Below are 180209 nucleotides of genomic sequence, written 5' to 3'. Positions count from 1 at the left end.
GAAGTGCCCAAGATCAAGATCAAAAGCAGATCAAGAGCACAGCGGCCTACCGGCCGGCTTGAGTGTTGAAGAGCAAAATCAAAAGCTAAAGCGGGCACGGTCCACTGTAGGAGCTGGCTTGCCGGCGATGGCATCACCTCGGTGTGTCTGGAAGACCGAGGTGCCTGCATCGCCGGCAAGCCAGCTCCTACAGAAAAGCGGCTCTGCTTTCGTTCTGGTCTTTGCTTTTACCATAAGTAGCCGTTACCGCAGAAACGGATATGTACACAATCAAACCACCTCAGCCTGCCGCACCTGCTTCTCCAGTTCAGCCTTCAACCCAGGCTCCAACTTAAGCTGCCGCGCCAACTCATCGAGGTAAGCCTTCTCCATGAAGTTCTCCTCATCCACCAACATCACACTGGCGATATACATCTCGGCAGCCAACTCCGGAGTACTGGCAGCCCGAGCCACATCTGCCGGATCCAGCGGCTTGTTCAGCTCGGCATGTAACCACTGCTGCAACTCACGATCGTTATCCAGCTTCACAAACTCCCCTTCGATCAACGCCCGCTCACGCTCATCCACATGCCCGTCAGCCTTGGCCGCAGCCACCAGCGCCTTCAAAATCCCCTGGCTGTGCTGCTCGACCTGGGCCGGCGGCAGCCGATCAATGGTCTGCGGCTCCCCTTGAGGCGCACTGGCCTGCTGCGCCTGCCAATTACCGTAGGCCTTGTAGGCAATCACCCCCAAAGCAGCCAACCCGCCATAGGTCAGCGCCTTGCCGCCAAACTTGCGGGCTTTCTTGTTGCCCAGCAACAGACCCATGGCGCCGGCCGCGAGGGCCCCACCACCGGCACCGCCAAGCAAGCTACCCAATCCGCCGCCACCCAGCAGTCCGCCAAGGGCACCCTTGTCATCTGACTTGCGCTGCCCGCCAGCCTTGTTCTGCAACATGTCCTGGCCGGATTTGAGCAGTTGATCGAGCAATCCACGGGTATTCATTCACAACCTCCAGAAACTCAAGTTCACAGGACCAATAGGCCCCCAGCGTAAAACTAAGTGCCAAAAACCCCCGATCTAGAGTGCTTCCAGATGTAACGCGCTTACCCCTCAATTAAAACGATATACACTCGAACAAATCTATAAAAACACCCCACTGGTAATTCCAGCATGATGACCTTGCGTCAAATCCGTCACTTCATCGCCGTGGCCGAGACCGGCTCGATCTCCGCCGCTGCCCAGACCGCCTTCATCTCCCAGTCCACCCTGACCCTGGCGATCCAGCAACTGGAACAGGAAATCGGCGTCAACCTGTTCAACCGCCACGCCAAGGGCATGACCCTGACCCACCAGGGCCACCAGTTCCTGCGCCAGGCGCACCTCATCCTCGCCACCGTCGACAACGCCAAGCGCAGCCTGCAACAGAGCACCGACCAGGTGGCCGGGCAGTTGATCATCGGCGTGACCAGCCTGGTCGCCGGCTACTATCTGGCGGACTTGCTTACCCGCTTCCAGCGCGCCTACCCCAATGTCGAGATCCGCGTGATGGAGGACGAACGCCCCTACATCGAACACCTGCTGGTCAGCGGTGAAATCGACGTCGGCGTGCTGATCCTCTCCAACCTCGAAGACCGCCACGCCCTGCAAACCGAAGTGCTCACCCACTCGCCCCACCGTTTATGGCTGCCGGCCCAGCACCCGCTGCTGGAACACGACAGCATCAACCTGGCGGATGTGGCGCGCGAGCCGCTGATTCAACTGAACGTCGACGAAATGGGCCACAACGCCCAGCGCATGTGGACCGGCGCCGGGCTGCAACCTCGCGTCACCTTGCGCACCGCCTCGACGGAAGCCGTGCGAAGCCTGGTCGCCGCCGGCCTGGGCGTGTCGATCCAGCCGGACATGACCTACCGCCCCTGGTCCCTGGAAGGCGACATCATCGAGGCCCGGCCGATTGCCGACCTCAGCCAGACCCTCGACGTGGGCCTGGCCTGGCGCCGGGGCACGGCGCGCCCGGCGCTGGTGGACCCATTCCTGACGGTGGCCCGCGAACAGCCCCACCCACGCAAGCCATCTATTTAATCGAATGCCGCTTTCAGTATTTAGTATTTGTTGACCTCGCGCCTGACCTCTAGTCTCTGCTCATCCCATAAGAGAAGGTCAGGCGCCTCGCACGAGAACAGCCATGACCACACAAGAAAAGAGATCGCGAAAAATGTCTGGCGCGCCCACACCGCTGCTCACTGCGTTGCTGATCGACGGCGAACTGGTCCCGGGCCAGGGGTTTGTCGAGCCGATCATCAACCCGGCCACCGGTGAAATCCTCACCCATATCGCCGAAGCCAGTACCGAGCAGGTCGAAGCCGCAATCCTCGCCGCCCACCGGGCCTTTGCCGGTTGGTCGCGGACGACGCCCCAGCAGCGTTCGAACATCCTCCTGGGCATCGCCGAGACAATCGAAAAACAAGCCGACTATCTCGCCCGCCTGGAATCGCTGAATTGCGGCAAGCCGCTGCACCTGGCACGTCAGGACGATTTGAGCGCAACCGTCGATGTGTTCCGTTTCTTCGCCGGCGCCGTGCGCTGCCAGACCGGGCAACTGAGCGGTGAATACCTGCCGGGCTACACCAGCATGGTGCGTCGCGATCCGATTGGCGTGGTGGCCTCCATTGCGCCGTGGAATTACCCGCTGATGATGGCCGCCTGGAAAATCGCCCCGGCCCTGGCGGCCGGTAATACCCTGGTGTTCAAGCCGTCGGAACATACCCCGCTGTCGATCCTGGCCCTGGCGCCCGTACTGAGCCAGTTGTTGCCGCGCGGGGTGATCAACATCCTGTGTGGCGGCGGCGAAGGGGTCGGCAGCCATTTGGTCAGCCACCCGAAGGTGCGCATGGTCTCGTTGACCGGCGATATCGTCACCGGGCAGAAGATACTCCAGGCCGCCTCCAAGACACTCAAGCGCACGCACCTGGAGCTGGGCGGCAAGGCCCCGGTGATCGTGTGCAACGACGCCGACCTGCAAGCCGTGGTCGAAGGCGTGCGCGCCTACGGTTACTACAACGCCGGCCAGGACTGCACCGCCGCGTGCCGCATCTACGCCCAGGCCGGCATCCACGACAAATTGGTGGCCGAGCTCGGCGCCGCCGTCAGCAGCCTGCGGTTTGCCGGCAAGCGCGATGCCGACAACGAACTCGGCCCGCTGATCAGCACCCGCCAGCGCGACCGCGTCGCCAGTTTTGTCGAACGCGCCCTCGGCCAGCCGCATATCGAACGCATCACCGGCGCCGCCGTGCATTCCGGTGCTGGCTTCTTCTACCAGCCAACCTTGCTGGCCGGTTGTAAACAGAATGATGAAATCGTGCAGCGCGAAGTGTTCGGCCCGGTGGTCACCGTGACCCGCTTCGACGAGCTGGAACAGGCGGTGGACTGGGCCAACGACTCGGAATACGGCCTGGCCTCCTCCGTGTGGACCCAGAATCTGGACAAGGCGATGCAAGTGGCGTCGCGCCTGCAATACGGCTGCACCTGGATCAACAGTCATTTCATGCTGGTCAGCGAAATGCCCCACGGCGGCTTGAAGCGCTCGGGGTATGGCAAAGATCTGTCCAGCGATTCGCTACAGGACTACAGCGTGGTGCGGCACATCATGGCGCGCCACGGCCAGCATCTTTAAAACAACAACTACGCTCACGCACCACCTGCTGCAAAAACTGCCCCGACCATAATTAAAGAAGAGGGAACCCCCATGTCTGCGCACAAGACCGCTCTGCTCAGTGCCCTGACCACCGCGCTGCTGGCCAGTGTCAGCATCCAGGCCGCCGAACCGCTGAAGGCGGTGGGTGCCGGTGAAGGCCAGTTGGATATCGTCGCCTGGCCCGGCTATATCGAACGTGGCGAAAGCGACAAGAACTACGACTGGGTCACCGGTTTCGAGAAAGAGACCGGCTGCAAGGTCAACGTCAAGACCGCCGCCACCTCCGACGAGATGGTGAGCTTGATGGCCAAGGGCGGCTACGACCTGGTCACCGCGTCGGGCGATGCCTCGCTGCGGTTGATCGTCGGCAAGCGCGTACAGCCGATCAACACCTCGCTGATTCCCAACTGGAAGAACATCGACCCGCGCCTGAAAGATGCGCCGTGGTACGTGGTCGGCCAGCAAACGTACGGCACGCCGTACCAGTGGGGCCCGAACGTGTTGATGTACAACACCAACGTGTTCAAGACCGCGCCCACCAGCTGGAACGTAGTGTTCGATGCGCAGAACCTGCCGGACGGCAAGCCGAACAAAGGCCGCGTGCAGGCCTATGACGGCCCGATCTACATCGCCGATGCGGCGCTGTACCTCAAGGCCACCAAGCCGGAACTGGGCATCCAGAGCCCGTACGAGCTGACCGAAACCCAGTACAAGGCCGTGCTCGACCTGTTGCGCGCCCAGCAGCCGTTGATCCACCGCTACTGGCATGACACCACCGTGCAGATGAGCGACTTCAAGAACGAAGGCGTGGTGGCCTCCAGCGCATGGCCGTATCAGGTCAACGGCCTGGTGAACGAGAAACAGCCGATTGCCTCGACCATTCCGAAGGAAGGCGCCACCGGCTGGGCGGATACCACCATGCTGCACACCGATGCCAAGCACCCGAACTGCGCCTACAAGTGGATGGACTGGTCGCTGCAGCCGAAGGTCCAGGGTGATGTGGCCTCGTGGTTCGGTTCGTTGCCGGCGGTTCCCGCGGCGTGCAAGGAAAGCGAACTGCTGGGCGCCGAGGGTTGCAAGACCAACGGTTTCGACCAGTTCGAGAAGATCGCCTTCTGGAAAACCCCGCAGGCTGAAGGCGGCAAGTTCGTGCCGTACAGCCGCTGGACCCAGGATTACATCGCGATCATGGGCGGGCGCTAAGCACTCCCTAGTTGATCGTTCCCACGCTCCGCGTGGGAATGCCTCCTGTGACGCTCCGCGTCACGACTTTAAGGGCGGACGCGGAGCGTCCAGCGCTGCATTCCCACGCAGAGCGTGGGAACGATCACCTCTACCTCCGATTTAATTTTTACAAGACGCGCCTTTTTGGAGCACCGCACCATGACGCTTGCAGTCCAATTCACCCACGTTTCCCGTCAGTTCGGCGAAGTGAAAGCCGTTGACCGGGTTTCCATCGATATCCAGGACGGCGAGTTCTTTTCCATGCTCGGCCCTTCCGGCTCGGGCAAGACCACGTGCCTGCGCCTGATCGCCGGGTTCGAGCAACCCAGTGCCGGCTCCATCCGCATCCACGGTGAGGAAGCCGCCGGCTTGCCGCCGTATCAGCGCGACGTGAACACTGTGTTCCAGGATTACGCGCTGTTCCCCCACATGAACGTGCGGGACAACGTGGCCTACGGCCTGAAAGTCAAAGGCGTGGGCAAGACCGAACGCCTCAACCGCGCCGAAGAAGCGCTGGGCATGGTCGCCCTCGGCGGTTACGGCGACCGCAAGCCGGTGCAACTCTCCGGCGGCCAGCGTCAACGTGTGGCCCTGGCCCGCGCACTGGTCAATCGTCCGCGCGTATTGCTGCTGGATGAGCCCCTCGGCGCTCTCGACCTGAAGCTGCGCGAACAGATGCAAAGCGAGCTGAAGAAACTGCAACGCCAACTTGGCATCACCTTCATCTTCGTCACCCACGACCAGACCGAAGCACTGTCGATGTCCGACCGTGTGGCCGTATTCAACAAGGGCCGCATCGAACAGGTCGACACCCCGCGCAACCTGTACATGAAGCCCGCCACCACCTTCGTCGCGGAATTCGTCGGCACCTCCAACGTGATTCGCGGCGAATTGGCGCAACGCTTGAGCGGTAACCCGCAGCCGTTCTCGATCCGCCCGGAACACGTGCGCTTCGCCGAAGGCCCGCTGGGCAGCGGCGAGGTGGAAGTCAGCGGCCTGCTGCATGACATCCAGTACCAGGGCAGCGCCACCCGCTACGAACTGAAACTGGAAAACGGCCAGGCCCTGAACATCAGCCAGGCCAACAACCAATGGCTGGACACCACCGCCGGGCATCAAGTCGGCCAGTCCATCACCGCGCGCTGGGCGCGGGAAGCCATGACGCCGTTGACCGACATCGCAGGCGAGGTGTGACATGAGCCTGGCCCTGTCCCAACCCCCGATGCGCAGGTTTTCCAACCTGCTGTACAAGAAGCCCAACCTGTACCTGTCGCTGCTGCTCGTGCCGCCGCTGATCTGGTTCGGCGCGATCTATTTGGGGTCGCTGCTGACCTTGCTGTGGCAAGGCTTCTATACGTTCGATGACTTCACCATGGCGGTCACCCCGGACCTGACCCTGGCCAACTTTGCCGCGCTGTTCCAGCCGTCGAACTTCGACATCATCGTGCGCACCTTGAGCATGGCGGTGGTGGTGTCCATCGCCAGTGCCATCGTCGCGTTCCCGATCGCCTACTACATGGCGCGCTACACCACCGGCAAGACCAAGGCGTTTTTCTACATCGCGGTGATGATGCCGATGTGGGCCAGCTACATCGTCAAGGCCTACGCCTGGACCCTGCTGCTGGCCAAGGGCGGCGTGGCGCAGTGGTTCGTGCAGCACCTGGGCCTGGAGCCGGCGCTGCAATTCATCATGGGCATTCCCGGCGTGGGCGGCAGCACCTTGAGCACCTCGCACCTGGGGCGGTTCATGGTGTTTGTGTACATCTGGCTGCCGTTCATGATTCTGCCGATCCAGGCCTCGCTGGAGCGTTTGCCGCCATCGTTGCTGCAGGCCTCGGCAGACCTCGGCGCCAAGCCGCGCCAGACCTTCATGCAGGTGATTCTGCCGCTGTCGGTACCGGGGATCGCGGCGGGTTCGATCTTTACGTTCTCGCTGACCCTGGGCGACTTCATCGTGCCGCAACTGGTGGGCCCGCCGGGTTACTTCGTCGGCGGCATGGTGTACGCGCAACAAGGCGCTATCGGCAACATGCCCATGGCCGCGGCGTTCACTCTGGTGCCGATCGTGCTGATCGCGGTTTACCTGTCCATCGTCAAACGTCTGGGGGCCTTCGATGCACTCTGAAAAAGCCTCACTCAGTCTAAAAATCGCGGCCTGGGGCGGGTTGGTTTTCCTGCACTTCCCGATCCTGATCATCTTCCTCTACGCCTTCAACACCGAAGAGGCGGCGTTCAGCTTTCCACCCCAGGGCTTCACCCTGAAGTGGTTCAGCGTGGCCTTCTCGCGGCCGGACGTATTGGAAGCGATCAAGCTGTCGCTGCAAATCGCGGCCATCGCCACGCTGATTGCGATGGTGCTCGGCACCCTGGCCTCGGCGGCGTTGTATCGCCGGGAGTTCTTCGGCAAGCAAGGCATCTCGCTGATGCTGATCCTGCCGATTGCACTGCCGGGGATCATCACCGGTATCGCGTTGCTGGCGACCTTCAAGACCCTGGGGATTGAGCCGGGGATGTTCACCATCATCGTCGGCCACGCGACCTTCTGCGTGGTGATCGTCTACAACAACGTGATCGCCCGTTTGCGCCGCACTTCCCACAGCCTGATCGAAGCCTCGATGGACCTGGGCGCCGACGGCTGGCAGACCTTCCGCTACATCATCATGCCCAACCTCGGCTCGGCGTTGCTGGCCGGCGGCATGCTGGCGTTCGCGCTGTCGTTCGACGAAATCATCGTCACCACCTTCACCGCCGGCCACGAACGCACCTTGCCGCTGTGGCTGCTCAACCAGTTGAGCCGGCCACGGGATGTGCCGGTGACCAACGTGGTGGCGATGCTGGTGATGATCGTGACGATGTTCCCGATCCTGGGTGCCTATTACCTGACCCGCGGCGGCGAAAGCGTGGCCGGTAGTGGCGGTAAATAACTGACAACACATTGCCACTGAAGGAATGAGGTTCAAATGTGGGAGCGGGCTTGCTCGCGAAAGCGGTGTATCAGTCACGTGATGTATCAACTGAAAGACCGCTCCCACACTTGAACCGGTTTCGGCAGGGGAAACGATGCAGCTTTAAGAGGACTGAACCATGCAAACCAAACTGCTGATCAACGGCCATCTGGTCGAAGGCGAAGGCCCGGCGCAGCCGGTGTTCAACCCGGCGTTGGGTCGGGTACTGGTGGAAATCAAGGAAGCCAGCGAAGCCCAGGTCGACGCCGCGGTGCGTGCTGCCGACAGCGCTTTTGAAGGCTGGTCGCAAACGCCACCGAAGGATCGCTCGCTGCTGCTGCTCAAACTCGCCGACGCCATCGAAGCCCACGGCGCAGAGCTGGCCAAGCTTGAGTCGGACAACTGCGGCAAACCCTACAGCGCGGCGCTGAACGACGAGATCCCGGCGGTGGCCGATGTGTTCCGCTTCTTCGCCGGCGCCAGCCGCTGCATGAGCGGTTCGGCCGGCGGTGAGTACCTGCCGGGCCACACCTCGATGATCCGCCGTGACCCGGTGGGCGTAATTGCCTCCATCGCGCCGTGGAACTACCCGCTGATGATGGTCGCCTGGAAAATCGCCCCGGCCCTGGCCGCCGGTAATACCGTAGTGCTCAAGCCTTCGGAACAAACCCCGCTGACCGCGCTGCGCCTGGTGGAACTGGCCGCTGAAATTTTCCCGGCCGGTGTACTCAACCTGGTGTTTGGCCGTGGGCCAACCGTGGGCAGCCCGCTGGTGAATCACCCGAAAGTGCGCATGGTGTCGCTGACCGGTTCGATTGCCACCGGGGCCAATATCATTTCCAGCACTGCCGACAGCGTCAAACGCATGCACATGGAACTGGGCGGCAAGGCGCCGGTGATCATCTTCAACGACGCCGATATCGACGCGGCGGTGGAAGGCATTCGCACCTTCGGCTTCTACAACGCCGGGCAGGATTGCACCGCTGCGTGCCGGATTTATGCACAGGCCGATATCTACGACGCGTTCGTCGAAAAGCTCGGCGCGGCGGTTGCCAGCATCAAATACGGTTTGCAGGATGACCCGGCCACCGAGCTGGGCCCGCTGATCACCGCACAGCACCGTGACCGTGTGGCCGGGTTTGTGGAGCGTGCCGTGGCGCAATCCCATATCCGCCTGATCACGGGTGGCAAGGCGGTGGAAGGCAACGGGTTCTTCTTTGAGCCGACGGTGTTGGCCGACGCGCAGCAGGACGATGAAATCGTGCGCCGCGAAGTGTTCGGGCCAGTAGTGTCGGTAACCAAATTCAACGACGAGGCCCAGGTATTGGCCTGGGCCAACGATTCGGACTACGGCCTGGCCTCTTCCGTGTGGACCGCCGATGTCGGCCGCGCCCATCGCCTGGCTGCACGGTTGCAGTACGGCTGCACCTGGGTGAACACCCACTTCATGCTGGTCAGCGAAATGCCCCACGGCGGTCAGAAACTGTCCGGCTACGGCAAGGACATGTCCATGTACGGCCTGGAGGACTACACCACGGTTCGCCATGTGATGTTCAAGCACTGACCCTTTACCCCTGTCGAAGCGAGCTCACTGTGGCGAGGGAGCTTGCTCCCGCTGTAGTGCGAGGTGCTCCCAGGTTTTTTGGGGCCGCTACGCAGCCCAGCGGGAGCAAGCTCCCTCGCCACAACAGCCGGCTCCTGCAGGGATCTCATAACAATAAATAATTCGCAGGTTCCCATGGACATCACCCGCCGCGACTTCCTCAACGGCGTCGCTATCACGATTGCCGCCGGTATGACCCCGCTGCAAATCCTCCAGGCCGCTCCCGATGGCCGCTACTACCCGCCCACCCTCACCGGCTTGCGCGGCAGCCATGTCGGCTCATTCGAAGTTGCCCACCAGATGGGCTGGGAAAAGAAGGCCTTCGACACCGATAAACTGCCGATCACCGAAGACTACGACCTGGTGGTGGTCGGCGGTGGCTTGAGCGGTTTGTCGGCGGCGTGGTTCTACCGTGAGAAGCACCCGAAGGCGAAGATCCTGATCCTGGAGAACCACGACGACTTCGGCGGCCATGCCAAGCGCAATGAGTTCCAGGCCGGTGGCCGGCTGATCATCGGCTACGGCGGCAGCGAAGCGTTCCAGTCACCGAATCATCTTTACAGCAAGGAAGTAAACGGGCTGTTGAAAAAACTCGGGGTGAACATCAAGCGCTTCGAGACCGCCTTCGACCGCCAGTTCTACCCGGGCCTGGGTTTGTCCCGCGGGGTGTTCTTCGACAAGGAAAACTTTGGCGAAGACAAACTGGTGACCGGCGACCCGACGCCGATGGTCGCCGACGACATCGCCCCGGACCAGTTGCATGCGCGCTCCATCAGCGACTTCATCAATGATTTCCCGCTGCCGGAAACCGACCGTCAGGCGCTGATTGCCTTGCACGTCGCGCCCAAGGATTACCTGCCGGGCAAGACTGCCGAGGAAAAGGCCGAGTACCTCGCGGCCACCAGCTACCGCGATTTCCTGCTCAAGAACGTAGGACTCTCGGAAGGCGCGGTGAAGTACTTCCAAAGCCGCACCAACGACTTCATGGCCTTGAGTATCGACGCGGTGGCGTCGGCTGATGCCTACAGTGTGGGTTTCCCTGGCTTCGGCGGAATGAACCTGGCACCGATCAGCGAAGAAGCCGCCGCAGAAATGGAAGAACCCTACATCTACCACTTCCCCGACGGCAACGCCTCGCTGGCACGCTTGCTGGTGCGCAGCCTGATTCCGGCAGTGGCACCGGGGCACACCATGGATGACATCGTGCTGGCGCCGTTTGACTACGCCAGGCTTGATCAGCCCAGGACGCCGGTGCGGGTGCGTTTGAACAGCACTGCGGTCAGTGTGCGTAACGTCGGTGACGGTGTGCACATCGGCTACAGCCGTGGCGGCCAACTCGCACAGGTACGCGGCAAACGCTGCATCCTGGCCTGCTACAACATGATGATCCCGTACCTGCTGCGGGACCTGCCGGCAGAACAAGCCCAGGCCCTGAGCCAGAACGTGAAGTACCCGCTGGTCTACACCAAAGTGGTGGTGCGCAACTGGACCTCGTTCCAGAAGCTGGGGGTGCACGAGATTTATGCAGCGACCCAGCCTTACAGCCGGATCAAGCTGGATTACCCGGTGAGCATGGGCGGCTACGAGCACCCGCGCGACCCGACGCAGCCGATTGGTTTGCACATGGTGTACGTGCCCACCAGCCCCAACAGCGGCATGAACGGCCGCGACCAGGCCCGCGCCGGGCGGGGCAAGTTGTACGGGCAGACGTTTGAACAACTGGAAGCGCAACTGCGCGACCAACTGCAGCGCATGCTCGGCCCGGGTGGCTTCAACCACCAGACCGACATTCTGGCGATCACTGTCAACCGTTGGTCACACGGCTATGCGACCTTCTCCAACAGCTTGTTTGACGATGCCGATGAAAGCGAAAAACTGAAGGACCTGGCGCGCCAGCCGGTGGGACATGTGAGCATCGCCAACTCGGATGCCGCATGGAGCGCGTATGCCCATGCGGCGATTGATGAGGCATATCGAGCGGTAGGCGAAGTGGGCTGATCCCGGCGTTCCTGAAGGAAGAGATTATTGTGGCGAGGGAGCTTGCTCCCGCTGGGCTGCGCAGCAGCCCCAAACCAGGCGATCGAGATATCCCTGAAGGATCTCGATCGCCTGGTTTGGGGTCGCTTCGCGCGCCAACGGGAACAAGCTCCCTCGCCACACGGTTTCCACAGAAACGTCTTGTTTCATATGCAGCGCCATCAACCCGCCATCAATCATTTTTCCTTGCGCACCGAACCGCTTAAGCTATTTGGTATCTGTTTAATGTCCGTTGCGTTTGGCCGAAGGCATGTCCGAACCGTTTCCCTTGATCCAGCACGTGCCAGGAACGGCGCGGGATTGTTCACGACAGGTTGTATTTATGCACCGCAGGAATTTGCTCAAAGCGTCCATGGCCATCGCGGCTTACACCGGTCTGTCGGCCAGTGGCCTGCTGGCCGCCCAGGCCTGGGCGGGCAACCGCGCCGCTGATGGCGAGGCCCAGTCCTTCGATTTCGAGGCCCTGAAGATCCAGGCCAAGCAGTTGGCAAGCAATCGCTACCAGGACACCAAGCAGGTATTGCCGCCGACCCTGGCGACCATGACCCCGCAGAATTTCAACGCCATCGGCTACGACGGCAAGCATTCGCTGTGGAAAGAATTGAACGGCCAGCTGGACGTGCAGTTCTTCCACGTCGGCATGGGCTTCAAGACGCCGGTGCGCATGTACAGCGTCGACCCGAAAACCCGCCAGGCCCGCGAGGTGCACTTCCGCCCTTCGCTGTTCAACTATGAAAAAACCACGGTAGACACCAAGCAGTTGACCGGCGACCTGGGTTTCTCCGGCTTCAAGCTGTTCAAGGCCCCGGAACTGGACCGCCACGACGTGCTGTCCTTCCTCGGCGCCAGCTACTTCCGTGCGGTGGATTCCACCGGCCAGTACGGCCTTTCTGCACGCGGCCTGGCCATCGACACCTACGCGAAAAAGCGCGAGGAATTCCCGGACTTCACCAAGTTCTGGTTCGAAACCCCGGACAAGGACAGCACCCGCTTCGTGGTCTACGCCCTGCTGGATTCGCCGAGCGCCACTGGTGCCTATCGCTTCGATATCGACTGCCAGGCCAACCAGGTGGTAATGGCCATCGACGCCCATATCAATGCGCGTACCGCCATCGAGCAACTGGGCATCGCACCGATGACCAGCATGTTCAGCTGCGGCACCGTTGAGCGGCGGATGTGCGACACCATTCACCCGCAAATCCACGACTCGGATCGCCTGGCCATGTGGCGCGGCAATGGCGAGTGGATCTGCCGCCCGCTGAACAACCCGGCTACCCTGCAATTCAACGCGTTTGCCGACACCGACCCGAAAGGCTTCGGCCTGGTGCAGACCGATCATGAGTTCGCCAGCTATCAGGACACGGTGGACTGGTACAGCAAACGCCCAAGCCTGTGGGTAGAACCTACTACTGCGTGGGGCGAAGGCTCTATCGATCTGCTGGAAATTCCTACAACCGGCGAGACCCTGGACAACATCGTGGCCTTCTGGACCCCGAAGAAGCCCGTCGCTGCCGGCGAATCCCTGAACTACGGCTACAAGCTCTACTGGAGCGCCCTGCCGCCGGTCAGCACGCCACTGGCGCAGGTCAATGCCACCCGTTCGGGCATGGGCGGTTTCACCGAAGGTTGGGCACCGGGCGAGCACTACCCCGAAGTCTGGGCGCGGCGTTTTGCCGTGGACTTCAACGGCGGCGGGCTGGATCGTTTGCCTGAAGGCACCGGGATCGAGCCGGTGGTGACCTGCTCCCATGGTGAGGTCAAAGACTTCAGCGTGTTGGTACTGGATGCCATCAAGGGCTATCGAATTCTGTTTGACTGGTACCCGACCAGCGACAGCGTCGAGCCGGTTGAACTGCGGCTGTTCATCCGCACCCAGGACCGCACTTTGAGCGAAACCTGGCTGTACCAATACTTCCCACCTGCACCAGACAAGCGCAAGTACACCTGATACCGAACGTTCCCACGCTCGCGTGGGAACGCCCCTTCGGGATCTTCAGAACCGCGAAATACTCTTCATCGCCCCAATCAAGTACCGCATCGCCACCTGATCACTCTCGGTCAGGGCGCGGTACTGTTCCAGCAATTGCTCTTCGTCCGAACTCAGGCGTCGGCTGCGCAGCGACATCCTGCGGGCCAGAAAAGACGACAACACCCCCGCTACACCATAAGACTTGGCCATGGACTGTCTCCTCGTATCAATCAACTGCTCCTGGTTGCCCATAACCCCATCCCGCGATGCGACCTGCGAGGATCAACAAGCTGATTTCCTGGGCCAGAAATCATGCTTACCTTAAGCGTAGAAACTATCTTGCAGGGCGTGGGACTTTTTTAGAGTAATCACTTAAAAAAACGCTTGCAGGGCAATGACCTACAGCGTTATCCCACAAGCGGCCGGTACAGGTGGATGTCGTGCGGCTCCTGTTGAAACAGCTCGGGATCCGGCTGCTTGAGCAACCGGCAGCCGAGCCGCAGATAGAACTCCACCGTATTGCGCGATTCCGTGGCCGATACGTACAACGCCTCGGCCCCGGCTGCGCGGGCGTGTTCACAGGCCAGGGCAAACAGCTGGCCACCCAGGCCCAGGCCACGGACCCCATGGCTCACATGCAGGAATTTGAGCTGGCGCATACGCAGGCCCTGGTTGAGGATAACCCGGTTGTCCAGCACCACGGCCGCCAGCAGCTTTGCATCGTCAAACACACCGTGCAGCCATCCGCCGCGCTTCAGGCACGCCTGCAAGGCCACGGCATCCTGCTCCGCTTCGCCTTCGGGCCAGCCGCGCATGTCGTGGTGCTCGGGGTACAGCAGCAACTCCCCGTGCTCCACGCGATAGCACGCCTCGATCCGTTCGGTACGGTCAATCAGCGCCAGCAACGGCAGGTCCTTTTCGGTCAGGTCACGCTTGATCAACATGCTGTGCTTCCAAGGGTTGATGGTGAACAAGGTTGAATCCTTCCGCAGGTGTCGGTGCTTCGAAATAGCCGGTGATCAAGTCGAACTGGGCGTCACTGGTTTCGAACGCGTGGGTACCCTCCGCGTTGCGCGCACGCAGGCGTGCCTTGCAGACCTCGTCTGGCACATCCAGGTAGTGCAATTGATGGTCAGCGCCTGCGCCTTCGAACAATGAGCGCATCCAGCGGCGGCTGGCCAGGGTGTTGGCGGGAAAATCCAGCACCACCGAGACGCCGGCTTTGAGCAACGAGATGATATGGGCCGTCAACGCATCGCGCAGGTGGCCGGTGCAGCGCACGTAGTCGCCCAGAGCCTGGATCTGTCCGGGATAAAGGCGTGACAGCCACTCATCCTCGCTGATCAATACCGTCTGTGGGGCTTGCGACAACTGCTGGGTCAGGGTCGATTTACCGGATGCGATTTTGCCGCAGATCAGGTGCAACATGAGCTTCTCCTTGTGTCGCAGGGCTTGGCCGGTGATCGGCGGGCAATAAAAAACCCGCCGGATCAAGGGCGGGTTTTTCATGCTTTTCCAGCACGCGTCAGCCCACCCTCTCCTGGAGGGTGGGAATAATCGAGGCGTTCAGTAATAGAGTCATAGTTTCGACATTAGCTTCAGGCGTTTTCCTACGCAAGGTTAATCCCGCAAGTCCGACTCATGAATCGGCTGGTCGCGATGCGTAGCCCGCTGATACTGCGCCGGCCAGGTCGCTTTGCGCCCGCCCAGGTCATCGTCGGCATGCAGTGGCCAGTACGGGTCACGCAACAGTTCACGGGCGAGGAAAATGATATCGGCCTGACAGGTACGCAAGATGTGCTCGGCCTGGGCGGGCTCGGTAATCATGCCCACGGTGCCGGTGGCGATTCCCGACTCTTTGCGCACACGCTCGGCAAAGCGGGTCTGGTAGCCGGGCCCGGTAGGAATTTCCGCATTGGCCGCGGTGCCACCCGAGGAGACGTCGATCAGGTCGACGCCCAGGTCTTTCAGGCGGCGCGCCAGGTCGACGGTTTCATCCGGGTTCCAGCCGTCCTCGACCCAATCGGTGGCCGAGACCCGCACAAACAGCGGCAGCTCTTGCGGCCAGGCCTCACGCACCGCCGTGGTCACTTGCAGCACCAGGCGGATGCGGTTTTCGAACGAGCCGCCGTACTGGTCCTGGCGCTGGTTGCTCAGGGGCGAAAGAAATTGATGCAACAGGTAGCCATGGGCGGCATGGATTTCCGCCACTTTGAAACCGGCGGTCAACGCGCGCTTGGCGGCAGCGACGAAGTCAGCGATCACTTGCTGGATCTGCCCTTCATCGAGTTGCTTGGGTGAAGTGTGCTGCGGATCGAAGGCAATCGGCGAAGGGCCCACCGGCACCCAGCCGCCATCTTCCGGCTTGACGCTGCCGTGCTTGCCGATCCATGGCCGGTGCGTGCTGGCTTTGCGCCCGGCGTGGGCCAGTTGAATGCCCGCCACCGCGCCCTGGGCATTGATAAAGCGCGTGATGCGTTGCAGCGGTTCGATCTGTTCGTCGTTCCACAGGCCCAGGTCCTGGGCGGTGATGCGGCCATCGGCAGTCACGGCGGTGGCTTCGGTAAAGATCAGCCCGGCGCCACCGACGGCACGGCTGCCGAGGTGCACCAGGTGCCAGTCATTGGCCAGGCCATCGACGCTGGAATACTGGCACATTGGTGACACGGCGATGCGGTTGAGCAGGGTCAGTTGGCGCAGGGTATAGGGTTCAAGCAGCAGACTCATGGGGCACCTCTTTTATGCAGTGGGCAGGCTCCAGGGTTCTGTTTGAAAGGTCGACGAAAATCCCGTCCCCGGCGGGCTGAAATAAGACAAGGTCACAAGACCGATCACACAGTGCTTAGAGACTAGTCGACAACAGAGGATTGCACAGGGTTCAGCGCGGCTCGATATGCGCGATCATCAGTTGCACGGTTTCCTGACCACGGAACTCGTTCACGTCGAGCTTGTAGGCCAGTTCCACCCAGCGAATGGTGGGGTTGGGCCAGATCTCGCGGTCGATGCCGAAAGCAATGCCATCGAGCTTCACCGATCCACACTCGCTCTTGAGCACCACCTTCAGATGGCGCTCGCCGACGACGCGCTGCTCCACCAGTTGGAACACCCCGTGAAACAACGGCTCTGGGAAATGCTGGCCCCACGGCCCGGCGTTGCGCAGGGCGCGGGCCAGTTCCAGGTGAAACTCTTCAACCGCCAGGGTGCCGTCGGACAGCAGCCGGCCCGTCAGGTCTTCTTCGCGCAGTTGCCGACGCACTTCGGCGTCAAAGGCCTCGGCGAACAGTGGGAAGTTGGCCTCGGGCAAGGTAAGACCCGCCGCCATGGCGTGGCCGCCGTACTTGGCGATCAGCGTCGGATGCTGGCTGGCCACCACGGCCAGCGCGTCACGAATATGAAAACCCGGCACGGAGCGTCCGGAGCCCTTGAGCAGGCCGTCACCGGCGTCGGCAAAGGCGATGGTCGGGCGGAAGTAACGCTCTTTCATGCGCGAGGCAAGGATGCCGATCACGCCCTGGTGCCATTCCGGGTCGAACAGGCACAAGCCATACGGCATCGACTCCACCGGCAAGTCCTTGAGCTGGGCCAGGGCCTCGCGCTGCATGCCTTGTTCGATGGACTTGCGGTCCTGGTTCATGCCGTCCAGTTGCGCGGCCATTTCCCGGGCGGCGGCGAAATCCGAGGTGAGCAGGCACTCGATACCCAGGCTCATGTCATCCAGGCGCCCGGCGGCGTTCAGGCGCGGGCCGAGGATAAAACCAAGGTCGGTGGAGGTGATGCGGGCGTGATCGCGCTTGGCTACTTCGAGGATCGCCTTGATCCCCGGCCGGGCACGACCGGCGCGAATGCGTTCCAGGCCCTGGTAGACCAGGATGCGATTGTTGGCGTCCAGCGGGACCACGTCGGCCACGCTGCCCAGGGCCACCAGATCCAGCAGTTCGCCGATATTCGGCTGCGGCTTGTTCTCGTACCAACCCAAGCTGCGCAAGCGCGCACGCAGGGCCATCAGCACGTAGAAGATCACGCCCACACCGGCCAGGGCCTTGCTGGGGAATTCACAGCCCGGCTGGTTCGGGTTGACGATGGCGTCGGCTGCGGGCAGTTCGTCGCCCGGCAAGTGGTGGTCGGTAACCAGCACCTTGAGCCCCGCCGCTTTCGCGGCCGCCACGCCTTCGACGCTGGAGATACCGTTGTCCACGGTGATCAGCAGCTGTGGCTGGCGCTGCAGGGCCACGGCGACGATTTCCGGGGTCAGGCCGTAGCCGTATTCGAAACGGTTGGGCACCAGGTAGTCGACATGGGCGGCGCCCAACAAGCGCAGGCCCAGGGTACCCACGGTGCTGGCGGTGGCGCCGTCGGCGTCGAAGTCACCCACGATCAGGATCCGCTGGCGCTGCTCCAGGGCCGTCACCAGCAAGTCCACCGCGGCATCGATGCCCTTGAGCTGCTGATACGGGATCAGCCGCGCCAGGCTTTTATCCAGCTCGGCTTCCGATTGCACCCCGCGTGCGGCGTAGAGACGGGTCAACAACGGTGGCAATTCACCGAGGAATGGCAGGACGGCGGGCAACGGGCGAGGATCGATACGCATGGGGTGACGGAAGCTTCTCTTTAATGTTGAAAATTAGCGGTGATCCCTTGTAGGAGCTGTCGAGCCCCAGCGAGGCTGCGATGGGATCACCTCGGTGTACCTGTCAGACCGCAGCGCCTGCATCGCAGCCTCGCTGAAGCTCGACAGCTCCCACACTCGACCAGCGTCCAATCAGTTATCGACGTTTCAGCCGCGCTCGCCAGCCAGCCATTCCAGCTGGACTTCGTGCTGCCCACGGTCATCGGTCACGAAGATCGTGCCTTCGCTGATCATCACGTCCCACTTGATCACCCGGGGCATGTCCTTGGCCAGGACTTCCAGGATTTCCTGGGGTACGGCGGCGATGCTCACGTTTTTCAGGTTCTTCGCCACCGGCACCACTTTGCCTTCCCAGACGCGCAAGCTGCCGTAGGCCAGCAAGGTCGTGCGTTCGGTACGGCGGGAACACCAGGTCAGGCGGTCCGCGTCCGGCTGGCCGACTTCGATCCAGTGCAGGACGCGATCATCCAGGCTTTTTTCCCACAGCGCCGGCTCGTCTACATCTGACAGGCCACGACCGAAAGACAGCTGCTCGTTGTAGAAAAGCGCGTAGGCCAGCAAACGCACGGTCATGCGCTCTTCGGTTTCCGAAGGGTGGCGGGCGATGGTCTGCTTGACGCTCTCGTACACCGAACGGTCAAGGTCGGTGAGGTTGAGTTCAAACTTGTAGGTCGTGGACGGCTGGGCCATGAACGGACTTCTAGAGACAGGGAAAGGCGGCAAGTCTAACCGATGGCGAGGTGATTCAACGAATACTGCGCTGCATCATCCTTATCACTGCGCCACTCGCCTATGTTAAAAGGCTCACATCCCTGCCCTGCCCGAAAGGTTCCTCATGTCGTTTACCGCCAAACCACTTGCCGGCCTGAAAGTCATCGAACTCGGCACCTTGATCGCCGGCCCGTTTGCGTCGCGCATCTGCGCCGAGTTCGGCGCCGAGGTGATCAAGGTCGAATCCCCGGATGGCGGCGACCCGCTGCGCAAGTGGCGCAAGCTGTATGAAGGCACCTCGCTGTGGTGGTTTGTGCAGGCGCGCAACAAGAAATCCCTGACCCTGAACCTGAAACACCCGGACGGCCTGGCGATCCTCAAGCAACTGTTGGCGGATGCCGACATTTTGATTGAGAACTTTCGCCCTGGCGTGCTGGAAAAGCTCGGCCTGAGCTGGGAAACCTTGCACGCCCTGAACCCGAAACTGGTGATGGTGCGCCTCTCGGGCTTTGGCCAGACCGGGCCGATGAAGGACCAGCCTGGGTTTGGCGCGGTGGGCGAATCCATGGGGGGCCTGCGTTACATCACCGGTTTCGAGGACCGCCCGCCGGTGCGCACCGGGATTTCCATCGGGGACTCGATCGCGGCGTTGTGGGCCGTGATCGGGGCGCTGATGGCCCTGCGTCATCGTGAAGTGAATGGCGGGCTCGGCCAGGTGGTGGATGTGGCGCTGTATGAGGCGATCTTCGCGATGATGGAGAGCATGATCCCGGAGTTCGACGTGTTCGGCTTTATCCGCGAGCGCACCGGCAACATCATGCCCGGCATCACGCCCTCCTCGATCCACACCAGCAAAGATGGCAAGCATGTGCAGATCGGCGCCAATGGCGACGCGATCTTCAAGCGCTTCATGTCGGCCATTGGTCGCGACGACCTGGCCAACGACCCGGCACTGGCCAGCAACGATGGCCGCGACAGCCGGCGCGATGAGTTGTACGGGGTGATTGATCGCTGGGTCAACTCGCTGCCGCTTGAGCAAGTGGTGGAACAGTTGAACAAGGCCGAAGTGCCCGCCAGCCGTATCTACAGCGCGCAAGACATGCTGGGAGACCCGCAGTTTCTGGCCCGCGAGATGTTCCTCAAGGCGCAGCTCCCGGGCGGCAAGGACTTCAAGATGCCCGGCATCGTGCCCAAACTGTCGGACACACCGGGCAGTTGTGAATGGGTCGGACCGCAGTTGGGCGAGCACAATAGCGTGGTGCTCGCTGAATTGGGCTACGACGCGGCCGCCGTTGCCCGCCTGCGTGAGAACGGCGCGATCTGATGGGCCGGCGCTTCATCATTCGACTCTGCCTCCTGGGTTCACTGCTCGGGACTTGGCCACTGTCGAGCCAGGCCCAGGAAACCTTGATCTGGCTGTTGCGTGACCTGCCGCCAGTGACGATTTTCGAAGGCCCGCAAAAAGGCCAGGGCGCCCTCGACCAACTGCTGCCGATACTCGCCGAACACATGCCGGAGTATCGACATCAGATCCTCCACGTGAACCGCGCGCGCGGCATGCAGATGCTCCGCGACCCCGGCACGCTTACCTGCGACCCGTCCCTGCTGTGGACGGCGGAGCGCGCTAAAACCATCGTGTTTTCCGCCCAGGCCTTCGCGGCCGTGAGCAACGGGGTGACGATCCGCCAGGGTCAGCGGGCGCTGCTGGCGCCGTTTGTGGTGGATGGACGGTTCGACGTGGAGGCATTTTTGAATGCACGGGATGCGCGCCTTGGCATCATCGCCGAACGCAGCTACGGCCCCATCATCGATGAAGCGCTGAAGCACACCAGTGCTCACAAACTGGCGCCGCATTACGGCAATGACGCCCTCGGCAGCCTGCTGCAGATGCAACGAAAGGGGCGGCTGGAAGCGGTGCTGGGTTACTGGACAGAAGTGCGCTACCAGGCGCTGCAACAAGGCATTGATCCACAAGAGCTGATCTTCTACCCCATCAAAGGCACCCCGCCCTATCAACTGACCCGGATTGCCTGCACGGATAACGCCTCAGGCCGCACGGCTATCGAGCGGATCAATCAGGTGCTGCGCGAGATCCCGCAGGAGCAACTGCGACAGTCCTACGCCTCATGGCTCGACCCGGTCATGCGTGAGCAATACCTGCAAGACCACCCGACGTTTTTCCAGGATGCCCCGAGCCCATGACAAATCGCAGGCAAAAAGAAACCCCGAGCAGTGGGGAGACAACTCGGGGTTAATAAGGGCCTAAAAAGACCAGTAACAACGAGCCACAAGCACCGGAGCACAATGCTTGATCTCGCTGTTACAAAATCTGACTCACCTTGCCGTAGGAAGGTTCCCAACAAAAATAAATCTTCATGCGCAGGCAATCGGCCGAGTCAGGGCCGCATTGCGCAGGGCCGCCATGACCGAGGGTTCCAGGCGTCCTTCGGCAATCATCAAGTCGCGGTGCAAACAGTCCACCACATCCACCAATGCACGCTTGTCGGTCAATTGTGCCTGGTCGACTTCTCGTTCGACCACGATGGCACCGGCCGGATTCTTTACGGTCACCAGGCATTCGCCCTGCACACCCGAGGTGGTCAGCGTGACCTGATAAGGGCTCAGTGCTTCACCGAGCAATAGGCTGATACTTTCCATCTCGATCACCACTCAATAGTTCGGAAACAATCGTGTAAACGGGAGCTGCATCTATCCTAAGTGACTATTTGCGTCGTAGGAAAGTTCGCTTTTTCGTCTTTCAAGGGTTGCCGGGGATGACGTGTCCAGCATGCGCTTGCAACATGACAAGCAAAAAACGGCAGCACATAACTGCTTACTCAATGAGTTGCCGTTTTGGCGCTGATGCCGAGGGTGAATCCTATACTCGATGAGCGCTGATCATGCCGGCACATCGATAAACAGCGCATACCAAAAGGCCCCGTTGCGAAGGACGAAGACCATGCTGGAACACGAAAAAGAGCAGGCAATACTAGAGAAGATTCACGCCGACATATCCAGAATTTATGCCGAGCAACGCAAGCTAAACGCAGAATCCCACAAGATAACCCGAGAGAATTTCTGGTATCCCGTTGGTATCGCCATCGGCTTCTTCACGGCTGTCGGAACCGCAATGGCAGTGGCTCAGAAACTACTCGCCTAAACGATCACTCCGACCGGGCCTGCCAGAAACGAAAAACGCCGCTGCCCCACGGACGGGGACGCGGCGTTTTTTACACCTTTGTAAACCGCACCTTCAGACCCTCTCCTGCGTTAACAGGCTAGAATCCCCGAATTACCCCGGGAGCCTGTATTGAACGAAACGTCTGACAAGCCATTGCGCATCGTCCTCGCCGACGACCACCCGATTTTCCTCATCGGTCTGCGGGCGGTCCTGGAACGTGACGAGAGGCTAACCATCGTCGGTGAAGCCAACTCACCCCTGGCCCTTGGCGAACTGCTGCAACGTTGTGCCTGCGACATTCTGGTGACCGACTTCATGATGCCCGCCGAGCCCCAGGCCGACGGCTTGCGCCTGATCGAACAACTGCGCCGGCATCACCCGGGCCTGCCCATCGTGGTGGTGACCATGCTGAACAACGCCGGCCTGTTCCACGCCATCCTGGAGTTGGGTGTCATGGGCCTGCTGAGCAAGGCCAGTCTCGCAGACGAATTGCCTGAAGCAATCCGTCAGGTGCGCCAGCAGCGACGTTATGTGGCCCAGACCATCAGTCAGTCACTGAACCTGGCAGGCGTCGAGCGTGTGCACTCCCAGGATCAACTATCACCCCGTGAACTGGAAGTCATCCGCCTGCTGGCCGGCGGCCTGACGGTAGGCGAGATCGCCGCGAATCTTCATCGCAGCAAGCAAACCGTCAGTGCACAAAAGGTCAGCGCCATGCGCAAGCTGGGCCTGAGCAACGACGCCGCGCTGTTTATCTATGTGCAGGAACACGGGCTGGCCTAGCCTGAAACGCGATCCACTGCTTGAGCGCCTCGGCGTCCATGGGGCCGGCGATAAAGCAGCCTTGCAACCACGCAGCCCCCAGTTCACTTACCGCGTGATAGTCGGCGGCGCTTTCAACCCCGGTCACCACCACACCCACACCCAGTCGCCTCGCCATGCTCATGGCGCCGGCAACCACTGCCGCCTTGCGATCGTCCCTGGCCATGCCGCTGGCAAACGCCGGCGGGATCTTCAATTCGCTGAAGGGCAATTCCAGCAAGCGTTGCAGGCTGGTGCCGCCCACGCCGAAATCACCGATGGACAGCTTGCACCCCATCATCCGCAAACGCAGCAAGCCGGTGACGTGGGCGCTGTCGGTGTTCAGGCGCGAGGTTTCCACCAGTTCCAGGGTCAGGCCACGGGCGGGCACGCCGTGAAGTTGCAGCAAGCCTTGCAGCACTTGGGGAAAGTGCGGACGCTCCAGCATCCGCCCCGGGATATTCACCGCCACCGGCAGCACCTGCCCGGTTTCGCGCATGACGTGTGCCGCCTGGCCCAGCGCTTGTTCCAGCACGTGCCAGGTAAACGCCTCTTCCATTCCGGCAAACTCCAGCACCGGCAGAAACGCGTCAGGCAACAGCAACTCGCCGTCAGGAAGCTGCCAGCGGGCCAGCGCTTCGACACCTTGCAACACGCCCGCCTGGCTGACAATGGGCTGATACCAGACCGTGCCGCAGCGGGCGATAGCGACCTGGCTCAGATCCGCCGAAGGCGGCAACTGCTCGGACTCACTCAAGTCCAGCAACTGGCGCACCCGCTCCCAGGACACCACCGGCGGCCCGGGCCGCAAGCGTTCCCGGCACGCCTCGAGGACTTTCCCGATCAGCGTTGCCGACGCCGGTTTGGGCAGGCAGCCGAGCACGTTGAGTCCCAACTGTCGGGCCATGTGCGCCACGCCTTCCAGCACATCCGGCTCGGCGTTGCTCAGCAGGATCAATACCTGAGCCTGGCGGCGCTCGGCCATTTCCCGAATCAGCTCAAGGCCATCACCCTGCTCCAGGTACAGATCGCAAATCGCGATGTCCACCGCGCCCTTGCTCTCCAGTGACTGGCGAGCGGCGTCGACCGTTTCGGCCGTGCGTACATTGAATACGCCGTTGGCGTTGAGCATCTGATGCAGGGCCATCAGTTGGAACGGGTTATCTTCGAGGATCAGGACGTTGAGGGAGCGCATGAAAAACGTTACCGGGGAGAAGCGAGGGTGCACAGACTAATAAAAACCCCGCGCCTTCCCCATAGGACATGTCTTATTCGGACGGGTCCAGATAAGCCTCAAGCTCGACCTGGAATTCGATCAATGCTTCGCGCAGCGCTAACCAATGCAGTTCAACCTCAGCGTTGCGCTGCTCCCGAATACACCCTTCCAGCGCCACACAGGCCTTGGCCAGCGGCAGCGCATCCACCAGGCAGCATATGCCCTTCAGGCGGTGCAGCGAGGCGGCCAGCCGGACCTGGTCGTGGTCCGCCATGGCGGAGGCCATCAGGTTATGCTCCTGCTCAAGGCTCCTCGCCAGCTCCTGCAGCATCCGCTGCAAAACCGGTCCGTCGGCCTGGGTCATGGTGCGCAGGGTCTGGATGCTGAAAGAGCGTGCAGGCACGACGCGGGCGAGCACACGCGTCCAGTGCTCAAGGGTCACGGGCTTGACCAGCAGTTCATCCATTCCCGCCTCCCGGCAGCGCTGCTGTTCATCATCCAGGGCATTCGCCGTGCAACCCACCAGCGCCAGGCGTGGCCGTTGCTCCTGGGCTTCAAGCCGGCGGATGGCCTCACTCAAGGCGTAGCCGGACATGCCCGGCATATTGCAATCGGTGACCAGGACGTCAAACACCTCATGATGCCAACGCTGCAAGGCCGCTTCGGCCGAGTCGACGGCCACTACTTGATGACCCAGGAACTGCAACTGCTGAACCAGCACCAGCCGATTGGCCGGCAGGTCATCCACCACCAACACCGACAGGTTGCGGCCGGCGACCAGCAGCGGTACACCGGCAGATGCTGGCACGTCGTCACTGCTGACCCGATCCAGGTACAGGTCGATGCACACCACCGTGCCCTCTCCCACCACGCTGCTCAGGGTGATGCTGCCTCCCATCAATTCCACCAGTTGCTGGCAGATGCTCAAGCCCAGTCCCGTGCCGCCGTGCTCGGCAGCCGTCCGCGCGCTGACCTGGATAAACGGCTTGAACACTCGCGCCTGCTGCTCGACGCCAATGCCCGGCCCGCTGTCCTCCACACACAGCTGCAAATATTCGGCCCCCGCCGGGTCAAGCTTGCGCACAACACTGACCCGAGCCTCGCCGCGCGAGGTGAACTTGAGCGCGTTGCCCAACAGGTTATGGATAACCTGACGCAGGCGCAGCGGGTCGAACCAGTAATACCCTTGCGCGCTCGGGTCGAATGCCAGGGTCAGGTGAAGGCCCTTTTTCTGCGCCATGGGTTCGAACAAGCGCTGTATGCCCTCGAAGAAACCTTTCAAGTCAGTGGCCTGCGGCGCCAGTTGCAGATGACCGGCTTCAATCTTGGCCAGGTCGAGGCTGTCACCCATCAGGGCAATCAACTCACGCGCCGAGCGATGGGCCACTCGCAGGGCTTCAGACACTGGCTTGCCTTCAGCCTGGGCACGCTCCTGCTCCAGCTCGAGCAGACCGATAATGGCGGTCATCGGCGTGCGAATCTCGTGGCTCAGGGTCGAGAGAAACGCGCTTTTTGCGTAGTTCGCTTCGTCAGCGGCCTGCCGCGCATCCATCAGCTGGAGCTCCAGGACCTTGCGCTCGTTGATATCGACCCAGCCACCGAGCAAACCCTGGAGCTGGCCCTTGGCGTCGAAGAACGGCACCGTCCACTGATACACATGAAACGCCCCGCCATTGAACTCCAGCTGCCGGTCGACGAACAGCGACTGCTGGCTCGCCAATTGCTCCATGTGGCCGGCATGCAGGCGCGCGGCCGTAGCGTCAGGCATCAGCCCGCTTTCCATCAGCGTCAGGCCCTGGATCTGCTCGCGCCGGGTGTTCAACTGTTGTTCATAGCTGGTGTTGCAGGTCACCAGGCGTCCTTCCAGATCACGCACAAATACCGGGTTGGGCATGCCGTCCAGCAGCGCGCGCTTGAACGCCAACTGGTCGTTGAGCCGCTGCTCGGCCTGGAGGCGCTGGCGAATCTGGCGCTTGAGCCGGCTGTTCCAGGCCAGGGACACCAGCACAAACAGCAGCGCCATGGCGACCGTCCAGTAGGCCCATGGCGGCACACGCTGCCAGGCCGGCACCGGGACGGGTACGCTCCCCAGCCAACGCAAACGCAGGGCGCTCAGCTCCGCGACCGGCAGCGCTTCCAGCGCCTTGTTCAAAATGCTCAGCAGTTCCGGTTGATCCTTGCGCACCGACAGGCTGTTGGCCGACCACTTGCCCTCGACACTGCGGCCGATGCGCAACTCATCGGCCGGGTAACTCTGCACTTCCACTTCACTCTGGATAGTCGCCGCCGCGCGACCCTGCGTTACCAGCTCACGGGCCTGGACGTAGTTATCCACCGATTGCAGCTTGATCCCGGGGTGCTCGCGACGAATATATCCCTCCAGGACATGGCGTGCCGGCAGCGCCAGCACCTTGCCTGAAAGCTCGCTCAAACTGGCCACTGGCGGTGCGTCAGCGCGCTGGATAAACACCCAGCCTGAGCCCCCGAACCCATGGCTGAAATCGAGAAAGGCCTTGCGCTCCTGATTTTCGGCCAGGGTGGTGTTCATGTCCGCCCTGCCCGTTTCCAGCAACCCCAGGGTCTGTGCCGTGGAGGACACTTCCTCCATCACGAACTGCAGGCCGGTCATGCGTGAAATGCGGTTGAGCAAGTCCACATTCAGCCCCACCCACTGGCCGTCCTTGTCCTTGAATACATAGGGAGACAGTTGCTGGGACGCCACCACCACATGCGGATGCTGAAGTACCCAGGCCCGCTCCGGGGCCGACAAGGCGATGCGCTCGGCGGCAATGCCCACCCCCAGTCCGGTGGTCCAGCGCGCAAGGATCTCCCGCCGCACAGACTCATCAATACTCGCCAGCGCCCGGTCCATCAGCGTCCCCAACAGCGGGTCGGCCTCCCGCGTGGCAAAGGCAAAGCCGATGGGCGCCAGCCGGCTTTCCACCTTGATCTGCAAGCCCAGGTAGGGCCGTAGCGATTTATAGGCGCGCACGATCACTTCGTTGCCGATAAACGCATCGGCATCACCTTGCTTCAGCGCTTCGAGGCCACTGTAGAGATTCGGTGCCAGCATGATGTGGCTCCCGGGATACGCCTGATGGACGTTCTTGACGTTGGCGTAACCGTCCAGCAACACCAGCTTCTTGTCCTTGAGGTCCTCGTTCTGGGTGCTGTCATCCCGGCGCACGACCACCACCGAGCGGTCCGGCATGTAGTCTTCGGTAAAGCGCAACCCCGACACATCACGCTCGTAACCGTTGGCACTGGTGAGAATATCGATGGCGCCGCTCCGCAGGGCCTCCACCGCCTGCGCCCGCTCGGCAAAACCCAGGACTTGCATCGGTGCATGCAGACGCGCGCCGATCAGGCTCAGGTAATCGGCGCTGATGCCCTGGTAGCGATTGCGGTCGCGGGTGATATCGATCGGCTGATAGTCATCAATCGAAATGCCCACTCTCAGTGGCCGATGGGCCGCCAGCCATTGCTGCTCGCTGGCCGTCAGGGGCATGGGCTCCAGGGCAATGAACGCCGGCACCAGCTTGAACGGCAGGCTGACAGCCGCGAGGCTTGCCGAACCATGGCCAAGCAGCAGCACACATGCCAGCCACGCGTGTGCTCGGGTCGATAAATACACCGGTTGGGTTTCCTTGATTATTCTTGTTGGTCGCCGCGCAAGTATGGCTCGCCAGAATGAAAAAGCCCGTCACGAAGACGGGCTTGATCCACCACGCAAAGCCGTTGGCTCAGAGTGGCTTGCCGCGATTGCCATGCTGGCTGACAAACGCCTGCACCGCTTTCAGGTCATTGGCCAATACCGTGCAACGCTCTTCACGCTCAAACAGGTCGGTGAGGTGCGGCGGCAATTCCAGCGCCCTGCCAACCCCGGCCTTCTCTACCGCTTCCGGGAATTTGACCGGGTGCGCGGTGCCGAGAATCACCATCGGGATGTCCAGGCTGCGGCGGCATTCGCGCGCGGCCTTGACGCCAATGGCGGTGTGCGGGTCCAGCAGCTCGCCGGTCTGGGCGTAGACTTCAGCGATGGTCTCGCAGGTTTCTGCGTCGTCCACCGCCAGGGAGTCGAACAGCTTGCGGGTTTCGGTCCAGCGCTCCTGCTCGACGCTGAAACCGCCACCTTGCTTGAAGCTGTCCATCAGGCCGGCCAGGGCAGCACCGTTGCGACCGTGCATGTCGAACAGCAGGCGTTCGAAGTTCGACGAGACCATGATGTCCATCGACGGCGACAGTGTGGCGTGCAGGGTTTCCTTGACGTACTGGTTGCCGCTCATGAAGCGGTGCAGGATGTCGTTGCGGTTGGTGGCGACGATCAGCTGGTTGATCGGCAGGCCCATGTTGCGTGCCAGGTAACCGGCGAAGATATCGCCGAAGTTGCCGGTTGGCACCGAGAACGACACCGAACGCGCCGGGCCGCCCAACTGCAGGGAAGCATGGAAGTAGTAGACGATCTGGGCCATGATCCGCGCCCAGTTGATCGAGTTCACCGCCACCAGGCGCGTGCCCTTGAGGAAGCTCTGGTCGGCGAAGCTGGCCTTGACCATTTCCTGGCAGTCATCGAAGTTGCCTTCGATGGCGATGTTGTGGATGTTCTCGCCGAAGATCGTGGTCATCTGCCGACGCTGCACTTCCGACACGCGGTTGTGCGGGTGCAGGATGAAGATGTCGACGTTTTCGCAGTGCTTGCAGCCTTCGATCGCCGCCGAGCCGGTATCACCGGAAGTAGCGCCGATGATCACCACGCGCTCACCGCGTTTTTCCAACACATAGTCCAGCAGGCGACCCAGCAGTTGCAGGGCGAAATCCTTGAACGCCAGGGTCGGGCCGTGGAACAGCTCCAGGACCCATTCGTTGCCGTTCAGTTGGCGCAACGGGGCAATGGCGCTGTGGGAAAACACGCCGTAGGTTTCTTCCAGGATCTTCTTGAAATCCGCATCCGGGATGCTGCCGGTGACGAACGGGCGCATGACCCGGAACGCCAGCTCGTGGTACGGCAGGCCGGCCCACGAAGCGATTTCTTCCTGGGTGAAGCGTGGCAGGTTTTCCGGCACGTACAGGCCGCCGTCAGTGGCCAGACCGGCCAGCAGAACGTCTTCGAAATTCAGGGCCGGTGCCTGGCCGCGGGTGCTGATATAACGCATGACTGGCTCCTCTAGAGCATGCTTGAACAAGGGCCGCCGAACGCGTGGGGCCCTTGCCGCAAAACGATTAGTTCAGGTGTTCGACGCGAATCCGCACCACCGGCCCAACCACGCCCTGCAACGCTTCAAGCGCGGCAATGGCGTCGTTGATGTGCTGCTCCAGCACACGGTGGGTCAGCAGGATCATGGGCACCAGGCCGTCTTGTTCTTCGACTTCCTTCTGCATGATCGATTCAATGTTGATGCCGCGCTCCGACAGGATGCTGGCCACCTGAGCGAGCACGCCCGGATGATCCTTGGCCTGGATGCGCAGGTAGTAGGCACTTTCGCAGGCTTCGATCGGCAGGATCGGGTGGGCCGACAGCGAGTCCGGCTGGAAGGCCAGGTGCGGTACGCGGTTTTCCGGGTCGCTGGTCATGGCACGCACCACGTCCACCAGGTCGGCGATCACAGACGAAGCGGTCGGCTCCATGCCGGCGCCGGCGCCGTAGAACAGGGTGGAACCGGCAGCGTCACCGTTGACCATCACGGCGTTCATCACGCCATTGACGTTGGCGATCAGGCGGTCGGCCGGGATCAGTGTCGGGTGCACACGCAGCTCGATACCGGCTGGGGTGCTGCGCGCCACACCGAGGTGCTTGATGCGGTAGCCCAGGGCTTCGGCGTAGTTCACGTCGGCGGTGGTCAGCTTGGTGATGCCTTCGGTGTAGGCCTTGTCGAACTGCAGCGGGATACCAAAGGCGATGGACGCCAGGATGGTCAGCTTGTGGGCAGCGTCGATGCCTTCCACGTCGAAGGTCGGATCGGCTTCGGCGTAACCCAGGGCCTGGGCTTCGGCCAGCACGTCTTCGAAGGTACGGCCCTTCTCGCGCATTTCGGTGAGGATGAAGTTACCGGTGCCGTTGATGATGCCGGCCACCCAGTTGATACGGTTGGCGGACAGGCCTTCACGGATCGCCTTGATCACCGGGATACCACCGGCCACGGCGGCTTCGAATGCCACGATCACGCCCTTCTCGCGGGCCCTGGCGAAGATTTCGTTACCGTGCACGGCAATCAGCGCCTTGTTGGCAGTGACCACATGCTTGCCGTTTTCGATAGCCTTGAGCACCAGCTCGCGGGCCACGGTGTAGCCGCCTACCAGCTCGATGACGATATCGATTTCAGGGTTGGTGGCGACTTCGAAGACATCGTTGGTAATCGCAATACCGGTCGTTTGGAACTGAGGCTTTGGCGTACGCGTGGCAATTTGTGCCACTTCAATCCCACGCCCTGCACGGCGGGAAATTTCTTCAGCGTTACGCTGAAGTACGTTGAAGGTGCCGCCACCGACGGTCCCTAACCCACAGATGCCTACTTTGACCGGTTTCACTGAAGAACTCCCCATGAAACGGCCGACTCAAGGTCGGCCGTGAAAACAGCCGCACAACTGCGGCTCTCTATTAATGACCCGCCGAACTGTCGGCGGATCATGATCGTCAAGGCTCGACGATAATGCTTACTTTGCGTTCAGTGCCAGTTTGGCAACTTGCGGCGCAGGCTGGTAGCCCGGAATCACCTGGCCGTCAGCCAAAACGATGGCCGGCGTACCGTTCACACCAATCGACTGGCCGAGGGCGAACTGCTTGGAAACCGGGTTGGCGCACTTGGCGGCCTTGATTTCCTTGCCATCGACCATCTTGTCCATGGCCGCTTTCTTGTCGGCCGAACACCAGACGGCTTGCAACTGCTCGTCACCCGGCGAACCCAGGCCCTGGCGCGGGAACGCCACGTAGCGCACTTCAACGCCGAGCTTGTTCAGCTCAGGCACTTCGGCATGCAGCTTGTGGCAGTACGGGCAGGTGGTGTCGGTGAACACGGTGATGTGGGTCTTGGTTTCGCCGATGGCCGGGTAAACCACGGTTTCAGCCACCGGAATACCGTTGATCAGCTTGGACACGCCCAGGCGCTCGGCTTTCTCGGTGAGGTTCACCGGCTTGCCGTCTTTGAGCTGGAACAGGTAGCCCTGGACGATGTACTGGCCATCGGCACTGGCGTACAGCACGCGGCTGCCCTTGAGCTTGACTTCGTACAGGCCGGCCATCGGGCTGGCGTTGATGCTTTCAATCGGGGTGTCGAGCTGGAGGGCTTCCAGGCTCTTGCGGATTGTCTTCTCTGCGGCGTCGTCGGCGACGGCAAAGGTTGAGACCAACGCAATGGCTGCGATGGCAAAAATCTGGGTCAAGCGCATGGGAACTCCTGAAGGCAGATGCAGGGACGGGAGCAGGAACACCGATCTTCAAACACGGGTTTGGGCCGTCCCCTTTGCGAACCGGCAAAGCCTACCACAGTTGGGCCGCAGGGCAGCCAGTCGCGGGGAAATTGGGCTTTTTCCGAAGTGTTTTTCATCCACGGGGATGGTGCTTGGCGTGCATCTCCTGCAAACGTGCCCGCGCCACGTGGGTGTAGATCTGGGTGGTGGATAAGTCGCTGTGGCCCAGGAGCATTTGAACCACGCGCAAATCCGCGCCGTGGTTGAGCAAATGCGTGGCGAACGCGTGACGCAGGGTGTGGGGCGACAGCGACTTGCCGATGCCGGCAACCTTGGCCTGGTGCTTGATGCGATGCCAGAAGGTCTGGCGGGTCATCTGTTCGCCGCGCTGGCTGGGAAACAGCACATCGCTGGGCCGACCGTTGAGCAATTCGGCTCGGGCGTCGCGCATGTAGCGTTCGATCCACACGATCGCCTCTTCACCCATGGGCACCAGGCGCTCCTTGCTGCCCTTGCCCATTACGCGCAATACGCCCTGGCGCAGGTTGACCTGTTCCAGGGTCAGGCTGATCAACTCGGTGACGCGCAGGCCGCAGGCATACAGCACTTCCAACATGGCACGGTCGCGCTGGCCGATGGCTTCGCTCAGGTCGGGAGCTGCGAGCAGGGCTTCGACGTCGGCTTCCGACAGGGATTTGGGCAGTGGCCGGCCCAACTGTGGCATGTCGATTTGCAGGGTTGGGTCGACAGCGATCAGCTTTTCCCGCAGCAGGTAGCGATAGAAGCCACGCACGCCTGAGAGAAAACGCGCAGTAGAGCGAGGCTTGTAGTTTTGCTCCAGGCGCCAGGCCAGGTGGTCGAGAATCAGCTCGCGACCGGCGTCGAGCAGCTCGAGGTTTTTCTCCTGCAGCCAGCCATTGAACAACGCGAGGTCGCTGCGGTAAGCCTGGCGGGTGTTGTCCGACAGGCCTTTTTCCAGCCAAAGGGCGTCGAGGAAGCGGTCTATCTGCGGGTGGTCGATGGCGGACATGAGGGCTCAAGCAGGGAAAATGGCGATGTCGGGTAGATCCTATCGCAGCACAGGCCGCTACACATCAATGAAAGCGGGCAAATAATCTGTGGCAAGGGAGCTTGCTCCCGCTGGGGCGCGAAGCGGCCCTGATTGACCATTGAGGTCCAACAGAGAGACTTCTATTGCCGGTTTCAGGGCCGCTGCGCAGCCCAACGGGAGCAAGCTCCCTCGCCACAAAAGCGGAAAACGGCTTTAAGGTCAGTGCGACGCTGAATTTCTTCGAGGCGGGGAGTCATGAATAGATACCGGGGAAATGGACAAATTTCAGGCAACAAAAAAGCAGCCCGTAGGCTGCTTTTTTCTGCATCGGGAAGCTGGACTTAAGCCAGTTTTTCCTTGATGCGAGCTGCTTTACCGGACAGGTCACGCAGGTAGTACAGCTTGGCTTTACGTACGTCACCGCGACGTTTAACGGCCATGCTGTCGATTTGCGGGCTGTAGGTCTGGAAAGTACGCTCTACGCCAACACCGTTGGAGATTTTACGAACAGTGAAAGCACTGTTCACACCACGGTTACGCTTGGCAATTACCACGCCTTCGAACGCTTGCAGACGCGAACGGTCGCCTTCCTTCACTTTCACCTGAACGACAATGGTGTCGCCCGGGGCAAAGGTAGGGATCTCTTTGGTCATCTGCTCTGCTTCGAGTGCAAGGATGATTTTGTTAGTCATGCTGTGCTCCTAAGGTAAGTCGTCGGACCTACCATCGATACGTTGTTAACTATCGTCCCGCGCGAGGATGTATTCCTCGAGCAGCTTCTTCTCTTCTCCAGAAAGCGAGCGGCTTTCCAGAAGATCGGCGCGTCGTTCATAGGTCCGCCCGAGGGACTGCTGTAAACGCCAACGCCGGATGTGTGCGTGATTGCCACTTAGCAATACGTCGGGAACACGCTGATCCGCATACACCTCCGGTCGGGTGTAGTGCGGGCAATCCAGCAAACCATCCGTGAAGGAATCTTCCTCCGCGGAGTCCGCATGCCCTAAAGCTCCAGGCAGCAGTCGTGTAACCGCATCTATCAGGACCATCGCCGGCAGCTCGCCGCCAGACAGGACATAGTCCCCAATCGACCACTCTTCATCGACATGAGCATCAATAAAACGCTCGTCAATGCCTTCATAGCGACCGGCAATCAGGATTAATGCTTCCAGATTCGCCAACTCGCGTACCGCCGACTGATTCAGCTGACGGCCTTGAGGGGACAGGTAAATTACCTTCGCCTTCTCCCCGGCGGCTGCCTTGGCCTGAACCAACGCATCTTCCAGGGGCTTGATCTTCATCACCATGCCCGGGCCACCGCCAAATGGGCGATCGTCCACAGTGTGATGTCGATCCGTCGTGTAGTCTCGCGGGTTCCAACAGGTGAGCTGCAAGAGCCCCTGTTTCACCGCCCGACTGGTGATGCCGTACTCGCTGATGGCGGAAAACATCTCGGGAAACAAACTGATCACTTCAACGCGCAGGTTAGCCACGTTAGAAGTCCGCGTCCCATTCCACCTTCATCTCGCCCGCTGCCAGGTCGACGGCCAACACGCATTGCTCGGTATAGGGCAACAGGCGTTCGCGATCATCCAGGCTGCCAGCGCAAGGCTTGACCACCATTACATCATTGGCGCCGGTTTCCAGAAGATGATCGATTTTCCCGAGCAATTGCCCGAGTTGATCAATGACCTTCAGACCTTCCAGCTGGTACCAGTAGTACTCGCCGTCGGTCAATTCAGGGAACAGGTTGCGCGGCACGCAGATCTCATAACCGGCCAGAAGACGAGCTTCTTCACGATCATCAAGACCCTTGAGCTTTGCGACCAGGAACTTGTCGCTCCCGCGTCCACTGACCAGCTCTACCTGTTTCACACTACCTTCGCGCTTGAGCGTCCAGGTCTTGTACTGCAACAGGTTTTCAGTCGGATCAGTAAAGGAATACACCTTCACTTCGCCGCGAACGCCATGAACAGAATAAATCTTGCCGATAACGATCAAATCATCAGCAACCGCTGGCGTCGCGTTCATATTGCTCAGGCCGCAGCCTTAGATGCATCCTTCAACAACTGAGCAACGCGCTCAGAAGGTTGTGCACCAACGCTCAGCCAGTAGGCTACGCGCTCTTGGTTCACGGACAGACGGACTTCTTGACCACGAGCGATCGGGTTGAAGAAGCCAACTTGTTCCTTGTGAGAGCCGTCACGTGGGTTGCGGCTGTCAGTTACGGTCAAGTGGTAAAACGGGCGCTTTTTGGAGCCGCCAAGGGCAAGACGGATTGTTAGCATGTGAACATCGTTCCTGTAGTCGGTGCTGCAAATCTAAATGCACAGCGGGCATAGGTGCCCGAAAGGCCGCATATTCTAAGGAATATCCGGACTTTTGCAAATGTCTTTTTCTGGCGCCTATCAGCGTGCCATTCAGATCTGCTATAGAGCCGTCGGTTAAAACGGCAAGTCAGCTCCCGCCAATGGCGGGTTTGCTGGAGATCCCGCATCCCTGCGGGTCGGAGCAGAAGCGAACTTCTGCTCGAATTCTTTACATTTTCGGCATGCCGCCGCCGGGCAACATACCGCCCATGCCGCGCATCATCTTGGCCATTCCGCCTTTTGCGGAGAATTTCTTCATCATCTTCTGCATCTGCTTGTGTTGCTTGATCAAGCGACCGATGTCCTGCACCTGGGTGCCGGAACCCATGGCGATCCGACGTTTGCGCGAACCGCTGATCAGCTCAGGGTCGCGGCGCTCGGCCGGGGTCATGGAATTGATGATGGCTTCCATCTGCTTGAATTGCTTCTCTGCCGCGCCCTGGGCATTGCCCATTTGCGCCAGGTTCACGCCGCCGATGTTCGGCAGCTTGTCCATCAGGCCGCCGAGGCCGCCCATGTTCTTCATCTGCTGCAGCTGGTCGCGGAAGTCTTCGAGGTCGAAGCCCTTGCCCTTCTTCAGCTTTTTAGCCAGCTTGTCGGCCTTGTCCTTGTCGAGGGTCGCTTCCGCTTGCTCGATCAGGCTGAGCACGTCGCCCATGCCGAGGATACGCGAGGCGATACGCTCAGGGTGGAACGGCTCGAGCGCTTCGCTCTTCTCGCCCATACCGATGAACTTGATCGGCTTGCCGGTAATGGCGCGTACCGACAAGGCGGCACCGCCACGGGCATCGCCGTCGACCTTGGTCAGGATCACACCGGTCAGCGGCAGTGCATCACCAAAGGCCTTGGCGGTATTGGCCGCATCCTGGCCGGTCATGGCATCGACCACGAACAGGGTTTCTACCGGGTTGATCGCGGCATGCAGCGCCTTGATCTCGCCCATCATCTCTTCGTCGATGTGCAGGCGACCGGCGGTATCGACGATGACCACGTCGATGAATTTCAGCTTGGCTTCTTTAATAGCCGCCTGGGCGATATCGACCGGCTTCTGGCTCAGGTCGGACGGGAAGAAGGTCACGCCCACTTCGCCCGCGAGCATTTCCAGCTGTTTAATAGCCGCCGGGCGGTAAACGTCGGCAGACACCACCATCACCGACTTCTTCTTGCGCTCTTTAAGGAAGCGCGCCAGTTTGCCGGCCGTGGTGGTCTTGCCCGCACCTTGCAGACCGGCCATCAGCACAACGGCTGGCGGCACGGCGCTGAGGTTCAAATCTTCGTTGGCCGCGCCCATCAGGCTTTCGAGTTCGGCCTGGACGATCTTCACAAAGGCCTGGCCCGGCGTCAGGCTGCGGGACACTTCGGTGCCGACCGCGCGCTCTTTGACCGAGTTAACGAAGTCCTTCACCACCGGCAAGGCGACGTCGGCTTCCAGCAACGCCATGCGCACTTCACGCAGGGTGTCTTTAATATTGTCCTCGGTCAGCTTGGCCTTGCCGGTGACATGGCGCAGCGTCTGCGAGAGACGGTCAGTCAGATTTTCAAACATGCGCGATCCTTTCAGGCCCTATTCATCGAAATGCATTGTTAGACCGAGGTAATGGCGGCCCAGGCTGTGGTAAATCGCTATTAAAAACAGCGCTCGGCGAGCCTGCGGCGTGGGCAGGTCGCGGATTATAGCGAAGACTGTCGCCATGCACACCCGCTGTCTGGCCTGAGAGTCTTTCGTGTTACGCAGGTGTATGCCAAACTCAGCGCCTTTCGGGCCTGCTTAACAGGATTTATGCTCCCTTTGTCACCCAGTTTGCTACCCAGCCTCGCCGCCGCCATCTTGTATGCCGCTGCGACCCTCTATCAGGGCACTCGTCTGGCCCAAGGCGCCAAGGCCGACAAACGCCTGCTGGTAGGCCTTGGCGTCCTCGCCCTGCTGGCTCACGCCGCCAGCCTGTTCACGCACTTGATGACGCCGGTCGGCCTGGGCCTGGATTTCTTCAGCGCTGCCAGCCTGATTGCCGCCGCGGTGATCGCGCTGACCCTGATGGCCTGCTACCGGATCCCGGTGGAGAACCTGCTGGTGCTGTTGTTCCCGCTCGGGATGCTGACGGTGCTGCTGGCGCAATTCACACCGACCGGCACCGTGCAGGTCATTGATGAAGAGCCGGGCATCCTCGCCCACATCCTGCTGTCGATCCTCGCCTACGGCATGTTCACCATCGCGGTGTTCCAGGCCTTGCTGCTGCTGTTGCAAGACCACCAACTCAAGCACAAGCACCCGTCGGGGCTGATCAAGAACTTCCCGCCGCTGCAAACCATGGAAAGCCTGCTGTTCGGCTTCCTCTGGGCCGGCTGGACGCTGCTGTCGCTGTCACTGATCTCCGGCTGGCTGTTCGTCGAGAACCTGTTTGCCCAGCACCTTGTGCATAAAACCCTGCTGGCCTGCCTGGCCTGGGTGGTGTTCAGCGTGCTGCTGTGGGGCCGCAACCGTCTCGGCTGGCGCGGGCACAAGGCGATCCGCTGGACCCTGGCCGGTTTCTGCCTGCTGATGCTGGCCTATTTCGGCAGCAAGCTGGTTCGCGAATACATCCTGCATATCTGACGGGCAGCCGACATGGACAACTTGCCCTTGGGGCCGATGCTTGCGGTAGTAGCCTTGCTGGTTTTATGGTCGGCGCTGTTTACCGCCATCGAAGCCGCCCAGCAACATTTGCTGGCCCTGCGCCCCGGCACCCGCCAGGGTGACAAAGCCGCCGCCCGCCTGAACTTCCCGCGCAACAGCCTGATCCTCTGCAACACCCTGTGCCGCGCCGTGGTGGTGATTCTCTGCACCCTGCTGGCGATCTACGCCTGGGCGCAAAACGGCCCGTGGCTCGGCTGGGTGATCTCCAGCGCGGTGCTGCTGGTGCTGGCCGACTATCTTCCGCGTGCCCTGGCCACTCGCCACCCGCAAACCATCCTTGGCTTCGGCAATACCTTGCTGAGCATGCCGCTGAAAATCCTTTATCCGCTGGCCTGGCTGCTCAACGGTGTCAGCCTGTTGCTGCTGCGCCCGTTCACCCGCAAGCCCGGGCTGGTCAAGAAGAGCGACGAGCCGCAGCCGGACCAGGACGACGAGCCGGAAGCCGAAATCCCCAACACCCGCGCGCCGGGCATGCCGGGCATCCACGCCCTGGACAACATCACCGTCAACGACATCCTGGTGCCCCGCAGCGAAGTGGACGGCATCAACCTGGATGATTCGGTAGAGGAAATCATCGAGCAACTGCGGATTTCCACGCGTACCCGGCTGCCGGTGTTCCACAGCGACATCAACCAGGTCGAGGCGGTGCTCAACACGCGGCAGATCCGCCACCTGCTGCCGGACGCCAGCCTGACCAAGGAAGCGCTGCTGGAGGCCTGCCACGAGCCCTACTTCGTTCCGGAAAGCACGCCGCTGCAACTGCAACTGCTGAATTTCCACAAGCAACAGCGCCGCCTCGGCATGGTGGTGGATGAATACGGCGAAGTGCTGGGCATTGTGACCCTGGAAGACATTCTTGAAGAAATCGTCGGTGAGTTCGAAAGCGAGCAGCACCTCGACAACCCGCACATCCAGCCGCAACTGGATGGCCGCTACGTGATCGACGGCGCCGCCTCGATCCGCGACTTGAACAAAACCCTCGGCTGGCACCTGCCCAGCGACGGCCCCAAGACCCTCAACGGCCTGGTGACCGAAGCACTGGAGACCATTCCGGACTGCGCCGTGTGCCTGAAAATCGGCCGTTATCGCCTGGAAATCCTCGAGACCGAGGACAACCGCGTCGCCAAGGTGCTGATCTGGCACACCAGCACGGTGCCGGTTGCCGCTTAAGCCCCTTGTTGGATCCGCAAACCCCTTCCTATAATCGGGCGGCTTACCCAAGCCCCGCCCGACCGCGTGCTACCCGCACTGAGCGCGTCCAGGCACCGCTTTACCGTGTCTGACCGGTGTTTGCTCCCATCCCGAGCCGCCCCGCGCACAACCCTGATCCATGGGTGTTCGACCAATAATAATCCGCGTCCAAACGCGCAATGACCGTCAGGGATACCTCAATGAGCACCACCTATAACGAGACGGCGACCGCCGCCCCGACCAACTCGACGGCCCGGGTCGCCACCGCGAGCATCATCGGCACCGCCATCGAGTTCTACGACTTCTATATCTACGCAACTGCCGCTGCCCTGGTGATCGGCCCGGTGTTCTTCCCGCAAACCTCCGGCACGGCGCAGATGCTCGCCTCGTTCCTGACCTTCGGTATCGCATTTATCGCGCGGCCACTGGGCTCGGCGCTGTTCGGCCACTTTGGTGACCGGATTGGCCGCAAGTCGACACTGGTGGCTTCCCTGCTGCTGATGGGCGTGTGCACTACGCTGATCGGCTTGCTGCCCGGTTATGACAGCATCGGGGCCTGGGCACCGATCCTGCTCTGCGTGTTGCGCTTCGGCCAGGGCCTCGGGCTTGGCGGCGAATGGGGCGGTGCGGCGTTGCTGGCCACCGAGAACGCACCGAAGGGCAAACGCGCCTGGTTCGGCATGTTCCCGCAGCTGGGCCCGTCGATTGGCTTTCTGGCAGCCAACGGGCTGTTCCTGATCCTGGCCATGAGCCTGAGCGACGAACAGTTCCGCAGCTGGGGCTGGCGCATTCCGTTCATTCTCAGCGCGGCGCTGGTGATGGTGGGGCTGTATGCAAGGCTCAAACTGCATGAAACGCCGGTGTTCGCGAACGCCGTGGCCAAGGAAGCGCCGGTGAAGGTGCCGCTGGTGGAACTGTTCAGCCAGCATTGGCTGCCGGTCCTGCTGGGTGCGGCCTCGATGGTGGTGTGTTATGCGCTGTTCTATATCACCACCGCGTTTTCCCTGAGCTATGGCGTGTCTACGCTGGGCTACAGCCGTGAAACCTTCCTCGGGCTGTTGTGCTTCGCGGTGCTGTTCATGGGCGCGGCGACGCCGCTGGCGGCGTGGGCCAGCGACCGTTACGGGCGTAAGCCGGTGCTGATTGTGGGGGCGATTCTGACCATCCTCTCCGGCTTCACCATGGAACCGTTGCTGACCCACGGTTCAACCTGGGCCGTGGCACTGTTCCTGGCGCTGGAGCTGTTCCTGATGGGCGTGACGTTTGCCCCGATGGGCGCGATGTTGCCGGAACTGTTCCCGACCCGCGTGCGTTATACCGGTGCTTCGGCGGCGTATAACCTGGGTGGGATCGTGGGTGCGTCGGCGGCACCGTTCTTCGCGACCAAGCTGGTGGCGATGGGCGGTTTGAGTTATGTCGGCGGGTATGTGTCGGCGGCAGCGGTGATCAGCTTGATTGCTGTGTTGTGCCTGAAAGAGACGCGCAATAACGATTTGAACAAGGTCGCCTGATGATGATCATTCCCACGCTCTGCGTGGGAATGCATCCGGTGACGCTCTGCGTCACGCCCTTAAGAGCGGACGCGGAGCGTCCAGCACGGCATTCCCACGCGGAGCGTGGGAACGATCGGCGGGGGGTTACAGCTCTACAACAACAGCCTTCGAAGCACGAGTGGCTTTAGCCCGCGCTGCCTCAATCGACTCATCCCGCGCCAGCGCCACGCCCATACGACGCTGGCCATTCACTTCCGGCTTGCCGAACAGACGCAACGCCGTATCCGGCTCGCTCAAGGCTGCACCCAGGTTGGAAAACGCCGTCTGGGTCGACTTGCCTTCCACCAGGATCACTGCCGAAGCCGAAGGCCCGAACTGACGGATCAACGGGATCGGCAGGCCGAGAATTGCCCGCGCATGCAGGGCGAACTGCGACAAGTCCTGGGAAATCAGGGTCACCAGGCCAGTGTCATGGGGGCGCGGCGACACTTCGCTGAACCACACCTGATCGCCTTTGATAAACAGCTCGACGCCAAACAGACCACGACCACCCAACGCTTCGGTTACCGCCTTGGCAACGCGCTCGGATTCCGCCAGTGCAATCGGGCTCATGGCCTGTGGCTGCCAGGATTCCTGATAGTCGCCCTTCTCCTGACGGTGACCGACAGGCGCACAGAAGGTAGTGCCGCCAATGTGGCGCACGGTCAGCAGGGTGATTTCGTAGTCGAAGTCGATAAAGCCTTCGATGATCACGCGGCCCTTGCCGGCACGCCCGCCTTCCTGGGCGTAATCCCAGGCTTTCTGCACGTCATCGGCGCTGCGCAGCAGGCTCTGGCCCTTGCCCGACGAACTCATCACCGGCTTGACCACACACGGGAAGCCCAGGTCGGTAACGGCCTTGCTGTAGTCCTCGAAGGTGTCGGCGAAGTGGTACGGCGAGGTCGGCAGGTCCAGCTCTTCGGCGGCCAGGCGACGGATACCTTCGCGGTTCATGGTCAGCAACGTCGCGCGGGCGGTCGGGATCACGGTGAAGCCTTCGGCTTCCAGCTCCACGAGGGTGGCGGTGGCGATCGCTTCGATTTCCGGCACGATGAAGTGCGGCTTTTCGGCTTCGATCACGGCACGCAGCGCGGCACCGTCGAGCATGTTGATCACGTGGCTGCGGTGGGCAACCTGCATGGCCGGCGCGTTGGCGTAGCGATCCACGGCAATCACTTCAACGCCCAGGCGTTGCAGTTCGATTACCACTTCCTTGCCCAGCTCACCGCAGCCACACAGCATTACGCGGGTCGCGGTTGGCGACAATGGAGTTCCGATTCGGGTCATCTCAGGTCCTCAGGGGAGCGGATCGTGGGGAGAAAGGCCGGCATTTTACATGAACTGTAAGGATTGGCTTCAGTTGGCGACGCGCTGCCGGCGCAAACGCCAGGCCATGGCCAGCCACACCACGGTAACGCCGGCGAATTTCGACACCAGGGCAGTGCCGGCGACCGCGGGCGTCAAGGCGCCGATCAGGCCGAAAAAGATGAAGGTATCGAGGGGGATACTCAGCGCCGAACTTATCCACAGGCGGTCGTGGAGTGGGCGCTTGGTGATGCTGAACACCAGCCAGTCAATGCATTCGGACACCGCGAACGCCGTGGCGCTGGCCAGGGCGATGGACGGATCGGAGGTGATATAGGACAGCACCAGCGCCGCCAGCATGGCGATGATCGCGCCATGGCCGAAACGGGTTTGCACCATGTCCCGCAGGACAAATACCAGGCCGCCCCAGGCGGACCAGATGACATCCAGGTGCGGAGCGGTGGAAAAGGCGAAGTTGATCAGCACGACGCTGCTGATATAGGCAATCAGGAAGAACATGAGGCGAGGGACCTGTGAACAAGGGGCACAGGGTACTTCACAACCCATCAATGTGGCGAGGGAGCTTGCTCCCGCTGGGGCGCGAAGCGGCCCCGGAATGGGCGATAGCGGTGTACCTGAAGTAATCCTGTCGTCTGATTTGGGGCTGCTTCGCAGCCCAGCGGGAGCAAGCTCCCTCGCTACATTAAGTACAGCCCCTAGCGATCAGGCGCCGGATTTACCGGGAATCATCCACACCAGCCCACTCGCCTTCGCCCGCTCATGGCACAACCCCAGCACTACCCGGCGCTCGGTATTGTCCATGCGACTCCAGCGGGTAATCTCTTCCACCGTGCGCTGGCATCCCGTGCAGATATCATCGTCATCCAGCGCACAAATGCTCACGCACGGCGAGGCGACGGGTCGTTCTACCGGGTTCATTCTTCCTGCTCAACCAGATCACGGGCATACCGCTGGGCGTTATGCACATAGTGCGCAGCGCTGGCCTCAAGCATCTTCTTCTGCACGTCGGTCAGCTCCCGCACCACCTTGCCCGGCGAGCCCATCACCAACGAACCATCGGGAATTTCCTTGCCCTCGCCGATCAGCGAATTGGCGCCGATGATGCAGTGCTTGCCGATCTTCGCCCCGTTAAGAATCACCGCATTGATGCCAATCAGGCTGTAATCGTCGACGGTGCAGCCATGCAACATGGCGTTATGGCCGATGGTCACGCCGGTGCCGAGGGTCAGCGGGTAACCCATGTCGGTGTGCATCACGCTGCCGTCCTGCACGTTGCTGTTCTTGCCGATCAGGATCAGCTCGTTGTCGCCGCGCAACACCGCGTTGAACCAGACGTTGGCGCCCTCCTCCAGCTTGACCTTGCCCACCAGCGTGGCATTGGGGGCCACCCAGCTGTTGGGATGGGTTTCGACTCGGGCGTCGCCCAGGCGGTATTTCATAGGTGGATCCTCACGGCAGGAACGATGGCCATCTGGCTCTTAGGTATTGATGAAGCTTTTCGGCGGTCGATGCAGGCTGATGTCGGCATCGTCATAGAGCAGATTGATCAGCTCGACGATCATGATCGCCGTCAGGCCCCAGATCTTGTATTCGCCAAACCGATAACTGGGCACATACCAACTGCGGCCCTGGTAATCGATACGGTGGGTGTGTTCGCGGGGATCCTGGCGAAAAAACTCCAGGGGCACGCTGAAAACAGCGGCGATCTCGGCGTCATTGGCCAGGTATTCGACGTAATCGGGGATAACGCCTACATAAGGCGTGACACGGATACCGTGCAGGGAAATCAGCGGGCTCAACGGGCCGATGACTTCCACCAGGCCCGGCGGCAGGCCGATTTCTTCTTCGGCTTCGCGCAGCGCGGTGAATATCAGGTCGGGATCTTCAGGGTCGCGGCGCCCGCCAGGGAACGCCACTTCGCCGCCATGGGTGGATAACCCGCTGGCGCGCAAGGTCAGGATCAGCTCGGGTTCGTCACTGCGGGTGATCGGCACCAGTACCGCCGCTTCCGGGAAACGACCGTCGGTCTCCAGCGTGTGGGGCGTATGATTGCTTACCCGGCGAAGTAGCTCGTCCAGCATGAGTCATCTCGGTCTGTTGGCTACCTTGCATCATGCACCAAACCTTGCGCACGCCCAACCCCAAAACCCTGGCCATGTCGCTAAACGACAACTTGCAGCCCATACCCGGTCACGCCAAGATAGGCGCACTCTCCAGGAACCCCAGCATGAACTTCTGCAGCCAGTGCGGTAAACCGGTCACCCAGCGCATTCCCGAAGGCGACGCACGCCTGCGTTATGTCTGCGATCACTGTCAGACCATTCACTACCAGAACCCCAATATCGTCGCGGGCACCGTACCGGTGTGGGGCGACCAGGTGCTGCTGTGCCGGCGCGCCATCGAGCCGCGCCTGGGTTTCTGGACCTTGCCCGCCGGCTTCATGGAGAACGGCGAGACCGTCGAGCAGGCCGCGATGCGCGAAACCCTGGAAGAAGCCTGCGCCCGGGTGCGCAACCTGAGCATCTACACCCTGATCGACGTGCCGCACATCAGCCAGGTGCACATCTTCTACCGGGCCGAACTGATCGACCTGGATTTTGCCGCCGGCCCCGAAAGCCTTGAAGTGCGCTTATTCGATGAAGCCGACATCCCTTGGTCCGAGCTGGCTTTCCGCACGGTCGGGCGTACCTTAGAATGCTTTTTTGCTGACCGTCGGCAACAGTCGTATCCGGTGCGCAGCGAATCGGTGCCGCCGCTGACCCAGTTGGCCAAATAACAATCCAGGCGGCACGTAGTCTTTTCAGGGGATACCGTTTCAATGCGTTGGTTGCTTGCTCTGATCTGCCTGTCGTTTGCCACGCTGTCGCCAGCCTCCACCCAAGTGATCCTGGGGGGCAAACCCGTCGAGAAAATCCTGGTGCTCAAGTCTGCCCATCAGTTGCAACTGATCAATGACGGCAAGCCCCTCAGGACCTACCGCATTTCCCTGGGCAAGAACCCCAAGGGCACCAAGCTGATGGAAGGCGACCGCCGCACCCCGGAAGGTTTCTACTGGATCGACTGGCGCAAGACCAGCGACCGCTTCAACCTGGCCATGCACATCTCCTACCCCAATATCAGCGATTCCGCGCGCGCCCGCCGCGAAGGGGTCAAGCCCGGCAGCATGATCATGATCCACGGCACCCCCGACGCCGAGGACTACCCCGAAGAGCTGTTCCACACCCTGGACTGGACCGACGGCTGCATCGGCATGCGCAATGTCGACATGCGCGAAGTCTGGAACCTGGTGAAAGACGGCACGATGATCGAGATTCGTCCGTAATTTCCTGCCCCTCGTAAAATAATTCAAAAAAAATTCCCGCCCCATGGGTGGCCTGCCGGTGAATACCAGTTCACCTCGGCAAGCTGCGCGCTTCTGCCTGAAATAAAGACCTCTCTAATACCACTTGAACTGGCGCACTATTAAGGCGCCAGCAAACGCTCGCCCGCACTGTTTTCGCTGCATTGACATGGTATTTAAGTGGTATTAGCTTGCGATCACTACCGGGCGACAACACTCCAATAACCGCATCGGAAACCGACACGATGAACCCCATCCTGGCCCTGCGCCCCGACGATAAACAATCGACGCCGCTGTACCTGCAACTGGCCCGCAACCTCGAAGCCGCGATTCATGCCGGCCAGTGGAAATCCGAGCAGGCTTTGCCGTCGGAACGTGCCCTCAGCGAGCAACTGAGCATTTCCCGGGTGACCGCCCGCAAGGCGCTGGAAGTGCTGTTCGAACAAGGTCTGATCCGTCGCAGCCAAGGCTCCGGAACCTTCATCACGCCACGCCTGGAACAACCGCTGTCGCGCCTCTCGGGCTTCAGCGAAATGCTCCGGCTCAAGGGCTTTGTGCCGACGTCCCAGTGGCTGGAGCGCGACATCACCCCGCCGACCCATGAAGAATTGATTCGCCTGGGCCTGTCACCCAGCGACAAAGTCGCGCGGCTCAAGCGTTTGCGTAAGGCCGACGACACGGTGATGGCGATTGAAATGACCGCCATGCCCGCCTCCGTCCTCCCCCACCCGCAGGCCATCGGCAACTCGCTCTACGAATACCTGGAAAGCATCGGCAAACCCATCGTGCGCGCCCTGCAACACATCCAGGCGATCAACGCCTCGGATGAGTTCGCAGCCCTGGTGGGCATCGCCCCCGGCACCGCCATGCTGCTGATGACCCGGGTGGGCTACACCGCCGACAACACCCCGATTGAAATCACCGACACCTACTGCCGCAACGACTACTACGACTTCGTCGCAGAACTGCGCCGCCACGACTATTCCGCTGAACTGCGAATTTAGAGAACTGCCCATGTCCGAAGACAATATCCTCACGCCACACGGCTGGATTCGCGGCCGCCTGGTGCACCAGCACGGCAAGGTCACTGCCGTAGAAGGCAGCCCGTGCAACCCGGCTGACAACGACCTTCCGTACCTGCTGCCAGGCTTTATCGACCTGCACGTGCACGGCGGTGGCGGCAAAGACATCATGGAAGGCACCGACGCCTTCCACACCATCACCCGCACCCACGTGCGGTTTGGCACCACCTCGCTGCTGGCCACCACCATGACCGCGCCGGTGGATGAGATTTCCCGCGTGCTCGGCGAAATCGGCACCTATTGCGAAAGCCGCCCGACCGGCACCGCTCGTGTCCTGGGCGTGCACCTGGAAGGCCCCTACATCAATCCGGGAAAACTCGGCGCACAACCGAACTTCGCCCACACCGCCTTGATGGCCGAAGTCGAAGAATACCTGCGCCTGGCGCCGATCCGGGTGATCACCATTGCTCCGGAAATCGCCGGCCATGACGGCCTGATCCGCGCCCTCAGCGAACGTGGCGTGCGCATGCAGATCGGCCACACCCTGGGCAGCTATGAAGAAGGTGTCGCCGCCCTCGCCGCCGGGGCCACCAGCTTTACCCACTTGTACAACGCCATGAGCCCGCTGCATCACCGCGAGCCCGGCATCGTCGGCGCGGCCCTGGCCCACGCCAAATACGCCGAGTTGATTCCCGACCTGCTGCACGTGCACCCCGGTGCCATGCGCGTGGCGCTGCGCTCGATCCCGTGCCTGTACTGCGTCACCGATTCCACCGCCGCCGCCGGCATGCCCGACGGCGAATACAAGCTGGGCAGCCACACCGTGACCAAGTGCCTGGGCGGCGTCCGCCTGGCCGATGGAACGCTGGCCGGCAGCACCCTGACCATGGACCAGGCGCTGCGCAACCTGGTGAAGATCGGCCTGCCCATTAGTGAAGCCTCACAACGCCTGTCGCAATTTCCTGCGGACTACCTGGGCCTCGAAGAACGCGGTCGCCTGCAACCCGGCAGCTTTGCCGACTGCGTGCGCCTGGACCGCTCCCTGCACCTCACCGACGTAATGGTCGAAGGAGAAACCATTGACTTCAAAAATGCTTGAAGAGGCCCTGGCCTCCTGTGAGGCCGTCGAGGCTCAACTGCAACGACTGGACCCGCTGCTGGTGGAAGTCGCCGGCCGCCTGCGTCGCCAGCCACCGCAAGTGGCGATGACCATCGCCCGTGGCAGCTCGGACCACGCCGCCAGTTACTTCGCCTACCTGACCATGCAACACCTGGGGATTCCGGTGGCGTCGCTGCCGATGTCGGTGGTGACCATGCTGCAATCGCCGCTCAAGGTCAGCGGGCAAGTGGCGTTCGGTTTCTCCCAGTCGGGACAGAGCCCGGACCTGGTCAACAGCCTGCGCCTGTTGCGCAAGCGCGGCGCCTTGAGCATCTCGATGGTCAACGCCGAAGACTCGCCACTGGAAGCCGCCTGCGAATTCCATGTGCCGCTGTGCGCCGGGCCGGAACGCAGCGTCGCCGCCACCAAAAGCTTTATCGCGACCCTGAGCGCCAGCGCCCAGCTGATCGGCCACTGGAATCAGGAAGACGAGTTGCTGCAAGCCTGTAAGGCACTGCCCGAAGGTTTGCGTGAAGCCGCCAGGCAAGACTGGAGCCTGGCCATCGACGCCCTGCGCGACTGCCAGCAACTGATGGTGATCGGCCGTGGCGCCGGTTTTGCCATCGCCCAGGAAGCCGCGCTCAAGCTCAAGGAAACCTCGGCGATCCAGGCCGAAGCCTTCAGCAGCGCCGAAGTGCGCCATGGCCCGATGGCTCTGATCGATGACAACTACCCGCTGCTGGTCTTCGCCCCACGCGGCGCCGAACAAGCCGGCCTGCTGAGCCTGGCCGCAGATATGCGCCAGCGCGGTGCCCGCGTGCTGCTGGCCGCTCCCGATGACATCGCCGAGCGCGACCTGACTCTGAGCCGCGCCGAACACCCGGCCCTGGACCCGATCCTGGCGATCCAGAGTTTCTACGTGATGGCCGCCGGTTTGGCAGAGGCCCGGGGCATGGACCCGGACCAACCGCGTCACTTGAGCAAAGTGACCCGCACCCACTGAGTTGATTGCAGCGTTTTCCTGATGAGTACCGTGCCCATGTCCCACAATAATAAAGACCTCACCCTCAGCGCTCCCCTCAGTGGGCCGGTGCTGACCCTGGGCGACGTTCCCGACGAAGTGTTCGCCAGTGGCGCCATGGGCGACGGCATTGCCATCGACCCGCTCAACGATTGCCTGCACGCGCCGTGTGATGGCGTGATCATCCACGTCGCCCGCACCGGGCATGCGCTGACCATTCGCGCCGATAACGGCGCTGAATTGCTGATGCACGTGGGCATCGACACGGTGGAATTGAATGGCGAAGGCTTTGCGCTGCTGGTCAAGCAAGGTGCGCGCGTCAGCAAGGGCCAGGCACTGGTGCAGTTTGATCTGGACCTGATTGCGCGGCAGTGCAAAAGCCTGGTCAGCTTGATCATCCTGACCAACAGCGAGCTGTTTGAGCTACGGCCGATCACCTTGAAAACAGTGAAGGTCGGCGAGCCGCTGCTGCATGTGGTTGCACGGTTGGCCGGTGCAGCGAAAGTGATTGATGAGTCGGTCACCGAAGCCAGCGCGACTATTCGCATCACCCATCGTGGCGGCCTGCATGCGCGCCCCGCTGCCTTGATCCGCAAGACTGCACAGGCATTCAGCAGCCAGTCGCAGCTGCATTTCGCTGGCAAGTCGGCTTCGTGCGACAGCCTGATCGGCTTGATGGGCCTGGGGATTGGTGAGCAGGACGAGGTGCAGGTCACCTGTCGTGGCAAGGATTGTGAAGCGGCGCTGCAAGCACTGATCGCTGCGCTGTCGGTGGAAGTTGGCGAAGCGCATCACGCTCCAGTGGCCGTCGCCCCACGCCGCGCGAATACCGAAGCCGGAGTACTGCAAGGCGTGTGTGCCGCGCCGGGGTTGGTCTGCGGCCCGTTGTTCCGCCTGAACGGAATCGAGCTGCCGGTGGACCCGGGCAACAACGCCCCGGATGAGCAGCTGCAGCACCTGGACAGTGCCCTGGAACAGGTGCGTAGCGAAATCCGCCACACCCTGGACCAGGCCCGTCAGCGCAAGGATGTGGAAGAAGAAGAGATCTTCGCCGCCCACCTGGCCCTGCTGGAAGACCCTACGTTGCTGGAGACCGCCACCGCCGCCATCGAACAGGGCAGCGCCGCCACTCACGCCTGGCGCGATGCGATCCAGGCCCAATGCGCGGTGCTGCTGGCACTGGGTAAACCGTTGTTCGCCGAACGCGCCAACGACCTGCGCGACTTGCAGCAACGCGTGCTGCGGGCGTTGCTGGGCGAGGCCTGGAATTTTGATTTGCCGGCCGGCGCTATCGTCTCGGCCCATGAGCTGACCCCATCGGATCTGCTGCAACTGAGCAATCAACACGCCGCCGGTATCTGCATGGCCGAAGGCGGCGCGACGTCTCATGTGGCGATTCTGGCGCGGGGTAAAGGCTTGCCGTGCGTGGTTGCACTGGGCACTGAATTGCTTGATGTGCCCCAAGGCCAGCGCGTGGTGCTGGATGCCGCCAACGGCCGCCTGGAGCTGACGCCGGATGATGCACGCCACGCTCAGGTTCACCAGTTGCGCGATGCACAGAAACTGCGGCGCCAACAGCAGCACGCGCAGGCTCAAGGCACCGCCAGCACTCAGGATGGCGTGCGTATTGAAGTGGCCGCGAATGTCGCCTCCAGCGCCGAAGCCCAACTGGCCTTCGAGAATGGCGCCGATGGCGTCGGCCTGCTGCGCACAGAATTTCTCTTCGTCGACCGCCGCACTGCGCCCGATGAACAGGAGCAGCGCCAGGCCTACCAAGCCGTGCTGGATGCCATGGGCGACAAATCCGTGATCATCCGCACCATCGACGTCGGCGGCGACAAGCAACTCGACTACCTGCCGCTGCCGTTCGAGACCAACCCGGTGCTGGGCCTGCGGGGCATTCGCATGGCCCAGGTACGCCCGGAACTGCTGGACCAGCAACTGCGTGCCCTTCTCCAGGTCAGCCCGCTGGAACGTTGCCGCATCCTGCTGCCAATGGTCAGCGAAGTCGACGAACTGCTGCACATTCGCCAGCGCCTCGATGAACTGTGCGCCGAGTTGGAACTGACCCAACGCCCGGAACTGGGGGTGATGATCGAAGTGCCCGCGGCGGCGCTGATGGCCGAACAACTGGCCGAGCACGCGGACTTTCTGTCCATCGGCACCAATGACCTGTCCCAGTACACCCTCGCCATGGACCGCGACCACGCCGGCCTCGCCGCCCGGGTCGATGCCATGCACCCGGCGCTGTTGCGGCTGATCGCCCAGACGTGCATCGGCGCAGCCAAGCATGGGCGCTGGGTCGGTGTGTGCGGGGCGCTGGCGTCCGACCCGCTGGCCACGCCGGTGCTGATCGGTCTGGGCATCAGCGAGCTGTCCGTCAGCCCGCCGCAAATCGGAGAAATCAAGGACCGTGTCCGTCACCTGGACGCAGCCCAATGCCGGCAACTGAGCCAAAGCCTGCTTAACCTGAGCAGCGCCAAAGCCGTTCGCCAAGCCTGTCAACACCACTGGCCGCTGAGCTGAAAACAACAAGAATAGGGAGACACGCCGTGTACCAATATTTTATCGAAGGGCTGCAACGCCTGGGCCGTGCGCTGATGCTGCCGATCGCGATTCTGCCGATCGCCGGCCTGCTGCTGCGACTGGGCGACACTGACCTGCTGAACATCGCGGTGATGCACGACGCCGGGCAGGCGATCTTCGCCAACCTGGCGCTGATCTTCGCCATCGGCATTGCCGTGGGTTTTGCCCGCGACAACAACGGCACGGCGGGCCTGGCAGGCGCCATCGGTTACCTGGTGATGGTCTCCACCCTCAAGGTGATGGACGCCAGCATCAACATGGGCATGCTCGCGGGCATCGCCAGCGGCTTGATGGCCGGTGCGCTGTATAACCGCTTCAAGGACATCAAGCTGCCGGAGTACCTCGCATTCTTTGGTGGGCGACGGTTTGTGCCGATCGTCACCGGGTTCTCGGCGGTGGCGCTGGGGGTAATCTTTGGCTTGATCTGGCCACCCGTGCAGCAAGGCATCAACAGCTTCGGCGTGCTGCTGATGGAAAGCGGCAGTTTTGGTGCGTTCGTGTTTGGCGTGTTCAACCGCCTGCTGATCGTCACCGGCTTGCACCATATCCTCAACAACATGGCGTGGTTTGTGTTCGGCACCTTCACCGACCCGACGACCGGCGCGGTAGTGACCGGCGACCTGACTCGCTACTTTGCCGGCGACCCGAAAGGTGGGCAGTTCATGACCGGCATGTTCCCGGTGATGCTGTTCGGCCTCCCGGCGGCGTGCCTGGCGATGTACCGCAATGCACTGCCGGAGCGGCGCAAGATCATGGGCGGGATTTTCCTGTCGATGGCGCTGACCTCGTTCCTGACCGGGGTCACCGAGCCGATCGAATTTGCCTTCATGTTCCTCGCGCCGTTCCTGTACCTGGTGCATGCGCTGCTGACCGGGTTGTCGATGGCGATCACCAACATGCTCAACATTCACCTGGGCTTTACCTTCTCCGGTGGGTTTATCGACATGGTGCTGGGCTGGGGTAAATCCACCAACGGCTGGTTGGTATTCCCGGTTGGGCTGGCGTATGCGGTGATCTACTACAGCGTGTTCAATTACTGCATTCGTCGCTTCAATTTGAAGACGCCGGGGCGCGAGGATATTCAGGTGGTGCAGGCTGAGGCGATGACCGATAACCAGCGGGCCGGAGCTTACATTCGAGCGCTGGGTGGTGCGGAGAATCTGCTGAGTGTGGGTGCTTGCACGACGCGTCTGCGGCTGGACATGGTGGATCGCAACAAGGCGGTAGATGCCGAGCTGAAAGCACTGGGGGCCATGGCGGTGGTTCGGCCGGGCAATGGCGGGAGTTTGCAGGTAGTGGTCGGGCCGATGGCGGACAGCATTGCCGATGAGATTCGGTTGGCGATGCCTTCGTATGTTGCGGCACCTGCGGTGGTGGTAGCGCCTGTTGAGAAGAGCACACCGGTGAATGTGCATGAGGCCGAGAAATGGCTGAGTGCGCTGGGCGGTCGGGCCAATGTATTGCAACTGGATGCGGTGGCGATGACGCGGCTGCGGGTGGAGCTGGGGGATGGTTCGGTGTTGTCGGAATCCCAACTGACTGCGCTAGGTTGCCAGGGGGTTAGCCAGCTTGAGAGTGGGGTTTGGCACTTGCTGATTGGTGACAAGGCCTCGGGGTTGGGTGAGGCGTTGGAGCGGTTGGTCAGTGGCCGTGAGGTTGGGGTAAAAGCCTGAATCTTTGCTGAGCATCAGGGCCTCTTCGCGAGCAAGCCCGCTCCCACATTTTGATCGGTGCCCGTCATGGCAACGCGGTCAAATGTGGGAGCGGGCTTGCTCGCGAATGGCCGTGACAGGCAACAAAAAACCCGCTGACCAAACTGGCCCAGCGGGTTTCTTGTTTTTCAACCAGCGAATCAAAAATCCGCCAACTGCCACACCTCATACGCCGGTGTCTCGTACGGATGGCTAAGCTTCAACGCAGCCACCACAGCCTCGATCAACTCATCCGCCACCACCAACTCAACCTTCCACTCTTCAACCACTTCAACCTGCCCCACCTGCCCGATAAACGGCTGGCTGCCGTCCATCGCGCGGAATTGGCCCTGGCCCAGTACCTGCCAGGCGCAGCTGTCGTAGTTGCCGATGCGCCCGCCGCCGGCTGCGAAGACGGCGGTTTTCACCGTCTCCACGTGGCTGTCGGGCACAAAGAAGCTGAGCTTGTACACCGCCTTAGTTCACCCAGACGCGAGCGTTACGGAACATGCGCATCCACGCGCCGTCCTCGTTCCACTCTTCCGGGCGCCACGAGTTCTGCACGGCGCGGAACACACGCTCCGGGTGCGGCATCATGATGGTGACGCGACCGTCGCGGCTGGTCAGCCCGGTGATCCCGCGCGGCGAGCCGTTCGGGTTGGCCGGGTAGCCTTCGGTGACCTTGCCGTGGTTGTCGACAAAACGCAGGGCCACAGTACCGGACAGGTCGGCTTCCAGCAGTGCTTCTTCGCTGGCGAATTCCGCATGGCCTTCACCGTGGGCGATGGCGATTGGCATGCGCGAACCGGCCATGCCCTGCAGGAAGATCGAGTTGGATTCCTGTACCTGGACCATCGCAACACGGGCTTCGAACTGCTCGGAGCGGTTACGCACAAAGTGCGGCCAGAACTCGCTGCCCGGGATCAGTTCGCTGAGGTTGGACATCATCTGGCAACCGTTGCACACACCCAGGGTGAAGCTGTCATTACGCTCGAAGAAGCCCTGGAACGCGTCACGGGCACGGCTGTTGAACAGGGCCGACTTGGCCCAGCCTTCACCGGCACCCAGTACGTCGCCGTAGGAGAAACCACCGCAGGCAACCAGGCCTTTGAACTCATTGAGGTCGACGCGACCGGCGAGGATGTCGCTCATGTGCACGTCGATCGCATTGAAGCCGGCACGGTCGAACGCTGCCGCCATTTCCACCTGGCCGTTGACGCCCTGCTCACGCAGTACGGCCACTTGTGGGCGGATGCCTTTCTTGATGTAAGGCGCGGCGATGTCCTGGTTGACGTCGAAGCTGAGCTTGGTGCTCAGGCCCGGATTGTCTTCTTCCAGGATCACCTCGAATTCCTGCTCGGCGCAGTCGGCGTTGTCGCGCAGGCGCTGGATCTGGTAGCTGGTCTCGGCCCACTGGCGTTGCAGCAGGCGGCGCTGGCCTTCAAACACGGTTTCGCCGTTGAAGACGATGTTGATTTCACCGTTGTTGATCGGCTGGCCAATCACGGCCACGCAGTCGCCCAGGCCAGCGGCGCTGAACTGTGCGAGTACGTCCGGGGTTGCGTCCTGGCGAACCTGGATAACGGCGCCCAGCTCTTCGTTGAACAGGATTGCTGCGATGTCAGCGGAAGTTTCTGCCAGGCCATCGAGGTTCAGGCTCAGGCCGCAGTGACCGGCGAAGGCCATTTCCACGGCGCTGGTCAGCAAACCACCGTCGGAACGGTCGTGGTAAGCCAGCAGGTGGCCGTCGGCGTTCAGGCCCTGGATCACGGCGAAGAAAGCTTTCAGGTCTTCGGCGTCGTCGACGTCCGGGGCCTGCTTGCCGAGCTTGCCGTGCACCTGGGCAAGGATCGAGGCGCCCATGCGGTTCTGGCCGCGACCGAGGTCGATCAGGATCAGGTCGGTGGTGCCCTTGTCCATGCGCAGTTGCGGGGTCAGGGTCTGGCGAATGTCGGTGACTGGCGCAAAGCCGGTAACGATCAGCGACAGCGGCGAGGTGACGCTCTTGTCCACGCCTTCATCGTTCCAGCGGGTGGCCATGGACATGGAGTCCTTGCCCACCGGAATGGTGATGCCCAGCTCAGGGCACAGCTCCATGCCGACCGCTTTCACGGTGTCGTACAGGCGCGCATCTTCACCCGGGTGACCGGCAGCGGACATCCAGTTGGCCGACAGCTTGATGTCGGAGATCTTGGCAATACGCGAAGCCGCGATGTTGGTCAGGGTTTCGCCGATGGCCATGCGGCCCGACGCCGGGGCGTCCAGCAGCGCCAGCGGAGTCCGCTCGCCCATGGCCATGGCTTCACCGGTGTACACGTCGAAGCTGGTAGCGGTGACGGCAACGTCAGCCACCGGGACCTGCCACGGGCCGACCATTTGATCACGGGCAACCAGACCGGTGATGGTGCGGTCGCCGATGGTGATCAGGAAGCTTTTGCTGGCAACGGCCGGGTGGTGCAGGACGCGCTCCACGCAGTCGGCGATGGCCAGGGTCGACGGGTCGAAATCGTCGCCCAGTTCGTTTTCACGCACGGCCGAACGGTGCATGCGCGGGGCTTTGCCCAGCAGCACTTCCAGCGGCATGTCCACCGGGCTGTTGCCGAAGTGGCTGTCGGTGACCGTCAGTTGCGGCTCGGCAGTGGCTTCGCCGACCACGGCAAACGGGCAGCGCTCGCGTTCACAGATCGCCTGGAAGCGTTCGAAGTCGGCAGGGCCGACGGCCAGGACGTAACGTTCCTGGGATTCGTTGCTCCAGATTTCGTGCGGGGCCATGCCCGGCTCGTCGTTTGGAATGTTGCGCAGTTCGAAACGGCCGCCACGGTCGCCATCGTTGACCAGTTCCGGGAAGGCGTTGGACAAGCCACCTGCGCCGACGTCGTGGATGAAGCTGATGGGGTTCTTGTCACCCAGTTGCCAGCAACGGTCGATGACTTCCTGGCAACGGCGTTCCATCTCAGGGTTTTCACGCTGTACGGAAGCGAAGTCCAGGTCGGCCGAGCTGGTGCCGGTGGCCATGGAGGAAGCGGCGCCGCCACCCAGGCCGATCAGCATCGCCGGGCCACCGAGGACGATCAGCTTGGAGCCGACCAGAATCTCGCCTTTCTGTACGTGTTCGGCGCGGATGTTGCCCATGCCGCCGGCCAACATGATTGGCTTGTGGTAACCGCGCACTTCATCGCCACGGGGGGTGGTGATGGATTGCTCAAAAGTACGGAAGTAACCGGTCAGGGCCGGACGCCCGAATTCGTTGTTGAACGCGGCGCCGCCCAGCGGGCCTTCGATCATGATGTCCAGCGCGGTGACAATGCGCTCAGGCTTGCCGTACGGCACTTCCCACGGCTGTTCGAAGCCCGGGATCTGCAGGTTGGACACGGTGAAGCCAGTGAGGCCAGCCTTTGGCTTGGCGCCACGACCGGTTGCACCTTCGTCGCGAATCTCGCCGCCGGAACCGGTGGCTGCGCCCGGGAACGGGGCAATCGCGGTCGGGTGGTTGTGGGTCTCGACTTTCATCAGGATATGCACCGGCTCCTGCACCGCGCCGTACTGGCGGGTTTCAGGGTCCGGGAAGAAACGGCCGGCGACGGAGCCGACGATGACCGAAGCGTTGTCCTTATAAGCCGACAGAACGCCTTCGCTGTGCATCACGTAGGTGTTCTTGATCATGCCGAACAGGCTTTTTTCCTGGCTCTGGCCGTCGATGTCCCAACTGGCGTTGAAGATCTTGTGGCGGCAGTGCTCGGAGTTCGCCTGGGCGAACATCATCAGTTCGATGTCGTGCGGGTTGCGCTTCAGGCCGATGAAGGCGTTGACCAGGTAGTCAATTTCGTCTTCGGCCAGGGCCAGGCCCAGCTCGGTGTTGGCGGTTTCCAAGGCGGCACGGCCACCACCGAGCACGTCAATCGCGGTCAGCGGCTTGGGTTCGGCGTGGCTGAACAGACCGGCGGCCTGTTCCAGCTGGCTGACGATGATCTGGGTCATGCGGTCGTGCAGGCTGCTGGCGATCAGCTCGGCCTCGGCCTCGCTGAACTGGCCTGCTACATAGAAGGCAATCCCGCGTTCCAGGCGCTGGATTTTGTCCAGGCCGCAGTTGCGGGCGATGTCGCTGGCCTTGCTCGACCAGGGCGAGATGGTGCCGAACCGTGGCAGGACCAGGAACAAGCGGCCGTTAGGCTCTTGAACAGGAACGCTGGGACCGTACTTCAGAAGGCGCGCCAGCACTTGCTGTTCGTCGGCGGTCAAAACGCCAGTAACGTCGGCGAAGTGAGCAAATTCAGCATACAAGCCACTGACAGAAGGTACCTTCTGGCTCAGTTGCTCAAGGAGTTTGCTGTGGCGAAAGGCAGAAAGGGCAGGAGCGCCGCGCAGGATCAACATCTTCGGGACAGCCTCGGGAAGGGGGTGTGCTTTGAGGCCGTGCATTCTAGCGTAAACCGTCGCCAACGGCACCCGAAACGGCACCAGTGGCCGCAGCCGGACGTCAGTTGGCATAAATCGCACGATATCATATGGCCACACAGGCTATTCCGGGCAGTTATTTTAACCGTCACAATCGGCTGCCAAGCCCCGTTTCTGCGGGCTGCAGCCAAGGTTTACGGGCGCTAGCAGACAAGTGCCCCGCTGTCGAGATATGGCGCCGAGGGTCCTTTGCGTATACTGCGCAGATGTTCTCCCCTACTGCTTTACGCCCGCGATGCGCCAAATGGCTCTTCGTTACCGGACTCTTCCTGCTGCTCAGTGCGTGTGTGGATAAACCCAACACGCTCGAGCGAATCAAGGAGGATGGCGTATTGCGGGTGGTCACCCGAAACAGTCCGGCCACTTATTTCCAGGACCGTAACGGCGAAACCGGCTTCGAATACGAACTGGTGAAACGTTTTGCCGACGAGTTAGGGGTAAAGCTCGAGATCGAGGCGGCCGACAACCTGGATGACCTGTTCTCGCAGATCGGCAAACCCAACGGCCCGGTACTGGCCGCCGCCGGCCTGGTCAGCAGTGAGCAGCGTCGCCAGCAAGTGCGTTTCTCCCACCCTTATCTGGAAGTCACCCCGCAGATCATCTACCGCAACGGCCAGTCCCGGCCGACCACCGCGGCAGACCTGGTGGGCAAGAAGATCATGGTGCTCAAGGGCAGCACCCACGCCGAGCAACTGGCGCAGCTGAAAAAACAGTTTCCCGGGATTGAATACGAAGAGTCCGACGCCGTTGAGGTGGTCGACCTGCTGCGCATGGTGGATGAGGGCCAGATCGACCTGACCCTGGTGGACTCCAACGAAGTGGCGATGAACCAGGTGTACTTCCCCAACGTGCGGGTGGCCTTTGACCTCGGTGACGCCAGCCATCAGGCCTGGGCGGTCGCCGCCGGTGAAGACAACAGCCTGCTCAACGAGGTCAACAACTACCTCGACAAGGTGGAAAAGAACGGCACGCTGCAACGCCTGAAAGATCGCTATTACGGGCACGTCGATGTACTCGGCTACATGGGCGCCTACACCTTCGCCCAGCATCTGCAACAGCGCCTGCCCAAATACGAGAAACACTTCCGGGCCTATGCCAAGGAAGAAAAGGTCGACTGGCGCCTGCTGGCGGCCATCGGCTACCAGGAATCACTCTGGCAGCCGGCGGTGACCTCCAAGACCGGCGTGCGCGGCCTGATGATGCTGACCCAGAACACGGCGCAGGCCATGGGCGTGTCCAACCGCCTGGACGCCAAGCAGAGCATCATGGGCGGCGCCAAGTACCTGGCCAAGATCAAGGATGAGCTGGACGACAAGATTGCCGAGCCGGACCGCACCTGGTTTGCCCTGGCGGCGTACAACGTCGGCACCGGCCATTTGGACGACGCGCGCAAGCTGGCCGAAAAAGAAGGCCTGAACCCGAACAAGTGGCTGGACGTGAAGAAAATGCTGCCGCGCCTGTCGCAGAAGCAGTGGTACAGCAAGACGCGTTATGGCTATGCCCGTGGCGGTGAGCCCGTGCATTTTGTGGCGAACATCCGGCGTTACTACGACATTCTGACGTGGGTGACGCAGCCGCAGCTGGAAGGCAACCAGGTGGTCGAAGGCAACCTGCATGTGCCGGGTGTGGACAAGACCAAGCCGACGGAAGAAACCCCGCAGCTGTAATCCCCCGATTATCCAAACACCACAAAACCAATGTGGGAGCGGGCTTGCTCGCGAAGGCGGTGGTTCAGCCAGCACATGGATTGACTGACACACCGCCTTCGCGAGCAAGCCCGCTCCCACATTTGATCTTCGTCGTCTTATAGAGCGGTGTTCAGGCCGGTAAGCAGGTGCACCACCCCACCCGCCAACACCATCACGCCCGGCACGCCTGCCGCCTTGAGCGCCTGCGCATCCAACCGCCCCGCATCCTGCAACTGCACCCGCACCCGGGTCAGTGCTACCCGCTGCTGCGACTTGAGATTCTCCGCCCCGCCCAGCGCATTCAGCACTGCCGGGGCCAACAGTGTTTCGCTCACTGGAGCTGCCTGCGGCGTTTCAAGCACCAGATCCGGCGTCAGGGCCTTCCAGAACGCCCGCTGAAATTTCTCGAACATGTCAGTTCTCCACAACCAATGAGGTTTCAACGGTAGCCGCGTGGTACAGGCGCAACGCCTCGCGAACCTGCGCCGCTTCTTCCAGGCCCAGCACCTGACGGGCGATGGATTGGCAATCCGCCAGGTCCAGCTCGCGCACGGTAGCCTTGATGGTCGGGATCAGCGGCACGCTGACCGACAACTCATCCACCCCCAGCCCGATCAGCACCGGCACCGCCAGCGCTTCAGACGCCAACGCCCCACATACGCCGACCCACTTGCCATGGGCATGGGCCGCCTTGACGGTGGCGGCGATCAGGCGCAGCACCGCCGGGTGAAAGCTGTCGGCCTGGCTGGCGAGGCGCGGGTGATCGCGGTCCATGGCCAGGGTGTATTGGGTCAGGTCGTTGGTGCCGATGGAGAAGAAATCCACCTCCGGCGCAAACAGATCGGCCATCAATGCCGCCGATGGCACTTCGATCATGATTCCCAGCTTCGGCAGTTCCGTCAGCCCCAGGGCCAGCGCTTCCTCTTCAAGAATCTGCCGCGCCAGGCGCAGCTCCGAGAGCAGGCTGACCATCGGCAACATGATGTGCAAACGGGCGAAACCGGCACTGGCGAGAATTGCACGGAATTGTTCACGCAACAGTTCCGGGCGCTCCAGGCACAGGCGAATCCCGCGCAGGCCAAGGAACGGGTTGGTCTCGCTGTCCATCGGCACATAGGCCAACGGCTTGTCGCCACCAACGTCGAGGGTGCGCACCACCAGATTGCGCTGCGAGCCCAATGCACGGGCGATGGCGCTGTAGGTGCCCGCCTGCTCCTCGGGGCTCGGCGCGCGGTTGCGGTCCAGGTAGAGGAACTCGGAACGCAGCAAACCAACGCCTTCGCCCCCCAGGGACAATGCCTGCTCCACCTCCTGCAACGATGCGACGTTGGCCGTCACTTCGACGTGATGACCGTCGCGGGTCGTGGCGGGCAACGACGCCTGCTCCACTTCCCGCTGGCGGCGCAGCACTTGTTGTTGGCGGCTGGCTTGCAAGTGTTCGATCTCGGCCAGGTCCGGGTCCAGGTGCAACTCGCCCTTGTCGGCATCCAGCAGCACTTGCTTGCCGTTGGCCAGTTCCAGCACCTGCGCCGGCACCCCGCAGATGGCCGGCAAGCCAAGGGCGCGGGCGAGAATTGCGACGTGGCTGGTAGCGCCGCCGCCCACCGTCACAAAACCCAGCACCTTGCGCGTGTCGAGGCTGGCGGTTTGCGAGGGGGTCAGTTGTTCGGCAATCAGGATTGCCTGCTCCGGCAAATCCCAGGCGCTGTCCTGAACCCCGAGGATCAATTTCAGCACCCGCTGGCCAACGTCTGCCAGGTCGGCAGCGCGCTCGGCAAGCAAGGCGTTGCCCAGGCCCTGGAAGAGCGTGGCGGTGGCCTCGGTGGCGCTGTTCCAGGCGAAGGCCGCGCTCTTGCCCTGGTCCAGCAGGTCGCGGGTTTGTTCCAGCAGGGCCGGATCGTCCAGCAACTCCTGATGGGCGCGGAAGATCTCGGACTGGGCAGTGCCGACGGCCTTTTCCTGCAGGGCTTGCAGCGCCTGATTGGCGTGGTTCAGGGCATGGGTCAGGGCCGCACGTTCCAGCGCTTCACCTTTGCCGGTCTCTACGAACGTCAGTGCCGGCTCCTTGACCTGCACCACCTGGCCAAACGCCGAACCGGGCGAGGCGCACACGCCGCGCAGCAAGGTCGCCGATGAATCAGGCGCCACGGGTGCAGCGCCAGGTTGAGGAGCCGCGACGGTTTCACCGCAGCCTTCGGCCAGCAAGGTCACCAGCGCCTGGATCGCCGCTTCGGCATCCTCGCCGGCCGCGCTGACTTGCAAGGTGTCACCCTGCACCGTCTGCAATGCCATGATCCGTACCAGCGACTTGGCGTTGGCGCTCTCGGTTTGCTTGTGCAGGTAAATACTCGCCTTGAAGCCTTTGGCCGCCTGCGCCAGCACCGCCGCCGGGCGCGCATGCAGGCCGTTGGCGTTGGGCAAGGTCAGTGGCCTGGAGAACAGGGCGTCACCCTCCTCGTCTTTCACCTCGTCGGCAACGGCTTGCGGCGTGACTCGCAGCAGTGGCTGCCCCACGTCTACCAGGCCCTGCTCGGGCGTCAGCAGCTTGAAGGGCTCGCCACTGACCACCAGCATCAGGGTCAGCAAACTACGGGCATTGAGCGCCACGTAGTCGGCATCGAATTCAATCAGCGGTTGTCCGGCTTCCACCCGCTGGCCTTCCTCGACCAATCGGGTGAAACCCTTGCCCGCCAGGTTCACGGTGTCCAGGCCGATGTGCATCAGCACCTGGACGCCGTTGTCATCGGTGATGCTCACCGCATGACCACTGTCCTGGATATTGCTGATCACCCCGGCCAGTGGCGCGCAGAGGGTCTGCGAGGTCGGATCGATGCACAGGCCATCGCCGATAAGGCGACTGGAGAACACCGGATCAGGCACCTGGTCCAGGGCGAGCAGCACCCCGGACAATGGCGCCAGCAATTCCAGGGAATGGGTTGTGGTCATGACTTCACCTGCTGTTTGGTTCTGTAAAAATCATTGGGCATCGACGGCTTTATTTCCACCAGTACTCAACCTGCACACCAAAGTTGGAGCCATGCAACGCCGAGCCATAACTGCCGGTGTCGGACAACGCCGAACCTGCCGCCAGTTCATTGGCCGCACGCTTGGCCGCTTCGTTCCAGGTCGCGTAGGTGTAATACAGGCGCACTTCCGGTCGTGCCCAGAAATTCGGGCCTTTGGGCGACCAGGTCGGGGCGAACGTAAATTTGCTCAGCTTGCGCGTGCCACCGGTGGCCTCGACCTGATCATGACCGAGTTCGGTGACCAGCTTGAACTGTTCGGAAATCGCATAGGCCGGGCGCACGCCCAGCGACATCCAGGTCTGATCCTGGCTGCCCGGGCGAATATCTTTCTGGTACACGGCCTCGATCTGCCCGCCAAACCGTGGCGTCACTTGCCAGTCGAAGAACTCCACTGCGCGGTAGCTCTTGCTGCTTTTATCGAGGAAGGTATCGCCGGTATAACCGAGGCCGGTGCCGGGGCCTTCGCCGTACTGCAGGGCAAATTTGTTGCGCCCGCCGAGGAAGGGTTTCTGCACATGCTGGGCGGTAATGGCCCAGCCGCTGTTGGTGTCACGGCCACCGGCTTTTTCGATATAGCTCAAGCCCAGTTCCAGCTCGCCGCCGGGGTTGGTCTTGAACCCGGCCACGTTAAAGTCGTGACGGGTGGCGTATTCCTTCTGGTACAGGTTGTCCTTGCGGGAAAGCGCGTAGCTGTATTTCAGGTCGCCGATTTTCACGTCCTCGATACCACCGCCCGTGGCGCTCTGGTTCCAGTAGTAGAAGTCGGAGATATGGATGTCGTTTCGTTTGTAGTAGCGCCGGCCGGCCCACAGCGAACCGCCGTTGAGGCTGGGGATGTTCGACCACTGCGCGTACATCTGCGGCATGCGTGCCGAGCCGTTGTCTTCGCCCTGGAACTTCAGCGCCCGGTCGTACTTGTTGTACAGCGAAGCCATGGCGTCGACGCTGAACACCGAGCCGTCGTCGAGGGTCAGCAGGTCCTGGCGCAATTCGAGTTCGGCGTACTGCTCGCACTCGTTGCCCAGGCGGTATTTGGATTGTGCACCCGGCAACTGGAAGCACTGCTGCTTGCCACTGCCGGTTGAAGTCCCCGCACCGCTACGCAAGTAGCCGGCAAATTCCAACGCCTGGGCTGCCATCGGCAAGGTCAGGCAGGATGCAACGAGGCCCAGCTTTATTGTTGTTTTCATGAAGCACTCCGATATTTTTATTATGTTTTTTTAAGCGCCCCGGCTCTCCCACGCCGGGGGTAAAGCGGGTCTCAGTCCTTGAGATGCAGCACAAACGATTCATACGGGCGCAGCGAGACCTGGCTCGAGCGCTGTGGGCAGTCGTCGTAGTTGCTGATCAGCAGGCGTTGCTCACTCGCCGCCGTCAGCAGGCCATCGGGCAGTTCGATCTGGCATGGCGTGCCGTAGAAGTTGTTCAGCACCAGCAGGCGTTCGCCGTGGCCTTCGCGCAGGTACGCCCAGACCTGGGTGTGCTGTGGCAGCAGTTGGCGATAAACGCCTTCCTGAATCAGCGGCTCATGCCGACGCAGCTTGATCAGCGCACGGTAGTGATGCAGTACCGATTGCGGGTCATCCAGCTCGCTTTGCACGTTGATCTGCGCGGCGTTGGCCGGGATGCCGATCCACGGTTCGCCGCGACTGAAGCCGGCGTTTTGCTCGGCATTCCATTGCATCGGTGTGCGGCTGTTATCGCGGGACTTCTGCATGATCGCCGCCATGCTCGATGCCTCGGACTCACCGGCCTCACGCTTGAGCCGATAGATGTTCAGCGTCTCGACATCCCGGTATTGGTCGATGGTGTCGAAGCCCGGATTGGTCATGCCCAACTCTTCGCCCTGGTACACGAAAGGCGTGCCCTGGAGGAAGTGCAGCGCAGTGGCGAGCATCTTCGCCGAGACCACGCGGTGCTCGCCGTCGTCACCAAAACGCGAGACCACCCGCGGCTGGTCGTGGTTACACCAGAACAGCGCATTCCAGCCGCCACCGGCCTGCATGCCGAGTTGCCAGTCGGACAGAATCTGCTTGAGTTGCAGGAAGTCGAAGTCGGCCGCGACCCACTTCTGCAGGTTCGGATAGTCGACTTTCAGGTGGTGAAAGTTGAAGGTCATCGACAGCTCTTTCGACTGTGGATTCGAATAACGAATGCAGTGCTCAAGGCTGGTGGACGACATCTCGCCGACGTTGATCAGGTCATGCCCCTCGAACACTTCGCGGTGCATTTCCTTCAGGTATTCATGCACGTTCGGGCCGTCGGTGTAGAAGCGCCGACCGTCGCTGTTGTCTTCCGGAAAATCCGCCGGCTTGGAGATCAGGTTGATCACGTCCAGGCGGAAACCGCCCACACCCTTGTCGCGCCAGAAGCGCATCAGCTTGAACACTTCGGCGCGCACCTTGGGGTTGTCCCAGTTCAGGTCGGCCTGGGTGTGGTCGAACAGGTGCAGGAAGTACTGGCCGGTCTGCGCCTCGTATTCCCAGGCCGAGCCGCCGAACTTGGATTCCCAGTTGTTCGGCTGGTCGCGCCAAATGTAGAAGTCGCGGTACGGGTTGTCGAGGCTGCTGCGGGCCTGCTGGAACCACTCGTGTTCGATGGAAGTGTGGTTGACCACGATGTCGAGCATCAGCGTGATCCCGCGCTTGGCGGCTTCGCTGATCAGCAGGTCGCAATCGGCCATGGTCCCGTAGCTCGGGTCGATGGCGTAGTAGTCGCTGATGTCGTAGCCGTTGTCGCGCTGGGGCGAGCGCAGGAACGGGGTGATCCACAGGCAGTCGACGCCCAGCCACTTCAGGTAATCGAGCTTGTCCACGATGCCCAGCAGGTCACCGGTGGCGTTACCCGCGTGGCTGTGGAAGCTTTTGGGGTAGATCTGGTAGATCACCGAATGTTGCCAGTTTTGCATGACGGGTTCCTTCAATCTGGAAATGCGATCAACTGTGGGAGCTGGCTTGCCTGCGATAGCGGTAGATCAGGCGACCCGGTAGCCAGGCCGGACAATTTTCATGCTCAACACACAGGTCAAAACAAACGGCACGACAATCGCGACGACCATGCCGATGACAAAACTTGGGATGTACTGCGGGATGATCGAGATGAACCCGGGCAAGCCACCCACGCCAATCGCCGAGGCCTGCACCTTGTTCAGCGAGAGGAAAATACTGCCCAGCGCCGAGCCGGTCAGCGCCGCGTAGAACGGAAACTTGAAGCGCAGGTTGACCCCGAACATCGCCGGCTCGGTGATGCCGAAGTAGGCGGAAATCGCCGAGGTGGACGCCATGCTCTTGTCCCGTGCATTGCGGCTCATGTAGAACACGCCGAGCGCCGCGCTGCCCTGGGCCAGATTGGACATGACGATCATCGGCCAGATAAAGGTGCCGCCCTGGGTGGAGATCAGTTGCAGGTCCACGGCGAGGAACATGTGGTGCATGCCGGTGATCACCAGCGGTGCATACAGCAGACCGAAGATTGCGCCGCCGACCATCGGCGCCAGGTCAAACAGAGTGACCACGCCTTCGGTGATCAGGATGCCGAGGTGGCGGGTCACCGGGCCGATGATCGCCAGCGCAAGTACGCCGGTGACGACGATGGTAGTGATCGGCACCACCAGCAACTGAATGGCATTCGGCACCCGTGCCCGCAGCCATTTCTCAATCACGCTCATCACGTAGGCGGCCAGCAGGATCGGCAGGATCTGGCCCTGGTAGCCGACCTTCTCGATCTTGAACCAGCCGAAAATATCGAAATACGGCAGGCTCTGGCCGTCGAGGCCGGCGACCGCCTTGCCGTAGTTCCAGGCGTTGAGCAGATCGGGGTGCACCAGCATCAGGCCGAGGACAATGCCGAGGATTTCACTGCCACCAAAGCGCTTGGCCGCCGACCAGCCCACCAGTGCCGGCAGGAACACGAACGAGGTGTTGGCCATCAGGTTGATCAGGCTCCACAGGCCATCCAGGTTCGGATAGGCGTCGAGCAAGGTCTTGTCCGCGATGAACATGCCCTTGGCGCCCATCAGGTTGTTCACCCCCATGAGCAAGCCGGCAATGATCAGCGCCGGCAAAATCGGCATGAACACATCGGAGAACACCCGCACCAGGCGCTGCATCGGGTTTATTTTGTCGGCGCTTTTCTGTTTCACGTCCGCGATGGTCGACGCGGCGAGGCCCGTTTGCTCACGCAGGGCGGCGTAGACTTTTTCCACTTCGCCGGGGCCGATCACGATCTGGAACAGACCGCCGGTGAAGAACGAACCCTTGACCAGGTCGACCTGGTTCAGCTCGCCGCTGTTGGCCAGGCTCGGGTCCTTGAGGGCCAGGCGCAAGCGGGTGACGCAATGGGCAGCTTGCTCAAGGTTGTCGCTGCCGCCGAGGTTCTTGAGAATCTCGCGGGCAATATTCGGATAGTCGTGGCTCATGCTTGGTATCCACTCTGGTTTTTTTTATTGGGCGGTCATAGGCAGCACGCCGAAGCCAAAAGTACTCGTCTGTACGAGTTAAAGCAATAACTCGTATGTACGAGTTTGAAAATGATTAATTTTCTGTTTTTTGAGTCAGAAATTTCCGAGTTCTACAATGGGTTGCATGGACAAACCCCATCGCTGCCACTAAGGTTCCTGCCTTGAACGCCAACGTGGCACAGAGCCCTTCCCCATGAGTAAATACAACCAGATCTATACCGATCTGCTTGCCAGCATCACCACCGAACGCCTGCAACGCGGCACGCGCCTGCCCTCCGAAACCGAACTGATGGACGCCTACCAGGCCAGCCGTGGCACGGTACGCCGGGCGATCGAGCAATTGCAGGAGCGCGGCTTCGCGCAAAAGATCCACGGCAAGGGCACCTTCGTGCTGTCACCCAACCCCATCGAGTTCCAGCTCGGCGGTATCGTCAGCTTTCGCGAGACCCATGCCGCCCTCGGCGACGACGTCAGTACCGAAGTGGTGGAGTTCAGCCAGTTCCCGCTGGAAGGCCCGTTGATGCAGCACATTGAGGCCGAAGCTGGCAGCCTCATCACCCGGGTCAAACGGGTGCGGCGGATCGATGGCAAACGGGTGATCCTCGACATCAACCACTTCGTCGCCGACCTGATACCGGGGCTGGATCGGGAGATTGCCGAGCAGTCGATCTATGCGTTTATCGAACAGACCTTGCAGCTGCAGATCAGCTATGCCCAGCGCACCATCGAAGCGCTGCCACGGGGAAAGGACGATCAGACACACCTGGACCTCGAAGGTCAGAGCCATGTGATCGTGGTGAGCAACCAGACGTTTTTGCAGGATGGACGGCAGTTCGAGTACACCGAGTCGCGGCATACGCTGGATAAGTTTTACTTTTCGGATATTGCGCGGCGGTAGACAAACGCCAGAAACACAAAACCCCGGCACCAGGCCGGGGTTTTGTTATTCAGCGCTCACCTGCTACGGCAGGATCATTCCCACTCAATGGTCGCCGGCGGCTTGCTCGACACGTCATAAGTCACGCGCGAAATACCTTCGATCTCATTGATGATACGACCGCTGACCGTCTCCAGCAGTTCGTACGGCAGGTGCGCCCAACGGGCGGTCATGAAGTCGATGGTTTCCACCGCACGCAGGGCCACAACCCAGGCGTAACGACGACCATCGCCTACGACACCAACCGACTTGACTGGCTGGAACACTACGAACGCCTGGCTGACCTTGTGATACCAGTCGGCCTTGCGCAGTTCTTCGATGAAGATGTGGTCGGCGCGACGCAGCAGGTCGGCGTATTCTTTCTTCACTTCACCGAGGATCCGCACGCCCAGGCCCGGGCCCGGGAATGGGTGGCGGTAGACCATGTCGTACGGCAGGCCGAGTTCGAGGCCCAGACGACGGACTTCGTCCTTGAACAGTTCGCGCAGTGGTTCTACCAGCTTGAGGTTCATTTCCTCAGGCAGGCCGCCCACGTTGTGGTGGGACTTGATCACGTGGGCCTTGCCGCTCTTGGCGCCGGCCGATTCGATCACGTCCGGGTAGATGGTGCCCTGGGCGAGGTACTTGATGTTGTCCAGTTTGTTGGACTGGGCATCGAATACGTCGATGAAGGTGCGACCGATGATCTTGCGCTTCTTCTCCGGGTCGGACTCGCCGGCCAGGTTGTTCAGGAACTGATCTTCAGCGTTGGCGCGGATCACCTTGACGCCCATGTTCTCGGCGAACATGGCCATCACTTGCTCGCCTTCGTGCAGGCGCAGCAGGCCGTTGTCGACGAAGACACAGGTCAGTTGGTCGCCGATGGCCTTGTGCAGCAGCGCCGCAACCACGGAGGAGTCAACGCCGCCGGACAGGCCCAGCAGGACGTTGTCGGTGCCGACCTGGGCACGTACGTTGGCGATGGCGTCTTCAGCGATCTTCGACGGGGTCCACAGGGCTTCGCACTGGCAGATGTCGAGGATAAAGCGCGACAGGATGCGACCGCCTTGCTTGGTGTGGGTCACTTCCGGGTGGAACTGCACGCCGTAGTAGCCGCGCTCGTCGTTGAACATGCCGGCAATCGGGCAGCTCGGGGTGCTGGCCAGGATGTGGAAGTCTTCCGGCATCCGGGTGACCTTGTCACCGTGGCTCATCCATACGTCGAGGCCAAACAGGCCGTCGGCGTCGATGTGGTCTTCGATGCCGTCCAGCAGGCGGCTCTTGCCGACCACGTCGACACGGGCGTAACCGAATTCACGCAGCTCGGAACCTTCAACCTTGCCGCCCAGTTGCTCGGCCATGGTCTGCATGCCGTAGCAGATACCGAAGACCGGCACGCCCAGGTCAAACACCGCCTGCGGGCAACGAGGGCTGTTGGCTTCGTGCACGGACTCGGGGCCGCCGGCGAGAATGACGCCTTTTGGAGCGAATTCGCGAATCGCTTCGTCGTCCATGTCGAACGGATGCAGTTCGCAGTACACGCCGATTTCACGCACGCGGCGGGCGATCAGCTGAGTGTACTGGGAACCGAAGTCGAGGATCAGGATGCGGTGGGCGTGAATGTCGAGGGCCATGAGATCAGTCTCGTCTAATGAATCAGAAACAACTCGGGGCTGAATAAGACAGCCCCGGTTACTTAACTATTTGCTGGAAGCATCAACCTACGCGGTAGTTTGGCGCTTCCTTGGTGATCTGTACGTCGTGGACGTGGGACTCGGCCATGCCGGCACCGGTGATCCGCACGAACTCAGGCTTGGTGCGCATTTCTTCGATGTCGGCGCTGCCGGTGTAGCCCATCGAGGAACGCAGGCCGCCCATCAGTTGATGGATGATGGCGCTCAGGGTGCCCTTGTACGGAACACGCCCTTCAATGCCTTCCGGTACCAGCTTCTCGGCGCCCGCGGAGGAGTCCTGGAAGTAGCGGTCGGAAGAGCCTTGAGCCTGGGACATGGCGCCCAGGGAACCCATGCCACGGTAAGCCTTGTACGAACGACCCTGGAACAGTTCGATCTCGCCCGGCGCTTCTTCAGTACCGGCGAACATCGAGCCCATCATCACGCAGGAAGCACCGGCGACGATGGCCTTGGACAGGTCACCGGAGAAACGGATGCCGCCGTCGGCGATCAACGGTACGCCAGTGCCTTCAAGGGCCGCGGCGACGTTGGCGATGGCGCTGATTTGCGGTACGCCTACACCGGCCACGATACGGGTGGTGCAGATCGAGCCAGGGCCGATACCGACCTTGACCGCATCGGCACCGGCTTCGGCCAGGGCCTTGGCGGCAGCGCCGGTGGCAATGTTGCCGCCGATCACTTGCACGTCAGGGAAATTCTGTTTGACCCAGCGAACGCGGTCGATCACGCCTTTGGAGTGACCGTGGGCAGTGTCGACCACCACCACGTCAACACCGGCAGCCACCAGGGCCGCTACACGGTCACCGGTGTCTTTGCCGGTACCGACCGCAGCGCCTACGCGCAGACGACCTTGATCGTCCTTGCTGGCCAGCGGGTAAGCCTTGGCTTTTTCGATGTCGTTGACGGTCATCATGCCCTTGAGGGCGAATTTGTCGTCGACGATCAGTACGCGTTCGATGCGGTGCTTGTGCAGCAGCTCGCGCACATCGTTCTTGTCGGCGCCTTCCTTGACAGTAACGAGGCGCTCTTTAGGCGTCATCACTTCACGGACGGTGACTTCAAGGCGGTTCTCGAAACGCACGTCACGGGAAGTGACGATGCCGACCAGGTCGCCATCGTGCAGCACCGGAACGCCGGAGATGTTGTGCAGGCGGGTCAGGTCGAACAGGTCACGAACGGTGGCATCGGCCTCGATGGTGATCGGGTCCTTGACCACACCGGCTTCGTAACGCTTGACCTTGCGAACTTCGGCAGCTTGCTGCTCGATGGTCATGTTCTTGTGGATGATGCCGATGCCGCCTTCCTGAGCCATGGCGATTGCCAAACGGGCTTCAGTGACGGTGTCCATGGCAGCGGAAACCAGAGGAATATTCAGCTCGATGCCACGGGTTAGGCGGGTCTTGAGACTGACTTCGTTAGGAAGCACCTCGGAATAACCGGGCACTAGGAGAATGTCGTCGAATGTCAGAGCTTCTTGGCTGATACGCAGCATCGCGGGGGCTCCCGAGCGGGAAAATGGAAGCGCGCCATTATAGTCAGACACCCCCTCGGGTTCAATGTAAAACTCTGACAAACTTGGTAATACTGATAGATGGATGATTTTTGCAGCACTGAGCGTTCCCACGCTCTGCGTGGGAACGCTCACATCGAATTAAAGTTCGACTTTGACCCAGCTCATCTTCTGGTCCAGCCAGTCGGCAAATTCGTCGATAAAACTCTGCTTGAACCCCGCCTCCGCCCAGTTATTGAAGATGAATCCCAGGTTGGAAAAGCCGCATTCCTGCAGGAACAGGAAACCGTTGATGTCGTCCTCATGCCCACACAGCGGGCAGGTGAAGTTATCGGTGTGGCCGGGCATCCAGTCTTCCAGGCTTTCGAACAGGGCTTCGCCGACTTCCTTGAGGCACTCGGGACAGCCGGCCTCTTCCAGGAAGCCTTTGGCCGGGGTGTAGATGCAGCGCTTGTAGATGATCTCCAGGCCGTTGATCGGCTCGTTGAACGGCAGCGCGTCGGGGTGCAGCACCACGGCGCGGGCACCGTCGGCCAGGGCATAGCCCATGCGGTTGCCGGTGCGCCCGCAGGTGGTGAGTTCTTCCTTGACGATGTTCTTGCGCACCAGCCAGCGCACGATCGCCCGGGCGCGGGGTTCGTGGACGGGTAGCGTGGAGATTTTCGGGACAAGGATGCTTTGGGAATTCATGGGAGTCCTGCGGCGTGGCTACTGGCGCCTTCGCGAGCAAGCCCGCTCCCACAGGGGGAATGCGTTCCAAATGTGGGAGCGGGCTTGCTCGCGAAGAGGCCCTGAAGGCTGGCAGCTTAATCCCTGAAACAATCAGGTCAAGTACTCAAGTAACGGGCAATCAAGGCAATGCCACTGGCCAGCACCAGCCAGGTCACCAACCGCACAAACGCCTCGCGGGACATGCGCAGGGTCAACCGCCGCCCCGCCCACAGCCCGAGCGCCATGGCCGGCAACAGGCACACCGCCAACATCAACAAGGGTAGCTCGGCATACACGCCCGCGATCAGAAACAGGCTCAGGCGCACCACCGTGCTGCAACTGATCAACGCACTCTGGGTCGCCCGCGCGCCATCCTTGGGCAATCGGCTGTTGAGGTAGATCGCATACAGAAAGCCGCCACTGCCAAACAACGCGCCAAACAGCCCGCCGACAACCCCCATGGGAATCGCCCAGCCGGCTGCCATCTGCGTGGGCTTGGCCTTCACCGCCAGGCTGTAGATCGCATAGGCGCTGATAAACAGCCCCATCAACAGCAGCAATAAATCAGAGTGCAGGTTGAGCAGGAAGATCACCCCAAGGGTGCAGCCAATCGCCATGCACGGCAGTAGCCTGAACAACTCCGGTTTCACCACATCCCGGCGCGATTGCAGAAGGTTGCCGAAGGCCGCGACAAAATCCAGCAGCACCAGCAAGGGGATGATCTTCGACAGCGGCATGAACAGAATCAGGATCGGCCCCGCCACCAATGCGGTACCAAAGCCTGCAATGCCGAACACGATATACGCCAGGGCAATCGCCACGCCGATCACCAGCCAGTCCACACCGCCAAACGACCAATGACCAATGACTCAACAGCTCGACCGGACTCATGACGTATTCCTTATTAGAGATGGCCATCACTTTAGCCATTGGCAAGCGTTGCGACTAATATCTTCAAAGCCCATCACTCATCTCGAAAAGGCATGACTTGTGATTTCCACCCGGCAATTGCGTTACTTCGTCGAAATCGCCGAGAGCGGCAGCTTCAGCGCAGCGGCCGAGCGGCTGTTTGTGGCGCAATCGGCACTGAGCCGGCAGATCAAGGAGCTGGAAAACCTGCTGCAAACGCCGCTGTTTGAACGCACTGCGCGCCAGCCACGGCTGACGGCTGCGGGCGAGGCTTTTTATCCGCGGGCACGCAACCTGCTGGGCGAACTGCTCAAGGCCAGTGAGATGGCGACGCAAGTGGGCAATGGACAGCTCGGCACGCTGCGGATGAGCCATTCGAGCACGGTGCCGATGAGTGGCCGCCTGCTGCGCGGCATCGGTGCCTGGCTGGAACGATGCCCGGGCGTATCGATGGACATCGCCAAACTGTCCTCCGAAGCCCAGTTGGAAGAAATCGCCGACGGCCGACTGGAGGTCGGGCTGTTGCGCTTACCGGTGTTGCGCCAGCGCGAAGGCGTGCGCATCGTGCCTTTATATAGCGAGCGACTGTTGCTGGCCGTGCCGCCGAACCACCGGTTGGCCGGGCACACATCCGGTATCGATTTGGCGCAACTGAAGAACGAAGCGTTTATCTCGATCCCTCACCCCCAGCGCGGAGGGCTGAGTTACCTGTCAGCCGAGTTGTGCATGCGTGCAGGATTTTTCCCCAAGGCGGCGCGGGTGATGTCGCGCAAGACCACGCAGTTACAGCTGATCCAGGCCGGATTCGGGATCGCCTTGCTGCCGAAGTCGATGCAGGACATTGCGCCGGCCAACATCCATTTTTTACCCCTGGCCGATCCCGATTGCCAAAGCACCGTCGCCCTCGCCTGCCAGCAAACGCCGAGCGCGCTGGTGGAGCAGTTCTGTCAAACCCTGCACGAATGCCTATAAACTGCCGCCCATGATTAAAGATCCCTTTGCCCGTCTGGGCCTGGACCGCGAAGTCCTGACTGTCAGCCAGCTCAACGGCCGCGCGCGGGTGTTGCTGGAAGACGTGTTCACCAATATCTGGGTCGAAGGCGAGATCTCCAACCTCGCCCGCCCGGCCTCCGGCCACGTGTATTTCACCCTCAAGGACAGTGGCGCCCAGGTGCGTTGTGCGCTGTTCCGGCAGAACGCCGCACGGGTGCGCCAGGCGTTGAAAGACGGCCTGGCGGTGAAGGTGCGGGGCAAGGTCTCGCTGTTTGAGGGCCGTGGCGACTATCAGCTGATTCTCGACACGGTGGAGCCGGCCGGTGACGGCGCACTGCGCCTGGCCTTCGACGCGCTGAAGGAAAAACTCAGCGCCGAAGGCCTGTTCAGTGTCGAGCGCAAGGTGCCGCTGCCCGCACACCCACGGCGCATCGGGATTATCAGCTCGCCCACCGGCGCGGTGATTCGCGACATCATCAGCGTGTTCCGCCGCCGGGCACCCAACGTGGAACTGACGTTGATCCCGACAGCCGTACAAGGTCGTGAAGCCGTGGCGCAGATCGTCCGCGCACTGAAGCTGGCCGATGCACGCGGCTTCGACGCGCTGATCCTGGCCCGTGGCGGCGGGTCGCTGGAAGACCTCTGGTGCTTCAACGAAGAAGCCGTGGCGCGTGCCGTGGACGCCTGCGTGACGCCCATCGTCAGCGCCGTTGGCCATGAGACCGATGTGTCGATCAGCGACTTTGTCGCCGACGTACGCGCCCCAACGCCTTCCGCCGCTGCCGAGTTGTTGGCGCCGGACTCCAGCCACCTGACTCGCCAGGTAGAGAACCTGCACCGCCGCCTGGTGATGCTGATGCGCAACCGCCTGACCCACGACCGCCTGCGCCTGGAAGGCATGGCTCGTCGCCTGCGTCACCCGGGCGAGCGCCTGCGCCAACAGGCCCAGCGCCTGGATGACCTGGACATGCGCCTGCGGCGTGCCTTCGAGCGCAGCCTCAACACCCGTCGCGAGCGTTTGATCCGCCTGGAAACCCGCCTCGCCGGCCAACACCCCGGCCGCCAACTGGCGCTGTTGCGCCAACGCCTGGACAGCCTTGCCGAACGCTTGCCCCGTGCCATGCGCGAAGGCCTCAAGGCCCGTCGCCTGCAACTGCAAAGCCAGGTGCAGACGCTGCACGTGGTCAGCCCGCTGGCGACGCTTGGACGCGGCTACAGCATCTTGCTCGACGAACGCGGCCAGGCGATTCGCAACGCCGCGCAAACCCACACCGGCCAGCGCCTGACCGCGCGCCTCGGTGAAGGCCAATTGCAGGTACGGGTGGAAGACAACCACCTGACGCCCGTCACCCTCTCGTTACTGGATTGATTGATGCCACGCTTTTTAAGTTTGTTGATGCTGCTGTGCCTGACCTTTAACGCCCATGCCGACAGCTACATCACCCGCCTGCTGAACAAGCCGGTGCCCGGTGGCGTGGCGGTGGTCGACCTCGGCACTTCGGCCACGGCGCCCAAAGCCACCTACATGAACCGCCCAGTGCTGGTGGTGAAGGAGCAAAACAACTGGCTGGCGATTGTGGGCATCCCGCTGACGGTCAAGCCCGGCACCCAACGCATTACCAGCGGCAGCCAGAACCTGCCGTTTGTCGTGGGCTTCAAGAAATACCCCGAGCAGCACATCACCCTGAAGAACAAGAGCCAGGTGAACCCGGACCCGGCGCAACTCAAGCGCATCGAAGGCGAGCTGGCGGTTCAGCTCAAGGCGTATCGCAGTTTCAGCCCGAACACGCCGAGCAACCTGCTGCTGGACAAGCCGGTGAACGGGCCGTTGTCGAGCAAGTTCGGCGTACGACGTTTCTTCAATGGCGAGGAGCGGAATCCGCATTCCGGCCTGGACTTTGCCGTGGGCGCCGGCACGCCGATCAAGACCCCGGCAGCGGGCAAGGTGATCCTGACCGGCAACTACTTCTTCAACGGCAACACCGTGTTTGTCGACCATGGCCAGGGCTTTATCAGCATGTTCTGCCATATGTCGAAGATTGATGTGAGCGTGGGCCAGCAACTGGCTCGTGGTGCGGTGGTGGGCAAGGTCGGTTCCACTGGCAGGGCGACCGGGCCGCATATGCATTGGAACATCAGCCTGAACGACGCACGGGTGGATCCGGCGATCTTTATCGGCGCGTTTCAGCCCTGATGCTCAATTGCGCACCCGGCAAAGGGTGCGCAAACAAAACAACCCCGCGCACAATTCTCAACCATAAAATCTCGTTTTCCTCAGCAATAGCAGAACTTCTCTCAATTTTTTCCGACTGCTTGCCATCTTTCACCCCGGCGGTTAGGGTTGGACCTATGAAAACCTCTCACACCCTCATTCAGCTCCGCCAGCACCGCAGCCTGTGCCTAGTCAGCGCACGACTGCCAGGCTGAATCGATCTGCCTCGTCTTCCGCTTTATCCCCAATAACAGTTTTACGGCAGGCCGCCTTTTCTCGGCCCCTAGACAAAGGATTTCCCGATGAGCATGCTCAAAGACCCGTCTTCGAAGTACCGCGCGTTCCCGACCATTGATATCCCGGACCGCACCTGGCCTTCGAAAACCATCACCACCGCGCCGATCTGGTGCAGTTCCGACCTGCGCGACGGCAACCAGTCGCTGATCGAACCGATGGACGCGGTGAAAAAGCTGCGTTTCTGGAAGACCCTGGTGGCCGTCGGTGTGAAGGAAATCGAAGCCTCCTTCCCGGCTGCGTCGCAAACCGATTTCGACTTCGTGCGCACCCTGATCGAAGACAATCACATCCCCGAGGACACCACCATCCAGGTGCTGACCCAGGGCCGTGAAGACTTGATCGCACGCACCTTCGAATCCCTGCGCGGGGCGAAGAAAGCCATCGTTCACTTGTACAACGCCACCTCGCCGTCGTTCCGCCGCATCGTGTTCAACCAGGACAAGGATGGCATCAAGGCGATCGCGGTCAACGCGGCCAAGCTGTTCGTCAAATACGCCGCCCAGCAGCCGGAAACCCAGTGGACCTTCGAATACTCGCCAGAGACGTTCAGCGCCACTGAGCTTGAGTTCGCCAAGGAAGTCTGTGACGCGGTGATCGAGGTCTGGAACCCGACGCCTGAGCACAAGGTGATCCTCAACCTGCCAGCCACCGTCGAGTGCGCCACCCCGAACATCTATGCCGACCAGATCGAGTGGTTCGGTCGTCATATCAACCGTCGCGACAGCGTGATCATCAGCCTGCACACCCACAACGACCGTGGCACCGGCGTAGCCGCCACCGAGTTGGGCCTGATGGCCGGCGCCGACCGTGTCGAAGGCTGCCTGTTCGGCAACGGCGAGCGTACCGGTAACGTCGACCTGGTCACCGTGGCCTTGAACATGTACACCCAGGGCCTCGACCCTCAGCTGGACTTCTCCGACATCGACGGTATTCGCAAAGTCGTCGAAGAGTGCAACCAGATCCCGGTTCACCCGCGTCACCCGTACGTCGGCGACCTGGTTCACACCGCCTTCTCCGGCTCCCACCAGGACGCGATCCGCAAGGGCTTCACCCAGCAGAAAGACGACGCCTTGTGGGAAGTGCCGTACTTGCCGATCGACCCGGCCGACATCGGCCGCAGCTACGAGGCGGTGATTCGCGTCAACAGCCAGTCGGGCAAAGGCGGCATCGCCTACCTGCTGGAGCAGGAATACGGCATCAGCTTGCCGCGCCGCATGCAGATCGAGTTCAGCCAGGTGGTACAGGCCGAAACCGACCGAGTGGGCCTGGAGATGACCGCCGCGCAGATCTACAGCTTGTTGCAGCGTGAATACCTGCAAGCCAACATTCCTTACGCGCTGGTCAGCCATCGCTTGCAGGAAGAGAACGGCAACAGCTCGGTGGAAGTTGAAGTCTCCGGCAAGGGCCAGGGCGAAACCAACCTGCGCTGGCACGGCAAAGGCAACGGCGCCCTGGAAGCGCTGGTGGCCGGGCTGCCGATTGGTGTGGAGATCATGGATTACAACGAACACGCGATTGGCGCCGGCACCAATGCCAAGGCGGCGGCCTACATCGAGCTGCGAGTGAACGGTGAGCGTCCGGTGCATGGCGTGGGCATTGATGAAAACATCACCACGGCGAGCTTCAAGGCGGTGTTCAGCGCGCTGAACCGCTCGTTGAGCCAGCTGGAAGCGAAAGCGGCATAAACACTGACCGCTGAAATGCGAAAGGCCCCGGGATGAGAATCCAGGGGCCTTTTTTATGATCGTTCCCACGCTCCGCGTGGGAATGCAGCTCGGACGCTCCGCGTCCCGAAGCGTGACGCGGAGCGTCACAAGAGGCGTGCCCACGCAGAGCGTGGGAACGATTTATACGAACTCGAAGCTGTCCGCATCCAGGTTCGCCGGGAAGCGTGTGCGGTACTCCGCCAATTCCGCTGCGTCCAGGCACACCTGGAACACCCCGTCCGCCTCCCCTGCGCTCAGCAGGCTTTCGCCCTGGAAGTCCACGACCTGGCTGTCGCCGGTGTAGGCAAAGCCCTTGCCGTCCGTGCCCACCCGATTCACCGCCGCCACGTAGCACAGGTTTTCAATGGCCCGTGCCGGCAGCAGACGGTTCCAGTGCTGGCGACGTGCGCCCGGCCAGTTGGCGGTGTACAGCAGCAAGTCAGTGTCCTGGGCGTCACGACTCCACACCGGGAATCGCAGGTCGTAGCAGATCAACGGACGAATCCGCCACCCCTTGAGTTCGAACTGCACCTGGCGCTCGCCGGGGGTGTAGTGGTCGTGTTCACCGGCCATACGGAACAGGTGACGCTTGTCGTAGTGCAACACCTCACCATCCGGTCGCGCCCACAGCAGGCGGTTGCGATGGCTGCCATCGGCGGCCTGGATGATCACGCTGCCGGTGATCACCGCGTTGTACTTCTTCGCCTGGGCCTGCAGCCATTGATGGGTGGGGCCGTTTTCAGGCTCGGCGAGGGTTTCCGATTCCATCGAGAAACCGGTGGTGAACATCTCCGGTAGCACGATCAGGTCGGCACCCTTGGCCTGCTCCAGCAACAGTTCAAAATGCTCCAGGTTGGCCTGGCGGTCGTGCCAGGCCAGGGTGGTTTGCACCAGGGCGATGTTCAGGTTGGGCAGTGCACTCAGATCACGCATAGTTTCTCGGCTGCTTGACGCAGCGTCTCCTCGCGTTTGGCAAAGCACAGTCGCACCAGGCGCTGGCCTTGCGGTGGGTTCTGGTAGAACACCGAGACCGGGATGGTCGCAACGCCGTGTTCGCGGGTCATCCACAGCGACATGGCGACGTCATCCAGGTCCGGGCGAATCTGTGAGTAATCCACCAATTGAAAGTAGGTACCGGCCACCCGGGTAAAGCTGAAACGCGACGGTTCCAGCAGGTCGCAGAACAGGTCGCGCTTGGCTTGATAAAAAGCCGGCAGCTCCTCGACGTGTTCCGGGTGTTCGGCCATGAAGTCTGCCAAAGCGTACTGCAACGGGGTCACGCCGCAAAAGTTGACATATTGATGCACCTTGCGCAGCTCGGCGCTGAGGGCTGGCGGCGCGACCACGTAGCCGGTTTTCCAGCCGGTGACGTGGTAGGTCTTGCCGAACGAACTGACCACAAACGCACGCTGATACAGCTCTTCGTGGGCCAGCACGCTGACGTGGGGCACACCGTCGAACACCAGGTGCTCGTAGACCTCGTCGCTGACCAGGTAGATGTCGCGGTCGCGGATCAACTCGGCCAACTGGTCCAGCTCGGCACGGCTGATCAGGGCACCGGTGGGGTTATGCGGGCTGTTGAGGATGATCATGCGGGTGCGCGGCGACAGCGCAGCGCGCAGTTGCTCGAAGTCCAGGGCGAAATCATCCAGGCCCAGTTGCACATGTACGCAGCGACCGCCTGCCAGTTCCACAGAAGGCTCGTAGCTGTCGTAGGCCGGATCGAACACGATGACTTCATCACCGCTGCGGATCACCGCCTGGATCGCACAGAAGATCGCTTCAGTGGCGCCTGGGGTGATGGTCACTTCGCTGTCGGCATTCACCGTTGCGCCATAGCTGCGGGCGATCTTGGCCGCCACTTGCTGGCGCAGTACCGGCAGGCCGGTCATCGGGGCGTATTGGTTATGGCCCAGGGCAATGTGTCTGCCCACTCCATCGAGCAACTCCTGGGGCCCGTTAAAGTCGGGAAAGCCCTGGGACAGGTTGAGCGCACCGGTTTCGGCAGCGAGTTGCGACATGGTGGTGAAGATGGTGGTGCCGACATTCGGCAGCTTGCTGGTGATCATCGGTGCGCCCCTTGCGGTGAGCCCCAAGTTTTAAGCTGCATGCCGCGAAGGGTCAACCGCCAGGCACAAAAAAAGGGCTCCGAAAGAGCCCTTTTTCAACCGATCAGGATCAGCGCTTGTCGCGGCGCTTTTTGTCGGCCTTCTTGTGGTGCGTCATCATCCGGCGCTTTTTGTTTACCTGGCGGTCGGTGAGGCTGTTCTTGTTACCTTCGTACGGGTTCTCGCCACCCTTGAACTCGATACGGATCGGCGTACCGACCAGTTTCAAGACACGGCGATAGGTGTTTTCCAGGTAACGCACGTAGGACTTCGGCACCTTCTCCAGCTGGTTACCGTGAATCACGATAATCGGCGGGTTGGCACCACCCAAGTGAGCGTAGCGCAGCTTGATCCGACGGTTGTTGACCATCGGCGGCGCGTGCTCGCTGACCGCATCTTCAAGAATCTGGGTCAGGCGGTTGGTTGGCCAGCGGGTGACCGCGGACTTGAACGAGTTCTGCACCGAGGCGTAGAGGTTACCCACGCCGGTACCGTGCAGTGCCGAGATAAAGTGGATATCGGCAAACTCGACGAAGAACAGACGACGCTGCAGCTCGACCTTGACGTAGTCGCGCTCGCTCGGCGTCATGCCGTCCCACTTGTTGATCGCAATCACCAGGGCGCGACCGGCTTCCAGGGCAAAGCCCAGCAAGTTCAGGTCGTGGTCTACCACGCCTTCGCGGGCGTCCATGACGAAGATCACCACGTTGGCGTCTTTGATCGCCTGCAGGGTTTTCACCACGGAGAACTTTTCAACTTCTTCGTGGATCTTGCCGCGCTTGCGCACACCGGCAGTGTCGATCAGCGTGTACTTCTCGTCGTTACGCTCGAACGGGATGTAGATGCTGTCGCGAGTGGTGCCCGGCTCGTCATAGACGATTACCCGGTCTTCACCGAGCATGCGGTTGACCAGGGTCGACTTGCCGACGTTCGGACGGCCGATGATCGCGATCTTGATACCGTCTTTTTCGCTTGGGCCAGGAATGCGCTTGGCTTCCTCGCCTTCGGCAACGATTTCTTCTTCGCCTTCGACTTCATCCACGTCATCACGCGGGAAGTCGCGCAGGGCGATTTCCAGCATCTGGGTGATGCCGCGACCGTGGGCACCGGCGATCGGGATCGCGTCGCCCAGGCCCATCGGGCTGAACTCGGCGCGGGCCATTTCAGGATCGATATTGTCGATCTTGTTGGCCACCACGTAGGAACGCTTGTTGCGCTTGCGCAGGTGCTCGCCAATCATCTGGTCTGCAGCGGTGTAGCCCGCGCGGGCGTCCACCAGGAACAACACGACATCAGCTTCTTCAATGGCCAGCAGCGACTGCTCGGCCATCTTTTCGTCCATGCCATGCTCGTCACCGGAGATACCACCGGTGTCGACAATAATGTAGGAGCGCCCTTGCCACTTTGCCTCACCGTATTGGCGATCACGGGTCAGACCGGACAAGTCGCCGACGATGGCGTCGCGAGTCCTGGTCAGGCGGTTGAACAAGGTGGACTTGCCGACGTTCGGTCGGCCCACCAGGGCGATTACGGGAACCATGCGGCTCTCCACTTCGTTATTTCAGAAAATACAAAAGCCGCTGCAAGGCAGCGGCTGGTGCTCGGGGCAGCGCTCGAAAGCGCCGCATGCCCTGCCGAAGCAGGGCCGCCTGGGAATTACCCCAAGCATAGTCAAACCATTACTTGATGGTCAGCGCTTCCAGTTTGCCGCTGTTGCCATACACGTAAAGCATGTTACCTACCACCAGCGGACGGGCACGCAGGCCGTCGCTGTCGATACGTTCGCGACCCACGAAGCGACCGTCCACCTGGCTCAGCAGGTGCAGGTAACCTTCAAAGTCGCCTACCGCCACGTAGCTGGAGAACACTTCCGGTGCCGACAACTGACGGCGGGCCAGGGAGTCGTTGCTCCACAACGCAGTGGTGGAACGCTCGTCGACACTTTCAACGGTGCCGGACGCCAGGCTTACGTAGACGCTGCCAAACCCTTGGGCGACACCGGCGTAGCTGGAAGCATCACGCTGCCAGTTGATCCGGCCGCTCTGCACGTCCAGCGCCGCAACACGGCCCTGATAAGTAGCGACGTAAAGGGTATCACCCGACAGCAGCAAGCCACCGTCGATGTCCACTACGCGGTCCAGTTCCGAACGACCTTGAGGAATCGCGACCCGGGTTTCCCAGGCCGGCACGCCGTTCTGGGTGTCCAGGGCGACCACTTTACCGGTCGACAGGCCTGCCAGTGCCAGGTTGCTGGTCACAACCGGACCGCTGGTACCGCGTAAGGTCAGGACCGCCGGCGTGCTGTCATACAACCAGCGCTGGTTACCGGTGGCGGCGTCGAGGCCGATCACACGGTCATCCTGGGTCTGCACGACAACCACGTCACCGTTGGTAGCCGGTGGCGAGAGCACTTCACTGGTCACGCGAGCGCGCCATTTCTCTTCACCGGTGCTCGAATCCAGTGCCACGACGTCGCCTTTCAGCGTGCCGAGCATCACCAGGCCAGAACCCACGCCAACGGCGCCGGACACAGGCAGTTCGAGGTCTTTCTTCCACTTGACGTCGCCGTTCATGCGATCCATGGAGACCACAACACCGGTGGAATCAGCGGCGTAGATAGTGTCACCGTCGATCGCCGGGACCATCAGGTTGTACAGATCGCCCTGACCGTCACCAATGGAGCGGCTCCACTGCTTTTGCAGGACCACTTCTTCCTTGAAGCTGGTCAGCTCGGCCGGAGGCAGTTCTTTTTTGCTGTTGCTGCTGCAACCCGCGGCCAAAACGGCCAGAGCCAGCAATGCTGCATGTTTCCAACGGATCACGTCACGCATCCCCTTTGGCCAAGTCGTCGAGCTTGATTTGTAAGCCACCGACCGCCGCTTCATCAGACAGCGCCGCCTTGGCTTTTTGGTACGCAGCATTGGCTTCGTCGGTACGACCCAATTGGACCAGGAGGTCGCCCTTGAGCTCTTCACGAGTGGCCAGGAATGCCTTGTCAGCATCGCCGTCGAGCAGTTTCAGTGCTTCGTCGGCCTTGTTCTGTGCCGCCAGTACCTGAGCCAGACGCTGACGTGCGATTTCACCCAGTGTCGGGTTGGCCGGCTTGTCGGTGATGGCTTTCAGCTCGGAGGCGGCGTCATCCAGCTTGCCGTTGTCGACCGCAACTTTTGCGACGAACAGGCTGCCGTATTGCGCGTAGGTGCTACCGCCGAATTCGCTCTTCAGCTTGCCGGCCAGGTCTGCAACCTGGGCCAGGTCAGGCTTGCCGTTTGGCGTCAGCGTGGTTTCCAGCAGTTGCTGATAGATAATCGAGGCGCCTTGCGACTGGTTAGCCTGATACTTGTGCCAGGCTTGCCAGCCGAACACCACTACTAAAGCCAGCAAGCCGCCAGTGACCAGGGGCTTGCCGTTGCGCTGCCACCAGTCTTTGAACTCGGCCAGCTGGTCATCATCAGTACTCGACACCCCAATACTCCTTAATCGCTAAATCGGCTGTTTGACAGCTTCAACCCTGCACGATGCAGGTGGCCAGGTGCGCTGCAAGCGCATCAAAGGCAATGCTTTGTTGTTCACCCTGACCACGCAGGGGTTTGAAACTTACCACTTGCTGGGCCAACTCATCATCACCCAGGATCAGTGCATACAACGCACCGCTCTTGTCGGCTTTCTTGAACTGGCTTTTGAAGCTGCCGGCGCCGGCATTGACTTGCAGGCGCAGGTTCGGCAGTTGGTCGCGCAGTTTCTCGCTCAGGGCCAGGGCAGCCAGTTCGGCCGCCTCGCCAAAGGCACAGAAGTACACGTCCACCTGACGGGAGATTTCTTCGGGAACCTGCTCCAGGGTTTCCAGCAGCAGGATCAGCCGCTCGATGCCCATGGCAAAACCTACGCCGGTGGTCGGCTTGCCGCCCATCTGCTCGACCAGGCCGTCGTAACGACCACCGGCACACACCGTGCCTTGGGCGCCGAGCTTGTCGGTGACCCACTCGAACACGGTCTTGCTGTAGTAATCGAGGCCACGCACCAGTTTCGGGTTGATGACGTAAGGAATACCGGCTGCATCCAGGCGAGCCTTGAGGCCCTCGAAGTGGATACGGGACTCGTCGTCCAGGTAGTCGGCCATTTTCGGCGCGTCCACCAGTACGGCCTGGGTCTCGGCGTTCTTGGTGTCCAGTACCCGCAGCGGGTTGGTTTTCAGGCGACGCTGGCTGTCTTCGTCCAGCTTGTCCAGGTGGGCCGACAGGAATTCCACCAGGGCTTCGCGGTAGCGGCCCCGGGATTCGCTGGTGCCCAGGCTGTTGAGTTCAAGCTTGACCGCATCGCGGATGCCCAGCATGCCCCACAGGCGCCAGGTCAGCACGATCAGCTCGGCGTCGATGTCCGGACCGTCTAGGTTGAAGACTTCCAGGCCGATCTGGTGAAACTGGCGATAACGGCCTTTCTGCGGACGCTCGTGGCGGAACATCGGGCCGATGTACCAGAGCTTCTGCGGCTGGCCACCGCCGGTGAGGCCATGTTCGAGCACCGCACGCACACACGCGGCAGTACCTTCCGGACGCAGGGTCAGGGAGTCACCGTTGCGGTCTTCGAAGGTGTACATCTCTTTTTCGACGATGTCGGTCACTTCACCGATGGAGCGCTTGAACAGCTCGGTGAACTCGACGATCGGCATGCGGATCTGCTTGTAACCGTAGTTATCCAGCAGGCGCGCGACAGTGCCCTCGAAGTAGCGCCACAGGGGCGTCTGCTCAGGCAGGATGTCGTTCATGCCACGAATGGCTTGCAGAGACTTGCTCACATCAAATCCTTAAATTCGTTCGATCAGCCGCGCGCGATAACCGCTGCGTCAGCTTCGACCTTTTCGGCCGCTTTCTGGCGGATCAGCCGTTCCAGCTCATCCACCAGATTGTCATTCGTCAATTTCTGCGACGGCTTGCCGTCGATGTAAATCAGGTTTGGCGTACCACCGGTCAGGCCCACATGGGCCTCTTTGGCCTCACCCGGCCCGTTGACCACACAGCCGATCACCGCGACATCCAGCGGCACCAGCAGGTCTTCGAGGCGTACTTCCAATTCGTTCATGGTTTTCACCACGTCGAAGTTCTGCCGCGAGCAGCTCGGGCAGGCAATGAAGTTGATGCCACGGGAACGCAAATGCAGGGATTTGAGAATGTCGTAACCGACTTTCACTTCCTCTACCGGGTCTGCCGCGAGGGAGATGCGAATAGTATCGCCAATCCCGTCGGCCAGCAGCATACCGAGACCCACCGCAGATTTCACTGTGCCTGAGCGTAAACCGCCGGCTTCGGTGATACCCAGGTGCAGCGGCTGGACGATTTCCTTGGCCAGCAGGCGGTACGCTTCTACCGCCATGAACACGTCGGAAGCCTTTACGCTGACCTTGAAGTCCTGGAAATTCAGGCGTTCGAGGTGTTCAACGTGGCGCAGCGCGGACTCGACCAGTGCGGCCGGCGTCGGCTCGCCGTATTTCTTTTGCAGGTCTTTTTCCAGGGAGCCGGCGTTGACGCCGATGCGAATTGGAATCCCGCGATCACGGGCGGCATCCACCACGGCGCGAACCCGGTCTTCACGACCGATGTTGCCCGGGTTGATCCGCAGGCAATCGACGCCCAACTCGGCCACGCGCAACGCGATCTTGTAGTCGAAGTGGATATCGGCGACCAGCGGCACCTTGACCAGTTGCTTGATGCGGCCAAAGGCTTCGGCAGCGTCCATATCCGGTACGGATACACGCACGATGTCAACGCCCGCCGCTTCCAGGCGGTTGATCTGGGCGACAGTGGCCGCCACATCATTGGTGTCGCTGTTGGTCATGCTTTGTACTGCGATGGGGGCATCGCCGCCCACCGGCACCGAGCCGACCCAGATCTTGCGCGATACGCGACGTTTGATTGGAGATTCGCCGTGCATGACTTTATTGTCCCAACTTGAGGCGAGCAGTCTCGCCACTGGTGAACGGCGCCACGTCCACAGGCTGGCCGTTGTAGGCCACTTGCGCGCCACGGGCAAAGCCCAGACGCAGCGTCAAAGGAGGCTTGCCGCCCTGGTCAAGTGTATCTCCCTTACGCTTCAGACCACTGAACAGCACCTTGCCGTTGCCATCGGAGACTTGCGTCCAGCAGTCAGCGACGTAGGTAATTTGGACTCGACCATCACCGGCGATCAGTACCGGGGTGGTTGGCGCGGAAATCGCCGGGGCGACGGGAGCCGTTGTTGCCGGAGCCTGCGCCGGTACTGCTGGCGTTGCTGGCGTATGAGCTGGAGCAGCAGGCGTCACTGCAACCGCTGGAGCGGGTGCGACGGGTGCCACTGCGGCGGCAGTACCTGCTTCGGGCGCAGGCTGCTCGGCGCTTGGCTCTGCCTCAGGCGCCGCCTGCCCCTGGGCCACGGCCTGGTCTTCCGGCTCATCCAACGGATGAATCTGGGTGGTGCCGTCGGCGCTTTCGACTTCGACGTGCTCCATGGCGTTGCTGGACAAGTCTTTGCCACGCTGGGCGGTCTGATCCTGCCACCATACAAAACCACCGCCGATCACGGCGATGAGCAGCAACAGGCTGACAATGCGCAAAATGGTGTGGGAAACCCGCACAGGCTCTTCAATGCGGCCAAGACCATGGACATTGCTGCCCTGGGAATCGGTACCGGTGATTTGGTCGAACTCCTGGACCAATGCAGCCTGGTCGATACCCAGCAACTTGGCGTAGGCGCGGATATAGCCGCGGGCAAAGGTGTGCCCTGGCAGCTTGTCGAATGCGCCAGCTTCAAGGTTGCCCAATGAAGTCGTGGTCAAATTGAGCTTGAGGGCCACTTCTGCCAGCGACCAACCATTGCTTTCGCGGGCCTGACGCAAGGTCTCGCCTGGGTTTCCACGATTAGCTGCTACAACTTCCGGGTGCGCCGCTTTCATCATTGCTCCGACAGGTATTGCTGATATTCCGGCGTACCGGGATAGAGTCGTTCGAGTTGCTGGCCAAAACGTGCGGCCTTGTCGCGTTCTTCATGAACCGTCGCCAGGCGCACACCGAGCAATAGACTACGTGCATTTTGCCCGCTCAGCAGGCTAAAACGCTCGTAATAGTCACGTGCCGGCACATAATGCCTGTCTTCGAAGGACAACTCAGCCATTTCGAGCAAGGCCCGTGGCTGGCGCTGGTTCAGGTGCAGGGCTTTTTCCAGTTGCTGGCGTGCGGTGTCGCGCTGGCCGAGAAGCATTGAGGTCACCCCCAGGTTCTCGAAAACCCGCGAACGCTCAGGATAGAGGGTATCGGCCGCAGCCTGCTGGAAATATTCGGATGCCTGGGCATAACGTTTCTGCGCAAACAAAAAACTGCCGTAGTTATTCAGCAGTCTTGGGTCGCCAGGGCGTGTGGCCAGGGCCTTTTGGAAATATTGATCGGCCAATTCGGGCTCGGCCTGGGCCTGGAACACCAAGGCCAACGCAGCATTGGCGTCGGCGTCGCTGCCATCCAGCTCGAGGGCTTTTTTCAGCGGCACCTTGGCCTGTTCGGTCATCCCTTGCTGCAAGTACCCCAAGCCCAGCTGCACATAGGCAGCTCGCGCTTCGTCACGGCCCTTGCCGGTTTGCAACGGGCTGTCATGGCCCGATGAAACACAGCCAGCCGCGAGGCTGGCAACAAGCAAAAGCAGCGCAAGGCGCAAGGGCATAGAGATCCTCTCTCAGGTTCGAGTCGCGGCGCTTTGCGGCATATCGTCGGCGGCACTCAATTCACGCACGGCGATATAACGTTCGCTGCGACGGGTGCGATCCAGCACCTGTCCTACCAATTGGCCACATGCCGCATCGATGTCTTCGCCGCGGGTGGTGCGCACGGTGACATTGAAGCCTGCATGGTGCAGTTGATCCTGGAAACGGCGGATGGCGTTGTTGCTCGGCCGCTCATAGCCAGAATGGGGAAACGGGTTAAACGGAATCAGGTTGATCTTGCACGGTACGTTCTTGAGCAACTCGATCATCTCGACCGCGTGCTCGACCTTGTCGTTGATGTCCTTGAGCATGGTGTACTCAATGGTCAACACACGCTTTTCGCCCAAGGTCGCCATGTAGCGCTGGCAAGATTCGAGCAGCATCTTAAGCGGATACTTCTTGTTGATCGGCACCAATTGGTTACGCAATGCGTCATTCGGTGCGTGCAGCGACAACGCCAGGGAGACGTCGATGTGCTTGGCCAGCTCATCGATCATCGGTACCACGCCGGAGGTCGACAGGGTCACGCGGCGCTTGGAGATACCGTAGCCCAGGTCGTCCATCATCAGGTGCATGGCCGCGACAACGTTGTCGAAGTTCAGCAGCGGCTCGCCCATGCCCATCATCACCACGTTGGTGATGGCACGGTCGGCGGTCGCCGGGATGCTGCCGAACGATTTATTGGCAATCCACACCTGGCCGATGACTTCGGCGGCAGTGAGGTTGCTGTTGAAACCTTGCTTGCCGGTGGAGCAGAAACTGCAGTCCAGGGCACAGCCTGCCTGGGACGAAACGCACAGAGTGCCGCGCTTGCCCTGGGGAATGTACACGGTCTCGACGCAGCTGCCGGACGCCACGCGCACCACCCACTTACGGGTGCCGTCGGTGGAAATGTCCTCGCTGACCACTTCGGGGCCGCGAACTTCGGCAATGGCCTTGAGCTTGTCGCGCAGGGCCTTGCTGACGTTCGTCATGGCGTCGAAATCATCGACGCCAAGATGGTGAATCCACTTCATTACCTGAGCGGCACGAAAACGCTTCTCCCCGATTGAGTCGAAGAATTTTTCCATTTCCTGTTGAGTCAGACCCAGCAGGTTGGTTTTTGCAGTCAATGTAGTCATGGATTCACCTTCGCTCTTTTAAGCCAATGCTTAGCGAGCGGTTACTTCAGTAGCAGCGAAAAAGTACGAGATTTCGCGGGCAGCAGCGGCTTCGGAGTCCGAACCGTGAACGGCGTTGGCGTCGATCGATTCAGCGAAGTCAGCACGGATGGTGCCGGCAGCAGCTTCTTTAGGGTTGGTAGCGCCCATCAGCTCACGGTTCAGAGCGATAGCGTTTTCGCCTTCCAGAACCTGAACAACAACAGGGCCGGAGATCATGAAGGCAACCAGGTCGCCGAAGAAACCACGAGCGCTGTGCTCAGCGTAGAAGCCTTCAGCTTCAGCCTTGGACAGTTGCTTGAGTTTCGAAGCTACAACCTTCAGGCCGGCTTTTTCGAAACGAGTGGTGATCTCGCCGATGACGTTTTTTGCAACAGCGTCAGGCTTGATGATGGAGAAAGTACGTTGAACAGCCATGGTGTAACTCCAGAAACGGTAATTTGCGAAAAATTAAACCCGCGAATTATACGCGGGTTCTTGGGTATTGCCTAACTGCGTAAAAAGGCGATTCAGTCTGCTTCTTCGATCCACAGGCCTTGTATCGCCTCAAGAACCTTTTCGCCACCCCGATCCGGGATGTCGTCAAATTCCGGCAGCTGCATCACCAGGTTGCGCAACTTGACGAAGTTCACCGACAGAGGATCGACATCCGGGTGAGCTTCAGCAAGTTGTATAGCGATTTCTTGTACATCAACCCATTTCAGGCTCATGACATTTCCTTGAATCAATGCGGCGCTTCGGCGGCATGGTTGAGCGAATACTTCGGAATCTCGACGGTGAGGTCTTCTGTTCCCACTTTTGCCTGACAGCTCAATCGCGACGTCGGCTCAAGGCCCCACGCCCTATCAAGATAGTCCTCTTCCAGCTCATCAGCCTCTTCCAGGCTATTGAAACCTTCGCGGATGATGCAATGGCACGTGGTACAGGCGTTAACGCCGCCGCAGGCGCTTTCGATCTCGATGTGGTTATCGTGAGCGACTTCGAGAATGGACTTGCCGGTCTCAGCCTCCACAACCATACCGTCCGGGCAATGCTCGGCGTGTGGCAGAAAAATGATCTGCGGCATCAGTTAATCCTCAAGTTCATTCAAGTTGCGGCCCGCCAGGGCGGCTTTTACCGTCTGGTCCATACGACGGGCGGCAAAGGCATCGGTCACTTGCGACAGGCGCTTGGTCTGTTGCTCGATGGCGTAACCATCGGTGCCTTTCATCAATTCAGCCAGTTCCTGCATTTGCAGGTCGATGACCATGCGCTCTTCGGCATCCAGCAGACGCTCGCCGTCAGCTTCCAGGGCGCCCTGCACCGCTTCGAGCAGGCGCTGGGCGTCGACTTGCTGCTCACGCAGCACGCGGGCGACCTTGTCGTCACCGGCGTACTGGAACGAATCCTTGAGCATCTTGGCGATTTCACCGTCGGTCAGGCCGTAGGACGGCTTGACCTGGATGCTGGCTTCAACGCCGGAGGCCAGTTCGCGAGCGGCAACGCTGAGCAAGCCGTCGGCGTCGACCTGGAAGGTCACGCGAATCTTCGCCGCACCAGCCACCATCGCCGGAATGCCGCGCAATTCGAAGCGCGCCAGGGAACGGCAGTCGCTGATCAGCTCACGCTCGCCCTGCAGCACATGAATCATCATGGCCGTCTGACCATCTTTGTACGTGGTGAAGTCCTGGGCGCGGGCAACGGGGATGGTGGTGTTGCGTGGAATCACCTTCTCCATCAGGCCGCCCATGGTTTCCAGCCCCAGGGACAACGGGATCACGTCAAGCAGAAGCAGTTCGCCACCATCACGCTTGTTACCGGCGAGGGTATCGGCCTGGATCGCGGCACCGATAGCCACCACTTGATCCGGGTCGATTTCAGTCAGCGGCTGACGGCCGAAGGCTTCAGCGACCGCCTCACGAACACGCGGCACGCGGGTCGAACCACCCACCATGACCACGGCGACCACGTCTTCCAGCTCGACACCGGAATCACGCACGGCGCGGCGGCAGGCTTTCAGGCTGCGGGCGACCATCGGTTCGATCAACGAATCGAACGCTTCGCGGGTCAGTTGAGCCGACCAGCTACCGTAGGAAACTTCAACCGACGCAGCGTCAGTCAGCGCTTCTTTGGCGGCACAGGCAGTTTGCAGCAAATTACGTTGCGCACCCGGGTCCAGGTCGGCAGACAAGCCGGCACTGGTGATGATCCAGCCAGCAATGGCGTGATCGAAGTCATCGCCACCCAGGGCGGTATCGCCACCGGTAGCCAGCACTTCGAAGACACCGCCGGTCAGGCGCAGGATCGAAATATCAAAGGTACCGCCGCCCAGGTCGTAAATAGCCACCAGGCCTTCGGCGTGCTGATCCAGGCCGTAAGCCACAGCGGCTGCGGTCGGCTCGTTGAGCAGGCGCAGCACGTTCAGGCCGGCAAGTTTCGCCGCATCCTTGGTGGCCTGGCGCTGAGCGTCATCGAAATATGCAGGAACAGTAATCACCGCACCTACCAGTTCGCCACCCAAGGTGGTCTCGGCGCGCTGGCGCAAGACCTTGAGGATATCGGCCGACACTTCCACCGGGCTTTTCGGGCCCTGGATCGTGTCGATGAACGGCATATGTGATTCGCCGCCGACAAAGCGGTATGGAAGCTGGTCGCCCAGCTGCTTGACGTCGGACAAACCACGACCCATCAAGCGCTTGACCGACAGCACGGTATTCAAAGGATCGGTAGACGCCGCCAGCTTGGCCGACTCGCCCACTTCGGTGCGGTCAGCGTGATAACGCACGGCAGACGGCAGGATGACCTGGCCATCCGCGTCGGGCAGCGGCTCGGAAAGACCGCTGCGCAATGCAGCGACCAGCGAATTGGTAGTGCCCAAGTCAATCCCGACCGCCAGACGACGCTGGTGCGGTTGAGGACTTTGACCGGGTTCGGCGATCTGCAGTAGGGCCATGGTAATCAGGACTTATCTGTATATCAGGCGTGCAACCTGGGCGGCACTGGGTTAATCGTCGAGGCGCTCTTCTAACTGGCGCACTTCGTAGGTGAGCTTGTCGAGGAACTGCATGCGCCGCATCAGGCGTTCGGCCTGTTCACGTTGCGCCGCATCATCCCAACAGGCTGCGAAGCTTTCGTTGAGTTCATCCTGGGCCACTTTCAGACGGCGCTTGAACACTGCGACTCCGGCCAGATCAGCCTCGTCCTGCAGTTCTTCAAGCTCCTCGCGCCATTGCATCTGCTGCATCAGGAAATCAGGGTCCTGGACCGTGACTTCAAGCGGCAGCTCGCGACCGCCCATCGCGAGCAGGTAGCGCGCGCGTTTGGGAGGGTTCTTGAGCGTCTGATAGGCTTCGTTGAGGCTGGCTGATTGCTCCAGCGCCAGGCGTTGCTCACGCTCGGAAGCGTCAGCGAAGCGGTCCGGATGCACCCCACGCGCCAATTCACGGTAGCGCGTGGCAAGCTGTTCAAGGTCCAGTCGAAAACTCGGCTGCAGCTCGAACAAAGCGAAATGACAAGGAGTACCCACGATCAGCCTCAGATGTTGAAGCTTTCGCCGCAGCCACATTCACCGCGTACGTTGGGGTTGTTGAACTTGAAGCCTTCGTTCAACCCTTCCTTGACGAAATCGAGTTCGGTGCCGTCCAGGTAGGTCAGGCTTTTCGGGTCGATGATCACTTTTTCGCCGTGACTCTCGAACACCTGATCTTCCTCGACCACCTCGTCGACAAACTCCAGCACGTAGGCAAGGCCGGAACAGCCCGTGGTGCGAACACCCAGACGAATCCCCTCACCTTTACCGCGCCCATTCAGGGAGCGGCGAATGTGCTGCGCAGCCGCTTCTGTCATGCTGATAGCCATCGTGACTCCTTACTCGTCGCCAAATTGCTTAGATCAAGCCTTTCTTTTGCTTGTAGTCGCGAACGGCCGCCTTGATAGCGTCTTCTGCGAGTACCGAGCAGTGGATTTTCACTGGCGGCAAGGCCAGTTCTTCGGCCAGCTGGGTGTTGCTGATAGTCACAGCCTCATCCAGGGTCTTGCCTTTCATCCATTCGGTCGCCAGGGAGCTGGAGGCGATGGCCGAACCGCAACCGTAGGTCTTGAACTTGGCGTCTTCGATAACGCCAGCTTCGTTGACCTTGATCTGCAGGCGCATAACGTCGCCGCACGCCGGAGCGCCGACCATGCCGGTGCCGACATCAGGGTCTTCCGCGTTCATCTTGCCGACGTTGCGCGGGTTTTCGTAGTGGTCGATGACCTTTTCGCTGTAAGCCATGGTACTGAATCCTCACTCATCAGGGCCGCTCTGGAACCCTGCAAATACGCCTGCGTTTTCCGCCACGTCTTTACAGAGCCTTTTGGGTGGCGGCTTCTATATTTAGTGTGCCGCCCACTCGATCTTGGAAATGTCGACACCGTCCTTGTACATGTCCCACAGCGGGGACAAGGTACGCAGCTTGGTGACGGCCTCGCAGACTTTCTGCGCGGCGTAGTCGACTTCTTCTTCGGTGGTGAAACGGCCGAATGTAAAGCGGATCGAGCTGTGAGCCAGTTCGTCGTTGCGGCCCAGGGCGCGCAGGACGTAAGACGGCTCAAGGGAAGCCGAGGTGCAGGCCGAACCGGACGAAACCGCCAGGTCCTTGAGCGCCATGATCAGCGACTCGCCTTCGACGTAGTTGAAGCTCAAATTCAGGTTGTGCGGTACACGGGCGGTCATGCTGCCGTTGATGTACAGCTCTTCAAGGTGCTCGACCTGCTTGTAGAAGCGATCGCTCAGGGCCTTGATGCGCACGTTTTCGGCAGCCATGTCTTCCTTGGCCACACGGAACGCTTCGCCGATGCCGACGATCTGGTGGGTCGCCAGGGTGCCCGAACGCATGCCGCGCTCGTGACCGCCGCCGTGCATGGTGGCTTCGATACGTACGCGAGGCTTGCGGCTCACGTAGAGGGCGCCGATGCCTTTAGGGCCGTAGGTCTTGTGGGCAGAGAACGACATCAGGTCGACTTTCAGTTTCGACAGGTCGATATCGACCTTGCCGGTGGACTGAGCAGCGTCGACGTGCAGCAACACGCCCTTGGAGCGGGTCAGCTCGCCGATGGCGGCGATGTCGTTGATGGTGCCGATTTCGTTGTTCACGTGGATCACGGAAACCAGGATGGTGTCTTCACGCATCGCGGCTTCGATCATCGCAGGGGTCACGATACCGTCGGTGGTTGGCTCAAGGTAGGTAACCTCAAAACCTTCACGCTCCAGTTGGCGCATGGTGTCGAGGACAGCCTTGTGCTCAATCTTGGTGGTGATCAGGTGTTTGCCTTTGGTCGCGTAGAAATGCGCCGCACCCTTGATTGCCAGGTTGTCGGACTCGGTTGCACCGGAGGTCCAGACGATTTCACGTGGGTCGGCATTCACCAGGTCAGCGACCTGGCGACGAGCGTTTTCCACTGCTTCTTCGGCTTTCCAGCCGAAAACGTGGGAACGGGACGCCGGGTTACCGAAGTTTCCGTCAACCAGCAGGCATTCGCTCATCTTTTGCGCGACACGCGGATCAACCGGGGTGGTCGCTGAGTAATCAAGGTAAATCGGCAATTTCATGGACTTTCTCCTAAATCAGGCTGGCTGGCGTGCCGTTAGCTCTTCGGCTGTCACTCGACGGCGGACGCTTCAATCTTGTCCAGACGCGGCGCCTTGGTGTTGCAACGGCGCTGGTCCTGACGCTGGGCTACTTCTTGCACCTCACGGCGAGTCACAAGATCAGCCAAGCTGATACCACTCAAAAACTCATGGATCTGCAGGCTCAGGTCACACCACAAGTGGTGCGTAAGGCAGGTATCGCCTGCGTGGCAATCACCCAGGCCCTGGCATTTGGTGGCATCGACGGATTCGTTCACCGCGTCGATCACCTGGGCGACCTGTATGCCCTGCATGTCGCGGGACAATTGATAGCCACCGCCTGGACCACGAACGCTGGAAACCAGATTGCTGCGGCGCAACTTGGCGAACAACTGCTCGAGGTAGGACAGGGAAATGCCTTGGCGCTCGGAGATATCGGCCAGGGACACCGGCCCATTTTGCGCGTGCAAGGCCAGGTCAAGCATGGCGGTCACCGCGTATCGGCCTTTTGTAGTCAGTCTCATGGACAAGTACCAAGGTGTTTCAGAATGGGAGCAAGTATGCGATTCCCGAGTATTTAAGTCAACTATAAGACCTAGTACTTTAGTCAGGAATACCCGTAAAAAGGGCGCGCGAATCATAGCAGGGCGGGACGGGATGGACCAGCGGGAACAGGGCCAAGCCCCCAACCTCAAGACCAATGGAGATCAAATGTGGGAGCTGGCTTGCCTGCGATAGCGGTTTGCCAGCCAGCCTTTCCGGCACTGACTCGCCGCCATCGCAGGCAAGCCAGCTCCCACTGGGATCGCGACCGGCTCAAGAGTCAGCCAGCTTTGGTAGCGCTTTCGTCCTTGATCTCGGCGAAGTCTTCCTTGCGCAGCTCAGGCAGATCCTTGGCGCAGTAGCTGCTGCCGAGGTCTTTCAGGGCACCGCACATACCGTCCAGCTTGCCGTCCACCGCTTGCAGGTGATCCAGCAACTGACCGATGGCACGCGCTACCGGGTCAGGCATGTCTTCGCTGACGCCATAGGCATCGAAGCCGATCTTCTCGGCCATGGCCTTGCGCTTGGCTTCCTGCTCATCACCCACTTCCGGCTTGACGATGATCCGCCCCGGAATGCCGACAACCGTTGCGCCAGGCGGTACAGCCTTGGTCACCACAGCATTGGAGCCGACCTTGGCGCCCGCACCGACGGTAAACGGACCGAGCACCTTCGCGCCCGCCCCGACTACAACGCCATCTTCCAGCGTAGGGTGGCGCTTGCCTTTGTTCCAGGTTGTGCCACCCAGGGTCACGCCCTGGTACAGGGTCACGTCATCACCAATCTCGGCGGTCTCGCCAATAACGATGCCCATGCCGTGGTCGATAAAGAAACGACGGCCGACCTTGGCGCCCGGATGAATCTCAATCCCGGTCAACCAACGGCCGAAGTTCGACACCAGCCGCGCCAGCCATTTCCAGCCCATGCCCCACAAGGCGCCGGACAGGCGATGGATCCAGATCGCGTGCATGCCCGGGTAGCAGGTCAGCACTTCAAAGGCGTTGCGCGCCGCCGGGTCACGGTGGAAAACACTCTGGATATCTTCTCGCAAACGCTCGAACATTTTTAATCCTTCCGCTTAAGAAGCTCGCCACGGGCCGCTTTCTGGGTTTCCGTGAGGATGCCACGCAATATATTCATTTCTGCCCGGCTGACCGAGCTGCGTCCGTATAGCCGGCGCAGACGCGCCATCAAGTGCCGCGGTTTTTCCGGATCGAGGAATTCGATGGCCACCAGGGTTTGCTCCAGGTGCTCATAGAACCGCTCAAGCTCGTCCATGGTGGCCAGTTCGCCACTCTTGGTCGATGCAACCTCGTCCTTTTCAACCTTACTTGGCTGGCCTTCAGCGGCCAGCCAGGCCATGCGCACTTCATAGCTCAACACCTGCACCGCTGCCCCGAGGTTCAGCGAACTGAACTCGGGGTCTGATGGGATGTGCACGTGATAATGACATCGCTGCAGCTCTTCATTGGTCAGGCCGGAGTCTTCACGGCCGAATACCAAGGCGATTTCAGCGCCGCCGGCGGCCTCTTCCACGACTTTGGTCCCGCATTCGCGAGGATCCAGCAGCGGCCAGGGGATGCGACGGTCGCGAGCGCTGGTGCCGAGCACCAGGTTGCAGCCGACCAGGGCGTCTTCCAGGGTGGCAACGACCTGGGCTTTTTCGAGGATGTCATTGGCGCCGGACGCGCGCGCATCGGCCTCGTGGTGCGGGAACACCCGCGGCTCCACCAGCACCAGGCGCGTCAGCCCCATGTTCTTCATGGCTCGCGCCACGCCGCCGATATTGCCGGGATGACTGGTATTGACGAGGACGACACGGATGTTTTGCAGCAAGGGAGGCGCTCTCGGACACGGGAAAGGGGAGCAAATCTTACAGAACAGCCTAAGGTTATGCCATGAAAGGTAACGTCGTCCTTCACCTGAAGAAAGTTTCTGCTAGAATGCTCGGCTTTCTTTAACAACCTTAGGTGACACATCCATGCAGCCCATGCTGAATATCGCGCTGCGCGCCGCCCGCAGCGCCAGTGAATTGATCTTCCGCTCCATCGAGCGCCTGGATACCATCAAGGTCGACGAAAAAGACGCCAAGGATTACGTATCCGAGGTGGATCGCGCCGCCGAGCAGAAAATCATCGACGCGCTGCGCAAGGCCTACCCTACCCACGGCATCCTCGGTGAAGAAACCGGTTTGCACAAAGGTAGCGGCGAAGGCGAAGACTACCTGTGGATCATCGACCCACTGGATGGCACCACCAACTTCCTGCGCGGTATCCCGCACTTTGCCGTGAGCATTGCCTGCAAATACCGTGGCCGCCTGGAACACGCCGTTGTGCTGGACCCGGTTCGCCAGGAAGAATTCACCGCCAGCCGTGGCCGTGGCGCCCAGTTGAACGGTCGCCGCCTGCGCGTCAGCGGTCGCACCAGCCTCGACGGCGCCCTGCTGGGTACCGGCTTCCCGTTCCGTGACGACCAGATGGACAACCTGGAAAACTACCTGGGCATGTTCCGCGCCCTGGTTGGCCAGACCGCCGGCATCCGTCGCGCCGGCGCAGCCAGCCTGGACCTGGCGTATGTCGCTGCCGGTCGTTTTGATGCGTTCTGGGAGTCGGGCCTGTCCGAGTGGGACATGGCTGCAGGCGCACTGCTGATTCAAGAAGCGGGCGGCCTGGTGAGCGACTTCACCGGTGGTCACGACTTCCTGGAGAAGGGTCACGTGGTTGCCGGCAACACCAAATGCTTCAAGGCAGTCCTGACGGCGATCCAGCCGCACCTGCCGGCTTCGCTGAAGCGCTAAGCGAGCGAGCACAAAAAAGCACCCCTCGGGGTGCTTTTTTTATACCTGGGATTACTGCTGCGGCTGGTTCTGACCGATAACCAGGCGCCCTTCCTTGTCGACGGGGATCTGGTTGCCTGGATCACGATCCATGCGCACGGAGCCTTCCTTGCCGTCCAGGGTGTAACGTACGTCGTACCCGACAACCTTGTCGCTGATGTCATTAACGGTATTACAACGAGTTTGCGTGGTGGTGTAGGTATCGCGGTTCTGCATGCCTTCCTGAACCTTGTTACCAGCGTAACCGCCACCGACCGCACCGGCCACGGTGGCCAGCTTCTTGCCATTACCGCCGCCGACCTGATTACCCAACAGGCCGCCCGCCAGCGCACCGACCACCGTACCGACGATCTGATGCTGATCCTGCACAGGTTTCTGCCGGGTTACGGCAACATCCCTGCAGACTTCACGCGGGGTTTTAATCTGGGTTTTCACCGGCTGCACCGCCAGCACTTGCGCATACTCAGGGCCGCTTTTTACCAGGCTGTAGGTGGCAACAGCACCCCCGGCAGTCACACCGACAGCACCCAATACCGCACCAACCAGTAACGACTTGTTCACGTGAACCTCCTGACCATCACAAACGGACCGAACGATCCGCGCTATACCCAGCCTTGGAGCAAAAAAAAAGGCGCGAGTTCAATACTCGCGCCTTATTTGTAACAGCAGATCAACAATCACCCATCAAGGGCGGTCGTCGACCTCCTTGCCGGTGCTGGCAGGAGGGATCAAGTCTTCGCTGTTGAGGTTCAGCCAGATCAGTACCACGTTGGCGATGTAGATCGACGAGTAGGTACCCGCCAGCACGCCGATGAACAGCGACAGCGAGAAGCCCCACAGGTTGTCGCCACCGAACACCATCAGTGCGGCAATCGCCAGCAAGGTAGAGATCGAAGTCGCCATGGTGCGCAGCAGGGTCTGGGTGGTGGAGATGTTGATGTTCTCGATCAACGTCGCCTTGCGCAGCACCCGGAAGTTCTCACGAACCCGGTCGAATACCACGATGGTGTCGTTGAGGGAGTAGCCAATGATTGCCAGCACCGCCGCCAATACCGTCAGGTCGAAGGTGATCTGGAAGTAGGCCAGGATACCCACGGTCACGATCACGTCGTGGATCAGCGACACAATGGCGCCGACACCGAACTTCCACTGAAAGCGGAAAGCCAGGTAGATCATGATGCCGACCAGCGCCATCAGCATGCCGAGGCCGCCCTGGTCGCGCAGCTCTTCACCTACCTGCGGGCCCACGAACTCGACGCGCTTGACCGACGCCGGGTTGTCGCCGCCGACCTTCTGCAAGGCCTCGGCTACCTGGTGACCCAGTTGCGGGTCTTCGCCCGGCATACGCACCAGCAGGTCGGTGGTTGCACCAAAGCTCTGCACGATAGCCTCGTGATAGCCGGCCTTGACCAGCTCGTTGCGCACCAGGCTAACGTCGGCCGGCTTCTCGTAGGTCAGCTCGATGAGCGTACCGCCGGTGAAGTCCAGACCGTAGTTCAGGCCCTTATGGAACCAGCTGAACAACGCCAGAACGGTAAGGAGCATGGTGAAGCCGAACGCAACGTTGCGAACGCCCATGAAGTTGATTGTACGTAACATGGCAGCCCCTTAAATCCACAACTTCTTGAAGTCACGTCCGCCAAAGATCAGGTTGACCATTGCGCGGGTCACCATGATGGCCGTGAACATCGAGGTAAAGATACCGAGGGACATGGTCACCGCAAAACCTTTGACCGGGCCGGTGCCCATGGCAAAGAGAATCCCGCCGACCAACAGGGTGGTCAGGTTGGAGTCGAGAATTGCAGTAAATGCCCGGCCGAAGCCTTCGTTGATTGCCCGTTGCACGGTCATGCCCGCAGCAATCTCTTCACGAATCCGCGAGAAGATCAGTACGTTGGCGTCAACCGCCATACCCATGGTGAGTACGATACCGGCGATACCTGGCAGGGTCAGCGTTGCACCCAGCAGCGACATCAGGGCCAGCAGCATCACCATGTTGCCCGCCAGCGCGACGGTGGCGATGACGCCGAAGAAGCGATAGATGGCGATGATGAACAGGGAGACGAACAGCATGCCCCACAGAGCAGCGTCGATACCCTTGGTGATGTTGTCAGCACCCAGGCTCGGGCCGATGGTACGCTCTTCAGCGAAGTACATCGGGGCGGCCAGGCCACCGGCACGCAGCAGCAGCGCCAGTTCGGACGACTCACCCTGGCCGTTCAGGCCAGTGATGCGGAATTGAGCACCCAGCGGCGACTGGATGGTCGCCAGGCTGATGATCTTCTTCTCTTCTTTAAAGGTCTGTACCGGTACGTCTTTCTCGACGCCGTCAACCACTTGCTTGGTGTAGGTGGTGACAGGACGCTGCTCGATGAAGATCACCGCCATGCTGCGACCGACGTTGCTGCGGGTTGCGCGGCTCATCAGTTCGCCGCCGTGGCCATCCAGGCGGATGTTCACTTCAGGCGTACCGTGCTCGCCGAAACCGGCCTTGGCGTCGGTCACCTGGTCACCCGTAATGATCAAGCCACGCTCGATCAGTGCAGGTGGACGATTGCCTTCACGGAACTCGAACTCTTCTGCAGTAGCACGGGTAGCACCCGGCTCAGCCGCCAGGCGGAATTCCAGGTTGGCTGTTTTACCCAGGATACGCTTGGCTTCAGCGGTGTCCTGCACGCCCGGCAGTTCAACCACGATGCGGTTGGCACCCTGGCGCTGAACAATCGGCTCGGCCACACCCAGCTCGTTGACGCGGTTACGTACCGTGGTCAAGTTCTGCTTGATCGAGTATTCACGGATTTCCGCCAGCTTGGCCGGGGTCATCGCCAGACGCAGTACCGCCTGACCATTGAGGTCGGCCGGAACAATGTCGAAATCGTTGAAGTTCTTGCGAATCAGCGCACGGGCCTGTTCGCGGGTTGCTTCGTCAGCAAAGCCCAGCTGGATGGCACCGTTGAGCTGCGGCAGGCTGCGATAACGCAGGCGCTCTTTACGCAGCAGGCTCTTCACATCGCCTTCGTAGACTTTCAGGCGAGCGTCGAGGGCCTTGTCCATGTCCACTTCCAGCAGGAAGTGCACACCACCGGACAAGTCCAGACCCAGCTTCATCGGGTGTGCGCCGATCGCGCGCAGCCATTTTGGCGTGGTCTGTGCCAGGTTCAGTGCGACGACGTAGTCATCACCCATGACCTTGCGCACAACGTCTTTTGCCGGCAATTGGTCTTCTTGCTTGGTCAGGCGCAACAAGCCGCCCTTCGCATCAGCAGCCAAACTTGCCGCTTTAACCTGGATACCCGCGTCGGTGAGCGCTTTGCTCGCACGGTCCAGATCAGCCTGATTGACCTGCAGCGCAGTGCTGGCGCCAGTGATCTGGATAGCCGGGTCATCAGGATAGAGATTGGGAGCGGAATAAATAAAACCGATCGCCAGCACCGCCAGGATCAGTACGTATTTCCACAGAGGGTATTTGTTCAGCATCACGCCGCCCGCTTATAACGCGGGGCGCCTTGCGCGCCCCGTCGATTGGTAAAGGTTGTTACTTAAATCGCTTTGAGCGTGCCTTTTGGCAGCGTGGCAGCGATGGCGCCCTTCTGGAACTTCATTTCTACGGTGTCGGAGACTTCCAGAACCACGAAAGCGTCGGACACTTTAGTGATCTTGCCGGCGATGCCGCCAGTGGTCACGACTTCGTCGCCTTTCTGCAAGCTGCCCAGCAGGTTCTTCTGCTCTTTGGCGCGCTTGGCCTGTGGACGCCAGATCATCAGGTAGAAGATGACCAGGAAGCCGACCAGGAAAATCCACTCAAAACCACCGCCCATAGGACCGGCAGCGGCCGGTGCAGCGGCATCAGCCATGGCATTAGAGATAAAAAAGCTCATTTAGCACTCCAGTTGCAAATAGTGAATCTTAGGGTCGGAAAACTCAGTCCAAGGGCGGCACAGGCAGCCCGCGCTTGGCATAGAAGGCATCGACGAAGGCGGCCAATGTACCCTGTTGAATAGCCTCGCGCAAACCAGCCATCAGGACTTGGTAGTGACGCAAATTGTGGATGGTATTCAACATGCTACCCAGCATTTCCCCACACTTGTCCAGATGGTGCAGATAAGCGCGCGAGAAGTTCTGGCAGGTGTAGCAGTCACAGGTAGGATCCAGCGGCGATTCATCATGGCGATGGAACGCGTTACGGATCTTCAGCACGCCTGTATCGATGAACAGATGCCCATTGCGGGCATTACGGGTTGGCATCACGCAATCGAACATGTCCACACCGCGGCGCACACCCTCTACGAGATCCTCCGGTTTGCCAACGCCCATAAGGTAACGAGGTTTGTCAGCCGGCATCAGGCCCGGCAGGTAATCCAGCACCTTGATCATCTCGTGCTTGGGCTCGCCCACTGACAGACCGCCGATGGCCAGGCCGTCGAAACCGATCTTGTCCAGGCCTTCCAGCGAGCGCTTGCGCAAGCTTTCATGCATGCCGCCCTGCACGATACCGAACAGTGCAGCGGTGTTATCGCCATGGGCATTTTTCGAGCGCTGGGCCCAACGCAGCGACAGCTCCATGGAGATCCGCGCGACGTCTTCATCGGCCGGGTACGGCGTGCACTCGTCGAAAATCATCACGATGTCGGAGCCCAGGTCTCGCTGGACCTGCATCGACTCTTCCGGGCCCATGAACACTTTGGCGCCGTCCACCGGGGAGGCGAAGGTCACGCCCTCCTCCTTGATCTTGCGCATCGCGCCCAGGCTGAACACCTGGAAACCACCCGAGTCAGTGAGGATCGGGCCTTGCCACTTCATGAAGTCATGCAGGTCACCATGCTTCTTGATCACCTCGGTGCCCGGACGCAGCCACAGGTGGAAGGTGTTGCCGAGGATGATCTCGGCGCCGGTGGCGACGATGTCACGCGGCAGCATGCCTTTTACCGTGCCGTAGGTACCGACCGGCATAAAGGCCGGGGTCTCGACGGTACCGCGAGGGAAGGTCAAACGGCCGCGGCGAGCTTTACCATCCGTGGCCAGCAATTCAAACGACATACGACTCATGATTGTTCCTCTGGGCCGCGCGGCGCCGGATTACGGGTGATAAACATCGCATCACCGTAGCTGAAAAAACGGTATCCGTTATCGATGGCGGCTTGATAAGCGGCCATGGTTTCGGGATAACCGGCAAATGCCGACACCAGCATCAACAGCGTGGATTCCGGCAAATGGAAATTGGTCACCAGGGCATCGACCACATGAAACGGCCGGCCCGGGTAGATAAAGATATCGGTGTCGCCACTGAACGGTTTGAGCACGCCATCGCGCGCCGCGCTTTCCAGCGACCGCACGCTGGTGGTACCGACCGCCACCACCCGCCCGCCGCGCGCCTTGCACGCTTCAACCGCATCCACGACGTCCTGGCTGACTTCCAGCCACTCGCTGTGCATATGGTGGTCTTCGATGTTATCCACACGCACCGGCTGAAACGTGCCGGCCCCCACGTGCAGGGTCACATAGGCCGTTTCAACGCCTTTGGCGGCAATCGCATCCAGCAGCGGCTGGTCGAAATGCAGCCCCGCCGTCGGTGCAGCCACCGCGCCCAGTCGCTGGGAATACACCGTCTGATAACGCTCGCGGTCCGAGTCTTCATCCGGGCGGTCTATATAAGGAGGCAACGGCATATGGCCGACGCGTTCCAGCAGCGGCAACACTTCCTCGGCAAACCCAAGCTCGAACAACGCATCATGACGGGCCAGCATTTCTGCTTCGCCACCGCCATCGATAAGGATCTTCGAACCCGGTTTCGGCGACTTGCTGGAGCGCACATGGGCCAGCACGCGATGGCTGTCCAGCACCCGCTCCACCAGAATTTCCAGCTTGCCGCCGGATACTTTCTGGCCAAAAAGGCGAGCCGGAATCACCCGGGTATTGTTGAAAACCATCAAGTCGCCCGGGCGCAAATGCTCAAGCAAATCAGTGAATTGACGGTGTGCGAGGGCACCGCTGACCCCGTCCAGGGTCAGCAGTCGACTGGCGCGACGCTCGGCCAAAGGATGGCGAGCGATCAGCGAATCAGGGAGCTCAAAAGTAAAGTCAGCAACGCGCATGATGGGGTTCGTCTAGCAGGGCCGGGAAGTCTAGCGGAAATAGTGAAAATTGACCATGAAACGTGATTGACCAACGGTAATCTCATCTCTATACTTCGCCGCCATTGAGCCCTGATGGCGGAATTGGTAGACGCGGCGGATTCAAAATCCGTTTTCGAAAGGAGTGGGAGTTCGAGTCTCCCTCGGGGCACCATCTTAAAAAAAGACCTTGAAATTCAAGGTCTTTTTTTTCGCCTGCAGGAAAGTGATGATGGGCGGGCGAACGCGAGAAAAGAGGAACCTTGGCCATGGAACAGACGCTGGAAGCTGTAGCGCTTTTTGCGCTCAAGCTGGTGCATGAGACCGAAGGCGCGAGCCCGATTCTGCGGGACGACCTGGTCATGGACGGCTATGAGCGGGAGGTGTTTGGCTTGCTGGTGCGCAAGGGCGATATCAATGCCATCCAGCATAAGATCGACGAGTGCCTGGCATTGGCCCTCGAATCCCTGGGCGGTGCACACACCGTGATGGGCCGCGAGCTGCAACGGCTTGCGGTGGATGCGCGCCAAGCGACGACACTCGAAGAACTCAATGCCCCGCTCAACGCACTCAAGGATTACCTGAAGGCGATCCTTTAACGCCTGCCTTCGACCGCCATGCGTACAGCCAGGCCCATCAGCACCGAGCCCATCAACCAGCGCTGTACGGTTTGCCAGACCGGTTTGCGGATGAAGAACCCCGCGATCGAGCCCGCCATCAGAGCGATCAGCCCGTTGACGCTCACGCTGATCATGATCTGCGTAAAGCCCAGTACCAGCGATTGCGACAGCACACTGGCGTGCCCGTTGGGGTCGATAAACTGGGGCAGCAACGACAGATACATCACTGCCACTTTGGGATTCAGCAGGTTGGTGACAAAGCCCATCATGAACAGCTTGCGCGGGCTGTCCTTGGGCAAGTCCCGCACTTGGAAGGGCGACCGGCCACCCGGCTTCACCGCCTGCCAGGCCAGGTAAACCAGATACAGCGCCCCGCCGAGCCGCAGCGCGTCGTAGGCATAGGGAACCGCCATCACCAACGCGGTGATACCCAATGCCGCGCAGAACATATAGACGACAAAACCCATCGCAACGCCGCCCAGGGAAATCAGCCCGGCCAATCGCCCCTGGCAGATCGACCGCGAAATGAGGTAAATCATGTTCGGGCCGGGCGTCAGTACCATGCCGAGCGAGATCAGGCCGTAGGCAAGCAGGCTGGAGAGTTCGGGCATGGTGTGGCTCCTTGACGACGTAAAACCTTGTGATGGCCGGCGGGTTGTTGGCGCCATGGTAGGTCGATAAAAGGAACGCCGTTAGATACAGATCCGCGAGCAAAACGTCATACACCGGTACCGGCATCTGCTGCACCACTCACCCAAGGAAAGGCACATGATCGACTTCAACAACAAAGGCTTCTTCAAGCTCAAGCAGAACAACGAATACGCCGAGCGCGTTTCGTCATTGCTGCTGGATGATGAGCAGGTCATCGATTCCTATAAGGCCATGCGCGATGGGGTGGTGTTCACCACCAAGCGCATCATCGCCGTGAACGTGCAAGGGATTACCGGCAGCAAAAAAGACTTCACGTCCCTGCCGTACAAAAACATCGTCGCGTATTCGGTGGAAACCTCCGGGACGTTCGATCTGGATTCGGAGCTGGAGATTTACTTTTCGGCGGTGGGGAAAGTGAAGTTTGAGTTCACGGGGAAGACGTCGATTGTTGAGATATCGAGGGTGATTTCCCGGCATGTGCTTTGAACCGTTACGAAAACTCCGCTTTTAAGGATTTCCCACTATGGGCCCAAAAACCGCAGAGCTAATCGATGTGCTTGAGGAACTTGCCATCCTGCTGGAAAGCGATGGGGACAATCACTGGAGCCGATGGATGCGTAAGGCCAAAACCTTATTGCAAGCATCCGATTACTCCGGAATCACCTATTTGCGCTCTGCATACGGCGGAATGGGCTCGTTCAATGACCTCGTTCTTGGACAAAGCAGCGAAGGCGGCGTTTTTTTCTGGAAGCCTGGATACAAGGAGTTGAACGACCGGTTGGACGGGTTACGTAATAAAGCCGCGCAGTTGGGCGCGCAGATACAGCGCTCTCAGGCAGAGTAAGCGTGCTTGAATCAATGTAGCGATTGCTAAAGTGACTTTTCCCACACCTCCCATCGAACAACGAGAATTTCAGGTTCTTCTCCGCTCTCATAGGCTCGCTTCCTTGCACAGGGAAGTGAGCAGCCATGACAGAGCGCGCGTATCCAATTACCGAAGAAGAGCAGCTGAAGCGGCGAATCCTGACGCCGCAGCCTAAGCAGATTCCGTATTCACCGTTCATTGATTTGTATGAAGCCCCTCCCGCGCCCACGCCTGAACCCGCGAGAATTCCAGGCCATGTATTCGCCAAGTCGTGCCAGTTGCCCGACGGGATCATCAGCTACAACAACCCCACCGGTTATGTGCCGCTTGAGCTGATCAAGGATTACGGCCACTTCACGCTGTTAGGCGGACGGGAAGTGGACAGCCAAGGCGGCGTTTCCCTCAGGAAAATCAGCGGTAGTGCCCTACCCGTTGGGCTTGGCCAGCTTGTGCTGCGCACATCCGCGTTGGAGTCCGCGGCTGCGGCGGTCGGTGCCGCCGCTGGGGGTTTGCTTGCAGGGCTGGTGGCGCTGGCCTGGCCGTCGGAGCTTGGCGACAGTGCGCTCTATAGCGAAGAGCAGCTTCGTCACCTGCAAAAAGCCCGTTCGCGGATGCGGTTGCATATCGAGCAACGCGCCGATGGGACGCTGAAGGGATATGGGTTTTACACCGGTAAAAATACCGACTGGCAGATGATCGATGTGGTGCAGTTTCAGAGTCGTGACAGTCAGTTCGTGGCGGATCTTGGCGAGGGTGTGGAGCTGATTTGGACGCCGGCCATTGATCCTGGCGACACCCTTGGCATACCGGCATTGGAGGCTGCACCACAAGCGCCGGTGATGTGGATTTATCCGCCGACGGAGGCGGCCAAACAGATGCTGGTGAACCCGATTTATCCGCCGGAGTATCGGGATTTTATTCTGGTTTTTTCGGTGGAGTCGGGGGTTCGGCCGCTGTATGTGGTGGTTAACGAACCACGAAAGGGGCTTAAAAACCCGGACCATGATTATTTCCCGGCCCCCAACGCTGCAGACATAACAGGCTTTCCAGGTCTGATAGACCAAAGACCCGTGACACCTAGAAAAGGCGGTAGCGGCTTACGCGAGCGCTGGATAGATGCCAAAGGGAGGAAAATATTTGAGTGGGATTCCAAGAAAGGCGAATTAGAAGTCTATCGAAACAGTGACCTTGCCCACCTAGGCGCATTCGATCCCTACACCGGTGAGCGCCGAGGTCGAGCAAAACCCGAACGCCGCATATACAGATAAGTGGAAAACACATCATGGTTATGAAAGTCAGATTGCGTTGGTACGACAAGCAAAGCAATTACGTGAAGGCAGATGAATACTCGGCAGATATTGATGACGCGGAGAGCTTTTTTGAAACACTAGGGTTGAGTCAAGAAACGGCGATATATGCGGACGTGTTCAACGTTCGCCCAAGCTGGATAGCGACTATCCAACCGCATTTCCAGCACGTAATTGAACCCGTGAACTTCGATTACCAAATCTCTTTCAGCTACCAAGGCACATGGCCGCCCCAATCCTCCAAGAAACCATAAAGGAATCCAATGAAAAAGCCCCCTCTCTACCGCTCAGTCAACACCCGCACGCACAACGTGCGTCACGGCAGTTGCCGCACCTACAGGCAACAACGCCATAGTAAAAGCGAAAAGAATTCCATGCTCAGCCGTGGATCAATGCATAGCCATCACCGGCACGGTCTCGATTACACGCCACTATTTCGGTTTCTTCTGTCCAAGGTCGGCCATCATTGGGATGGTGTGTTCAGCGAAGCCAACGCCCGCCTGGACCGCCCGGAACCTGTGTTCTGGATGGTTGCTCTGCATGAAAGCGACAAAAAAGAGTACGTACGAACGGACGAATCCAGTTACTACAGCGGCTTGTATGTCGACGAGGCTGGCCTGCTGCAAAAGGTTAACCCACAACTGACACCCGCGCTCATGAAGCCGTTTTGCAACTGCTGCACCCACACCTTCAACGGTGTGGTATTCCCACCGGTTCCACCCCACAGGCGCTAAAACTCAACCGCGCACACAACCCACCCACCTCCCGGTTATACAACTCCAACCGCCCCCCAATCTTCCCCACGATCATCTGCACAATCGCCAACCCCAACCCCGCCCCATTTGCATTCCCGCGGCTATAAAACCGCTCGAACAACCGCCCAATCTCCCCCTCATCAATCCCCGGCCCCGCATCCTCCACACACAGCTGCACCACGCCCGAATCCTCCTCCCGCACCACCACCCGCACCTCACTCCCCGCCGGCGAGAAATTCAGCGCATTGGTCACCAGGTTCTGCAGCGCAATCGCCAACGCTATCGGGTCCGTTTCAATCCAGCATTCCTCATCCCCTTCCAGCACCAACTCAACGCCTTTCTCCATCGCCAGGGGCGTCAGTTCCGCAAGTTCTTCGCGCACCAACTCCGTCAACGGCACACGCACTCGTACGGTGTTGTTCAACTGCGGCTCGATGCGCGCCATGGTCAGCAGTTGGCTGCCAATACGCGTCGCCCGGTCCACGCCATTCACCAGGAAGTCCAACGCCTCTCGCCGCTGCTCCTCGGTTTCCGCGCTCTGGGCGTTCTGCGCGTGAATGCGCAATATCGCCAACGGCGTGCGCAGTTCATGCGCCGCGTCCGCGATAAACCGACGCTCCCGCTCCAGCAGGTCATCCACCTGCACCAGCAGGCGGTTCAGCGCGGTTTGCATCGGTTCCAGGTCCGCCGGCAACGGTTCAAGTTGCAGCGGTCGCAACGTATTGCTGTCCCGCCCGCGAATGGCCTGGGCCATGGCGCGCAGGGGCTTGAGGCCCCAGCCGATGGTCAGCCAGATCAACAACGCCAGCAGCGGCACGCCAACCAGGATGGGCCAGAGGGTGTGGCGGATGATGCGCTGGATCACGTCCTGGCGAATGTCGTCGCGCTCGCCCACCCAGATCAGCAGGCCTTGTTGCATGTCGGCGAGCATGAACGCGCACCAGTCGTTGCCGTTTTCCATCAGGTCGTGAGGCCCGAGGGTGGTGGGCGGTGCGTTGAGGATCGGCGCGTCGGTGGAGCGCACCAGCAGTTGGCCGTCGGCGCGCCATACCTGGAAGGTCAGGCGGGTTTCGTAGGGGTGCGCGGCGCCGTCTTCGCCGACGCGGCTCATGGCTTGATCGAAAGCCTGGTAGAGGCGGTCCCAGTCGGCATCGCCGGGATCGCGCTGGCGCAGTACGCCTTGCAGCAAACGGGCGCTTTGGGCGAGTTGGGCGTCGTAGACTTCTTCGATTTCGTGGTGGCTGTCCCGCAGCACGAGCCAACTGATCAGGCCATCACCCAGCAGGATCAGCACCAGTACCGGAATGAGGATGCGCGCGCGGACCGAATTCATGGTTTGAGTTCCACCATGTAGCCCACGCCACGCACGGTGCGGATCAGTTCGGTGGAGAGTTTTTTGCGCAGGTTGTGGATAAGGACTTCGAGGGTGTTGCTTTCGACGCGGTCCTGCCAGCCGTACAGCGCGCGGGACAACCGCTCGCGGGTGACGACTTTGCCGGGGCGCACCATCAGTTGGTGCAGCAGTTGGTATTCCATCGGCGTGACCACAACGTCCTCGCCTTGATAACTGACCTGTTGGGTCACCGGGTCCAGGCTCACGCCCGCATGTTCCAGCAATGGCTGCGCCCGGCCCTGGCTGCGGCGCAACAGGGCGCGGACGCGGGCCTTGAATTCTTCGACATCGAAGGGTTTGACCAGGTAGTCGTCGGCGCCGGCGTCCAGGCCGGCGATGCGCTCGGCGGTGCCATCGCGGGCGGTAAGGATCAGCACCGGCAGGTCGTATTGCTCGGCGCGCAGGGTTTGCAGGAGTGAGAGGCCGTCGAGACGCGGCAGGCCGAGGTCGAGCAGCAGCAGGTCGAAGCTTTCGGTGCGTAACGCGTGCAAGGCGCTGACGCCATCCTGCAACCAGTCCAGGGTGTAGCCTTCGGCGCCCAGGGCCACGCGGATCCCTTGGCCAAGGGCACGATCATCTTCGACAAGGAGCAGGCGCATAACTGATTCTCTGGAGTAACCGGCGGCATGATGCCGTGTAACCGTCGAGGCTATTTCGGGAAAGATGTTACGGGCCGTTGCCAACTAAGCTTTCGCTAAGGTTGGTTTTGCACAGTGAAACCTCCTATGCCTGTTGAGAGTGTTTCTGTGCGCAACAAGCCTTTTTTCGACACGTTTTCGATACGCGCGCCTTTAACGATCTGCAGTCTGCTACTGGTGTTTCTAGTTGCCTGGACCAGTCACCCGCCCCACGTGCTGGCGCCGTTTGCCCAAGCTGGCAAGGACACGTCCCCTGCAGCGGCCGCCCCGCAATACAGCAGCCGCTTTGTCTCCTCGCAGCTCAATGACTTTGTGCATTCCTCCTCGGTCACCGCCCTGCCCGGCGGCGACCTGATGGCCGTGTGGTTTGCCGGGTCCCGCGAGGGCGCCGCCGATGTGCAGGTGCGCACCGCGCGCTTTGACGCGAAAAGCGCCGAGTGGGGCCCGGAGCAAGTATTGGCCACCCGTGAAAGCACCCGCGACGGCACGCACCGCTACATCCGCAAGCTGGGCAACCCGGTGATCGCCCTGGCACCGGACAATCGCCTGTGGATGTTCTACGTTTCGGTGTCGGTAGGCGGCTGGGCCACCAGCGCGATCAACGTGATGGTCTCGGATGACCTCGGGACGAACTGGTCGGCCCCTCGGCAACTGATCACCTCGCCATTCTTCAATATCAGCACGCTGGTGCGCGCCGCACCGGTATTCCACGCTGACGGTTCCATCGGCCTGCCGGTGTACCACGAGTTCATGGGCAAATTCGCCGAGTACCTGTACTTGAGCCCCGACGGTGCGGTGGTCGACAAATTCCGTATCAGCCGTGGGAAGAACTCGCTGCAGCCGACCATCGTCCCGCAGGACGGCCAACGCGCCATCGCCATGTTGCGTTACGCCGGCGAAACCCATCACCGAGTCCTCGCCAGTCGCACCGAAGACGCCGGCCAAACCTGGAGCGAGCCTTACCCATTGGAACCGTCCAATCCCAATTCCTCGCTGGCAGCCGTCAGCACTGAAGGCGACGGTTTGCTCGTGGCCCTCAACGACCTGCAGGACGGCCGCTTCAAGCTCAGCCTGTACGGCACCGATGCCAAGCTCAATCAGTGGCGCACCGTGGTGGAACTGGATCAATCCCCCGACCCCTTGGGCCAACCGTTCTCCCCCGAGGCCTACAAGGAAATCATCGGCGAAGGCTTCCGCGCCTCCAGCGGTGCCCTGCGCCTGCCGCTGGAACAACGCTTCCTCAGCAACCTGGATTACCGGGTGTGCAAGCCCCGTGGCTGCGATTTCGAATACGAGTACCCGTACTTCAGCCGCAGCCCGGACGGCATGTACCACCTGGTGTACTCGTGGAATAACACCTTTATCAAACATGTCAGCTTCAACGAAGCCTGGCTGTCGGAGCGCCTGTGATGGTTTCTGTATGGCAAGCGCATTTGAGTTTTGTGCTGTTGGGTTTTGTGCTGCTCAGCCTGTTGCGCGTCACAACACCCTGGCGCCCCTGGCTGCTGCCGGTGTTGGTGGTGGTGAGTTTTATCCCGGTCAACGAACTGCCGTTGGCGGCGTATGTGCGCAGCTTCACCGATGACCTGGCCATCAGCACCCTGGTGTTGCTGGCGTGGGTCAGCCTGTGCCGGTTGGGTGTGGTGCAGCCGCTCCAGCGCCCGCTGAAGGTCCAGGTGCTGCTGCTGTTTGGCATCCTGAGCTTGGTGCTGTACCCGGCAACGATGGGCCTGACGTACTTTGACCCCTACCGCTGGGGTTTCAACCCTCGGCCGATGATCGTGCTGATAGGCGCGGCAGCACTGTTGATGCTCTGGCTGCGTAATACGCTGGCGGTGTGGATGCTCGCGGCGGGCACCCTGGCGTTCGCGCTGCGGCTCAAGGCCTCGGAAAACTACTGGGACTATCTGATCGACCCACTGCTGACGGGCTACTGCCTGGTGGCCGGGTTGTGGATGCTGGCGATGGCTGCCTGGCGCCCTCTTTTAAAATTGCACAGAGGTCAATGATGGGATGGTTGCACTCGCGCCGCCTGCGCTACGGCGTGGGCGCGATCGGTTTGGTATTTGCGTTGCTGGCGGCACTGCGGCTGGTGTTTGTATGGGGATTTTCCGGGGTCGACCTGAGGGAGCCCGCACTGCTGGAAACCGTGGGCATCGGCCTGCGTTTCGACCTGCGCCTGGCGGTGCTGATCCTGTTGCCCCTGGCACTGCTCGCCTGGCTGCCACGCTGGAACCTGGTGACTGTCCCCGCCCTGCGCTGGCTGGCACGGGGTTATCTGCTGCTGGCGCTGGCCATCGTCGGGCTGGTGTACATCATCGACTTCGGCCACTACGCCTACCTCGGTGTGCGCATCAACGCCACGGTGCTGCGTTACCTGGAAGACGCGCAGATTTCACAACAGATGGTGTGGGAAACCTACCCGGTGCTGTGGATAACCTTGAGTTGGCTTGCCGCCGTCGGCCTATGGACCTACGCCCTGGTTCGCCTTGAACGCATCACCCTGGATGGCGAACGCAAACCCATTGGCAAGCTGGCCATCGCATCCGTGGCCACCGTCGGCGTGATCGCGGTATTGCTGGCCCTGCTCGGCCGCGTCGCCAACCTCAATATCGAAAATCCCGTGCCCCTGCGCTGGAGCGACGCGTTCTTTTCCGGCAACAACCAGATCGCCGCCGCGGGCCTCAACCCGGTGCTGTTTCTGTACGACACCCTCAAGGTCGGCCAGTCGCAATTCGATGAGGCGCGGGTGCGAGAGCATTACCCGCAAGTCGCGAATTATCTGGGGGTCAGCCAGCCCGACCCCGAGCAGTTGAACTTCGCCCGTGAACAAGCCGTGCAGCCTTATCGGCTCAAGGGCGAGCGCCCGCCGAACGTGATCTTCGTGATGCTCGAGTCCCTCGGCACCAGCGCCGTGGGCGCCTATGGCAACCCGCTGAACCCCACGCCGAACCTCGACAAGCTGGCGAAGGAAAGCTGGTTCTTCAAACACTTCTACGTGCCCGTCACCGGCACCGCCAAAACCGTGTGGGCGAGCATCACCGGCGTGCCCGACGTTACCCGCCAGGAGACGGCAACCCGCAACCCGCTGATCACCCGGCAACACACCTTGATCAATGCGTTCGAGGACTACCAGAAGCTCTACATGATCGGCGGCAATGCCGGCTGGGCGAATATCAACGCCTTGATCCGCCAGAGCATCGACGGCGTGAAGCTGTATGACGAAAGCCACTGGCGCTCGCCACGGGTGGACGTGTGGGGCGTTTCGGATCTGGACCTGTTCAAGGAAGGCGACGAACTGCTGCGGGCCATCCCCAAGGACCAACCGTTCTTCGCCTACCTGCAAACCTCCGGCAATCACCGCCCGTTCACCATCCCCAAGACCAACGATGGCTTCAAGGTGCATGACCTCACCGTGGAACAAGTCCAGGCCGCAGGCAGCCGCAGCGTCGAGCAGTACAACGCCGTGCGCCTGCTGGACTTCAACATCGGCCGCCTGATGGAAATCGCCAAGGCTGGCGGTTACTACGACAACACCATCTTCGTGTTTTTCGGCGACCACAACACCCGAATCAGCCAGATTCCGCACATGGCGCCGGCATTCGAGCAGCTTGGGCTGGAAAGCAACAACGTGCCGATGATGATCCACGCGCCCGGCCTGCAACCCCGGGTGATCGAAGAAGCCGTCGGCCTGGCGGACCTGCTGCCGACCGTGGCCGGCATGGCGGGCATACCGTTCCGCAATGGCGCGATGGGCCGGGATATCCAGCAACCTGCGCCGGAAGGCGAGCGCGTGGTGCCGCTGGTATTGCGCGAGGGCACGTTCCCGCTGATCGGCGGCGTGACCAAGGACTTCCTGCTGCAAATGGAGCACGACGGCAGCTCGCCGACCCTGCATGACCTGGCGTCGCAAACGCCGAGGGACAATGTGGCTCAGCAGTATCCCGAGGAGTTTGAGCGGTTGCAGGGGCTGACCCGTGGCCTGCATGAGAGTGCGCGATTGATGTTGTTCCGGAACGTGCGCTGAAGTCACCTGACGGTTGGGCTGTACTATCGGCCCAGCCAATCCATCCCCACAATCTATCGATTTGAGGTCCACCTCACCCTCCCCGACTATGGCGGCACTTCCAATAACAAAAACCAGGAACCCGCCATGACTGCCCGCTTCCACAACCCGGTAGACACCCGCTTCGGCTGGGGCTGCCTGCAAGAACTCGCCGCTCTTACCGAAGGCCAGACCGTCGCCCTCGTGACCTTTCCCGAAGCCCGCGGGCTCGGTTTGGTAGACCGCATCCAGGACCTGCTGGGTGAGCGCCTGGTGTACGTCATTGAAGACGTACAGCCCAACCCTGACGTGGCCCAACTGCGCGACACCTACGAGCGTTTCTGGCTGCAGGCCGGTGACTGCCAGGTGGTGGTCGCCGTCGGCGGTGGCAGTGCAATTGATACGGCAAAGGCCTTGATCGTCGGCACAGATTCCGGGAATTTCGACGAGCTGCTGGCGTTGCTGGCCACCGGTAAACCTTTCGCGCCGGCCCGCCACAAGCTGTTGATTGCCGCACCGACCACCGCCGGCACCGGCAGCGAAGTCACGCCATGGGCGACGATCTGGGACTCCGCCAGCCTCAAGAAGTATTCGCTGCACCTGGACTGCACCTGGCCGACAGTGGCGATCATCGACCCGCAGTTGATGCTGACGGTGCCGGCCGGGGTCACGGTGTCCACCGGGCTGGATGCCTTGTCCCATGCGCTGGAATCGATCTGGAACGTCAACGCCAACCCGGTCTCGGACACCTTCGCCATCTCCGCCATCGAAGACATCCTGGAATGCCTGCCGCGCTTGCGGCGTGACCTCGGCAACCAGGAATTGCGCTCGCGCATGGCCTTGGCGGCGCTGAAAGCCGGCCTGGCTTTTTCCAACACCAAGACCGCCCTCGCCCACTCCATCTCTTATGAGATGACTCTGCACCACGGCCTGCCCCATGGCATCGCCTGTTCCTTCACTTTGCCGCTGGTACTGGGCCTGGCATGGGGGCACGACGCCGCGCGGGACCGCACTCTGCAACGGGTATTCGGCACCGACCTGCAGCAGGCCCAGGCGCAGCTGCGCGACTTCCTCCACAGCCTGGACGTGAAGACCGAATTTGCCGACTACGGCGTGAATGCCACCGAGGCCGAGGCGATGATCCGCTTCGCCCTGCAAGGCGCACGCGGCAAGAATTTCATCGGCGCGCAAGCGGCCTAGACTCACCGTAATTCAGTCGTTTCCTGTTGCACCTATCAAGAGTGCCCCCCAGCGGCTGCGGTCGCCGGGGCGAATAACAATAAGGAAAACATCATGAATCGTGCACACGTGCTGCCTGTTCCTGCCGTCCGTACCTCATCGTTTCGCGTAGCCCAGTGGCGCATGCTGCTGGCGGCGATGTTTTGTTATCTGTTTTTCTACACCGGCCGCCAGACCTTCGGCTTTGCCATCCCCGGGATCCAGGCCGAGTTCGGCCTGACCAAGGAAACCCTCGGCTGGGCCTCCGCGGCGATGCTTTGGGCCTACGCGATTGGCCAGGCGATCAACGGCAACCTCGCCGACAAGTTCGGCGGCCGCCGCATCATGACCCTGGGCGCGGTGCTGTCCTGCGCGGCCAACTGGGTCACCAGTTTCGCCAGCGGCTTTGCCGGGCTGATCCTGCCGTGGGGCATCAACGGTTACTTCCAGGCCCTCGGCTGGGCACCCGGCAGCCGGCTGATTTCCAATTGGTGGAGCGCCGGCGAGCGCGGCAAGGTGTATGGCTTTTATGTGTTCGCGGCCGGGTGCGCCTCGGTCCTGTCGTACGTCACCTCCATCGTGGTGCTGGAAGTGTTCCAACTGGAATGGCGCTGGATCTTCCGCCTGCCGGTGCTGTTGATGTTGGCGGGCGGCATTATTTTCTACCTGGTGGCCCGCGAGCGGCCTCAAGACATGGGCTTCGAGCCCCTGGCCGATACTGGCGTGGCGAATGCCGAAGACAAGAATCATGAAGTGGCCCACGGCGAAGTCGAATCCTCGGCGCAGCGCTACAAGGCGGTGCTGAAAAATCCGCGGCTGATCATCGCCGCGATCTCCCTGGGTTTCCAGAACGCCGCCCGCTACGGCCTGATCGTCTGGGTGCCGGTGCACTTCCTCGGGGCCAACTGGAAAAGCGGCGACAGCATGATCGACCCCAAGTGGATCACCGTGGCCCTGCCGGTGGGCATGGCCATCGGCGCCCTGAGCAACGGCTGGGTCTCGGACAAGCTGTTCGGCTCCAAACGCTACCTGGCGATCATGCTCTACATGTTCCTCGGCGCCGCCACCAGCCTGTGGATGTGGAGTTTGCCGCCCCACAGCGCAATCGGCCTGGTAGCGTTGTTCCTCTGCGGGTTCTTCGTGTATGGCCCGGCGTCGAGTTTCTGGGCGCTGTGCCCGGACCTGGTCGGCGCCAAGCGTGCGGGTACGGCCACGGGCGTGATGAATTTCTCATCCTATCTGTTCGCCGGCCTGGCGGAACCGCTGATCGGCAGTATGCTCGACAGTACCGGCAATACCTCGCTGATCTTCATCGTCGTGACCTCGGCCTGCCTGTGCAGCGCAGCGGTGGCGTTGTTTATCCGACGTTGATGACCGGCCCGGCGGACCTCAGGAACAGGACTCGTTATGTACCAGTACCACAAGTGGCTGCGCTCGTTTCATGCGGTGGCGAAGACCGGCAGTTTCACCCTCGCCGCCGAATACCTGAGCGTCGGCCAGCCGACGGTCAGCGAGCAGGTCAACGGGCTGGAGAAGCAGTTCTCGGTGGAGCTGTTCCACCGTCGCGGGCGGTTTATCGAGATGAGTGCCGCCGGGCACACCCTTTACGGGATCACCCAGGGGCTGTTCGGCCAGGAGGATGAAGCCATGCAACTGTTGCAGAGTTTCAAGCAGCGCAAGACCGGACTGCTGCGCCTGGGCGCGGTGTCGCCGCCGATCGCGATGAACCTGACCTACGAGCTGATGCAGCGCCACCCGGACATCGAACTGGAAACCTCGTTTTCCCCGGAAAAGGAAACCCTGGACCGGCTCTTCAACTTCGATATCGACGTGGCGATCCTGGCCCTTTCGGAGTTCGACCAGCGCTTCGATACCCAGCTGTACCGGCGCTATCCGATTATTGCGGTGGTGCGCGATGACCACCCGTGGGCCCGGCAGAAAGAGGTGCACGTGGAACAGATCAGCCGCGAAAAGTGGGTGATGCGCGAGAAAAGCTCACGCACCCGGCAACTGGTGGAAGAAAGCTGCAAGCGCCAGGGCATCGCCGTGAACTGCGTGATGCAGCTGAACAGTCGCGAAGCCATTGTGCACGCGATCACCAAGGGCATCGGCATCGGCTTTGTGTCTGCCGTGGAATACGCCGAAACCCCGGGCACCACGCCGATCACCTTCGTCGACCATCCGTTTTTCATCGACTACCACTTGTGTTGCCTGGGCATCCGCCGCAACCGACCGATGATCGCCGAGCTATTCGAGGCCAGCCCGATCCCGGCCACCTGATCGTCTTGACCGTTTAAACCCTCACCAGGCGCTTACCTCTTCTTTGAGAGAGGGACGGCCTGCTCACACCTGAAAATGGAGACTTGCCATGCACTACCAACAACCTTCCAAGCTGCAAGCCGTGGTCCTGGACTGGGCCGGCACCGTCGTCGACTTCGGTTCCTTCGCCCCCACGCAGATTTTTGTCGAGGCGTTCGGCGAGTTCGGCGTCGCCGTTTCCCTGGAGGAAGCCCGCGGCCCGATGGGCATGGGCAAGTGGGATCACATCCGCACCTTGTGCAACCTGCCGCAGATTGCCGAGCGTTATCGGGCGGTGTTTGATCGCTTGCCGACTGACGAGGATGTCACCGCACTGTATGAACGCTTCATGCCGTTGCAGATCGAGAAAATCGCGCTGCACTCGGCGGTCATTCCCGGCGCCCTTGAGGCGATTAACACCCTGCGCGCGCAGGGCTTGAAGATTGGCTCCTGCTCCGGGTACCCGGCGGTGGTGATGGCCAAGGTGGTCGAGCTGGCGCGACAGAACGGCTACGTCGCCGACCATGTGGTGGCGACCGACGAAGTGCCCAACGGGCGCCCGCATCCGGCGCAGGCACTGGCCAACGTGATTGCCCTGGGGGTCAGCGATGTGGCCGCGTGCGTGAAGGTCGACGACACCTGGCCGGGGATCCTGGAAGGCCGTAGCGCCGGCATGTGGACGGTGGCGTTGACCTGTTCCGGCAACGCACTGGGTTTGACCTACGAGCAATACAAGGCGCTGCCTGCTGCTGAGCTGGCGCTGGAACGTGCGCGCATTACACAGATGTTCGAGGGCTCGCGGCCGCATTACCTGATCGACACCATCGTCGAACTGCCGGCGGTGATCGACGATATCAATGCGCGTTTGGCGCGCGGAGAAACGCCGCAGGGTTCTTGATGGGCCGATGGGGTCAGTGCGCTGACCCCACACTGCGGCCTATCGCCCTGCGACAAGCTGCTCGCTAAGTATCCACAGCCGCTGCGCCAACCCGGTATCCACCGCCCACGGCCTGACACCCAACTGCTCTTCCGATTCCGCACTCACTGCCGCCGCCACATCACAGTTCTCGCAATAGACCCCGCCCATTCCCGCCAACTGCCCACTCACCGCGCACCACACACTGGTGGCCGCGCCTTGCTCCGGGGTTTTCATGTTCCGCTCAGGGTCGATCACCGGTTTCCCGTGCTCGTCGACATAGCCTGATGCCTGCAAGACTTCAGGCTTCATGTGCCGCACCAGATCGGTAATGATTCCACCGGGATGCACCGCAAAAGCCCTTACCCCACTCGCCGCACCGAGCGTATCCAGATGCACGGCAAACAGCGCATTGGCAGTCTTGGACTGACCGTAGGCCCTCCATGGATCGTAGGCCTGGCGCTCGAAATTCCAGTCGTCAAAGTCGACGGCGCCGTGCACATGCCCCCGTGAGGACAGCGTCACCACCCGTGCACCTTCGGCGCGCTGCAAGGCCGGCCACAGGCGCTGGGTAAGCAGGAAATGCCCGAGATGGTTGGTCGCAAACTGAGATTCGTAGCCCTGGGCATTGCGGCTCAGCGGCGGCGCCATGATGCCCGCGTTATTGATCAGCAGGTGCAGCGGGCAGCCTGTCGCCAGAAAGCGCTCGGCAAACTGTTCGATGGACTGGGCGTCCATCAAGTCCAGGGGTTCAAGTTGCTGCTGTGGGTAAGGTTTGAGTGCGGCGCGTGCCTTGGCCAGGTCACGGGCCGGGACGATCACGCGGGCGCCCGCGGCAGCCAGGGTACGGGCGGTGACCAGGCCAATGCCGGAGTAGCCGCCCGTGACAATCGCCACCTTGCCCGAGAGATCGACGCCCCGGATGACTTCGGCGGCGGTGGTTGCTGCTCCATAGCCGCTGTGGATCGGTTTTTGTACTGTGGGCATGACAGAGTCTCCATTGTACGTGTGGTTAACACGCTACCCCTCGAAAGCCGTACTCTGAATACTCGAACATCCCGTTTACATGCGTAAAAGTACGAATATGCCCAGCGACCCGTTTTCCGAGATTCTCACGTTCGTGAATGCCCAATCGGTGATGACCGGCGGCTTCAGCGCGGGCGGCGCCTGGGCCCTGCGTTTTCCCGCGCCGGACAAGATCAAGTTTTTCGGGGTGGTGAAGGGGCAGTGCTGGTTGTGGATGGATGGCGAACTGGCGCCGGTGTTGATTGAGGCGGGCGATGTGTTCCTGCTGTGTGCGCAACGCTCGTTTGTGCTTGCAGGCGATGTGTCGGTCGCGCCTTTGGAAGCGCGGCAATTATTCGCTGACGCCGGCCGCTTCCCGCAAATCGGTGACGGCCAGGGCTGTGTGCAAATCGGCGGCTACGTGCAACTGGACCCGGAGAGTGGCGGCCTGCTGGCCAACGCGCTGCCGCCCCTGATCCACGTGCGAGCCACGTCGCCGCAAGCGACAATCGTGCAATGGCTACTCGGCCAGTTGGCACATGAGGGGCAAGCCAATTTGCTCGGGGCAAGCTTGGCGTCGGCGCAACTGGCGCAGTTGATGTTTATCCAGATCCTGCGGGCCTATGTCGAGACCTCGGGCGTATTACCCGAAGGCTGGCTGCGCACGGTCAGCGACAAGCGCCTGGCCCCCGCGCTGCGCTTGATACACAGCGAGCCGGGGCGTGCCTGGACACTGGAAGACCTGGCTACGGCGGCTGCGATGTCGCGCACCACCTTTTCGCACTACTTCAAGAGCGTTGCCGGGGTACCACCGTTGGCGTACCTGACCGAGTGGCGCATGCGCCTTGCGCAACGAGCGTTGCGCGAGGGGAATCTGTCAGTGGGCGTGTTAGCGCAGTCGTTGGGGTACGGTTCTGAAAGTGCGTTCAGCAACGCCTTCAAGCGAGTGACAGGAAAGGCCCCGAGGCATTATCGGGACGCGTGCCGTCAATCCAGTAGCGCGGCGCCCTTGAGCAGCGCGTAAAGCCCTTCCGGTACCAGTGGCGACTGCGCGGTGAAGCTTGAGCTGCCCTTCCAACTCACCTTGAACGCAAAACCGTTGCTTTCAGCACCGTCAAGATACGGCTGCTCGTATAGGCTCTGATCCGCAAATTGACCATCGTAGACCTGGACGATCTCGTGTCCGGGGTGGCCGTCGTAGGTAAAGATGCTTTCAAGCGTGCCGAGCAGGCGCAGGCTGTGAATCGGCTGCGCCAGTTCCTCCTGGACTTCTCGCACGATGGCCTCGGCGCTGTGTTCACCGAATTCGATGCCACCACCGATGGGGCGAAAGACTGTCTGCTGTTTCACCGCATCCTGGAATTCGTGAACCAGAATTCGACCGTTGCGGTGAAAAATGCAAAGGGCAAGTGCCCGGATACGCGGTGCGACCATGCTGAAATCCTTGTCTTGGAGTCGGTGCTTATTGCGCCTGGAACGTGGCGAGGTACGCCAGCAAGTTGTCGATCTTCTCCTGATCACTGATCCCCCAGAAAATCATCCGAGTGCCGCTCACCACCTTTTTCGGCGCCTCGATATAGGCGGCCAGCTTGTCCCGCGTCCAGACCACGCCTGAATTTTTCATCGCATCTGAATACTGATAGTCAGTGGTGGTGCCAGCCGGTCGACCAATGATGCCGTTGAGTTGCGGCCCGAAACCGCCCCGTGCATTTTCGCCGACGCTATGGCAACCGCCACAGGTTTTGCTGAATAACTTTCCACCGGCTTCGGCGTCTCCCGCCGCCGCTGCCGGCAGGCTGACGAGACCGGCAATCAGGGCGAGGCTGAATAATACGACGTACTTCATGGGTAACTTTCCATCCGTTGTGCCGGTTCAGCTGGGGACTTGCCATGACATGGCACAGCGACTGCCCGGCGCAAAACCGTGACGATACTCCTCGCGCAGAGCCTCTGCCAAACGATGATCCGGCGCCAGCGAGCGCTCTGGCTGAAATCCCAGCCGCTGGTAGAACGGGGCATTCCAGGGCACATCGCGAAACGTGGTGAGGGTGACGGCCCGCAACAGGCGCAAACTTGCCTCATTCATCACGGCCTCAAGCAATTGCCGCCCTGCGCCACGGCCCTGCATGACCTGCGCCACCGACAGTTCATGGATGTGCAGGTCGTCATCAAACATCTGTGCACTGAGAAAACCCTGGACCTGGCCAGCAGTATCCACCGCCACCCAACACGTACCCAACGCGATCAACTGCAGATGACGTTCAACACTCATGACCTCGGCATCGGCCAGCCAGCTCAAGGATTCGATCGCACGAAAGGACTGGGCCGCACTGCGCTCTATTGCAGGTAAACACACTGCGTCGGGTGCGGCGGCAAGTCGGATAACAGTCAGCATGAGGCAACCCGGGATCGTTGAAACACCTGAGATTAACATCTGGAAACAGCCACTCAATTGATATCACCCCACCACTCTGCTTGCATGCCCGCTCCTCTCGGCACAGCGGTTCAGGAGACAAGCGATGAAAACCATGGTGGTCGGTGCAAGCAAAGGATTGGGCAGGGCCTTGATGGAAGGGCTGGGCGGGGTTGGGGATACGCTGATCGGGGTGTCCCGCAGTCGCCCTGATCCCTTGATGTGCAGCACTGGCGCCGAGGTGCGCTGGGTGGAAGCAGACCTTGGCATGCCTGGCCAAGCGGCGCACGTCATCGAGCAGGCGGTGGCGGCAGGCGGGCTGGACACACTGATCTATAACCTGGGCATCTGGGAGGCGCGGGCGTTTGATCCGGCGTACAGCTTTCTCACCGACGAGGACACGCAACTGGAAGCCATCGTCAGTTGCAACATCACCGCACCGCTGTTGTTGATCAAGCGGCTGCTGCCGGTGTTATTGAAGAGCCCACAGCCGCGCATCATCCTCACAGGCTCGACCTCGGGACTGCCCCAGAGCGGCCGGCCCGAAGTGGCGTTCGGCGCCTCGAAATTCGCCTTGCGCGGCATCGCCGATGCGCTGCGTGAAGGCTATCGCCAGCAGCGCCTGGGCGTCACTTGCCTGAACCTGGGCTATCTGAATACCGAAGATTCCTTGAGCACCTCACGCACCCAGGCCGAACAGCGCGGTGAGGGCCAATTGATTCCGGTGCATGACGTGGTGCAGGTGGTGCGTATGGTCTTGAGCCTGTCCGGCGCCAGTTTCGTCAAGGAGCTGACATTGCCGGCGCTGCTGGATGAACGCTTCTAGCAGGTTTCGCCAGTGGAGCGCCCTGCCCTGACGCAATTCAAAGACAACCAAATGACCACCCATCGCAAAAAAAACATCCAATCGAACCTAATCAACGGCGCCCCACTCCACCTTACTTAACCCGGATGGTGGAGTAAGGATCATGGCTCAGCCATCGATATTGGTGCTGGAAGACGACGAAATCATTCGCTCGTTGATGGTAGATGTACTGGAGGATTTCGGCGCGGTGGTGACCTCGTTCCCGTCCGCAGACGAAGGAATGATTTTTCTTGAACGGGCCAGTGATCCGGTAGACTTGATTGTCAGCGATATCCAGATGCCCGGCCTGCTCAATGGCTACGACTTGAGCAAAGTAGTCGCCCATCGCTGGCCGACGCTGCCGGTGGTGCTGACCTCGGGCAACACCGCAATGGCCTCGCAGTTGGGCAGCACCGTGCGGTTCCTGCCCAAGCCGTGGACCACCAAGCGCCTGATCGACTGCGTGCAGTCGGCCCTGGTGCAGGGTTCGCCCATGCACTGATAGCATCGCGATATCAGCCAAGGCGAACTTCACGGCGACTCCTGCGGTCAGTTATTAAGCAACCTTACATGGCCAGCAGGCCCCCAGTTCGAGTTTACTGAATGCATTCACAGGCCCATGACGTTGGTGCGCCCCCTGTACTTGAAGCCCTGCGCTCGGGTACCGCTTTACTGCACGTCGCCCTGGAAAAGCGCTTGCCGTTTTTCTCCCCGCAGCTCGATCACACTCGGTATAAACGCCTGCTCCAGGCCTATTACGGGTTCTACAACCCTCTGGAAACGACGCTGCACGACAGCGGCTTGATACCCGTGGGGTTTGATCAGGTGCTGCGTCGCAAAGCTCCCACCTTGCTGACGGATCTTCACGCCCTGGGCCTGGACGCCCGAGCCATCGCCGCCCTTCCCCATTGCCTGTCGCTACCGCTCCTCGACACGCCGGCCGCCTGCCTGGGCGCGCTGTATGTGTTGGAAGGCGCCACCCTGGGCGGGCAGATCCTGCGCCGGGAAATGGCCCAGCGCCTGGGACTGGATGCCGACAACGGCGGCGCGTTTCTCAACGTGTACGGCGCTGAAACCGGTCGGCGCTGGAAAGACTTTCTCGACTACCTGAGCCATGTGCCCCTCGATGCGCACGCCAAACTGCGCGCCGTGAACGCGGCCCGCTCGACATTCAGCTGCTTTGAGCAATGGCTCGACAGCCAGGAGGTACTGCTATGAAACCCGAAGATTTTGAAGAGTTGCTTGCCAACTGTGCAGACGAACCCATCCGCTTCCCGGGGGCCATCCAGCCCCACGGTGCGCTGCTGACCCTGTCCGAGCCGGACCTGCATATCGTGCAGGTGAGCGCCAACGTAGCCGAACTGTTCAACCACTCACCGGAATCCCTGCTGGGCCAGCCGCTGCACACATTGATCGGCATTGAACATGCCGAAGCCGTCCGGGCCATGGTCACGCAAAACAGCTTTTTCGACGCCGCACCGCTGCACATGACCCTCAACGGCGCCGAGTTCGAAGGCTTGCTGCACCGCCATCAGGATGTGCTGGTGCTGGAGTTCGAACCACGGCTCAAGGACTTCCAGCCGCGGGCACTCAATGGCCGGACCAGCAACCTGGGCAAGATGCTGCAACGCCTGCAGGCGGCGAAAACCCTGCAAGCCTTGTATGAAATCAGCGTCAACGAAATCCAGGCCATGACCGGCTACGACCGGGTGCTGATTTATCGTTTCGAAGAGGAAGGCCACGGCCAGGTGATCGCCGAAGCGTCCGCCCCGTCGATGGAATTGTTCAACGGCCTGTTCTTCCCGGCGTCTGACATCCCCGAACAAGCCCGGGAGCTGTACCGCACCAATTGGCTGCGGATCATCCCCAATGCCGATTACGAGGCAGTGCCGCTGGTGCCCAGGTTGCGCCCGGACACCGGCCAGCCCCTGGACCTGAGCTTCGCCACCCTGCGCAGCGTGTCGCCGATTCACTGCCAGTACATGAAAAACATGGGGGTGCTGTCGTCCATGAGCATCTCCCTGATGGCGGGCGACAAACTCTGGGGCCTGATCAGTTGCGGCAACCGCCAGCCGCTGCTGGTGCCCAATGATTTGCGCACCGCGTGCCAGACCATCGGCCAGGTGCTGTCGTTGCAGATCAGCGCCATGGAGGCCCTGGACCTAAGCCGCCAGCGCGAAGAAAAAGTCGAGGCCCTGGCCTTGCTCAGCCAGGCCATGCAGGCCTCGCCCGCAAACGTCTTCGATGGCTTGGCGCAGCGTCCGCAATTGCTGATGGACCTGACCCTCGCAGGCGGTGTGGCGATCATCGAAGACAAGCAACTGCACCGTTACGGCAATTGCCCGGAACCTGCGCAGATTCGCGCCCTGCACAAGTGGCTGCAAGAGACCGGGCAGCCGGTGTTTGCCAGCCATAACCTGGCCTCGGTTTACCCGCCGGCGGCTGAATACCAGCACGTAGCCAGTGGCGTGCTGGCCATGAGCTTGCCCAAGCCGGTGGACAACGGCGTGTTGTGGTTTCGTCCCGAAGTGAAGGAAAACATCAACTGGAGCGGCGACCCGAACAAACCCCTGGACCTGGAAAGCACCGACGCGGGCCTGCACCTTCGCCCACGCACCTCGTTTGAAATCTGGAAGGTGGAGATGGCCGGCATTTCCACCAAATGGAGCCACGGTGACCGCTTCGCCGCCAACGACCTGCGCCGCTCGGCCCTGGAAAATGACCTGGCCCGCCAGGTGCTGCGTGAACAACAGGCGGTGCGCGCCCGGGATGAACTGGTGGCGGTGGTTTCCCACGACCTGCGCAACCCGATGACGGTGATCTCGATGCTCTGCGGCATGATGCAAAAGGCCTTCAGTTCCGATGGCCCACACACCTCGCGACGGATTTCCTCGGCCATCGATACCATGCAACAAGCCGCCGGGCGCATGAATGTGCTGCTGGAAGATTTGCTCGACACCTCGAAGATCGAAGCCGGGCGCTACACCGTCAAGCCGGTGGCCCTGGACGTGAGCCAGATGTTCGAGGAGGCCTATTCACTGCTCGCGCCCCTGGCGATGGAAAAGGGCATCGACCTGTCCTTCAATGCCGAACCCGGGCTGCAAATACATGCCGACCCGGAACGGTTGTTCCAGGTGCTGTCGAACCTGATCGGCAACGCCATCAAGTTCACCCCGCGCCAGGGCAATATCGGCATCAGTGCGTTGAGCAATGGCGAAGAGATTGTGTTTTCGGTGCGTGACTCCGGCGAAGGGATCGCCCCTGATCAGTTGCCTCACGTGTTTGATCGCTACTGGACGCAAACCGAAAACAATCCCACCGGCAGCGGCCTGGGCTTGTACATCACCCAAGGCATCGTGCAGGCCCACGGCGGGCGGATCGAGGCTGAGAGTGAGTTGGGGCGAGGCAGCGAATTTCGGTTTACGGTGCCCAAGCCGGCTTGAAACGGCGCCTCATCGAGACGGCGAAGCATATGGAAACCCAAAGGCCCGGAACGCCGGACCGGGCCAGGGCCACTGATCAGGACGCACTCAAAGGGAGGTGAATGCGCACACTTCACGTCCTTTCTAATGAGAGCCAAAATCTATGTCCTTTCCAATCATTGGCAGCGCTTTCCATATCCAATCCTTCAATGGGCCCACTCATTCGCCTCAAGCCACTCAACCCGTCCAACCTGTTCAGCCGGCCCCCAAACCAAACGATGAGCCCTCGCGTAGCAGTTCCAACCAGCAAAGTTTTCAGTCGAACAGCAGTAATCTGAGCGGTTTGGGACCCAATTTGCTCTGACCGTTAAGCCTTCCTAAACCGGCAACACCACCACGGCGGCCAACCCGCCGCACGGGCGATTTTCCAGGGTCAGCGTTCCACCGTGTTCCAGGACGATCGCCCGTGCCGTGGAGAGTCCCAAACCGACACCCCCGGTACTTTTATTGCGTGAACCTTCCAGACGAAAGAACGGCAGAAACACCTGCTCATGCTGCTCCTGCGGGATGCCCGGGCCAAGGTCCAGCACCCGCACCGTCACCCTTCCCGGGCTCTGTTGCAGCTCAATCTCCGGCGCCAGCCCGTAGTGGATCGCATTGTCCATCAGGTTGGTCATCACTCGCTTGAGCCCCAGCGGACGACCGAAATACACCAGCCGTGGCGGGCCATTGAAGCCGATGTCGATGGACTGGTCGCGGTAGTCGTCAATCAGCGTTTGCAGCAACTCCGCAAGGTCCAGTTGGGTGGCCTGTTCCAGGCGCGCATCGTCGCGAAAGAATTCCAGCGCGGTGTTGATCATCGCCTGCATCTCGTCGACATCCCGGAACAGGCGGTGCTGCTGGTCGGCATCTTCGATGAATTCCCCCCGCAGGCGCAGGCGGGTCAGCGGCGCACGCAGGTCATGGGAAATCGCGGCGAGCATCTGGGTGCGGTCCTGGATGAAGTGCTGCAACTGCGCCTGCATGCCGTTGAACGCGAGAATCGCCTGGCGGATTTCCTGGGGGCCGACCGGCTCGATAGGCGGCGCACGAAAGTCGGCGCCGAAACGTCGCACACCCTGGGCGAAATATTGCAGCGGCCGGGCCAGGCGCCGGGTGGCGATCAGCGTGACCAGCGCGGTGGAAATCAGTACCAGCATCAGCACGATCAGGCTTCGCGGGCCTTCCGCCAGGCCCCAACTGCGCGACGGCGCGCTGAACATCAGCCAGGATTCATCCACCAACTGCACCACCAGCGCATAGCGCCCGCCGGGGCCAGGCCAGTCGGACGGTTCGTAGGCTTCCATTCGCCGCTCCGGCCCCTTGAGCAGCTGCTTGAACACCTGGTCGGAGTGAAACCCCGGGTCTTCCAGAACCGGCACATCAATGCCTGTGCGGGTGGCCGACCAACTCACCTTGAAGCTGTCATCGGCCACTGCCCGAGTCAGTTGGGCGCGCTGGGACGGCTCTGCCGCTTCGATCATCCGCACGATCACCGCGACCTTCTCCAACAGGCCGGTTTCACCCAACGGCGGCCTGGCCCAAACGCCAGCCAGTTGCACAAACAGCGCATTGAAGGCCAGCGCTGTGAGCATCGCAATCAGGATGGTCAGGGCAATCCAGCGGGCCACGGTGTCCCGAGGTTTGAAGCGGCTCATGAGCGGGTCACCGCGACGGTGAACTGGTAACCACCGTTGCGCACCGTACGAATCATCGCCGGGCGCTTGGTGTCGAACTCCAGCTTGCGTCGCAGGCGGCTGACCTGCACGTCGATGCTGCGGTCGAACGCGTCGTGGCTATGGCCCCGCGCCAGGTTCAGCAATTGCTCGCGAGTGAGCACGCGCTGCGGGTGTTCGACGAACACCAGCAGCAGGTCGAACTCCCCGGACGACAACGGGATCATCACCTGGTCCGGCGAGCGCAACTCACGGCGCGTCAGGTCCAGTTGCCAGCCGGCGAAACGAATCAGCGGGCGCGACACGTCGCCCAACGTCGGCCGGTTTTCACCCGCCCGACGCAGTACGGCGCGCACCCGGGCAAGTAATTCACGGGCATCGAAAGGTTTGCTCAGGTAATCATCGGCGCCCATTTCCAGGCCCACCACGCGATCACTCAGTTCGCCCATGGCGGTCAGCATGATCACCGGTGTTGCGTATTGCTGGCGCAGGCGCTGGCACAGCAACAGGCCGTTATCCCCCGGCAGCATCAGGTCGAGGATGATCAGGTCGGCAGGTGTACGCTCCATGGCCGCCCACAGCTCGGCGCCATTGGCGGCGGTCTCGACCGTGTAGCCATGTTGCAGGAAGAATTTCTTCAGCAGGGCGAGGACCTCGAGGTCATCGTCCACGATTAAAAGATGGCTCACCGATGGGCATCACTTGGTCTTGTCGATGCACCATCTAAAACCATTCGACGCGGCCCGTCATATATTTCAATCGTGCAATAAAGCGTCAACGGCGCAATAAAGCAGACATCTTTGCGCAAGCTGCGGCTGCCAGCATCGGCTTCCTTTTCCCGGAGACTGACCCCATGCGCTCGCTGACGTACCCCCAGCACCTGGCTCGCCAGGCGGTGTTGTTGCTGACTGTGTCTTACCTCACAGGCTGCGCGAGCCCGGCCAACGTAACGAGTACCACACGCTGCGCACAGGTTTCCTACCCGGTGTATGACCCCGCCGAACCAGTCAACCGGGGCGTGTTCGCCTTCAACCGCGCGGTGGATGACTACGCCCTGGCGCCTGTAGCCCGAGGCTACCGATACATGCCGGAGTTTTTCCAGCAGGGTGTGCATAACTTCGCCAGCAACTTCAGCGAACCCAAGGTCTTCATCAACGACCTGCTGCAAGGCAACCCACGGCGCTCGATCAACACCCTGGGACGTTTTGCGGTGAACACCACCGTGGGGATCGTCGGCTTGATTGATGTCTCGGACCCGCTGGGCATCCCTCGCCACACCGCCGACTTCGGCCAGACCTTTGGCGTGTGGGGGATTGGCAACGGGCCGATTGTCGAACTGCCGTTGCTGGGCACCGGCAACAGCCGCGATGCGGCGGGCAAGGTCCTGAACTTCCTGGTGGCGCCGCTGGGCGACAGCGATACCGTGCAAACCCTGGGCACCATCAGCCTGGTGGGTGGCACAGTGGACACGCGCGCCTCGTTGCTGCCGCTGACCGACAGCCTGCAAAAGCTGCCGGACTACTACAGTGCCTTGCGTAACGTGGTGGCCGAACACCGCGCGGCCTTTGTGCTGGAGGGCAAGCAGGGGGCGACGTCGCCTCAGGCCGATAATTGTGCACAGGGAGCCGGCGATGATTTCTGAATCAAGCTCACTGGTCCTGCAACGTCAGGTTCGTAAACGCGGGACCAGCGCCCTGCTCTGCCGGGAGACCCGCCTGAGCCTGTCGTCGGAGCAGGGCCGCCTGGTGCTGAGCCGCTATGTCGAACGGTACAGCCCGCAGGGTGTGCGCTGGGTCGAGCGCCAGCACAGTGTGGCCCTGGCCGAAGTGCTGCGCTGGATGATTGCCGAAGGCGAGACCTGCGCCACGCAGTCATGATTTGAGATGAAAGGTTTATAGCCCGGGCCAGTGGGCGCCGGGTAATTTGCGGCTCGCCCGGGTATCGCGCCTTAACAAAACGCTGACATTCAATGCGTTACCTTTTCGGCCCAACCTTGCCCAGAGCCGTTGCCTTGATGCCTCACCCCGACACACTTCCCGCTGTACTCGCCGGCCCGTTGCTGCGACGCCTGGAACCGCGGCGCCTGGTGATGTGGCTGGTGGGAAGTCGTCCCCTGGCATTGACCCTGAGGCTGCAAGTCGCCCAAGGCGCGGCGCTCGATATCGAGTTGGACGCCAGCCAATGCAAGGTGGTGCCCGTCGGGCGCCAGGCCTTTATCCACCTGATCGACGTACCGCTGGCGGAAGCCCTGCCCCAGGACGTGAGCATAGGCTACGACCTGCTGGTAAACCGTGCCGGTATCGCCGAATGGGCGCCGCACCTGCTCTACCCGGGCGCACAAGGCCCGCATTTCGTCCTGCACAGCCGCATCCACCAATTGGTCCACGGTTCCTGCCGCAAGCCCCATCACAGCGCAGCCGACGGTTTGCTGTGTGTCGACCGGCTGCTGGCCGCATCGAACACCCTGGAGGAACGCCCGGCCTTGTTGATGATGAGTGGCGACCAGGTCTACGCCGACGATGTCGCGGGGCCGATGCTGCGGGCCATTCATGCGCTGATCACGCGCCTCGGCCTGTTCGACGAACACCTCGACGGTGCCGTCGTCGACAACAGCGCCGCGCTTTATGAGCATGCCGCCAGCTACTACCATCGAGCCGACCTGTTGCCCGCCCTGAAGAGCAACGAGACCCTGCGCGAGCGTTTTTTTGGCGGGGTGAAGAAGCCTATTTTCACCAGCAGCAGCGCCGACAACCACCTGGTGACTTTTGCCGAAGTCATGGCGATGTACCTGCTGGCGTGGTCGCCCGTACCGTGGCAGCTGATCACACCGCAAGCGCCGCAACTGCGCGCCGAAGGGCACGTACGCTATGGGCACGAGCAAGTGCAGATCGACACGTTCCGTGGCGGCCTGGGTGGCGTGGCCAGGGTGTTCGCCCACCTCTCCTGCCTGATGATCTTCGACGATCACGACATCACCGACGACTGGAACCTCAGCGCCCAATGGGAAGAAACCGCCTACGGGCATCCGTTCTCCAAGCGCATCATCGGCAACGCACTGCTGGCCTACATGCTGTGCCAGGGCTGGGGCAATAACCCGGATGCGTTCGATACGGTGATCGGCAAAACCCTGGCGCTCACCACACAGGCCCACGACAACTACCTGCAGCCTGACGCTCAAGATGAGCTGGTGGATGACCTGCTGAAGTTCCAGCAATGGCATTACGTGCTGCCCACCACCCCCGCACTGGTAGTGCTCGACACCCGTACCCGGCGCTGGCGCAGCGAGTTCAACCTCAAGCAACCCTCCGGCCTGCTGGACTGGGAAGCACTGAGCGAACTGCAACAGGAGCTGCTGGATCACCCTTGCGCGATAATCGTTTCACCGGCGCCGATCTTCGGCGTCAAACTGATCGAAACCGTGCAGAAGGCCTTCAGCTGGTGCGGCTACCCGCTGCTGGTGGACGCGGAAAACTGGATGGCCCACCGCGGCGCAGCACAGGTGATCCTCAACATCTTTCGTCACTCCCGCACACCGGGCAACTACGTGATCCTCTCGGGAGACGTGCACTACTCGTTCGTCTATGAAGTGCTGATTCGCCACCGCAATGCCGGTCCAAAAATCTGGCAGATCACCAGCAGCGGCATCAAGAACGAATTCCCGCCGCGCTTGCTGGAATGGTTCGACCGTCTCAATCGATGGCTCTACTCACCGCGCTCACCGCTGAACTGGTTCACCCGTCGCCGACTCATGCAGGTAGTGCCGCATATTCCGGAACACGCTGAAGCGGGCGAACGGCTCTGGAATTCTGCCGGGATCGGGCAGGTGTTTTTTAACCGGCAGGGGCAGCCTGAGGCGATTTATCAGCACAATGCCAATGGGGCGCCCAGGACCAGGATGGCGGCGCCTGATCAGAAGCTGAACCCAAGCAAGTAGTGGCTTTTAGCCACACTCTCACTAGACCAAAGACCCCCTTCTAAGCGCCAAGGCGCCGTTGTACAGTACCGCCAGCCACGGAGTATCGGCATCAATTTTGGCTGGCCCCAGGAGCCAGTCCACGCAGGGAGTGCGCAATGGACGATACATCCGGCAGCGAACCGTCAAGGAAGGACTTTTGCGACCTTAACGCCGACATGCTGCATGCCATCATGGAGCTGGTCAGCGACGGGATCTGGGACTGGAACGCCAACACCGGGTTCGTCTACCGCAACCCCGGCTGGTACGAAATGCTCGGCTATGCCCATCACTCCCTGGAAAACAGCGTATTCACCTGGGAAAACGTGATTCATCCCGATGACTATCCCCAAGTGATGGTGCTGTTTGATAACTACATCAACCGCCGCACCACTCACTATCAAGCCGAATACCGCTGCCGCAAGAAAGACGGCTCCTACCTGTGGATCGAAGACCGCGGCTACGTGATCGCACGTAACGACGACGGCTCGGTGGCACGCATGGTCGGCGCCCACCGCAGTATCCAGGCGCGCAAACAGTCCATCGAACAGCTGGAGCGCCGCAATCAATCCCTTGAAGCCCTGGTGGCCGAGCGCACCCGCGAGCTGTCGCGGGTCAATCAACAACTGCAGTTGCAACTGGACGAGAATCGCTCCCTGGCCGAACGCGACGCCTTGACTCGCGTGGCCAATCGTTACCGCCTTGAACGCGTCCTGCTGGAAGAGTGCGCTCGCGCCCAACGGTTTCGCCTGCCGCTGTCGCTGATCGCCATGGACATTGACGACTTCAAGCCCATCAACGATCAGCACGGCCATGCCGTAGGCGATGAAACCCTGGTGCGCGTGGTGGAATGCCTGGAGGCCTGCATTCGCCACGGCGACTTGCTGGCCCGCTGGGGCGGCGATGAATTCATGGTCATCGTGCCCAAAAGCACGTTGGAGACCGCGCGGGAATTGGCCGAGCGGATGCGCTGTGCGCTCAAGGACTTGCCCGCCGTGGGCAGCTTCAAAGTGACGTTGAGCCTCGGCGTGGTAGAGCGACGCAACGATGAGTCACCCGCCTGCCTGATGGCCAGGGCCGATCAGGCGTTGTATCGCTCCAAGGCGGCGGGCAAGGACACGGTTTCTTCGTGAAACCTCAGCGAACCGGCGGCGCGTACTGGATCCCGCCGTTGCTCCACAGGGCATTAAGGCCGCGCTTGATCTTCAGCACGCTGCCCTGGCCGATGTTGCGCTCGAACACCTCGCTGTAGTTGCCCACTTGCTTGACGATCTGCACGACCCAGTCCTTGCGCAGTTTCAGGTCCTTGCCGTAGTCACCGTCTGCGCCGAGCAAACGGGCGACGTCCGGGTTCTTGCTGGACTTGGCTTGCTCTTCAACGTTCTGCGAAGTGATGCCCATTTCCTCGGCATTGAGCATGGCGAACAACGTCCATTTGACGATGCTGAACCACTCGTCGTCGCCCTTGCGCACCAGCGGGCCCAATGGCTCCTTGGAAATCACTTCCGGCAACACCACGAACTCATCCGGGTGAGCCATCTTGATCCGCTGGGCGTACAGCCCCGACTGGTCGGTAGTAAGCACGTCGCAGCGGCCCGCTTCGAGGCCCTTGGCACTTTCGTCAGCAGTGTCGAAGGTAATCGGCGTGTACTTCAGGCCGTTGGCGCGGAAGTAATCCGAGACGTTCAGCTCGGTGGTGGTGCCGGCCTGGATGCAGATGGTCGCGCCGTCCAGGTCCTTGGCGCTCTTCACACCGAGCTTGGTGTTCACCAGGAACCCGATGCCGTCGTAGTAGGTCACGCCGGTGAACACCATGCCCATGCCCGCGTCACGGGAACTGGTCCAGGTGGTGTTGCGGGAAATCAGGTCGATCTCGCCGGATTGCAACGCAGTGAAACGCTCCTTGGCGGTCAACTGGCTGAACTTCACTTTCGACGCGTCACCAAAGAGTGCTGCGGCGACGGCGTGGCACACGTCCACATCAATGCCGGTCATCTTGCCGTTGGCGTCCGGCACGCCAAAACCCGGTAACCCATCACTGACCCCACACTGGATAAAACCCTTCTTCTGGATCGCATCCAGGGTCGCCCCCGCGTGTGCGCTTGCGGCCAGCCCCAATAGTGCTGCGGCGGTGAATGCCGCCAACGTGGATTTCATGTGCTTCATGCAAGGCGCTCCCTGTCGGTCTTTATTATTCGGCGCCACAAACCCGCGCCGTTTATAGTGTTGCCGGTCAGTATCAACGGCTTTACACCTTGGCCACAAACGACGTTTAGGCAAAGGCTCCTTCCGATTTGGAATGAACTTCTCATGATCTCGAAACGCTTGACCCCTTCGATGACCGCCCTGCAGTGCTTCGAAGCCGCCGCCCGCCACCTGAGTTTCACCCGCGCTGCCGAAGAACTGCACCTGACCCAGAGCGCGGTGAGCAAGCAGGTGGCACAGCTCGAAGAGATGCTCTGCCACCCGCTGTTCCAGCGGGTACGCCAGCGTTTGTACCTGTCGCCGGCGGGCTCGCTGTACCTGGAGGAAGTACGCAAGATCCTCAACCAGGTGGATATTTCCAGCCGCTACATCCTCACCTACGGTGGCGAGACCGAAGTGCTGCGCATCGCCACCCAGCCGACCTTCGGTGACCGCTGGCTGGTGCCCAAGCTCAAGGATTTTGCCGCGCGCCATCCCAATATCCACCTGGACGTGCGCAACGAACTGGAGCCGTTCGACGTGTTGCAGGCCAAGGCGGATATCGCGTTTTTCTTCGGCCAGGGAGCGTGGCCGGGGGCGACTTGCATCGAGTTGTTTCGCGAAGCCGTGGTGCCGGTCTGTGCCCCCGGGTTTGTTGCCGCTGGCAGCGACGCCTCGTCCCGCCACACCTTGCTGCAATGCACCTCGCGCCCGGAAGCCTGGCACGAGTGGTTTCTGGAACAGGGCCTGCACTCGCAAAACAGCTACCACGGGCCGCGTTTCGACACGTTCTACATGTGCATCCGCGCCGCGCAATCGGGGTACGGCGTGGCGTTGGTGCCACAGTATCTGGTGGCCGAGGAATTGGCGAACGCCAGCCTGATGATCCCCTGGGATTACAGAATGCCGAGTGCCGGCGCGCACTTTATCGCCCATGCCGAACATGCCGGGGAGATCCCGAAAGTGAAGGCGTTCCTGAACTGGATGGTGGATGTGGCGAGGGAGCTTGCTCCCTCGCCATAGCACATCCCGACTTTTAATAATGACCCGGCGACTTTATTTCGTTTGCGGGGCAAGGCGGCTCACGGCTTAGATAAAAGGACGCATCCTATTCTTGAGTCCCGGATCCATGAGCCGCGAAACCATCAGCCAGTCGATTTCCATCGTCCACCCCATCAGCCTCAGCCATGGCCGGAACGCCGAAGTCTGGGACACCACCGGCAAGCGCTTCATCGATTTCGTCGGCGGCATCGGCGTGCTCAACCTGGGCCACTGCCACCCGCGTGTGGTGGAGGCGATCCGCGACCAGGCCACCAGGCTCACCCACTACGCCTTCAATGCTGCGCCTCACGCGCCCTACATCGAACTGATGGACCGTCTTACTGCATTCATCCCGGTGGATTACCCGGTCAGTGGCATGCTCACCAACAGTGGTGCGGAAGCGGCGGAAAACGCCCTGAAAATTGTCCGCGGCGCCACTGGCCGCACCGCCGTCATCGCCTTTGACGGTGCGTTTCACGGGCGCACGCTGGCGACGCTCAATCTCAACGGCAAGGTGGCGCCCTACAAGCAAAAAGTCGGCGTATTGCCGGGGCCGGTGTTCCACCTGCCCTACCCCAGCCGCGACAACGGCGTGACCTGCGGCGAAGCACTCAAGGCGATGGACCGCCTGTTCAGCGTGGAAATCGACGTCGACGACGTGGCCTGTTTCATCATCGAACCCGTGCAGGGCGAAGGTGGTTTCCTGGCGCTGGACGTGGAATTTGCCCAGGCCCTGCGACGCTTCTGCGATGAGAAAAACATCCTGTTGATTGCCGATGAAATCCAGTCCGGCTTCGGCCGCACCGGCCAGCGCTTCGCCTTCTCACGCCTGGGCATCGAACCGGACCTGATCCTGCTGGGCAAAAGCATCGCCGGCGGTGTGCCGTTGGGTGCGGTGGTGGGTCGCAAGACATTGCTCGACAACCTGCCCAAAGGCGGCCTCGGCGGCACCTACTCCGGTAACCCGATTGCCTGCGCGGCGGCCTTGGCCACCCTGGATGAAATGACGGACGAGCACCTGCAAGGTTGGGGCACGCAGCAGGAAGAAGCGATCGTCAGTCGCTATGAATCATGGTGTTCGAAAAGGCTCTCCCCCTACCTCGGCCGCTTGACCGGCGTGGGCGCCATGCGTGGCATCGAACTGGCCAACGCCGACGGCAGCCCGGCGCCACAACAACTGACCCAGCTGCTGGCACTGGCCCGCGAGGCGGGTTTGTTGCTGATGCCCAGCGGCAAATCGCGGCATATCATCCGCCTGCTGGCGCCGTTGACGATTGAAGCGGCGGTGCTGGAGGAAGGGCTGGATATTCTTGAAGAGTGTTTGGCGAAGTTGGCTTAAAAACCAGAAAGCCCGGCGGGAAGCCGGGCTTCGAACGGAAAACGTCAGTGGACGAGTCGGGCGACGCCAAAGGCGATGGCAGACAAGGCGCCAGCTGTTCCGACAAACCATTTCAGCAGTCGGGTTTCCAACGATTGCATATCCGTTCTGAAATTGGCGATTGAGAGATCCAACCTGGAGGTTGCTTCGAGCAGGTCGATTTTGGTCTGCATCAGATCGGACTTGGTGGCCATGTGCTCCTGCATGCCATCCAGCTTCGTCTCGACGCGCTCCAATCTTGCCTCAACTTGTGAAATACGCTTTTCCAAATCGTTTTCTCCTCCGTTGCCCCCACCGCCTGCGCCGCCTTTGCGGTCGTAGCCTGATGACGAACCTTGACGGTACTCCTGGCGAAGATAGCTCACATTATCCTTGAGGTCATTCGCCATTTCAGGCCTCCTTCTTTTGGGTCAAAGCATTCAGTCCATCAGCTACACCTTCCATGCAGTCGATAAACTCATTCAGCTTCACCCATGCTTCATCTGCCGCCTGTTTTACATCCACGTCTTCACTATGTTTGAGCGCACCGGACAAGCTAATGATGCCGGAGCCGAGCCTAGCAATTGCACTGTGATACTGACCGAGAATAATGACTAGTTCCCCGGCTGTTACGGCCTTTGCCTCACCTACGTTGTCGTCGCCTTCCATGTCGACCCCCCATCTGTTTTGGTGACGCAGATAACCACGCCCTCAAACACAAACCAACGCACAGATTGCTACCAAATCCGACGATCCAGCGCACTATTACCAATTCCGAAAGAATCCATCTTCCGTTTAGCCCTTTCTCTCCCCGCGCCAGGGCTTTATCCTTGTCAGCAACAAACTGAAACGTTTCATCATTCCACCAAACCATCGACCGCCCGTGTTCAACGCCCTTGTGCGAACGCGCCAGGCCGCTGTTTGCGTTTCAAAACCATAAAATATTAAGACCCCATTTTGCCTATGCCTGCTTTCCCAAACCTGCGCCTGTGCGCTGCGCTGTTACCGTTCGGCCTGATCAACTGTGCCCAGGCCGCACCTGCCTTTGACGCTGAATCACCGTGGATGCTGGGTGATTTCGGCGGCACTCGGACAGCGCTGTCTCAACAAGGCTACGACTTCAAATTCGACTACACCGGCGAAATGGGCAGCAACCTGCACGGCGGCTCGGATCACGACCGCACTGCGCGCTACAGCGACCAATTCGGCCTGGGCACGCACCTGGATCTGCAGAAGATCCTCGGCTGGCACGACGCCGAGTTCCAGTTGACGGTGACCGAGCGCAGCGGCAACAACATCACCAATGACCGGGTCAACGATCCGCGTGTGGGCGGGTTTACCTCGTCCCAGGAAGTCTGGGGCCGTGGCCAGACCTGGCGCCTGACGCAGATGTGGTACCAGCAGAAATTCTTCGACCAGAAGCTCGACATCAAGGCCGGGCGCTTTGGCGAAGGTGAAGACTTCAACAGCTTCCCCTGCGACTTCCAGAACCTCGCATTCTGCGGCTCGCAGGTCGGTAACTGGGTTGGCAGCATCTGGTACAACTGGCCGGTGAGCCAGTGGGCGTTGCGGGTCAAATATCACCTGACGCCCGAGTTGTACGCCCAGGTCGGCGCCTACGAACAGAACCCGTCCAACCTCGATCGCGGCAACGGCTTCAAGCTCAGCGGCAGCGGCACCCAAGGCGCCCTGCTCCCGGTTGAGCTGGTGTGGACGCCTACGCTGAACGGCCTGCCCGGCGAATACCGCGCCGGCTACTACTACAGCAGCGCCAAGGCCAGCGATGTGTATAAAGACCGCAACGACCAGCCGGCAGCCCTCAGCGGCGAGGCCTATCGCAGCGCCTCCAGCAAGCACGGGGTGTGGCTGGGGGTGCAGCAGCAAGTCACCAGCCTGGCCAGCGACCATTCGCGGGGCTTGAACGTGTTCGCCAACGGCACGATGCACGACAAGAAAACCAACGCTGTGGATAACTACGTGCAAGCCGGCGTGGTCTACAAGGGCCTGTTCGACGCCCGCGCCAAGGACGATATCGGTTTCGCCGTGGCCCGGGTGCACGTCAACCCGGCCTACCGCAAGAATGCCGAGGCAAGCAACCAGGCCCACGCGGTATACGACTTCGATGACCCATCCTACCTGCCGATTCAACACACGGAATACAGCGCTGAGCTCTATTACGGCATCCATGTCACCCAGTGGCTGACGGTGCGCCCGAACCTGCAATACATCCGTCACCCCGGAGCCGTGGCCCAGGTGGATGACGCGCTCATCGGCGGGATCAAGCTGCAAAGCTCATTCTGACGTTGTAAGTAAATTCTGAAGAAAACGAATTAGCCCTGAACCAAGCCTGCGCCGGAACGTCATCTACAGTGAACTGTGCGCAATCAATTCAAAACGTAACGGAGAACCACACTATGAGCACTGATGGTGCTTCAAGTCCAAGTCGCCTGCTGCCCAGGCTGCTGGGGATCTTGCTGCTGATAATGGGCCTGGCCTTGTTGGCCGGGGGGATCAAGCTGAGCATGCTCGGCGGGTCGCTGTATTACCTGCTGGCCGGTCTCGGCATCACCGTCACAGGCCTGTTGCTGCTGGCTACACGCCGTGCGGCGCTGGGCTTGTACGCACTGGTGCTGTTTGCCAGCACCGTATGGGCGCTGTGGGAAGTCGGCCTGGACTGGTGGCAACTGGTACCGCGCCTGGCCCTGCTGTTTGCCCTCGGCATCGTCATGCTGCTCCCGTGGTTCCGCCGTCCGTTGCTGCGTGGCCAAGCCTCGCCGCTGGGCACTGGCGCGCTGAGCGTCGCCGTCGTACTGGCCGGCGCCGCTGCATTGGCCAGCCAATTCACCGACCCGGGCGCCATGGTCAAGAAAGGCCAGCTGGACCGCGATGCGGTACCGGGCATGGCCAGCACTGCGCCGGCCCAGGCTGATGGTGACTGGAACTCCTATGGCCGTTCGGCCTTCGGTGATCGTTACTCGCCACTCGCACAGATCACTCCGGAAAACGCCCACAAGCTGGTTCCAGCCTGGACCTTCCGTACGGGCGACATCCCTGGCCCAGGCGATCCCGGTGAAACCACCGCGGAAAACACCCCGCTGAAAGTCAACGGCATGCTCTACGTGTGCACGCCTCACAGCCAGGTGATTGCCCTGGACCCGGACACCGGCAAGGAAATCTGGCGTTTCGACCCGAAGATCAGCAGCGAAGGTGCTGCCAACTTCAAGGGTTGGGCGCACATGACCTGCCGTGGCGTGTCGTATCACGATGACGCGGTCTATGCCTCGGAACAGAGCCCGACTGGCAGCGCCAGCCCGGCCGCCGCGCCGAATGCCTGCCCGAAACGCATCTTCGTCCCTACCGCCGACACCCGTCTGATCGCCCTGAACGCCGACACCGGCAAGATGTGCGAAGACTTCGGTGACAAAGGCCAGATCGACTTGCGTGCCAACATCGGCACCTTCGCCCCGGGCGGTTACTACTCCACCTCGCCACCGGCCGTTACCAAGAACCTGGTGGTAATCGGCGGTCACGTGACCGACAACGTCTCCACCGACGAGCCTAGCGGCGTGATCCGTGCGTTCGACGTGCACACCGGCAAGCTGGTGTGGAATTGGGACAGCGGCAACCCGGACGACACCACCCCGTTGGCCGAGGGCAAGACTTACACCCGCAACTCGCCAAACATGTGGTCGATGTTCGCGGTGGACGAAAAACTCGGCATGCTCTACCTGCCGATGGGTAACCAGATGCCCGACCAGTACGGCGGCGACCGGACTCCGGACTCCGAGAAGTACAGCGCCGGCCTGACTGCCCTGGACATCGACAGCGGCCACGTGAAGTGGACCTTCCAGTTCACTCACCATGACCTGTGGGACATGGACGTGGGCGGCCAGCCTTCGCTGATCGACATCAAGACCGCTGACGGCGTCAAGCAAGCGGTAATGGCGTCGACCAAGCAAGGCAGCATCTACGTGATCGACCGCTCGAACGGTCAGCCTGTAGTGCCGATCAATGAAATCCCTGTACCGCAAGGCGCAGTGGCCGGCGATCACACCGCACCGACCCAACCGAAGTCCGACCTGAACTTCATGCCACCGCCCCTCAAGGAGCGTGACATGTGGGGCGTGACGCCGTTCGACCAGATGCTGTGCCGGATTGACTTCAAATCCATGCGCTACGACGGTCCGTTCACCCCGCCATCGCTGCAGGGCTCGATCGTTTACCCAGGTAACTTCGGCGTGTTCGACTGGGGTGGCATTTCCGTCGACCCGGTTCGCCAGATCGCGTTCGTGAACCCAAGCTACATGGCGTTCAAATCGAAACTGATCCCGGCCGCCGACATTGCCAAGCAAGGTCCGCGGGTCAGCGAAACCGAAGGCGTGCAGCCGAACAAAGGCGCGCCATACGGTGTGATCCTCGAAGCCATGCTGTCGCCACTGGGCCTGCCGTGCCAGGCGCCGGCGTGGGGTTATGTGGCCGCGGTCGACCTGACCAACCACCAGACCATCTGGATGCACAAGAACGGCACCGTGCGTGACAGCTCGCCGGTTCCGATTCCACTGACCATGGGCGTGCCAAGCCTGGGCGGGACTTTTACCACCGCCGGTGGCGTGTCCTTCCTCAGCGGTACCCTTGACCAGTACCTGCGTGCCTATGACGTGAAAAACGGCAAGCAGTTGTGGGAAGGCCGCCTGCCAGCAGGCGCGCAAACCACACCAATGACCTACACCGGCAAGGACGGCAAGCAGTACGTGCTGGTCATGGCCGGCGGTCATGGTTCCCTGGGCACCAAGCAGGGTGACTATGTGATGGCGTTCAAACTGCCGGATTAAGCAAAACCGGCAGTAAGAAAAAGGCGGCTACCTAAGTGGGTAGCCGCCTTTTTTTATGCGTGAAATAAAGCGATCCGATAGCGCCAATGTATTTAAAAGTTTACTCGGAAAAGTCCTATACCTCCCCAAAAGTCTTTCCCTCAACTTTGGCCCTGCGCCATCCGACGCTCACTGTCGCCAGTAAATCCCCAGCCAAACAAACGTTATCTATATGACGTGCTGTAACTACCATGGAGTTTTCATCATGACGGACCTCAACAGCGTTGAATCAATACCTGCAGTCCCGCATAGCCAGGCGCCCGGGATCCTGGCGCTTGAGCAACTCGACACACTCAGCCTGGAAAAACTTATTCGCGGAGAAATACTTGCCATCCGGGTACCTGACTACGCGAATGAACAAACCAGCGAAGTACTAAATAAACATATCAACGAAACGGCGACGCTCCAGGAATATAACCACGAGACCTATGAGCACGGAAAAGTTGTCCAGCATTTCTATGGTGTCCATCGCTGGGGAACACCGTTCAACTCCACCTACGGCAAGGCCGCAGACAGCTATTCGCAACAGAAATACTACGCAGACGCCACCCACATGCGCTGCGTGATCGATGACCTCTGTGCCCCGCGCAAACCACCCATCCATCTACTGATGGAGCATATCCGGCAGGTGTGGCCAGAAGGTGCGACAACCGCGGCGTTCCAGGGCCAGCCGATGTTCTGCGGCATTATCCGCGCCATGTTCCCGGAGACAGCCCACCTCTCCGAAACAGTCCCCCATGTCGATTGCCTGCCCTTGTCGATTGCCGAACTGGAACATCAATTCAGCGCGAATATTTACCTCGAAGTACCACCTTCGGGAGGTGAACTGGTCATTTGGGATACCGAGGCGTTTACCTACGACGAGGTCATCCGTTTCGAAGGGGCGGAACTGCCCGAAGATCGTTTGCAAAAACCGCTGCGCATCCAGCCGCAGAAAAACGAACTGGTGATTATCAATACTCGCCGTCCCCATGCCATTTGCGGTTTCGATTCAGGCAAGCGCATCAGCATCCAGTCGTTTATCGGCTATACCACTGGCCAGCCGTTTTACTTCTGGTGCTAACGCCTTTATTTCTCTTCCTGACGGACACCCTGATATGACACCTGAAGAATTCCGCCGACATGGCCACGCCATGATCGACCTGATTGCAGACTATCGACAAAACATCGAGCAACGCGGTGTGCAACCCACCACGGCCCCGGGCGAAATCAGGTCCGCATTGCCGGCCAGCCCGCCTGAGACAGCCGAACCGTTCGAACAGATCATGGGCGACGTCGAAACACTGATCATGCCCGGTCTGTTGCATTGGCAGCATCCAAGCTTCTTCGGGTTCTTCCCGTCGAATGTGGAACTGTCCTCCGTCCTCGGCGATTGCTTGAGTACCGGCCTGGGCGTGGTGGGATTGTCGTGGCAATCGAGCCCGGCCCTGACCGAAATCGAGGAAGTCACCACCGATTGGCTGCGCGACATGATCGGCCTGAGCGCCAACTGGAGCGGAGTGATCCAGGACTCGGCCTCGACCTCCACCCTGGTGGCGCTGATCAGCGCCCGCGAACGCAGCTCCAACTACGCGCTGATGCACGATGGCCTGCAAAACAGCGGCGCCCCCTTGATCGTCTACACCTCGGCCCACGCCCATAGTTCAGTGAACAAGGCCGCGATCCTGGCGGGGTTCGGCCAGAACAATATCCGTACCGTGGCAACCGACGAACACAATGCAATGTCACCGCATGCATTGGAGCGGGCAATCGAACAAGACCTGGCTGCCGGGAACAGACCCTGTGTGGTGATTGCGACCACCGGCACAACGGCAGCCATGGCCATCGACCCCCTGGAAGCCATCGGCGCCCTGACGCAACGCCACGGCCTGTGGTTGCATGTCGACTCAGCCATGGCCGGGGCCGCGATGATCCTCCCGGAATGCCGCGCGCTGTGGCACGGCATCGAGAACGCCGACTCGCTGGTCCTCAACCCTCACAAATGGCTGGGGGCGGCGTTTGATTGCTCGGTGTACTTTGTACGCGACCCCGAGCACTTGATTCGCATCATGACCACCAACCCCAGCTATCTACAGTCCAAGGCTGACGGCCAGGTCAGGAACTACCGCGACTGGCGGATCTCCCTGGGCAGCCGGTTCCGCGCGCTGAAGCTGTGGTTCCTGATCCGCGAGCAAGGCGTCAGCGGCCTGCAGGCCCGGCTGCGGCGTGACCTGGAGAATGCCCGCTGGCTGGCAGAACAGATTGAAGGCAGCAAACACTGGAAACTGGTAGCCGCCGTCACCCTGCAAACCTTGTGCATTCGCCACGAGCCACCAGGCCTTGATGGTGAGGCGCTGGATAACTACACCCGGGCCTGGGCGGAAAAGCTCAACCATTCAGGCAGCGCCTACGTCACTCCCGCCGTGCTCGACGAGCGCTGGATGGTACGCGTGTCCATTGGCGCGCTGGGGACGGAGCGCCACCACGTCGAAGGCTTGTGGGAACGGTTGCAAAGCCTGGTCGATGCAACGGTGGAACACTGAAAGACCGGCGTCGGTGCAGCCACCGACGCCCTAGACCGGCACGCGCTCGCGGCGCATCCACATCTCAAACGCCATGGCATTCAACGGCCGGCTGATCAGATAGCCCTGGGCCGTGTCGCACTTCCAGAGCTTGAGCAGCTTGAGGCTGGGCTCGAACTCCACCCCTTCGGCCACCACCTTGAGCCCCAGGTTGTGGCTCATTTCGATGGTCGAGCGCACGATCACGCCGTCGCCGGAAGTGCTGTCGAGGTTGCGCACAAACGACTGGTCGATCTTCAATTCCTGCACCGGCAGGCGTTGCAGTTGCGCCAGGGATGAATAGCCGGTGCCGAAGTCATCCACCGACAGGCTGATGCCACAAGCGCGCAGTTGCTCCAGCACGCTGAGGGCCTGGGCCGGGTTGTGCATGATCGCGCTTTCGGTGATTTCGAAAATCAGTTGCCGGGCCGATACCCGGTAGTGCGCCAGCAACTCGGTCACCCGCGGGGCCAGGCCGTCATCGGCCAGGTCATCCACCGAGATGTTCACCGACAACTGCACCTCCAACCCGCGCACCGCCCACTCGGCCAGTTGGCGAATGGCTTCTTCGATCACCCACTGGGTCAGGCTGCCCATGCTGCCGGTGCGCTCGGCCAGGGGAATGAACTCGGCCGGCGACACCAGGCCCAGGGTCGGGTGCTGCCAGCGCAACAGCGCTTCGGCCTGGCGCACATGGCCATGGTGCAGGTCGAGCTTGGGCTGGTAACACAGGTACAACTCGCCCTCCGTCGGCGCCCGGCGCAGGTCACGAATCAGGCTGATTTGGCGTTGATGGGCGAGGTCGCGGTCCTGCTGGTAGATCTGTAAGTAACCCGGGAACGCTGCCGCATCGTGGCGGGCAATCGCGGCGCGGCTGATCAGCTCTTCAACCTGCTGGCCGTCGGCCGGGTAGGCGGCGATGCCGATGCTCACTTCGTGGCGCAATTCATCGCCACCAATGCGCTGGGGTTCGGTGAGCAGCCCATACAAGCGGTCAGCCAGGGCCACCGCGCGGTCGATCGCAGTGTTTTCCAGCAGCAGCAAAAACTCGCTGCCGGTGATGCGCGCGGCGGTGTCGCTGGCCGACAGGCTCGACAGCAGGCAGCGGCTGGCTTCGCGGAGCATTTCTTCCACGCCTTCCGGGCCGTAGCCTTCGTTGATCACCCGGTAGTTTTCAATCCCCAGGTACAGCAACACCACCGGCCGGCCAGCGCTGATGGCGCTGCCCAGGCGCTCCATGGCCAGCGCGCGGTTAGGCAGGCCGGTGAGCGGGTCGTGCAAGGCGTTGTGGGCCAGTTGTCGCTCGCGTACCGCGATCCCGGTTTGCATGGCGTTGAAGGCCTGGGCCAGCAGGCCGAATTCATCGTGGCTGCGCACCTGTACCGGTGTGCGGTAGTCACCGGCCCCGATGCGTTCGGCCGCCTGCACCAACGCATTGAGTGGGCGTGAAACCCGCCGCGCCAGAAACAACGCACCCGCGAGCGACACCAGCAGCACCACCAGGGCGATCGCGAGAAATTGCCGGTCCAGCGGCGCGAAGGATTCAAGGGCGTGGTCCAGCGGGCTTTGCAGCAGCACCCGGACCTCGCCACCGTCTGCCGTGTTGCCCAACGGCAGCACCTGGCTGAGATAGCGCTGGCCGTGGAACAGGTTCAATTGCGCCACCGGAGTGATGTACGCGCCCTGCAGGTCGCTGGCAATCGACGCCTGTAGCGCCTCGGGCTGAGTACTGAACAATTCGCCGGGCTGACCATGCTGCGCGCTGATGAACGACACTTCCAGGTTGCTCATGGAGCGCAATTCACTGGCAAAGATTTCGTCCATCGGAAAGCCCATGGCGACACGGGCGATCGGCGCGGGGTCGACGACTTCCTGTTGCACCAGCAGGAAAGGCCGGCCATCCAGGGCCACGATCAACATTTGCAGGCCGCTGCGCCGGGCCTGGCGCAAGGCATCGTTATAGGGAAAGGCCTGGCCGGACGTCAGCGCCGGTAACGTGCTGACCATCACGCGGCCGTCGAGCCCCAACACAAATACCTCGCTGGAACTCAGGCCGGTGCCATGCCGGCGCAGGGTCGCGAGAATCGCGTCGGGCTCGCCATCGGCGACAGCCTGGCGAAACGGCAGGTCCGCCGTCAGCCAGTTCAAGCCGTATTGCAGGCGCCGGCCACGCAGGTCGAGCAGGCGTTCGAACACCTGGCTGCCGGTTTCCAGCTGCACCTGGGCCTGGTTTTCCACGGCGCGATTGGTGGCGGTCTTCACCGCGAAATACACCGCCGCCACGACCACCAGCAACAGCAGCGCCAGCACCCCGGCAATCCGGGTTTGAAACGTATGGCGCCACCTCATTCTGTTGCCCTCTGGCAGCGCCTGCCCCCTCCAGCCGAAACGTCCCTTCGTCATACGCGTCCCTCGCGATAGCTGAACCGGCGTCAAATAAATATCCTTTTTACAGGGATATTTGAATTATCCAGATTAGCTGCGCAAGAGAAGAAGTGCACCCAATAAATACGGGAGTTTATATGTCATTAATTTGGCGACAGGCTGCCGTTACGACGTTCGCGCCCGCATGAAGTCCCCCCAACGCCGCACGAGATAGTTGTGCTCATCCATCACCGAGTTCCACACCGCGATATGCCCCATGCGCTGTTCATAGGAACCGCCGTCGCGCACGTCACCCACATCGATCAGCGGCAAGCCATCGCTGCCCAACAGCTCTTCCCGGGCGGGCAGCCCGGCGTACCAGTAGTCCCATTCGGCACTGCTCAGGTGATCACGGCTGCGAGCCGGGTTGCCGATGTAATAACCCTGGCGCGCCATCACCGCACCCGGCCAGCCGGACAGCCACCAGTTGAGGTAGGCATAGGCCGCATCCAGCACCGGGCCCCTGGCATGGCGCGACAGCGACAACCCGCCGAACCAGGCGCGATAGCCTTCACGGGGCACCGCCAGGCGGTATTTGACCCCGGCCCGATGCAGGCGCATCAGGGTCGGTGACCACAGGCTCTGGATATCGATGCTCGGGCTGAGCATCAGTTGCGCGGCTTCCTCGTCATCGGACCAGAACGCCGCGAAGTGGCCTTCCTTCTGTTTACGCACCAGGATATCGGCCAGTACATCGATCTCTTCGATGCTCATGTTGCCGATGTCCTTGAAGCTCGCGAGGCCCGCGCCTTGCACGGCCAGCGCCGCGTCCAGGGCGCCGATGGCGGCGTCGCTCTGCAACGCAGTGCGTGCGCCCCAGGCCGGGTCCAGCAACCAGCCCCAACTCTCGTTGCCGCGGTTGAACCCTTCGGGCAAGCGCTCGGGGCGGTAGGCGAAACTGTCGGCGTTGTGGGTCAGGGGCAGCATGCTGATGCGTTCGGTCACGGTGCTGCCGAGGCTGCCGTCGTGCTGCACGAAGAGGCGCTCGCTGGGCACACTGCCGCTGCCCAGACGGTCGTTGGCGGACAAGCGTCCGCGCTTGGGCAGGTCGTTGATCTCGTGCCACAGCGCGATGCGCCGGGTGTCGATCGGCTGGATCGCCCGCGCCGGCCACACGAAGTCGACGTTGTGAAACCACTGGTCGTAGAGGTCGTAGCTGTCAGGCTGCATCACCGCAATGCGCTGGGCCTGCTCGACATCATGCACTTGGTACACCAGGCGAATGCCCAGCTCTTTTTCCGCTCGCACACGCAAGGTTTCGAGCAAGGTCACCGAGGTGCCGAGGACGCGAAGCGTGATCATGCGGCGAACCTTCTGGAGAACACTTCAAAGGAGCGCCGCAGCAGAGCCGGGTCAAGCCCGCGCAGGATAAACACCAAGCGCGATTGCCGATCGGTCCCCGGCCAGGCAGGCAGGTGAACCGGGGCATGCAGACAATGCTGCACGCCATGAATGACGATGGGAGCGTTACTGGCGTTCACGTTGAGCAGTCCTTTGACGCGAAGAATACGTTCGCCGTGGCATCTTAACAGCATCGATAACCAGACCCCGAAACCGACCCAATCCAGCGGCTGATCGAAGGTCAGGCAACAGACTTGCGCAGCGCCGTGGTTGGCGGCGGTGGTTTGATGGAGTTTCCAGCGGCGGACTTCTGCAGCGGGCTCGGCACTGCGCAGGCCTTCGCCAAGCAGCAGTTGTTCACCGCTGTCGATATCGCAGGTATTGAGGATCGGCGTGCCGGCGTTCAGTGCCTGCAAGTGCAAGCGCAACGGGCCACAGTCTTCGACGAGGTCGGTCTTGCTCAACAGCAGGCGATCGGCAGCGGCCACTTGCGCCAGCCATTCCGGGTGCAGGCGCTCTTGCAAAGCGGCGTGGCTGGCGTCCACCAGCGTCACCACCAGGCCGATATGAAAGCGCCCGCGCAGTTGCACGTCGTTGTTCAAGGTCGCGAGGATTGGCGCCGGGTCGGCCAGGCCGGTGGTTTCCAGGATCACCCGCTTGAAGGGCGGAATCTCGCCCCGCTCACGACGCTGCAACAGGCCGAGCAAGGCGTCTTTCAACTCGCCGCGAATCGAACAGCACACGCAGCCGCTGGGCAGCAGCACCGTGTCCGGCGCGACTTCCTCCACCAGCAGGTGGTCGATGCCGACGTCGCCGAACTCATTGATCAGCAACGCCGTGTCGCCGAGGCTTTCACCTTGCAGCAGGCGCTTGAGCAAGGTGGTCTTGCCGCTGCCGAGGAAGCCGGTGATGACGTTTAGCGCGATGCTCATAGTTCTACCTCAATGATGCCCCCGCAGGAGTCCGGCTTGCCGGCGATGGCGATATCAAGGACGCCATCGCCGGCAAGCCGGGCTCCTACAGTTCCAGATGATCGAGCAGGCGCGGGTCCAACGGGTCCAGCGGTCGACCGAGCATGGTCTCTGCCGCCCGCCACAATTGATCCAGGCCGCTGGCCAGTTCCTGTTTGCCGGTGGCGCCCAGCAGCAGATAGGACGCGCCCTGGAAGTCTTCGACCTTGAGCCGGAACACCGCCAGCACCTGGTTGATCGCCGCGATTCGGCGCAGACGTTCGCGTCGGCGCGGCAATTCATCGCCCAAAGGGTCGCTCCAGTGCAGGTCTTCGCCCAACAGGCCGCAGAGTCCGCACATGCTTAATACCCGCTCATGGCATGACGTCGCCGGAGTTCGGGCCAAGGGTCTGGCCGACGAACAGATTGCCGCCCGGCTCGCTGGCCAGCAGCACGGCAGTCGGCGCGACTTCGTCCGCCAGGCCGAAACGACCCAGGGGCAACTCGGCGGCCTTGGCGCGTTTCCAGGTGTCGCTGATGCCGCCTACCAATGGCGTTTCGATGGGCCCGGGTGCGATGGCGTTGACCAGTACGTTGTCCTTGGCCACTTCCAGGGCCAGGGATTTAGTGAAGCCGATCACCCCGGCCTTGGCCGCCGCATAGTGCGTCAACTCGGCGCCGCCCTTGATCCCCAGTTGCGAGGCGACATTGATGATCCGGCCCCAGCGCTGGGCGATCATGTGAGGCAAGGCGCGCTGGCTGGCGACGAACACGCTGGTGAGGTCGACGCGCAGCATGTCGTTCCACATGTCCAGGGTCAGGTCGACGCAACGGGCCTGGGTCAGCATGCCGGCGTTGTTGACCAGGATGTCGATGCCGCCGTAGTGGGTGACGCAGGCATCGACGCTGGCCTGGGCGCCGTCGACGGTGCCGACATCGGCCACGCATTCGAGGACTTCGGCGCCGAGGTTGCGGCAGGTGATGGCGGTTTCGGCGAGGGTGGCGGCATCGCGGTCGGCCAGCAACAGGTGCGCGCCTTCGACGGCGTAGGCACGGGCGATGGCGGCGCCGATGCCGCTGCCGGCACCGGTGATCACAGCACGGCGGTTAGCGAGTTGGGGCATGGTGAACTCCTGAAATAATCAAACGGCGAACGCGGTCAAAAATGTGGGAGCGGCGGTGCGACGATTCGACTTGCTCGCGAATGCGGTGGATCAGTTCCGCATGTATTGGCTGGCTCTCCGCTTTCGCGAGCAAGCCCGCTCCCACATTTGGAGCGAGTCCGGCTTAAAACTGGGGGTTAGTCCGGCCAGCGCACGGTCAAGCCACCATCAATCACAATGCTCTGCCCGGTCAGGTAGCTCGACTCCTCACTGGTCAAAAACCGCACCAGGGACGCCACTTCATCCGCCCGCCCGACCCGGCCCAACGGAATCGCCCGCGCCGCTTTCGCCAGCCCTTCCGGCCCGAGGGAGTTCTTCGCGTCCAGCGACTGCGGCGTCTCGATCAACCCCGGAATCACCGCGTTGCAACGAATCCCCAACGGCGCCAATTCCACCGCCAGCGACCGACACAACCCCGGCACACCGGCCTTGGCCGCCGCATAGTGCGCGTGCTCCTGCCAGCCATACACGCCACCGGCAATCGACGAAATCGCCACCAGCGCACCGCCTTCATGCATGTGCCGGGTTGCCGCCCGGAAGGTGCGCATCACCCCGGTCAGGTCGACGTTGAGCATCTCGTTCCACAGCTCGTCGGTCATCTCCAGCAGTGGCGCACGGCGTAACAAACCGGCGTTGGCCACCGCGTAATCGAGGCGACCGAAGTGCTGGACCGCCTGCGCCGCCAGGTTATCCACCGAGGTTGTATCGCCCACGTCCAGCGGCAACATCAGGCATTCACCGCCCGCCTCTTCCACCAGCGCAACCGTGTGATGCGGGTCATGGGGATCGGCCGGGTAATACCCACCCACCACCGCCACGCCGCTGCGGGCATACGCCACCGCGAGGGCCTGGCCGATGCCGCTGGCGGCACCGGTAATCAATGCAACTTTACGACTCATCGAATCAACTCCTTACTGGACGGTTTCCGGACGCACATGGCGCGCGGCAAACATCAACGCACCGGAGAGGAAGCACGGCACTGCGCCAAACCACAGCGCAGCGGTCTGCCAGTCACTCCCGGCCGACAACACCTGGGTCGCGCCGAACCCGGCAACCACCGCACCAATCGGCCCCATGGCATGGATAATCGCGCCACCGGTAGCCCGGATGCTGGTGGGAAAACTTTCACTGATGAAAAACAGCGCCGCCGAGTACGGCCCGATCAGGAAGAACAGGCCCAGGCTGTACAGCCCCACCACCATCGCCATGTTGCTCGGGCCAAACAGCATCCCGGCAAACGACAGCCCGCCGAGCATCCAGCCCAGGCCGATGACATTGCGCCGGCCGATCTTGTCGCCCATCCAGCCGTGGCTGAGGTAGCCGCAGTAGCCCACCAGGTTCGACAGCACGAGGATGATCAGCGAGTTCTCGAACGAGATGTGGTGCACGCTGACGATCACCGACGTACCCAGCACGCTGAACACCTGGATCGCCGCCCAGTTGAGCAGCAGCGCCGCACCGATCACCAGGGTTGCACGGCGGGCCGGGCCACGGAATGCGGCCTTGAGGCCGGCCTTGCTGTGTTCGTCATAGTCCACGCCGTAGGTCACAGCGACGTTTTGCGCTTCTTTCACCGCGCCGCTTTTACGCAGCTCGCTGATGCGCTGGTGAATCTGGAACTGCGGGCTTTCCTTGAGCTTGCGCGCCATGACCGCGATGACAATCGCCGGGATCGCCGCAAACACGAAGCACCCCTGCCAGCCAATCACCGGCAGCAACAGCGCGGTCAAACCCGCCGCGATCAACGCGCCCACCGGCCAGCCGCCCTGCACCAGGCTGTAGATAAAGCCGCGACGCTTGGCCAGTTTTGGATCATCGGAAGCCGCGTACAGTTCGCTCAGGTAAGTCGCGTTGACGGTTTCCTCGGCATACCCCAGGCCGCCCAGCGAACGGATCAGGATCAGCGACGACTTGCCCCACGCACCACCAATGGCGGTGAGCGCCGAGCAGATCGCCGAACCGGCCACGGTGAAAATAATCCCTTTGCGCCGACCCAGTTTGTCCACGATCGGACCGATGGCCAGCGCGACCACGGCGGTGCCTACCGCCACCCATGTCGCAATCTCCGCCTGCTCCACTTCACCCCAGTTAAAGTGCCGCCCGATTTCCGGCAGCAAGGTGCCGAAAAGGATGAAGTCATACACCGCAAACACCCAGGCGAAAAACGCGATCCAGGTGGCGAAACGCACCTCCTTGGGCGTCAGTTGCCGGGGTTTCCAGCCAGTCAGATCAAGCTTGTTGTAGATAGACATGAATCGCGCCTCGGGAGGTTGGCCAGGGTTTAGGTACGGGTGTCAGGTACGCGGTTGGCGGCGGATAAAGTCGTCGGCGATTTCGTCGAAAGTGACGAAGCGCACGCCGGCATGGCTCTGGATGTGTTCGATCAGCCGCTCAAGCATCAGCAGCACTTGCGGGCGGCCGGACACGTCGGGGTGGATAGTCATGGTGAACACCGCGTGTTCGTGCTCGCGGTAGACCCAGTCGAACTGGTCGCGCCACATTTCTTCGAGGTGACGCGGGTTGACGAAGCCATGGCTGTTCGGGGCTTTCTTGATGAACATCATCGGCGGCAGGTCGTCTAGGTACCAGTTGGCCGGGATCTCCACCAGGTCGGTTTCTTCGCCGCGCACAAGGGGTTTCATCCAGGTGTCGGGGTGCTGGCTGTAGTCGATCTTGGTCCAGGTGTCGCCCTTGCGCACGTAGTACGGGTGGAAGTCGTTGTGCATCAGGCTGTGGTCGTACTTGATGCCTTTTTTCAGCAGCAGTTCGTTGGTGACCTTGCTGAATTCCCACCACGGCGCGACGTAGCCGGTGGGGCGTTTGCCGGTGACCTGGGTGATCAGCTCGATGGACTTGTCGAGGACGATTTCTTCCTGCTCGGCCGTCATCGCAATCGGGTTTTCGTGGCTGTAGCCGTGCACACCGATTTCGTGACCGGCGTCGGCCACCGCCTTCATCTGCTCGGGGAAGGTTTCCATCGAGTGGCCGGGAATAAACCAGGTGGTGCGCAGGCCGTAGCGCTCGAACAATTTGAGCAGGCGTGGCGCACCGATTTCACCGGCGAACAGGCCGCGGGAAATGTCGTCTGGGGAATCTTCGCCGCCATAGGAACCGAGCCAGCCGGCGACCGCGTCGACGTCGACGCCAAATGCACAGAGGATGTCTTTAGCCATGATGTGTCTCCTTAAAAAGTGAGTGCGGTTTCTACTGACAGCGCGGCCCGAAGCAGGCGCGCGTCTTCGCCGCTGGGGGCGCTGAGCAGCAGGCCGGTGGGCAGGCCCAGGGCATCACGGCCGCTGGGCAGGCTGACGCCGGGCATGTCCAGCAGGCTGCCGGGCATGGTCAGGCGCAGGGTGGCGAGGTTGGTGCTGACGAACAGCTCAAAGTCGGCTTCCAACGGCGCCAGGGCCGGGGCCACATGGGCCACGGTGGGGGTGATGAGGATCGCGCCGTCGAGTTCGTCGACAAGCTGCTGTTGCAGGCGGCGACGGGCGTCGTACAGCGCCAGCAGTTGGCTGGCCGGCAGTGTGCGGGCCGCTTCAAGGCGACGGCGAACGCGGGGGTCGAGTTGCTCGGCATCAGGGCTGTCGAGCAGGGCTTCGTGGAGGGCGAAGGCTTCGAAGGCGCCGAGCCAGCCCTGGTGCAGGATCAGGTCGAGGGTGGCCTGGAAGGTCTTCGAGGGGCGCACGTCAATCAGCGCGCCTTCTGCCTTCAATCGGTCCACACAACGTTGCAGGTTGTCGCGCACCGCAGGTTCAACCCGTGCGTCTTCCAGCACACTTTGCTCGACCCAGAACCGCTGGCCATTGAGGCTGCGGGGCGGGCGTGGCGGGCGCTGCTCGCGACCATTGAGCAGGTCGTCGATGGCCAGTGCATCGCGCACGCTGCGGGTCAGCGGGCCGAGGCTGTCGAGGGTGTGAGCCAGCGGGAAAACGCCGTCGCGGCTGTAGCGCCGGCAACTGCTGCGATAACCGACCACGCCATTCAGCGCAGCCGGAATACGGATGGAGCCGGCGGTGTCGGTACCCATGGCGATCGGCACGATGCCGGCTGCCACGGCGACCGCCGAGCCCGACGACGAGCCGCCGGGAATCCGCGGTTGATCGACGCTGGCCGGGTTGTGCGGCGTGCCGAAATGCGGGTTCAGGCCCAGGCCGGAATAGGCCAGCTCGCTGAGATTGGTCTTGCCGACGCTGACCATTCCGGCGCGGCACAACAGGCCCACACTTGGCGCGTCCAGCAAGGCGGCCGGCGCATTACGGCGATAGGCCGCGCCCGCCGTGGTAATGCTGCCGGCCACATCGAACAGATCTTTCCAGGCCAGTGGCACCCCGTCGAACACGCTCAACGGCTGGCCGGCACGCCAACGGGCAGCCGACGCTTCGGCCTCACGGCGGGCGCGCTCGGCGGTCAGGGAGATGAACACGCCGGGGACCATGCTCGCGTGGGCAAGTGCCTGTTCCAGGACCTGCACCGGGTCGCTGCGACCGCTGGCGAAATCCTCGGCCATTGAAGTGGCGTCTGACATGGGAACGACCTTTTAAAAATGTACATATTAATAAAATGTACATTTTACAAAGGCAGCTTTCGTGCCAGTCTCGTGGACAGCTCGGTTGCCACACCTGGCACTTTGGAGCAGATCCACGGGCTAGATGGGTTTCAGGCATTAAAAGAAATATCGGCTGGTGTTTAAGGCTCGCCTGGAATGAAATAATGTATCTTTTATTAATAAATACATTTTGGTGCAGAAAAGTAACATCAACCCTCTGAAGGCCCCAAAAAAGTGCCACCGACGTGGCGCAGAGTGACAGGCGCAACTATGAGAGAATCCCCGGCCACCGACCCGTTTGCTCCAGAGAGCCCGATGAAAGCAGTGTCAGCCTCGGCTTCCCGTTACGCGATGATTCACCAGGTTCTGCGCGACGCCATCACCCACGGCACCGCCCGCCATGGCCTGGTGTTGCTGGAAGCGCCGCTGGCCGAATTGTTCGGCACCAGCCGGGTGCCGGTGCGCAAGGCGCTGAACCTGTTGCATGACGAAGGACTGATCTGCCGCTTTGATGGCCGGGGTTACCTGATCAACCCCGACGGCCTGGACATGGAGCCGCTGCGCCTGCCCCTGAGCCATGCGCACCTGGGCCTCAACGGTGAAGATGAATTGGTGGACACCCGGCCACTGGGGGAGCGCATCGTCGAGGAAATCGGCGCGGCGCTCTCGACCTGTATCGCCTTCGGGCATTATCGCCTCGATGAACAGGCCGCCGCCGAGCACTACAACGTCAGCCGCGCGGTGGTGCGTGAAGCGCTGATGCGCCTGCGGGACCGTGGCCTGGTGGAAAAGGAACCCTATTCCCAATGGCTGGCCGGGCCACTGACTGCCCGGGAAGTCACCGAAGACTACGAACTGCGCGCCTGCCTGGAGCCCGAAGCCCTGCGCCAGAGCGCGCCGAACCTCGACCGCGACCTGCTGCACGCCATGTTGCAGCGCGTGCTCGATGCGCAAAACAGCGCCCATTGCAGCCTGGAAGAGATCGAGCAGATCGAGGAAGACCTGCACCAGCACTGCCTCGCCGGCCTGCAAAATCGCAAGATCGCCGCGCTGATCCGCCAGGGGCAAAGCCCGATGATCATCAGCCGGATTTTCTACCGGCTGCTGGGCATCGGTGCCGATCCGGCGATGCTGGCCGAGCACCGGCTGATCCTTGAGCTGTTGCTGCATGGCGCCTTCGACGCCGCCGCACTGAACCTGCGCGAGCACCTGCAACGGGCCCGGCAGCGGATGTTGCAGCGTTTGAAGGTGCTGTCGGTGCTGCCTGAACAACCTTTACCGGCCTACTTGCACAAACTCAGCTGACGAAATGCAATCGAAAATGTGGGAGCGGGCTTGCTCGCGAAGGCGGCGCATCAGTCACAGATGCATCGACTGACAGACCGCCTTCGCGAGCAAGCCCGCTCCCACATTTGTTCAGCGGTGCTTTTGAAAATATTGTGCAATATGTTGCTATCTCACCCCACCCATTGAAACCACTGCCGACCCGCCCCATCTAACTTGCATACTTCCTTATGCAGGTGCCCCATGAGCGACCAGCAAGAATTCCCGGACATCGACCTCAACGACTACGCCGACCCGGAAAACGCTGAACACACTTCCGCCAACACTGGCTTGGCCCTCCCAGGGCAAAACCTGCCCGACAAGGTCTACATCATCCCGATCCACAACCGGCCTTTCTTCCCGGCGCAAGTGTTGCCGGTGATCGTCAATGAAGAGCCGTGGGCCGAAACCCTGGAGCTGGTGAGCAAGTCCGACCACCACTCCCTTGCCCTGTTCTTCATGGAAACCCCGCCTGAAGATCCGCGCCACTTCGACACCTCCAGCCTGCCGCTGTACGGCACCCTGGTGAAGGTGCACCACGCCAGCCGCGAAAACGGCAAGCTGCAATTCGTCGCCCAGGGCCTGACCCGCGTGCGGATCAAGACCTGGCTCAAGCACCACCGCCCACCGTACCTGGTGGAAGTCGAATACCCGCACCAGCCGACCCAGCCGACCGACGAGGTCAAGGCCTACGGCATGGCGCTGATCAATGCGATCAAGGAACTGCTGCCGCTCAACCCGCTGTACAGCGAAGAACTGAAGAACTACCTCAACCGCTTCAGCCCCAACGATCCGTCGCCGCTGACGGACTTTGCCGCCGCCCTTACCTCGGCCACCGGCACTGAACTGCAGCAAGTGCTGGACTGCGTGCCCATGCTCAAGCGCATGGAAAAAGTCCTGCCGATGCTGCGCAAGGAAGTCGAAGTCGCGCGCCTGCAAAAAGAAATCTCCGCCGAAGTGAACCGCAAGATCGGCGAACACCAGCGCGAGTTCTTCCTCAAGGAACAACTCAAGGTCATCCAGCAAGAGCTGGGGCTGACCAAGGACGATCGCAGCGCCGACGTCGAGCAATTCGAACAGCGCCTGGTGGACAAGGTCCTGCCGACCCAGGCGCAAAAACGCATCAGCGAAGAAATGAACAAGCTGTCGATCCTGGAAACCGGTTCGCCGGAGTACGCGGTCACCCGCAACTACCTGGACTGGGCCACCTCGGTGCCGTGGGGCGTGTATGGCGAGGACAAACTCGACCTCAAGCACGCCCGCAAGGTACTCGACAAACACCACGCCGGCCTGGATGACATCAAGAGTCGCATCCTCGAGTTCCTCGCCGTGGGCGCCTATAAGGGCGAAGTCGCCGGCTCCATCGTGTTGCTGGTGGGCCCGCCGGGCGTGGGCAAGACCAGTGTCGGCAAATCGATTGCCGAATCCCTCGGCCGGCCGTTCTACCGCTTCAGCGTCGGCGGCATGCGTGACGAGGCCGAGATCAAGGGGCATCGCCGCACCTACATCGGTGCGATGCCGGGCAAGTTGGTGCAAGCCCTCAAAGATGTGGAAGTGATGAACCCGGTGATCATGCTCGACGAGATCGACAAGATGGGCCAGAGCTACCAGGGCGACCCGGCCTCGGCCCTGCTCGAAACCCTCGACCCGGAACAGAACGTCGAATTCCTCGACCACTACCTGGACCTGCGCCTGGACCTGTCCAAAGTGCTGTTCGTGTGCACCGCCAACACCCTGGATTCGATCCCCGGCCCGTTGCTGGACCGCATGGAAGTGATTCGCCTGTCGGGCTACATCACCGAAGAAAAGGTCGCGATTGCCAAGCGTCACCTGTGGCCCAAGCAGCTGGAAAAAGCCGGCGTGTCGAAAAACAGCCTGTCCATCAGCGACGGCGCCCTGCGCGCCCTGATCGATGGTTACGCTCGCGAAGCCGGGGTGCGTCAGTTGGAGAAACAGCTGGGCAAACTGGTGCGCAAGGCGGTGGTCAAGCTGCTGGATGAGCCGGACTCGGTGATCAAGATCGGCAACAAGGACCTGGAAGCCTCCCTGGGCATGCCGGTGTTCCGTAACGAGCAAGTGCTGTCGGGCACCGGTGTGATCACCGGCCTGGCCTGGACCAGCATGGGCGGCGCGACCCTGCCGATCGAGGCGACGCGCATCCACACGCTGAACCGTGGCTTCAAGCTCACCGGGCAACTGGGTGAAGTGATGAAGGAATCGGCCGAGATTGCCTACAGCTACATCAGCTCGAACCTGAAGTCGTTTGGCGGTGACCCGAAGTTCTTCGATGAAGCCTTCGTGCACCTGCACGTGCCGGAAGGTGCCACACCGAAAGACGGCCCGAGCGCGGGCGTGACCATGGCCAGTGCGCTGCTGTCGCTGGCGCGTAACCAGCCGCCGAAAAAAGGCGTGGCGATGACCGGTGAACTGACGCTGACCGGGCATGTGCTGCCGATTGGCGGGGTGCGCGAGAAGGTGATTGCGGCGCGGCGCCAGAAGATTCACGAGTTGATCTTGCCGGAGCCTAACCGGGGGAGCTTTGAAGAGCTGCCGGAGTACCTGAAGGAAGGGATGACGGTGCACTTTGCCAAGCGCTTTGCGGATGTGGCGAAGGTGTTGTTCTGATAGTTATGTAGCGCCTGAGCTGGCCTCTTCGCGAGCAAGCCCGCTCCCACACTTGACCGAGTCCATGCTTTGGAATGCGGTCGAATGTGGGAGCGGGCTTGCTCGCGAAGAGGCCGGTGCAGCCAACACAACGCTATCTGTCACACCTTGTCTCATCTTCGGTTATGCTCGCCCTTCGTCGCCAAACAACGGAGCCCCCATGACCGCTGCCCGTCTGCTTCTCCCCCTGAGCCTTTGCCTGCTCGCCGCCTGCGCCAGTGCGCCGAAGCAAAACGTCACCGTGGAAAAACAGAGCGCCTGCCCGATGCAACTCAAGACCGGGCAAAACCTGATCCTGACCCTGCCCAGCAATCCCACCACCGGTTACCGCTGGGCCATCCAGGACTCGGCCGGCGGCGTGCTGCGCAGCCTGAGCCCCGAGGTCTACAGCAACACCGACGACACCGGCGTGGTCGGCAGTGGCGGCCAATCCACCTGGCGCTTCCAGGCCTTCAACGCCGGCCAGGGCCGTTTGCGCCTCACCTCACAACAACCCTGGGAGCCGGAAGCTGAACCGGCCGAAACCTTCGACTGCGCCATTACGGTGAACTGATATGCCATGGATGATCCTTGCGTTGATGGGGGCGGTAACCTTTATCTACGGCCTGAGCACCCACGCCACCCTGCTCTGCCTGTTGGTAAAGCCATTGCCGGTACTGGCGCTGCTGGGCTGGCTGCATGATGCGCCGCCCACTGACTATCGACGCTGGATCAGCCTGGGGCTGATTTTTTCCCTGGTGGGCGATGTGCTGCTGGCCTGGCCCGGCGACCTGTTCATCTTCGGCCTCGGTGCGTTTTTGTTCGCGCACCTGGCGTACCTGAAAGCCTACTTGAGCGACTGCCGCCGCCCGGCGATTTTGCCGCTGGTGCTGGCGCTGGTCGTCGGCGCGATCTTGCTGAGCATCCTGATTTCCCACGGCCTTGGCCCATTGCTGGTACCGGTGGTGGTTTACGCGCTGGTGATCAGCGCGATGCTGTGGCGAGCGTTGGCGCGCTTGGGCAGCGAAGTGCCCAAGCGCTCGGCATACCTGGCGGCGGCAGGTGCGGCATCGTTCGTGTTCTCCGACACGCTGATCGGGATCAATCGGTTTGTGGTGGCGTTTGAAGCGGCGCCGTATTTGCTGATTGTCAGCTACTGGCTGGGGCAGTGGGGCATTACGGCCTCTTCCTTTCCTCAGAAAAAAACCGTCAACCTGTAGGAGCTGGCTTGCCAGCGAAAAAACCCACAGTTGCCGCGTTCATCCAGAAAGTCCGCGTCATCGTTAACGAACATCGCCGGCAAGCCAGCTCCTACGCTAAAATGCCCGGCTTTCCCCCTTCGTCGCCGGAACAGCCGTGAGCAAAGAACCCGATCGCCTATTCGCCCAGCCCCTGCCCCAGGTGCCGGACTTCGCCTTCAACGAAGACGTGGTGCGGGTTTTCCCGGACATGATCAAGCGCTCGGTGCCCGGCTACCCGACCATCGTCGAGAACCTCGGCGTACTCGCGGCGCAGTTTGCCCAGCCCAATAGTGTGCTCTACGACCTCGGTTCATCCCTCGGCGCGGTGACCCAGGCCCTGCGCCGTCACGTGCGCACCGACGGTTGTCGGGTGATCGCTGTGGATAACTCGGCGGCGATGGTCGAGCGTTGCCGCGAATACCTCAACGGCCAGGACTCGATGTTCCAGGAGTTGCTGCCGGTGGAGGTGATCGAGGGCGATATCCTCGCCCTGCAATTCCAGCCGGCTTCGGTAGTGGCGCTGAACTTCACCCTGCAATTCATCGCCCCCGAACAACGCCAGGCGTTGCTCTCGCGCATTCGCCAATCGCTGCTGCCGGGCGGCGCGCTGATCCTTTCGGAAAAGCTGCGCTTCAATGACCCGGAAGAACATGCGCTGCTCACCGATTTGCACATCGCCTTCAAGCGTGCCAACGGCTACAGCGAACTGGAAATCGCCCAGAAGCGCAGCGCCATCGAAAACGTCATGAAGCCCGACAGCCTCGAAGAACACCGCGAACGCCTGCTGGCGGCTGGGTTCTCGAAAGTCGTGCCGTGGTTCCAGTGTCTTAACTTTGCCTCGTTGATTGCCTTGCCATGATTGATCTGTCTCCCCTCGCCCGCCACCTGGTCGGCACTCCCCTGGCCGTCTGGGCCCAGGGCCTGCAAGCGCAACTCGATGCGAAGATGGAAAAGGGTCATGGCGACCTGGAACGCTGGCAGAGCGCGCTGGATGCGCTGCCGAAGATCATGCCCAGTGAAATCGACCTGCTGAACGGCCTGGTGCTGGATACCGATTGCGACGACGACACCCGTGCGCAAATGCGTACTGCGCTGATGGGCCTTTGCCCGTGGCGCAAGGGGCCGTTCGATCTGTTCGGCGTGCACGTGGACACCGAATGGCGCTCGGACTGGAAATGGTCGCGGGTCGCGCCGCACCTGGACCTCAAGGGCAAACGCATCCTCGATGTGGGTTGCGGCAACGGCTATTACATGTGGCGCATGCTCGGCGCCGGCGCCGACAGTGTGATTGGCGTCGACCCGAACTGGTTGTTCTTCTGCCAGTTCCAGGCGGTGCAGCGTTATCTGCCGACGCCCAAGGCCTGGCACCTGCCATTTCCGTTTGAAGACCTGCCGTCGAACATGGAAGGCTTCGACACGGTATTTTCCATGGGCGTGTTCTACCATCGCCGCTCGCCCATCGAGCATTTGCTGGCGCTGAAGGATTGCCTGGTCAAGGGTGGGGAGCTGGTGCTGGAGACGCTGGTGGTTGAAGGCGATCAGCAGCAAGTGCTGGTGCCGGAAGACCGCTACGCGCAGATGCGCAACGTTTGGTTCCTGCCGTCGGTGCCGGCGCTGATGCTGTGGCTGCGGCGTGCGGGCTTCAGTGAGGTGCGCTGTGTGGACGTGAGCGTGACCACGGTCGAGGAACAGCGCGGCACGGCGTGGATGAAGTATCAGTCCCTCAGCGACTTCCTGGACCCAGAAGATCACAGCAAGACCATCGAAGGGCTACCGGCGCCGATGCGGGCGGTGATTGTCGCGAAGAAATAAGACTGCTGTTGTGTTGAAGAAATAAGACTGCTGTTGTGGCGAGGGAGCTTGCTCCCGCTGGAGTGCGCAGCGCTCCCCAGATTTTGGGGCCGCTACGCAGCCCAGCGGGAGCAAGCTCCCTCGCCACAGGGTATCGCGTCAGCCTTTGGCTCTTCGCGCCTTGAAGAACTCGCTCAACACCGTCCCGCACTCCTCGGCCAACACCCCGCCCTCATACAGCACCCGATGGTTGAGAAAGCCCTGGGTAAAAAACTGCCCCTGGCTTTGCACAATCCCGGCTTTCGGCTCCAGCGCGCCGTACACCACCCGGGCAATCCGTGAATGCACGATCAGCCCGGCGCACATGCTGCACGGCTCCAGCGTGACGTAGAGCGTGCTGCCCGGCAGCCGGTAATTGCTGACGGCCTGAGCAGCGGCCCGAATCGCGACCATCTCGGCATGCGCACTGGGGTCGTTGCCGCTGATGGGGCAGTTGAAGCCGCGCCCGATTACTTCGCCGTCCTGCACCAGCACCGCGCCCACCGGCACTTCGCCCAGCGCGGCACCCTGGGCAGCCAGGGCCAGCGCTTCACGCATGAAGTCCTGGTCGCGGCTGCGGTCGATAATCGCCGTGGGGCGAAACTGGCGCATCACGCCACCTCGATGGCGGCCATCAGGCCGGTTTCCATGTGGTCGATCACATGGCAGTGGAACATCCAGACACCCGGGTTATCCGCCACCAGCGCCACGCGGGCACGCTCGTTCTTGCCCAGCAGGTAGGTGTCGGTGAAGTACGGAATCACCTTGTGGCGGTTCGAGGCGATGACCTTGAAACTCATGCCGTGCAGGTGGATCGGGTGTTGGTACTGGGTCATGTTCTTCAATTCGAAAATGTAGCTCTTGCCCTTTGCAAGCTTGGCAATCGGGCGGTCGGCGCAGGTCTTGTCGGTGATGTCCCAGGCCTGGCCGTTGATCTGCCACAGGCTCGGTGGCTTATTGTCCACGTTCACCGAGACCGATCCAACCCATTCGAAATTGAAGTTGAGTTTCTCGGCATTGGCCAGGTCCGGCTCGGCAATCGGGTTCGCCGGCAACGCAGGCGGCCATTCGGTCGCCGTGTCGGTGCTGGCCACCGAGCGGAAGGTGCCCAGGCGTACCGGGCCGTTGCGGATCGACAATTCTTCACCGGCGGGCGGCGCCTTGATCGCCAGGCAGATGCGCATGCCAGGGCCGAGCCAGTATTCCTTGCCCAGCGGGCGCGGTTCGATGGGGTTGCCGTCCAGGGCATAGATCTGCGCTTCAACGTCGGGGATGTTGATGCGATAGGTCAGGGTGTTATCGAGGTTGAGCAGGCGCACACGGGTGATCTGCCCGGCCGGCAAATCAATCACCGCCTGGGACACGCCATTGATGGTCGACAGGCGTCCGGCGGTGCCGCCCCGGGCCGCTTCGCGGGGAATGCTGAAGGCGACAAAAGCGCCCTCTTCGTCCACGTGCCAGCTTTTCAGGCTCAGGGTGCGTTCGTGCTTGAAACCGGTGGGTTCGCGCTCCTCGATGATCAGCGGGCCCACCAGGCCACGGCCCAGTTCTTCGCTGCTGTTCACGTGGGGGTGATACCAATAGCTGCCGGCATCGGGCACGCGGAATTTGTAGTCGAAGTATTCGCCCGGCAGTACCGGCAATTGCGAGACATACGGCACGCCGTCCATTTCCAGCGGCAGGCGTATGCCATGCCAGTGGATGGTGGTGGCGACCGGCAGGTGGTTGATAAAGCGTACCCGCAGCCATTCACCCTGGCGCACCCGCAACTCGGTGCCCGGCGCCGAAGGGCCGAAGGCCCAGGCCTGGGTCTTGTGCCCCGGCACCAGCTCCACGTCCAGCGGCGCGGCGATCAGCTCGTAATCGTGCCCCGCCTCGGCCTCGGCCACCTTCCCGAGCCAGTAGCGATAGGCGCCACCGGCACCGACGCCCACCACCGCGAGACCGGCAAGACCACCCAGGATTTGTCGACGGGAAAACGATTGGGACACAACAACCTCACGTATCTGCCGCGGGTCCGAGCCCCGCAAAGGGCAGATACCATACACCGGCATCACCTAAACAGTAAGGGTTCGCATTGCCACATGTGGGAGCGGGCTTGTGTGGGAGCGGGCTTGCTCGCGAAAGCGGCGTGTCAGACGATGCATGAGTAACAGAACCACCGCCTTCGCGAGCAAGCCCGCTCCCACATTGGATCTTCAGCGCTCTTTTAATGTTTGGCGGCGGCCAGAATCAAGGCTTTCATCTCGGCGACGGCGCCTTTGAAGCCGACGAACAGCGCATGAGCCACCAGTGCATGGCCGATGTTCAGCTCGTTGATGCCCTTGATCGCAGCCACGGCTTCGACGTTATGGTAGTGCAGGCCGTGGCCGGCGTTGACGATCAGGCCTTCGCCCAGGCCGCAGTTGACGCCGTCGATGATGCGCTGTAATTCGTCGGCAACTTCGGTCGGCGTGGTCGCGTCGGCATAACGGCCCGTGTGCAGTTCGATGGCCGGGGCACCGACACGGCGCGAAGCTTCGATCTGGCGCTCGTCGGCATCAATGAACAGCGAGACTTCACTGCCGATCTTCGACAGGCGCTCCACGGCGGCCTTGATCCGCGCTTCCTGGCCAGCCACATCGAGGCCGCCTTCGGTGGTCAGTTCCTGGCGGGTTTCCGGCACCAGGCAGATATGCGCCGGGCGGATGCGCTCGGCGAACGCCATCATTTCCTCGGTGACGCCCATTTCGAAGTTCATGCGGGTTTGCAGCACGTCCTTGAGCAGCAGCACGTCGCGCTCCTGGATGTGGCGCCGGTCTTCGCGCAGGTGCACGGTGATGCCGTCGGCGCCCGCTTCTTCGGCGTCCAGCGCGGCCTTGACCGGGTCCGGGTAACGGGTGCCCCGGGCCTGGCGCAGGGTGGCTACGTGGTCGATGTTCACGCCGAGAAGAATGCGATTGCTGGTGGTCACGAAAAGCGCTCCTGAAGAGGGAAGGAATCGCTGCACAGCATACACGGGGATGTCAGGGCTTTCGAAACAACTCGCGGCTGACCAGTGGCCGACCGCCCAGATGCACGGCCAGGGCTTGGCGCATCAGGCGCTTGGCGGCGGACAGGGCGCCGGGGGCGGTCCAGTCGGCTTCACTCATGGCGAGCAATTCGGTGCCCTGGAACAAGCCGGGTTGCAGCAGGTAGACCCGCTCCAGGCCTGCGTCCACTTGCAGGCGATACATGCCGTCGGCGGCGATGGGCTCGCCGTGCAGGTCGTTGCTCAGTTCGAAGCCGTAGCCCAAGTCATCCAGCAGGCGCCATTCGAATGCGCGCAGCAGCGGCTCCAGGGGACGGCCTTCGGCGAGGGCGAGCAAGGTGGCGGCGTAGTGATCGAAGACGCCGGGGTGCGGGTCTTCGGCGGGGAGCAGGCGGATCAGCAATTCGTTGAGGTAAAGGCCGCTGAACAGCGCCTCACCGTTGAGCCAGTTGGAGGCGCCGGCAGCTTCCATGCGGCCGACGTTCTTCAGCTCGCCGCGTCCACGAAACTCCACTTCCAGGGCCACGAAGGGCCGCGCCAGGGTGCCGGCCTTGCCGCGCGCACTGCGCAAGACCGCGCGCAGGCGGCCTTGGGGCGTGAGGAAATCCACCAGGGCGCTGGTCTCGCGGTAGGCGCGGCTGTGCAAGACGTAGGCGGGTTGGCCGGTGGGTGGGGTTTGAGACATGGGGTTCTCGCTGCGGGAACACGGTCTGGAAAACAACGACTATCCAATGTGGGAGCGGGCTTGCTCGCGAATGCAGGGTGTCAGTCAACACATCTGGTGACTGACACCCTGCATTCGCGAGCAAGCCCGCTCCCACATTTGTCCTGCGGTGTTCCGGAGACCTGTTACAGGTCGCCGTAACCCAACGAACGCAACGCGCGCTCATCATCGGACCAACCGCCCTTAACCTTCACCCACAGGTTGAGCATGATCTTGGAATCAAACAGCAATTCCATGTCCTTGCGCGCTTCGGTGCCGATGCGCTTGATGCGCTCGCCCTTGTCGCCAATGATGATTTTCTTCTGGCCGTCACGCTCGACGAGGATCAACGCATGGATATGCAGGGTCTTGCCCTGCTGCTTGAACTCTTCGATTTCGACGGTGATCTGGTACGGCAGCTCGGCACCCATCTGGCGCATGATTTTCTCGCGTACCAGTTCGGCGGCGAGGAAACGGCTGCTGCGGTCGGTGATCTGGTCTTCCGGGAAGAAGTGTTCGTTCTCCGGCAGGTAGCCAGCAATCACACGTTCCAGGGCTTCAAGGTTGTGCCCGTGCTGGGCCGAGATCGGCATGATCTGGGCGTTCGGCAGTTGTTCCTGCAGCCAGCTCAGGTGCGGCATCAGCTCGGCCTTGTCTTCGATGCGGTCAGTCTTGTTCAACGCGACGATCAACGGGCCGGTGACGTACTGCACGCGCTCCAGAACCATCTGGTCTTCGTCGGTCCACTTGGTACGGTCGACCACGAAGATCACCACGTCGACGTCTTTCAACGCTGCCGAAGCGGTTTTGTTCATGTAGCGGTTGAGGGCCTTTTCGCCGCCTTTGTGCATGCCCGGGGTATCAACGTAGACAGCCTGTACGGCACCTTCGGTCTTGATGCCCAGCATGTTGTGGCGGGTGGTCTGGGGCTTGCGCGAGGTGATCGCCAGCTTCTGTCCCAGGATGTGGTTCAGCAACGTGGACTTGCCCACGTTCGGACGGCCGACGATGGCAACATAGCCACAGCGAGTTGCGGTTGAATCAGTCATGGCCATTCTCCACGCCCAGGGCAATCAGTGCTGCAGCGGCCGCTACCTGTTCGGCAATACGACGGCTCACACCCTGACCTCGGCTTTTTTCATTCAGTAAGGTGATTTCGCATTCGACGAAGAACACTCGGCAATGCGGCTCACCCTGGATATCCACCACTTCGTAACGCGGCAGGTCGCAACCACGGGACTGCAGGAATTCCTGCAGGCGGGTCTTTGGATCTTTGTTGGTGTCTACCAGCGTCAGGCTTTCGATTTCGGTCGACAGCCAGGCGACGACGCGCTCCTTGGCCGCTTCCATGCCCGCGTCGAGGTAGATCGCGCCGATCAGTGCCTCAAGGGCGTCGGCCAGGATCGACTCGCGACGGAAACCGCCGCTCTTAAGCTCGCCGGAGCCCAGGCGCAGGTAATCACCCAGGTCGAAACCACGGGCCAGTACAGCCAGGGTCTCGCCTTTCACCAGGCGCGCACGCAAGCGCGACAACTGGCCTTCGCGGGCCAGCGGGAAGCGATTGAACAGGGCTTCGCCGGCGACGAAATTGAGGATGGCATCACCGAGGAATTCCAGGCGCTCGTTGTTACGCCCGGCAAAACTGCGGTGTGTGAGGGCAAGGATCATCAATTCCTGATCCTTGAAGGTGTAGCCGAGCTGGCGCTCGAGACGGCTTAGAGAAACGCTCACGGTTTACCCACATTCAGTTCGAGGCACCGGTGGCCTGCGACGATTAACGCTGTGTTCAAATTCAAATCCTGGTGGTTGCTGCATGGAGCCTGGTTTTGTCCAAGCCCCAGAAAAGCATTCGGCGCTGTGTTCACAGCGCCGCATGGATTACTTGATCAGCCCGACCCGCGAGAAGTTCGGCAGGTGGCTGAGCTTGGGTTCCGGCCAACTCATCCAGACCGCGAAGGCCTTGCCGACGATATTCTGGTCGGGGACCATGCCCAGCAGGTCCTTGGGAATATTCGGGTCATCCCAGTAGCGGCTGTCGTTGGAGTTGTCGCGGTTGTCGCCCATCATGAAGTAGTGCCCGGCAGGCACTGTCCACTGGTTGTCAGGCGGCGAACGGTAGCGGCTCATCTCCTTGCGGATTTCGTGCTCTACCGCCCCGAGTTTTTCCTGGTACAGCTCGGCGCTGCCCAGGGTGTTCGGCTCGGAACCGATCAGTTTTTCTGCCACCGACTCGCCGTTGACGAACAGGCGCTTGTCACTGGTGTAGCGAATCACGTCGCCCGGCAGGCCCACTACACGCTTGATGTAGTTGACGTTCGGGTCGCTTGGGTAGCGAAACACCATCACATCGCCGCGCTGCGGGTCACCGATCTCGATCACTTTCTTGTCGATCACCGGCAAGCGGATCCCGTAGGAAAACTTGTTCACCAGGATGAAGTCGCCCACGTCCAGGGTAGGTTTCATCGAGCCCGAAGGGATCTGAAACGGTTCCACCAGGAACGAACGCAGCACCAGCACGATGAACAACACCGGGAAGAACGACTTGCCGTATTCAACCAGCATCGGCTCTTTGTTCAGTTTCTCGATCACCGCCACATCGGGCTGGCTGACGCTGCCCTGATAGGACGCGATGGCTGCCCGGCGACGCGGGGCGAAGAACACCAGATCGAGCAACGCCAATAGACCGCAAACGGCAACGGCGATGACCAGCAACAGCGGGAAATTTAGTGACATAGGACCTAACTATCCAACCTGAGCACCGCAAGGAAGGCTTCTTGTGGAATTTCCACGTTACCCACTTGCTTCATGCGTTTTTTACCGGCCTTTTGCTTCTCGAGCAGCTTGCGCTTACGGCTGACGTCGCCGCCATAGCATTTGGCCAGTACGTTCTTTCTGAGTGCCTTGACGGAAGTCCGTGCAATGATCTGCCCGCCAATGGCGGCCTGGATCGCAACGTCGAACATCTGGCGCGGAATCAGTTCTTTCATCTTTTCGGTCAACTGGCGACCTTTGTAGTGCGCGTTGTCCTTGTGCACGATCAGCGCCAGGGCATCCACCTTGTCGCCGTTGATCAGTACATCCAGCTTCACCAGATTAGCCGATTGGTAACGGTCAAAATGGTAATCCAGCGAAGCATAGCCGCGGCTGGTGGATTTGAGACGGTCGAAGAAGTCCAGGACCACTTCGTTCATCGGCAAATCGTAGGTCACTTGCACCTGGGTACCGAGGAACAGCATGTCGTGCTGTACGCCACGCTTTTCGATACACAGGGTAATGACGTTGCCCAGATGCTCTTGCGGCACAAGAATATTGGCCCGCACGATCGGTTCGCGCATGTCTTCGATGGAAGACAGATCCGGAAGCTTGGACGGGTTGTCGACGTAAATCGTTTCACCGGTTTTCAGCGCCAGTTCAAAAATAACCGTCGGCGCGGTGGTGATCAGGTCCAGGTCGTATTCGCGCTCGAGGCGCTCCTGGATGATTTCCATGTGCAGCATGCCCAGGAACCCGCAGCGGAAGCCGAACCCGAGGGCGTCGGAGCTTTCCGGGGTGTACTGCAACGACGAGTCGTTGAGGGTCAGCTTCTGCAGGGCTTCGCGGAAGTCCTCGAAGTCGTCGGAGCTGACCGGGAACAGGCCGGCGTAAACCTGCGGCTGGATGCGTTTGAAGCCCGGCAGCACGTCGACGTCAGGGGTGGAGCTCAAGGTCAGGGTGTCACCTACCGGTGCACCGTGGATGTCCTTGATACCGGCGATGATGAAGCCTACTTCGCCGGCTTTCAGATCAGTGGTAGCCGTGTGCTTCGGGTTGAATACACCGACGCTGTCCACCAGGTGGATCTTGCCGGTGGACTTGACCAGGATCTTGTCGCCCTTCTTCACACGGCCGTGGCGCACGCGTACCAGGGAAACAACACCCAGGTAGTTGTCGAACCAGGAGTCGATGATCAACGCTTGCAGCGGATCTTCGTAGTTGCCGGTGGGGGCTGGAATGGTCTTGACCAGGCGCTCGAGCACCTCGTCGACGCCCAGGCCGGTCTTGGCGCTGCACTCGACGGCGTCGGTGGCGTCAATGCCGATGATCTTCTCGATCTCTTCCTTGACGCGGTCCGGATCGGCCTGTGGCAGGTCGATCTTGTTCAGCACCGGCATCACCTCCAGGCCTTGCTCGATGGCGGTGTAGCAGTTGGCCACGGACTGGGCTTCAACGCCCTGGCCCGCATCCACTACCAGCAACGCACCTTCGCAGGCCGCCAGGGAACGGCTGACTTCATAGGTGAAGTCGACGTGGCCCGGGGTGTCGATGAAGTTGAGCTGGTACTTGATACCGTCTTTGGCGGTGTAGTACAGGGTTACGCTGTGGGCCTTGATGGTGATCCCGCGCTCGCGCTCGAGGTCCATGGAGTCCAGCACCTGGGCTTCCATTTCACGCTCGGCAAGGCCGCCGCACATCTGGATGAATCGATCGGCCAGCGTCGACTTGCCATGGTCAATGTGGGCGATGATGGAGAAATTGCGGATATGACTCAAATCACTCACGGATCAACACTCAAAAAGGCTGCAGGCAGACTGCCCGCTGAAAAATAGCCGGGAATTGTACCTGATGCGCAGACCAGACGTCATCCATGGCGACCAAGAACAAAAAAGCCCCGATCGTTCGAACGGGGCATTTTTTTTTCATAAGCGCGGGCTCAACCGGCCCGACGCAACAGCCAGAAGCCGGCCACGGCGCAGATGGCGGTCGGCACCAGCACCGCAAACAGCGGCGAGAAACCGAATACCAGGCTGGACGGCCCCAGCAGGTCCTGGGCGATACGGAAGGTGAAACCCACCAGTACGCCGGTAAACACGCGCTGGCCGAGGGTCACGGAACGCAACGGGCCAAAGATGAACGAGATCGCCATCAGCACCAGCGCAGCCGTCACCACCGGCTGCAACACCTTGACCCAAAACGCCAGCCAGTAACGGCCGTTGTTCAAGCCCTGGTCCTTGAGGTAATGGATATACCCCCACAGGCCGGAGATAGGCAGGCTTTCCGGGATCATCACCACGGTATTCAGCAATTCGGGCTTGAGGGAAATATCCCACTGCTCCGTCGGCACATTGATCACTTCGGTGGTCGATGCCGCACCCTTGCCGATATCACGGAAATAGGTGGTGGTCACATCGCTCAGTTGCCACTTTTCGTCGGCGTACTGTGCACGTTTGGCGAAGCTCGACGACAGCAGGTGACGTTCCTTGTCGAAGTGGTAGCGGGTGACACCCACCAGCAAGCCACCCGGCTGCACGGCGTTGATGTGGATAAACTCCTCACCCTGGCGGTGCCACAGGCCATGCTTGGAGCTCTGGGCATCGCCCGAACCCTGGGCCAGGGCACGATTGGCCTGGGCCGTGGACTCGGCTGGAGGCGCCACGTATTCACCGATCAGCACGCTGACCACCATCAGCAACAGCATGGGCTTCATGACCGCCCACACGATGCGACCGATGGAAACACCCGCCGCGCGCATGATGGTCAGCTCGCTGTTGCTGGCCAGGCTGCCCAGGCCGATCAGGCAGCCGATCAGCGCAGCCATCGGCATCATGTCGTACAGGCGACGGGGCGCCGTCAGCGCCACGTAGCTCAGGACGTCGGTAACGGTGTAGGTATCGCTGACGTTGCCGACTTCATCAATGAAGGCGAACAACGAGGCCAGCCCCAGAATAATGCCCAATACCGCAAGGATTGCGACCAGGACGCTGCTACCAATGTAGCGGTCGAGCTTAACCACGGGCCATCTCCTTCACGCTGCGACGACTCCGCATCTTCAACCGCATCGGTTCCCAATAAAGCAGCCCCAGGCCAATGGCCAGGAAGACCCCGTGGACCCACCACAACCCAAGGGCCGGCGGCAGTTTGCCCTTCTCCAGGGAGCCGCGGGCGGAAATCAGGATGGTCAGGTACGCCATATAAAGCAGGATCGCCGGCAGCAGCTTGAGGAAGCGGCCCTGGCGCGGGTTGACCCGGGACAGCGGCACTGCCATCAAGGTCACGATAAACACCAGCAACGGCAGGGAAATCCGCCATTGCAGCTCGGCGATCGAACGCAGTTCCTTGCTGCCGATCAGGTCTGGGGTCGGGATCGCGTCGCGGTCGGTGACCTCATCGCTGACATCCGGCCGGGCCAGCATCACGCCATAGGTGTCGTACTTGATTGCGCGGTAATCGGCCTGACCGGGGCTGCCGTCATAGCGATAGCCATCTTCCAGGATCAGGTAACGGCTGCCATCCGGGCGCACTTCCTGGCGCCCCTTGTCGGCCACCAGAATCGAAATACCACGGTCTTTCTGGTTCTGGCCGAGGTTTTTCTGGGAGATGAACACCCCTCCCAGGTTGGCACGGTCATCCGACATTTGCTCGGTATAGGTCACCCGGGTGCCGTCGTTGAGCGCTTGGAAGCGGCCCGGCTCCAGGGTGTCGAATTCGGTCATGGCGTCCTGTTTGTTCAGCACCAGCTGGAACTGCATGGCGCCCTGGGGTGCCAGGCTCAAGCTCAGCCAGGCCACCACCAGCGCGATACCGGTGGCCGGAACCATGGTCATGGCCAGCAAACGTTGCTGGCTCATGCCGGTGGCCGACAACACGGTCATTTCGCTTTCAAGGTACAAGCGGCCGTAGGCCAGCAGAATCCCGAGAAACAGGCCCAATGGCAGGATCAACTGCAGGAAGCCCGGCAGGCGAAAGCCCATGATCAGGAACAGCGAACCCGGATCCAGGGCACCCGAGGCAGCCTGGGCGAGGTATTTGACGAAGCGACCACTCATGATGATGACCAGCAATACCGCACTCACGGCACTCAGGGTCAACAGGACTTCGCGGGATAGATAACGGAAGACGATCAAACCAGACACTCCAGGGTTGTCAGGCTAAGGCGGCCAAACAAGCAAGCATATCGAGTCGACCCATTGCTGCAGGCCGGCTAAAAAGATGGCGCATTATCCTGTGATTGACCGCACCTGTCACGGAGCTTGCTCATACGCGTGCACAAAGCTGCCCGCAAGGGTTGTCAGGCTCGGGCGGCGAGGTTCAAACTGCGGCCTTTGTCGCGGGCGGCCTACAGGCTGCCAAGCTTACAAGCCGGAGTACAGACTCCTGGCTCACTGACCTTTATAAGGGACCCGAAAATGGAACTGGTTGTAAAAAGCGTTAGCCCCGAAACGTTGAAAACCGCCACCCTCGTGGTCGCTGTCGGCGAAGGCCGCAAGCTGGGCGTTGCCGCCAAGCAACTGGACGAACTGAGCGGCGGCGCCATCAGCGCGGTCCTCAAGCGCGGTGACCTGGCCGGCAAGGTTGGCCAAAGCCTGCTGCTGCAAAGCCTGCCTAACCTTAAAGCCGACCGTGTATTGCTGGTGGGCATTGGTAAAGACGCCGAACTGGGCGACCGTCCGTTCCGCAAGATCATCGCCGGCATCCTCAACACCCTCAAGGGCCTGGGCGGCACCGACGCGGCCCTGGCGCTGGACGAAGTCGTGGTCAAGGGCCGCGACAGCTACGGCAAGACCCGCCTGCTGGCCGAAAGCCTGCTGGACGGCGGCTACGTCTTCGACCAGTTCAAGAGCACCAAGGCCGAACCCCGCGCCCTGAAGAAAGTCACCCTGCTGACCATCAAGGCGGCCCAGGCTGAAGTCGAACGCGCCGTGACCCACGCCCAGGCCATCGCCGGCGGCATGGCGTTCACCCGTGACCTGGGCAACCTGCCACCGAACATCTGCCACCCAACCTACCTGGGCGAGCAAGCCAAGGCGCTGGGCAAGGAATTCAAGGGCCTGAAAGTCGAAGTCCTGGATGAGAAGAAGATCAAGGAACTGGGCATGGGCTCGTTCTATGCCGTGGGCCAGGGCAGCGACCAGCCGCCACGCCTGATCGTGATGCAATACAACGGCGGCAAGAAGTCCGAGAAGCCATTTGCCCTGGTCGGTAAAGGCATCACCTTCGACACCGGCGGCATCAGCCTCAAGCCGGGCCTGGGCATGGACGAGATGAAGTACGACATGGGCGGCGCCGCCAGCGTGTTCGGCACCCTGCGTGCCGTGCTGGAACTCAAGCTGCCGATCAACCTGGTGTGCATCCTGGCCTGCGCCGAGAACATGCCGAGCGGCGGCGCGACCCGTCCGGGCGACATCGTCACCACCCTCAGCGGCCAGACCGTGGAAATCCTCAACACCGACGCCGAAGGCCGCCTGGTGCTGTGCGACGCCCTGACCTACGCCGAGCGCTTCAAGCCGCAAGCCGTGATCGACATCGCCACCCTGACCGGTGCCTGCGTGGTTGCCCTGGGCGCCCACACGTCGGGCCTGCTGGGCAACAGCGACGAACTGATCGGCCAACTGCTCAGCGCCGGCCAGGCTGCCGACGACCGCGCCTGGCAACTGCCGCTGTTCGATGAGTATCAGGAACAGCTGGACAGCCCGTTTGCCGACATCGCCAACATTGGTGGCCCGAAAGCCGGCACCATCACTGCGGCGTGCTTCCTGTCGCGTTTCGCCAAGAACTTCAACTGGGCCCACCTGGACATCGCCGGCACCGCCTGGACCAGCGGCGGCAAGGACAAGGGCGCCACTGGCCGTCCGGTTCCATTGCTGACCCAGTACCTGCTGGACCGCGCCAAAGCCTGAAACTGAAGATCCCCGGGCGCCTGTAAAGCCGCCCGGGGCTCAGGAACCGCAATGACCCAAGTCGACTTCTATATATTGCCCAGCGCCGATCCTTCCGCGCGCCTGGACTTTGCCTGCAAGCTCACCGAAAAAGCCTGGCGCATGGGCCACCGTATCTACCTGCATTGCAGCGATGCCGCCCAGCGTGACGACCTCGACGCCCGCCTGTGGCGCTTCAAGGGCGAAAGCTTCGTGCCCCACGGCCCCGCCGAATCAGAGCCGGAAGGCCTGGTGGTACTGGGTTTGGGCGACAGCTGTGGCGATCACACAGACCTGCTGGTCAACCTTGACCTGAAAGTACCGGCCTTCGCCAAGGGTTTCGCCCGCGTGGCGGAAGTGGTGGTGGAAGACCCGGCTATTCGTCAGGCCGCGCGGGAGAGTTTCCGTTTCTACCGCGAACAGGGCTATTCTCTGCAAGATCACCGGCTACAACGACTTTGAGCACACGATGGACACTCCAAACCCGCTAAAAGACTCTGACCACCTGCTGGACGACCTTGAGTCGATCCGCAAGCTGCTCGGTGATGATGACCTGCAACCGCCGCTGCTGACCGATGCGGTCAACGGTGACGTACAAATTCCCCTGCTGTTCGATATGGTGGGTGGCAAGCCGGTTACGCCGGAACCTATCGAAACGCCCGCGGTACAAGCTGCGCCGGCTGCGGCTGTTGCCGTACCTGCCGCCGAAAAAGCCCCCGACGCCCTGCTGCTGCACCTGGACAACGAACTGCGCGCCGCCGCGCAACTGATCATGCAAGACGTGATCGACGATTTTGCCCCGCATATCGAAACCGAGATCAAGCGCCGGCTGGATGCGCGCATGGAGCGGTTGTTGAGCCAGTACCAGAACTAAGGCTGACACATATCCCCTGTGGGAGCGGGCTTGCTCGCGAAGGGCGTGAACGATAACGCGTACATCCTGAATGAACGCGCCGCCCTCAGGTTTTTCGCGAGCAAGCTCGCTCCTACCCCTCTCCCCTATCCCCCGTTATACTTGTCGGCTTTCCTGAATTAATGCCAACTAGGGTCCCGCCGCGCATGGATAAGACCTACCAGCCGCACGCTATTGAAACTTCCTGGTACCAGACCTGGGAGTCCGAGAATTATTTCGCTCCGCAAGGCGCGGGCGATGCCTACACCATCATGATTCCGCCACCGAACGTCACTGGCAGCCTGCACATGGGCCATGGCTTCAACAATGCGATCATGGATGCCCTGATTCGTTTCCGCCGCATGCAGGGTCGCAATACCCTATGGCAACCAGGTACAGACCACGCCGGTATCGCCACCCAGATGCTGGTGGAACGCCAACTGGAAGCCACCGGCCAGAACCGTCACGACCTGGGCCGCGAGAAATTCCTCGAGAAAATCTGGGAATGGAAGGATCAGTCCGGCGGCAATATCAGCCGTCAGATCCGTCGCCTGGGCTCGTCCGTCGACTGGAGCCGCGAGCGCTTCACCATGGACGATGGCCTGTCGGAAGCCGTGAAGGAAGCCTTCGTGCGCCTGCATGAAGACGGCCTGATCTACCGCGGCAAGCGCCTGGTCAACTGGGACACCAAGCTGCACACGGCGATTTCCGACCTTGAAGTGGAAAACCACGACGAGAAAGGTTTCCTGTGGAACCTCAAGTACCCGTTGGCTGACGGCGCCAAGACCGCCGAAGGCAATGATTACCTGATCGTCGCCACCACCCGTCCGGAAACCATGCTTGGCGACGCCGCCGTCGCGGTTAACCCGAACGACGAGCGCTATCAGGCGCTGATCGGCAAGTTCGTCGAGCTGCCGCTGGTTGGCCGTCGCATCCCGATCATCGCGGACGACTACTGCGACCCTGAATTCGGCACCGGCTGCGTGAAAATCACCCCGGCCCACGATTTCAACGACTACGAAGTCGGCAAGCGCCACAACCTGCCGCTGCTGAACATCTTCGATAAAAACGCCGCCGTTCTGCCGGCCTGCCAGGTGTTCAACCTCGACGGCACGCTGAACGAGAGCATCGACGGCAAGATCCCGGCTGAATACGCCGGCCTCGACCGTTTTGAGGCGCGCAAGCAAATCGTTGCAGCCTTCGACGCCGCCGGCCTGCTGGTAAGCGTTGATGACCACGCCCTGAAGGTGCCGAAAGGCGACCGCTCCGGCACCATCATCGAGCCCTGGCTGACCGACCAGTGGTACGTGTCCACCAAGCCTTTGGCTGAGCCGGCGATCGCTGCCGTGGAAGACGGCCGCATCGCGTTCGTGCCGAAACAGTACGAAAACATGTACTTCTCGTGGATGCGTGACATCCAGGATTGGTGCATCAGCCGCCAGCTGTGGTGGGGCCACCGGATTCCGGCCTGGTACGACGAGTCGGGCAAGGTCTACGTGGGCCGCGACGAAGCCGAAGTACGTGCCAAGCACAACCTTGGCGCGGACGTGACGCTGCAACAGGACAACGACGTACTGGACACCTGGTTCAGCTCGGGCCTGTGGACGTTCTCCACCCTCGGCTGGCCGCAACAGACCGAGTTCCTGAAGAAGTTCCATTCCACCGACGTGCTGGTCACCGGCTTCGACATCATTTTCTTCTGGGTTGCCCGGATGATCATGCTCACCATGCACTTGGTGAAAAACGAAGACGGTACCCCGCAGGTACCGTTCAAGACCGTGTACGTGCACGGCCTGGTGCGTGATGGCCAGGGCCAGAAGATGTCCAAGTCCAAGGGCAACGTCCTGGACCCGCTGGACATCATCGACGGCATCGACCTGGAAACCCTGGTGCAGAAACGCACCTCGGGCCTGATGCAGCCGAAACTGGCGAAGAAGATCGAGAAGCAGACCCGCGACGAGTTCGCCGATGGCATCGCCAGCTACGGCACCGACGCCCTGCGCTTTACCTTCTGCTCGCTGGCGTCCACCGGTCGCGACATCAAGTTCGACATGGGCCGCGTCGAAGGCTATCGCAACTTCTGCAACAAGATCTGGAATGCCGCGCGCTACGTGCTGGATAAAGGCGAAGACTGCGGCCAGAACGGCGAGGCCATCGAGCTGTCCCTGGCAGACCGCTGGATCATCTCCCAGCTGCAGCGCACCGAAGCCGAAGTGACCCGTCAACTCGACCAGTTCCGCTTCGACCTGGCGGCGCAGGCCCTGTACGAGTTCATCTGGAACCAGTATTGCGACTGGTACCTGGAACTGTCCAAGCCCGTGCTGTGGGACGAGAACTCGCCGATCGAACGTCAGCGCGGCACCCGTCAAACCCTGGTGCGCGTACTGGAAGTGGCGTTGCGCCTGGCGCATCCGTTCATGCCCTTCATCACCGAAGAAATCTGGCAGCGCATCGCGCCGCTGGCGGGCAAAGACGGCAAGACCATCATGCTGCAACCTTGGCCGGTGGCCAACGACGCCCGCATTGATGAGGCGGCCGAAAGCGATATCGAGTGGCTCAAGACCCTGATGATGGGTACGCGCAACATCCGCGCCGAGATGAATATCGGTCCGGGCAAGCCACTGGCCGTGTTCGTGAAGAACGCCAGCAGCGAAGACCTGCGTCGCCTCACCGAGAACGACGCGCTGCTCAAGAAGCTGGCGAAGCTGGAGTCGATCACCGTATTGGCCGCTGGCGAAGAAGCACCGCTGTCCGCCACTGCACTGGTGGGCGAGATGGAAGTGCTGGTGCCGATGGCCGGCCTGATCGACAAGGGTGCCGAACTGGCGCGCCTGGACAAGGAAATCCTGCGCCTGCAAGGCGAAGTGCAGCGGGTGGGCGGCAAGCTGTCCAACGCGGCGTTCGTCGACAAGGCTCCGGCTGAAGTGATCGAGAAAGAACGCGCCAAACTGGCTGAGGCTGAACAGGCTTTGGGCAAGCTGGCGGAGCAACACGCGCGGATTTCCAGCCTGTAAGGGGCTGCCCGTGCGGAAAAAGAGACCTTCGGGTCTCTTTTTTTTGCTTGGAAAAACACCACTATTTCTCTTCGGAAACCCGATCAATGTGGGAGCTAGCTTGCCTGCGATGGCATCGCCTCGGTCTGGCAGATACACCGAGTCGCCTGCATCGCAGGCAAGCCAGCTCCCACATTTGACCGAGTTCGACCAAGGAATGTGTGACAATACCCGCCACTTTTGAAACAAACGCAGAATCGACGCAGCCCATGACCGCCCCCAGCACACCCAAAGCACCGCGCAAGAAGCCAAAATCCAATACGCCGGCCAAGCCCGTCGTTCCGCGCAAAGAGGCCACCTTGCACCCGCGTAACCGCCACCAGGGCCGTTACGACTTCCAGGCGCTGATCAAGACCACGCCCGAACTGGCGCAATTCGTGATCATCAACCCGTACGGCAAGGAAAGCATCGACTTCGCCAGCCCAGACGCGGTGCGGGTGTTCAACCGGGCGTTGCTCAAGGCGTTCTACGGCATCAATCACTGGGACATCCCGGCTGACTACCTGTGCCCACCGGTACCGGGGCGTGCCGACTACGTGCACTTCCTCGCCGACCTGCTGGCCAGCGTCAACGAAGGCGTGATCCCCCGTGGCGCGCCGGTGAAGGTGCTGGACATCGGCATGGGCGCCAACTGCGTCTATCCGTTGATTGGCTACAGCGAGTACCGCTGGAACTTCCTCGGCTCGGAAGTCGACCCGACCGCCGTGGCCGCCGCCAAGGCGATCGTGCAGTCCAACGGGCTGAACAAGGCCATCCAGCTGCGCCAGCAAACCAACCCCAAGCAGATCCTGCTGGGCTTGCTGGAGCCAGGCGAGCGGTTTGACCTGACCATGTGCAACCCGCCCTTCCACGCGTCCATGGATGAGGCGACCAAGGGCAGCGAGCGTAAATGGCGCGCACTGGGCAAGGCTGATCCGAAACGCAAGCTGCCGGTGCTGAACTTCGGTGGCCAGTCGGCGGAATTGTGGTGTGAAGGCGGTGAAGCGCGGTTTGTGACGCAGTTGATCGCTGAAAGCGCGCATTTCCAACATAAAGTGCTGTGGTTCAGCACCCTGGTGTCGAAAGCGTCAAACCTGCCGGCCATTCAGACAGCGCTGAAAAAGGCCGGTGTGCTGGAAAGCCAGGTAGTGGAGATGTCCCAGGGCCAGAAGCAGAGCCGCTTCGTCGCCTGGACGTTCCAGACCCCGAGCGAGCAACAGGTGTGGCGCCAGCGTTGGGCCCGTAAAGACTGATAAATCGCAGGCAACAAAAAACCGTGCCCGGATCGCTCCGGAGCACGGTTTTTTTTGCTGCGTCTTACTTGTTAACAGCGTCGGTCAGGCCTTTGGCCACAACCAGCTTGATAACTTTCTTGGCAGCGATTTCGATGGCAGCGCCAGTCGAAGGGTTACGGCCAGTACGGGCAGGACGCTCGGTCACTTTCAGTTTGCCAACGCCTGGCAGAGTGATTTCGCCGCCGTTTTCCAGCTGATCAGCAACGATCTGGCTCAGTTGGTCCAGCAGAGCACGCACGGTAGTTTTCGGTGCGTCTACAGCTTCAGCCAGATCAGCGATCAGTTGGTCTTTAGTAATAGCCATTGTGGTGTTCCTTCCCTATCAAATTCATTTGGATTGCAGAGTGCAGTGTCAGCCATCGAGCCCTGCCATCAAGGCCTGGCACCCAAGGGCTATAACCACGAAGATCGGGGTTATAGATACCTGAAACCGGGTTTGGTTCGACCTGACAAATGCTGAATGCACGCTTAACGCCCAGACTGCGCGTAAGACGGGGCAAAACTAGCACAGAGACGGGGAAATATCCGCCTCAACATACCCATTTGGTCAGCTTTATCGCTCTAAACCGTGAAAAAAAGGCATATGGCCCGTCGGATGGCGCTCAAAACGCCCTCCGAACAGCGCCATCCCCAGCGGGTGCGGTACACTGGCGACTTTTTCCGGGAGCCCCACCCCTCCCCTTCAACCAGCCGAGAAGCCCATGCCGATCCGTCATTGCATCGTCCACCTGATCGACAAAAAACCCGACGGCACACCCGCAGTTCTCCACGCCCGCGACTCCGAGCTTGCCGAGTCGGCAGCGATCGAGAACATGCTCGCCGACCTCAACGAGAGCTACAACGCCAAACAAGGCAAGGCCTGGGGCTTTTTCCATGCCGAGTCCGGCGCGCACCCGTTCAGCGGCTGGTTGAAGGAGTATTTCGACGGCGGCAAGGATTTCACCGCCTTCAGCCGCATTGCCGTGGAACACCTGCAGAAGCTGATGGAAGAGTCCAACCTCTCCACCGGCGGCCACGTACTGTTTGCCCACTATCAACAGGGCATGACCGATTACCTAGCGATCGCCCTGCTGCACCACAGTGAAGGCGTGGCCGTGACCGACCAGTTGGACGTGACGCCGTCGCGCCATCTGGATCTTGGCCAACTGCACCTCGCCGCGCGCATCAACGTGTCCGAGTGGCAGAACAACAAGCAGTCCAAGCAGTACATCTCGTTTATCAAGGGCAAGAACGGCAAGAAGGTCTCGGAGTACTTCCGCGACTTTATCGGCTGCCAGGAAGGCGTCGACGGCCCGGGCGAGACCCGCACCCTGCTCAAGGCCTTCAGCGACTTCGTCGAGAGCGAAGACCTGCCGGACGAATCCGCCCGCGAGAAAACCAAGACCCTGGTGGACTACGCCAGCAGCCAGGCCAAGCTCGGCGAGCCGATGGGCCTGGAAGAGCTGTCCGGGTTGATCGATGAAGATCGGCCAAAAGCCTTCTACGATCACATCCGCAACAAGGACTACGGCCTGTCGCCGGAAATCCCGGCGGATAAACGCACCCTCAACCAGTTCCGCCGTTTCACCGGGCGTGCCGAAGGCTTGTCCATCAGCTTTGAAGCGCACCTGCTGGGCGACAAGATCGAATACGACGAAGCCGCCGGCACCTTGATCATCAAGGGCCTGCCGACCCAGCTGACCGACCAGCTCAAGCGTCGCAACTGATGCTGGGCGGGATTCTGAAGAAAGTCCTGCTGGTGTTGCTGGTGGTGGTGGTTTTCCAGAACTGGGGCAAGATCGAGCGGTTGTTCAACCCCTCCCAGGTGGTGCCGGAGCAGACACGCGCGGCAGCGCGCGTGGTGCTGTATTCCACCGAGTGGTGCGGCTACTGCAAACAGATCCGGCGCTTTCTGGATTCCAAGGGGATTCCCTACCAGGCGTTCGATATCGAGAAGGACGCCCAGGCGCGCAAGGCGTACGAGGCGTTGGGGGGCGGCGGGATTCCGTTTGTGGACGTGAACGGCACGCTGATTCGCGACTACAACCCGGAAGCGATCATGGCGGCCCTGAAGTAACTCACTCTGTAAAATACCGCAGATCAAATGTGGGAGATTCTATGGTTGAGGGGCAACCCTCAACCAACCTTTGGTTGGTATTCGCTTTGTCCTTTTAGC

165 protein-coding genes and 1 tRNA gene are annotated in these 180209 nt (G+C 61.2%); 72 read left to right on the top strand and 94 right to left on the bottom strand.

Going from position 1 to position 180209, the window contains the following annotated elements; translation table 11 throughout:
* Positions 1-270 precede the first annotated feature (270 nt).
* Positions 271-984 carry a tellurite resistance TerB family protein gene (locus HX824_RS21465; RefSeq protein ID WP_003209547.1) on the bottom strand — a complete coding sequence of 238 codons (714 nt, stop codon included), beginning with the start codon at positions 982-984 and terminating at the stop codon, positions 271-273.
* Positions 985-1152: 168 nt separating this feature from the next.
* Here HX824_RS21465 and HX824_RS21460 point away from each other — a divergent pair, with 168 nt between their 5' ends.
* From HX824_RS21460 to HX824_RS21420, 9 genes are all read left to right on the top strand, one after another.
* The gene (locus HX824_RS21460) at positions 1153-2064 is read left to right on the top strand and encodes a LysR family transcriptional regulator (protein WP_003209548.1); all 912 of its coding nucleotides are present in this window, start codon (positions 1153-1155) and stop codon (positions 2062-2064) included.
* A 133-nt stretch (positions 2065-2197) separates the two neighbouring features.
* Complete coding sequence (locus HX824_RS21455) at positions 2198-3655, top strand: gamma-aminobutyraldehyde dehydrogenase (RefSeq protein ID WP_003209549.1); 1458 nt, start codon at positions 2198-2200, stop codon at positions 3653-3655.
* A gap of 72 nt (positions 3656-3727) precedes the next feature.
* Complete coding sequence (gene ydcS / locus HX824_RS21450; RefSeq protein WP_003209550.1) at positions 3728-4879, top strand: putative ABC transporter substrate-binding protein YdcS; 1152 nt, start codon at positions 3728-3730, stop codon at positions 4877-4879.
* A 180-nt stretch (positions 4880-5059) separates the two neighbouring features.
* Complete coding sequence (locus HX824_RS21445; protein ID WP_003209551.1) at positions 5060-6094, top strand: ABC transporter ATP-binding protein; 1035 nt, start codon at positions 5060-5062, stop codon at positions 6092-6094.
* A 1-nt stretch (position 6095) separates the two neighbouring features.
* A complete protein-coding gene (locus HX824_RS21440) occupies positions 6096-7025 on the top strand; it encodes an ABC transporter permease (RefSeq protein ID WP_003209552.1) in 930 nt (309 codons plus the stop codon).
* The gene (locus tag HX824_RS21435; RefSeq protein WP_003209553.1) at positions 7015-7824 is read left to right on the top strand and encodes an ABC transporter permease; all 810 of its coding nucleotides are present in this window, start codon (positions 7015-7017) and stop codon (positions 7822-7824) included. Before HX824_RS21440 ends, HX824_RS21435 begins: the two co-directional genes overlap by 11 nt.
* 160 nt (positions 7825-7984) lie before the next feature.
* The gene (locus HX824_RS21430; protein ID WP_003209554.1) at positions 7985-9409 is read left to right on the top strand and encodes a gamma-aminobutyraldehyde dehydrogenase; all 1425 of its coding nucleotides are present in this window, start codon (positions 7985-7987) and stop codon (positions 9407-9409) included.
* A 174-nt stretch (positions 9410-9583) separates the two neighbouring features.
* The gene (locus tag HX824_RS21425) at positions 9584-11446 is read left to right on the top strand and encodes an NAD(P)/FAD-dependent oxidoreductase (protein WP_177055038.1); all 1863 of its coding nucleotides are present in this window, start codon (positions 9584-9586) and stop codon (positions 11444-11446) included.
* A gap of 361 nt (positions 11447-11807) precedes the next feature.
* On the top strand, positions 11808-13433 hold the full coding sequence (locus HX824_RS21420) for a glucan biosynthesis protein D (protein ID WP_177040158.1): 1626 nt from the start codon (positions 11808-11810) through the stop codon (positions 13431-13433).
* A 45-nt stretch (positions 13434-13478) separates the two neighbouring features.
* Here HX824_RS21420 and HX824_RS21415 read toward each other — a convergent pair whose 3' ends face one another.
* The 6 genes from HX824_RS21415 to HX824_RS21390 form a co-directional block, all read right to left on the bottom strand.
* Entirely contained in the window at positions 13479-13664 is a 186-nt protein-coding gene (locus HX824_RS21415; protein WP_003209560.1) for a hypothetical protein, read from the bottom strand.
* 197 nt (positions 13665-13861) lie between these two features.
* Positions 13862-14398 (bottom strand): GNAT family N-acetyltransferase, encoded by a 537-nt coding sequence (locus tag HX824_RS21410; protein ID WP_177055037.1) that lies wholly within the window; start codon positions 14396-14398, stop codon positions 13862-13864.
* The gene (locus HX824_RS21405) at positions 14382-14882 is read right to left on the bottom strand and encodes an ATP-binding protein (protein WP_102605541.1); all 501 of its coding nucleotides are present in this window, start codon (positions 14880-14882) and stop codon (positions 14382-14384) included. The genes HX824_RS21410 and HX824_RS21405 overlap by 17 nt, the downstream gene beginning before the upstream one ends.
* Positions 14883-15074: 192 nt before the next feature.
* A complete protein-coding gene (locus HX824_RS21400) occupies positions 15075-16181 on the bottom strand; it encodes an NADH:flavin oxidoreductase/NADH oxidase (protein WP_177055036.1) in 1107 nt (368 codons plus the stop codon).
* 151 nt (positions 16182-16332) lie between these two features.
* Positions 16333-18042, bottom strand: coding sequence for a single-stranded-DNA-specific exonuclease RecJ (gene recJ / locus HX824_RS21395; RefSeq protein ID WP_008438230.1), 1710 nt, complete (start codon positions 18040-18042; stop codon positions 16333-16335).
* A 186-nt stretch (positions 18043-18228) separates the two neighbouring features.
* Positions 18229-18771, bottom strand: coding sequence for a YaeQ family protein (locus HX824_RS21390; RefSeq protein WP_003209567.1), 543 nt, complete (start codon positions 18769-18771; stop codon positions 18229-18231).
* A 145-nt stretch (positions 18772-18916) separates the two neighbouring features.
* Between HX824_RS21390 and HX824_RS21385 the strand changes: the two genes are divergently transcribed.
* Complete coding sequence (locus HX824_RS21385) at positions 18917-20116, top strand: CaiB/BaiF CoA-transferase family protein (protein ID WP_003209568.1); 1200 nt, start codon at positions 18917-18919, stop codon at positions 20114-20116.
* On the top strand, positions 20116-20994 hold the full coding sequence (locus tag HX824_RS21380) for a TIGR02285 family protein (protein WP_177055035.1): 879 nt from the start codon (positions 20116-20118) through the stop codon (positions 20992-20994). The genes HX824_RS21385 and HX824_RS21380 overlap by 1 nt, the downstream gene beginning before the upstream one ends.
* A gap of 171 nt (positions 20995-21165) precedes the next feature.
* Here the strand turns inward: HX824_RS21380 and HX824_RS21375 are convergent, their stop codons facing one another.
* Entirely contained in the window at positions 21166-21450 is a 285-nt protein-coding gene (locus HX824_RS21375) for a DUF3509 domain-containing protein (protein ID WP_003209570.1), read from the bottom strand.
* Positions 21451-21751: 301 nt separating this feature from the next.
* On the opposite strand from HX824_RS21375, the gene HX824_RS21370 reads away from it, so the two are divergent.
* Both HX824_RS21370 and HX824_RS21365 read left to right on the top strand, forming a co-directional pair.
* The gene (locus HX824_RS21370) at positions 21752-21952 is read left to right on the top strand and encodes a hypothetical protein (RefSeq protein ID WP_177055034.1); all 201 of its coding nucleotides are present in this window, start codon (positions 21752-21754) and stop codon (positions 21950-21952) included.
* 150 nt (positions 21953-22102) lie between these two features.
* Positions 22103-22756 carry a response regulator transcription factor gene (locus tag HX824_RS21365; RefSeq protein ID WP_177040153.1) on the top strand — a complete coding sequence of 218 codons (654 nt, stop codon included), beginning with the start codon at positions 22103-22105 and terminating at the stop codon, positions 22754-22756.
* Here the strand turns inward: HX824_RS21365 and HX824_RS21360 are convergent.
* The 11 genes from HX824_RS21360 to ffh form a co-directional block, all read right to left on the bottom strand.
* The gene (locus HX824_RS21360; RefSeq protein ID WP_134325814.1) at positions 22725-23969 is read right to left on the bottom strand and encodes an EAL domain-containing protein; all 1245 of its coding nucleotides are present in this window, start codon (positions 23967-23969) and stop codon (positions 22725-22727) included. The genes HX824_RS21365 and HX824_RS21360 overlap by 32 nt on opposite strands.
* 73 nt (positions 23970-24042) lie before the next feature.
* Entirely contained in the window at positions 24043-27624 is a 3582-nt protein-coding gene (locus HX824_RS21355; RefSeq protein ID WP_177055033.1) for a transporter substrate-binding domain-containing protein, read from the bottom strand.
* A 109-nt stretch (positions 27625-27733) separates the two neighbouring features.
* Positions 27734-29143: a threonine synthase gene (gene thrC / locus HX824_RS21350; protein WP_177055032.1), complete on the bottom strand. Its 1410-nt coding sequence runs from the start codon at positions 29141-29143 to the stop codon at positions 27734-27736.
* 67 nt (positions 29144-29210) lie between these two features.
* Positions 29211-30515: a homoserine dehydrogenase gene (locus tag HX824_RS21345; protein ID WP_177055031.1), complete on the bottom strand. Its 1305-nt coding sequence runs from the start codon at positions 30513-30515 to the stop codon at positions 29211-29213.
* Between the two features lie 126 nt (positions 30516-30641).
* Entirely contained in the window at positions 30642-31373 is a 732-nt protein-coding gene (gene dsbC / locus HX824_RS21340) for a bifunctional protein-disulfide isomerase/oxidoreductase DsbC (protein ID WP_003209582.1), read from the bottom strand.
* Positions 31374-31527: 154 nt separating this feature from the next.
* The gene (gene xerD, locus HX824_RS21335; RefSeq protein WP_003209584.1) at positions 31528-32424 is read right to left on the bottom strand and encodes a site-specific tyrosine recombinase XerD; all 897 of its coding nucleotides are present in this window, start codon (positions 32422-32424) and stop codon (positions 31528-31530) included.
* Positions 32425-32786: 362 nt separating this feature from the next.
* Positions 32787-33137, bottom strand: a complete 351-nt coding sequence (gene rplS / locus HX824_RS21330) for a 50S ribosomal protein L19 (protein WP_003175895.1) — start codon at positions 33135-33137, stop codon at positions 32787-32789.
* Between the two features lie 45 nt (positions 33138-33182).
* Positions 33183-33893, bottom strand: a complete 711-nt coding sequence (gene trmD / locus HX824_RS21325; protein WP_237151084.1) for a tRNA (guanosine(37)-N1)-methyltransferase TrmD — start codon at positions 33891-33893, stop codon at positions 33183-33185.
* Between the two features lie 43 nt (positions 33894-33936).
* Entirely contained in the window at positions 33937-34473 is a 537-nt protein-coding gene (rimM, locus tag HX824_RS21320) for a ribosome maturation factor RimM (RefSeq protein ID WP_003175898.1), read from the bottom strand.
* A 5-nt stretch (positions 34474-34478) separates the two neighbouring features.
* Positions 34479-34730 (bottom strand): 30S ribosomal protein S16, encoded by a 252-nt coding sequence (gene rpsP / locus HX824_RS21315; protein ID WP_003209587.1) that lies wholly within the window; start codon positions 34728-34730, stop codon positions 34479-34481.
* A gap of 250 nt (positions 34731-34980) precedes the next feature.
* The gene (ffh, locus tag HX824_RS21310) at positions 34981-36357 is read right to left on the bottom strand and encodes a signal recognition particle protein (RefSeq protein WP_003209589.1); all 1377 of its coding nucleotides are present in this window, start codon (positions 36355-36357) and stop codon (positions 34981-34983) included.
* Positions 36358-36591: 234 nt separating this feature from the next.
* Between ffh and HX824_RS21305 the strand changes: the two genes are divergently transcribed.
* From HX824_RS21305 to HX824_RS21295, 3 genes are all read left to right on the top strand, one after another.
* On the top strand, positions 36592-37404 hold the full coding sequence (locus HX824_RS21305) for an inner membrane protein YpjD (protein WP_010176828.1): 813 nt from the start codon (positions 36592-36594) through the stop codon (positions 37402-37404).
* A 12-nt stretch (positions 37405-37416) separates the two neighbouring features.
* Positions 37417-38655: a transporter associated domain-containing protein gene (locus tag HX824_RS21300; protein WP_177055030.1), complete on the top strand. Its 1239-nt coding sequence runs from the start codon at positions 37417-37419 to the stop codon at positions 38653-38655.
* A 221-nt stretch (positions 38656-38876) separates the two neighbouring features.
* Positions 38877-40187 (top strand): MFS transporter, encoded by a 1311-nt coding sequence (locus tag HX824_RS21295; protein ID WP_003209595.1) that lies wholly within the window; start codon positions 38877-38879, stop codon positions 40185-40187.
* Positions 40188-40313: 126 nt separating this feature from the next.
* Here HX824_RS21295 and purT read toward each other — a convergent pair whose 3' ends face one another.
* The 5 genes from purT to HX824_RS21270 all read right to left on the bottom strand — a co-directional run bounded on the left by purT (position 40314) and on the right by HX824_RS21270 (position 43615).
* Positions 40314-41495 (bottom strand): formate-dependent phosphoribosylglycinamide formyltransferase, encoded by a 1182-nt coding sequence (gene purT / locus HX824_RS21290; RefSeq protein ID WP_023659130.1) that lies wholly within the window; start codon positions 41493-41495, stop codon positions 40314-40316.
* A gap of 69 nt (positions 41496-41564) precedes the next feature.
* A complete protein-coding gene (locus HX824_RS21285; protein ID WP_003209599.1) occupies positions 41565-42032 on the bottom strand; it encodes a hypothetical protein in 468 nt (155 codons plus the stop codon).
* Between the two features lie 204 nt (positions 42033-42236).
* Positions 42237-42452, bottom strand: coding sequence for a DUF1289 domain-containing protein (locus HX824_RS21280; RefSeq protein ID WP_003209601.1), 216 nt, complete (start codon positions 42450-42452; stop codon positions 42237-42239).
* Entirely contained in the window at positions 42449-42973 is a 525-nt protein-coding gene (locus HX824_RS21275) for a gamma carbonic anhydrase family protein (RefSeq protein ID WP_008438249.1), read from the bottom strand. The genes HX824_RS21280 and HX824_RS21275 overlap by 4 nt, the downstream gene beginning before the upstream one ends.
* Positions 42974-43012: 39 nt before the next feature.
* Complete coding sequence (locus tag HX824_RS21270) at positions 43013-43615, bottom strand: CoA pyrophosphatase (protein ID WP_003209605.1); 603 nt, start codon at positions 43613-43615, stop codon at positions 43013-43015.
* Positions 43616-43761: 146 nt separating this feature from the next.
* Here HX824_RS21270 and HX824_RS21265 point away from each other — a divergent pair, with 146 nt between their 5' ends.
* From HX824_RS21265 to nagE, 7 genes are all read left to right on the top strand, one after another.
* Positions 43762-44310 carry an NUDIX hydrolase gene (locus tag HX824_RS21265; RefSeq protein ID WP_003209606.1) on the top strand — a complete coding sequence of 183 codons (549 nt, stop codon included), beginning with the start codon at positions 43762-43764 and terminating at the stop codon, positions 44308-44310.
* 42 nt (positions 44311-44352) lie between these two features.
* Positions 44353-44856: a murein L,D-transpeptidase family protein gene (locus HX824_RS21260; RefSeq protein ID WP_003209608.1), complete on the top strand. Its 504-nt coding sequence runs from the start codon at positions 44353-44355 to the stop codon at positions 44854-44856.
* Between the two features lie 263 nt (positions 44857-45119).
* Positions 45120-45878 (top strand): GntR family transcriptional regulator, encoded by a 759-nt coding sequence (locus HX824_RS21255; RefSeq protein ID WP_003209609.1) that lies wholly within the window; start codon positions 45120-45122, stop codon positions 45876-45878.
* A 10-nt stretch (positions 45879-45888) separates the two neighbouring features.
* Positions 45889-46995 (top strand): N-acetylglucosamine-6-phosphate deacetylase, encoded by a 1107-nt coding sequence (nagA, locus tag HX824_RS21250; RefSeq protein WP_087695120.1) that lies wholly within the window; start codon positions 45889-45891, stop codon positions 46993-46995.
* Positions 46976-47998 carry an SIS domain-containing protein gene (locus HX824_RS21245; RefSeq protein ID WP_023659131.1) on the top strand — a complete coding sequence of 341 codons (1023 nt, stop codon included), beginning with the start codon at positions 46976-46978 and terminating at the stop codon, positions 47996-47998. The genes nagA and HX824_RS21245 overlap by 20 nt, the downstream gene beginning before the upstream one ends.
* Positions 47999-48034: 36 nt before the next feature.
* A complete protein-coding gene (ptsP, locus tag HX824_RS21240; RefSeq protein WP_177055029.1) occupies positions 48035-50542 on the top strand; it encodes a phosphoenolpyruvate--protein phosphotransferase in 2508 nt (835 codons plus the stop codon).
* A 74-nt stretch (positions 50543-50616) separates the two neighbouring features.
* The gene (nagE, locus tag HX824_RS21235; RefSeq protein ID WP_218180506.1) at positions 50617-52275 is read left to right on the top strand and encodes an N-acetylglucosamine-specific PTS transporter subunit IIBC; all 1659 of its coding nucleotides are present in this window, start codon (positions 50617-50619) and stop codon (positions 52273-52275) included.
* Between the two features lie 179 nt (positions 52276-52454).
* Here the strand turns inward: nagE and HX824_RS21230 are convergent, their stop codons facing one another.
* Together HX824_RS21230 and purL are read right to left on the bottom strand one after the other, a co-directional pair.
* Complete coding sequence (locus HX824_RS21230; RefSeq protein ID WP_177055028.1) at positions 52455-52766, bottom strand: NGG1p interacting factor NIF3; 312 nt, start codon at positions 52764-52766, stop codon at positions 52455-52457.
* Between the two features lie 4 nt (positions 52767-52770).
* On the bottom strand, positions 52771-56667 hold the full coding sequence (gene purL / locus HX824_RS21225) for a phosphoribosylformylglycinamidine synthase (protein ID WP_003209621.1): 3897 nt from the start codon (positions 56665-56667) through the stop codon (positions 52771-52773).
* 287 nt (positions 56668-56954) lie between these two features.
* On the opposite strand from purL, the gene mltF reads away from it, so the two are divergent.
* Positions 56955-58415, top strand: coding sequence for a membrane-bound lytic murein transglycosylase MltF (mltF, locus tag HX824_RS21220; RefSeq protein WP_008438264.1), 1461 nt, complete (start codon positions 56955-56957; stop codon positions 58413-58415).
* Positions 58416-58552: 137 nt separating this feature from the next.
* Here mltF and HX824_RS21215 read toward each other — a convergent pair whose 3' ends face one another.
* The 5 genes from HX824_RS21215 to treP all read right to left on the bottom strand — a co-directional run bounded on the left by HX824_RS21215 (position 58553) and on the right by treP (position 65879).
* The gene (locus HX824_RS21215) at positions 58553-58849 is read right to left on the bottom strand and encodes a PTS transporter subunit EIIB (protein WP_003209625.1); all 297 of its coding nucleotides are present in this window, start codon (positions 58847-58849) and stop codon (positions 58553-58555) included.
* Position 58850: 1 nt separating this feature from the next.
* Positions 58851-61382, bottom strand: coding sequence for a phosphoenolpyruvate--protein phosphotransferase (gene ptsP, locus HX824_RS21210; protein WP_177055027.1), 2532 nt, complete (start codon positions 61380-61382; stop codon positions 58851-58853).
* 49 nt (positions 61383-61431) lie between these two features.
* Positions 61432-62652 carry a carbohydrate porin gene (locus tag HX824_RS21205; protein WP_177055026.1) on the bottom strand — a complete coding sequence of 407 codons (1221 nt, stop codon included), beginning with the start codon at positions 62650-62652 and terminating at the stop codon, positions 61432-61434.
* A 71-nt stretch (positions 62653-62723) separates the two neighbouring features.
* Positions 62724-64370 carry an alpha,alpha-phosphotrehalase gene (gene treC / locus HX824_RS21200; RefSeq protein WP_003209630.1) on the bottom strand — a complete coding sequence of 549 codons (1647 nt, stop codon included), beginning with the start codon at positions 64368-64370 and terminating at the stop codon, positions 62724-62726.
* Between the two features lie 66 nt (positions 64371-64436).
* Positions 64437-65879, bottom strand: coding sequence for a PTS system trehalose-specific EIIBC component (gene treP / locus HX824_RS21195; RefSeq protein ID WP_008438268.1), 1443 nt, complete (start codon positions 65877-65879; stop codon positions 64437-64439).
* 235 nt (positions 65880-66114) lie between these two features.
* Between treP and treR the strand changes: the two genes are divergently transcribed.
* Positions 66115-66819: a trehalose operon repressor gene (gene treR, locus HX824_RS21190; RefSeq protein WP_003209636.1), complete on the top strand. Its 705-nt coding sequence runs from the start codon at positions 66115-66117 to the stop codon at positions 66817-66819.
* 74 nt (positions 66820-66893) lie between these two features.
* Here the strand turns inward: treR and guaA are convergent, their stop codons facing one another.
* From guaA to HX824_RS21170, 4 genes are all read right to left on the bottom strand, one after another.
* Positions 66894-68471 (bottom strand): glutamine-hydrolyzing GMP synthase, encoded by a 1578-nt coding sequence (gene guaA / locus HX824_RS21185; RefSeq protein WP_003209644.1) that lies wholly within the window; start codon positions 68469-68471, stop codon positions 66894-66896.
* A gap of 82 nt (positions 68472-68553) precedes the next feature.
* Positions 68554-70023 carry an IMP dehydrogenase gene (gene guaB, locus HX824_RS21180; RefSeq protein ID WP_003209646.1) on the bottom strand — a complete coding sequence of 490 codons (1470 nt, stop codon included), beginning with the start codon at positions 70021-70023 and terminating at the stop codon, positions 68554-68556.
* A gap of 159 nt (positions 70024-70182) precedes the next feature.
* A complete protein-coding gene (locus tag HX824_RS21175) occupies positions 70183-70731 on the bottom strand; it encodes a hypothetical protein (RefSeq protein WP_003209647.1) in 549 nt (182 codons plus the stop codon).
* A gap of 137 nt (positions 70732-70868) precedes the next feature.
* Positions 70869-71618, bottom strand: coding sequence for a sulfite exporter TauE/SafE family protein (locus tag HX824_RS21170; RefSeq protein WP_177055039.1), 750 nt, complete (start codon positions 71616-71618; stop codon positions 70869-70871).
* 124 nt (positions 71619-71742) lie between these two features.
* Here HX824_RS21170 and HX824_RS21165 point away from each other — a divergent pair, with 124 nt between their 5' ends.
* From HX824_RS21165 to leuA, 4 genes are all read left to right on the top strand, one after another.
* Complete coding sequence (locus HX824_RS21165) at positions 71743-72633, top strand: LysR family transcriptional regulator (RefSeq protein WP_177055025.1); 891 nt, start codon at positions 71743-71745, stop codon at positions 72631-72633.
* Positions 72634-72643: 10 nt separating this feature from the next.
* On the top strand, positions 72644-74023 hold the full coding sequence (gene xseA / locus HX824_RS21160) for an exodeoxyribonuclease VII large subunit (protein ID WP_177020410.1): 1380 nt from the start codon (positions 72644-72646) through the stop codon (positions 74021-74023).
* A 3-nt stretch (positions 74024-74026) separates the two neighbouring features.
* Positions 74027-74848 (top strand): peptidoglycan DD-metalloendopeptidase family protein, encoded by an 822-nt coding sequence (locus HX824_RS21155; protein WP_008438272.1) that lies wholly within the window; start codon positions 74027-74029, stop codon positions 74846-74848.
* Between the two features lie 320 nt (positions 74849-75168).
* Complete coding sequence (gene leuA / locus HX824_RS21150) at positions 75169-76848, top strand: 2-isopropylmalate synthase (protein WP_003209657.1); 1680 nt, start codon at positions 75169-75171, stop codon at positions 76846-76848.
* A gap of 162 nt (positions 76849-77010) precedes the next feature.
* Here leuA and HX824_RS21145 read toward each other — a convergent pair whose 3' ends face one another.
* The 21 genes from HX824_RS21145 to trmJ all read right to left on the bottom strand — a co-directional run bounded on the left by HX824_RS21145 (position 77011) and on the right by trmJ (position 95826).
* Positions 77011-77802: an amidohydrolase gene (locus HX824_RS21145; RefSeq protein ID WP_003209658.1), complete on the bottom strand. Its 792-nt coding sequence runs from the start codon at positions 77800-77802 to the stop codon at positions 77011-77013.
* A complete protein-coding gene (locus HX824_RS21140; protein WP_008438276.1) occupies positions 77790-78938 on the bottom strand; it encodes a pyridoxal phosphate-dependent aminotransferase in 1149 nt (382 codons plus the stop codon). The genes HX824_RS21145 and HX824_RS21140 overlap by 13 nt, the downstream gene beginning before the upstream one ends.
* Before the next feature lie 109 nt (positions 78939-79047).
* Positions 79048-80517: a ribosome biogenesis GTPase Der gene (der, locus tag HX824_RS21135; protein ID WP_003209661.1), complete on the bottom strand. Its 1470-nt coding sequence runs from the start codon at positions 80515-80517 to the stop codon at positions 79048-79050.
* Between the two features lie 139 nt (positions 80518-80656).
* Positions 80657-81808, bottom strand: a complete 1152-nt coding sequence (bamB, locus tag HX824_RS21130) for an outer membrane protein assembly factor BamB (RefSeq protein WP_003209662.1) — start codon at positions 81806-81808, stop codon at positions 80657-80659.
* A complete protein-coding gene (locus HX824_RS21125; RefSeq protein WP_003209663.1) occupies positions 81801-82442 on the bottom strand; it encodes a tetratricopeptide repeat protein in 642 nt (213 codons plus the stop codon). The genes bamB and HX824_RS21125 overlap by 8 nt, the downstream gene beginning before the upstream one ends.
* A 40-nt stretch (positions 82443-82482) precedes the next feature.
* Positions 82483-83772: a histidine--tRNA ligase gene (hisS, locus tag HX824_RS21120; protein ID WP_003209664.1), complete on the bottom strand. Its 1290-nt coding sequence runs from the start codon at positions 83770-83772 to the stop codon at positions 82483-82485.
* 23 nt (positions 83773-83795) lie between these two features.
* The gene (gene ispG / locus HX824_RS21115; RefSeq protein WP_003209666.1) at positions 83796-84905 is read right to left on the bottom strand and encodes a flavodoxin-dependent (E)-4-hydroxy-3-methylbut-2-enyl-diphosphate synthase; all 1110 of its coding nucleotides are present in this window, start codon (positions 84903-84905) and stop codon (positions 83796-83798) included.
* 4 nt (positions 84906-84909) lie between these two features.
* A complete protein-coding gene (locus tag HX824_RS21110; RefSeq protein WP_003209667.1) occupies positions 84910-85902 on the bottom strand; it encodes a RodZ family helix-turn-helix domain-containing protein in 993 nt (330 codons plus the stop codon).
* A complete protein-coding gene (gene pilW / locus HX824_RS21105; RefSeq protein ID WP_003209669.1) occupies positions 85902-86660 on the bottom strand; it encodes a type IV pilus biogenesis/stability protein PilW in 759 nt (252 codons plus the stop codon). Before pilW ends, HX824_RS21110 begins: the two co-directional genes overlap by 1 nt.
* A 12-nt stretch (positions 86661-86672) precedes the next feature.
* Positions 86673-87821 (bottom strand): 23S rRNA (adenine(2503)-C(2))-methyltransferase RlmN, encoded by a 1149-nt coding sequence (gene rlmN / locus HX824_RS21100; RefSeq protein ID WP_003209670.1) that lies wholly within the window; start codon positions 87819-87821, stop codon positions 86673-86675.
* 30 nt (positions 87822-87851) lie between these two features.
* On the bottom strand, positions 87852-88277 hold the full coding sequence (gene ndk / locus HX824_RS21095) for a nucleoside-diphosphate kinase (RefSeq protein WP_003175956.1): 426 nt from the start codon (positions 88275-88277) through the stop codon (positions 87852-87854).
* A gap of 92 nt (positions 88278-88369) precedes the next feature.
* On the bottom strand, positions 88370-88570 hold the full coding sequence (gene iscX / locus HX824_RS21090) for a Fe-S cluster assembly protein IscX (protein WP_003209673.1): 201 nt from the start codon (positions 88568-88570) through the stop codon (positions 88370-88372).
* A gap of 14 nt (positions 88571-88584) precedes the next feature.
* A complete protein-coding gene (gene fdx, locus HX824_RS21085; RefSeq protein ID WP_003209674.1) occupies positions 88585-88926 on the bottom strand; it encodes an ISC system 2Fe-2S type ferredoxin in 342 nt (113 codons plus the stop codon).
* A 3-nt stretch (positions 88927-88929) separates the two neighbouring features.
* On the bottom strand, positions 88930-90792 hold the full coding sequence (hscA, locus tag HX824_RS21080; protein ID WP_087695132.1) for a Fe-S protein assembly chaperone HscA: 1863 nt from the start codon (positions 90790-90792) through the stop codon (positions 88930-88932).
* Between the two features lie 51 nt (positions 90793-90843).
* Positions 90844-91365: a co-chaperone HscB gene (gene hscB / locus HX824_RS21075; protein WP_008438289.1), complete on the bottom strand. Its 522-nt coding sequence runs from the start codon at positions 91363-91365 to the stop codon at positions 90844-90846.
* 8 nt (positions 91366-91373) lie between these two features.
* Positions 91374-91697, bottom strand: a complete 324-nt coding sequence (gene iscA / locus HX824_RS21070) for an iron-sulfur cluster assembly protein IscA (protein WP_003209680.1) — start codon at positions 91695-91697, stop codon at positions 91374-91376.
* 28 nt (positions 91698-91725) lie between these two features.
* Complete coding sequence (gene iscU, locus HX824_RS21065) at positions 91726-92112, bottom strand: Fe-S cluster assembly scaffold IscU (RefSeq protein ID WP_003209682.1); 387 nt, start codon at positions 92110-92112, stop codon at positions 91726-91728.
* A gap of 102 nt (positions 92113-92214) precedes the next feature.
* Entirely contained in the window at positions 92215-93429 is a 1215-nt protein-coding gene (locus HX824_RS21060; RefSeq protein WP_008438290.1) for an IscS subfamily cysteine desulfurase, read from the bottom strand.
* Positions 93430-93479: 50 nt separating this feature from the next.
* Positions 93480-93971, bottom strand: a complete 492-nt coding sequence (iscR, locus tag HX824_RS21055) for a Fe-S cluster assembly transcriptional regulator IscR (protein WP_003210305.1) — start codon at positions 93969-93971, stop codon at positions 93480-93482.
* Positions 93972-94270: 299 nt separating this feature from the next.
* A complete protein-coding gene (cysE, locus tag HX824_RS21050; RefSeq protein WP_003210306.1) occupies positions 94271-95053 on the bottom strand; it encodes a serine O-acetyltransferase in 783 nt (260 codons plus the stop codon).
* Positions 95054-95055: 2 nt separating this feature from the next.
* The gene (gene trmJ / locus HX824_RS21045; RefSeq protein WP_003210307.1) at positions 95056-95826 is read right to left on the bottom strand and encodes a tRNA (cytosine(32)/uridine(32)-2'-O)-methyltransferase TrmJ; all 771 of its coding nucleotides are present in this window, start codon (positions 95824-95826) and stop codon (positions 95056-95058) included.
* Between the two features lie 145 nt (positions 95827-95971).
* Between trmJ and suhB the strand changes: the two genes are divergently transcribed.
* Positions 95972-96787 (top strand): inositol-phosphate phosphatase, encoded by an 816-nt coding sequence (gene suhB, locus HX824_RS21040; RefSeq protein ID WP_003175971.1) that lies wholly within the window; start codon positions 95972-95974, stop codon positions 96785-96787.
* 51 nt (positions 96788-96838) lie between these two features.
* Here the strand turns inward: suhB and HX824_RS21035 are convergent, their stop codons facing one another.
* The 6 genes from HX824_RS21035 to queA form a co-directional block, all read right to left on the bottom strand.
* Positions 96839-97387: a glycine zipper 2TM domain-containing protein gene (locus HX824_RS21035; protein ID WP_177055024.1), complete on the bottom strand. Its 549-nt coding sequence runs from the start codon at positions 97385-97387 to the stop codon at positions 96839-96841.
* 123 nt (positions 97388-97510) lie between these two features.
* Positions 97511-98425 (bottom strand): protein translocase subunit SecF, encoded by a 915-nt coding sequence (gene secF / locus HX824_RS21030; RefSeq protein WP_003210311.1) that lies wholly within the window; start codon positions 98423-98425, stop codon positions 97511-97513.
* A gap of 9 nt (positions 98426-98434) precedes the next feature.
* A complete protein-coding gene (gene secD, locus HX824_RS21025) occupies positions 98435-100303 on the bottom strand; it encodes a protein translocase subunit SecD (RefSeq protein WP_003210312.1) in 1869 nt (622 codons plus the stop codon).
* A 62-nt stretch (positions 100304-100365) separates the two neighbouring features.
* On the bottom strand, positions 100366-100704 hold the full coding sequence (gene yajC / locus HX824_RS21020; protein WP_003175975.1) for a preprotein translocase subunit YajC: 339 nt from the start codon (positions 100702-100704) through the stop codon (positions 100366-100368).
* Between the two features lie 43 nt (positions 100705-100747).
* Entirely contained in the window at positions 100748-101863 is a 1116-nt protein-coding gene (gene tgt, locus HX824_RS21015; protein WP_003210314.1) for a tRNA guanosine(34) transglycosylase Tgt, read from the bottom strand.
* Between the two features lie 5 nt (positions 101864-101868).
* Entirely contained in the window at positions 101869-102918 is a 1050-nt protein-coding gene (queA, locus tag HX824_RS21010; protein ID WP_087695134.1) for a tRNA preQ1(34) S-adenosylmethionine ribosyltransferase-isomerase QueA, read from the bottom strand.
* Between the two features lie 108 nt (positions 102919-103026).
* Between queA and HX824_RS21005 the strand changes: the two genes are divergently transcribed.
* A tRNA-Leu gene (locus tag HX824_RS21005) sits at positions 103027-103111 on the top strand.
* A 94-nt stretch (positions 103112-103205) separates the two neighbouring features.
* The gene (locus tag HX824_RS21000) at positions 103206-103535 is read left to right on the top strand and encodes a hypothetical protein (RefSeq protein WP_003210318.1); all 330 of its coding nucleotides are present in this window, start codon (positions 103206-103208) and stop codon (positions 103533-103535) included.
* On the opposite strand, the gene HX824_RS20995 is transcribed toward HX824_RS21000, so the two are convergent.
* On the bottom strand, positions 103532-104167 hold the full coding sequence (locus HX824_RS20995) for a LysE family translocator (RefSeq protein ID WP_102605677.1): 636 nt from the start codon (positions 104165-104167) through the stop codon (positions 103532-103534). The two genes, HX824_RS21000 and HX824_RS20995, sit on opposite strands and share 4 nt — an antisense overlap.
* 157 nt (positions 104168-104324) lie before the next feature.
* Here HX824_RS20995 and HX824_RS20990 point away from each other — a divergent pair, with 157 nt between their 5' ends.
* From HX824_RS20990 to HX824_RS20970, 5 genes are all read left to right on the top strand, one after another.
* On the top strand, positions 104325-104693 hold the full coding sequence (locus HX824_RS20990) for a PH domain-containing protein (protein WP_003210321.1): 369 nt from the start codon (positions 104325-104327) through the stop codon (positions 104691-104693).
* A gap of 37 nt (positions 104694-104730) precedes the next feature.
* Positions 104731-105051 (top strand): hypothetical protein, encoded by a 321-nt coding sequence (locus HX824_RS20985; RefSeq protein ID WP_008438441.1) that lies wholly within the window; start codon positions 104731-104733, stop codon positions 105049-105051.
* 125 nt (positions 105052-105176) lie between these two features.
* Complete coding sequence (locus HX824_RS20980; RefSeq protein ID WP_102605678.1) at positions 105177-106340, top strand: S-type pyocin domain-containing protein; 1164 nt, start codon at positions 105177-105179, stop codon at positions 106338-106340.
* Between the two features lie 14 nt (positions 106341-106354).
* A complete protein-coding gene (locus HX824_RS20975) occupies positions 106355-106633 on the top strand; it encodes a colicin E3-like toxin immunity protein (RefSeq protein ID WP_008438442.1) in 279 nt (92 codons plus the stop codon).
* A gap of 9 nt (positions 106634-106642) precedes the next feature.
* The gene (locus HX824_RS20970) at positions 106643-107113 is read left to right on the top strand and encodes a hypothetical protein (RefSeq protein WP_102605679.1); all 471 of its coding nucleotides are present in this window, start codon (positions 106643-106645) and stop codon (positions 107111-107113) included.
* On the opposite strand, the gene HX824_RS20965 is transcribed toward HX824_RS20970, so the two are convergent.
* Together HX824_RS20965 and HX824_RS20960 are read right to left on the bottom strand one after the other, a co-directional pair.
* Complete coding sequence (locus HX824_RS20965) at positions 107070-108467, bottom strand: sensor histidine kinase (protein WP_177055023.1); 1398 nt, start codon at positions 108465-108467, stop codon at positions 107070-107072. The two genes, HX824_RS20970 and HX824_RS20965, sit on opposite strands and share 44 nt — an antisense overlap.
* Positions 108464-109126, bottom strand: a complete 663-nt coding sequence (locus HX824_RS20960) for a response regulator (RefSeq protein ID WP_177008163.1) — start codon at positions 109124-109126, stop codon at positions 108464-108466. Before HX824_RS20960 ends, HX824_RS20965 begins: the two co-directional genes overlap by 4 nt.
* Before the next feature lie 180 nt (positions 109127-109306).
* Here HX824_RS20960 and HX824_RS20955 point away from each other — a divergent pair, with 180 nt between their 5' ends.
* The 7 genes from HX824_RS20955 to phnX all read left to right on the top strand — a co-directional run bounded on the left by HX824_RS20955 (position 109307) and on the right by phnX (position 117624).
* Entirely contained in the window at positions 109307-110575 is a 1269-nt protein-coding gene (locus HX824_RS20955) for a sialidase family protein (protein WP_177020425.1), read from the top strand.
* A complete protein-coding gene (locus tag HX824_RS20950) occupies positions 110575-111174 on the top strand; it encodes a hypothetical protein (RefSeq protein ID WP_087695143.1) in 600 nt (199 codons plus the stop codon). The genes HX824_RS20955 and HX824_RS20950 overlap by 1 nt, the downstream gene beginning before the upstream one ends.
* Positions 111174-113192, top strand: a complete 2019-nt coding sequence (locus tag HX824_RS20945; RefSeq protein ID WP_134325794.1) for an LTA synthase family protein — start codon at positions 111174-111176, stop codon at positions 113190-113192. Before HX824_RS20950 ends, HX824_RS20945 begins: the two co-directional genes overlap by 1 nt.
* Positions 113193-113318: 126 nt before the next feature.
* The gene (gene psrA, locus HX824_RS20940) at positions 113319-114410 is read left to right on the top strand and encodes an iron-containing alcohol dehydrogenase PsrA (RefSeq protein ID WP_177055022.1); all 1092 of its coding nucleotides are present in this window, start codon (positions 113319-113321) and stop codon (positions 114408-114410) included.
* Positions 114411-114503: 93 nt separating this feature from the next.
* Entirely contained in the window at positions 114504-115799 is a 1296-nt protein-coding gene (locus tag HX824_RS20935) for an MFS transporter (RefSeq protein WP_003210345.1), read from the top strand.
* Between the two features lie 36 nt (positions 115800-115835).
* Positions 115836-116708: a LysR substrate-binding domain-containing protein gene (locus HX824_RS20930; protein WP_102368178.1), complete on the top strand. Its 873-nt coding sequence runs from the start codon at positions 115836-115838 to the stop codon at positions 116706-116708.
* A gap of 88 nt (positions 116709-116796) precedes the next feature.
* Entirely contained in the window at positions 116797-117624 is an 828-nt protein-coding gene (gene phnX, locus HX824_RS20925; protein WP_177035665.1) for a phosphonoacetaldehyde hydrolase, read from the top strand.
* 39 nt (positions 117625-117663) lie between these two features.
* On the opposite strand, the gene HX824_RS20920 is transcribed toward phnX, so the two are convergent.
* Entirely contained in the window at positions 117664-118629 is a 966-nt protein-coding gene (locus HX824_RS20920) for an oxidoreductase (protein WP_177055021.1), read from the bottom strand.
* 79 nt (positions 118630-118708) lie between these two features.
* Between HX824_RS20920 and HX824_RS20915 the strand changes: the two genes are divergently transcribed.
* Positions 118709-119671: an AraC family transcriptional regulator gene (locus HX824_RS20915; protein WP_256347040.1), complete on the top strand. Its 963-nt coding sequence runs from the start codon at positions 118709-118711 to the stop codon at positions 119669-119671.
* Here HX824_RS20915 and HX824_RS20910 read toward each other — a convergent pair.
* Genes HX824_RS20910 through HX824_RS20900 form a run of 3 tightly spaced genes read right to left on the bottom strand, consistent with a single transcriptional unit; the run spans position 119635 to position 121042 of the window.
* Complete coding sequence (locus tag HX824_RS20910; protein WP_087695149.1) at positions 119635-120081, bottom strand: NUDIX hydrolase; 447 nt, start codon at positions 120079-120081, stop codon at positions 119635-119637. The genes HX824_RS20915 and HX824_RS20910 overlap by 37 nt on opposite strands.
* A gap of 28 nt (positions 120082-120109) precedes the next feature.
* A complete protein-coding gene (locus tag HX824_RS20905; RefSeq protein WP_003210355.1) occupies positions 120110-120493 on the bottom strand; it encodes a cytochrome c family protein in 384 nt (127 codons plus the stop codon).
* Positions 120494-120520: 27 nt separating this feature from the next.
* Positions 120521-121042 (bottom strand): GNAT family N-acetyltransferase, encoded by a 522-nt coding sequence (locus HX824_RS20900; protein ID WP_177055020.1) that lies wholly within the window; start codon positions 121040-121042, stop codon positions 120521-120523.
* Between the two features lie 124 nt (positions 121043-121166).
* On the opposite strand from HX824_RS20900, the gene HX824_RS20895 reads away from it, so the two are divergent.
* The 4 genes from HX824_RS20895 (at position 121167) to HX824_RS20880 (ending at position 125347) form a co-directional block, all read left to right on the top strand.
* Positions 121167-121886, top strand: coding sequence for an SDR family oxidoreductase (locus HX824_RS20895; protein WP_003210358.1), 720 nt, complete (start codon positions 121167-121169; stop codon positions 121884-121886).
* A gap of 142 nt (positions 121887-122028) precedes the next feature.
* Positions 122029-122406 carry a response regulator gene (locus HX824_RS20890; RefSeq protein ID WP_003210361.1) on the top strand — a complete coding sequence of 126 codons (378 nt, stop codon included), beginning with the start codon at positions 122029-122031 and terminating at the stop codon, positions 122404-122406.
* Between the two features lie 101 nt (positions 122407-122507).
* Positions 122508-123122, top strand: a complete 615-nt coding sequence (locus tag HX824_RS20885; RefSeq protein ID WP_177055019.1) for a biliverdin-producing heme oxygenase — start codon at positions 122508-122510, stop codon at positions 123120-123122.
* On the top strand, positions 123119-125347 hold the full coding sequence (locus tag HX824_RS20880; protein WP_102605925.1) for an ATP-binding protein: 2229 nt from the start codon (positions 123119-123121) through the stop codon (positions 125345-125347). The genes HX824_RS20885 and HX824_RS20880 overlap by 4 nt, the downstream gene beginning before the upstream one ends.
* Positions 125348-125703: 356 nt before the next feature.
* Here HX824_RS20880 and HX824_RS20875 read toward each other — a convergent pair whose 3' ends face one another.
* Both HX824_RS20875 and HX824_RS20870 read right to left on the bottom strand, forming a co-directional pair.
* The gene (locus HX824_RS20875) at positions 125704-127023 is read right to left on the bottom strand and encodes an ATP-binding protein (protein WP_177055018.1); all 1320 of its coding nucleotides are present in this window, start codon (positions 127021-127023) and stop codon (positions 125704-125706) included.
* Positions 127020-127730 carry a response regulator gene (locus tag HX824_RS20870; protein ID WP_023659139.1) on the bottom strand — a complete coding sequence of 237 codons (711 nt, stop codon included), beginning with the start codon at positions 127728-127730 and terminating at the stop codon, positions 127020-127022. Before HX824_RS20870 ends, HX824_RS20875 begins: the two co-directional genes overlap by 4 nt.
* Positions 127731-127894: 164 nt before the next feature.
* Here HX824_RS20870 and HX824_RS20865 point away from each other — a divergent pair, with 164 nt between their 5' ends.
* From HX824_RS20865 to HX824_RS20850, 4 genes are all read left to right on the top strand, one after another.
* Positions 127895-128683 carry a VacJ family lipoprotein gene (locus HX824_RS20865; RefSeq protein WP_003210369.1) on the top strand — a complete coding sequence of 263 codons (789 nt, stop codon included), beginning with the start codon at positions 127895-127897 and terminating at the stop codon, positions 128681-128683.
* Entirely contained in the window at positions 128673-128918 is a 246-nt protein-coding gene (locus HX824_RS20860; RefSeq protein WP_003210371.1) for a hypothetical protein, read from the top strand. Before HX824_RS20865 ends, HX824_RS20860 begins: the two co-directional genes overlap by 11 nt.
* A gap of 137 nt (positions 128919-129055) precedes the next feature.
* Entirely contained in the window at positions 129056-130975 is a 1920-nt protein-coding gene (locus HX824_RS20855; protein WP_134325789.1) for an alkaline phosphatase D family protein, read from the top strand.
* A gap of 137 nt (positions 130976-131112) precedes the next feature.
* Positions 131113-132126 (top strand): diguanylate cyclase, encoded by a 1014-nt coding sequence (locus HX824_RS20850; RefSeq protein WP_023659140.1) that lies wholly within the window; start codon positions 131113-131115, stop codon positions 132124-132126.
* Positions 132127-132130: 4 nt separating this feature from the next.
* Here the strand turns inward: HX824_RS20850 and HX824_RS20845 are convergent, their stop codons facing one another.
* Positions 132131-133159 carry an amino acid ABC transporter substrate-binding protein gene (locus HX824_RS20845; RefSeq protein ID WP_008438485.1) on the bottom strand — a complete coding sequence of 343 codons (1029 nt, stop codon included), beginning with the start codon at positions 133157-133159 and terminating at the stop codon, positions 132131-132133.
* 144 nt (positions 133160-133303) lie between these two features.
* On the opposite strand from HX824_RS20845, the gene HX824_RS20840 reads away from it, so the two are divergent.
* The gene (locus HX824_RS20840; RefSeq protein WP_003210377.1) at positions 133304-134200 is read left to right on the top strand and encodes a LysR substrate-binding domain-containing protein; all 897 of its coding nucleotides are present in this window, start codon (positions 133304-133306) and stop codon (positions 134198-134200) included.
* A gap of 106 nt (positions 134201-134306) precedes the next feature.
* Complete coding sequence (locus tag HX824_RS20835) at positions 134307-135557, top strand: aspartate aminotransferase family protein (protein WP_134325788.1); 1251 nt, start codon at positions 134307-134309, stop codon at positions 135555-135557.
* Positions 135558-135601: 44 nt separating this feature from the next.
* On the opposite strand, the gene HX824_RS20830 is transcribed toward HX824_RS20835, so the two are convergent.
* The gene (locus tag HX824_RS20830) at positions 135602-135985 is read right to left on the bottom strand and encodes a DUF1640 domain-containing protein (RefSeq protein ID WP_003210382.1); all 384 of its coding nucleotides are present in this window, start codon (positions 135983-135985) and stop codon (positions 135602-135604) included.
* A gap of 1 nt (position 135986) precedes the next feature.
* Positions 135987-136244, bottom strand: coding sequence for a hypothetical protein (locus HX824_RS20825; RefSeq protein WP_003210383.1), 258 nt, complete (start codon positions 136242-136244; stop codon positions 135987-135989).
* Positions 136245-136538: 294 nt separating this feature from the next.
* Between HX824_RS20825 and HX824_RS20820 the strand changes: the two genes are divergently transcribed.
* The 4 genes from HX824_RS20820 to HX824_RS20805 all read left to right on the top strand — a co-directional run bounded on the left by HX824_RS20820 (position 136539) and on the right by HX824_RS20805 (position 142968).
* On the top strand, positions 136539-137876 hold the full coding sequence (locus tag HX824_RS20820) for a carbohydrate porin (RefSeq protein ID WP_102605931.1): 1338 nt from the start codon (positions 136539-136541) through the stop codon (positions 137874-137876).
* Positions 137877-137989: 113 nt separating this feature from the next.
* Complete coding sequence (locus tag HX824_RS20815; protein ID WP_008438499.1) at positions 137990-140407, top strand: glucose/quinate/shikimate family membrane-bound PQQ-dependent dehydrogenase; 2418 nt, start codon at positions 137990-137992, stop codon at positions 140405-140407.
* 244 nt (positions 140408-140651) lie between these two features.
* Positions 140652-141509: a 2OG-Fe(II) oxygenase gene (locus HX824_RS20810; protein ID WP_102368166.1), complete on the top strand. Its 858-nt coding sequence runs from the start codon at positions 140652-140654 to the stop codon at positions 141507-141509.
* A 34-nt stretch (positions 141510-141543) separates the two neighbouring features.
* Complete coding sequence (locus HX824_RS20805; protein WP_177055017.1) at positions 141544-142968, top strand: pyridoxal-dependent decarboxylase; 1425 nt, start codon at positions 141544-141546, stop codon at positions 142966-142968.
* Between the two features lie 30 nt (positions 142969-142998).
* On the opposite strand, the gene HX824_RS20800 is transcribed toward HX824_RS20805, so the two are convergent.
* The 9 genes from HX824_RS20800 to HX824_RS20760 form a co-directional block, all read right to left on the bottom strand.
* Positions 142999-145335 (bottom strand): bifunctional diguanylate cyclase/phosphodiesterase, encoded by a 2337-nt coding sequence (locus tag HX824_RS20800; RefSeq protein WP_008438502.1) that lies wholly within the window; start codon positions 145333-145335, stop codon positions 142999-143001.
* Between the two features lie 201 nt (positions 145336-145536).
* Complete coding sequence (locus HX824_RS20795; protein WP_177055016.1) at positions 145537-146712, bottom strand: PotD/PotF family extracellular solute-binding protein; 1176 nt, start codon at positions 146710-146712, stop codon at positions 145537-145539.
* Positions 146709-147683 (bottom strand): GTP-binding protein, encoded by a 975-nt coding sequence (locus tag HX824_RS20790; RefSeq protein ID WP_177008177.1) that lies wholly within the window; start codon positions 147681-147683, stop codon positions 146709-146711. Before HX824_RS20790 ends, HX824_RS20795 begins: the two co-directional genes overlap by 4 nt.
* An 85-nt stretch (positions 147684-147768) precedes the next feature.
* Positions 147769-148062 carry a hypothetical protein gene (locus tag HX824_RS20785; RefSeq protein WP_087695160.1) on the bottom strand — a complete coding sequence of 98 codons (294 nt, stop codon included), beginning with the start codon at positions 148060-148062 and terminating at the stop codon, positions 147769-147771.
* 13 nt (positions 148063-148075) lie between these two features.
* Positions 148076-148825, bottom strand: a complete 750-nt coding sequence (locus tag HX824_RS20780) for an SDR family NAD(P)-dependent oxidoreductase (RefSeq protein ID WP_102605933.1) — start codon at positions 148823-148825, stop codon at positions 148076-148078.
* Between the two features lie 176 nt (positions 148826-149001).
* Entirely contained in the window at positions 149002-149763 is a 762-nt protein-coding gene (locus HX824_RS20775) for an SDR family NAD(P)-dependent oxidoreductase (RefSeq protein ID WP_003210402.1), read from the bottom strand.
* Between the two features lie 12 nt (positions 149764-149775).
* The gene (locus HX824_RS20770; RefSeq protein ID WP_003210404.1) at positions 149776-151116 is read right to left on the bottom strand and encodes an MFS transporter; all 1341 of its coding nucleotides are present in this window, start codon (positions 151114-151116) and stop codon (positions 149776-149778) included.
* A 42-nt stretch (positions 151117-151158) separates the two neighbouring features.
* On the bottom strand, positions 151159-152037 hold the full coding sequence (locus HX824_RS20765; protein WP_003210406.1) for a polysaccharide deacetylase: 879 nt from the start codon (positions 152035-152037) through the stop codon (positions 151159-151161).
* An 11-nt stretch (positions 152038-152048) separates the two neighbouring features.
* Positions 152049-153392, bottom strand: coding sequence for an amidase (locus tag HX824_RS20760; RefSeq protein ID WP_177055015.1), 1344 nt, complete (start codon positions 153390-153392; stop codon positions 152049-152051).
* Between the two features lie 336 nt (positions 153393-153728).
* On the opposite strand from HX824_RS20760, the gene HX824_RS20755 reads away from it, so the two are divergent.
* The 6 genes from HX824_RS20755 (at position 153729) to cmoB (ending at position 160432) form a co-directional block, all read left to right on the top strand.
* Positions 153729-154718 (top strand): GntR family transcriptional regulator, encoded by a 990-nt coding sequence (locus HX824_RS20755; RefSeq protein ID WP_003210410.1) that lies wholly within the window; start codon positions 153729-153731, stop codon positions 154716-154718.
* 222 nt (positions 154719-154940) lie between these two features.
* Positions 154941-157361, top strand: coding sequence for an endopeptidase La (gene lon / locus HX824_RS20750; RefSeq protein ID WP_003210412.1), 2421 nt, complete (start codon positions 154941-154943; stop codon positions 157359-157361).
* A 199-nt stretch (positions 157362-157560) separates the two neighbouring features.
* Complete coding sequence (locus tag HX824_RS20745) at positions 157561-157953, top strand: protease inhibitor I42 family protein (protein ID WP_177055014.1); 393 nt, start codon at positions 157561-157563, stop codon at positions 157951-157953.
* Between the two features lies 1 nt (position 157954).
* Positions 157955-158599, top strand: coding sequence for a lysoplasmalogenase (locus HX824_RS20740; protein ID WP_102605186.1), 645 nt, complete (start codon positions 157955-157957; stop codon positions 158597-158599).
* Between the two features lie 136 nt (positions 158600-158735).
* Positions 158736-159479, top strand: a complete 744-nt coding sequence (gene cmoA, locus HX824_RS20735) for a carboxy-S-adenosyl-L-methionine synthase CmoA (RefSeq protein ID WP_003210418.1) — start codon at positions 158736-158738, stop codon at positions 159477-159479.
* Positions 159476-160432, top strand: a complete 957-nt coding sequence (gene cmoB / locus HX824_RS20730; RefSeq protein ID WP_177008181.1) for a tRNA 5-methoxyuridine(34)/uridine 5-oxyacetic acid(34) synthase CmoB — start codon at positions 159476-159478, stop codon at positions 160430-160432. Before cmoA ends, cmoB begins: the two co-directional genes overlap by 4 nt.
* Positions 160433-160570: 138 nt before the next feature.
* Here cmoB and tadA read toward each other — a convergent pair whose 3' ends face one another.
* The 10 genes from tadA to lptF all read right to left on the bottom strand — a co-directional run bounded on the left by tadA (position 160571) and on the right by lptF (position 171044).
* Positions 160571-161062 carry a tRNA adenosine(34) deaminase TadA gene (gene tadA / locus HX824_RS20725; protein WP_003210422.1) on the bottom strand — a complete coding sequence of 164 codons (492 nt, stop codon included), beginning with the start codon at positions 161060-161062 and terminating at the stop codon, positions 160571-160573.
* The gene (locus HX824_RS20720; RefSeq protein ID WP_087695164.1) at positions 161062-162441 is read right to left on the bottom strand and encodes a multicopper oxidase family protein; all 1380 of its coding nucleotides are present in this window, start codon (positions 162439-162441) and stop codon (positions 161062-161064) included. The genes tadA and HX824_RS20720 overlap by 1 nt, the downstream gene beginning before the upstream one ends.
* Positions 162442-162659: 218 nt before the next feature.
* Complete coding sequence (gene pdxJ / locus HX824_RS20715) at positions 162660-163403, bottom strand: pyridoxine 5'-phosphate synthase (RefSeq protein ID WP_003210427.1); 744 nt, start codon at positions 163401-163403, stop codon at positions 162660-162662.
* 52 nt (positions 163404-163455) lie between these two features.
* Positions 163456-164145, bottom strand: a complete 690-nt coding sequence (gene recO / locus HX824_RS20710; RefSeq protein WP_003210428.1) for a DNA repair protein RecO — start codon at positions 164143-164145, stop codon at positions 163456-163458.
* A gap of 164 nt (positions 164146-164309) precedes the next feature.
* The gene (gene era, locus HX824_RS20705; protein ID WP_003210432.1) at positions 164310-165212 is read right to left on the bottom strand and encodes a GTPase Era; all 903 of its coding nucleotides are present in this window, start codon (positions 165210-165212) and stop codon (positions 164310-164312) included.
* Positions 165205-165894: a ribonuclease III gene (gene rnc / locus HX824_RS20700; protein ID WP_003210434.1), complete on the bottom strand. Its 690-nt coding sequence runs from the start codon at positions 165892-165894 to the stop codon at positions 165205-165207. Before rnc ends, era begins: the two co-directional genes overlap by 8 nt.
* Before the next feature lie 147 nt (positions 165895-166041).
* Positions 166042-166896 carry a signal peptidase I gene (gene lepB / locus HX824_RS20695; RefSeq protein ID WP_003210437.1) on the bottom strand — a complete coding sequence of 285 codons (855 nt, stop codon included), beginning with the start codon at positions 166894-166896 and terminating at the stop codon, positions 166042-166044.
* 5 nt (positions 166897-166901) lie between these two features.
* On the bottom strand, positions 166902-168701 hold the full coding sequence (gene lepA / locus HX824_RS20690) for a translation elongation factor 4 (RefSeq protein ID WP_003210439.1): 1800 nt from the start codon (positions 168699-168701) through the stop codon (positions 166902-166904).
* 152 nt (positions 168702-168853) lie between these two features.
* Positions 168854-169933, bottom strand: a complete 1080-nt coding sequence (gene lptG, locus HX824_RS20685; RefSeq protein ID WP_003210440.1) for an LPS export ABC transporter permease LptG — start codon at positions 169931-169933, stop codon at positions 168854-168856.
* Positions 169926-171044 carry an LPS export ABC transporter permease LptF gene (gene lptF, locus HX824_RS20680; protein ID WP_003210442.1) on the bottom strand — a complete coding sequence of 373 codons (1119 nt, stop codon included), beginning with the start codon at positions 171042-171044 and terminating at the stop codon, positions 169926-169928. Before lptF ends, lptG begins: the two co-directional genes overlap by 8 nt.
* 282 nt (positions 171045-171326) lie before the next feature.
* Between lptF and HX824_RS20675 the strand changes: the two genes are divergently transcribed.
* The 5 genes from HX824_RS20675 (at position 171327) to rlmF (ending at position 178012) form a co-directional block, all read left to right on the top strand.
* Positions 171327-172817 carry a leucyl aminopeptidase gene (locus HX824_RS20675; protein WP_008438515.1) on the top strand — a complete coding sequence of 497 codons (1491 nt, stop codon included), beginning with the start codon at positions 171327-171329 and terminating at the stop codon, positions 172815-172817.
* A 51-nt stretch (positions 172818-172868) separates the two neighbouring features.
* Complete coding sequence (locus HX824_RS20670; RefSeq protein WP_102605183.1) at positions 172869-173297, top strand: DNA polymerase III subunit chi; 429 nt, start codon at positions 172869-172871, stop codon at positions 173295-173297.
* A 7-nt stretch (positions 173298-173304) separates the two neighbouring features.
* On the top strand, positions 173305-173709 hold the full coding sequence (locus HX824_RS20665) for a DNA polymerase III subunit chi (RefSeq protein WP_177055013.1): 405 nt from the start codon (positions 173305-173307) through the stop codon (positions 173707-173709).
* A gap of 185 nt (positions 173710-173894) precedes the next feature.
* Complete coding sequence (locus HX824_RS20660; protein ID WP_177055012.1) at positions 173895-176741, top strand: valine--tRNA ligase; 2847 nt, start codon at positions 173895-173897, stop codon at positions 176739-176741.
* A 248-nt stretch (positions 176742-176989) separates the two neighbouring features.
* Positions 176990-178012, top strand: coding sequence for a 23S rRNA (adenine(1618)-N(6))-methyltransferase RlmF (gene rlmF, locus HX824_RS20655; protein ID WP_087695168.1), 1023 nt, complete (start codon positions 176990-176992; stop codon positions 178010-178012).
* Between the two features lie 64 nt (positions 178013-178076).
* Here the strand turns inward: rlmF and HX824_RS20650 are convergent, their stop codons facing one another.
* Entirely contained in the window at positions 178077-178358 is a 282-nt protein-coding gene (locus HX824_RS20650) for an HU family DNA-binding protein (RefSeq protein WP_003212743.1), read from the bottom strand.
* 397 nt (positions 178359-178755) lie between these two features.
* On the opposite strand from HX824_RS20650, the gene yejK reads away from it, so the two are divergent.
* Entirely contained in the window at positions 178756-179760 is a 1005-nt protein-coding gene (yejK, locus tag HX824_RS20645; RefSeq protein ID WP_003212745.1) for a nucleoid-associated protein YejK, read from the top strand.
* Positions 179760-180110 carry a glutaredoxin family protein gene (locus tag HX824_RS20640; protein ID WP_177055011.1) on the top strand — a complete coding sequence of 117 codons (351 nt, stop codon included), beginning with the start codon at positions 179760-179762 and terminating at the stop codon, positions 180108-180110. Before yejK ends, HX824_RS20640 begins: the two co-directional genes overlap by 1 nt.
* Positions 180111-180209: the final 99 nt, after the last annotated feature.

The sequence above is a fragment of the Pseudomonas sp. D4002 genome, assembly GCF_013385665.1.
Classification (GTDB): domain Bacteria; phylum Pseudomonadota; class Gammaproteobacteria; order Pseudomonadales; family Pseudomonadaceae; genus Aquipseudomonas.
The sequence above is the reverse complement of the archived record's forward strand: the minus strand, read 5'-3'. Positions and strand labels throughout refer to the sequence as shown.

Bases quoted from the DNA above. Each gene is read 5' to 3' on its own strand.
- HX824_RS21465 (WP_003209547.1), bottom strand. From the start codon at position 984: ATGAATACCCGTGGATTGCTCGATCAACTGCTCAAATCCGGCCAGGAC.
- HX824_RS21460 (WP_003209548.1), top strand. From the start codon at position 1,153: ATGATGACCTTGCGTCAAATCCGTCACTTCATCGCCGTGGCCGAGACC.
- HX824_RS21455 (WP_003209549.1), top strand. From the start codon at position 2,198: ATGTCTGGCGCGCCCACACCGCTGCTCACTGCGTTGCTGATCGACGGC.
- ydcS (WP_003209550.1), top strand. From the start codon at position 3,728: ATGTCTGCGCACAAGACCGCTCTGCTCAGTGCCCTGACCACCGCGCTG.
- HX824_RS21445 (WP_003209551.1), top strand. From the start codon at position 5,060: ATGACGCTTGCAGTCCAATTCACCCACGTTTCCCGTCAGTTCGGCGAA.
- HX824_RS21440 (WP_003209552.1), top strand. From the start codon at position 6,096: ATGAGCCTGGCCCTGTCCCAACCCCCGATGCGCAGGTTTTCCAACCTG.
- HX824_RS21435 (WP_003209553.1), top strand. From the start codon at position 7,015: ATGCACTCTGAAAAAGCCTCACTCAGTCTAAAAATCGCGGCCTGGGGC.
- HX824_RS21430 (WP_003209554.1), top strand. From the start codon at position 7,985: ATGCAAACCAAACTGCTGATCAACGGCCATCTGGTCGAAGGCGAAGGC.
- HX824_RS21425 (WP_177055038.1), top strand. From the start codon at position 9,584: ATGGACATCACCCGCCGCGACTTCCTCAACGGCGTCGCTATCACGATT.
- HX824_RS21420 (WP_177040158.1), top strand. From the start codon at position 11,808: ATGCACCGCAGGAATTTGCTCAAAGCGTCCATGGCCATCGCGGCTTAC.
- HX824_RS21415 (WP_003209560.1), bottom strand. From the start codon at position 13,664: ATGGCCAAGTCTTATGGTGTAGCGGGGGTGTTGTCGTCTTTTCTGGCC.
- HX824_RS21410 (WP_177055037.1), bottom strand. From the start codon at position 14,398: ATGTTGATCAAGCGTGACCTGACCGAAAAGGACCTGCCGTTGCTGGCG.
- HX824_RS21405 (WP_102605541.1), bottom strand. From the start codon at position 14,882: ATGTTGCACCTGATCTGCGGCAAAATCGCATCCGGTAAATCGACCCTG.
- HX824_RS21400 (WP_177055036.1), bottom strand. From the start codon at position 16,181: ATGAGTCTGCTGCTTGAACCCTATACCCTGCGCCAACTGACCCTGCTC.
- recJ (WP_008438230.1), bottom strand. From the start codon at position 18,042: ATGCGTATCGATCCTCGCCCGTTGCCCGCCGTCCTGCCATTCCTCGGT.
- HX824_RS21390 (WP_003209567.1), bottom strand. From the start codon at position 18,771: ATGGCCCAGCCGTCCACGACCTACAAGTTTGAACTCAACCTCACCGAC.
- HX824_RS21385 (WP_003209568.1), top strand. From the start codon at position 18,917: ATGTCGTTTACCGCCAAACCACTTGCCGGCCTGAAAGTCATCGAACTC.
- HX824_RS21380 (WP_177055035.1), top strand. From the start codon at position 20,116: ATGGGCCGGCGCTTCATCATTCGACTCTGCCTCCTGGGTTCACTGCTC.
- HX824_RS21375 (WP_003209570.1), bottom strand. From the start codon at position 21,450: ATGGAAAGTATCAGCCTATTGCTCGGTGAAGCACTGAGCCCTTATCAG.
- HX824_RS21370 (WP_177055034.1), top strand. From the start codon at position 21,752: ATGCTGGAACACGAAAAAGAGCAGGCAATACTAGAGAAGATTCACGCC.
- HX824_RS21360 (WP_134325814.1), bottom strand. From the start codon at position 23,969: ATGCGCTCCCTCAACGTCCTGATCCTCGAAGATAACCCGTTCCAACTG.
- thrC (WP_177055032.1), bottom strand. From the start codon at position 29,143: ATGCGTTATATCAGCACCCGCGGCCAGGCACCGGCCCTGAATTTCGAA.
- dsbC (WP_003209582.1), bottom strand. From the start codon at position 31,373: ATGCGCTTGACCCAGATTTTTGCCATCGCAGCCATTGCGTTGGTCTCA.
- xerD (WP_003209584.1), bottom strand. From the start codon at position 32,424: ATGTCCGCCATCGACCACCCGCAGATAGACCGCTTCCTCGACGCCCTT.
- rplS (WP_003175895.1), bottom strand. From the start codon at position 33,137: ATGACTAACAAAATCATCCTTGCACTCGAAGCAGAGCAGATGACCAAA.
- trmD (WP_237151084.1), bottom strand. From the start codon at position 33,893: ATGTTTTCCGCCATCAGCGAGTACGGCATCACCAGTCGGGCGGTGAAA.
- rimM (WP_003175898.1), bottom strand. From the start codon at position 34,473: ATGAACGCGACGCCAGCGGTTGCTGATGATTTGATCGTTATCGGCAAG.
- rpsP (WP_003209587.1), bottom strand. From the start codon at position 34,730: ATGCTAACAATCCGTCTTGCCCTTGGCGGCTCCAAAAAGCGCCCGTTT.
- ffh (WP_003209589.1), bottom strand. From the start codon at position 36,357: ATGTTTGAAAATCTGACTGACCGTCTCTCGCAGACGCTGCGCCATGTC.
- HX824_RS21305 (WP_010176828.1), top strand. From the start codon at position 36,592: ATGCTCCCTTTGTCACCCAGTTTGCTACCCAGCCTCGCCGCCGCCATC.
- HX824_RS21300 (WP_177055030.1), top strand. From the start codon at position 37,417: ATGGACAACTTGCCCTTGGGGCCGATGCTTGCGGTAGTAGCCTTGCTG.
- HX824_RS21295 (WP_003209595.1), top strand. From the start codon at position 38,877: ATGAGCACCACCTATAACGAGACGGCGACCGCCGCCCCGACCAACTCG.
- purT (WP_023659130.1), bottom strand. From the start codon at position 41,495: ATGACCCGAATCGGAACTCCATTGTCGCCAACCGCGACCCGCGTAATG.
- HX824_RS21285 (WP_003209599.1), bottom strand. From the start codon at position 42,032: ATGTTCTTCCTGATTGCCTATATCAGCAGCGTCGTGCTGATCAACTTC.
- HX824_RS21280 (WP_003209601.1), bottom strand. From the start codon at position 42,452: ATGAACCCGGTAGAACGACCCGTCGCCTCGCCGTGCGTGAGCATTTGT.
- HX824_RS21275 (WP_008438249.1), bottom strand. From the start codon at position 42,973: ATGAAATACCGCCTGGGCGACGCCCGAGTCGAAACCCATCCCAACAGC.
- HX824_RS21270 (WP_003209605.1), bottom strand. From the start codon at position 43,615: ATGCTGGACGAGCTACTTCGCCGGGTAAGCAATCATACGCCCCACACG.
- HX824_RS21265 (WP_003209606.1), top strand. From the start codon at position 43,762: ATGAACTTCTGCAGCCAGTGCGGTAAACCGGTCACCCAGCGCATTCCC.
- HX824_RS21260 (WP_003209608.1), top strand. From the start codon at position 44,353: ATGCGTTGGTTGCTTGCTCTGATCTGCCTGTCGTTTGCCACGCTGTCG.
- HX824_RS21255 (WP_003209609.1), top strand. From the start codon at position 45,120: ATGAACCCCATCCTGGCCCTGCGCCCCGACGATAAACAATCGACGCCG.
- nagA (WP_087695120.1), top strand. From the start codon at position 45,889: ATGTCCGAAGACAATATCCTCACGCCACACGGCTGGATTCGCGGCCGC.
- ptsP (WP_177055029.1), top strand. From the start codon at position 48,035: ATGTCCCACAATAATAAAGACCTCACCCTCAGCGCTCCCCTCAGTGGG.
- nagE (WP_218180506.1), top strand. From the start codon at position 50,617: ATGCTGCCGATCGCGATTCTGCCGATCGCCGGCCTGCTGCTGCGACTG.
- purL (WP_003209621.1), bottom strand. From the start codon at position 56,667: ATGTTGATCCTGCGCGGCGCTCCTGCCCTTTCTGCCTTTCGCCACAGC.
- mltF (WP_008438264.1), top strand. From the start codon at position 56,955: ATGTTCTCCCCTACTGCTTTACGCCCGCGATGCGCCAAATGGCTCTTC.
- HX824_RS21215 (WP_003209625.1), bottom strand. From the start codon at position 58,849: ATGTTCGAGAAATTTCAGCGGGCGTTCTGGAAGGCCCTGACGCCGGAT.
- ptsP (WP_177055027.1), bottom strand. From the start codon at position 61,382: ATGACCACAACCCATTCCCTGGAATTGCTGGCGCCATTGTCCGGGGTG.
- HX824_RS21205 (WP_177055026.1), bottom strand. From the start codon at position 62,652: ATGAAAACAACAATAAAGCTGGGCCTCGTTGCATCCTGCCTGACCTTG.
- treC (WP_003209630.1), bottom strand. From the start codon at position 64,370: ATGCAAAACTGGCAACATTCGGTGATCTACCAGATCTACCCCAAAAGC.
- treP (WP_008438268.1), bottom strand. From the start codon at position 65,879: ATGAGCCACGACTATCCGAATATTGCCCGCGAGATTCTCAAGAACCTC.
- treR (WP_003209636.1), top strand. From the start codon at position 66,115: ATGAGTAAATACAACCAGATCTATACCGATCTGCTTGCCAGCATCACC.
- guaA (WP_003209644.1), bottom strand. From the start codon at position 68,471: ATGGCCCTCGACATTCACGCCCACCGCATCCTGATCCTCGACTTCGGT.
- guaB (WP_003209646.1), bottom strand. From the start codon at position 70,023: ATGCTGCGTATCAGCCAAGAAGCTCTGACATTCGACGACATTCTCCTA.
- HX824_RS21175 (WP_003209647.1), bottom strand. From the start codon at position 70,731: ATGAATTCCCAAAGCATCCTTGTCCCGAAAATCTCCACGCTACCCGTC.
- xseA (WP_177020410.1), top strand. From the start codon at position 72,644: ATGATTAAAGATCCCTTTGCCCGTCTGGGCCTGGACCGCGAAGTCCTG.
- HX824_RS21155 (WP_008438272.1), top strand. From the start codon at position 74,027: ATGCCACGCTTTTTAAGTTTGTTGATGCTGCTGTGCCTGACCTTTAAC.
- leuA (WP_003209657.1), top strand. From the start codon at position 75,169: ATGAGCATGCTCAAAGACCCGTCTTCGAAGTACCGCGCGTTCCCGACC.
- HX824_RS21145 (WP_003209658.1), bottom strand. From the start codon at position 77,802: ATGCGTGATCTGAGTGCACTGCCCAACCTGAACATCGCCCTGGTGCAA.
- HX824_RS21140 (WP_008438276.1), bottom strand. From the start codon at position 78,938: ATGATCACCAGCAAGCTGCCGAATGTCGGCACCACCATCTTCACCACC.
- der (WP_003209661.1), bottom strand. From the start codon at position 80,517: ATGGTTCCCGTAATCGCCCTGGTGGGCCGACCGAACGTCGGCAAGTCC.
- bamB (WP_003209662.1), bottom strand. From the start codon at position 81,808: ATGCGTGACGTGATCCGTTGGAAACATGCAGCATTGCTGGCTCTGGCC.
- ispG (WP_003209666.1), bottom strand. From the start codon at position 84,905: ATGCACGGCGAATCTCCAATCAAACGTCGCGTATCGCGCAAGATCTGG.
- HX824_RS21110 (WP_003209667.1), bottom strand. From the start codon at position 85,902: ATGAAAGCGGCGCACCCGGAAGTTGTAGCAGCTAATCGTGGAAACCCA.
- pilW (WP_003209669.1), bottom strand. From the start codon at position 86,660: ATGCCCTTGCGCCTTGCGCTGCTTTTGCTTGTTGCCAGCCTCGCGGCT.
- rlmN (WP_003209670.1), bottom strand. From the start codon at position 87,821: ATGACTACATTGACTGCAAAAACCAACCTGCTGGGTCTGACTCAACAG.
- ndk (WP_003175956.1), bottom strand. From the start codon at position 88,277: ATGGCTGTTCAACGTACTTTCTCCATCATCAAGCCTGACGCTGTTGCA.
- iscX (WP_003209673.1), bottom strand. From the start codon at position 88,570: ATGAGCCTGAAATGGGTTGATGTACAAGAAATCGCTATACAACTTGCT.
- fdx (WP_003209674.1), bottom strand. From the start codon at position 88,926: ATGCCGCAGATCATTTTTCTGCCACACGCCGAGCATTGCCCGGACGGT.
- hscA (WP_087695132.1), bottom strand. From the start codon at position 90,792: ATGGCCCTACTGCAGATCGCCGAACCCGGTCAAAGTCCTCAACCGCAC.
- iscA (WP_003209680.1), bottom strand. From the start codon at position 91,697: ATGGCTATCAGCATGACAGAAGCGGCTGCGCAGCACATTCGCCGCTCC.
- iscU (WP_003209682.1), bottom strand. From the start codon at position 92,112: ATGGCTTACAGCGAAAAGGTCATCGACCACTACGAAAACCCGCGCAAC.
- HX824_RS21060 (WP_008438290.1), bottom strand. From the start codon at position 93,429: ATGAAATTGCCGATTTACCTTGATTACTCAGCGACCACCCCGGTTGAT.
- iscR (WP_003210305.1), bottom strand. From the start codon at position 93,971: ATGAGACTGACTACAAAAGGCCGATACGCGGTGACCGCCATGCTTGAC.
- cysE (WP_003210306.1), bottom strand. From the start codon at position 95,053: ATGTTCGAGCGTTTGCGAGAAGATATCCAGAGTGTTTTCCACCGTGAC.
- suhB (WP_003175971.1), top strand. From the start codon at position 95,972: ATGCAGCCCATGCTGAATATCGCGCTGCGCGCCGCCCGCAGCGCCAGT.
- secF (WP_003210311.1), bottom strand. From the start codon at position 98,425: ATGTTACGTACAATCAACTTCATGGGCGTTCGCAACGTTGCGTTCGGC.
- secD (WP_003210312.1), bottom strand. From the start codon at position 100,303: ATGCTGAACAAATACCCTCTGTGGAAATACGTACTGATCCTGGCGGTG.
- yajC (WP_003175975.1), bottom strand. From the start codon at position 100,704: ATGAGCTTTTTTATCTCTAATGCCATGGCTGATGCCGCTGCACCGGCC.
- tgt (WP_003210314.1), bottom strand. From the start codon at position 101,863: ATGTCGTTTGAATTGCTGGCCACGGATGGTAAAGCTCGCCGCGGCCGT.
- queA (WP_087695134.1), bottom strand. From the start codon at position 102,918: ATGCGCGTTGCTGACTTTACTTTTGAGCTCCCTGATTCGCTGATCGCT.
- HX824_RS21000 (WP_003210318.1), top strand. From the start codon at position 103,206: ATGGAACAGACGCTGGAAGCTGTAGCGCTTTTTGCGCTCAAGCTGGTG.
- HX824_RS20995 (WP_102605677.1), bottom strand. From the start codon at position 104,167: ATGCCCGAACTCTCCAGCCTGCTTGCCTACGGCCTGATCTCGCTCGGC.
- HX824_RS20990 (WP_003210321.1), top strand. From the start codon at position 104,325: ATGATCGACTTCAACAACAAAGGCTTCTTCAAGCTCAAGCAGAACAAC.
- HX824_RS20985 (WP_008438441.1), top strand. From the start codon at position 104,731: ATGGGCCCAAAAACCGCAGAGCTAATCGATGTGCTTGAGGAACTTGCC.
- HX824_RS20980 (WP_102605678.1), top strand. From the start codon at position 105,177: ATGACAGAGCGCGCGTATCCAATTACCGAAGAAGAGCAGCTGAAGCGG.
- HX824_RS20975 (WP_008438442.1), top strand. From the start codon at position 106,355: ATGGTTATGAAAGTCAGATTGCGTTGGTACGACAAGCAAAGCAATTAC.
- HX824_RS20970 (WP_102605679.1), top strand. From the start codon at position 106,643: ATGAAAAAGCCCCCTCTCTACCGCTCAGTCAACACCCGCACGCACAAC.
- HX824_RS20965 (WP_177055023.1), bottom strand. From the start codon at position 108,467: ATGAATTCGGTCCGCGCGCGCATCCTCATTCCGGTACTGGTGCTGATC.
- HX824_RS20960 (WP_177008163.1), bottom strand. From the start codon at position 109,126: ATGCGCCTGCTCCTTGTCGAAGATGATCGTGCCCTTGGCCAAGGGATC.
- HX824_RS20950 (WP_087695143.1), top strand. From the start codon at position 110,575: ATGGTTTCTGTATGGCAAGCGCATTTGAGTTTTGTGCTGTTGGGTTTT.
- HX824_RS20945 (WP_134325794.1), top strand. From the start codon at position 111,174: ATGGGATGGTTGCACTCGCGCCGCCTGCGCTACGGCGTGGGCGCGATC.
- psrA (WP_177055022.1), top strand. From the start codon at position 113,319: ATGACTGCCCGCTTCCACAACCCGGTAGACACCCGCTTCGGCTGGGGC.
- HX824_RS20935 (WP_003210345.1), top strand. From the start codon at position 114,504: ATGAATCGTGCACACGTGCTGCCTGTTCCTGCCGTCCGTACCTCATCG.
- HX824_RS20930 (WP_102368178.1), top strand. From the start codon at position 115,836: ATGTACCAGTACCACAAGTGGCTGCGCTCGTTTCATGCGGTGGCGAAG.
- phnX (WP_177035665.1), top strand. From the start codon at position 116,797: ATGCACTACCAACAACCTTCCAAGCTGCAAGCCGTGGTCCTGGACTGG.
- HX824_RS20920 (WP_177055021.1), bottom strand. From the start codon at position 118,629: ATGCCCACAGTACAAAAACCGATCCACAGCGGCTATGGAGCAGCAACC.
- HX824_RS20915 (WP_256347040.1), top strand. From the start codon at position 118,709: ATGCGTAAAAGTACGAATATGCCCAGCGACCCGTTTTCCGAGATTCTC.
- HX824_RS20910 (WP_087695149.1), bottom strand. From the start codon at position 120,081: ATGGTCGCACCGCGTATCCGGGCACTTGCCCTTTGCATTTTTCACCGC.
- HX824_RS20905 (WP_003210355.1), bottom strand. From the start codon at position 120,493: ATGAAGTACGTCGTATTATTCAGCCTCGCCCTGATTGCCGGTCTCGTC.
- HX824_RS20900 (WP_177055020.1), bottom strand. From the start codon at position 121,042: ATGCTGACTGTTATCCGACTTGCCGCCGCACCCGACGCAGTGTGTTTA.
- HX824_RS20895 (WP_003210358.1), top strand. From the start codon at position 121,167: ATGAAAACCATGGTGGTCGGTGCAAGCAAAGGATTGGGCAGGGCCTTG.
- HX824_RS20890 (WP_003210361.1), top strand. From the start codon at position 122,029: ATGGCTCAGCCATCGATATTGGTGCTGGAAGACGACGAAATCATTCGC.
- HX824_RS20885 (WP_177055019.1), top strand. From the start codon at position 122,508: ATGCATTCACAGGCCCATGACGTTGGTGCGCCCCCTGTACTTGAAGCC.
- HX824_RS20880 (WP_102605925.1), top strand. From the start codon at position 123,119: ATGAAACCCGAAGATTTTGAAGAGTTGCTTGCCAACTGTGCAGACGAA.
- HX824_RS20875 (WP_177055018.1), bottom strand. From the start codon at position 127,023: ATGAGCCGCTTCAAACCTCGGGACACCGTGGCCCGCTGGATTGCCCTG.
- HX824_RS20865 (WP_003210369.1), top strand. From the start codon at position 127,895: ATGCGCTCGCTGACGTACCCCCAGCACCTGGCTCGCCAGGCGGTGTTG.
- HX824_RS20860 (WP_003210371.1), top strand. From the start codon at position 128,673: ATGATTTCTGAATCAAGCTCACTGGTCCTGCAACGTCAGGTTCGTAAA.
- HX824_RS20855 (WP_134325789.1), top strand. From the start codon at position 129,056: ATGCCTCACCCCGACACACTTCCCGCTGTACTCGCCGGCCCGTTGCTG.
- HX824_RS20850 (WP_023659140.1), top strand. From the start codon at position 131,113: ATGGACGATACATCCGGCAGCGAACCGTCAAGGAAGGACTTTTGCGAC.
- HX824_RS20845 (WP_008438485.1), bottom strand. From the start codon at position 133,159: ATGAAGCACATGAAATCCACGTTGGCGGCATTCACCGCCGCAGCACTA.
- HX824_RS20840 (WP_003210377.1), top strand. From the start codon at position 133,304: ATGATCTCGAAACGCTTGACCCCTTCGATGACCGCCCTGCAGTGCTTC.
- HX824_RS20835 (WP_134325788.1), top strand. From the start codon at position 134,307: ATGAGCCGCGAAACCATCAGCCAGTCGATTTCCATCGTCCACCCCATC.
- HX824_RS20830 (WP_003210382.1), bottom strand. From the start codon at position 135,985: ATGGCGAATGACCTCAAGGATAATGTGAGCTATCTTCGCCAGGAGTAC.
- HX824_RS20825 (WP_003210383.1), bottom strand. From the start codon at position 136,244: ATGGAAGGCGACGACAACGTAGGTGAGGCAAAGGCCGTAACAGCCGGG.
- HX824_RS20820 (WP_102605931.1), top strand. From the start codon at position 136,539: ATGCCTGCTTTCCCAAACCTGCGCCTGTGCGCTGCGCTGTTACCGTTC.
- HX824_RS20815 (WP_008438499.1), top strand. From the start codon at position 137,990: ATGAGCACTGATGGTGCTTCAAGTCCAAGTCGCCTGCTGCCCAGGCTG.
- HX824_RS20810 (WP_102368166.1), top strand. From the start codon at position 140,652: ATGACGGACCTCAACAGCGTTGAATCAATACCTGCAGTCCCGCATAGC.
- HX824_RS20805 (WP_177055017.1), top strand. From the start codon at position 141,544: ATGACACCTGAAGAATTCCGCCGACATGGCCACGCCATGATCGACCTG.
- HX824_RS20800 (WP_008438502.1), bottom strand. From the start codon at position 145,335: ATGAGGTGGCGCCATACGTTTCAAACCCGGATTGCCGGGGTGCTGGCG.
- HX824_RS20795 (WP_177055016.1), bottom strand. From the start codon at position 146,712: ATGATCACGCTTCGCGTCCTCGGCACCTCGGTGACCTTGCTCGAAACC.
- HX824_RS20790 (WP_177008177.1), bottom strand. From the start codon at position 147,683: ATGAGCATCGCGCTAAACGTCATCACCGGCTTCCTCGGCAGCGGCAAG.
- HX824_RS20785 (WP_087695160.1), bottom strand. From the start codon at position 148,062: ATGTGCGGACTCTGCGGCCTGTTGGGCGAAGACCTGCACTGGAGCGAC.
- HX824_RS20780 (WP_102605933.1), bottom strand. From the start codon at position 148,825: ATGCCCCAACTCGCTAACCGCCGTGCTGTGATCACCGGTGCCGGCAGC.
- HX824_RS20775 (WP_003210402.1), bottom strand. From the start codon at position 149,763: ATGAGTCGTAAAGTTGCATTGATTACCGGTGCCGCCAGCGGCATCGGC.
- HX824_RS20770 (WP_003210404.1), bottom strand. From the start codon at position 151,116: ATGTCTATCTACAACAAGCTTGATCTGACTGGCTGGAAACCCCGGCAA.
- HX824_RS20765 (WP_003210406.1), bottom strand. From the start codon at position 152,037: ATGGCTAAAGACATCCTCTGTGCATTTGGCGTCGACGTCGACGCGGTC.
- HX824_RS20760 (WP_177055015.1), bottom strand. From the start codon at position 153,392: ATGTCAGACGCCACTTCAATGGCCGAGGATTTCGCCAGCGGTCGCAGC.
- HX824_RS20755 (WP_003210410.1), top strand. From the start codon at position 153,729: ATGAAAGCAGTGTCAGCCTCGGCTTCCCGTTACGCGATGATTCACCAG.
- lon (WP_003210412.1), top strand. From the start codon at position 154,941: ATGAGCGACCAGCAAGAATTCCCGGACATCGACCTCAACGACTACGCC.
- HX824_RS20745 (WP_177055014.1), top strand. From the start codon at position 157,561: ATGACCGCTGCCCGTCTGCTTCTCCCCCTGAGCCTTTGCCTGCTCGCC.
- HX824_RS20740 (WP_102605186.1), top strand. From the start codon at position 157,955: ATGCCATGGATGATCCTTGCGTTGATGGGGGCGGTAACCTTTATCTAC.
- cmoB (WP_177008181.1), top strand. From the start codon at position 159,476: ATGATTGATCTGTCTCCCCTCGCCCGCCACCTGGTCGGCACTCCCCTG.
- tadA (WP_003210422.1), bottom strand. From the start codon at position 161,062: ATGCGCCAGTTTCGCCCCACGGCGATTATCGACCGCAGCCGCGACCAG.
- recO (WP_003210428.1), bottom strand. From the start codon at position 164,145: ATGTCTCAAACCCCACCCACCGGCCAACCCGCCTACGTCTTGCACAGC.
- era (WP_003210432.1), bottom strand. From the start codon at position 165,212: ATGACTGATTCAACCGCAACTCGCTGTGGCTATGTTGCCATCGTCGGC.
- lepB (WP_003210437.1), bottom strand. From the start codon at position 166,896: ATGTCACTAAATTTCCCGCTGTTGCTGGTCATCGCCGTTGCCGTTTGC.
- HX824_RS20675 (WP_008438515.1), top strand. From the start codon at position 171,327: ATGGAACTGGTTGTAAAAAGCGTTAGCCCCGAAACGTTGAAAACCGCC.
- HX824_RS20670 (WP_102605183.1), top strand. From the start codon at position 172,869: ATGACCCAAGTCGACTTCTATATATTGCCCAGCGCCGATCCTTCCGCG.
- HX824_RS20665 (WP_177055013.1), top strand. From the start codon at position 173,305: ATGGACACTCCAAACCCGCTAAAAGACTCTGACCACCTGCTGGACGAC.
- HX824_RS20660 (WP_177055012.1), top strand. From the start codon at position 173,895: ATGGATAAGACCTACCAGCCGCACGCTATTGAAACTTCCTGGTACCAG.
- rlmF (WP_087695168.1), top strand. From the start codon at position 176,990: ATGACCGCCCCCAGCACACCCAAAGCACCGCGCAAGAAGCCAAAATCC.
- HX824_RS20650 (WP_003212743.1), bottom strand. From the start codon at position 178,358: ATGGCTATTACTAAAGACCAACTGATCGCTGATCTGGCTGAAGCTGTA.
- yejK (WP_003212745.1), top strand. From the start codon at position 178,756: ATGCCGATCCGTCATTGCATCGTCCACCTGATCGACAAAAAACCCGAC.
- HX824_RS20640 (WP_177055011.1), top strand. From the start codon at position 179,760: ATGCTGGGCGGGATTCTGAAGAAAGTCCTGCTGGTGTTGCTGGTGGTG.